The sequence below is a fragment of the Streptomyces sp. NPDC088817 genome (assembly GCF_044750345.1).
Taxonomy (GTDB): domain Bacteria; phylum Actinomycetota; class Actinomycetes; order Streptomycetales; family Streptomycetaceae; genus Streptomyces.
Genome location: NZ_JBIVJN010000015.1, coordinates 57,672 through 248,853 on the forward strand (window position 1 = coordinate 57,672; position 191,182 = coordinate 248,853).

A 191,182-nucleotide genomic window follows, 5' to 3' on the forward strand; every position below is an offset into this window, starting at 1 on the left:
CGACCTCAGTGAGTTTGCCGAAGAGAAGCTTCAGAAGGTCAACAAGGGCATCCTCCAGACGGTGGCGGGGCTGCTCTCCGAGGGTGCGGTGCAGCCGCTCCCGACGACCGTCCACACCCTGGACGAGGTCGAAGAGGCGTTCGCGGTCCTCAGCCGCGGAGCCAACGTCGGCAAGCTGGTGATCAGCTTCGAGCAGGAGGACGGCTTCCAGGAGCGCCCGGTCACCGTCACGGCCGACCGCTCGTACGTGATCACCGGCGGTATGGGCGCCCTGGGGCTGGTGATGGCGCAGAAGCTCGTCGACCTCGGCGCCCGGGACCTCCTCCTGGTCGGCCGACGCGCCGTCCCGGAGCCGGATGCCGCAGCGCTCGCCGCCGAGCTGGGCGAGGGGGTACGGGTCAGCACGCTCCAGTGCGACGTGGCCTCGCCCGACGACGTCCGGCGGCTCGTCGACTTCGTGACGGCCGGACAGCACCCGCTGGGCGGCGTTCTGCACACGGCCGGCGTCCTCGCGGACATGCCGATCTCCTCCCTCTCCTGGGAAAGCATCGACAAGGTCTTCCAGCCCAAGGTGTACGGGACCTGGCACCTGCACGAGGCGCTGCGCAACCTGCCGGACGCGCCGTTCTTCGTCGGCTTCTCCTCGATCGCCTCGGTGGTCGGGTCGTCCGCGCAGGGCAACTACGCGGCCGGCAACGCGTTCATCGACGCTCTCATGCAGTGGCGCGGGGCGCGGGACCTGCCGGGCCTGAGCATCAGCTGGGGCCCCTGGGCCGAGGTGGGCATGGCCGCGGAGCTGAGCGAGCAGCTGATCCGCGGCATCGAGTCCCAGGGCATGAAGTTCCTCAAGCCCGCCGACGGCACCCGCTCGATGTTCAAGGCGCTCGGGAAGCCCGCCGCGCACCTGATGATCGGCGAGTTCGACTGGGACCGCTTCGTCTCGGGCCGACCGGCCGCCAACGCCTTCTACCACGAGGTGGCCGGGGCCGGCGGCGCCGGTGTCCGCACCGTCGACCTGGACGCGCTGCGTGCCCTGCCGAAGTCCGAACGGCTCGCCCGCGTCAACGAGCTGGTCCGTGCCCGGATCGCGGGACTGCTCCACTTCGAGGGACCCGACGACGTCGGCGGCAATGCGAAGTTCCTCGAACTGGGACTGGACTCGCTCAGCGCGGTGGAACTGAAGAACAGCCTCGAAGCGGCCTTCCAGGTGCCGCTGTCCTCCGCGATCGTCTTCGACTACCCGTCCGTCGGGCTGCTCACCGAGTACCTGGAGCAGCAGCTCGTACCGCGGGCGGCGGCCGAGGACGAGCAGTCCGCGGACGACGTGGCGGCGCTCTCCGACGCCGAGGCCGACGCCGAGCTCGCCGCGATGATGGAGCTGTGACCCGGTGAAGGACTACATCGAGTCGTTGCAGGGGCTTTCCAAGTCCCAGCTGGTGCTGCTGCTGGCACGACAGCACCGCCAGGAGACCGAGCGGATCGCCGTCGTCGGCATGGCGTGCCGGTTCCCCGGCGGCATCGACGGCCCCCAGCAGTACTGGGACGCGCTGCGCACGGGCCGCAGCGTCCTCGCCGAAGCGGGCGGGATCCCCAAGGACTCCACCGGGCGCCCCCGGTGGAACGTCTCGGCGCCGGACCTGGCGCCGCTGGCCGGCCTGCTCGCCCAGGGCGCCTACCTGGACGCCGTCGACCTCTTCGACGCCGAGCGCTTCGGCATCCCGGACGAGGAGGCGCGGCACATGGACCCACAGCAGCGGCTGCTGCTGGCCTGTGCCGCCGAGGCGCTGGAGGACGCGGCACCGTTCGACCCGGGAGAGGCCAGGGTGGGTGTCTTCGCCGGGGTGAGCACGGTGGAGTACAGCTTCGCCGCGCTCCGTAACGGCCTGGGTGCCGAGGGGCTCTCCCCGTACATGGGAACCGGCGGAGCGCTCAGCGCGACGGCCGCCCGGGTCGCCACCGGGCTCGGCCTGAACGGTCCTGTGCTGACCGTCGACACGGCGTGCTCCTCCGCCCTGACCGCGACCCACCTGGCCTCGTCGGCGCTGCGCCGCGGCGAGTGCGACGTGGCCGTCGTCGGCGCCTGCCACCTGATGCTCGCGCCCTTCACCGCGGGCGTCTTCGAGCAGGCGGGGATGCTCTCGCCCACCGGGCGCAGCCGCCCCTTCGACAGCGAGGCCGACGGCCACGTCCGGGGCGAGGGCTGCGGGGTGCTCGTGCTCAAGCGCGAGCGCGACGCGCGGGCCGCTGGCGACCGGCCGTACGCGCTGATCAAGGGCAGCGGCGTCTACCAGCACGGGGACCGGCCGACGATGGCGGCCGTCTCGTCCGTGGCGCAGCGCCGGGTGATGGCGCAGGCGCTGCGGGACGCCGCCGTCGACCCGCACCAGGTGCAGTACATCGAGGCCCAGGCCAACGGTTCCAAGCTGGGCGGGGTCATCGAGGCGGAGGCGATCGCCGAGACGTACCGGCGTGCCACGAGCGACGCGCCGCCGCTGTACCTGGGCTCGGCCAAGGCCAACCTCGGTTACCTGGAGACGGCCTCCGGGGCCGCCGGGCTGATCAAGGCCGCGCTGGCTCTCAGGAACCGTGTCATCCCGCCACAGCCGGGGATCGACACCCCCGACCCGGCGGTGCCCTGGGACCGCACCGGCCTCCGGCTGCCCCGCGCGGCCGTGCCGTGGCCCGAGGCCGAGTCCCCGATGGCCGCGGTGAGTTCGTTCGGGTTCACCGGCACCAACGCACATGTGCTGATGCAGGGGGGCGAGGACCTGGAGCCCCGGCCCGTGCCGCACAGCACGGCGGGCCAGGGGCGCCGCCACTGGCCCGACGACAACATCTGGGGCTGACACGGCAGTGCAGCGAGGTCTGGGAACGAGGAAGCGAGGAGCAGCGATGTACTTTCCGAACCTGCGGACGCTCGACGCGAGCGTGGCGTTCCACGCCGGGCGCCGCCCGGACCACCCGGCCGTGCTGTGCGAGGGGCGGACCGTCACGTACGGCGAGCTGCACCGGCGCAGCAACCGCATGGCGCACGCGCTGCGTGCGGCCGGTGTGTCGGATCAGGCCAGGATCGGCTATCTCGGCAAGGAGTCGGAGCACTACTACGAGGTGCTCTTCGCCTGCGCCAAGACGGGAACGGTCCTGGTGCCCATCAACTGGCGGCTGACCGTCGGCGAGGTGGACCACATCCTGCGGGATTCCCGGACGGAACTCCTTTTCGTGGAGGAGGAGTTCCGCGCGCTCGCCGAAAAGGCGATCACAGCCCTGGCCCACCGGGTCCAGGTCGTCGTCGTGGACCACGAGGGCGACGAGGGCGCGGGCATCCTCGGCTGGGCCGCCGACCACCCGGACACGGACCTGGCACGGTCCGTGCGCGAGGACGACCCGGTCGCGCAGCTGTACACCAGCGGAACGACCGGACTGCCCAAGGGAGTCGTGCTCGCCCACCGCAGTTTCTTCAAGGTCCGGGACGCGCTGGCGTCCGCGGGGCTGTCCTGGATCGACTGGCAGGAAGGCGACGTGAGCCTCATCGGCATTCCCGGCTTCCACGTTGGCGGGCTGTGGTGGGCCACCCAGGGCTTCCACGCCGGCATCACCAACGTCGCCATGCGGATGTTCATCAGCGGTGAGGCGGTACGGCGGATCCGTGAACTCGGCATCACCACGGCGTGCGTGGTGCCCTCGATGCTGCAGATGGTGCTCAGTGAACCGGAGGCCGGCGACGAGGACTTCGCGTCGCTGCGCAAGGTGGTCTACGGCGGTTCCCCGATCTCCGAACGGCTCCTGGAACAGGCCGTCGAACGGATCGGCTGCGACTTCGCGCAGATCTACGGACTGACCGAGACGGGCAACACCGCGGTGTGCCTGCCGCCCCACGAGCATGTGGCCGGCGGCCCGCGGATGCAGGCGGCGGGCCGGCCGTACCCCGGCTTCGAGATCAAGATCGTGGACCGCGACGGCACCCGCCTCGAGGGGCGTTCGGTGGGCGAGGTGTGCCTCCGCACGCCCGCTCACATGGTCGAGTACTGGGGGCTGCCCGAGGCCACCGCGAACACCCTGGTGGATGGCTGGATCATGACGGGTGACGCCGGCTACCTCGACGAAGAGGGGTATCTGTTCGTCTGTGACCGGATCAAGGACACGATCATCGTGGCGGGGGAGAACGTCTATCCGGCGGAGATCGAGAACGCGCTGACCAAGCACGAGGCGGTGCTGGAGGCCGCGGTGGTCGGCGTGCCCGACGAGCGGTGGGGGGAGGCGGTCCGGGCGTTCGTGGTACTGCGTCCCGGGACGAGCACGACGCCGCGGGGACTGATGATGTCGCTGAAAGGGAGGATCGCGGACTTCAAGATCCCGACAGGGTACGAGTTCATCGGCACGCTTCCCAGGAACCCCAGCGGCAAGATCCTCCGCCGAGAGCTGCGCGACAGGTTCTGGCAGGGGCAGCACCGCAAGGTCAACTAGGCGTGCTGCCCCCTCGACGCCGGCCGCCTGCTGGCCGTCGGCAGGAATTGCAGGTGATGTGATGAGTTCGTCTTTCGCTGCCGTGCGCAGGGTGCTGAATGCCGCCTCGTACGTCTCCCCCCGGCTGCTCGGCGGTTACGTGTGGCGGCTGTTCTGCGAGCCGGTCGCACGCGACAAGGTGCGCGGCGCCCAGCAGCCGGTCCACGACCAGGCCGTGGTGGAGAAGTTCACCGTGGACGGCAAGGACGTGGTGACCTACCGCTGGGGCGAGGGCGGCAACCCCGTGCTGTTCATCCATGGCTTCGGCGGCCGGGCAGCCAACTTCGCCGGGTTCGTCCACGGGCTCCAGCAGCTCGGCGTCACCGCGGTGGCGTACGACGCCTTCGGCCACGGCGACTCCGGGGGCAAGGGGGTGACGATCCTGGAACACCTGGCCGTGCTGCGGCAGTTGCAGGACCGCCACGGGCCCTTCCGCGCGGTCATCGGGCACTCGTTCGGCGGCACCGCCGGGTACCTCGCGCTGCGGCGCGGCATCAAGGCCGACCGACTGGTGTCCATCGCCTCCGTGGGCGAATTCGCCTCCCTGCCGGGCACGTTCTGTAAGCAGCTGGGCCTGCGGTCGGTGTACGCAGGGGAGTTGCGGCGCCGCACCGAGCTGCTCTTCGCGTCCGAGCCGGACCCCTGGAACGCCTTCTCGCCCGTGCACCGCCCGGAGGAGATCGAGCAGCCGGTTCTCGTGGTGCACGACCGGAACGACCGCGAAGTCGACGTGGAGCAGGGCCGCCGCATCGTCGCCGCGTACGGCGACCGGGTCGGGTTCCTGCTGACGGAGGGGCTCGGACACCGCCGGATCCTGGGCGACAGCGAGGTGATCACCAAGGTGCTGGCGTTCGCCGTCGGCGAGGAAGTGACACCTGAGAAGTAGCGCACGGACTCGCCGGTAACCAGTAATCACGAACCTAGGTGAGAGCGATGACCAGCACTGTGCCAAGCCCACGGAGCGAACCGATCGCCGTCGTCGGCATGGCCTGCCGGCTGCCCGGGGCCGCAGGACCGACGAGCTTCTGGGAACTGCTCCGCGAGGGGCGGGACGGCATCAGCGAGGTCCCCTCCGGCCGTTGGACGGCCGAGGGGGCGTCCGCGTCGCAGCCCGGCAGCACCGGCCGGGGCGGATTCGTGGACGGTATCGGCGAGTTCGACGCGGGCTTCTTCGGCGTCTCGCCGCGGGAGGCCGCGTCGATGGACCCGCAGCAGCGGCTGATGCTGGAGCTGAGCTGGGAGGCCGTCGAGGACGCCGGCATACCCGCTTGGGACGTCCACGGCAGCCCTGCCGGCGTCTTCTTCGGCGCCATCGCCGGAGACTACGACGCGCTGCTGAACCAGTACGGAGCGGGCAGCATCACGCGGCACTCCTTCACCGGGCTGCAGCGCGGCCTGATCGCGAACCGGGTCTCGCACCTGTTCGGACTGGCGGGCCCCAGCCTCACCCTCGACTCCGGGCAGTCCTCCTCGCTGGTCGCCGTCCACATGGCCTGCGAGAGCCTGCGCTCCGGCGAGTCCGAACTCGCCCTCGCGGGCGGGGTGCATCTCAACCTCGTCCTGGAGTCGGCGCTGCGCGCCGACCGGTTCGGGGTGCTCTCGCCCGACGGTCGCTGCTACGCGTTCGACTCCAGGGCCAACGGGTTCGTCCGCGGCGAGGGCGGCGTGGTGTTCGTCCTGAAGCCGCTGTCCAGGGCGGTCGCCGACGGCGACGACATCATCTGCCTGATCCTCGGCAGCGCGGTCAACAACGACGGCCGGGGCGAGGCCGTCGGCGTGCCCGACCCGGCGGCCCAGAGCGCGGTCATCAGGGCGGCCCAGCGCCGCGCGCGGGTCCGGCCCGGCGACATCCAGTACGTCGAACTGCACGGCACCGGCACGGCACGCGGCGACGAGCTGGAGGCGGCCGCCCTCGCCTCCGTGTTCGCCGGATCGCGGGAGCCCGGCTCCCCGCTGCTCGTGGGGTCGGCGAAGACCAACGTGGGGCACCTGGAAGGCGCGGCCGGCGCCGTCGGACTGCTGAAGGCCGCCCTGAGCATCAGGAACGGCGAGTTGCCCGGGAGCCTGAACTACGCGTCGCCCGGGCCCCGCCCGCTCCACGGCGAGGCCGACCTCAAGGTCCGGCGCGGCCACGGACCCTGGCCGCGTCCCGGCCGGCGGCTGCTGGCCGGCGTCAGCTCCTTCGGCATCGGCGGGACCAACTGTCACGTCGTCCTCGGCCCGGCCCCCGGGGCCGCCGGGCAGGACACCCGGCGGACGGCGCCGGAGGCCATGGCCTGGCCGCTCAGCGCCAGGAGCCGGCCGGCGCTCCAGGCCAAGGCACGTGACCTCGCCGAGCAGCTGGCCCGCTTCCCGGACCTCCGGCCCGAGGACGTGGGCCTCTCGCTGGCCACGACGCGCTCGGCGATGGACCTCCGGGCCGTGGTCGTCGCCGGCGACCGCACCGAGTTCGGCGCGGCGCTCGACGCGCTCGCGGCGGGTGATGCGGACGCCACCACGGCGTACGGCGCCGCGCGGCGCCCGCCCAAGGTCGTGTTCGTCTTCCCCGGCCAGGGATCGCAGTGGGCCGGCATGGCCCTCGGCCTGCTGGAGAGCTCCCAGGTCTTCCGGGCGGAACTGGAGGCGTGCGGACGGGCGCTGGCCCCGTACGTCGACTGGTCCCCGGCCGACGTGCTGCGCGGGGCCCCCGGAGCGCCGGGCCTGGACGAGGTGGAGGTCGTCCAGCCCCTGCTGTTCTCGGTCATGGTCTCGCTGGCCGCCGTGTGGCGCGCGCACGGCGTCGAACCCGACGCCGTCGTGGGCCACTCCCAGGGTGAACTGGCCGCCGCCTACGTCTGCGGTTCCCTGACGCTGGAGGAAGCCGCCCGCGCGGTCGCCCTGCGCAGCCGGGCCATCGCCAGGATCGCCGGGACCGGCGGGCTGCTGTCCATCGCCCTGTCGGCCGACCGCGTCATGCCTTATCTGGAACGCTCCGAGCGCGAACTGTCCGTGGCCGTGGTCAACAGCCCCCGGTCGACAGCCGTCGGCGGAGCTCCCGAAGCACTGGCCGCACTGGCCGCCGCCTGCGCGCGGGACGGGGTGCGCAGCCGCCCGATCCTCATCGACTACGCCTCGCACTCCCCTCAGGTCGAGGCCATCCGCGACGAGGTGCTCGACGCGCTGAAGGACGTCTCTCCCCGCCGATCGGACGTCCCCTTCTACTCCAGCACCGACGGCGGCCCGCTGGACACGCTCCGCCTGGACGCCGGGTACTGGTTCAGGAACCTGCGCGAGGCCGTGCGGTTCGAGCGCGCGACCAGGGCGCTGCTGGACTCGGGACACAACGTCTTCATCGAGGTGAGCCCGCATCCGGTGCTGGTGGCCGGGATGCTGGACACGATCGAGGACGCGGCGCAGGCGTCCCCCGGCGAGCCCGTCGAAGCCGCCGTCGTCGGCACCCTCCAGCGGGATGAGGGTGGCGTCGAGCGCTTTCTGCGGTCCGCCGCCGAGGCCTATGTGCACGGCGTCCCGGTCGACTGGGCGAAGGGGTACGCCGGGACCGGTGCCCGCCGGGTCAAGCTGCCCGGCTACCCCTTCCAGCGCCGTCGGCACTGGCTGGCAACCCCCCGGACTCCGGTCCCCGGCACGCCCGCCTCCGACGCTCTCCCCGCCTCGTCCGTCGAAGCGGTACCGGATGGGGAGCAGGCCGTCGAGCGGCCGGGGCCGCTCGGCGAGCGGGAGGCGCTGGACCTCGTCCGCCGGCACGCCGCGCTGCTGCTCGGACACGACAGTGCCGAGGCGATCGACGGACGGCTGGCCTTCCGCGACCTGGGATTCGACTCCCTCAGCTCCGTCCGGCTGCGCCAGCGGCTCGTCGAGGCCACCGGCCTGAAGCTGCCCGTCAGCACGGTCTACGACCACCCGACGCCGTTCGCGCTGGCCGGCAGGATCCGGCATCTGCTGTCGTCGTCCGCCGGCGGCGAAGCCGCCACGCCGGCTGCCGCGGAGGCCGAGGACGACCCGGTCGTCATCGTCGGCATGGCCTGCCGCTATCCCGGCGGGGTGACATCCCCCGAGGACCTGTGGCGCCTCGTGGCGGAGGGCGAGGACGCCGTCGGGGACTTCCCGGCCGACCGCGGCTGGGACCTCCAGGGCCTGTACCACCCCTCACCGGAGCACCGCGGGACCACGTACGCGCGGCACGGCGGATTCCTCCACGACGCTGCCCGGTTCGACGCGGCGTTCTTCGGCATCAGCCCCCGTGAGGCGCTGGGCATGGACCCGCAGCAGCGCATTCTGCTGGAGACCGGCTGGGAGGCGTTCGAGCGGGCCGGCATCGTTCCCGAGACGCTGCGCGGCACGCGCACGGGCGTCTTCATCGGGGCGATGCCCTCCGGGTACGGACCGCCGCTCGGCGAGGCACCGGAGGACCTGGAGGGCTATCTGCTGACGGGTTCGAGCCCGAGCGTGCTCTCCGGCCGGCTCTCCTACACCTTCGGGCTGGAGGGGCCGGCGGTGACGGTCGACACCGCCTGCTCGTCCTCGCTGGTCGCACTCCACCTGGCGGTTCAGGCCCTGCTGCGTGGTGAGTGCTCGATGGCGCTGGCCGGCGGCGTGACCGTGATGGCGACGCCCGGCATGTTCCTGGAGTTCAGCCGCCAGCGCGGTCTGTCGCCCGACGGCCGGTGCAAGGCCTTCTCCGCCGACGCGGACGGCACGGGATGGGGCGAGGGCGCCGGAGTCCTGCTGCTGGAACGGCTCTCCGAGGCCCGCTGCCGCGGCCACCGCGTGCTCGCCGTGGTCCGCGGTACGGCGACGAACCAGGACGGCGCGAGCAACGGACTGACGGCACCGAACGGCCCCGCGCAGGAGCGGGTCATCCTGGACGCCCTGGCCGCGGCCCGGCTCACCCCCGGCCAGGTCGACGTCGTGGAGGCGCATGGCACCGGCACGGTCCTGGGCGACCCCATCGAAGCGGGCGCGCTGTTCGCGACGTACGGGGAAGACCGCCCCGACGGCCGTCCGCTGTGGCTGGGCTCGCTGAAGTCCAACACCGGCCACTCCCAGGCCGCGGCCGGAGTGGGCGGCATCATCAAGATGGTCATGGCGATGCGGCACGGCGTCATGCCGCGCTCGTTGCACAGTGACCGCCCCTCCTCCCACGTCGACTGGTCCGCGGGGAGCGTGCGGCTGCTGCAGGAGGCGATGCCCTGGGAGCGGGCCGACGGCCCCCGCCGGGCCGGCGTGTCGTCCTTCGGTATCAGCGGCACCAACGCCCACGTGGTGATCGAGGAGGCGCCGGACCCCGGCTCCGGGACCGGTGCCCCGGCTCCGGAGCCGACGACCGGGCCGGTGCCGCTGCCGCTGACGGCCAGGAGCGCGGCCGCGCTGGGCGCCCAGGCGAACGCGCTCCGCGCCCACACGGCGGCCGGGGACGCCGGCCTGCTCGACCTCGGCCACAGCCTGGCCGCCACCCGCTCGGTGTTCGAGCACCGGGCCGTGGTGCTCGCGTCGGACCGTGCCGAGCTCTCCGGAGGCCTGGAAGCCCTGGTGAACGGTGCCCCGGCGGGGAACGTGACACGGGGCGCGGCGACGCCCGGCCGGGTCGCCTTCCTCTTCACCGGTCAGGGCAGCCAGTACCCGGGCATGGGCCGCGACCTGTACGCGGCCCACCCCGCTTTCGCCCGGGCCCTGGACGAGGTCTGCGCGCATCTGGACCCCCACCTCGGAGGTCCGCTCCGCGATGTGATGTTCGCCGGCGAGGCGGACGGGGAAACAGCGCTCGTGCACCGTACGGAGTGGACCCAGCCGGCCCTGTTCGCCTTCGAAGTGGCCCTGTTCCGGCTGCTCGAACACTGGGGCGTCACCCCGGATCATCTGCTGGGCCATTCCGTCGGTGAGATCGCGGCCGCGCATGTGGCCGGAGTCCTGTCGCTGCCGGACGCCTGCCTCCTGGTGGCGAGCCGCGCCCGGCTGATGGGCGGGCTGCCGGACGGCGGGGCGATGGTGTCGCTGGAGGCGGCCGAGCACGAAGTCACCGAGTGGATCGCGACGCACGGCGCCGAGCTGGACGTCGCGGCGGTCAACGGCCCGGACGCGACGGTCGTCGCGGGGGACGCGGACTGGGCGGCACGCATTACGGCGCAGTGGCAGCGGCGCGGCCGCCGGGCCAAGCGGCTGACCGTGAGCCACGCCTTCCACTCCGCGAAGGTGGAGCCCATGCTGGGCGAGTTCGCCCGGGTCGCCGAGACCCTCGACTACCGTCCGCCGGCGCTGCCCGTCGTCTCCAACCTGACCGGTCGGCCGGCCGAGGAGGCGACGCTGTGCTCCGCCGAGTACTGGGTCCGGCACGTGCGGCAGCCCGTGCGGTTCCTGGACGGCATCAGGGCGCTGGAAGCGGCGGGAGTCACCAGGTTCCTCGAAGTCGGGCCCGACGGCGTGCTGGCGTCGATGGCGAAGCGCTCCCTGACGGCGGTCCCGTCGGCCGTGGTGACGGCCGCCGCCCGCCGCAACCGGCCCGCGGAGCGGACGTTCCACGCCGCGCTCGCCGCGCTGTACGTCCAGGGGGTCGATGTCGACTGGGCGGCCGGGCTGTCCCGGGCAGGAGTGCGCACCGTCGCGTTGCCGACCTACGCCTTCGACCGGCAGTCCTACTGGTTGACGACCCCGGCGCGCAGCGGCACCGACCTCGTCGGCGCGGGGCTCGAAGCGGCGGACCACCCGCTGCTCGGCGCGGCGGTCGAACTGCCTGCCTCCGACGGCGTCGTGTACACCGCCAGGCTGTCCCTGGACAGCCACCCCTGGCTGGCCGGCCACGTCGTGCTCGGCACGGTCCTGGTACCGGGCTCCGTGTTCGCCGAGTGGGCCGTGCACGCCGCCGCGGGGACGGGCGGCGGCCGGGTCGGCGAGCTGGTGATCGAAGCGCCCATGGCCCTGTACGAGGGGACCGCGCTCGACGTACGGGTGAGCGTCGGTGGTGCGCAGGCGGACGGTCGCCGCGAATTCGTCGTGCACGCACGGTCGCGGGACGCGTCGCGCGGGGAGTGGACCCGGCACGCGACCGGCCGGCTGGAACCGGCGGAGGCCGGGCGCCCGGCCTCCGCCCCGGCAGCGGAGCGGAGCTGGCCGCCCGCCGGAGCCGTCGAGGTGGACCTCGACGGTGTCTACGAGCGGTTCACCGCACGCGGGCTGCGGTACGGCGGCGAGTTCCGCGGGCTGAGGGCCCTGTGGCAGCTCGGGGACGAGCTCCTCGCCGAAGTCGAACTCCCCGGCGGCGAGGCCGAGGAGGCCCACGGATTCCTCCTCCACCCGGTTCTCCTCGACGCGGCGCTGCACGCGGTTCTCGCGCCGGCGCAGGACCTCGCCCTGCCCTTCGTCTGGCAGGGGATCGAGACGTACGCGCCGAGCGGGCGGCGCCTGCGGGTCCGTGCGACCCCGTTGCGCACGGGCGGCGGATCCGGTGAGCTGTCGGTCACGCTCGCCCTCGCGGACGACACGGGCCGCCCGGTGGCCTCGGTCGAGTCCCTGCGTCTGAAGCGAACCACGCCCGAACAGCTCGGCCGGGCGCTCGGGGAGCGGCAGGGCGAGCTGTACCGGCTGGAGTGGCCGCTCGCCGCCGGCCCGGCGGTCGCCGGCGGGCCGGACGGCCGGTGGGCATTTCTGGGCCGCGACCACCTCGGCCTGACCGGGATGTTCAAGAGCGCCGGAATGCCGGTGGACGTCTGCCCGGACCTGCTGGCTCTCGACACTCTGGTGGGTGCCCCGAAGCCGCCGCCCGCGGCCGTCGTCGTCACGTGCGTGGGGGAGAAGGACACCGTCGACGAGGCGGTCACCGCGGCGAGCCGGCGGGCGCTCAGACTGGTCCAGGAGTGGCTGACCGACGGACGGCTGGCGGCGACCCGGCTGGTGCTCGTCACCGCGGGCGCGGTCGCCACCCGTGCGGACGAGGAGGTCTCCGACGCGGCGGGCGCGGCCGTCTGGGGCCTGATCCGAAGTGCCCAGACGGAACACCCCGGACGATTCGTCCTGGTCGACATCGAACCGGGGGAACGCGGCGTGGACGGGCTGATCGGCGCGATCACGTCCGGCGGGCCGCAGACGGCCGTGCGCTCCGGTGCCGTCCGGGAACCCCGCCTGGCGCCGGTCCGAGGCGGGCGTCACCCGGCCGCGGTGGGCAGCGGACCGTGGACGCCGGACGGCACCGTGCTCATCACCGGCGGAACCGGCATGCTCGGCAGTCTGCTCGCCCGCCACCTGGTGCGGCGGCACGGCGTACGAAAGCTGGCGCTGCTGAGCCGGCGTGGCCGGGCCGCACCCGGCGCCGACGGCCTGGTGGCCGAACTGACCGCACTCGGCGCCGAGGTGTCCGTCCTGGCCTGCGACGTGGCCGACCGTCCGGCGCTGGCCGAGGCACTGGCACGGCTGCGGAAGGACGCTCCGCTGGGCGCCGTGGTGCATACGGCGGGAGTCCTCGACGACGGCACCGTCACGGGGCTGACGCCCAAGCGGCTGCGGCGCGTCCTGAGGGCCAAGAGCACCGCAGCGCTCCATCTCCATGAACTCACCACGGGGGATGCACTGTCGGCATTCGTCCTGTTCTCCTCGGTCATCGGCATGCTCGGTGGCGCGGGGCAGGCCAACTACGCCGCGGCGAACGGTGTCCTGGACGCGCTGGCACACCAGCGCCGGGCGCTCGGGCTGCCCGCCGTCTCGCTGGCCTGGGGCCTGTGGAACCCCGACGCGGGACTCGCGGCGAGCCTGTCCGACGTCGACATCGCCCGCATGGCCCGGTCCGGCCTGGCACCGTTGTCCATGCGGCGCGGGATCGAGCTGTTCGACGCCGCCCTCGCCCGGGACGAGCCCGTGCTCGTGCCTGCCGCGCTCGACGTCAGGGCGCCGCGCACCCGGTCCGGCGGCCTCGCCGGCGTACTCACCGGGCCGGCACCGGCCGGGGCGGCGCCGCAGGCCTCGCTCCGGGACCGGACGGTGGCGCTGCCGGAGGCGGACCGGCCGTCCGCGCTCCTCACGTTCGTCCGGGAGCAGATCGCCGCGGTGATGGGGTACGCCTCGGCGGACGCCGTCGAGCCCGAGCAGGAGTTCTCGGACCTCGGCCTTGATTCGCTGACCACGCTGGAACTCACCAGTCGGCTGACCGCCGCGGCCGGCCTGCGGCTGCCGGCCACCCTCACCTTCGACCACCCCTCCGCCGCCGCGTTGTCGCGGTACCTCGGTGAGCTGCTGACCGGGGAGTCCGTACCGAAACAGCGGTGACCCTCCCCCGCCGTCCTCCAACAGAAGCAGTGAGTATGAAGCGGACCCAAGACGCAGGCACGCCGCACGAGGAACCCGGCCGCGGACGGATACTGCCGGCGCTCGTGCTGACCATGCTGGCCTTCAGCATGGTGCAGACCGCGGTGGTGCCGATCCTGCCTTCCCTCGCGACGGCCGTGCACGTCTCCAGCGGCGCGGTCGCCTGGCTGATGACCGCCAACCTGCTCGCGGCAGCGGTGTTCACCCCGCTGCTGGGACGCTTCGGTGACCTCTACGGCCGCAAGGCGATGCTGTTGGTCTCTCTCGGCGGCCTGGCACTGGGATCGGTGCTCGCGGTGAGCACCGATTCGTTCGACTGGCTTGTGGTGGCCCGCGTCCTGCAGGGCGCGGGTGGCGGTGTCCTCCCGCTGGCCATCAGCGTGGTGCGCATCCAGCTTCCGCCGCGCAAGGTCCCGGGCGGCATCGCGGCGGTCAGCGCCGCGATGGGCATCGGCAGCGCCCTCGGCCTGGTGGTCACCGGTCTGCTGATGGAGCAGTGGAGCTACAAGTCGGTCTTCTGGGCCGGACTGCTCCTCAGCCTCGTCGCCATCGCCTGGTCCGTGGTGGGCATCCCCAAGGACGCGGTGAGCGATCAGACCGTCAAGGTGGACCCGCTGGGCGCCCTCACCCTGGCCGCGTGGCTCTGCGCCCTGCTGCTCGCCGTGAGCCAGGGCAACGCCTGGGGCTGGGGCTCCGGCCGGATCGTGGGTCTCTTCGTCGCGGCCGTGGTGATCGCGGCCGTGTGGGTCGTCATCGAACTGAAGGTGCGGCACCCCTTGGTGAGTATCCGGATGATCGTGAGCCCCGTCGTGGCCATCACCAACGTGGCGGGTGCGGTGATCGGGTTCGGCATGTACGGGTGCTTCATGGTGATCAGCAACTTCGCCCAGACACCGGGGAAAGCCGCCCACTACGGATTCGGCGCCGACGTCCTGCATGCCGGCGTGATGCTGCTGCCTTCCGCCGTCGGCAGCATGACGGCCGCCCCGGTCGGGGCCAGGCTGATCGCCGCGCGAGGTCCGCGGATCCCCCTCTCACTGGGCGGATTGCTCGCGGCGGTGGCGATGGGCTTCCTCGCCGTGGTGAATGGGCACCCCGTCGACATCTATCTCGCCTCCGCGGTGTTCGGTTTCGGCGTCGGCCTTGCTTACACGGCCATGCCGGCCGCCATCAATTCCGCTGTCCCGATGGAGCAGAGCGGCGTCGCCAACGGTATGAACGCGGTGTTCCGTACGGTAGGAGGAGCTGTGGGAACGGCTGTCCTCGGCGCCACCCTGGCGAGTGACACCATCGAAGGATTGCCGCTGCCCACCCTGGGGGCTTATCAGGAAGCGTTCTCGATCACTGCGATCGGCTGCTTCGCCGCCGCGATCGCCTCTCTCGCGATCCGCGCCCCCCTGAGCCCGGTGAACTCGGGGAAGCCCGCTGTGCAGCGAGCAAGCAGGTGACTCACGGCCGCAATCGATGTCGCTGGAGCCCCTGCGGTCACTGGTGAGTCAGGCGAACCTCCGGGTACGCCAACGGCTTTCCCGCGCGTGTTGAGGGTTTCACCCGGAGAATTCGAAAGCGGTTATCGCGGGTGGCCGAATTCGACTCTCCCTCCCACTCTGGCGGCACCCCGGAACGGCTAGGGTGACGGCACGTCAATCATCATTACAGCAGGAGGACTTCACCATGAACGGGTCTCGCCTCGTGGCCCTCGGCCACTACCAGCCACAGAAGGTGCTCACCAATGACGCCCTCGCGGAGATGGTCGACACCAGTGACGAGTGGATCCGGAGCCGGGTCGGCATCCGTACCAGGCATGTGGCGGAGGCAGGGGAATCGGTGGCGGACATGGCGGCGGAAGCCGCTCAGAAAGCCCTCGCAAATGCGGGCCTCACCAGCGCGGAGATCGATCTCGTCATCGTCGCGACCTGCACTTCCCTCGATCGTTCTCCCAATGTCGCAGCGCGCGTTGCGAACCGGCTCGGCATCCCGGCGCCCGCGGCGCTGGACGTCAACACGGCCTGCTCCGGCTTCCCGCACGCCCTGGCCATGGCCGACCTGGCCATCAAGGGCGGCTCCGCGAGGAAGGCCCTGGTGATCGGGGTCGAGAAGCTCACGGACTTCGTGGACTGGTCCGACCGCAGCACCTGTGTGCTGGTCGGCGACGGAGCGGGTGCCGTCGTCGTCGCCGAGGCCGACACCGCCGAGATCAGTCCCGTGGTCTGGGGATCCGTACCCGAGATGGGCAGGGCCGTGCTCATCGAGGGCAAGTCGGGCACCTTCTCCCAAGAGGGCCAGTCCGTGTACCGCTGGGCGACGACCACGCTGCCGGACATCGCCCGGACCGTGTGCGAGCGCGCCGGGGTCGATCCGGCAGAACTCGGTGGCGTCGTCCTGCACCAGGCCAATCTCCGGATCGTCGAGCCGGTCGCCAGGAAGATCGGCGCGGTGAACGCGGTCATCGCGCGGGACGTCGTGGACTCCGGCAACACCTCGGCCGCGAGCATCCCGCTGGCGTTCTCCAAGCTGGTGGAACGGGGAGAACTGACCCCGGGGGCACCCGTGTTGCTTTTCGGATTCGGCGGCGGCCTGTCGTACGCGGGCCAGGTCGTCCGCTGCCCGTGACGGACGGGCCCACGGCCCGGCCCGGGAGCAGAACCACGCATCGGGCGACGTGCTGACCGCGTGCGCCGCGGTCAGCACACCAGCGACGGGCCGACGGCCCGGAAGCCGAACCTGGCTCCCCGAGCTGACACGCGGTCACCGTTTCGTGCGCTGGCGGTCCTCCGTCGTGCTGACGACGTACGCGGACTGCCGGGTCGCGCCGTCGGACCGGAGATTCGGCAACGGCCTCAGGGCCGAGATCGCCGCCATGCCGGACATCGATCCGGCGTTCGTCGAGCGGCGCCGGCGCTCGCTGCTGCTGGAGGAGGGCGAACGGCACACGCGGCTGCGCCGACTGGCGATTCCGGCCCTGCGTCCGCGCAACTTCGAACGCTTCCGGCCCGCGATGGCCAGGGTCGTCGACGAGCTGGTGGACCGCGTGGTGCACCGCGGGCGGTGCGACGCGGTCGAGGACCTCTGCGACCCCCTGCCGATCTCGGTGATCTGCTGGGTGCTGGGCATTCCACGCGAGGAGGCGGAGTTCTTCGCCGAGGTGGCCGAGGCGTCCACCGCCCTGTTCTCGGGAGACCCGCGCACCGTGTCGACGGCCATGGCGGCCACCGAGAAGACCCTCATTGGGGGTTCGGCTGGGGGCTGCACAGCTGCGTCGGGTCGGTACTGGCGCGAGCCGAGCTCAGCGAGGCGCTGACCATTCTCTCCCGGCGGCTGACTGGTCTGGCTCTCGACGGCGAGACCCTGTGGAGCCGACCCGACACCATTCAGGGCCCGGTGAGCTTGCCCCTGCGCTTCGACGCGGCCTGGGCTCGTCGGTCGCCGTGGCCGAGCCGGGCACAGCCCTCGTCGCCCGGACCGCTCAGTCCGTCGACGCAGGTGCCGTCGCGTAGTCGTGGGCGCGCTCCTGTCCCGAGAGGCCCCCGATCGCCCCGATGATCTCGTCGGTGAGGAACCGGCGGACCTGCGCGGGGCGCATGTCGATGTCGGGCCCGGCGCAGTGCAGCGGCCTGCCGAACTCCACGGTGAAGCGGTGGTAGCGGGGCAGTCGTCGGCCGACCGGCTGGAGTCGGTCGGTACCGGTCAGCGCCACGGGCACCACCGGGGCTCCGGTCGTGAGGGCAAGCCACGCGACGCCGGTCCGCCCGCGGTAGAGCCGGCCGTCGAGGGAGCGGGTTCCCTCGGGATAGATACCGAAGGCTCGGCCTTCGGCCAGGACGCGTTCAGCCGCTTGAAGTGATGTCCGCGCGCCGCGGTGGGCGCCGCGGTCGACCGGGATGCAGCCGAAGGCGGTGAAGAAGCAGCGCGTCAGGAGGCCCTTGACTCCCGTTCCCGTGAAGTACGCGTCCTTGGCCAGGAAGTGGACCGGGCGCGGCGAGAGGAGCGCGATGACGACGCTGTCGATGAAGGACAGGTGATTGCTGGCGAGGATCACGGGGCCGTGCCGTGGGACGTTGCTCCGGCCACGGACGACGGGCCGGTAGATCAGCCGTAGCAGCGGGGTGAGCAGCAGCCGAGCGAGGGTGTAGAGCATCAGGGACCTTTCGTGGGCAGGTGACGCCTGGTCGGCCCCACGGCAGCCGAGTGAACGGGGTGCACCGGGGCGGTTCGCCGCTTTCGGCCGACCCGGAGCGTGTGAGTAGTACGACGATGGCGGAAGTGCGACGCAGCCGGGGCAAGGAGGTTCCCTCTCGGTCGGGCCGCACCAACGCAGCGGATGCGGAGGGATGTTAGCAACCGACCGATCGGAAGTTAAGTGACGTGCGGAGCGGCTATCATGGATGCCCATGAGCCCCCGGAACAGCGTTGCCGAGGCGCGCCGCACCCGTCAGCGCATCGTCGACCGCAGTCTGGTCACCGCCTCGTTGTACGGCCTCGACGGTCTGACCATCGGCCGGCTCGCGACCGACCTGGGGATGAGCAAGGCCGGCGTGCTGGGTCACTTCGGCACCAAGGAGAGTCTCCAGCTCGCAGTCGTCGACGCCGCGGCGGAGTTGTTCACCCGGGAGGTGCCGAACCGGGTGGCGGACGACGTGCCACCCGGCCTGCCCCGTCTGCGCGCGTGGTGCGATGCCTGGGTGTCGTACCTGGCGCGGGACGTGCTCCCCGGTGGGTGCCTCCTCACCGCGGCGGCGGCCGAGTTCGACGGGCGGAGCGGCCCCGTGCGTGATGCCGTCGCCGGCATGAACGACTTGTGGCAGCGTGACCTGCGCCTGCAGATCCGGTATGCGATCACCGCCGGTGAGCTGCGACCGGACACGGATGCCGACCAATTGCTCTACGAGGTGGTGGGCATCATGCTGGCCCTCAACCACTTCCTGCAGCTGCAGCGCGACCGCTCCGCCCCGACGCGCGCCCACGGAGCACTTCACCGGCTCTGGGACGGTGTGAAAGTCCCTGTGTGCGGCGGTGATTGACCGGAACAATACCCTGAACCGTCTGCGGACAGGGCATCCGATCGGTCCCGGAGCATCTCTGACCCGAGGGCCTGGCCCGCCTTCTGCCAGGTCCCTGACAGAAGGCGGCGTACGGCAGCGTTACCGCAATGAGAATTGGGCGCCGGCGACACCGCGGTGGGCATCGGATTCAAGCCAGGAATCGCGGGCGAGAATGGACCGCTGGATATGCTGCAACTGCGGTCCCGGTTCGAGGCCCAGCTCCTCGACCAGAATCCCGCGGATTTGGTCGAAGGCCCGCAGTGCGTCCGCGCTGCGGCCACTGCGGTACAGGGAGATCATGAGGTAGCCGTAAATCGCCTCCCAGGCCGGATGCGCCTCGATCAGCGAATACAGTTCGCAGATCAGCTCGTGGTGGCGGCCCAGGTCCAGCTCCAGCTGCAGTCGGCGCTCGTGGGCGTAGACACGCTTCTCTTCGAGCAGCCGGCGGACGCCCGCGAAGGCATGCATGTCACGGAAATCGGCCAACGCCGGGCCGCGCCAGAGGGTGACGGCGGAACTCAGCGCGGCGGACGCCGCTTCGAGCTCGCCGCGGCTTTGCAGGTCGCGGGCCTCTAACAGGTGCCCCTCGAATAAGTTGAGGTCGAGGGAGGAGTGCGGGAGCCGCAGTTCGTATCCGGTCGACTGGGTGGTGAGGACGGAGGCGTCGAGGCCCAGTTCACGGAAGCGGCTTCGCAGGTTGCAGACGTAGACATGCAGTGCGGTGTGGGCGCTCTGCGGCGGCACGCCCGACCAGATCGCGTTGATGAGCCGTTCCGGGGAGACCGCTGTCCGGTTGTTGACACAGAGATAGGCCAGTAAGGCGCGGTTTTTCGGCGCCCATGGCCTGATGCTTTCACCGTTGGATTTTTCTATTCCGAGCGGACCCAGAATACGAAAAAGCATGTCCAATCAACCCCCGCGTCTATTTGGACAGGGCAGGGGGAGCACCCCCGCCGTTGCCGTTTCATCGTCAACGATTTTGTGGCGGCAGGCAAGTGATTTGAGTATCACCTGAGGCTGAAATCGGTGACGGAGTGGGGAGATGGGGGGTATGGGCGGATATGCCCCCTGTGGTGCTTCACTGTTCAACCTGAGCTGACCTGTGGTGAGTCAATGGCGAATCTTCCGTCCTGCCCGCCACGCAACGACGATATTTACTGGGATCTCACAAGTGACTCCCAGAAACCGTCGAGCCAGACCAAGATATCCCGCATGACGTAGTGGTCCGCGTCCGGGCGCAGCGCCGACAGCAGGAACGAGCGTGCCCCCTCCGCCGGCGCCCCCAGGACCGTGATGCGGGACTCCACGTCACCGTCGGTTCGCAGGGGATGGAACTGCGGGGTGAGGTCCAGACCGCCGGGCGCGAAGTCCGTGGCGCCCGCGCCGTCCGCACCGTGGTTGCGCCACAGGCGTACCAGTCCACGTTCCCGCAGGTTGCGGTACAGGGGTCGTACGTCCACACGCGGGTCGAAGGGGTGCATGCGCGCCTCGACCACTACGTCCAGGGCGCGTCGCGCACCCGTGTGCGGCCCCACCACGACCGTGCGGCCGCTCGACTCCTCGTAGCGCACCCGGGCGTCCGGGCCGGTGCCCACATCCAGCAGCCCGTGCTCGACGAGCGCGGTGATCTTTGCCATGACCTCCGGAGCGGCCCCGTTGGCCAGCCGGTTGTGCCGGCTGGTGTGCCGGCGCAGGAATGCCTGCTGGGAGGCTGCGGTCACCCCGGCGTCGTCCACCGCGTAGGAGATCACCGACCGCAGATCACGCCACACACCGTCGGACGCGGCCTTGTGCGGATTGCAAAGGTTGCCCTGCCGGGCCCAGGCCTGGTCGCGGATCATGAACTCCAGCAGTTCCGCCCGGTATTCGGCAGGGGAGCCCGCAGGGCTGACCGGGCGTACGGCCGCACGCCAGTCGAACCGATTCCCGTCGAGTCCGGTGTCCAGGCACCACGGCGAGTCCCGGCCCTCAAGGACCGCGGCCGGCGGCAGCGAACGGTCCAGGCAGCGCCGTACCTCGTACTGCGCCGACGGCGCGTACACCGTCCGCACCCAGTGCAGCAGCACGTCCCGAACCGACCACACGACCGTCTTCTGCGTGGCGAACAGCGCCTGTTCGCCACGCAGCACCGGCAGCAGAGTACGCACGATGTCGTCCACGGCCGCGTCCAGCGCCGGCAGCAGACAGTCCTCACCGCCGGGCCGCGCACCGGTCAGGAAGGCGAGGTAGCAGGGCATCGCACGGTGCGTCAGCGGCAGCGCCGCACTCGGTCCGAACAGCGTCACGTAGTACAGGTGGGCCATCTCCGCCACCACCAGCGGCAGGACGTCCCGGTCGAAGTCGAGCTGCGGCCGGGTGCGGCCAGGCGTGGGGTACGGCTGCCCGCGGTTCGCCCGGAGCAGATCCACTGCCTCTTTGGTCAGAAACATGCCGGGGTGGTCGCCGGAGCCGTCGCCCGGCTTGTGGTTGTCGGGCCGGGCGAAGGTGAACAGCCCGGAACCGCTGAACGCGACGATCGCGGCGGGTTCGGTGCCGCTCGCCCGGTACACCAGTCCCCGCCCGGGCTCCTCGTGGAAGCTCCCGTTGCGCCCCTCGGTCAGGTGCAGGATCGTGTCGATGGCGGTGAGGCCCATGCCGACGAGGCCGACCACGTCCGTCGGCCCGACGGTGTCCGGGCCCAGCAGCTCGTTCAGCGGGTACGGATGCGGCACGTGCGCGGCGCCGCCGCGGGCCGCGGCCTTGGCGAGTCGGCGTCCCTCGGGGGACAGTCCCGGATCGTGGTACGAGTGTCCGGTGAGCAGCAGCACCTCGTCGGCCGGCCGGCGGGTGCCGTCCGCCGTGACGATCTGAAGTTCGGCACCGACGGGCTCGATGTCCACGACCTCCGCGTGGTGCAGGTGGAGGTCCGCACCGGGATGCCGGCGCAGGTCGTCGGCGAACGCCTGGAACATGTCGCTCAACGCCAGGCCGTGCACATATCGCCGGGGCCAGTCCTCCGGACGCAGGTCGAAGTCCGGGTGGCCGGTCTCGGCGTAGCGGCGACGGCACCACTCGTGCAGAGTGGGCCGCTTCTCCCGCGGCCGCAACGGGCCGGAACCCGAGACGGTCTCGTCGGCGGCGAAGCCCACCTGGCAGCCGATGCGGTTGAGGTAGCTGGTGCGGGCCTGCCCGGCACTGTGGGCCTGGCCGGCCCCGAACTCCCCGGTGCGCTCGAAGACCCGCACCTCCAGCCTGCGGCCCTCGAGCCGGCCGATCGTCGCCGACAGCCTCTCCACGACGTACGTCGCCCTGGGCCCGCCGCCGACCAGAGCGAGCCGGTATGGGCGGTCCGGCGCGGCCGGATGCGCAGGGTTCGGCGGCTCGGTGTGTGTGGTGGTCACCTCGTACCCCATTCAGCGATGTCAGGCGTGTCGGCCAGGCCGGCTGGCAGGCGGATCGGCGAGCGGTTCACGGTCCGCGCCCCGCAGGACGTCCGCGAGCGCAGCCAGGAAGCGGTCGATGTCGGCGGTGGTGATCCGGCCCATCGTCGACAGCCGCCAGTGGTCCGCGGCCAGCCGCTGCAGAAGCTGTTCTTCCGGTCCGTCGGAATGATCTCGGTGGACAGGACGAGCGGCGCGGGAACCATGACCGGGCTGGAGTTGTCGCTGAAGCTGCTGGCGGAAGGCGACGGCGTCGGCATCCACATCGAGGGCACCCGTTCGCCGGACGGGCGCCTCTACAAGGGCACCACCGGCACCGCCTGGCTGGCTCTGCGCAGCGAAGCACCGGTGGTTCCGTGCGGCCTCGTCGGCACGGAGCGGGTGCATCCCAAGGGTGCGAAGCGGCTGTACGCCGCGAGCTTCGACGCGAGGTTCGGTCCCGCGATGACGTTCGCGGAGCACCTCGGGCGGGAATCGGACCGCCGGGTCCGCCGCGCGGTGACGACGAGCATCACGGCCGAGATCTCGGCTCTGTCGGGCCAGGAGTACGTCGACATGTATGCGGAGACGATGTTGACGAGCGGTGGGTGACGGGTGCCGAACCGCCACCGAGACCGAGGCCGGCGCCCGGCCTCGGGCACGATCCGTGCCCGCCCGGACGCGGAGCGGAAGCGGTCGGTCCGGGGCCCTGGCCGAGCCGGGGGAGTGCTCGCGGCCGTCCGGCACGCGGCTGAGCACGGGGCCCGGCGTCAGGACCCGCTCCCGCTCGGCTCCTGGGAGCGGAGTGCGGCGTTTGTCGGTTGGCGGAGCCGTTACGCTGGATGCGTGGCAGTCGTCGATGTATCCGAAGAGCTGAAGTCCCTCTCCTCGACCATGGAGTCGATCGAGGCCGTTCTGGACCTCGACAAGCTGAGGGCAGACATCGCCGTGCTCGAGGAGCAGGCGGCCGCGCCCTCCCTGTGGGACAACCCGGACGAGGCGCAGAAGATCACCAGCCGGCTCTCCCACCTCCAGGCGGAGGTGCGGAAGGCGGAGGCCCTGCGCGGCAGGATCGACGATCTCGATGTGCTTTTCGAGCTCGCCGAGGCCGAGGACGACCCGGACACCCGCGCCGAGGCCGAGGCCGAGCTGGCCGACGTCAAGAAGGCGCTGGACGAGATGGAGGTCCGGACGCTCCTCTCCGGCGAGTACGACTCCCGCGAGGCGCTCGTGAACATCCGGGCCGAGGCCGGCGGCGTCGACGCCGCCGACTTCGCCGAGCGGCTCCAGCGCATGTACCTGCGCTGGGCCGAGCAGCACGGCTACAAGACCGAGATCTACGAGACGTCGTACGCCGAAGAGGCCGGCATCAAGTCGACCACCTTCGCCGTGCAGGCGCCCTACGCCTACGGCACCCTCTCCGTCGAGCAGGGTACCCACCGCCTGGTGCGCATCTCCCCCTTCGACAACCAGGGTCGCCGCCAGACCTCCTTCGCGGGCGTCGAGATCCTGCCCGTCGTCGAGCAGTCCGACCACGTCGACATCGACGAGTCCGAGCTGCGCATCGACGTCTACCGGTCCTCAGGGCCCGGCGGCCAGGGCGTGAACACCACCGACTCCGCGGTGCGGATCACCCACATCCCCACCGGCATCGTCGTCTCCTGCCAGAACGAGCGCTCGCAGATCCAGAACAAGGCCACCGCCATGAACGTCCTCCAGGCCAAGCTGCTCGAGCGGCGCCGCCAGGAGGAGCAGGCCAAGATGGACGCCCTCAAGGGCGACGGCGGCAACTCCTGGGGCAACCAGATGCGCTCCTACGTCCTGCACCCGTACCAGATGGTCAAGGACCTGCGCACCGAGCACGAGGTCGGCAACCCCGAGGCCGTGTTCAACGGCGAGATCGACGGGTTCCTCGAGGCCGGAATTCGCTGGCGCAAGCAGCAGGACCAGGGCAAGTAGGAGCCCTGGGACACCGCAAGCAGACTCTTTGTCGACAAGGCAACTGCCGCTTTTCCAGCGGCAGTTGCCTTTTCCGTTGGCCGATGTCCGGGTTTTACGTCACGCTCACATACTTCAACTCCGAGCAAACGGCGCACTGTTGGACATCGCGCCCGCAACGACCTTGACGGTCCCTCGAAAAGCGGGAAGGGTAAAACGTGGCATGCGCATTTCTGGGGCGCATGTGAACCGGGGGGATCCGCACGTGCGCCAACCACCCCCGTTGATCACAGCCCCGCGCGCCGCTCGAAGACGATTCAGCTACTGGGGGTAGCAAGCATATGACGAAGAAGACGCGGGTTCGTGTCGCGCGCATCGCGGCCGGTGCCGTGATCGCCGCCGGCGCCTCGCTGACCGCCGCGGGCGCGGCCTCGGCCCTCGATCTCGGTGTCAGCGCCGGCGTCGGCGGCGGTGGCATCAACGCGAGCGTGACGTTGGACGACGAAGACCCGACCGACCCTTGCGACGTCGTCGGCGTCTGTAACGAGACCGGGGGTAATGAGACCGGCGGCAACGAGACCGGGGGTAACGAGACCGGCGGCAACGAGACCGGGGGTAACGAGACCGGCGGCAACGAGACCGGCGGCAACGAGACCGGCGGCAACGAGACCGGCGGCAACGAGACCGGCGGTAACGAGACCGGCGGTAACACTGGCGGCAACGGTGGCAACAACGGTGGCTCCACCGGCGGGAACGGTGGCTCCACGGGCGGCAATGGCGGTTCCACCGGCGGGAACGGTGGTTCCACCGCCGGCAACGGTGGTTCTACCGGTGGCACCACTCCCAACGGCGGCAACAGCAACACCGTCCCGCAGGAGCAGGGCTCCTCGGCGCTGACCGAGACCGGCCCGGACAGCAACCCGTCCGCGCAGGGCAACGGCCAGGAGCTGGCCGAGACCGGTGCCGCGGAGACCACGTTCCTGCTGGTCGGCGCCGCCACGATGATCGCCGGCGGTATCGGCTTCCGCTTCCTGCCGCGCCTGATGGAGGGCCGCGGCGGCGCCGCTGCCTGAGCGTGGCGAGCACCGTACGCACGGTAGGCGCACCGTAGACGCACGCGCGCGTACGGCCGACTGAACGGCGAGGGGCCCGGAGCGGCAAGCTCCGGGCCCCTTCGCGTCTCGCGTCCTCGGGATGCGCCCTACACCGTCTGGTGGGCCAGCAGCGCCACCGCGGCGATCAGGACCACCAGCAGCGCGACCAGCGCCATCGGGTTCAGCCCCGCGAGGAAGTTCTCCTGCTGCAGCCGCTCGCGGCTCGCACGGCACACGGGGCACCGGCCCTCGCTCACGGGCGCCGCGCAGTTCGCGCACACCAGCCGGTCGTACGTCATGCGCTCGCCCTCCTTGCACCGGTCCTACCCAGTCAACGCCCACGCGCGCGTGAACGTTCCCTCCCCACCATGCCAGGTTCGCCGGGCCTGCGCGCGGGTCGCTCCACAAGCGCGGGCCCCGCACGGGCCCCGCACCGAATCCGCGCGGTACGGGCTCCACGAGAATATGCCCCGTACAAAAACATACAAGCCGCACCCAACCCCGACCGGCGACTGCGCGCCCCTACCCGGTTCGCGTAAGGTCACGCTCATCTACCCCCGGCGATCCGTGGTGCATCCGTGATCCGATTCGACAGTGTCTCCAAGGTCTACCCCAAGCAGACCCACCCGGCCCTCAGGGATGTCTCCCTGGAGGTGGAGAAGGGTGAGTTCGTGTTCCTCGTGGGGTCCTCCGGCTCCGGAAAGTCCACCTTCCTGCGGCTGATCCTCCGCGAGGAGCGGTGCAGCCACGGCCAGGTGCACGTCCTGGGCAAGGACCTCGCGCGCGTCTCCAACTGGAAGGTCCCGCAGATCCGCCGCCAGCTCGGCACGGTCTTCCAGGACTTCCGCCTCCTGCCCAACAAGACGGTCGCCGAGAACGTCGCCTTCGCACAGGAGGTCATCGGCAAGTCCAAGGGCGAGATCCGCAAGTCCGTGCCGCAGGTGCTCGACCTCGTCGGGCTCGGCGGCAAGGAGGACCGCAGGCCGGGCGAGCTGTCCGGTGGTGAGCAGCAGCGCGTCGCCATCGCGCGCGCCTTCGTCAACCGGCCCAAGCTGCTCATCTGCGACGAGCCGACCGGCAACCTCGACCCGCAGACCTCCGTCGGCATCATGAAGCTGCTCGACCGCATCAACCGGACGGGCACCACCGTGGTGATGGCGACCCACGACCAGAACATCGTGGACCAGATGCGCAAGCGCGTCATCGAGCTGGAGAAGGGCCGTCTCGTCCGCGACCAGGCGCGCGGCGTCTACGGCTACCAGCACTGACCAGTCCACGACGGAAAGGCTTGACCAGACGCCATGCGCGCCCAGTTCGTCCTGTCGGAGATCGGTGTCGGTCTTCGTCGCAATCTGACGATGACCTTCGCCGTCGTCGTCTCCGTCGCCCTGTCGCTCGCCCTGTTCGGCGGGTCGCTCCTGATGAGCGACCAGGTCAACCAGATGAAGGGCTACTGGTACGACAAGATCAACGTCTCGATCTACTTCTGCAACAAGAGCAACGCCCAGAGTGACCCCAACTGCGCCAAGGGCGCGGTCACCGAGGACCAGAAGAAGACGATCCTCACCGACCTGAAGAAGATGTCGGTGGTCGAGAACGTCACCTACGAGTCCCAGGACGAGGCGTACAAGCACTACCAGGAGCAGTTCGGCGACACCCCGCTGGCCAGCACCATCACGCCGGACCAGATGCAGGAGTCGTACCGGATCAAGCTGAAGAACCCGGAGCAGTACAAGGTCATCGCGAGTGCCTTCAACGGCCGCGACGGCGTGTACTCCGTGCAGGACCAGAAGGGCATCCTGGACAACCTCTTCGGGCTGCTGAACGGCATGAACTGGGCCGCGCGTGCGGTGATGTCACTCATGCTGGTCGTGGCGCTGATGCTGATCGTCAACACCGTGCGCGTCTCGGCGTTCAGCCGCAGGCGTGAGACCGGGATCATGCGTCTGGTGGGCGCCTCCGGCTTCTACATCCAGGCGCCGTTCATCATGGAGGCGGCGGTCGCCGGACTGATCGGCGGCGGCGTCGCCTGCGGATTCCTGGTCACCGCGCGGTACTTCATCATCGACCACGGTCTCGCCCTGTCCGAGAAGCTGAATCTGATCAACTTCATCGGCTGGGACGCGGTGCTGACGAAGCTGCCGCTCATCCTCGCGACGAGTGTGCTGATGCCGGCGTTGGCCGCGTTCTTCGCGCTGCGCAAGTACCTGAAGGTGTGACACACGCCAAAGAGGTCGTACGGTCGAGCAACCGTGCGGCCTCCGGGCGTTGTCCTAGACTCACCGCCATGTCAGGCCGTGACCTGTTTCGCCAGCCCCGCCGCGGCCGCGCCGGGGCCGCCCTGACATTGGTCTTCGCGGGCGTGCTGGTGGCGGGCGCTGTGACGGGTTCCCTGCCCGGCCACGACGACCACAAGTCCCCTCCGGACCAGGCCCGTTCGGCCCTGCCGGTCGGCCGGCCCGAGGAAGTGACCCGGGCGGCGGCCGAGGCCATGGCCGACGGCGAGTCCCCCATGCTGGCCGCCGAACGCGCGGTCAGCCGCAGCGGCGACCGCTGGGGGGCCGTCTACTCCCGCGGCGAGTACCAGGAGTTCCAGGAGGCCCTGGACGGCCAGTACACCGGCGTCGGACTGTCGACGCGGCGCCGGCGGGACGGCCGGGTCGAGGTGGCGAGGGTCCAGGCGGGCTCGCCCGCGGCGGCCGCCGGCATCCGCCGGGGCGACCGGCTGCGCAGCGTCGACGGCGAGCGGACCGACGGCCTTCCGGTCACCGACGTGGTCGCGCTGCTGCGGGGCGACGCCGAGGACTCGCCCGCCGGGACCCCCGTCACCCTGGGTCTGCAACGCGGCAAGCACGTGTGGAGCCGGACGCTGCGCCGGGCCCGCCTGTCGACGGACCCGGTCACGGTACGGCGGCCGGCGGACGGGGTGACCGTCATCAGGATCGCCGCGTTCTCGAAGGGCGTGGGCGACAAGGTCCGCACCGCCGTACGCCGGGCACCGGCCGGCGGCGGGATCGTCCTCGACCTGCGCGGCAACTCCGGCGGCCTGGTCACCGAGGCCGTCACCACCGCCTCCGCCTTCCTCGACGGCGGCCTGGTCGCCACCTACGACGTCGACGGCGACCAGCGCGCCCTGCACGCCGGCTCCGGCGGGGACACCACCCGGGCCCTGGTCGTGCTCGTCGACGGCGGCACGATGAGCGCGGCCGAACTGCTCACCGGTGCCCTCCAGGACCGTGGCCGCGCGGTCGTCGTGGGCTCCCGCACTTTCGGCAAGGGCTCGGTGCAGATGCCGAGCCGGCTGCCCGACGGCTCGGTCGCCGAGCTCACGGTCGGGCACTACCGCACCCCCGGCGGGCACACCGTGGACGGCCACGGCATCACCCCGGACCTGGACGCCGGGCAGGACGCGCTGCGGCGCGCGGAGACGGTGCTGACGGGCCTCGGCGAGGCGTCGTAGTTCCGTCCCGGTCCGGCCCCGCTCCCGTCCCGGTCCGGCGGGGCACACCCCTTTAATGCGCTTTCCGGGCACCCCCTGTGTAGTGCCAAAATGGAGGGCACTATGGCTAAGGAAAAAGGGCGCAAGCTGATCGCGCAGAACAAGAAGGCGCGGCACGACTACCTCATCATCGACACCTACGAGGCCGGTCTGGCGCTGATGGGGACCGAGGTGAAGTCGCTGCGTCAGGGGCGGGCGTCGCTGGTAGACGGCTTCGTGCAGCTCGACGGGCACGAGGCGTGGCTGCACAACGTGCACGTGCCCGAGTACAGCCAGGGCACCTGGACCAACCACAGCGCCCGGCGCAAGCGGAAGCTGCTGCTGCACCGGGAGGAGATCGACAAGCTGGAGTCGAAGTCCCAGGAGACGGGGCACACGATCATCCCCCTGTCGCTGTACTTCAAGGACGGCCGGGCCAAGGTCGAGATCGCGCTGGCGAAGGGCAAGAAGGAGTACGACAAGCGGCAGACCCTCCGCGAGAAGCAGGACCGCCGCGAGACGGACCGCGCGGTGGCGGCGGCGCGGCGCAGGCAGCGGGCGTGACGGCGGGTCGCGGGCGCGGTCCGGGACGCGGGGAATACGCTGGCACGGACCTGTGTTGATCACGTACGATGGCACCATCACCGCGAGGCCGGTGAGGATCCCCTCTCAGGAGGGGTTTTTGAAAAATCAACATGGGGATGATCGGTTTCGACAGCGGTTGTCGAAGCAGGGGAAGCGTGTCGAGGAAGCGGCCATGATCTCGTAAACCACAGGCCGAAAAAAATAATCGCCAACACCAAGCGCGATTCCTCCCAGCAGGCCTTCGCCCTCGCTGCCTGATCTCAGGTAGCAGAGCGAGCCTCCTACTAAAGGGAGTGTCAGCCCGGGGCTGTTCCCGACCCGGATCCTGGCATCAGCTAGGGGACTAAACCTTGATCCCGGTCACGGGGTGAAGAGGGAAACCTAACAGTGACTGAGCCCGTCGGAGACTTGTCCGCGTGATCTCCGGGGCCGAGAAAATCGAAGCGGACTGCACACGGAGAAGCCCTGGTTCCGCACCGTTGGACGCGGGTTCGATTCCCGCCATCTCCACTCATCCCATGCGGGCAAGGCCCCGTCGCTTTCGAGCGACGGGGCCTTTCTCGTTGTGTGCCAGGGCATGTGCCTGGGCGGCCGAGATCGGACGCGGGCCGTCAGGTACGAGGACCGTCGTGCACATTGTGCTGGCTCAGTTCCACCGCGAACCGGGCCGCCGTCACGAAGTCGGCGTCGTCATGGAGGACGACGAGTCCATGGTGGGCGGCCGTCGCGCAGATCTGGAGGTCGACGGAGGACAGCGCCCTGTGCGCCCCCTGACCCGCCGCCCGTTCCTGGAACGCGCTGATCCACAGGCACGCGCTCTTGGGCAGGGAGACGTCGTCGTAGAGATCGGTGAACATGTCGCTGAACGCCCTGTACTCCTTGGCGTCACGCGCGGACCGGAGGAACTCGGCCCGCTGCGGGTAGCACGAGAGCACGTGGCCGTCCGTGACCACCGGTCGCCACGCCTCGTGCAGGTCGCGATCCCGGAGCAGGCGCCACAGCGCCGACGAGTCGAGCAGGTAGCGCATCACTGGCGGGCCGTGTCCTTGTCCGCCCGGTGCGCCTCTTCGGCACCTTCGATGTCCCAGCCCTGGGCCGTCTCGAAGAACTTGTCGTAGGCGGCGTCGCGAGCCAGGCGCTTGTTGTACATCTCGAGCGCCGCCGCGACGGCGGCCGTCTTGGTCCGATGTCCGCCCAGGCGCTTCGCCGTATCCAGGGCTTCGTCGTCGATATCGATGTGGGTGAGTGACACCGGGCCCTCCCGAATGTACATAGCAGCGCAGCATTCAGAGGCAATATTGTACATCGGGCTGCGTGGGCATGGCCCTGTCACTTCCGAGTGACGGAGAACTTGCCACGAGGGCGGTGGTGGTGTCAGGGCAGGGGCAGGGTGGCCGTCACGGAGAAGGTTCGGTCCTTCGGGGTGGTGTGGAGGGTGCCGCCGAGGGCGACCACTCGGCCTTTGAGGCCGGCCAGGCCCGTGCCGCGGCCGGGCGGGGCGGGGAGCGGGGACGCGCCGGTGGGGACGCCGTCGTTGCGGACGGTCAGGCGGATGTCGTCCGGGTCGGCGTGGAGCTCGATCTCGCAGTACGTGGCACCGCTGTGCTCCAGCAGGTTGCCCACCGCCTCATGGAGCACCGACCGCAGGCATTCCGTGACCGCGTCGTCCAGTTCGAGGCGCGGCGGCAGCGAGGCGTGCACCCCTATCCCCGAGGTGGACAGCAGCCGCTGCGCCCGCGCGAACTCGTCGGCCAGTGAGCGAGTCGCCCCGGGGCTGCTGATGAGCCGTACGTCCTCCTGCGTCCGCCGGGCCAGCTCGACGACCTCGGTCAGCGCCGCTCTGGCGGACTCGGCGGGGACGTCCGGGCGCAGGGCGTTCTCCGCCCGCATCGAGATGGCGACCAGCGACGACCCCACCAGATCGTGCAGGTCCTGCCGCATGCGCGCCTGGGCGCGCTGCTCGGCGAGCCGGGCCGTCTGCTCCTTGCTGCCGTACAACCGCGAGCAGAGCAGGGCGAGATGGGTGACCGCGAAGACCGTGCTCGCGGTGATCGCCGCGCTGAGCAGAGCGACCAGCGAACCGCGGCTGCTCTCGACCACGCCCGTGTGGATGAGCAGCGGCCCGCTGGCGACGACCGCCAGGGCGACGGGAACGGAGTTGGCCGGAGGCAGAGTGAGCATCACGGCGCCGGCGAGGAAGCCCAGCAGGGTGAACCACCGGTGCTGGAAGACGACTAAGGGCACGTAGGTGAGCACGGCCTGCACCAGCAGCAGGCCCCATCTCCAGCGGTACGGCAGCCGGTAGGGCGGAGGCGCGTACTGGCCGAGCAGCACGGCCGGCGTCAGCACCAGCACGGTCAGACCGGCGGTGACCGTGCGCTTGTGGAACGGCGAGGCGGCGACGTCCAGCGCCACCAGACCCAGTGATCCGATCACCACCACGGCCAGCGCGGCCAATGCGACCCGCGCTCCCGGTGGAGCCGTCACGCCCTTTGCTGCCCTGCCCCGCATCCTCGCCCCGCTCCGTTTTCGATCATCAACGATCGATTATGAACCGGTCCAGGAGGGGTGATCGGACCCCGCCGGTCCCCACAAAGGGGCCGCTGAGGTGCGTATATGGGCGGCTTCGCAAGATCTTCGCAGCTTGTGAACTTTTCACTTCTTCGGCCGTGGTGCCCCTGCTTTGATCACGTCTGCGTCATGTCCATACCAAAGAGAGATGACTGAACGTGTCGAAGAGAACACGCCCGACCGGCGGGTGGGAAGGTTCGGCCGTCGCCCTGCAGAGGCACAGACGGCTTCTGCCCCGGATAGCGGTCCTGACCGCCATGGTGCTTGCGGCGGAGACAGCGCTGGTAGTCGCCAACACCGGCCAAGCGGTGGCATTCACGCGCGAGAAGATACAGCAGACGGCCACCAAGGACACGGCCAAGGGCCCCGTTTCCGCCGCGGACATCCCGTCGGCGAAGGTCGCGGCCCGGTTGTCCGGCAAGAGGGTCGAGGCGCTGTCCGAGCGTACCGAGACCTCCACGACTTGGGTGAACAAGGACGGCTCGCTCACCACCGAACTCTCAGCCGGTCCCGTCCGGTTCACGGACGAGGAGACGGGAGAGTGGCGCGAGGTCGACCTGGACCTCGTCCAGGGGGCCGACGGGACCGTCGAACCCAAGGCGCACCCGGGAGGCCTGCGCCTGTCCGGCAGGTCCGGGACCCCGGCGAAGTCGATGGAGGCCGCTCAGCGGGCCGAGGCCACCGACCTGGTGACCCTGGGCGAGGGCGATCAGCAGATCACCTTGCAGTGGAAGGGCGGGCTGCCGCAGCCGAAGCTGGACGGTACGCGGGCGGAGTATGCCAACGCCGTACCGGGCGCGGACGTGGTCGTGGAGGCCACCCGGACCGGCTTCGAGCAGTACGTCGAACTCAAGCAGCGCCCCGGGGCCGGTGACGCGGGCGGCTACTCCTACACCCTGCCGCTGAAGGCCAAGGGGCTGAAGGCGACGCAACTCGCTGACGGCAGCGTGTTGTTCACCGACAAGAAGAACAAGAAGCGGGCGGTCATGCCCGCGCCGGTGATGTGGGACGCCACCGTCGACGAGCGCTCCGGTGAGCACACCCGCAAGGCCAGGGTCGGCCTGAAGGTGGTCCAGAAGGGCGCCTCGGTCGACCTGGTGATCACTCCGGACGCCGAGTTCCTCGCCGATCCGGACACCAAGTACCCGGTCACCATCGACCCGTCCACCTCCTCGCTCTCGAACGTCTTCGACACCTACGTGCAGCAGGGTGTGACGGTCGACCAGTCGTCCGACACCGAGCTGGACTGGGGCAACCCGGGCACCAAGAACGCCGACGGCACCGCGCGCACCGCGCAGACCTTCATCTCGTGGAACACCACGCCCATCCAGGACGCGCTGGTCCTCGACGCGAAGCTGTCGCTGTGGAACTTCCACTCGGCCAACGAGGACTGCAAGACGGTTCCGTGGGAGGTGTGGTCCTCCCCGGCCGCCTCCACCTCCAGCCGGTGGACCAACCGTCCGACGATGACGGCGCTGAAGGCCACCTCCTACGAGACCCGCGGCAACACCAAGTGCACCAGCACCCAGCCCGCGGGCTGGATCAACGCCAATGTGACCACGCTGGCGCAGGAGTGGGCCTCGGCCAAGACCACCCGCGGCAACATGGGCATCCGCGCCACCGACGAGTCGGTCGTGGCGCAGTGGAAGCGCGTCAACTCCGCCAACGCGGCGACGAACCCGCCGAAGCTGGTCGTCAACTACAACTACCGCCCGCGCACCGGCACCAAGCAGGAGGCCGGTCCGCCGTACTTCTCCTACGGCGGCGACTACGTCGTCAACACCACCACGCCGACCCTGCGGGACACCTTCGTCGACCCCGACGGTGACAAGGTCAACGGCACCTTCCAGATCTTCGACTCCGCCAACGCGCAGGTCGGCAACGTCCTGGTGTCGAAGTACGTGGCATCGGGCCAGCCCGCCTCGGTGACCGTTCCGGCCGGGCTGCTCGCGGACGGGAAGACGTACAAGTTCCGCACCAGCCCCTACGACGGCACGCACTACAACACCGGCTGGTCGGCCTGGAAGACCTTCACGGTCGACACCAAGGCGCCGTCCGCCCCGACGAAGATCGTCTCCACGGACTACCCGTCGGACAAGTGGGTCAAGGGCGCGGGCAAGGCGGGCACCTTCACCGTCACCCCGCCGGCCGCCGACCACAACTGGCTCGAGTGGTCACTGGACGGTCTGACCTGGACCAAGGTCGCCACCGGCGGTGCCGCCGGCGACAAGGCCATCTCGGCCACCCCGCCCAAGGACGGCACCCACACCCTCCAGGTACGGGCCGTCGACAGGGCCGACAACAAGTCCGAGCCCATCGAGTACACCTTCCACGCGGGCCCCGGCGGCTTCGTCCAGCCGTCGGAGGGTGAGCGCACCGCCCGTCGCCTGCCGTTGGCCGTCGAGGTCGAGGCGGCCAAGTACAACGCGGTGTCCTTCTCCTGGCGCCGCTCCGAGGCGGACCCCTGGGTGAAGATCCCGCTCAGTGACGTCACTTCCGGCGGCAACCGGCTGACCGCGTGGCCCGTCCCGCTGACCAACGGCAAGAACGCCCCGCTGGTCTGGAACGCCACCGACACGGTCGACCCGGACGGCACGATCCAGATCAAGGCCGACGTCACCGGGCCGAACAGCGCGACCGGCAGCACCGAACCGCTCACGGCGGTCGTCGACCGCAACGCGTCGGGCGCGGCGTCGAGGGAGGTGGGCCCGGGTACCGTCAACCTGCTCACCGGCGACTTCCTGCTGTCGGAGGCCGACGCCTCGTACTTCGGCCTCTCCGTGGGCCGTACCGCCTCCTCCCGGGAGCCCAACGCGCAGACGGACGGCCAGGTGCCGATCTTCGGCAAGGAGTGGTCCAGCAGCGCCGTCGCCGACAACGCCGGGTCGGACTACGTCCAGATCGAGAAGGTGTCGGCCACGGCCCTCTCCGTCGTCGAGGAGGGCGGCAAGGCGATCGCCTTCACCGCCAACGCCGCACAGAACGGCTGGATCCCGGAGCCCGGCTCCGAGGATCTGACCCTCAAGGGCACCTTCGCCACCGGCTTCACGCTGACCGACAGCGACGGTGCCGAAACCCTCTTCAACAAGCCGGACGCCTCGGCGACCACCTGGGTCGTCGACACGTCCAAGCTCAACGGCCTGGCCTCCAGCACCTCCAACGTCGTCTCCGAGACGGTCGTCGTCGGCGGCAAGGTCCTGGCCCGGCCGAAGCGCATCATCGCCCCGACCTCGGCCGTGTCCAACGCCACGTGTGCGGCGACCCCGGCCACCGTCGGCTGCCGCTCGCTGGAGTTCGTCTACGCGACCTCGACCACCGCCACCGCCACCGCCGACGGTGACTACAGCGGTCAGGTCAAGGAGATCCGGCTGTGGTCCACCGAGGCCGGCGCCAACGTGGCGACGCCCAGGGCGGTCCAGAGCTACCTGTACGACACGGCCGGCCGTCTGCGGCAGACGTGGAACCCGCAGATCACGCCGTCCCTGAAGACGACGTACACCTACGACGCCGCCGGCCGGGTCACCCAGTTGACCCCGCCCGGCCAACTGCCGTGGACGCTCACCTACGGCAAGGCCGGAAACGCCGCCACCGCCGGTGACGGCATGCTGCTCAAGGCGAGCCGGCCCGGCCTGAAGCGTGGCACGGCCGACGTGGCCGAGGGCACCAACGCCACCACGCTCGTCTACGACGTCCCGCTGACCGGGTCGGCCGCCCCCTACAAGATGGGCGCGTCCGATGTACGGGCCTGGGGCCAGACCGACGCGCCGACCGACGCCACGGCCGTGTTCCCCGGTGATGTCACTCCGCCGTCGAACTCCGGCTCCGGCCTCGCCGCCGCCGACTACAAGCGCGCGGACGTGTTCTACCTCGGCGTCTCGGGACGCGAGGTCAACACGGCGCAGCCGGGCGGTCACATCAGTACCGAGGAGTTCGATCGCTTCGGCAACCCGGTGCGCAGCCTGACCGCCGGTAACCGCGCGCTGGCCCTGGGCACGGCGCCGGGGGCGGCCGAGACGCTCGTCGACCTCGGCATCAACGCCCTCAGCACCTCCGAGCGGGCCATGGAACTGTCCACGCTCACGTACTACAGCGCCGATGGTCTGCGCGAGACGGAGAGCTTCGGCCCGCTGCACCGGGTCGAACTCACCCAGGACCTCAAGAACGGCTCGACCGTCCTGGTGGCCGGCGGCGATTCGGTCCCGGGCCGCGAGTGGGCGGTAAGCGAGTACGACACCGGGCGTCCCACCGACGGCAGCGCCGTCATCAAGGACCAGCTCACGCTCACCGTCAGCGGTGTCCGGGTCCGCGGTTACGACTCGAACATGGGCGAGAAGTACGTCAACGAGACGCTGTTCGACTGGGCCAAGGGCCTGCCGAAGATGACCATCGCGGACTCGGGCGGCCTCAACCTCGTCACCTCCACGGCGTACGACGCCCAGGGCCGCGTCACCGACGTGAGCCAGCCCGGATCCACCGGCTCCGACCCGGCAACCCGCGTCTCCGTCTACTGGTCGGGTTCCGGTACCGGCTGGTGCAAGGGCCGCCCGGAGTGGGCCGACGCGGTGTGCTGGACGGGTCCCGCGGGTGAGATCACCGGCGGCGGCTCGCAGCCCAAGCAGGTGGTGGACAACAGCTACGAGTACGGCTTCTTCGGCCAGAACACCAAGCGGATCGAAACGGCGAACGGGGCGAGCCGCACCACCACCATCACGTTCGACAACGCCGGCCGCCAGCTCAAGACCACGGTGACCGGACCGGGCCAGGCGGTCCCGGACTCCACCAACGTCTACGACTCGGCCACCGGCCTCCCGGCCGGTACGACCTCGTCCACCGGTGGCGCCATCACCAAGGCGTACGACAAGCTCGGCCGCCTCATCTCCTACACCGACGCCGACGGTGGTGTCACCAGGACCGAGTACGACCTGCTCGACCGTCCGGTCAAGGTGTCCGACTCTGTCCCGTCCTCCGTCACGTACACCTACGACACGGCGGCGGAGCCGCGCGGACTTCCGGTCTCCACCACCGACTCGGTGGCGGGCACCTTCTCCGCCGGGTACGACGCCGACGGCACCGTGACCAGCCAGAGGCTGCCCGGCGGGTACACGCTCGCCCAGGAGGTCGACCCGGCGGGCGCGATCACCAGCCGCGTGTACACGCGGAACAGCGACGGTGCCACGGTCATGTCGGACAGCGTGAGCAAGTCCGCGCACGACCAGGTCGTCCGGCACTCCGGCTGGTCCAGCCAGACCTTCGGGTACGACAAGGCCGGCCGTCTGACGTCGGTCGACGACATCGCCTCGGACGTCTGCACCCGCCGTACCTACACGCTGGACAAGCGTTCCAACCGGACTTCGGTCACCAGCGCCACCGCGGCTTCCGGCGCCGACTGCCCGACGACCGGTGGCACCGCCAGGACGAGCACGTACGACAGCGGCGACCGGATCACGGACAGCGGCTACGTGTACGACGCCTTCGGCCGCACCACGGCACTGCCGGGCAGCACGGTCGGGTACTACGCCAACGACCGTGCCTACCAGCTCACCTCCGGCACCCAGCGGCAGACGTGGCAGCTCGACTCCGCCATGCGCTTCCGCTCCTGGAAGGCCGAGAGCGGCAGTGGCAGCACCTGGACGCAGACCGGGTCCAAGCTCAACCACTACGACGGTGACGGCGACAGCCCCCGCTGGATAGTGGAGGACACCGGAAACGGCGCTCTCACCCGCAACGTCATGTCCCTCGGCGGTGATTTCCTCGCCACCACGAGCAAGACCGGTGAGGCCGTCCTGCAGTTGGCCAACGTGCACGGCGACGTCGCCCTTCAGCTCCCGCTGGACAGTGCACAGCCCCCGGTGGTGCTGGACAGCGACGAGTTCGGCAACGCCCGCGTCGGTCAGGAGCCGGCCCGGTACAGCTGGCTGGGTGCCAAGCTGCGTTCCGCTGAGACCGTGGCGGGCCTGACCCTGATGGGCTCGCGCCTGTACAACCCCGTGACCGGTCGCTTCCTGAGCCCGGACCCGGTGTACGGCGGCAACGCCAACCCGTACGTGTACCCGGCCGACCCGGTCAACGCCTACGATCTCGACGGCAACAAGAAGCAGAAGAAGCCGCGTTCCTGTAACTTCTGGTGCTCTCTCTTCATCGACGGCCTCGGTATCGTCGTTGCCGCGGTCTGCACCCCGGCCCTGGGGCCGGTCGTCTGTGGTGCCGTCGGCGGCGGTCTCGCAGGCTTCGCCAAATACTGGTGGACCCACCACGGCGGTCACGGGTACACCAACAAGGGCGCTGCCATCGCGACCCTCCAGGGTGCCGCGATCGGCGGATTCGGCGGAGCGGTAGGAAAGGGCATCTTGAAAATCGGAGGCAAGGTCTTCCGGGGCTACGGTGACCGCGCCTCCATCAAGGCGTGGGACAAGTTCCAGAAGGCCATGAAGAAGTAGGGCCTCGCTTCTCCGGTGCCTGGTGGCCGTCTTGCCACCAGGCACCGGACCAGTCCGGTTCACCCCTCACAGAAAACGGATTCCACCCATGTTCAGCTACTGGCTCGCGGTCGTACGCCGTGCTGCCGGGCCCATCGCCGTGATCTTCGTTATCTGTTGCGGCGCCATGGCCGGTGCACTGATCTGGGAAGACGCGAGCGCCTGGGCGGCCGCGCTGCTCCAGGGGTCGCTTTTCGGGCTCGCCGTGGGCGCCGTCCTGGCCGTCGTGGGCGCCACGTCGAACACGTGGCAGGCCGCGCGTGCGGCTTCGCGCCACGGCCTGCCACTGTCCGCCGAGGCCGTGCCCCTGCCGTGCACCGCGGAGATCCACGTGCCGATACGGCCCGGCACGACCGCCTACCAGCTCACCGACAGTGTGCTGCACGCTCTCAAGCAGCTCCCGGCTCCCGAGATCGACGAGGTCAAGGAATTCACCCACGGCAAGCTCACCCTCATCTGCAGGAAGTCGCTGAGCACCCCGGTGAGGTTCCACGTCTCCATCACCACGGACCACGACACCGCGACCGTGGCGATGGAGGCCCGCCCCACGGCCACCTGGAAACTCCTTGACGACGGCGCCAGTTGGAGCGTCCTCAAAGCGTTCGAGCCGCACGTCGGCAAGGCCGTCCAGGACGAAGTGGACGGCATGCCCACGACGTGAGCGCCTCGGCTCCGTGAGGCACAATCGGGCGGTGATCAGAGTGCTGGTCGTCGAGGACCATGCCGTGGTGCGGTCAGGGCTGACGGCGTTGCTTTCGGGGGAGTTGGGGATCGGCGTCGTCGGCGAGGCCGCCGACGGCTCCTCGGCGCTCACGGAGGCCGAACGGCTGCGGCCCGACGTGGTCCTCCTCGACATCGACCTGCCCATCGTGGACGGCATCGCCGTCGCCTCCGCGCTCGCCGAACAGCTCCCCGAGTGCCGCACGTTGATCCTCACGGCGCTGGACCGGCCCGGGTATCTGGGGCGTGCCCTGAGCGCGGGAGCGTCCGGCTACCTGCTCAAGTCCGTGACTCCCGCCGAGACCGCGGACGCGATTCGCCGGGTCGCCGCCGGTGGACGCGTGATCGACCCGCGCATGCGGGACGGCGGGGCCGACACGGTCAGCCCTCTGACCGAGCGGGAGACCGAGGTGCTGCGGCTGGCGTCCTCGGGCGCCCACGCCCGTGAGATCGCCGCCGATCTCTTCCTGAGCCTGGGCACGGTGCGCAACCGGCTCTCCTCCGCCGTCGGCAAGCTCCACGCGCGCACCCTCGTCGACGCCGTCCGCATCGCCGAACGCCAGGGCTGGCTGTAGGCCGCCGTATCGCACAGACGGACCGCACACCGCCACGCGAGTACGTGAAGATCTCACTTCCCCGCATCCCCCGCCGCGTGATCCGATCAGGGCCGACCAATGCGTGCCCGCCGCCCCTCGGGCACGGTGCGGCAGGCGCGCACAGCAGTTGGGGAGTGCTGGTTTTCCATGGCGGGGCGGCTGAGTACGGCAGGGCGAGCGCGGGCCGAGATCATCGCGGTTTCAGCTCTGGCCGTTCTGGTTTACGGATCGGCCGTGCTGGGCGCGGTGTTCAGCGGGCCGTGGACGCTCGTGTGGTTCCTGCCGGCCATGCTGGGTTCCCTCGTGGCGATCTGGTTCGTCCGCGAAGGCATCCGGCGGGAGAGGTCGGCGGCCGCTGGCGCGGAGGACGGGAAAGAGCCGCGCGAAGACGATCCCGACCAGCACTGACATCACTCCTCTCCCTGTGCCCTCTCGCCCGGGGCGAGTTCGAACCACACCGTCTTGCCGAGCCCGCCCGGGCGGTGTTCCGCGCCCCAGTCGTCCGCCAGCGCCTCCACCAGCGCCAGGCCCCGGCCCGACTCGTCCTCCGGTGACGCCTCCCGGGGTGCGGGCAGCGTGTCGTTGGCGTCCGTGACCGAGACGCGCAGGCGCCCCTCCTCGCTCCGTACGCAGCGCGCCCGGATCTCCCTGCCCGGCGCCTTCGCGTGGCGGTAGGCGTTCGTCATCAGCTCGCTGAGCAGGAGCACCGCCGTCTCCGTCACGTCGTCGGGCACTTTCCACGACGCTGCCTGTTCGCGCAGGAGCAGCCTGGCCCGTCCCACACTCCGCGCGTCGCGGGGGAAACGGAACTCGATGTCCTGGGGGAGCGCGGTGGGTGAGCGGTGCGGTGTCGGCATACGGGCTGGTTCCTTGCGTGTGATTCTCCGTCGTTCGGTGGGATAAGGGTGGTGGCCTGCGCCTAGCCTCTGAAGTATCGGGTCGGGTACGCAGCGTGATGTACACGGTGCGGCGGTGGGAGGCGGGTGAGGGCGCGTGGCTACGGGGGAATCCCAGCAGGCGCAGCAGAACTGGCGTTACTGCGGTGCGCAGATCAAGCTCTGGCGGGAGGAGGCCCAGGTCGCCCGGCAGGCCCTGGCGGAAGAGGCCGGCTACGACTACGAGTACGTCAAGTCGATGGAGTGCGGGCGCCGTCGACCAACGCTGCGGTTCTTGCAGGTCGCTGATCAGCTGTGCCAGGCGCGCGGCAAGTTGGTTGCCGCGCACGAGTTCCTGAAGCCTGAGCCGTTCCCGCAGCGTACCCAGCAGTACGTGGCGTTGGAGGCCGAGGCCATCACAGTGCAGTGGTACGAGCCCCTGTTGGTCCCCGGTCTGTTGCAGGTCGAGGAATATGCGCGCCAGTTGATCGGCAGTGACTGCCCGCCGCTGGACGAGGAGACCGTGGAGGAGCGCGTAGCTGCGCGGCTCAAGCGGCAGGAAAAGCTGGTCAGCAAGCCGCTTGCGCAGTTCACCTTCGTCATGCACGAGGCCGTTTTGAAGGCGGTGATCGGTGACAGGGCCGTCATGCGAAGGCAGCTTGAGCACCTGCTGGAAGTCGGCGGACTACGCAACCTGACGCTCCAGGTGCTGCCGCACGCGCTGGCTCCCACTGTGGCGCTCAGCGGAGCCCTCATTCTTGTCGAGACTGCCGAGCATGATGTGTACGCGCATGTGGAAGGCCAGGAGACAGGAGCGTTGTACGCGGACGGAGCCAAGATCAGCGCGCTCGCACAACGCTATGGCATGATCCGCTCGCAGGCGCTTAGCGTTGACGAGTCGGCCCGGTTCATCAAGAAGTTGGCGGAGGAGCTATGAGCGAGCAGCTGTCTTGGTTCAAGTCCAGCTACAGCGATTCCTCAGGCGGCGCCTGCGTCGAGGTCGCCGCCTCCCCCCGCACCGTCCACGTCCGTGACTCCAAACTCGGCCTCGACAGCCCGCGTTTCGCCGTGGACGTCGACGCCTGGTCAGAGTTTCTCGCGTACGCCGCTCACTGAGATCAGCAGCGCGACCGCCGCCGCCGTCACCGGGACCGCGTAACCCGCCGTCGCCGAGACGTGTTCGACCATCCAGCCGCCGGTCGCGCTGCCGCAGGCGATGCCGCCGAGCAGGCCGGTCACCGCGAGGGTCATGCCCTCGTTGAGGCGGCCCTCGGGGGAGCGCTGCTGGACCAGGGTCATGTTGGTGACCATGGTGGGTGCCGTCGCCGTACCGGCGATGAGCAGCGCCCCGGACAGGGCGAGCAGGGAGCCGGTCAGGGTGGCGGCCAGCAGCGGCAGGGCCATGAGGGCCGTCATCGCCGCCACGCACCAGGGCAGTCGCCGTACGGCGGGGCCCGCCGGTCGCAGGGTCCCGTAGACCAGCCCGGCCACACACGAACCGGCCGCCTGGAGGCCGAGGGCCACGCCTGCCACCGAACGATGGCCCCGCTCGTCCGCGAACGCCACGGTGACGACCTCCATCGCGCCGAACACCGCGCCCATGGCGAGGCACACGGCGAGCTGGGCGGGCATACCGGGGGCGCGCAGAGGTGCCCGCGCGGGAGTGCGGGGACTCGGCGGCGGCTCGGTCGAGCGCTGGGCGGTGAACAGGAGGATGCCGGTCAGGAGCAGTACGGCGCCGACCAGCGTGCCGGCCTCCGGGAAGAACGTGCCGGTGAGGAAGGCCGCGAGGACCGGGCCGAGCATGAAGCACAGCTCGTCCGCGGCCTGTTCGAAGGAGATGGCGGTGTGCAGGGACTCCGGGGCGGACCGCAGCAGGTGCGCCCAGCGGGCACGGGACATGCCGCCGGTGTTGGGGGTGGTCGCGGTGGCGGCGTACGCGGCGAACAGGGTCCAGTCGGGAGCGTCGTAGTGGACGCAGAGCAGGAGGGCCAGGCTGCCCAGGACCGCGCAGACGGTGGCGGGCACGGCGATCCGGGCCTGCCCGTACCGGTCCACCAGCCGGGCGACCCAGGGGGCGGTGACCGCGGTCGCCGCGAGGCCGGTGGCGGTGACGGCGCCGGCCAGCGCGTACGAACCGCGGGCACTCGCGATCATGACGACCGCGCTCACGCCGAACATGCCCGACGGCAGCCGGGCTATCAGGTTCCCGGCGGTGAAGGCACGGGTACCGGGCAGGGCGAACAGGCGGCGGTAGGGACCGAAGAGGGGGGCACGGCCTTCCACGGCGGCGGCCGGGGCGGGAGGTTTCGGCATGCCGTCACCGTCGCCCGCGCACTGACCTGCGGTCCAACACCTGATCGGGTGCGATTGACGCACCCGCGTTGTAAGTTCTGCCGATGCCTGCCGAACCCGGACCGCCGTACCTCTCCGCCGAGGAGATCGCCCCCCGACTGCTGCGCGCCTTCGTCGCCGTAGCCGAGGAGCTGCACTTCACGCGCGCCGCCGCGCGGCTGTACGTCGCGCAGCAGGCCCTCAGCCGGGACATCCGGCGGCTGGAACGGGAGTTGGGCGCCGTGCTGTTCGTGCGGACCACCCGGCAGGTCGCGTTGACCGCGGAGGGCACCCGGCTGCTGCCGTACGCCCGTCACGTGCTCCAGGCGCAGCGGGCGCTGCTCGACGCCTTCGGCCGAGGTGAGCCGGAGCGGCCGCTGCTCGTCGACGTCAACAGCCCGGGGCTGCTCGGGGAACGGGTGCTGGACCGGGCGCGTTCCCGGGTCCCGCACCTGGAGCTGATGACCCGCTTCGAGAGCGGTCTGACCGGCGCCGCCGCCGAGATGCTGGCCGGCCGGCTCGACGCGTCGTTCGGGCGGTTCGCCGGGCTCGATCCCGCGCTCCGGCGGGGACTGCTGCACCAGCCCGTGCGGTACGAGCCGATGGCCGTCATCCTGCCCGAGGGGCACCGGCTCGCGGACCTGGAGCAGGTGCCCCTCGACGCCCTCGCCGGGGAGACCGTGTACGCGGGGGCGGGCAATCCCCGCACGCCGGAGTGGACCGGCCTCGCGCGTGAGCTGTTCGAGGGGCGCGGCATCGACGTCGCGCCGCCCGCTCCCCTCGCGATCGGTGTGGCCGAGTTCCGGCGGATCATGGCCAAGTACCGGAATCCGATTCTCGCCGTGGTCGACTTCCCGGCGATGCCCCAGACGGTTCTGCGGCCGCTTGTCGACCCTGTTCCTTTGTCGCCGGTATCACTGGTGTGGCGTAAAGGGCTGATTCACCCCGGATTGGATGCGCTCAGACGTTCTGCTACCGAACTGGCGCACGAGGAAGAATGGTTGCGCAGGCCGGCGGAGGGATGGATTCCGGCCATGGACGCGACCGTGATGGCTGCGCACATGTGAGACCCATCTCCATGACATGGCCACATGCGATACATTCGGGGACCCGGGCGCACCGTGGTAAAGGGGACGCTTGGGCCGGGTGGGGGCCCTGGTCCGACGACAGTGCGTAGGCCCGGATTCTGGAAGTCATGCCCCTGGGGGGAAGCACGTGCGCGTCGACAAATGGCCAGATCATGCCCAACCGAACGGCTCCGGATTCTCGTCCGGGGGCGGCCGGGAGGGGGGTGGGGCCGCGGACCCGGGCGCGTCGCTCATATCCGGCGACGCCCTCGGCACGGAACCGGAAACAGGCCATCTTCCGGGAGTGGCCCCGGAACTCGATGGCCAGGGCATATGGCCGGATACCGCCTGGCCCGCGGCCGGTCCGGCCGGTTCCGGCGGTGGTGTGCACAGACACCCGCGGGGGCCCGGCGAGGGCCCGGGCGCGGGGGCGGGTTCCTGGTTCGACAAGGGCCACCCCGCCGAACCGGCCCCGGCGGCGGAGACGCAGCTACTGCCCGGGCCGGGGCCGACGACGGACTCCCGGCTGACGGCCGACCCCGCGGCGGCCGCCCAGACGCAGATGCTGCCCGGAGCGGCGGCCGCGGCGGAGACCCGGGTACTGCCCGGAACGCCGGACTCCGCGGCACCCGAGGGCCGGGTAGGCGGCCCGGGCACGCAGCCGCTCGGCCCCCTCGGCACCGGCCCCACGGGCACCGGCCCCCTGCGGGTCCAGGTCGAGGACCCGTGGGAGACCCACGACCCGCACGAGGTCACCGTGCAGCTCGACGCCGTGAGCGTGCGGCCGGGCGGCACCCTCGGATCCGCCGGCCCCGCCGGCAAGGAGGCCGACCGGCCCGTCTTCGTCGACGAGTCCGGCCGCCGCAGCCGCCGCTTCCGCCGCCTCGGCATGGCCATCGGCCTCGCCTGCGCGGTCTACGCGGTCGTCATCGTCGTCACCCTGCTGTCCGGCAACGCGGCCGCCCCCTGGGTGCCGGTCCCGGTCCCGGGAGCCGACGACCAGCCGGCGAGCAAGGTCAAGGAGTCGCCGCGGCAGTCGGAGTCCAGCAGCCCGTCCGCGGACACCAGCGCCGCGCCCGAGGCCGGTACCGGCCCTTCGGCCCCCGTCGCCCCGAGCGCCGGTGTGAGCCCGCCCGCGGGATCCACCGTCGTACCGGGAGCCCCGGCCGTGCCCAGCGGTACGCCCACCGCGTCGAGCAGGCCCACGCCGTCCGCGACCAGCACGAAGAAGGCCCCGGACGGACCGCCCGCGCCCGTCGACACCGGCGGCAACGGCTTGCCCCCGGACACCAAGACGCCGTCGACCGGGCCGAACCCGCCCGACCCGAAGCCGAGCAGCTCCGGCAGCGCCGACCCGGGTGACAACGGCGCTGCCACCAACAACAACGCAGGGGGAGCCGCCACCGCGCACCCCGTCGCGTCCACCGTCCCGGCCGCCGCCGACCGGCCCGGCGCCACACCCGACCACTCTCCGGAGAACGTCCTCTGATGGCCTCCCGTTCCAACCGTCGCCGCTCCAGCAGAGGCGACGGGCGACCCCAGCGTGCCCCGGCACACGTCAACCTGCGACGCCGACGGCTGCCCATGCGCTGGGTGCTCCCCGTCATGCTGCTGGTCGCGATGACCGCGATGCTGATGCTGCGCGGCTACGTGCACAGCGAGATCCTCGCCGACTACCGCATCAGACCCGAGGCGGCCACCGACAAGGTGCCCGACAAGATCCTCGAGGGCGGCCCGGTCATCGACACCCGCAGCGGCAAGGCCGCCAGCATGAGCGTGCCCAGGCAGCGGGTCGTCCTCACCTTCGACGACGGACCCGACCCCAAGTGGACCCCGCAGGTGCTCGACGTGCTCAAGCAGCACCACGCGCACGCGGTGTTCTTCATCACCGGCACCATGGCCTCGCAGTACCCGGACCTGGTCAAGCGGATCGTGCGCGAGGGCCACGAGATCGGGCTGCACACCTTCAACCACCCCGACCTGTCGTACAAGTCGCACAGCGGCATCGACTGGCAGCTCTCCCAGAACCAGATGGCACTGGAGGGCGCCGCCGGCATCCGCACGTCGCTGTTCCGGCCGCCGTACTCGTCCTTCGCCGACGCGATGGACAACGCGTCCTGGCCGGTCACCCAGTACGTCGGCTCCCGCGGATACCTCACGGTCCTCAACAACATCGACACCGAGGACTGGCAGAAGCCGGGTGTCGACGAGATCATCCGCAACGCCACCCCGAAGCACGGCGACGGCGCCATCGTCCTGATGCACGACTCCGGTGGCGACCGGCACCAGACCGTCGAGGCGCTCGGGCGGCTCCTGCCCGAACTCCAGGCCAAGGGCTACAAGTTCCAGAACCTGACCGAGGCACTCGGCGCGCCCAGCGCGCACACCCCGGTCGCCGGCGCGGAGCTGTGGAAGGGCCGGGCGTGGGTCTTCCTCGTACAGGCATCGGACGAGATCACCGGAGTGCTGGTCGTCGGCCTCGCGGTCATCGGCTCGCTCGTCCTGGCCCGCTTCGGCCTGATGCTGCTGCTCTCCGTCGTGCACGCCCGCCGGGTGCGCCGGAAGAACTTCCGCTGGGGGCCCGACGGGCCGATCACCGAGCCGGTGACGGTCCTGGTCCCGGCGTACAACGAGGCCAAGTGCATCGAGAACACGGTGCGTTCCCTCGTCGTCGGCGACCACCCCATCGAGGTGCTCGTCATCGACGACGGCTCCAGCGACGGCACGGCCCGCATCGTCGAGGACCTGGACCTGCCCGGGGTGCGGGTCGTCCGGCAGCTCAACGCGGGCAAGCCGGCCGCCCTCAACCGCGGTCTGGCGAACGCCCGTCACGACATCGTCGTGATGATGGACGGGGACACCGTCTTCGAGCCGTCCACCGTCCGCGAGCTGGTGCAGCCCTTCGCCGACCCGAAGGTCGGCGCGGTCGCCGGCAACGCCAAGGTGGGCAACAAGGACTCGCTCATCGGGGCCTGGCAGCACATCGAGTACGTGATGGGCTTCAACCTCGACCGGCGGATGTACGACATGCTCGGCTGCATGCCGACCATTCCCGGAGCCGTCGGCGCCTTCCGGCGCACCGCGCTGGAGCGGGTCGGAGGCATGAGCGAGGACACGCTCGCCGAGGACACCGACGTCACCATGGCGCTGCACCGGGACGGCTGGCGGGTGGTGTACGCGGAGAACGCCCGCGCCTGGACCGAGGCCCCGGAGTCCGTGCAGCAGCTGTGGTCCCAGCGCTACCGCTGGTCGTACGGCACCATGCAGGCGATCTGGAAGCACCGCCGGGCCGTCGTGGAGCGGGGACCCTCGGGCCGCTTCGGCCGCGTGGGACTGCCGTTCGTCTCCCTGTTCATGGTGGTGGCCCCGCTGCTGGCCCCGCTGATCGACGTCTTCCTGCTGTACGGGCTGGTGTTCGGGCCCACGGAGAAGACCGTCGGCGCCTGGCTCGGCGTACTGGCGGTGCAGGCGATCTGCGCGGCGTACGCCTTCCGGCTGGACCGCGAGCGGATGAGCCACCTCGTCTCGCTGCCGCTCCAGCAGATCCTCTATCGGCAACTCATGTACGTGGTCCTGCTCCGGTCCTGGATGACGGCGCTCACCGGCGGCCGGCTGCGCTGGCAGAAGCTGCGGCGCACCGGCGTGGTGGAGGCGCCGGGCTCGATCCCGCAACAGCGGACGGCGGACAGCGGCAGTGAACGGAGGCCCGTCGGATGACGGCACACGAGTACGGGACGGCGGACGGCACGCCGCCGCCGGGCATACCCGGAACGCCGGGCCCGGACCCCGTCCACGGCTCCCCGGCACCCACCGGGTGGCCGTACGACCGTGCGGGCGAGGTGAGTATCCCCGCCCAGAAGACGGCAGACGCGGTGAACGGGGCGGTTGCGGCGGACACCACCGGCGCCGACTCGACCGGTGGGGCCGACGCGGCCGGCGCGGCCGGGGCGGAGAAGAAGCCGGCGGTCCCCGGCCGTGACCGCTATCTGGACCTGCTGCGTTCCATCGCCCTGGTGCGTGTGGTGGCATACCACCTCTTCGGCTGGGCCTGGCTGTCGGTCCTCTTCCCGTCCATGGGTGTGATGTTCGCGCTGGCGGGCTCGCTCATGGCGCGCTCGCTCAACCGGCCCGCCCTGTCCGTGATCAAGAGCAGGGTGCGCAGGCTGCTGCCCCCGCTGTGGGTGTTCAGCGCGCTGATGCTCGGCCTGCTGTTCGTGCAGGGCTGGAGTCCGGGGAAGGACCCGGACCTCGGGGGCCACTTCTGGGGCCCGGTCAGCGTGTTCAACTACCTGGTGCCGATCGGCGCCCCGCCCTACCCCCTGAGCATCGGCTCCGAGTCCGGGTGGCTGGAGAACACCTGGGCGGACCAGGCGGCGGGTCCGCTCTGGTACCTGCGGGCCTATCTGTGGTTCGTGGTCGCGTCCCCGCTGCTGCTGTGGGCGTTCCGCCGGGTGCCGTGGGCGACCCTGCTGTTCCCGCTGGCGCTCACCGCCGTGGTCGGTACCGGGCTGGTCACCATCCCCGGCGAGACCGGCAACGCGGTCGAGGACTTCGCCGTGTACGGCAGTTGCTGGGTGCTCGGCTTCGCCCACAACAACGGCATGCTGAAGCAGGTCCCGCGCTACGCGGCGGTGTCCGGCGCGGCCGCGCTGATGGCGTTCGGCCTGTGGTGGGCGTCCGGTCACCTCGGCCCCGACGGCTGGGACCTGAACGACATCCCGCTCGCCCAGGCGACGTGGTCGTTCGGCATCGTGGTGATCCTGTTGCAGTACTCCCCGTCGTGGCAGACGCTGCCCGGCCGGCTGGCCAAGTGGGACAAGCTCATCACCCTCTCCAACAACCGGGCGGTGACGATCTACCTCTGGCACAACCTGCTCATCATGGCGACGGTGCCGATCCTCGACCGGGCCTACGACCTGCCCTTCATGCAGAGCGACACGGCCACCTCGTGGCTGGACTCGACGGCGCTCCTCTGGCAGTTCGTACTCGTCTGGCCGCTGATCGCGCTCGCGATACTCGGCGTCGGCTGGGTCGAGGACCTGGCGGCGAAGCGCAAGCCGCGGCTGTGGCCGAACGGGGCGAAGAAGAAGCGGGCGGCGAGGGCCCACTGAGCCGGGTGCCCCGCGTCCTTCGGGCGCGGGGCACCGTCCTTCTGCCGGGCACGGAGCCGTCGGAGTGCCGCCGGACTCTGGCCAACGCGCGTAGACGGGCGCATCATGGGGGTGCTTTGTGCGCACAACCCTCGCACTGAAATTGTCATGCACGCGTCAAAAATCGAGATGCGTCATTCAGCGACTAAGGGAGACGGCACGATGGCTTGCGGATCGACCAGCCTATGGGCCGGTGAAACGAGCTGGTTCTGTTGCGGATCCTCCTGGGGTCCGTGCGGCAGCGCGGGCGGCGGCGCCTGCGGCAACTGCCAGTCCAGCGCGAATCACGGCGCCTGGCCCAATGCGTCACAGGCATGCTGGAACATCACCCGGCCCGACCTGTGCGGCGAGAACATCCCCAGACGCGGCTGCGGTGCGGTGATGAACATCAGGCACCAGTGCTCCGGCGCCACCGTCTGCATCACGATCACCGACTGCGGACCGCGCACCAAGGACTGGTGCGGCGAGGCCACCTGCTGCAACGGCGCCTGCCGCACCAACCGCGTCCTGGACCTGACCCCGGCCGCCTTCTCGGCGATCGGCAATCTCAGCTCCGGCAAGCTGCCGGTCTACATCTACGAGTGAGGGGGAGTTCGTCATGACCCACCGTCAGAAGGGCGACGGCGGCGGCCTGGGCCGCCGGCGCTTCCTCACCACGGCCGCGCTCAGCGGCGCCACCATCGTCGGCGCGTCCGCCCTCGGCGGCTTCGACGCCGACGCGGCTTTCGCCGCCGAGCCGTCGCTCGACCCGGCGGTCCCCAAGTCGGCCTTCGTGGAGGGCCGGATCACCGGCATCACCGGCAGCGTCCTGGAGGTCGCGGGATCCTACGGAGACCACTCCCGGGTCCAGATGACCAACGTCACCAGCGTCTGGAAGGTCCGGCCGACCACCGCCGCCGACATCGAGATCGGCGACGGACTGTACGCGCGGGGCGTTCCGATGCCGGACGGCACCGTCGCGGCCGACGCGGTGTGGGTGAACATCGTGAACCTCGACACCACGATCCGCGGCATCGCGAAGAACCGGGTGCACCTCTCCCACGGGCAGCACGAGCTCGTCGGCCACGTCCACCAGGACACGACGAACGCCTCGTACGCGGGCCGTGCGCTCACCTCGGACCTGTCCCGGCTGCGCATCGGGCAGAGCGCCCAGGTGCTCGGGGCGTGGCGGCCGTCCGACAACTCGGTGGACGTCGTCCGTATCTCCGTCGGGCACTGACGGCCTGATCCGAGGAGGAGAAGAGGAGAAGGGGAGGGAAGGATGCTCTCACTGACAACGGGCCTCGTACCGCTGGTCCTCGCGGGCCTGCTGGGGTGGACCGGCTCGGTCAAGCTCTTCGACCGGGACACCGTGCGCCAGGCACCGAAGACGGCGCTGGCCCGGATGCTGCGCAGCAGCGAGCGGGCGGCGGTGGTGCTGCGCGGCACCGGCGCCGTGGAACTCCTGCTCGCGGCGGGGCTGCTGGCCGTGCCGGCGAACCCGGTGCCGGGCGCGGCCACGGCCGTCCTCGGGGCGGGGTTCCTCGGCTATCTCGGCTACGGCCGGGCGCTGGCCCCGGAGTCCTCGTGCGGCTGCTCGGCGAACGAGGACACCCCGATCACCTGGCGCGCGTTCGCGCGTGCCGCGCTGGTGCTCGGGGGCGGTGCGACGGCGGCGGTGGCGCACGGCTCCTGGTGGTCCACGCTCACCGAACGGCCCGGTTGGTCACTGGTGTTCGTGACGGTGGCTGCGGCCGTTCTGGTGGCGCTGTCGGTCGACCTCGACCGGTGGTGGCTGCTGCCGCTGCGCCGCCTGAGGCTGCGTGTCTTCGGGCATCCGCTCTTCGGCAGCGAGCCGGGGGACCGGGTGCCGGTCGCCGCCAGCGTGGAACTGCTGGAGAACTCCCTCGCCTGGCAGACCGCCTTCCCGGTGGTCCGGTCGGGTCTGCTGGACCACTGGGAGGAGGACGGCTGGCGGATCCTGCTGTACTCGGGTGTGTACGGGGCGGGGGAGAAGGCGCGGCCGGTGTCGGTGGTCTTCGCCCTGGACGCCACGGCCGGCCGGGACACCCCGGGCGACCCGGCGGTCCGCGTCAACTACGTCGACGCGCACACCGGCGAGCCACTGGCAACGGCTTCGCTGCGTGCGGTCGGGCCGCGCAGATCCCTGCCGACGCTCGGCTGATACACCGCCGCCCACGGCTCACCGCCCCCGCCCACGGGGCCGGTGAGCCGTCGGCGTCGTGCTGGTGCGGTTGTGGGGGTCTCGGTAGCGTGTCGGCTGTTTCGCCCTGCCCGCCTGCCTCACCAGGAGCCTGCTGTGATCCGCCGCCCAACCCGCCTGCTCACCACAGCCGTCGCCGGCACGACGGCCGCCCTGCTCCTCGCCGGCTGCGGCGGGGGTGACGGCGACGCGAAGGCCAACGACAAGATCGCGGGCGCGGACACGGATACAAAAACGCCGCCCTCCCCGACTCCGTCCGCGACAGCGGGCCGACCGAGGATCGAGTTGCCGTCGGATCTCACCTACACCTTCGAGTGGCCCAAGACAGGGGACAACGCCAAGGACGCCGTCCTCTACGACAGTCAGCAGTTCATCAAGGCCGTGGACATGGCGATCGCCGAGCAGAAGCCGCTCGACGCGGGGTATCGCTTCTACTCGGAGGGCGAGGCGGCGGCGGGAAGTCAGAAGTTCATCCAGGAATTCGTGGACTACAAGGACCGGATCACCGGCGTCAGGCGGTTCTACGCGGCCAAGGTCCAGGTCAACGATGGCGGAACGGCAAGCCTCGTCTACTGCGAAGACCAGAACAAGGCGTACAACAAGAGCCTGAAAACCGGGAAGACGGACGTCACCCCGCAGTCGAAGGACAACTACGTCATCTACAGCAGCCGACTGCGGGTCAACAAGCAAGGCATCTGGGTCACCGAGAAGCTGGCGTCGCAGCGGGGGAGCTCCGTATGTCAGCCGTGAGCAATCTGCGACGCGCATGCGTCGTCTCCGCCGCAGCCGCACTGCTGCTCTGCCCGGCACCGGCATGGGCGGGCTTCGGCCACGGCGGCAGCAGCAACGGCGGGAATGACGGCACCGCTTCGGGTGGCGCCGACGGTGACACGATCTCCGCGACCGCCGGCGGCATCGTCTTCGATCGTTCCAAGAACGGCACCGGCCGCTCCGCGGGGCCGGTCGCTCCGGTGTCGGCCTGGACGCCGCCCGCCTGCTGGTATGCCCCGAAGTACACGCCGGAGCAACTGCAGAAGTACCTGGAGCCGATCTGGGAGGCCGAGTCCACCGGGTACGAGTGGGACGCCGCGCAGCGCGACCGCTACGTCGACGGGCACCCGTACAAGGACTTCAACAAGGACAAGGCCGGCAAGGGCTATTGGTGGGACTCGTACGTCAACAAGGACTTCCCGCCGGGCTGGGACAAGTGCGAGGAGCCGATCTTCTGGGTGGACCAGGGCGCCGCTCCACCCGCGGACATCGAGAACGCGGTGACGCCGCGCGTCCTCGCCGAACTCGCCTACAACGAGATCCGCGTCCCCGGTACCGAGGTGGCGCTCGCGCCGGCCGCGGTGACGAAGGTGAATCTGCCCACCTGGGCGTGGCTGGACGGGGTGCGGTTCCGGCCGGTTTCCGTGACCGCTTCCGTGCCGGTGCTGGGGATTTCCGCGACGACCACCGCCGAGCCCGTCTCGCTGAGGATCGACCCCGGTACGGCGGACGCCGAGACCTACCCCGCGTCGGGAGTCTGCGCGATCGACGGTGGCCGTATCGGTGAGGCGTACGCCAAGGGGAAGGCCGACCGCACCCCGCCCTGCGGGCTGAAGTACCTGCGGTCGTCCGGCGATGGCTCGTACCGGTTGAGAGCCACCATCACCTGGAAGATCCACTGGACGGGCACCGGCGATACGGGCGGCGAGCTGCCCGAGGGAACCTTCGGCGACACCCAGGACGTCAGGGTGCAGGAGATCCAGGCCGTCAACCGCTGAGCCCGCCGCAGTCGGACGGCCGCCCGCGCCGCACGGGGGCTACCGGTGCGGGCGGTGGGCGGGCACTGTGGGAGGGAACGGATTTCCGGCCTCCGACGATGCCCCGGCGAGGCTGCCGGCCGGGGTGAGCCTAGGCGGTGACACGCACATGGCACTGGCTGCGGCCACGGTCCCGTACGAGCTGAGGTTCGGCGCCGGGCGGGTCTGCCTGGACCTCCTCTCCACCACCCACCCCGTGGAACGGCTGGACTCCCTCCCGCCGCTGCGAGCGTGGATCACCGGCTCGGGACTCGTGCCACCCGGCTGCCCGCCCACACACGCGGACGCCTCCTGGCTCACCGCCTTCAGAGAACTCCGGGGGGATGTGGCGGAGTTGGTGCGCGGCTGTCTCGCGGCGGAGCTCAGGGCCCACGACCTCGCGCTCGCCCGCGTCAACGACATCGCCCGTACCGCACCCCCCGCACCCCGCGCCGTGCGTGGCGAAGACGGCACCCTCGTACGCGAGTTGGCGGGCCCGCCCGACTGCGCCGCCCTGCTCGCGGCCGTCGCCCGGGACGCGGTGGAACTGCTCACCGACCCCGAGGCCCGGGCGGCCCTGCGCCAGTGCGAGGGCGACAACTGCCCGATCGTGTACCTGGACACGTCCCGCGGACGCCGGAGGCGCTGGTGTTCCAGCGAGGTCTGCGGGAACCGCGAACGGGTGGCCCGCCACCGCCGACGCGCCGCTCACTCAGAGACCTAGGGGAAGCACGCGGAACAACTCCCGCACCCCATTTGCCGGTTGTGGGTGTTGCGTTCCGAAGTGATTTGCGTAACACATTGTTTGGCCCAGTTCCGGGGCGGGCAGCGCGCCCGCCTCCACATCCGTGTCGGAAATGTGAAGGCGGAGCGGGGGGAATGTGCGCCCATGTCCTCCCTCGTCACGGCACCCGACAGAAAACCGTCGGCCTGTTTTGAACACCCCGCACCCCTGATCCGTACCCGTCGTCGAGCGAACGACTGGGGGGAAGCCCCGGACACCGGAGGTGGGCGTGCGCAAGGATGCGGCCGTGGCCAATGAACGTGGAGCGAGGGCCCGACATCGCATGTCCCAGTCCTCGGAACCTGATGAGGAGTTGATGCGTGCGCTCTATCGCGAGCACGCCGGTCCTCTCCTCGCGTATGTCCTCCGGCTGGTCGCCGGCGACCGGCAGCGTGCCGAGGACGTGGTGCAGGAGACGCTCATCCGTGCCTGGAAGAACGCCGGTCAGCTCAATCGGGCCACCGGTTCGGTACGCCCCTGGCTGGTGACGGTCGCACGGCGCATCGTCATCGACGGCCACCGCAGCCGGCAGGCCCGGCCGCAGGAGGTCGATCCGTCGCCGCTGGAGGTCATCCCCGCGGAGGACGAGATCGACAAGGCGCTGTGGCTGATGACGCTGTCTGACGCGCTCGACGACCTGACCCCGGCCCACCGGGAGGTGCTCGTCGAGACGTACTTCAAAGGGCGTACCGTCAATGAGGCGGCCGAGACGCTGGGCATACCCAGCGGCACCGTCCGCTCGCGGGTGTTCTACGCCCTGCGGTCGATGAAGCTGGCGCTGGAGGAGCGGGGGGTGACGGCGTGATGAGCGTGTACGGGGGATTCGGAACGGGTGGTGCGGGTATGTCTGGGGCCATGCAGGGAACCCCGGCTCCGAACGAGCACGAGACCGTCGGCGCCTACGCCCTCGGAATTCTTGACGACGCCGAGGCAACCGCTTTCGAGGCGCATCTCGCCGGCTGCGAGTGGTGCGCCCAGCAACTCGACGAACTGGCCGGCATGGAGCCGATGTTCGCCGCACTGGCGGACCTGCCGGGCTCCGGCACACCCGCGGTCGGGGAGTCCCTTTCGGCCAAGCCGAGCCCACGCCTGGTGGAGAAGCTCGTCGACGAGGTCGCCGAGCGCCGTGCCCAGAAGCGCAGGCGCGGCTTCTACATGGTCGCCGCGGCGGCGGCGCTGATCATCGGCAGCCCGCTGGCCGTGTTCGCGGCGAGCGGCTCGGGCGGCGGCGACAACACCACGGCGGGCGCGAGCCCCGCGCAGTCCGCCTTCGCGGCGATGCCCGACAAGGTCACGGCGACGGACCCGACGACGAAGGTCACCGCGACGGTCGCCGTCGAGAAGAAGGACTGGGGCACCAACGCCGTCCTGGAGCTGAGCAACGTCACCGGCTCGCAGAAGTGCTCGCTCATCGCCGTCGGCAAGAACGGCGAACGCGAGACGGTCACGTCCTGGTCCGTCCCGGAGTGGGGCTACGGCGTACCGAACGCCAAGACGGAGGAGGCCAGGAACCCCCTCTACGTCCGCGGCGGCGCGGCCCTGGAGCCGAACCAGATCGATCACTTCGAGGTGATGACCTTCGACGGGAAGCAACTCGTCGAGGTACCGTCCTAGCTTCCGCCCGGGGCCCCCTTTCGCGTACGGTTGACGGCTGCCCAGCACGTCAGAAGGGGGCCCGGTGGCCGCACAGGCTCAACAGGATTCCGCGGTCGGATCGGTCCACGGCGTAGCGCACGAAGCGGCGCACGACTCCGTACGGGACCGTGAGATCAGTGTGGAACAGCAGCACCTGGACCGGGTGTACCGCCGCCTCGAGGAGAAGATCCACGAGGCCGAGTTCCTCATGCGTGACGCCGCCCGGCGCGGCCAGGTGGGCACACCCGGCGCGCTGGCCGAGCGCGACGCGCAGGTCTTCCGCGCCGGCGTCCACCTCAACCGGCTGAACAACGAGTTCGAGGACTTCCTCTTCGGCCGTATCGACCTGCTGCTCGGCAAGGACGGCAGGAAGGGCCCGGACGGCGCCTACACGGCGGTGGAACCGGCCGAGGGCGTGGTCCGCGAGGACGGCACGGCGGACATCGCCGAGACCCTGCACATCGGCCGTATCGGCGTCCTCGACGAGGACTACTCCCCGCTGGTCATCGACTGGCGGGCACCGGCCGCCGCCCCGTTCTACCGCTCCACCCCGGTCGACCCCGGCCGGGTCGTGCGCCGGCGCGTCATCCGCTCCAAGGGGCGGCGCGTGCTCGGCGTCGAGGACGACCTGATGCGTCCCGAGCTGAGGGCGTTCCTCGACGGCCACGAGCTGCCCGCGGTCGGCGACGGCGCCCTGATGGCCGCGCTCGGCCGGTCCCGCGGCCACACCATGCGGGACATCGTCTCCTCCATCCAGGCCGAGCAGGACCTGGTCATCCGCGCCCCCGCCGCCTCGGTGACGTACGTCGAGGGCGGCCCGGGGACGGGGAAGACGGCGGTCGCGCTGCACCGGGCGGCCTACCTGCTCTACCAGGACCGGCGCCGCTACGCGGGCGGCATCCTGATCGTCTCCCCGACGCCTCTGCTCGTGGCCTACACCGAGGGCGTGCTGCCCTCGCTCGGCGAGGAGGGCCAGGTCGCCGTCCGGGCCATCGGCTCGCTCGTCGACGGCGCCGAGGCGACGCTGTACGACTCCCCGTCGGTGGCCCGGGTCAAGGGCTCGTACCGGATGCTGAAGGTGCTGCGCAAGGCGGCGCGGGGCGCGCTGGAGCCCAACGGCACACCGGACCGGCTGCGGGTCGTCGCCTTCGGCCGCCGGCTGGAGCTGGAGGCCGGCGAACTCGACCACGTACGGCGCACCGCCCTCGGCGGCACCGCGCCGGTCAACCTGCTGCGCCCGCGCGCCCGCAAGCTGCTCCTCGACGCCCTGTGGGAGAAGTCGGGCGCCGGCGCCCGGCACACCGACCCGGAGCTCGCCGCCGAGCTGCGCTCCTCCTTCGACGAGGACGTCACCGGCGAGGACTCCTTCGCCGCCTTCCTCGACGCCTGGTGGCCCGAGCTGACCCCGTCGGCCGTGCTCACCGCCATGGCCGACGAGCGGCGGCTGGGCCGCTGGGCGCGCCGGATCCTCAACCCGGGGGAGGTGCGCAGGGTGGCCCGCTCGCTGCGGCGCGGCGGCCACTCGGTGCACGACATCGCCCTGCTGGACGAGCTCCAGGCGATCCTCGGCACCCCGGCCCGCCCGCGCCGCAAGCGCGAGCTGGACCCGCTGGACCAGCTCACCGGTCTGGAGGAGCTGATGCCGGTGCGCGAGGAGTCGCAGCGGGAGCGGGCGGAGCGCCTCGCGCAGGAGCGCACCGAGTACGCGCACGTCATCGTGGACGAGGCGCAGGACCTCACGCCCATGCAGTGGCGGATGGTCGGCCGCCGCGGCCGGCACGCCACCTGGACGGTCGTCGGAGACCCCGCCCAGTCCTCCTGGTCCGACCCGGACGAGGCGGCCGAGGCCCGCGACGAGGCCCTGGGCACCCGGCCGCGCCGCCGCTTCGAGCTGACCGTGAACTACCGCAACCCGGCGGAGATCGCCGAGCTGGCCTCGAAGGTCCTCGCCCTGGCCATGCCCGGCTCCACCGCGCCGACGGCGGTGCGCTCCACCGGGGTGGAGCCGCGCTTCGCCGTCGTCCGGGGCTCGCTGGAGAAGAGCGTGCGGGCGGAGGCGGAACGGCTCCTCGACCTGGTCGACGGCACGGTCGGCGTGGTCGTCGCCATGAACCGGCGCGAGGAGGCGCGGCGCTGGCTGGCCGGGCTCGGCGACCGGGTGGTGGCCCTCGGCAGTCTGGAGGCCAAGGGCCTGGAGTACGACGCGACGATCGTCGTCTCGCCCGCGGAGATCGCGGACGAGTCCCCGGCCGGGCTGCGGGTCCTGTACGTGGCCCTGACCAGGGCCACCCAGCAGCTCACGGTGGTCTCCGCGGAGCGGGACGAGCCGGACGGGGCCGGGGTGCCGGATCTGCTGAGGGACTGAACAACGGGTGAACCTCGGCTACGGGAATGGCCACCGGGGATCCGTTTGTTAGCCTGGATACGGCACCGGCCCGATCCAAGCCCCCGGGCCCAACCTTCGTCGCCACGAGCGACCACTTGCCGCGAGGCGAGCATGGCGGGTCGGTGTCGTACAAACTCTGCGAGAGGCCCACGTCGCGATGTGACGTGGGCCTCTTTTGGCGCTCCCGCACCTTTCGCCACCGCGACGCTTCTCGTATGGTGAAATTCCGTTTCCGAAAACGGCGCCTCCCGGTGAACAGTACGTTCGCAACCCGGGGCGACTACCACGTACCCAGGGGTAGGTGCGACGATCGGACGGCAGAACTTCGCGACACGGTGAAAGCAGAGGAAGTCGGCCATGGCAACGGCGCCCAGCGTCTCCTACTCGATGACCATCCGTCTGGAGGTGCCGGCGGGCGGAACCGCCGTATCGCAGCTCACCACGGCCGTGGAGTCCTCCGGAGGCTCGGTGACCGGCCTCGACGTCACCGCGTCGGGCCACGAGCGGCTCCGTATCGACGTCACCATCGCGGCCACCTCGACGGCCCACGCCGAGGAGATCGTCGAGAAGCTGCGCGGCATCGAGGGCGTCACGCTGGGCAAGGTCTCGGACCGTACGTTCCTGATGCACCTCGGCGGCAAGATCGAGATGGCGTCCAAGCACCCCATCCGCAACCGTGACGACCTCTCCATGGTCTACACGCCGGGTGTGGCCCGCGTGTGCATGGCGATCGCGGAGAACCCCGAGGACGCCCGGCGTCTGACCATCAAGCGCAACTCCGTTGCGGTCGTGACGGACGGCTCGGCCGTGCTCGGCCTGGGCAACATCGGCCCCAAGGCCGCCCTGCCGGTCATGGAGGGCAAGGCGGCCCTCTTCAAGCGCTTCGCGGGCATCGACGCCTGGCCGATCTGCCTGGACACCCAGGACAGCGACGCGATCGTCGAGATCGTCAAGGCGATCGCCCCCGGCTTCGCGGGCATCAACCTGGAGGACATCTCCGCGCCCCGCTGCTTCGAGATCGAGGCCCGGCTGCGTGAGGCCCTCGACATCCCCGTCTTCCACGACGACCAGCACGGCACCGCGATCGTGGTGCTCGCCTCGCTGACCAACGCGCTGCGCGTGGTCGGCAAGTCGATCGACAGCGTGCGCGTGGTGATGTCCGGCGCCGGCGCCGCCGGTACGGCGATCCTGCGGCTGCTGCTCGCCGCGGGTGTGAAGAACGCCGTCGTCGCCGACATCCACGGCGTGGTGCACGCCGGCCGCGAGGACCTCGTCGGCGCCGCCCCGGACTCCCCGCTGCGCTGGATCGCGGACAACACCAACCCGGAGGGCCTGACCGGCACCCTGAAGGAGGCCGTGCACGACGCGGACGTCTTCATCGGCGTCTCGGCCCCCAACGTGCTCGACGGCGACGACGTGGCCGCCATGGCGGACGGCGCGATCGTGTTCGCGCTCGCGAACCCCGACCCCGAGGTGGACCCGGCAATCGCCCGTCAGACAGCGGCAGTTGTGGCCACCGGCCGCTCCGACTTCCCCAACCAGATCAACAACGTGCTGGTCTTCCCGGGCGTCTTCCGCGGCCTGCTGGACGCGCAGTCCCGCACCGTCAACACGGAGATGATGCTGGCCGCCGCGCAGGCCCTCGCCGGCGTGGTCACCGAGGACGAGCTGAACCCGAACTACATCATCCCGAGCGTCTTCAACGACAAGGTCGCCGGCGCGGTGGCCGGGGCGGTCCGGGAGGCGGCCGCGAAGACGGCGGCGACGGCGTGATGATTCCCACCGCGCCGGGACACCGGCGCGTCGTGCGCCACCCCGCCGTCGGCGGAGCCTTATCGTGACGGCCAGGCTCGGGCATCTCTTCGTGTGACTCCCAAGGGTGTTCTCACGACTCCTATGGGTGCCGGATTGGCATTCGCGCCGCAGGTGGGGGCAGGATGCCTCCCTGGGCGCGAGGGTTCGGCGACGGACCCGGGTCCGGGGACTCACCGAGGACCCTGGCAGCATCGGCTTCGCTGTGCCCAACATGCGGCCTCGCCGCAACGGCAAGAAGAACACGGGAGTAAGAACATGAACCGCAGTGAGCTGGTGGCCGCGCTGGCCGACCGCGCCGAGGTGACCCGCAAGGACGCCGACGCCGTGCTGGCCGCGTTCGCCGACGTCGTCGGCGACATCGTCTCCAAGGGGGACGAGAAGGTCACCATCCCTGGTTTCCTGACCTTCGAGCGCACCCACCGTGCCGCTCGCACCGCTCGCAACCCGCAGACCGGCGAGCCGATCCAGATCCCGGCCGGCTACAGCGTCAAGGTCTCCGCGGGCAGCAAGCTCAAGGAAGCGGCCAAGGGCAAGTGACCCAGCCGTCTCGTGCGCCGCGGGACGGCGCACGAGGCGCTGAAGGCCAGTCCTTTCAGGCCACCACACGCCAGTGGGGCGGCCCCTCACCGGGGGCCGCCCCACTGGCGTACGCACTCCCGGGCGCCCGCCGGACCGACCGGATCATCCGGGGCCCGGCCGGGAGCCCCGGTCAGCCGAGGGCCTGGCCCGGGAGCTCCACCTTGGCGCCCAGCTCCACGAGCTTCTCCATGAAGTTCTCGTAGCCGCGGTTGATCAGGTCGATGCCGTGGACGCGGGACGTGCCCTGGGCGGCCAGGGCCGCGATCAGGTAGGAGAAGCCGCCGCGCAGGTCCGGGATGACCAGGTCGGCGCCCTGGAGCCGGGTCGGCCCCGACACCACCGCGGAGTGCAGGAAGTTGCGCTGGCCGAAGCGGCAGTCGGAGCCGCCCAGGCACTCGCGGTAGAGCTGGATGTGCGCGCCCATCTGGTTGAGCGCGGAGGTGAAGCCCAGACGCGACTCGTACACCGTCTCGTGGATGATCGACAGGCCCGTGGCCTGGGTCAGGGCCACCACCAGCGGCTGCTGCCAGTCCGTCTGGAAACCGGGGTGCACGTCCGTCTCCAGCGCTATGGACTTCAGCTGGCCGCCCGGGTGCCAGAAGCGGATGCCCTCGTCGTCGATCCGGAACGCGCCACCCACCTTGCGGTAGGTGTTCAGGAAGGTCATCATCGACCGCTGCTGCGCGCCGCGGACGTAGATGTCGCCCTCGGTCGCCAGCGCCGCCGACGCCCAGGACGCGGCCTCCAGCCTGTCCGAAAGAGCCCGGTGGTCGTAGCCGCCGAGCTTGTCCACACCCGTGATCCGGATCGTCCGGTCGGTGTCCATCGCGATGATCGCGCCCATCTTCTGCAGAACGCAGATCAGGTCCTCGATCTCCGGCTCCACGGCCGCGTTGGACAGCTCGGTGACACCCTCGGCCAGCACGGCCGTCAGCAGCACCTGCTCGGTCGCGCCGACGGACGGGTACGGCAGCCGGATCTTCGTCCCGCGCAGCCGCTGCGGCGCCTCCAGGTACTGCCCGTCGGCCCGCTTCTCGATGACCGCGCCGAACTGCCGCAGCACGTCGAAGTGGAAGTCGATGGGCCGGCCCCCGATGTCGCAGCCGCCCAGGCCGGGGATGAACGCGTGCCCCAGCCGGTGCAGCAGCGGCCCGCAGAACAGGATCGGAATGCGCGAGGAGCCCGCGTGGGCATCGATGTCGGCGACGTTGGCGCTCTCCACCCGGGTCGGGTCGAGCACCAGCTCACCCGGTTCGTCACCCGGACGGACCGTCACCCCGTGCAGTTGCAGCAGACCGCGCACGACACGCACGTCACGGATGTCCGGAACGTTGCGCAGGCGACTTGGCTCACCGCCCAGCAGGGCGGCGACCATGGCCTTCGGTACGAGGTTCTTCGCACCGCGGACTCGGATCTCGCCCTCCAGCGGGGTTCCGCCATGGACAAGCAGTACGTCGTCAGTGCCGTTGACGGTCATGTATCTCGCGTTCCGATTCGGTGGTCAGGAGCCGGCCGATCACTTCGGAGGGGGCCGGAGAGACAGGGTAATCGCCGTGCGCCCCCCTGCAGAAAGCCCGTGGACGCCCGGGGTTGGCTCATGACCCCGCACCGACACGCCCAGTTGAGCGCCGGGCACGTGCGGTCACCGCCGCCGCCGTGCGCCGGTGACGCTTCAGTGTCCCCTGAGCTGCGCTCACCCCCGTAGCCGGATTGGCTCCCCATGCGAAGGGAAGATGCGGGATCATGTCTGGCATGACCGAGGTGTCCTCGCTCACAGGGCGGCTGCTCGTGGCCACGCCCGCCCTGGCGGACCCGAACTTCGACCGCGCGGTGGTGCTCCTTCTCGACCACGACGAGGAGGGCTCCCTCGGTGTCGTCCTCAACCGTCCCACCCCCGTGGACGTGGGTGACATCCTGGAGGGCTGGGCCGACCTCGCCGGGGAGCCCGGCGTCGTCTTCCAGGGCGGCCCGGTGTCCCTGGACTCCGCGCTCGGCGTCGCCGTCATCCCCGGCGGCTCCGGCGAGGGCGCCCCGCTGGGCTGGCGCCGGGTGCACGGCGCGATCGGTCTCGTCGACCTGGAGGCACCCCCCGAGCTGCTGGCCTCCGCCCTCGGCTCGCTACGGATCTTCGCCGGATACGCCGGCTGGGGCCCCGGCCAGCTGGAGGACGAGCTGGAGGAGGGAGCCTGGTACGTCGTCGAGTCGGAACCCGGCGACGTGTCCTCCCCGGCCCCCGAGAGACTCTGGCGCGAAGTGCTGCGCCGCCAGCGCAACGAACTGGCGATGGTCGCCACATATCCGGACGACCCTTCGCTCAACTGACGCCCCGGGCCTTCAGTACCCTTGCGGTATGAGCACTCTCGAGCCCGAGCGCGGCACTGGTACGGGTACCCTCGTCGAGCCGACGCCGCAGGTGTCCCACGGCGACGGCGACCACGAGCGCTTCGCCCACTACGTCCAGAAGGACAAGATCATGGCGAGCGCCCTCGACGGTACGCCCGTCGTGGCGCTGTGCGGCAAGGTGTGGGTGCCGGGCCGCGACCCCAAGAAGTACCCCGTCTGCCCGCTGTGCAAGGAGATCTACGAATCCATGAGCGGCGGCGGCGAAGGCGGCGACGACAAGAAGAAGTAACCGGCTCCCCGCTCGGCAGAGACTCTCAGGGCCCCCGAGGCGCGCTCCGGCGCGCCCGGGGGCCTGTGCCGTCGCCCGGCCCGTGCACCATGTGCAACGCCCGTTGCGCCGCGTCGCGGCCGACGCTACCCATGGGGCATGACCGACGTGATTCCGGCCCCGCGCGCCGCGGCCGGCTCCCCGGACCGCGCCGTCCCCCTCGACCGGAGCACCACCCTGTGGGCCGCCGAGGGCACCGGCGGCACCGAACGCTGGCTGCGCGGCACGCTCGGCGCGGCCCTCGGCCTGCCCCTCGCGCCCGGCGCCGAGGACGACCCGGACTCCGTACGGCTGCGCCTGGACGACACCCTGGAGCCCGAGGCGTACCGGCTCGCCGCCGAGCCCGGGCAGGGCGTGGAGATCCGCGGCGGCTCCCCGGCCGGGGTCTTCTGGGGTGCGCAGACCCTGCGCCAGCTGCTCGGCCCCCACGCCTTCCGGCGCGCCCCCGTACGGCCGGACGCCGCCCACGCGGTCCCGGCGGGGGTGATCGAGGACGCCCCCCGCTTCCGCTGGCGCGGCATGATGCTCGACGTGGCCCGCCACTTCATGCCCAAGGACGGCGTCCTGCGTCACCTCGACCTGATGGCCGCGCACAAACTCAACGTGCTGCACTTCCACCTGACGGACGACCAGGGCTGGCGTGTCGAGATCAAGCGGTACCCGAGGCTGACCGAAACCGGTTCCTGGCGGGCGCGGACGAGATTCGGCCACCGGGCGTCCCCGCTGTGGGACGACAGACCGCACGGCGGCCACTACACCCAGGACGACATCCGCGAGATCGTCGCGTACGCCGCCGAACGGCACATCGCCGTCGTGCCCGAGATCGACGTCCCCGGGCACTCGCAGGCCGCCATCGCCGCGTACCCGGAACTCGGCAACACCGACGTCGTCGACACCGCCGCCCTCACCGTCTGGGACGACTGGGGGGTCAACCCGAACGTCCTCGCCCCCACCGACGCCACCCTGCGCTTCTACGAGGGCGTCTTCGAGGAACTGCTCGAACTGTTCCCGGCGGACGCCGTGGCCTCCACCGGATCCGCGGGGTTCGCGGGGTTCGCAGAGTTCGCAGAGTTCTCACGGTTTGTCCACATCGGCGGCGACGAGTGCCCCAAGGAGCAGTGGCGGGCCTCGCCGGCCGCGCAGGCGCGGATCGCGGAACTCGGACTGGCCGACGAGGACGCGCTCCAGTCCTGGTTCATCGGCCACTTCGACGCCTGGTTCACCGCGCGCGGGCGCAGGATGATCGGCTGGGACGAGATCCTGGAGGGCGGTCTGGCGGCGGGGGCCGCGGTGTCGTCCTGGCGCGGGTACGCGGGCGGGATCGCCGCCGCGCGGGCCGGCCACGACGTCGTCATGTGCCCCGAGCAGCAGGTGTACCTGGACCACCGCCAGGCCCCGGGCGAGGACGAACCGGTGCCGATCGGCTACGTGCGCACCCTGGAGGACGTCTACCGGTTCGAGCCGGTCCCGCCGGAACTGGACGAGGCGCAGGCCCGCCATGTGCTGGGCGCACAGGCCAACGTCTGGACCGAGGTGATGGAGGATCAGTCGCGCGTCGACTACCAGGTGTTCCCCAGGCTGGCCGCGTTCGCCGAGGTCGCCTGGAGCGACCTGCCCGCCCCGGCGGAACGGGACTTCGCCGATTTCGAGCGGCGGATGACCGCCCACTACGGGCGTCTGGACGCCCTGGGAGTCGGCTACCGGCCGCCCACCGGGCCGCACCCGTGGCAGCGGCGCCCCGGCGTCCTCGGGCGGCCTCTGGAGGGTCCTCCGCCGTCGAGGTAGCCGCGGGGGTGGCGTGCGGGGTGGCACGCCGGGGTGGCGGGGTGCCGGTTCCGTCCGCGGCCCCGCTCGCCGGTTCCGCCGTCTCGAACAGGTGACGGAAAAAGACCGCAAGAGTCAGCGAAGAGTGGGAATTCGCTCGCACCGGTGATGGTGTGCCAAATCGGGCCATGTCCGCGATGAGGTGGGCGAATGCCACCTAGCGGACCCCTGTCTTCGGGCCCTGCGAAGATGTGCCAGAGTTGCCACGTCCGGCCTGTCAGCACGTACCGTACGGCAGCACAGGTGGGACCAGCGGGGGCAGCGGGAAGGGGCAGCCGGTTTTGACCACGCACGCACCTCAGGCGGCGCAGGCCGTCACGCTGCCCACGACACTGAACGAGGCGGTGGCGGCGCTCACCGCCATGCCCGCGGCGGTGCCCGTGGCGGGCGGCACCGACCTCATGACCGCCGTCAACTCCGGGCAGCTCAGGCCCACCGCGCTGGTCGGGCTCGGCCGGATCAGCGAGATCCGCGGCTGGCAGTACCAGGACGGCCACGCGCTGCTCGGCGCCGGACTCACCCACGCGCGCATGGGCCGCCCCGACTTCGCGGCCCTGATCCCGGCGCTGGCCGCCGCCGCGCGCGCCGCGGGCCCGCCGCACATCCGCAACGCGGGCACCCTGGGCGGCAACATCGCCTCCGCCGCACCCACCGGGGACGCGCTGCCGGTGCTGGCCGCCCTGGAGGCGACCCTGATCATCGCGGGCCAGGACGGGGCCCGCCGGGAGATCCCGGTGTCGCACCTGCTGGCCGGCGTGGAGCTGCTCCGCGCGGGCGAGCTCATCGGCTTCGTGCGCGTACCGCTGCTGCACGCGCCGCAGGTCTTCCTGAAGGCGACCGGCCGCACCGGACCGGGCCGCGCGGTCGCGTCCGTGGCCCTGGTCCTCGACCCGGCCCGACGCGGGGTGCGGTGCGCGGTGGGCGCCATAGCGCCGATGCCGCTGCGGCCGCTGGACGCCGAGAACTGGGTGGCCCAGCTCATCGACTGGGACGCCGGCCGCGTGATCGTCCCGGAGGCGCAGACCGCCTTCGGCGAGTACGTGGCCGCGGCCTGCATCCCCGATCCGGTCCCGGCCGAGGACGGCTCCGTGCAGCAGCTACCGCCCGCCGTACTGCATCTGCGGCGCACCGTCGCCGCGCTGGCCCGACGAGCACTGGGGAGGGCGCTGTCGTGACCGACGACCAGCACGCGGAGGGCACGCCGGGCAGCGGCGGCCGATGGGACCCGCTGCCGCAGGGCGAGTACGACGACGGTGCCACCGCCTTCGTGAAGCTGCCCGAGGGCGGCATCGACGCCCTCCTCGCCGCCCACAGCCCGCTCGCGGCGCCCGGCCACGGCTACGTGCCGCCGCAGATAGCGGTCACGCCCGCCCCGGCGGACGGCACCGATCCGGCGGCGCCCGGCGGTTGGGGCGTGCCGGGCGCGCCCGCGCAGGGCGCCCATTGGCCCGACCCCAACGCGGTGCCGCAGGACGGGGGCGCGGACGACCGGTTCACGTACCGCCCTGAGGCCACCCAGCAGTGGAACTTCGACGAGGGCCGGGCGGGCCAGGCCCCGCCCCCCGCCGCCGGGCAGGACGTGACCGGGCAGTGGTCGATCCCCGTCGCCGGGGGTGACATCCCGGACGAATCGGGCGAGTTCACCACGTCGTCGCTGGTCCAGCAGTGGGGCGGCACTCCTCCGTCCACCCTTCCCGGCGGCGCGGCCGCCCCCTGGGCCACGGAGGAGGTCGGCCAGGCCTGGAGCCGCCCCCGTCCCGATTCCGGGAACCCCGGCCCCTACGCGAACGGCCCGGCCGACGCCGGATACCCAGGCGGACCCGGTGCGGGCCAGGCTGACGCCGCGTACGGCACGCACGGAGACGGACGGATGCCGGGGGCTCCCGCCGCGGGCGGAGCAACCGGGGGCGCTTTCCCGGCCGGAGGGCCGGGTGCCGGCGGGCAGGGCGCCGGGGCGCACGGTGCCGGCACGCACGGCGCCGGCGGGCACGACGTCGGCGCGCATGGCGTCGGGGCGGATGGTGTGCCCACGGACGGGCGGCCGTCGGGGATTTCCGCTCCGGGGCGTATGGCCGGTGGCGCGTCCCAGGCGGGGCGTCCGGGCGAGGGCGGCCCTGGTGCCGGTGCGGCTGAAGCGGCCTACGGCGCCGCGGCGGACGGCACGCACGGAGACGGACGGATGCCGGGGGCTCCCGCCGCGGGCGGGGCAACCGGGGGTGCCTACCCGGTCGGAGGGCCGGGCGCGCGCGGGGACATGCGGTCGCCGGGGACTCCCGCCGCGGGCGGGGCAACCGGTGAGGCCTTCCCCGGTGGAGGGCCCGGTGTGCGCGGGGATGTGCGCTCGCCGGGGGTTTCCGGCCCGGAGGGTGTGGCCGGTGGTGCCTTCACCGCCGGGCGGCCCGGCGAGGGCGGGCACGGTGCCGGGGCGCCGGAAGGCGCGTACAGGGCTGCCGCGGGCGGCGCGTCGGCGCCGGGCGCGGGCCACGTGGACGGCCGTCCGGCACAGGACGGGCGTACGGCCGGGGCATCCGGGCCGCAGGCCGGCTCCGCCGGGCCGCTGCCGCCGGCCGTGACCGGAACCGGCGCGGACACCGCCCAACGGCACGGCGGCGGTGCCCCGTCGGCGCAGGAGGCCCAACTCCGCGCGGAGCGGGGCGTCCAGGACCCGCCGTCCCGGCCCGGGTCCCCGGCGGAGTCCGGCGCGGACTCCCCGCAGCCCGCTGCCGGCCCGGCCGGGGCGGGCGAGGACACCCGAGGGCCCGTCAAGGCCGCAGAGGGTCCCGCCGGGCGCCCCGCGCGGCCCGGCCCCGCCGAGGACACCCGGCCGCCCTCCGGGGCCGCCGAGGAGCCCGCCACGGACTCCGGTTCCGCGGCCCCCGACGGCGCGACCGCCGCCCGGGGCCCGGAGGCCGGTCGGCCGGACGCGGCCGCCGAGGACGACCCGCCTTCCGCGCCCCCGCAGGACGAGCACCCGCTCGCCTCGTACGTGCTGCGCGTCAACGGCGCGGACCGGCCCGTCACCGACGCCTGGATCGGCGAGTCGCTGCTCTACGTGCTGCGCGAGCGGCTCGGGCTCGCGGGCGCCAAGGACGGCTGCTCGCAGGGCGAGTGCGGCGCCTGCAACGTGCAGGTCGACGGACGCCTGGTGGCCTCCTGCCTGGTGCCCGGGGTCACCGCGGCCGGCAGCGAGGTGCGCACGGTCGAGGGACTGGCCGTGGACGGTCAGCCCTCGGACGTGCAGCGGGCGCTCGCCCGGTGCGGCGCGGTGCAGTGCGGCTTCTGCGTGCCCGGCATGGCGATGACCCTGCACGACCTGCTGGAGGGCAACCCGGACCCGACGGAGCTGGAGACCCGCCAGGCGCTGTGCGGCAACCTGTGCCGCTGCACGGGCTACCGCGGCGTCCTCCAGGCCGTCAAGGAGGTCGTCACCGAACGCGAGGCGCACTCCGCGGAGGCCGCCGAGGGGCCCGCCGAGCAGGAGACCGACGAGCCGCGCATCCCGCACCAGGCGGGACCGGGCGCGGGCGGGATCCACCCCTCCGCGTTCGACACTCCGGCACCGCACGACCCCTACGGCCAGGACGGAGGCCAGGCGTGACCAACGAAGCCGCCACCGCCGCCGCGGAGACCGCCCCCGCACCCGAACCGCTGCCGCACGGTCTCGGCTCCTCACTGCCCGCCGCCGACGCCCGCGCCAAGACGGAGGGCACCTTCCCGTACGCGGCCGACCTGTGGGCCGAGGGCCTGCTGTGGGCGGCCGTGCTGCGCTCGCCGCACCCGCACGCGCGCATCGTGTCCATCGACACGGCACACGCGCGGGAGATGCCCGGCGTCCGGGCCGTCGTCACCCACGAGGACGTGCCGGGCCGCCCGGTCCACGGCCGCGGCACGCCCGACCGCCCGGTGTTCGCCTCCGAGGTCGTGCGCCACCACGGCGAGCCCATCGCGGCCGTGGCCGCCGACCACCCGGACACCGCCCGGATGGCCGCCGCGGCCGTCATCGTCGAGTACGAGGTGCTCGACCCGGTGACCGATCCCGAACAGGCCTTCGAGGCCGAGCCGCTGCACCCCGACGGCAATCTGATCCGGCACATCCCGCTGCGCCACGGCGACCCGGAGGCGGCCGGCGAGGTCGTCGTCGAGGGCCTGTACCGCATCGGCCGCCAGGACCCGGCCCCCATCGGCGCCGAGGCCGGACTCGCGGTGCCCCGACCCGACGGCGGCGTGGAGCTGTACCTCGCCTCCACCGACCCGCACACCGACCGCGACGCGCTCGCCGCCTGCTACGGCCTGGAACCCGATCGCGTGAAGATCGTCGTCACCGGCGTGCCCGGCGCCACGGCCGACCGCGAGGACCAGGGCTTCCAGCTCCCGCTCGGCCTGCTGGCGCTGAAGACCGGCTGCCCGGTGAAGCTCACCGCGACCCGCGAGGAGTCCTTCCTGGGCCACCCCCACCGCCACCCGACGCTCCTGCGCTACCGCCACCACGCCGACGCCGAGGGCACGTTGGTCAAGGTCGAGGCGCAGATCCTGCTGGACGCGGGCGCCTACGCCGACACCTCCTCCGAGGCCCTGGCCGCCGCCGTGTCCTTCGCCTGCGGCCCCTACGTCGTCCCGAACGCCTTCATCGAGGGCTGGGCCGTACGCACCAACAACCCGCCGTCCGGACACGTCCGCGGCGAGGGCGCGATGCAGGTGTGCGCCGCCTACGAGGCGCAGATGGACAAGCTGGCCAAGAAGCTCGGCCTTGACCCGGCCGAGGTGCGCCTGCGCAACGCCATGGCGACCGGCGACGTCCTGCCGACCGGCCAGACCGTGACGTGCCCGGCCCCGGTCGCCGAACTGCTCCAGGCCGTACGGGACCATCCGCTGCCGCCGCTGCCCAAGGACGTTCCCGAGGAGGAGTGGCTGCTGCCCGGCGGCCTGGAGGGGGCGGGCGAACCGGGCGCGGTGCGCCGGGGCGTGGGCTACGGCCTCGGCATGGTGCACATGCTCGGCGCGGAGGGCGCCGACGAGGTCTCCACGGCGACCGTGCGGGTGCAGGGCGGCGTGGCGACGGTGCTGTGCGCGGCGGTGGAGTCCGGCCAGGGCTTCACGACGCTCGCCCGGCAGATCGTCCAGGAGACCCTCGGCATCGACGAGGTGCACGTGGCCGCGGTCGACACCGACCAGCCGTCGGCCGGCGCCGGCTGCCGGGGCCGCCACACCTGGGTGTCGGGCGGCGCGGTGGAACGCGCGGCCAAGATGGTCCGCACCCAGCTTCTCCAGCCCCTCGCCCACAAGTTCGGCATGTCCACCGAGCTGCTCCAGATCACCGACGGCAAGATCACGTCATACGACGGCGTGCTGTCCACCACGGTCACGGAGGCGCTGGACGGCAAGGAGCTGTGGGCGACCGCCCAGTGCCGCCCGCACCCCACCGAGCCGCTGGACGGGGCGGGTCAGGGCGACGCCTTCGTGGGCCTGGCCTTCTGCGCCGTACGCGCGGTGGTGGACGTGGACATCGAGCTGGGTTCGGTACGGGTCGTGGAGATGGCCCTCGCCCAGGACGTGGGCCGGGTGCTCAACCCGGCCCAGCTCGCCGCCCGGATCGAGGGGGGCGTCACCCAGGGCGTGGGCATCGCCCTCACCGAGAACCTGCGCACCCCGCGCGGGCTGGTCCGCCACCCCGACCTCACCGGCTACGCCCTGCCCACGGCCCTGGACGCGCCGGACATCCGGATCGTGAAACTGGTCGAGGAGCGGGACGTCGTCGCCCCCTTCGGCGCCAAGGCGGTCAGCGCGGTACCGGTGGTGACGTCGCCCGCGGCCGTCGCGTCCGCGGTGCGCGCCGCCACGGGCCGTCCGGTCAACCGGCTGCCGATCAGGCCGCAGGCCGCGGTGGTCACCGCGCAGTGAGGGGTGTCCGCCCGCGGTGGAACAGGCTGAACCCGCGGCGGAACAGGCTGAAAAGGAACGCCGGGCGGCCGCCCGGCGTCTTCCGTTTTGGGCCGTTGTCAGTGAGGGGGCGTAGTCTTCGGGCAGTGGGGACGAGGTCCGCCGCCCGAGACGGGGCGCCCGGACCCGACCAGCCCGGGACGCGGTCCGCCCCGGAACCTGAACAAAACCGCACGGGGGAACGATGAGCATGACCGACACCGTTGTCAGGGTGATCACCCTGCCTGAGAGGGCCCGCGAACTGCGCCGTACCTACGGCGAGTTCGCGGTCCGCCCGGCGGCGGTTCCCACCCGTCCGGCGGCCTGCGTCCGCCCGGCGGCTCTGGCCGTCAGGCCCGGCACGGCCTCCGGTCTCACCCTCGACCTGCGCGCCCGCCTGCTGCACCGTGAGTTCGGCCGCGGCCGGATCGCGCGCTACGAGGACGTCGACTTTCCCGCCACCCTCGTCCATGAGCCCACTCGCCGCTTCCTGCGCGACACGGGCCTGCCCGAGGACGGCGTGCTCCTCCAGTCCGACACCGACGTGCCGCTGCCGACGCTCGCCGAGTTCTGGGCCGACGAGTGCCCCGACGACTTCTGGCCGGACGATCTCCCCGCCCGCGCCCACCAGTTGATACGCCTCGGCCGTCTCGCCGGCGGCAGCAGCCTGCTGGTCGACGGCACCACCGGCGAGGTTCTCACCTGGACCGGCCCCGAATCCACGCCGACCCCCCTCACCAAGGACGTCTCCACCCTCGCCTTCACCCTCTGGCTCCTGCACCGCCGACGGACTTCCCGCGCCTGCTGAGAAACCGGGGTGGCGAGGCGGCACTCGGGGATGCCGTCCCGTCGTCTTCCCTGATCGGGGGGCGGGCCACTGCTCGCGTGCCGAGGAACGGACCACCCGCACCCGCTGTCGAGGCTCGGCGACGTACGTGCCCGATCCGGCACGGCCCTCCAGCACGCCCTGGGAGATCAGCAACTCCTGTGTACTTGACGGCCGGGTTGCCGAAAGCGCTGTTGGAGCGGTGGGTAACCTCCTGGGTTTCGCTCATTTCTCTACGCTTGCCACGTTTCGCCGGTGACGCGGGAGGAATCTTCTGTTCTTCTCCCAGTAGGAATTGAACGGGAGTTGAGTGATCGTTTTCGTGGTAGAGTTTCAATGAATTCACCGGACGCCACGAAAGAAGGGGAATGGCGTGAATACCGAGAAGGTCACGGCTCGACGTCTTACGGCCGAAGAAGTTTCGGAGTTGAGTCGCCAGGACGAAATCTTCGTCTCGGCGGAGATGGATGGCCTTCCTCTCGACTGCTATGCCCCGGCTTCCCTTGCGGAGCCGGGTAAGAATTTCGAGGGAGGGTCCTTCGTCGCGAGGACGATATTCGGTCAGGAAATCCGCGTTCTCCCGGACAATGCCGAAGAGCCCGGGATCTGGGTTGCCGACGAGGCAGGGGAAGAAATCGAGGTTCTTCAGAATGCCGGCGTCCTCCTGAATCTCGCCCTCTTCGTGCCCAACGGGAACAAGGAATCTCTGGAGGCGCTCTACTCCGCCGCCCGGGACGCCTTCGGCGCGGGGATTGTCCAGCGCTGGAGTGAGGAAGTCGTCGCGGTGCCGGATGTCAAGGTCGACTTGTTCGAGGAGCCGGTCCGGGGGCGGAAGAACGCGAGCAGCCAGATCCGCGACCGCCGCGCCTTGGACATCTACCCGACCCGAGTGCGATTCATGGAGCCCAGCGATGGCTGGAGGTTCATTGTCGAGCCGCACAAGGAGGTCGTCGACGAGACGCCGACGATCTGACCTGATAGCAGGTTGGCCTCGGTCTTTCCCGGGAGCCCGTCAGCTTGCTGACGGGCTCTTTGAACCGCCCCGGGTCGGGTAGAGGCTCGATTCCGTGAGGCGGACAACCAGAAGGGGCGGCACCTGTATGGGGTGCCGCCCCTTCGTTGTGCCTGGTTATGCAGGCGGAGGCCGTGGCGGGAATCGAACCCGCGTAACTCGCTTTGCAGGCGAGTCCCTGAACCATTCGGGCACACGGCCGTGTCGGGGGCGAAATGGGATTCGCCGAGCCGGAATCGGTGAGATCGACCGTAGGGCGGGGGCGGCCGGGGCTCAAGGGCGGGGCGGGGGCCGCAACGGGACTGCCATGCGGCGTTCATGAACGGGGGCTCGGGCGGTGGTCGTACGACCAAGGTCCCGGCCGTGAGGCGACTCCCGACAGGGGCCAAAGCGGGCTGCGCACCTTACTCTGGCGACCATGAGCGCCCTGGAACCGCGCGACGCAGAGGTCGCCGACGTCCCCGACAGATCCGGTCCCCACGACGTGACGGCCGACACCGTGCTGAGCCGCGACCACCGGGCGCTGAGCATCGGGATCGTCTCCGTCGTCCTGCTGATCGCCTTCGAGGCGACCGCCGTCGGCACGGCGATGCCCGTGGCGGCGCGGGAGCTGGACGGGGTCTCGCTGTACGCGTTCGCGTTCTCGGGGTTCTTCACCACCAGCCTGTTCGGGATGGTGCTCTCCGGGCAGTGGTCGGACCGGCGCGGTCCCCTGGCCCCGCTGACCACGGGGATCGGCTCGTTCGTGGCCGGGCTGCTGCTGGCCGGGACGGCGAGCACGATGTGGGTGTTCATCGCCGGGCGCGCCGTGCAGGGGCTCGGCGGCGGCCTGGTGATCGTCGCCCTGTACGTCGTCGTCGGCCGGGCCTACCCCGAGCGGCTGCGCCCGTCGATCATGGCGGCGTTCGCGGCGGCGTGGGTGGTCCCGTCGATCGTCGGCCCGCTCGCCTCCGGCGCGGTGACCGAGCACCTGGGCTGGCGCTGGGTGTTCGTCGGCATTCCGGTGCTCGTGGTGTTCCCGCTGGCCATCGCCCTGCCGCAGATACGGCGCCGGGCGGGCGGCCCGGTGGGCGAGGGCGCCGGGCAGGCCTCCTTCGACCTGCGCCGTATCCGGCTCGCCCTCGGCATCTCCCTGGGCGCCGGGCTGCTCCAGTACGCGGCCCAGGACCTGCGCTGGCTGTCGTTGCTGCCCGGAGCGGCGGGGGCCGCGCTGCTGGTGCCGGCCGTGCGGGGGCTGCTGCCGCGCGGCACGTACCGGGCGGCGCGCGGGCTGCCGTCCGTCGTGCTGCTGCGCGGGGTCGCGGCGGGGTCCTTCATCGCCGCCGAGTCCTTCGTGCCGCTGATGCTCGTCACCCAGCGGGGGCTGTCCCCGACGATGGCAGGGTTCTCCCTCGCGGCCGGCGGGGTCACCTGGGCGCTGGGCTCCTGGGTGCAGTCGCAGCCGCGGATGGCGCCGTACCGGGAGCGGCTGATGACCATCGGGATGGTGCTGGTTGCCGCGGCCATCGCCGCCGCGCCCAGTGTGCTGATCGCCGCCGTCCCGGTCTGGACGGTCGCCGTCGCCTGGGCCTTCGGCTGCTTCGGCATGGGCCTGGTCATCGCCTCCACCAGCGTGCTGCTGCTGCGGCTGTCCGCCCCCGAGGAGGCCGGCACCAACTCCGCGGCCCTGCAGATCTCCGACGCCCTCTCCAACGTCGTCCTGCTCGCCGCGGGCGGCGCCGCCTTCGCCGCACTCGGCGGCGGCACGGTGGCCCACACCACCGCCACCACGACCTCCGCCTCCCACCCGGCGGCCTTCGCGGTGGTCTTCCTCCCGATGGCAGCGGTGGCCCTGACGGGGGCGTGGGTGACACGGCGGTTGCGGACAGAAACCCGGTGACACCGTGCGCTTCCGCGCCTCGCTCGCTGATCTGTGACGCCCGTCGCACCCGTGCCGGAAGTGGTGTCATTGCCACGAGTGCCCGGTGGGGGCACGGGTAGGGTGGCCCGGTCGTCATACGTAGCCGAGACCCCCAGCACAGCGAACCGGAGACCGTGACTACTGCCCGCCCGTCACCCGCCACCACCCTCAACGGAGGGCCCTCCGGGCCCACCCCTATGTCTGCCAGCTCGTCCCACTCGCATCATCTTTCGCCCGCCTTTCCCGGTCGTGCCCCCTGGGGTACGGCCGGGAAGCTGCGTGCCTGGCAGCAGGGGGCGTTGGAGAAGTACGTCCAGACCCAGCCCCGCGACTTCCTGGCGGTGGCCACCCCCGGCGCCGGAAAGACGACCTTCGCGCTGACGCTGGCCTCCTGGCTGCTGCACCATCACGTCGTCCAGCAGGTGACCGTGGTCGCGCCGACCGAGCACCTGAAGAAGCAGTGGGCCGAGGCCGCCGCGCGGATAGGCATCAAGCTCGACCCGGAGTACAGCGCGGGCCCGCTCGGCAAGTCGTACCAGGGCGTCGCCGTGACGTACGCCGGCGTCGGCGTACGCCCCATGCTGCACCGCAACCGCGTCGAGCAGCGCAAGACCCTCGTCATCCTCGACGAGATCCACCACGCGGGCGACTCCAAGTCGTGGGGCGAGGCGTGCCTGGAGGCCTTCGAGCCCGCGACCCGCCGGCTCGCCCTCACCGGTACGCCGTTCCGCTCCGACACCAACCCCATCCCCTTCGTCACGTACGAGGAGGACTCGGCCGGCATCCGGCGTTCCGCCGCCGACTACACCTACGGCTACGGCTCCGCTCTCTCCGACGGCGTCGTGAGGCCCGTCATCTTCCTCTCCTACAGCGGCAACATGCGCTGGCGCACGAAGGCGGGTGACGAGATCGAGGCCCGGCTGGGCGAGCCGATGACCAAGGACGCCGTCAGCCAGGCCTGGCGCACCGCGCTCGACGCGCGCGGCGAGTGGATGCCGGCCGTGCTGCGCGCCGCCGACCAGCGGCTGACCGAGGTCCGCAAGGCCATCCCGGACGCCGGCGCCCTGGTCATCGCCTCCGACCAGGAATCCGCCCGCGCCTACGCCAAGCTGATCCGCGAGATCACCGGCAGCAGCGCGACGCTCGTCCTGTCCGACGACACCGACGCCTCCCAGCGGATCGACGACTTCAGCGGCAACGAGGACCGCTGGATGGTCGCCGTCCGCATGGTCTCCGAGGGCGTCGACGTACCCCGACTCGCGGTCGGCGTGTACGCCACCACCATCTCCACCCCGCTCTTCTTCGCCCAGGCCGTCGGCCGTTTCGTACGGTCCCGCAGGCGCGGCGAGACCGCCTCCGTCTTCCTGCCGACCGTCCCGGACCTGCTGACCTTCGCCAACGAGATGGAGGTCGAGCGCGACCACGCCCTCGACAAGCCGAAGAAGGACGGCGAGGAGGACCCGTACGCCGAGTCCGAGAAGGAGATGGACGAGGCGAACCGGGAGCAGGACGAGGACACCGGCGAGCAGGACATGCTGCCTTTCGAGGCACTGGAGTCCGACGCCGTCTTCGACCGGGTTCTCTACGACGGCGCCGAGTTCGGCATGCAGGCCCACCCGGGCAGCGCGGAGGAGCAGGACTACCTCGGCATTCCGGGCCTGCTCGAACCCGAGCAGGTGCAGATGCTGCTCCAGAAGCGGCAGGCCCGGCAGATCGCGCACAGCCGCAAGCGCCCCGACACCGAGGCCGACCTGCTCGAACTCCCCGCCGACCGGCGGCCGGTGGTGACTCACAAGGAGCTGATGGAGCTGCGCAAGCAGCTCAACACGATGGTCGGCGCGTACGTCCACCAGAGCGGCAAGCCGCACGGGGTCATCCATACCGAGTTGCGCAGGGTGTGCGGCGGCCCGCCCAGCGCCGAGGCGACGGCGGGTCAGCTGCGCCAGCGCATCGCCAAGGTGCAGGAGTGGGCGACGCGGATGAAGTGACCGGGGGTGCGGCCGCGCGTTCCTGATGCGTGGCCCCCCGGCACCACCGGAGTACGTATCGGGACGAACTCCGCACTTCCTACCGGGTGATGACCGGATTCTGGACGGAGGCTTCCGCTCAGCGAACTCCTTCGCTAATGTCCGGCTACGCCGACGCACCGTGGCAGAGCCGCCACGGAGCGCAGCCGTGAAGCGACTTCAGTCCGGGCGGCCCGGACCGTCGGCCGATCGGGGGCCTCTGCCGCGCGTCACCGACGGGACCCGGTGACGCGCGTGACGCGGAGAGGGCCGCCGACCTCACCACTAAGGAGTGGGCGTCGTGACCGCGGAGACCTCCCAGACGCTCGACCGGGGACTGAGGGTCCTCAAACTGCTGGCCGAGACGGACCACGGGCTGACCGTCACCGAGCTGTCGATCAGGCTGGGCGTCAACCGGACCGTGGTGTACCGGCTGCTCGCCACCCTGGAGCAGCACATGCTCGTCCGCCGTGATCTGGGCGGCCGGGCCCGGGTCGGGCTGGGCGTGCTGCGGCTGGGCCGCCAGGTGCATCCGCTGGTACGGGAGGCGGCGCTGCCGGCGTTGCGGTCGCTGGCCGAGGACATCGGGGCGACCGCGCATCTGACGCTGGTGGACGGCTCGGACGCGCTGGCCGTCGCCGTGGTCGAACCGACGTGGACCGACTACCACGTGGCCTACCGGGCCGGTTTCCGGCACCCCCTGGAACGGGGCGCCGCGGGCAAGGCGATCCTCGCGGCCCGCCGCCAGCCGCCCGATGAACCCGGCTACACCCTGACGCACGGCGAGCTGGAGGCCGGTGCCTGCGGGGCGGCGGCACCGCTGCTCGGCGTGACCGGCCTGGAGGGCAGCGTCGGGGTCGTCATGCTGGCTGACGCCGTGCCGGAACGGGTCGGACCCCGGGTCGTCCACGCGGCCCGCGAGGTCGCGGAGGCCCTGCGCTGACCAGCTCGTGGGGGAGACGCCGCCGCGGCTGGCCGGATTTCACGCGGGGGATAGATTGAACCCGTGCTCTCTCGTCTCACACGCTCCCAGGCCCTCGCCGTCTGTGCGCTGCCCGTCGCGGCCCTGATCGCCACGGCGGTGCTCGCGCCGCTGCCGTTCTCGGTGGCGCAGCCGGGGATGACGGCGAACGTGCTGGGGGAGAACAAGGGCACCCAGGTCATCACCATCTCCGGCGCGCCCACCCGCACGACCAGCGGGCAGCTCCGGATGACGACCATCGAGGCCACCGGCCCGGACGCGCACGTCTCGCTGGGGGACGTGATCGACGGCTGGTTCGCCACCGACCGGGCGGTCATGCCGCGTGACGCGGTCTACCCGAGCGGTAACAGCGTCAAGGAGATCGAGCAGCACAACGCGGAGCAGATGAGGCAGTCCCAGGACGCGGCCACCCGGGCCGCCCTGAAGTACCTCGGCATCAGCGACAAGAAGGTCAGGGTCACGCTGAAGCTCGCCGACGTCGGCGGCCCCAGCGCGGGCCTGCTGTTCTCGCTCGGCATCATCGACAAGCTGCACGGCGACGGCAACGGCGGTGACCTCACCGCCGGCCGCACCATCGCCGGCACGGGCACCATCAACGTCGACGGCACGGTCGGCGCGGTCGGCGGCGTGGCCCTCAAGACCCAGGCCGCGCACCGGGACGGGGCCACCGTCTTCCTGGTCCCGAGGGCCGAGTGCGCCGACGCCAAGGCGGAGCTGCCGAAGGGGCTGCGCCTGGTCCCGGTGACCACCCTCAGGAGCGCGGTCGACGCCCTGGCCGTCATGGAGAAGGGCCTGGACAAGGCCCCGAGCTGCTAGGACCGCCTCCCCCATGTCCCTACAGGGCCGGGGCCGTGGCCGGCTTCGGGCCGGTGGCCAGGCGCAGGCCGAGTTCCACGAGGGTCCAGCCCAGCCGGGTGCGCAGGGCGCCGGGTGCGTCGGCCGGGGTGGCCGGACGGTGCGCCTCCGCCTGGAGTTCGGCGGCGCGGGTGCGGTGCAGTGCGAGGTGGATCTCGGGATGCATGGTTCGGCCTCTCAGTCCGTGCGGGTGGGGAAGAGGTGCGTGTGGACGCGCACCATCTCGGTGTCCGGGGTGCCGTCCTCGGGGGCCAAAGCCCGGTAGGTCTCCAGGAGTTCGTGCATCTTCCCGATGAGGCCGAGGGCGAGTTCGGGCGTCAGGCGCAGGGTCCAGTCGCTCATGTCCGAGGCGCGGGTCCAGGCCTCGGACCAGTCGTGCCTGGTACCGAGCCACGTCGACAGCTCTCGCGTGCGCGTGCTGGCGAGCTCGTGCAGGAACAGGTCGGCGGCGCCGCGGACTTCGGGGTCGGGGTCCTTCAGCAGCGTCTCGTCGAAGCTGACTCCTCCGTGGGCCGCCCGCCACCAGCGCTCGCGGCCCTTGCCGTGCTCGGGCGCGTCCTCGACGAAGCCGTGCGCGGCGAGCTGGCGCAGGTGGTAGCTGGTGGCTCCGCTGGACTCACCGAGTTTCGCGGCGAGTTGGGAGGCCGTGGCCGGCCCGCCGCGGCGCAGCGTGGTCAGCAGGCGCATGCGCAGCGGGTGCGCCAGACCGCGCAGCGAGCGGGCGTCAAGGGTGCGGACCTGATGGTCCGGGGGCTCGTCCATGCGTACAAAGATAGCGTTGCAAAGAGGGCTTTGCAACGGGTTCTTTGTAACCCGGTCTCACTCCTCCGACGCGGCCTGCTCCACCAGCGGGATGATCCGCAGCGGCACCGGGTTCTCCATCACGATCGCCGTGGACGCCCGGTCGATGCCCTCGAAGTCCACCACCCGGTCGATCACCCGCTGGAGGTCGGCGTTCGAACGGGCCACCAGCCGGCACAGCATGTCCCCCGAGCCGGTGGTGGTGTGCAGTTCCAGCACCTCCGGCACGGCCATCAGATGCGCCCGTACGTCCGCCCCCTGCCCCTGCCGGATCTCCAGCGTCGCGAACGCCGTCACCGGGTAGCCGAGCGCCGCCGGGTCCACCTCCGGGCCGAAACCGCGGATCACCCCGCGCGCCTGAAGACGGTCAAGGCGTGCCTGGACCGTCCCCCGTGCCACCCCCAGCCGCCGCGACATCTCCAGCACGCCGATGCGCGGCTCACGCGCCAGCAGCACGATGATGCGGCCGTCCAGATGGTCGATCGCCATGTTCCGTCTCTCCGATGGTCATCGTGTACAGAAAGTCCGAAGGTTCTCCGCTTCCGCTGAACACATTGCCCAGTGAATACGCGAACTATTGCGCACCTTGCGAGACCGGGTGACCCTTCCGCTATGACGCAGACCACACACCTCACTCCCGACGCGACCGCCCGGCAGGCCGACCCCTTCCCGGTCAAGGGAATGGACGCGGTCGTCTTCGCCGTGGGCAACGCCAAGCAGGCGGCGCACTACTACTCCACCGCCTTCGGCATGAAGCTGGTCGCCTACTCCGGACCGGAGCACGGCAGCCGCGAGACCGCGAGCTACGTCCTCGAGAGCGGCTCCGCCCGGTTCGTGTTCACCTCGGTGATCAAGCCCGCCACCGAGTGGGGCACCTTCCTCGCCGAGCACGTGGCCGAGCACGGCGACGGCGTCGTCGACCTCGCCATCGAGGTCCCGGACGCGCGCGCCGCGTACACGTACGCCATCGAGCACGGCGCCCGCTCGGTGACCGAGCCGTACGAGGTGAAGGACGAGCACGGCACCGTCGTCCTCGCCGCGATCGCCACCTACGGCCAGACCCGCCACACCCTGGTCGAGCGGTCCGGCTACGAGGGCCCGTACCTGCCCGGCTACGTGGCCGCCGCCCCCATCGTCGAGCCGCCCGCCCAGCGCTTCTTCCAGGCCGTCGACCACTGCGTCGGCAACGTCGAACTCGGCCGGATGAACGAGTGGGTCGAGTTCTACAACAAGGTCATGGGCTTCACGAACATGAAGGAGTTCGTGGGCGACGACATCGCCACCGAGTACAGCGCGCTGATGTCGAAGGTCGTGGCCGACGGCACGCTCAAGGTCAAGTTCCCGATCAACGAGCCCGCCGTCGCCAAGAAGAAGTCCCAGATCGACGAGTACCTGGAGTTCTACGGCGGCGCCGGCGTCCAGCACATCGCGCTCAACACCAACGACATCGTGCAGACCGTACGCGCGATGCGCGCCGCCGGTGTCGAGTTCCTGAACACCCCCGACTCCTACTACGACACCCTCGGCCAGTGGGTCGGCGACACCCGCGTGCCCGTGGAGACCCTGCGCGAGCTGAAGATCCTCGCCGACCGCGACGAGGACGGCTACCTGCTGCAGATCTTCACCAAGCCGGTCCAGGACCGCCCGACCGTCTTCTTCGAGCTCATCGAACGGCACGGCTCCATGGGCTTCGGCAAGGGCAACTTCAAGGCCCTGTTCGAGGCGATCGAGCGCGAGCAGGAGCGCCGCGGCAACCTCTGAACCCGCCGCTGCCGGGAGCCCGCCCGCGTCGGCCGCGCTCCCGGTACCCCGTCCGCCCGCCCGCCGCGACACCCGCGCGGCGGGCGGGCCGCGTCACGGCGCTCACCGGGCCGGGGCGACACCCGCCGGCACCTCCCGGGGGCGCGGCCGCGGCGAGGTCCGCAGCGGCTCCTCGGCCCTCGGAAGATCCGCCGGGTCCACCGTGCGGCGCCCCCGATCGACGTGGGCGGCCCCGAGCACGGCCCACGACCCCGCGTCCGACGGGCGTGCCAGCAGACGCTGTTCCCGCTCGGCGACCAGTGCCGTCGGACCAGGCAGCGAGGCCGGCACCCCGGCACCCACCGCCCCCGGCGCGGCCGTCGCAGGGGCCGACTGCAGGGGCGGCCCGGGCGCCCTCGTCCCGTCCCGCTGCGTCGGCAGCATCAGCCACACCGTGCCGAGCGCGCCGACCACCGCCACGAGCAGGGTGAGGGTCACCCGGCGCACCCGGCGGGGACGGCGCCGCCGCGGCTCGCTGGTCACGGACGTGTCCGGGCTCGGCAGAGGGATCTCCATGGCGCACACTGTGCGTCAGGACGGCGGCCGTCACCCGGCAGGCCGAGGGGCGGGGCCGACGGGGTTCACACCGATGGCCGCGGGTGCGAGGCTGTGATCGTGAGCCGCATCGAAGCCACACCTGACGAAGTACAGGGCAACCTCCTCACCGACCGGCTCCTCGCGGGCCTTCCGGCCGAGGCTGTCCTCATCGATCCCGATGTCACGGCCTCCTACGCCAACGACATGGCGAGCTTCTGCCCGTCCGGCGTCCCGGCCGTCGTCGTCCTGCCGCGCACGGTGGAGCAGGTCCAGCACATCATGCGCACCGCCACCGAACTGCGGGTCCCGGTCGTGCCGCAGGGCGCCCGCACCGGCCTGTCCGGCGCGGCCAACGCCTCCGAGGGCTGCATCGTGCTGTCCCTGACCAGAATGGACCGCGTCCTTGAGATCAGCCCGGTCGACCGGATCGCGGTCGTCGAGCCGGGCGTCGTCAACGCGGCCCTCTCCCGCGCGGTGAACGAGCACGGCCTGTACTACCCGCCGGACCCCTCCAGCTGGGAGATGTGCACCATCGGCGGCAACATCGGCACCGCCTCCGGCGGGCTGTGCTGCGTGAAGTACGGGGTCACCGCAGAGTACGTGCTCGGCCTGGACGTCGTGCTGGCCGACGGGCGGCTGATGTCCACCGGCCGCCGCACCGCCAAGGGCGTCGCCGGATACGACCTGACCCGCCTGTTCGTCGGCTCCGAGGGCTCGCTCGGCATCGTCGTACGGGCCGTCCTGGCGCTCAAGCCGCAGCCGCCGCAGCAGCTCGTGCTGGCCGCCGAGTTCGCCTCCGCGGCCGCCGCCTGCGACGCCGTGTGCCGGATCATGACGGGAGGCCATGTGCCCTCCCTGCTGGAGCTCATGGACCGTACGACGGTGAAGGCCGTCAACGACCTCGCCCACATGGGCCTGCCGGAGACCACCGAGGCGCTGCTGCTGGCCGCCTTCGACACCCCGGACCCGGCCGCCGACCTCGCCGCGGTGGCCGAGCTGTGCGAGGCGGCCGGCGCCACCCAGGTGGTCCCGGCCGACGACGCCACCGAGTCCGAGATGCTGCTGCAGGCGCGGCGGCTGTCGCTCACCGCGCTGGAGGCCGTCAAGGGCACGACGATGATCGACGACGTGTGCGTGCCCCGCTCCCGGCTCGGCGAGATGCTCGAAGGCATCGAAAGGATCGCCGAGAAGTACCAGCTGACCATCGGGGTCTGCGCGCACGCGGGCGACGGCAACACGCACCCGACCGTCTGCTTCGACGCGCAGGACCCCGACGAGTCGCGGCGTGCCCGCGAGTCCTTCGACGAGATCATGGCCCTCGGCCTCGAACTCGGCGGCACCATCACCGGCGAGCACGGCGTGGGCGTGCTGAAGAAGGAGTGGCTGGCGCGCGAGATCGGGCCGGTCGGGGTTGAGATGCAGCGGGCGATCAAACACGCCTTCGACCCGCTGGGCATCCTCAACCCCGGCAAGCTGTTCTGAGGCCCGCGCGTTCACTGGGCGAGCAGACCGGCCAGCTCGTCGTCGATGCCGAGCTGCCCGCCCTCGCTGCCCGGCGGCACCAGGCGCAGCGTGCGCTCCAGCCAGGCCGCCACCTGTGCGGCGGGCACCTCCAGCAGGGCATCGCCGTCGGGTGCGCTCAGCGCCAGCAGGACCACGCTGCGGCCCAGCGCCTTCGACGGCCACACCCGCACGTCGCCGTCCCCGCACGACCGGAACACCCCCTCCACGAGCAGATCCCGCGCGAACGTCCAATGCACGGGGTGCTCGGAGTCGATGTGGAAGACGATGTGCACGGCGTACGGGTCGTCGGTGCGGTAGGCGAGCCGCGCCGGGACGGGGACGTCGTACTCGGGCGACAGGATCATTCTCAGTTCCAGTTCGTGCTCGACCACGGTGTGCCGCATGGGCCTTCTCCTCTCCACACGGGCCTCTCGGCGGGCCCGTGTAAAAGGAGAGGGCGCCGGAGCCCGGGCATTACGCGAGTCGCCCGAACTTTTTCGATCCGAATGTCGCGTGATCGTGAAGCAGGTGTACGAGGTTGCCCGGAAAGGGGTGGGTCCGGCCGGACCTGTCGTGTCGCCTGCCTCGGTCTGATAGATGTGGAGGCCCCCAAGACGGCCCCCGAGCAGATACGGGACGACGGACATGAGCGCCCCAACCCCGGCACCCGGTGACGACAGGCCCCGCGAGGGCTACTACCCGGACCCGTCCATCCCTGGCTACGTCCGGTACTGGAACGGCGCCGCCTGGGTGCCGGGCACCAGCCGTCCGGCGCCGTCCGACGGCGAGCCGCTCGGCCCGCCGCCCGGGGGCTCCGCGGCTGTCCCGGCGGTCGAGGAGACGGGGCCGCACTTCTTCGACGAGGACCCCGTCGCGCCACCGCAGGGAGCGTCGGCGTGGGGCGCGCAGTCCGGCTTCGGCGAACAGGACCACCGCGCCCCCTGGGGCGCCCCGTCCCCGGCCGACCCGAGGCTCGCCCACACGACGGCCCCCACCGACACCGGCCACCCCGACGGCACGTTCGTCTTCCGACGACCCACGACGGGGGACGCGGCGGGGACTCCGGGCACCCCGGGCGACGCTGCTCCCGGGGTTCCGGGGCCGGGCGCGCCCGGCGGCGAGGGCACGATGACCTTCCGGACGGTGCCTCCCAGGAACCCGGCGCCCGGCGCGCCGGGCGTCCCCGGTCAGGGCGCGCCCGCATCCGGGGTCCCGTCCGGCGGCGCCGGACCCGCAGGGGCGCCCGCTTCCGGTGGGTCCGCGGCGAGCGGTGCCGGTGGCCCCGGTTTCGGCGCCGGGAAGGCCGCCGCCGCGCGCGCGGCGGCCGCGCAGGCACCGGGCCAGGCCGGTCCCCGGCCGGGCGCTGCCCAGACGCCGGGCCGGCTCGAACCCCCACCGGGCGCTCCCGACGCGCAGGGACCGGGTCAGTCCGGTTCCCGTCCGGGCGCCGCCGCGCAGGCGGCAGCCCGGGCCGGATCGCGGTCGGGTACCGCTTCCTCTGAGGGGCCGGGTCCGGCCGGATCGCGGCCAGGCGCCGCCTCGGCCCAGGCGTCGGGTCAGGTCGGCCCCCCGCCGGGCGCCGCCGGCTCTGAGGAATCGGGTCCGGCCGGTTCCTGGCCTGGTGCCGCGCCGGAGCAGGCCGGCTCGCGGCCGGGTGCTGCCGCAGCGGCGGAGGGCGCAGGTCAGGCCGGCTCCGGGAAGGGTGCGGGTGCGGGCGGTCCCTGGCCGGGCGCTGCCTCGGGTCAGGCGGCGGGGCAGGCCGGCTCGCGGCCGGGTGGTGCCGCTGCGCAGCGGCCGGAGCAGGTTGGTTCCGGGCAGGGTGCGGGTGCGGGCGGTCCCTGGCCGGGCGCTGCCTCGGGTCAGGCGGCGGGGCAGGTCGGCTTGCGGCCGGGTGGTGCCGCCGGGCAGGCGGCGGGGCAGGTCGGTTCCGGGACGGGAGCGGGCGCGGCCAGTTCCTGGCCCAGTGCCCCATCGGGGCAGGCCGGCTCGCGGCCGGGTGGTGCCGCTGCGCAGCGGCCGGGGCAGGTTGGTTCCGGGCAGGGTGCGGGTGCGGGTGGTTCCTGGCCGGGCGCCGCTTCTGGTTCCGGCGCGGCCTCGGCCGGGGGGCCGGGTGGCGGTGTGTCGCCGATGTCCAGTGGTGCCGGTGGGGGGCAGTCGTCCTGGGCGCAGCAGGTGCACCAGCTCGCCGGGTCGGGCGAGCAGCAGCCCGGCGCGCCCTGGAGGCCGCCGGTCGAGGACGTGTTCCAGGCGGCGGCGCGACGGCAGGCGGCGGCCCGGCCCGCCGGGCTCGGCAAGCGGCTGGCCGCCCGGCTCGTCGACTCCGTCGTCCTCGGAGGCGTCACCGCCGTCGCCGCCGTGCCGCTGGGCACCAAGGCGATCGACCACGTCAACGGCAAGATCGACGAGGCCAAGCTCTCCGGCCGCACGGTGACGGTCTGGCTCCTGGACGGCACCACGGGGACGTACCTCGCCGTCGTCCTCGCCGTCCTGCTGCTCGTCGGCGTCGTCTACGAGGTGCTGCCCACCGCCAAGTGGGGCCGCACCCTGGGCAAGAAGCTGTGCGGACTGGAGGTACGGGACATCGAGGGCCACGAACCCCCGTCGTTCGGCCCGGCCCTGCGCCGCTGGCTGGTCTGGGGCGTCCCGGGCCTGCTCGGCATCGGTCTCGTGGGCATGGCGTGGTGCCTGTTCGACCGCCCGTGGCGCCAGTGCTGGCACGACAAGGCGGCGCACACGTTCGTGGCGGGCTGAGGGGTGATCAGACCGGCCGGGGCGGCTCCGGCCCCCGCGCCGGTCCCGTACGTCCCCGCTCATCCGTACGGCCGCGCACCGGATGCGAGGCGGCCGGGGCCGCGATGCACTCGGCGCATGAGCAGCGAACCGCCCCCCGGCTCCGGACAGCAGCCCCCTTCCCCCGGAGGACGGCGACCATCCCACGGTGACGGCGCGTGGGGCGGCGGTCAGGGAGAGGGAGAGCCGGGTGGCGGCCCGAACTACGGCGACCCGTCCGCAGGCAAGCCCCCGCCCCCTGGCGAGCAACCCCCGCCCCCAGGCGAGCAGCCGCCCCCCGGCGGTGGCCCGTACGGCGGCGGTGGGCCCTACGGCCCCCAGGGCGGCGGCGGCCCCCAGGGCAGCGGCTACGGCGGCGGCCCCTACGGCGGTGACCCGCTCGCCGGTATGCCCCCGCTCGCCGACAGCGGCAAACGCACCCTTGCCCGGATCATCGACCTGGTCCTGGTCGGTATCGTCGTCACCCTGGTCACCTGGGCCCTGCGGGTCAACGAGTACGCGGTCAACGCCGGGAACGTACAGGTCGGCAAGTCCGTGGCGCAGTCGGTGGTCGGCCTCGTGCTCTACATGGCCTACGACACCTTCATGATCTCCCGGTACGGGCAGACCCTGGGCAAGAAGTGGCTGGGCATGCGCGTGGCCAACCTCGACGACGGCTCCACCCCGTCCGTCCCCACCGCGCTGGCACGCGCGGCGGTGCTCTGGATCCCGTTCTGGTTCTGCTGCGCCTGCCTGTGGCTGGCGATCAGCGGCGGCTGGAGCTTCTTCGACCGCCCCTACAAGCAGGGCCTGCACGACAAGGCGGCCAAGACGGTGGTGGTCAGCACCGGTTGAGCGCGCGCCCGGACGCCGGGGAGGTCAGGGAGCCGTGGGCCCCCGTACCGGCTCGACTCCGGCCGTGACGGGCTCCCGGTGTGCCCGCGCACGTACCCGTGCCCGTGCCTGCGGTCGCGCCTGCCGGCCGTCGGCCTTCCGGGCATCGGCCGGCTCGGCCGCGCGCGCCCTCGGCATCGGCACCGTCATGGCGACCAGGAGCCCCAGCGCGAGTGCCGCGAGGGCGATGACCACGATCCCCGGACCCGAACTCGTCCGGGACAGCAGCAGCATGGCGAGCGTCGAGAGGATCACGGTGCAGGAACCGTAGGCGAGCTGTGCGGCGGTCGGACGAGGCATGGCAATCGGTCCTCGGAAGTGGGGGTCTCCCCCCGTGCCTCTCGCTGCGGGGGAGGGTGCGGACAGGGCTCTGCAGGTGTGACGCGGTGGTCGGCCTGGCTTTCCACCGGCTTCCCGGCGGTCCGTCAATCGACCCTATTCGCCTGTGTGCCCGAGAGGAACGGCTGGTAAGCGCGCCCCAGCCCCTGGTGCCGGTGCACGGGGGGCGCACGGAGTCATGCGGTCCGCCCAGCGGACGGGCGCACGCGCCCGGAGGGGCCGTTCGGCCCAGGCGCGTGGGCCCGGGAGGCGACCGCCCGCCTCGCATAATGCGTTTGACGGGTTCAAGTCAAGACTGTTTTTTCTTGCGAACGTCTAGTCGAATGTCGTCACTTGACTACACCCCGTCCATCGCGCGCGGACCCTTCCATGGCCCATTCCCCCCTTCCGCGCGGACGGACGCGGTAGGGGAGGACCACAAGTGACCAGTAGACGCTGGGCGTTCAGAACGACCGCGATCGGTGTGGCGCTCGCGGCGGCCACCGCCACGTTCTCGACGTTCGCCGTGGCGGAGGCCGCGACGACGGCCGACTCCGTCTCCGTGAACCGGCACGACCCGCAGCCGGTGGCGCAGCACTCGCACGACCTGGACGGCCCGCTGAGCGAGACGCGGAAGGCCCAGCGCCAGGAGGCCCTGAGCCAGGTCATCGCCGGCAAGGCCAAGGTGCAGGACCGCAAGGGCTCCAAGGTCGTCGAGCTCAAGGGCAAGAAGGGCGACACCAAGTACGTCGAGCTGGGCCGGGAGAAGACCGACAAGATCTTCACCATCCTGGTCGAGTTCGGCGACAAGGCGGACCCGAGGTACGGCGGCACCCCCGGTCCGCTGCACAACGAGATCGCCTCGCCGGACCGCAAGAACGACAACTCCACGGCCTGGCAGAAGGACTACAACCAGAAGCACTTCCAGGACCTGTACTTCGGCACCGGCAAGAACACCGAGTCGATGAAGAAGTACTACGAGTCCCAGTCCTCGGGCCGCTACTCGGTCGACGGCACGGTCTCCGACTGGGTCAAGGTGCCGTGGAACGAGGCCCGTTACGGCAACAACGCGTGCGGTTCCAGCACCTGCTCCAGCGTGTGGAACATCGTCAGCGACGGTGTGAACGCCTGGGTCGCCCAGCAGAAGGCGGCCGGCCGGACCGACGCGCAGATCAAGGCGGACCTGGCCCAGTACGACCAGTGGGACCGCTACGACTACAACGGCGACGGCAACTTCAACGAGCCCGACGGCTACATCGACCACTTCCAGATCGTGCACGCCGGTGAGGACGAGTCCGCCGGCGGCGGCGCCCAGGGCACCGACGCGATCTGGGCCCACCGCTGGTACGCCTTCGGCACCGACGCCGGTGCCACCGGCCCCGAGTACAACAAGCTCGGCGGCGCGCAGATCGGCAACACCGGCATCTGGGTCGGCGACTACACCATCCAGCCGGAGAACGGCGGCCTCGGCGTCTTCGCCCACGAGTACGGCCACGACCTCGGCCTGCCGGACGAGTACGACACCTCCGGCGGCGAGAACTCCACCGGCTTCTGGACGCTGATGTCCTCCGGTTCCTGGCTCGGCCGGGGCAAGGAAGCCATCGGCGACCTGCCGGGCGACATGAACGCCTGGGACAAGCTCCAGCTCGGCTGGCTCAACTACGACGTCGCCAAGGCGGGCGTGAACTCCGCGCACAAGCTGGGTCTGTCCGAGTACAACACCAAGTACCGGCAGGCCGTGGTGGTCTCCCTGCCCGACAAGGCGGTCACCACCACGATCGTCACCCCGGCCCAGGGCGCCACCCAGTGGTGGAGCGGCAGCGCCAACAACCTGAAGAACACGCTGACCCGGTCCGTGGACCTCACCGGCACCAAGTCGGCCGCCCTCACGCTCGACGGCTGGTACGACATCGAGGCCGACTACGACTTCCTCTACGCGGAGGTCTCCACCGACGGCGGCGCCAACTACACCGCGCTCGACGGCACGGTGAACGGGCAGCCGATCCCGCGCGACGGCAGCGGCAACCCGGCGCTGACCGGGACGGTCGACGGCTGGAAGAACCTGTCGTACTCCCTGGACGCCTACGCGGGCCAGAAGATCCTCTTCCGCTTCCGCTACCAGACCGACGGCGGAGTGGCGCTGAAGGGCTTCACGGCCGACCGCATCACGCTGACCGCCGACGGCTCGGTGGTCTTCGCGGACGACGCCGAGAGCGCGGACCCGGCGTGGACGGCGAACGGCTTCTCCCGCATCGGCGCGTCCTTCAGCAAGGACTACAAGCAGTACTACATAGCCGAGAACCGCCAGTACGTGTCGTACGACACCACGCTGCAGACCGGCCCGTACAACTTCGGCTTCGCCGACCGTCCGGACTGGGTCGAGCACTACCCGTACCAGAACGGTCTGCTGATCTGGAAGTGGGACACCTCCGAGGCCGACAACAACACCAGCAAGCACCCGGGCACCGGCCGGATCCTCCCGGTCGACGCGCACCCGGACGCGCTGCGCTGGTCCGACGGCACGCTGATGCGCAACCGCATCCAGACGTACGACTCGACCTTCAGCCTGTACGACACGGACGGCCTCACGCTGCACAAGGCGGGCGTCAAGACGAAGATCAAGTCGTCGAAGGGGGTGTCGGTCTTCAACGACCGCGCCAACACCTACTACGACCCGGCGAACCCGGCCGGCGGTGTCAAGATCACTGACACCAACACCAAGATCAAGATCACCAAGGAGGCCAAGGACGGCTCCACGGTCGAGATCGAGGTCGGCGGCGCGCTGAAGTAATCGGCGTCATCGCAGGTCAAGCGCGTATCGGCGGCAACCCCCCTGGCGGGTTGCCGCCGATCGTGTTTAGGTGCGTCCTGTGACCCGCTTATTGACACCGACCGGAACGGGGAAGTGACCGCATGGCCGCAGGAGGTTTCTGCAAGCTGCCGAACGGCACCGTGGTGGTGGCGCTGAACCTGCCCAGCCCCACCGTCGACGGCATCGGCGGCGTGCGCGTGCTGGTCCACGCGCAGAACCGCGCCCGGGCCCTGACCCGGCTGCGCAACCTGGGTCTGCGCGCGGTCTACCTGCGGGGCAACGCGGCCCCGCCGACCCCGGACGAGGTCACCGCGGTCCTGCACCACCCCGACGGCCTGATATGGCGCACCTCCCCGGCCGACACCGTCGGCGCCCCGGAGCTGTGGCACCCGATCAGAGCCCTGCTGCGCAGACCCCCCCGGCCCACCACCAGCCCTCATGACAGCCGGCCCCGGACCGGGCTCGGTGCCGGCTAGGCGACCACCGGTTTGCCGGTGAGGGTGACGCCTGCCTGGCGCAGGTCCTCCAGGGCCCGGTCCGTGGTGGCCTGGGAGACCCCGGCGGTGAGGTCCAGGAGGACCTGGGTGCGGAAGCCCTCCCTCACGGCGTCCAGGGCGGTGGCGCGGACGCAGTGGTCCGTGGCGATGCCGACCACGTCCACCTCGTCGATGCGCCGGGCCCTGAGCCAGTCGGCCAGCGGCTCGCCGTTCTCGTCGGTGCCCTCGAAGCCGCTGTAGGCCGCCGAGTACGCGCCCTTGTCGAAGACCGCGTCGACGGCTCCCGAGGCGACGGCGGGGGCGAAGTTCGGATGGAAGCCCACACCCTCGGTGCCCGCGACACAGTGCGCCGGCCAGGAGCGGACGAAGTCGGGATTGTCGGCGAAATGGCCGCCGGGCGCGATGTGGTGGTCCCGGGTCGCCACCACGTGCCGGTAGCCCGCCGGTGCCTGCCCGATGAGCTCGGTGACGGCGGCGGCGACATCGGCGCCCCCGGCCACCGCGAGGCTGCCCCCCTCGCAGAAGTCGTTCTGCACATCGACGACGATCAAGGCGCGACGCATGGGCGGTGTCCTTCGGCTGGCGGATCGGTGGGCGGAGAGGGCGCGGGTCCGGTCGTGAGGCCGTGGACCCGGGAACTCCGCCACTCGGACGGGAGGGGACCTCCGGGGGCGTACCGAAGCGGGGGCACGCGCTTCAGGGGGTGTCTGACACCCCCTAGCTACCCGAGCCCCGGTGCACGTACTCCGTCGGAAGGACGGGTTCCCCACGGGACAGCTGGGTCGCCGACAGCGGCAGGTCGGCGCGGGCGGCCGCGTGCCGCTCCCGGGCCGCGTCCAGCGGCTCACGGGCGACCACCTCGCCGCCCTTGACCAGCTCCACCAGGAGCTGCCGGCCGGCCAGGGCGTCCGGCACCGGGCCGGTGCCCACGACCTCGGCCTCCGCGACCCCGTCCGCGTCCAGCCGCCGCGCCGCCCACTTGCGGCCGCCGATGGAGGTCTTGCCGCCGGTGGACCTCTTCGCCACCGGCACCAGCGGCGCCCCGGCGTCACCGCTCTCGGCGCGCGCGACCAGCTTGTAGACCATGGACGCCGTCGGGTGCCCGGAGCCGGTGACCAGCTGGGTGCCGACGCCGTAGGCGTCCACGGGCGCCGCCGCCAGTGAGGCGATGGCGTACTCGTCCAGGTCCGAGGTCACGATGATCCTCGTGTCCCGGGCGCCCAGCTCGTCGAGCTGGTGCCGCACCCGGTGCGCGACCAGCAGCAGGTCGCCGGAGTCGATGCGCACCGAGCCCAGCTCGGGCCCGGCGATCTCGACGGCCGTACGGACCGCCTCGGCCACGTCGTAGGTGTCCACCAGCAGCGTGGTGTCCCGGCCGAGCGAGTCGACCTGCGCCTGGAAGGCGTCCCGCTCGCTGTCGTGCAGCAGGGTGAAGGCGTGCGCGGAGGTGCCCACCGTCGGGATGTTGTAGCGGAAGCCGGCGGCCAGGTCGGAGGTGGAGGTGAAGCCGCCGAGGTAGGCGGCCCGCGAGGCGGCGACCGCGGCCAGCTCATGGGTGCGGCGGGCACCCATCTCGATCAGCGGGCGGCCCTGGGCGGCCGAGGACATCCGCGAGGCGGCGGCCGCGATCGCCGAGTCGTGGTTGAGGATCGACAGGATCACCGTCTCCAGCAGCACGCACTCGCCGAACGACCCCTCCACACGCATGATCGGCGAGCCCGGGAAGTACACCTCGCCCTCGGGGTAGCCCCAGATGTCCCCGCCGAACCGGTAGCCCGCCAGCCACTCCAGGGTCGGCTCGTCCACCACCCGGCGCTCGCGCAGGAACTCGAGGACGCCCGCGTCGAAGCGGAAGTTCTCCACCGCGTCCAGCACCCGCCCGGTACCGGCCACGACCCCGTAGCGGCGCCCGTCGGGCAGCCGCCGGGTGAAGACCTCGAACACGCTGCGCCGCCCGGCCGTCCCCGCCCTCAGCGCGGCCTGGAGCATCGTCAGCTCGTAGTGATCGGTGAACAGAGCCGTCGAGGGAACGTCCACCGGCAGCCCAAGGTCAGCAACGCCCACCGAAGCTCTCCTAGCCATGTCGTGCGGGTGCCCCCGACGCCCGGCCGGGGGTCCGGGGGCGGTCCCCGGATGATGCCTGGCGAAGAATCGTACTCCCATTTCGTCAGACTGACGATTTGGCCCACCGTTTATGCGAGTACCCCCTCGGGGTGGCAGCATGGGCCGTGTGACGGCAGCCGCACCCATGGAGATCGAGAAGACCGAGCCGGCGGAGGAGGTCTTCGCCGTACCCGAACCCGACGTACCGTGGGTGACGATCGTGCACAACGATCCCGTCAATCTCATGAGCTATGTGACGTACGTCTTCCAGACGTACTTCGGCTACTCCAAGGACAAGGCCACCAAGCTCATGCTCGACGTCCACCACAAGGGCCGGGCGATCGTCTCCAGCGGGACCCGTGAGGAGATGGAACGGGACGTGCAGGCCATGCACGGCTATGGTCTGTGGGCCACCCTCCAGCAGGACCGGAAGTAGCGACTGCCTCCATGCCCGGAACCTTCGAACCGCTCCCCGGCGGCGGCGCGTCCGTCGCCCTCGACGACGTCGAGATCTCCATCATCCGTTCGCTGGCGGTGCAGCTCCTGGAGCTCATCGGCCCCGGCCCCGCCGAGGACGAGGCCCCCGCCGACCCGCTCGCCCAGCTGTTCGCCGAGGGTCCGAGCGAGCCGCCCTCCGATCCCGTCCTCAAGCGGCTCTTCCCGGACGCCTACCGCGACCCCGAGACCCCGGGCAATCCGCATGAGGCCGCGGAACAGCGCGCCCACTCCGCCGAGTTCCGCCGCTACACCGAGAACGACCTGCGGGCCGGCAAGCGCGAGAACGCCCTCGCGGTGATCCACTCGCTCAACGCGCTCACCCCCGGCGAAGACGGCCCGGCGGTCCTCGAACTGACGACGGCCGAGTCGCGGCGGTGGCTCGGCGCGCTCAACGACCTGCGCCTCGCCATCGGTGCCCGGCTGGAGATCACCGAAGAGGACGACACGGACGACTTCTACCGCCTGCCGGACGAGGACCCGCGCAAGCCGATGGTGATGGCCTACCTCTGGCTGGGCGGCCTCCAGGAGACCCTCGTCTCCACGCTCATGGCGTAGCCCCCGCCGCGGTCCGAGCCTCGCACGCCGTGATCGCGTGTACGCATGCCGTGGTCGTGCGCCATGATCACATGCCGTGATCCACCCGGTATATCCGGATTTCGCGTTCACTCAGAGGACGCTCAAATCCGGATAACGATCGCGTCACTGCGACGGCCGGGTATGGGTGAGCCCTGCGCGCTTCGTCCGCTTCTCCCCGTGGGATGCATCACACAGCTCCCCGTCGATCAGTGGTGCGGCCGTGATAAATCTTCACGACCGCCCGGCGGACACCACCCATGTCCGGCCGGGTGCGCCACCGAGCCGGCAACCGCCGGCCAGGCACGGCGGATCCGGGGAGACCCGGGCACGCACTCCATTCAATCCGGGGGGATCGAAACCCGGTCCGGGGCCGACCGAGGGCCCGGGTCGGCATGGAGAAAGGCGCACACCACATGACCTCAGAGCAGGTCACGGAAGCCCCCGAAGAGGGGTACGAGCGCGGTCTTGGCAGCCGCCAGGTCCAGATGATCGCCATCGGCGGCGCCATCGGCGTCGGGCTCTTCCTGGGCGCGGGGGCGAACATCGCCAAGGCCGGACCCAGCCTCATCGTCATGTACGCCCTCGCGGGCCTGATCATCTTCTTCATCATGCGGGCGCTCGGCGAGCTCCTGCTCTACCGCCCCGTCTCGGGCTCCTTCGCGGAGTACTCGCGCGAGTTCCTCGGCCCCTTCTTCGGCTTCTTCACCGGCTGGACGTACTGGCTGATGTGGGTGGTGACCGGAATGGCCGAGCTGACGGCCGCCGCGATCTACGTGCACTACTGGTTCCCCGCCGTCCCGCAGTGGGTGACCGCGCTGGTCTTCCTGGTGGTCCTCTTCGTGGCCAACCTGATCTCCGTGAAGGTCTTCGGCGAGATCGAGTTCTGGTTCTCGATGGTCAAGGTCACCGCCCTCATCGGCATGATCGTGATCGGTCTTGGCGTCCTCACCTTCGGCTTCAGCGCCGCCGGCGACACCGCCGCCGTCAGCAACCTCTGGGAGTTCGACGGCTTCTTCCCCAAGGGCGTCGGCTCCTCCCTGATGACCCTCCAGGGCGTGATGTTCGCCTACCTCGCCGTCGAACTGGTCGGCGTCACCGCGGGCGAGTCCCAGGACCCGGAGAAGACCCTCCCCAAGGCGATCAACACCCTGCCCTGGCGCATCGCCCTGTTCTACGTCGGCGCCCTCACCGTCATCCTGTGCGTGGTGAAGTGGACCGAGTTCGGCCCGGGCGTCAGCCCCTTCGTGAAGGCGTTCGCGGTCATCGGCATCCCGGCCGGCGCGGGCATCGTGAACTTCGTGGTGCTCACCGCGGCCCTGTCCTCCTGCAACTCCGGCATGTACTCCACCGGCCGCATGCTGCGCACGCTCGCCGACAACGGCGAGGCCCCCCGCTTCTTCAGCCGCCTGTCCAGCTCCAAGACCCCGGCGCTCGGCATCACCGTCTCCGTCGCCTTCATGGGCATCGGCGTGGTGCTGAACTACATCGTCCCGGAGAAGGCCTTCGGCTACGTCACCTCCGTCGCCACCGCCGCCGGCATCTGGACCTGGCTGATGATCCTGATCAGCCACGTCCTGTACCGCCGCGGAGTCGAGTCGGGCCGGCTGCGTGCCTCCTCCTTCCCCGCCCCCGGCGGCGCCAAGTGCTCCTACGTCGCCATCGTGTTCCTGCTCTTCGTCACCTGCCTGATCGCGTACGACGCCGACTCCCGCGTCTGCCTCTACGTGATGGCCGGATGGGCCGCCGCCCTGGCCATCGGCTGGGCGGTCCTCAAGAACCGCAACCCGCAGGTCGCCGACCCCCGCGAGCCGGAGCTCGAGAAGATCGGCTGACCCCACGGCGGTTCCGAAACCGGACGTCCCGGCAGGAGCGGGCCCCCAACCCGCCCCTGCGGCCGCTCAGGACGTCCGCGATATGGGCCGTTCCGTACCGGACTCCGGTACGGAACGGCCCACCCGTCGCCCGCCACCACCCTGCCTGACGCTCCCCCAGGGCCGAACGCCTGGGGGTACCCCCATCGCGCGGCCCTGCTTCTCTTCGCCTGTCTATGCTGGCCGCCATGCTGACCCTTACCCAGGCCCTCCACGACCGGATCGTCGCCCACGCCCGCGAGGACCACCCCGACGAGGCATGCGGAGTGGTGGCCGGACCCGCGGGATCCGGGCGGCCCGAGCGGTTCGTCCCCATGGTGAACGCGGCCCGCTCGCCCACCTTCTACGAGTTCGGCTCGCAGGACCTGCTCAAGCTCTACCGCGAGATGGACGACCGGGACGAGGAGCCCGTGATCGTCTACCACTCGCACACCGCGACCGAGGCCTACCCCTCCCGCACCGACATCAACTACGCCAACGAGCCCGGCGCGCACTACGTCCTGGTCTCCACGGCCGACACCGACGGGCTCGGCGAGTTCCAGTTCCGCTCGTTCCGCATCGTCGAGGGCGAGGTCACGGAGGAGGAGGTCAAGGTGGTGGAGGCGTACTGAGCGCGGCCCGTCTCGTGACGTGGATGGGAAGTGTCCGAGTGCCGAGATCGCACTCCGGGTCCCGGACCGGGAATCGATACGATGACCGCATGGTTCTCCACGACGTGAGCGACAAGACGCCGGGCATGCTGCTCGTGGCGCGGCTGCACGTCGACCTGTGCAGGCTGAACAGCGCCATCTGTTGACGTTCCGCGCCGCCGCACGGCCGTGAGGGCCGCGGCGCTCCCCAGTGCCGAGAGCCTGGGGTTTTCCACCGTGCGCCCGGCCGCGTCCGAGCCGGGGGATCCACACCCCGACGACATCCTTACCGACAGGAGCCCGCAACCATGGCCATCGAGGTCCGCGTCCCCACCATCCTCCGCCAGTACACCGACGGCCAGAAGGCCGTGGACGGCAACGGGGAGACCCTCGCCGAGCTCTTCGCCGACCTCGAGACCCGGCACCCGGGCATCCAGGCCCGCATCGTCGACGGCGAGCAGCTGCGCCGCTTCGTCAACGTCTACCTGAACGACGAGGACGTGCGCTTCCTGGACGGCATCTCCACCAAGCTCACCGACGGCGACAGCGTGACGATCCTGCCCGCCGTCGCCGGAGGATCTGCCGCGGCGAAGCCGCGTCCGGCCGGGGTTGGTGGCCGGGCGACGGGCGGGCATGCGCTGATCGGCCGCTGAGCAGCCATGCGTTACGACTCCCCGCTGGCCGCGGTGGGCAACACCCCCCTGGTGTGCCTGCCGCGGTTGTCGCCGTCGGCCGAGGTCCGCCTCTGGGCCAAGCTGGAGGACCGCAACCCGACCGGCTCGGTCAAGGACCGGCCCGCCCTGCACATGATCGAGCAGGCGGAGAAGGACGGCCGGCTCACCCCGGGCTGCACGATCCTCGAACCCACCTCGGGCAACACCGGCATCTCGCTGGCCATGGCGGCCAAGCTCAAGGGCTACCGCATGGTGTGCGTGATGCCCGAGAACACCTCGCAGGAGCGCCGGGACCTGCTCGGCATGTGGGGAGCGGAGATCATCCCCTCCCCGGCCGCGGGCGGCTCCAACACCGCCGTACGCGTGGCCAAGGAGCTGGCCGCCGAGCACCCGGACTGGGTCATGCTCTACCAGTACGGCAACCCGGACAACGCCGGTGCCCACTACGCCACCACCGGCCCCGAGATCCTCGCCGACCTGCCCTCGATCACGCACTTCGTCGCCGGCCTCGGCACCACGGGCACCCTCATGGGCGTCGGCCGCTACCTGCGCGAGCACAAGCCGGACGTGCGGATCGTCGCCGCCGAGCCGCGCTACGACGACCTCGTCTACGGACTGCGCAACCTCGACGAGGGCTTCGTCCCCGAGCTCTACGACGCCTCCGTGCTCACCACCCGCTACTCCGTCGGCTCCGCCGACGCGGTCACCCGCACCCGTGAACTCCTCCAGCAGGAGGGCATCTTCGCCGGAGTCTCCACCGGCGCCGCCCTGCACGCGGCGATCGGCGTCGGGAAGAAGGCGGTCAAGGCGGGCGAGAGCGCCGACATCGTGTTCGTCGTCGCCGACGGCGGCTGGAAGTACCTCTCCACCGGCGTCTACACCGCGGCCACCACCGAGGAGGCCATCGAGACCCTCCACGGTCAGCTCTGGGCGTAGGGGCCGCGGGGCGGGAGCCACCGACCGCGTCACCCACGTCCGCGTGCGCGGAGCCCCGGCCGTCGAACCGGCCGGGGCTCCGGCGTGCGTGGGGGACGGGATCCTGGTGTGCTGGAAAAACGTCACACCGGTACGTCACATTGGCAGAGGGACAGGGCACGGCATCCGCATTCCGGGCTCAGGAGAAAGGCGGCCGCCCCCATGCGCCGTTCGACGCTCCACGCCGGCATCGTCACCGCCGCGGCGGCGACCCTGCTCCTCGTCGGCTGCGGCGCGCGGCACGACGGCGCGGGGTCCGGCAAGGACGGCGCCCCCTCCCGGCCGACGACCGGGCCGGCCTCCCCACCCGGCTCCGACTCGCGGCGGCCCGGATCGGACGCCCCGCCCACACCCGCCCCCGCCTGCACGGACCGCGCCGAGCTCACCGCCGCCGACTCCGGACGCACCCTCTGCCTGACCGTCGGCGGACAGGTGCGGCTCACCCTGGACGGCACCGAGGACCGGCCCTGGACCCCTGTCAGTTCGAGCGGCACCGCCCTGCGCGCCGCCAACGCCGGCATCGTGCTCCTGCCGGGCGACGCCGTCGCCGCCTTCGACGCCGTCGCACCCGGAACGGCCCGGCTGACCTCCGCCCGCCCGCTGTGCGCGGCGGGCCACGGCCGGATCGCGTGCCAGGGCATCCGGCGGTGGACGGTCACCGTGCGGGTGACGGGGCCATGAGCCCGCTGCGCCGGGGCCCACGGACACGGCGGCGGCGCGCCCGTGCCGTTCAGCCGGGCCGTCCCGTTCTTCCCATTCGTCCTGTACGTCCCGTTCAGCCCGGGCGCGCGCGTTCCCGTCAGCCCGCCAGGTGCCGCACCTGGTCCCAGAGCACCGGGTCCACGACGCCCACCCGGCGGCGGAAGTCCCACAGCGGCACTTCCCGGACCTCGGCCGTCTCCACGAAACTGGCCCGCCCCTGTGCGTCCCCCACCGAGCCCGGCGGCAGCGGGATCACTCCGGAGCGCTCGTCGTGGTACCTGCTGCTGATCTCCGCGACCCGGGCGCGCTTGCCGTGCACCGCCAGCACGAGACAGGGCCGGTCCTTCGCCCCCGGCCCCTCGCCGTGGGGCACGCTGGCCCACCAGATCTCCGCGGGCTGCGGACGTGCCGCGGCACGACGGCCCCCCGGGCGGCCGGGACGCAGCCTGCTGCGCGGGGGCCGATGGCCCCGCCCCCAGCCGTCGACGAGCGTGGCGACGAGAGCGAGCAGCACCACCGCCGCGAGCGCCAGCCACCAGGACGTGTCCACAACCACGACGTTACCGGCGCGCGACCCTCGGTGCGCGCCCTTGAGCGCTCCTCCTGAGCCCCAGGTCCAGCCGAACCGGTGACACCACAGGTGAGTTCGCCCACAACAGCCCTTACCGGAGGAGCGACCGGACGTATCCCGCCTTACGCTCGACGGACCGCACGACCCCCGTCACCTTCCTCTCTTTGAAGTTTTCCCGCCAGCGGAGGTTTCTGCTTCATGAAGCTCACCGTCGTCGGCTGCTCGGGGTCGTTCCCGTCCGCGGAATCGGCCTGCTCGAGCTACCTCGTCGAGGCCGACGGCTTCCGGCTGCTTCTCGACCTGGGCAACGGCGCCCTGGGCGAACTGCAGCGCCACTGCGGTCTCTACGACCTCGACGCCATCTTCCTGAGTCATCTGCACGCCGACCACTGCATCGACATGCTCGGCTACTTCGTCGCGCGCTACTACCGGTACGACGGAGGCCGCTGCGACCCCGTCCCGGTGTACGGGCCCGAGGGCACCGAGCACCGGCTGACCACCGCCTACGCCGACACCCCCACCGCCTCCTCGATGAGCGAGGTCTTCGACTTCCACACGGTGAAGCCCGGCACCTTCGAGATCGGCCCCTTCACCGTGCACACCGAGCGGGTGGCCCACCCCGTGGAGGCCTACGCCATCCGCGTCGAGCACGGGGGGCGGGCGCTGACGTACTCCGGGGACACCGGGGTGAGCGCGGCGCTGGAGGAACTCGCCCGGGACAGCGACCTCTTCCTGTGCGAGGCCGCCTTCACGGACGGCAAGGAGACCATCCCCGATCTGCACCTCAACGGCCGCGAGGCAGGTGAGGCCGCCGCGCGCGCCGGAGTCCGCCGCCTGGTCCTCACCCACATCCCCCCGTGGACCGACCCGCAGATCAACCTCACGGACGCCCGCTCGGCCTACGCGGGCCCGGTGGAGCTCGCGGCGCCGGGAGCGACGTACGACCTCTAGACCTGGGGCCCGGCAGGCGAAAGGCCCCCGGAGTCATGGGACTCCGGGGGCCTTCTCACGCCGTGGCCGGGCTCACGCCTTGGTGAGTTCCTCGGTCTCCTCCTCGGGCTCGCGGCCCGGGGTCGGGAGGTTGAACTTGACGATCGCGAACCGGAACGTCACGTAGTAGACGGCCGCGAAGACCAGGCCGATCGGGATGATCAGCCAGGGCTTGGTCGCCAGGTTCCAGTTGAGGGCGTAGTCGATGAAGCCGGCGGAGAAGGTGAAGCCTGCGTGCACGCCGAGCGCCCAGGTGATCGCCATGGACGCGGCGGTCAGCACCGCGTGGATCGCGTAGAGCGCCGGCGCGATGAACATGAACGCGAACTCGATCGGCTCGGTCACACCGGTGACGAACGAGGTCAGCGCGAGCGAGACCATCATGCCCGTCACGACCTTGCGGCGCTCGGGGCGGGCGCAGTGGGCGATCGCGAGGGCGGCGGCCGGCAGGCCGAACATCATGATCGGGAAGAAGCCGGACATGAACTGACCGGCGGTCGGGTCACCGGCGAAGAAGCGGTTGAGGTCGCCGTGGACCATGTCACCGGCCGCGTTCTTGAAGTCGCCGATCTGGAACCAGGAGACCGTGTTCACGAACTGGTGCATGCCGACCGGGATCAGCGCGCGGTTGATCAGACCGAACAGACCGGCGCCGAGAGCGCCGAGGCCGGTGATCCACTCGCCGAGGTCGGAGATCCCCTCACCGATCGGCTTCCAGACCAGGCCGAAGAAGACGCCCATCGCGGTGCCGACGAACGCCATGATGATCGGCACCAGCCGCCGGCCGTTGAAGAAGCCGAGCCAGTCCACGAGCTTCTTGCGGTGGTAGCGCTGCCACAGCACCGCCGACAGCAGACCCATCAGGATGCCGCCGAGCACCCCGGGGTTGTTGTAGGTGGCCTCGACTATCTTCCCGCCCTCGATGTGCTGCTCGGTCAGGGGGAAGGCCTTCAGGACGTTGCTGTAGACCAGGAATCCGACCAGTGCGGCCAGCGCGGTGGAGCCGTCGGACTTCTTGGCGAAGCCGATCGCGACACCGAGGCAGAACAGCATCGGCAGGTTGTCGAAGATCGCGCCGCCGGCTGTGGCGAACACCGCCGTGACCTTGTCGGGCAGGTGCAGCTTGTCGTGCACGTCGCCCTGGCCCAGACGCAGCAGGATGCCCGCGGCAGGCAGTACGGCGATCGGCAGCTGAAGGCTGCGGCCGACCTTCTGAAGGCCCTGGAACAGGCCGGAACCCCGCTTTTTCGCGGGTGCCGCCGTCGGTGTCGCGCTGGCGGTGGTCATGACGTCCTCCATCGGGTGGTGGTCTACACCACTCACTGGTGTAGACCTGTTGTAGCACGATGAAGGGGGCCCGAGGAATACATGATTCCGTGACCGAACCACTACGCACCGTGTGGATTCGAGGTCTGTGTCGGTATGAGGGGAGCGGTGGGCGTCGAGCCGCGCATGGTCCCCGCGTACGCTGGTGTAGACCAGTTGGCGACGGTCCCCGCTGCCATGAGCGCACCATTCTGCACGAATAGCACGGCCGCTCGCAAAGATGGTCCAACTATGGGTTACTGCGACAAAGCGGATCGGATCAGGGAGAAGGAACATGGCCACCAAGGCTGAGAAGATCGTCGCCGGGCTCGGCGGCATCCAGAACATCGACGAGATCGAGGGCTGCATCACCCGACTCCGCACCGAAGTGCACGACGCCTCCCTGGTCGACGATGCCGCCCTCAAGGCCGCCGGTGCGCACGGCGTCGTCAAGATGGGCACCGCCATCCAGGTCGTCATCGGCACCGACGCCGACCCGATCGCCGCGGAGATCGAAGACATGATGTGAACCCCGCGGTCCGCCGCGGTTCACCTTCGAGGGGCTCCTCCCGATGCGGGAGGAGCCCCTTGTCCATGGGGGACTACGCTCGACGCCATGTCTCGTATTGACGGCCGCACCCCCGAACAACTCCGCCCGGTCACCATCGAACGCGGGTGGAGCAAGCACGCCGAGGGCTCCGTCCTCGTCTCCTTCGGCGACACCAAGGTCTTCTGCACCGCCTCCGTCACCGAAGGCGTCCCGCGCTGGCGCAAGGGCAGCGGCGAGGGCTGGGTCACCGCCGAGTACTCCATGCTGCCGCGCGCCACCAACACCCGCGGCGACCGCGAGTCGGTCAAGGGCCGGATCGGCGGCCGCACCCATGAGATCTCCCGCCTCATCGGCCGCTCCCTGCGCTCGGTCGTCGACTACAAGGCACTGGGCGAGAACACCATCGTCCTGGACTGCGACGTCCTCCAGGCCGACGGCGGCACCCGGACCGCGGCCATCACGGGCGCCTACGTGGCACTGGCCGACGCCGTCGCCTGGGCCCGCGGCAAGAAGCTGATCAAGGTCGGCCGCCAGCCGCTCACCGGCACGGTCAGCGCCGTCTCGGTCGGCATCGTCGGTGGTGTGCCGCTGCTCGACCTCTGCTACGAGGAGGACGTCCGCGCCGAGACCGACATGAACGTCGTCTGCACCGGGGACGGCCGCTTCGTCGAGGTCCAGGGCACCGCGGAGGCCGAGCCCTTCGCCCGCGAGGAGCTGAACAGCCTCCTCGACCTCGCCGTGGCCGGCTGCGCCGAACTCACGGCGATCCAGCGCACGGCACTCGAGACGGCCCTGGCCAAGTAGAGGAGCAGCCCCGCATGACCCGCTTGATCCTCGCCACCCGCAACGCCGGGAAGATCGTCGAACTCAGGGCGATCCTGGCCGACTCGGGCCTGCCCCACGAACTCGTGGGCACCGACGCCTACCCGGGGGTTCCCGACGTCAAGGAGACCGGCGTCACCTTCGCCGAGAACGCCCTGCTGAAGGCCCACGCCCTGGCCCGGGCCACCGGGCTGCCCGCGATCGCGGACGACTCCGGCCTCTGCGTCGACGTCCTCGGCGGCGCCCCCGGCATCTTCTCGGCCCGCTGGGCCGGCCGCCACGGCGACGACAAGGCCAACCTCGATCTGCTCCTGGCCCAGCTCTCCGACATCGCCGACGGCCACCGCGCCGCTCACTTCGCCTGCGCGGCGGCCCTCGCCCTGCCCGACGGCACGGAGCGCGTGGTGGAGGGCCAACTCCGCGGCACCCTGCGCCACGAGCCCGCGGGCGCGAACGGATTCGGCTACGACCCGATCCTCCAGCCCGACGGCGACACCCGCACGTGCGCGGAACTGACCCCCGAGGAGAAGAACGCGATCAGCCACCGCGGCAAGGCGTTCCGCGCGATGGTACCGGTGGTGCGGGAGCTGCTGGGCTGACTTGTAAAACGCCCCCGCCTTCGATTTGAAGGCGGGGGCGGTGCGGCCGGTGGGATTCGAACCCACACGGGCGTGAACCCACTGGGACCTAAACCCAGCATGACTGCCAATTCCATCACGGCCGCTCAGAAACGGTCATCGCGCTCGACCGGCAGCGTTCAGTGTACGGGCCGAGCTTGTTGCGCTGCGCGAGGTGGCCTCCCCTTCTGGCGACACCACGTCCCCGTCAGTGAGTGGCAGTTGGGGCACAGGTACCGCAGATTCTCTCGGCGATTGTCTCGCCAGTCGCCGTTGATGTGGTCGATCTGCAGAGTGATCGGTTGACCCAGCCACTCCCCGGCATTGCCGCAGGACTCACATGCGTAAGGCACGCCGATCTCGTTCAGTGCGCGGTGGAGTTGGGCCCTGTTCGTCCGCCCGGCGTCGGAGGGTAGGACGATCAGCGCCCGATGAGCGATGGGTGCAGGTGCGGGGAGCTCCGACCGAGCCCACGAGCGGCGTTTGAAGTGGCTTGTATCAAGACCGAGTCGAGCTGCCGCGCGTCGGATGCGTCGATGGTTGGTGTCGTTGACGTCCAGGCTGAGACGTCGCATCACCTCGGCGTAACTTGTTGAGTGCTTGACGGCGTCACGAAGTTCATCCTCAGGAATCACTACGCGGCGGTGGGAGAAGTGCTCGGTGCCGATGGCCTGGGCGCGCAGCATGCGGCCCAAGGTTGCGCGTGAGCGACTGTCGTCCGGCATGTTCAAGGCCCGCGCCACACCACGGATACTCGTCGCCGTCGATGCGGCGGCTCGCAGCTCCTCCGGAGTGAAGGGAAGGTCCGGTTCGGGCTGGTTCAATCCAGGGAAATGGCTGACGTCGATCGCCGCCGCCCTGATCCGGCGACAGATGTGGGACAGCGTCCCGGTGGCCGGAGTGGCGCCCAGCTTGAGGGCCACCTCACGGAGTGAGGACGAGGAGGACGCCGCCTCTGCGATGGCGGCGTCCGGGTACTTGCGCCATGGGCTGCGCTTGACGAAGTGACTGGTGTCGATCCCAAGACTGGCGACCTTCTCTTGAAGTACCCGCCGCTGGCCACCGCTTGCGGGAAGGCCGAGTCGTCTCATCAGGTCTGCCCAATTGCGAGCCTCGGCGACGGTCCGCGCGAGCCGGTCTTTGCTGTACGGGCCCGCCGACTCCTTCAGCCGCTCCCTTGTGTACGCACTGGCCCCCATGGGTCCCCTCCGTTCTCGGCCACGTGTTCATGGCCCACACGGAGTAACGAACCGGTTATCGGACAGTCACGCACGCGAATGCGGAACGGCCCGCGCCGGGCGAGCCGGTGCGGGCCGTGCAGGGGCGGGAGCTGCCCTCAGATCCCCAAGTCCTTCATGATCTTGGCCACGTGGCCGGTCGCCTTGACGTTGTAGAGGGCCCGTTCGACCTTGCCCTCCTCGTCGACGACGATCGTGGAGCGGATGACGCCGACCACGGTCTTGCCGTAGAGCTTCTTCTCGCCGAAGGCGCCGTAGGACTCCAGGACCTTCTTGTCCGGGTCGGCGAGCAGGGTGACCTCGAGGGACTCCTTCTCGCGGAACTTCGCCAGCTTCTCCGGCTTGTCGGGGGAGATGCCGATCACGTCGTAGCCCGCGCCCGCCAGCAGGTCCAGGTTGTCGGTGAAGTCGCAGGCCTGCTTGGTGCAGCCGGGGGTGAGGGCGGCCGGGTAGAAGTAGACGACGACCTTCCGGCCCCTGTGGTCGGCCAGCGACACCTCCTTGCCGTCGGCGTCGGGGAGGGCGAAGTCGGGGGCCACGTCCCCGGGCTGGAGTCGCTCGGTCATCGAAGCTCGTCTCCTCGTGCGTGCGCGGCGTCTCGTGCGCGCGCGTCGGGTGTGCGAATACCGTGTCGCTCCGAGGGTAACCGGGGGTGCCGACAGCGCGGTCGGAGCGAGAACTGACAGACTGTCCCGAACAGGCATCAGTTGACTTCGGAGGCGGCACGGTGGCGGACACCGCGGACACCAGAACCCCGGCTGAGATCGAGGCGGACATCAGGCGCCGCCGCGAGGTGCTCGCCGAGACGCTCGACGAGATCGGGGTGCGCGTGCACCCGAAGACCATCGTCGGGGACGCCAAGGCCAAGGTCGCCTCCAACATCGACCACACGCTCGGCCGGGCCTACGTACAGGTCAACCGGGTCGTGAGCGATGTGCGGGCGCAGTTCGTGGACGAGGAGGGCGCCCCGCGCCTGGAGCGGCTCGTACCGGTCGCGCTCGTCGCCGTCGGCCTGGTCGGGCTGCTCGCGCTGGGCTCCCGCCGGCGCCGCCGCTGAGCGGCGCGACGCCCCACCGCGTGACGACGTGCCGAAGGCAGGTAGGTTCAAGGCGTGAGCGCCAAGAGAACTGAGCACAGCAGCCACGACGACAAGCTGCCCATCCGGATGCTGCACGACCGGGTGCTCGTCCGGCAGGACAAGAGCGAGGGCGAGCGGCGTTCGGGCGGTGGCATCCTGATTCCCGCGACAGCGGCGGTGGGACGCCGGCTGGCCTGGGCCGAGGTCGTCGCGGTGGGGCAGAACGTGCGGACCGTCGAGCCGGGCGACCGGGTGTTGTTCGATCCGGAGGACCGTGCCGAGGTCGAGGTGCGCGGAGTCCCGTACGTGCTCATGCGTGAGCGTGATCTGCACGCGGTGGCCGCGGACCGCTTCGAGGGCTCGGAGGACTCCACCGGCCTGTATCTGTAGCCGTACGTACCGCGACAAAGGGGCTGGTGACGATGGTCACCAGCCCCTTTGTCGTTCCTTTGCTAGCCTCGTGAGCGACCCGACGAGACGCGCCGTACCGGGATGAACGCAAAGACGACGCACCCCCGTTCCGTCCTCACGTCGTCCCGGAGGTGCCCGTCATGGCCTGGGTCCTGCTCGTTCTCGCCGGTCTGCTGGAAGTGGGCTGGTCGATCGGTATGAAGTTCACCGACGGCTTCACCCGCCCCCTGCCCAGCGTGCTCACCGGCGCCGGGATCGTGACCAGCATGGTCCTGCTGTCGTACGCCGCCCGTTCCCTGCCCATCGGCACCGCCTACGGCGTGTGGGTGGGCATCGGGGCGGCCGGTGCGGCGGTGGTCGGCATGGTGGTGCTGGGGGAGCCGGCGACCGCCGCCCGGATCTTCTTCGTGTGTCTGCTGCTCGTGGCCGTGGTGGGGCTCAAGGTGACGTCCGGCCACTGAACACGCCCTGCAGGCCGGTGTTCGCGCCGCCGTCGCCGGAGGGGCCCGCGCCCCCGCCCGGCGTGTTGCCGCCCGCTCCGCCGGGCACGCCTCCCTGGCCGCCCGGCTGGGTGCCGCCGACGTCGCCGGACTCCCCGCCGGTCGGGCCGCCCGGCGGGGTGCCGCCGTCGGCCCCGCCGGTGGTGGGGTCGCCGCCGTTGGCGTCACCCGTGCCTCCGTCGCCCTGGCCCTGGCTCTGCCCCTGGTCCTGGTCCTGCCCCTGGTCCTGGCCACCGGTGTCGGCGCCGGGCGTACCGCCGTCGTCCGGAGCGCCGTCGCCCGGGTTGTCGCCGGGCTCCGAGGGCGGCGGCTGGATCTGGTCGGCACCCGGCTGGAGCTGGAGGTCGAAGTCGGTGACGAGGGTGTTCTTCAGAGCGTCCCCGGTGTACTGCGCCCAGATCTGGGCGGGCGGCCCGCCGCCGTTGATGCGGGGAAGACCCATGGCGCCGTAGAGCGACTCGTGGTGTGCGGTGTCCGGGTCCTGGCCCATGACCGAGACGACGGTGGCGAGCTCGGGCGTGTAGCCGGCGAACCAGGCGGCCCGGTCCTCCTCCGCGGTGCCGGTCTTGCCGGCGGCGGGACGGCCGGCGGCCTGGGCGGCGGTGGCGGTGCCGTTCTGGACGACGCTGCGCAGTATCGAGGTGGTGGTGTCGGCGGCCTCGCGGCTGACCGCCTGGGACTCGGTGCGCCGGGGCAGCTCGACCGTGTCGACGCCGTCCTTGGTGATCTTCTTGATCAGCGTGTACGAGGCGTGCTTGCCGTGGTTGGCGATCGTGGCGTAGGCGTCGGCCATGTCGACGACGCTGGCGGTGGCCACGCCGAGCGCGATCGACGGGGTGCCGGTCAGGTCCTTGGTGTCGGCCGGCAGGCCGAGGGCGACCGCGGTGTCCTTGACCTTCTCGGAGCCGACGTCGGCGGCCATCTGGGCGTACACCGAGTTGACGGACTTGTCCGTGGCCTCGCGGACGGTGATGTTGCCGTAGGACCGCTGGTCCTCGTTCTCGGGGGCGTAGGAGCCGCCCCAGCCCTGGACCGGGCGCTTGTTGGTGCCGTCGTAGTAGGTGTTCGGGGTGATCGGACGGCCGTCCTGGGTGGCGGAGCCGTTCTGGACGGCGGAGGTGAACACGAACGGCTTGAAGGTGGAGCCGACCTGGAAGTCCCGGCGGGTGGCGTTGTTCGTGTACTGCTTGACGTAGTCGATGCCGCCGTACATGGCCACGAGCTCGCCGGTCTTCGGGTCGACGGACGCGGCGCCGGCCCGGACGTAGTTGTCGACCTTGCGGTTCTTCCGGTCGAGCTTGTTCATCACCTGGTCGTCCACGGCCTTGACCAGGGCGTCCTGGTTGCGCTTCTGCAGGGTCGTGGTGATCTGGTAGCCGCCCGCGCCGAGCTGGTCCTCGTCCAGGATCTTGTTCTGGGCCAGGTAGTCCTTCACCGCGCGGACGATGTAGCCGCGCTGCCCGGACATGCCCGTGGGGGCGGTGGCGTCCTTCGGCATCGGGAACTTCATCCCGGCCCGCTGCGAGGCGGGCAGCCAGCCCTTCTTGACCATGCCGTCCAGGACGTAGTTCCAGCGGGCCAGGGCCACGGACTTGTTCTCCGGGTGGGCGACGACGTCGAACTCGCTGGGCGCGTTGACCAGCGCGGCGAGGTAGGCGGCGCGGGCCGGGTCGAGGTCCTTGGCCTTGATGCCGTAGTACGCCTGGGCGGCGGCCTGGATGCCGTAGGCGTTGCGGCCGAAGTAGCTGGTGTTGAGGTAGCCCTCCAGGATCTCGTCCTTGGACTGGGTGCGGTCCAGCTTGATCGAGATGAAGAACTCCTTCACCTTGCGGGTGACGGTCTGCTCCTGGCCCAGGTAGTAGTTCTTCACGTACTGCTGGGTGATCGTCGAGCCGGACTGCTTGCCCTTGCCGAGGGCGGTGTTCCAGCCGGCGCGCAGCATCGCCTTGGGGTCGACGGCGGACTCGGTGTAGAAGTCGCGGTCCTCGGCGGCGAGCACGGCGTGCTGGGCGTCCTTGGAGACCTGGGCGAGCGTGACGTTCTCCCGGTTGATCTCGCCGTCCCGGGCGATCTCGGAGCCGTCCGCGTACAGGTAGACGTTGGCCTGCTTGACGGCCATGGCGTTGGCCGGCGGGATCTTCACCATGGAGTAGCCGAGGAGGAACGCGCCGATGACCAGCAGCATGACGGTGAGGACACCGCCGAGCATCATGCGCCAGGTCGGCACGGCGCGGCGCCAGCCGGTGCGCCGGGGCCGTCCGGCCTTCCCGCCGCCCGCCTCGTCCGCCGTCGGGCTCCCCGCCTCGTCCGCGGTCGTCGCGTACGCGGTCCGGTCCGGCCCCTCGTCCGCGTTCGCGTAAGCCGTCCGGTTCGGCGCCTCGAACTGGGTGGTGTCCGCCGTCTGGTTCGGCGTCGCGGGTGCCGTCCGGTTCCGCGTCGTGTTCGCGGGCGCGTTACCCGTCCAACCCGGCGCCCCGTTCGCGGGCGCGCTTCCCGTCCGGCCCGGCGCCCCGTTCGCGGGCGCGTTCCCCGTCGTGTTCGCCGGCCGGTTCAGCGTCGCGCTTCCCGTCGCGGCCGCCGTCTCGCCCCTGGCCTCGTTCTCGTTCTCCGCCTCGCTCCTCGGCTCGTTCTCCGTCCCGCTCTCCGCCTCGCCCCTGGTCTCGGGTGCCGCCGGTGGCTGGTGGTCGGCCACGCCCTGTTTCGGCTGCTGCGGCTCGTCACTCATGTTGTGCTCGGACTCCTGTTTCACGTCGTACGTCCCCGTACGATCCACGTCGTACGTCCCCGTACGCCCTCATGCGCCATCGGCGCCCCCAGATGAAGACTCTCGCAGCAACCGTTCCGTTCCCGGTCCCGGGCACTGGCCCGGTCCGGAAAATGCGTGGCATGTCACGTCTGGGCGCACTACGCTCTCGCGCTTTCGATGTCTTGGACTGGGAGGAGACCCACGTGGGCGCTGGACGGTTGTACGCGGCCGTCGCGGCGGGGGGATTCAGACGGTACGCGACGTATCGGGCGGCGACGGCGGCCGGGGTGTTCACCAATACGGCATTCGGGCTGATCCTGGTGTACACGTACCTCGCGCTGTGGGACGTCCGGCCGCACCTGGGCGGTTACGACCAGGCACAGGCGGTGACGTACGTGTGGCTCGGTCAGGCCTTCCTGGCGGCCCTGGCGATCGGCGGGGGCGGCGTCGAGGACGAGCTGATGGAACGCATCCGAACGGGTGACATCGCCGTCGACCTGTACCGGCCCGCCGACCTCCAGCTGTGGTGGCTGTCGGCGGACGCGGGCCGGGCGATGTTCCAGTTGCTCGGCCGCGGGGTGCTGCCCTTCGTGTTCGGCGCGCTGTTCTTCCCGGTGTACCTGCCGTCGGACCCGCTGACCTGGGCGGCGTTCCTCGGCGCGGTGCCGCTGGCGCTGCTGGTGGGCTTCGGGATCCGCTTCCTGGTGGCGATGAGCGCGTTCTGGCTGCTCGACGGCGCCGGCGTGCTGCAGATGGCCTGGCTGGCCGGGTACTTCTGCTCGGGGATGCTGCTGCCGCTGAACGTCTTCCCGGGCGCGCTGGGCGAGGTGGTCCGGGCGCTGCCGTGGTCCTCGCTGCTCCAGGCGCCCGCCGACATCCTGCTGGGGCACGCGGACCCGCTCGGCACGTACGTCTTCCAGGGGGCGTGGGCGGTGGCGCTGCTGGCGGCGGGGCGGCTGGTGCAGTCGGCGGCGACCCGGCGGGTGGTGGTGCAGGGTGGCTGACCTCGCCGCGGATCCGGCCGGCAACCGGCTGGTGGAGGGGCTGCGCGCCTACCGCCTGATCGCCGCGATGTGGATCCGCTCGACGATGGCCTACCGGGCCTCCTTCGTCATGACCACGGCGGGGAGCTTCGTCGCGACCGGGCTGGACTTCGTCGCGATCCTGCTGATGTTCTCCCGTGTGGACGCGCTCGGCGGCTACGCGCTGCCCGAGATCGCCTTCCTGTACGGGCTGTCCGCCACCTCCTTCGGGCTCGCCGACCTGACGATCGGCTCCATGGAACGGCTGGGGCGGCGGGTGCGCGACGGCACCCTCGACGTCCTGCTGGTCCGGCCGGCGCCGGTGCTCGCGCAGGTGGCCGCGGACCGGTTCGCGCTGCGCCGGCTGGGCCGGGTGACGCAGGGGGCGCTGGTCCTTGGCTGGGCGCTGGCCCGGCTGCACGTCGACTGGACGCCGCTGAAGCTGCTGCTGATGCCGGTGATGCTGGTCAGCGGCTGCGCGATCTTCTGCGCGGTGTTCGTGGCCGGGGCGGCCTTCCAGTTCGTGGCGCAGGACGCCTCCGAGGTGCAGAACGCGTTCACCTACGGCGGCACCACGCTGCTCCAGTACCCGCCGACGGTGTTCGCCAAGGAGCTGGTGCGCGGGGTGACGTTCGTCCTGCCGCTGGCCTTCGTCAACTGGCTGCCCGCGCTGTACGTGCTGGGGCGGCCCTATCCGCTCGACCTGCCCCGGTGGACCGGGTTCGCGCCGCCGCTGGTCGCGGTGGCGTGCTGCGCGCTGGCGGGGGCGGCCTGGCGGGTGGGCCTGCGGTCGTACCGGAGCACCGGGAACTGAGACGGCGAAGGCACGAAGGTGAAGGGACGCGATGGTGAAGGGACGTACAGACGGATGGCGATGACGGCGGACGGCGTGGAGGGCAGGGACAGCACGGCCGACGCGGGCGGTGCGGCCGGCGTGGGCGGTGGTCTCATCGAGGTCGACCGGGTCGAGAAGGTCTTCGACGTACGGAAGAAGACCGGGTTCCTCCGGCGCGAGCGGCGGCAGGTGCGGGCGGTCGACTCGATCTCCTTCAGCGTGGCGCGCGGCGAGATGGTCGGCTACATCGGCCCGAACGGGGCGGGCAAGTCGACGACGATCAAGATGCTCACCGGCATCCTGACGCCCAGTGGCGGCCGGCTGCGGGTCGCCGGCATCGATCCCTCCCGCGAGCGGACCCGGCTCGCCCGGCGCATCGGGGTGGTGTTCGGACAGCGTACGACCCTGTGGTGGGACCTGCCGCTGATCGACTCCTACCGGCTGATGCACCGCATGTACCGGATCCCCGACGCCCGTTACCGCGACAACCTCGACCGCTGCGTCGAACTCCTCGAACTCGCCGACCTGTTGGACGTCCCGGTACGGCAGCTCTCGCTGGGCCAGCGGATGCGCGGCGACATCGCGGCGGCCCTGCTGCACGATCCGGAGGTCCTCTACCTGGACGAGCCGACCATCGGCCTGGACGTCATCAGCAAGGCCAAGGTCCGCGGGTTCCTGCGCGAGCTGAACACCGAACGCGGTACGACGGTGCTGCTGACCACGCACGACCTCCAGGACATCGAGCAGCTCTGCTCGCGGGTGATGGTCATCGACCACGGGCGCCTGATGTACGACGGCCCGCTCACCGGCCTGCACGAGGCGGGCGAGAGCGAACGCACCCTGGTGGTCGACCTGGAGCGCGAGCTGCCGCCGATCGAGCTGCCGTCCGCGCGCGTGGTGCGGGTCGAGGGACCCCGGCAGTGGCTGGCCTTCCCGGCGGCCGAGTCGGCGGCGCCCCTGGTGGCGCGGATCGCGGCGGAGTACCCGCTGGTGGACCTGTCGGTGCGGGAGCCCGACATCGAGGCGGTCATCGCGAGGATGTACGCCGGGAAAGCGGTCTCGTAGGCTGCTGCCATGACCGAGGACCTGCCGGAGCTTCGCGCCTCCGACGCCGATCGTGAACGAGTCGCCGAGCAACTGCGGGACGCCCTGGCCGAGGGGCGGCTCGACATGAGCGAGTTCGAGGAGCGGCTGGACGCGGCGTACCGGGCGCGCACGTACGGCGAACTCACGCCGCTCACCCGGGACCTGCCCGTGCCCGGGGTGACCGCCCCGGTGGTGAGCATGGTCAAGCAGCCCGCACAGGACGGCAGTTGGGCGTCGCGGGTGGTCGGCGGCGGGGGGACCTCGTCGTGGGCCGTCGCCATCATGGGCGGGTTCGAGCGCAAGGGGCGCTGGACCGTGCCCAAGAAGTTCACCTGCTTCACCTTCTGGGGCGGCGGCGGCGTCGACCTGCGCGACGCCGACTTCGCCGACCACGAGGTCGAGATCAACTGCGTCGCGATCATGGGCGGTGTGGACGTGATCGTCCCGCCCGGCGTCGAGGTCGTGGTGCGCGGCATCGGCATCATGGGCGGCTTCGACCACCGCGAGGAGGGCGTGCGGGGCGAGCCGGGGGCCCCTCGGGTGATCGTGACCGGCGTGGCCTTCTGGGGCGGCGTGAGCATCAGGCGGAAGCCCACCGAGGCGGAGCGGCGCCGGCTGAAGGAGCAGCGCCGCCAGGAGAAGCTGGAACGCAGGGCGGAACGCCGCACGCTCGACTAGCCCGGCCGCGCGGCTCGCCGCAGCCCGGGCAGCCTCGGCCGCCCGGGTCCCTAGAGCTGTGCCTGTCCCGCCCCCTTCAGCAGGTCCAGCTCGAACGCCTCCGCCATCGTCCGGTACCCCAGGTCACTGGGGTGCAGATGGTCCCCGGAGTCGTACGCGGCGCGCAGCCGCCGCGGGTCGTGGGGGTCCCGCAGCGCCCGGTCGAAGTCGACCACGGCGTCGAACACCTGCCCGTCCCGGATCTCCGCGTTGACCTGCCGGCGTACCGCCTCCCGGGCGGGCGTGTACCCGCGGTGCCCCCCGAACGGCATCAGCGTCGCCCCGACGACCCTCAGCCCGTGCGCGTGCGCCCGCGTCACCAGGGTGCGCAGCCCGCCGGTGATCGACTCCGGGTCGGCGCGCCCCGGATTGCGCAGGATGTCGTTGACGCCGAGGTCGATGACGACGACCTTGACCCCGGTCCGCTCCAGCACGTCCCGCCCGAACCGGTTCAGCCCGCTGGGGTTGTCCGCGGGCCGCCCGAGCCCGTCCGCCAGCACCTGGTTGCCGCTGATGCCCTCGTTGACGACGCTGTAGCGCGGCACGTCCCGGCCCTCCTCGACCGCCGCCCGCAGCCGGCCGGACAGGACGTCGGGCCAGCGGCGGTCGGCGCCGACGGTGGAGGTGATGCCGTCGGTGATCGAGTCGCCGAGGACCACGACCGCCCCGTCGGCCTCGTCGCTGAGCACGTCCAGCGCGCTCAGCCAGCGCCAGACCGCCGTCTGCTCGGTGTACGGCGCCCCGGTCACGTCCTCGGTGCGGTCGCCCCGGGCGACGTAGGAGATCTGGCGGGCCAGCGGGTGGTAGGTGACCGGGCCCGACGCGGTGGGGGAGTAGAGGGTGACCAGGACGTCGCCGCCCTGCGGTACGGCGATGGACACGGAGTCGCTCATCACCTGCCCGCCGGAGGGTACGACGACCGAGAACGCGCCGGCGAAGGTGAGCCGCCGCATGGTGCGCGTGACGGCGGCCGCGGTGGCGTCCCCTGCCGCGACGGCGATCGAGGCGTGGGTGATGCGCAGCGGCGAGTGGCCGTAGAGGTTGGACAGCGTGATGCGGGCACTCGTCCCGGCGACGCTCGTGTGCACGACGTTGCGCACCGAACGGTTCGCCATCCCCGTGGTCTCCGTGCCGGGTTCGGCGGCGGCAGGGGAGGCGGCCCAGGTGGCGACCCAGGTGCCGGAGGAGGCCGGGGCGGCGGAATGGCCCGGCGCGCGGCCGGGCGTCGGAGCGGCGGCCAAGCGGCCCGTGCCGGAGGCGCCGCCGGCGCAGAGGGCGGCGGAAACGACGACGATCAGTGCGACGATCGCGGTCAGCAGGGCGTAACCGTGCCGTCTGGTCATGCTGGTGATGTTCTCCTCGGGCGGAGCCGGCCGGAGCCCCGGGCTCCGAACTGATGGGCACATGATGGGGCATGGGCCCGGGGACAATTGACAGGATCCTGCCGAACCCGCCCTTCCGACAGACGCCGGGAACTCCGGCTCCGTTCCGGGAGTCGGTCAGGAAGGGACAATTGTGTGCGGGATCACCGAACGGGTGGAGTGGATGGAACAGACGACCCAGGCCGGTCCGGAAACGGCGAACGCCGTTTCCCACCGCGCGATGACCGTGTTCAGCGCCGCCGACGAGGAGCGGCGCCGCGGGGTGCGCCGCATGAAGCTGACCGCGGCGGGGCTGCTGCTGTTCGTCGCCGTGGTGTACGTGCTCGCCAAGTGGGGCGAGCACACCGGCGCCGGCGCCTGGACCGCGTACGTCGCCGCGGCCGCCGAGGCCGGCATGGTCGGCGCGCTCGCCGACTGGTTCGCGGTCACCGCCCTCTTCCGCCACCCCCTCGGCCTGCCCATCCCGCACACCGCGATCATCCCCACCAAGAAGGACCAGCTCGGCGTCTCGCTGGGCGAGTTCGTCGGCGAGAACTTCCTCTCCGAGGACGTCGTACGGCAGCGGCTGCGCGCCGTCGGTATCGGCAGCCGCCTCGGCGCCTGGCTCGCCCAGCCGGAGCACGCGGACCGGGTGACCGCGGAACTGGCGACCGCGCTGCGCGGCGCCCTGGCCGTCCTGCGCGACTCCGACATCCAGGCCGTCGTCGGCGAGGCGATCACCCGCAGAGCCAACACGCAGGAGATCGCGCCCGGCATCGGCAAGCTGCTGGAGCGGGTCGTCGCCGACGGCGGCCACAAACGGGTCGTCGACCTGGTCGTCACCCGCGCGCACGACTGGCTGGTGCTGCACAGCGACTCCGTGATGGACGCGGTGCAGGGCGGCGCGCCCGGCTGGACCCCGAGGTTCGTCGACAGGAAGGTCGGCGAGCGGGTCTACAAGGAACTGCTGCGCTTCATCACCGAGATGCGGGACATGCCCTCCCACCCGGCGCGCGGCGCGCTCGACCGCTTCCTCACCGACTTCGCCTCCGACCTCCAGTCCGACACCGACACACGCGGGCGGGTCGAGCGGCTCAAGGGCGAGGTGCTGCGCCGCGGCGAGGTCCAGGACCTGATCGCCTCCGCCTGGACGGCCGTACGGTCCATGATCGTCGCGGCGGCCGAGGACGAGCGCAGCGAGCTGCGCCTGCGGGTCCGCGCCTCGCTGCTGTCCCTGGGCGCCCGGATGGCCGAGGACTCCAAGGCGCAGGGCAAGGTCGACTCCTGGGTCGAGGGCGCGGCGGTCTACGTGGTGACGACCTACCGCAAGGAGATCACCTCCCTGATCACCGACACGGTCGCCGGCTGGGACGCCGAGCACACCACCCGCAAGATCGAGGCCCACATCGGCCGCGACCTCCAGTTCATCCGCATCAACGGCACGGTGGTGGGGTCGCTGGCGGGAGTGGCGATCTATGCGGTGACGCGGGCCTTGGGGGCGTAGGGCCCCGGCGACGCGGCCGTTGGGCCGGTCGGCCCTGCGCAGGGCGTGATCGACGCGGTTCGGGGGAACCCGCTTGACGTTCCGCTCGTCGTGTCGCCGTGTCGTCGTGGAGGGAGCCCATGGCCACCGCCGAGGCCGAGTCCGGCCGTACCGTGACCACCGACATCCCCGCCCGCCTGGACCGCCTGCCGTGGTCGCGCTGGCACTGGACGATCGTCGTCGGTCTCGGCACCGTGTGGATCCTCGACGGTCTGGAGGTCACGGTCGTCGGCAACATCGCCAGCCGGCTGTCGGAGCCCGGCAGCGGTCTGTCGATCAGCTCCGCCCAGGTCACGGGCACCGCGGCCGCCCTCTACGTGGCGGGCGCCTGCGTCGGCGCCCTCTTCTGGGGCCGCCTGACCGACCGGTACGGGCGCAAGAAACTCTTCATGATCACCCTCGCGGTGTACCTGGCGGCCACCGCCCTGACCGCCGTCTCCTTCGAGGCCTGGTGGTTCTTCCTCTTCCGCTTCCTGACCGGCTTCGGCATCGGAGGCGAGTACGCGGCCATCAACTCCGCGATCGACGAGCTGATCCCCGCCGCGTACCGGGGCCGCGTCGACCTGATCATCAACGGCAGCTTCTGGGTGGGGGCCGTCGGCGGCTCCCTGCTGTCGATCCTCGCCCTGAACACCGGCATCCTCGCCGCCGACGTGGGCTGGCGGCTGACGTTCGCGCTCGGGGCGGTCCTGTCCCTGGTGATCCTCCTCGTCCGCAGGCATGTCCCGGAGAGCCCGCGCTGGCTGCTGATCCACGGCAGGGACCGGGAGGCGGAGGAGGTGGTGACGGACATCGAAGCCCGGATCGCGGCCGAGCGGGACGAGCCGCTCCCCGAGCCGCGGGGCGAGATCACCATCCGTCAGCGCCGCAGCGTGAGCTTCCTCGAGATCGGCCGCACGGTCTTCGCCGACTACCGCAAGCGCGCCGTCCTCGGCTTCTCCCTCTTCATCGGCCAGGCCTTCCTCTACAACGCCATCACCTTCGGCTTCGGCGCGATCCTGACCAGGTTCTTCCACGTGCCCGCCGACCACACCGGCTACTACTTCGCCGTCATCGCGGCTGGCAACTTCCTGGGCCCGCTGCTCCTTGGCCGCCTCTTCGACACGGTCGGCCGCAAGGTGATGATCTCCTCCACCTATCTGCTGTCCGGCCTGCTCCTGTTCGGCACGGCCTGGCTGTTCGACCGCGGCACGCTGAGCGCCGGCACGCTGACGGCCTGCTGGTGCGTGGTGCTGTTCTTCGCCTCGGCCGGTGCCTCCAGCGCCTATCTGACGGTCTCCGAGATCTTCCCGATGGAGACCCGGGCGATGTCCATCGCCTTCTTCTACGCACTCGGCACCGCGGCCGGCGGTATCAGCGGCCCGCTCCTCTTCGCCGACCTCACCAGCACCGGCAGGGTCGGCGACACGGTCCTCGCCTTCCAGATCGGCGCGGCGCTGATGTGCGCGGCGGGCCTGGTCGCCGCGTTCCTCGCGGTCAAGGCCGAACGCCGTTCCCTGGAGGACATCGCGACACCGCTGACGGCGGTGAAGGCACCGGAGACGAGGGCGCTGCCCTAGCCGGGCGGTCGCCGCCTGGGACTGGCCGCAGCCCGCGGATCAGCCGGAGTGCCGCGGATCAGCCGTAGAAGTACCGCGTGCCCTCCAGCGCGGTGAGGTAGGCCCCCGCCCCCGACTGCTGCTGCCCGAACCCCTGTTCATGCATGGGCGGATCCTATGCCCGCAGTGGCATCGAGCGTCAGGCCCCCGTCGTGGAACCAGGCCTGACGATCATCAGGACCGTCACGGCGGCCCACAGCACGTTGAACACGCCGGTGAACATGGCCAGCCGGACGGTCGTCGCGCGCTCGTCACCGCCCTGCCCCACGGGCCGTTCCTCGTCGAGCGCCTCGGCTATGGCGGTCTGCCGGGGCAGCACCAGCGCGACGAGGACGACGGCGGCGAGCGCGGTCAGCGCGATCGACACGATCAGCCAGGTGTCGCCGAGCACGCCCATGTTCTTGGCCGTGGCCAACCCGAACACCGGGACGGCGACCCCGACGACGGCGTAGACCCGGCAGATGCGCAGCAGCAACAGCACGGTCTGCACTGCCCGCGGATCCTCGGGCGTGGCCAGAGCCTGGCGCGCGGCGGGCGGAAACATGCTGGCGGCGACGGTGACGGGCCCGATGGCGACGATCGCGGCCAGCACGTGCACGGCGAGAAGGAACTTGGTCACGCCCCGACGCTAGACACCCCGCCGATCTTGAAGAAGTGGCGGGAGTGACAAGGGTCAACGGATTCCCGCCACCACCCCGACCGAGCTGCGGAAATGCGGCTCGGTCAACGGTGCCTGGTCTTCACCAGCATGGTCGCAAGAGCCACCAACAGAATCGCGCCCATGATGGCGAACCACACGATGAGGTCGGTGGGGTCGTCGGCGAGTTCTACGAAGTTCACTGCGGGTCGCCTTCTTTCGGACGCCTGCCCTGTGCCTCCAGCCAGTGGAACGGCATCCCCCGCGGCTCCGGGTACCCCCCACTGCCGTCGAACACCCGGTGGACGGCGACGCGACAGCGCTCAGGTCGCGCGGCGCGCCCTGTCCGTCAGCGCGCCGCGAACGGCTGGTCCGTGGGGACGATTTCCCGGCCCAGCGGGAACAGAGCGACCGGAATCATCTTGAGGTTGGCGATGGCGAACGGAATGCCGATGATCGTGACGGCCAGCGCGACGGCGACGGCGATGTGCTCGAGGGCCAGCCACCAGCCCGCGAGGACCAGCCACAGGATGTTGCCGATGAAGGAGGGGGCACCCGCGCCGCGGCGCTCGACCGTGGTGTATCCGAAGGGCCACAGGGCGTAGACAGCGATACGGAACGCCGCGATGCCGAACGGGATGCCGATGATCGTGATGCACAGCAGCACGCCCGCGAGGAAGTAACCGAGGAACAGCCAGAAGCCGCTCAGGACCAGCCAAATGACGTTGAGGATTGTCTTCACCGGTGACGACCTGCCCTCTGCTCGAGTCGGGCGATGCGCTCCGGGGGCAGCGGGAGTCGCTGGGCCCCATCTCCAGTTTGCGCGGGGCACCGGTGATGTCGCACGTCATGTGCCGGACCTACAGCTGACCGCCGGATGGTGAGACGCAGGTCACAGGAATCGCTCCGGCGGGTCTGTCACACATCGCGGACCGCGCCCGTCGTAGGTATGTAAGCGAAACCGAGCGCAGCGCAACGAACCAGAACCAAGCAGAACACAGCAGAACGAAGCTGAGCGAATCGCTGTGAACAACCACAAGGAGCCCACTTCTGCCTCGACATGCACACCAAGGACGCCGCCCACGCCGGCGAGACGGCCGTACGCCTCAGCATGGTCGCCGCCCGGCGCGAGGCCAAGGTCTTCACCGAGGCCGAACGCGCCGCCCTTGAACTGGCGGAGCAGGGCACCCGCATCGCCGACGCGGCGGGCGGCGTCACCGACGAGGCGTGGGACAACGCCGCCAAGCACTACGACGAGGACCAACTGGCGGCCCTGGTCACCCTCATCGCCATGATCAACGCCTACAACCGCCTGAACGTCATCGTCCAGCAGCCGGCGGGCGACTACGAACCGGGCATGTTCGGCTGACCCGGGCCGGCCCCGGTCGACTGGGCGGCCCGCTCACGGGCAGGCCGAGCGGGCCTGAGACCCTGTCCGCATGACCACAACACCACCCGACGGACTGCCCCGCTACCGGGTCCTGACCGGTCCGGACGACGCCTCGTTCTGCCGGCGCGTGAGCGAGGCGCTCGACCTCGGCTACCTGCTCCACGAAGGCCCCGCCCTCACCTTCGACGGCGAGAACGTCGTCGTCGCCCAGGCGGTGGTCTGGCCGTCGGGGCCGGAGCGGGCAGCGCCGTAGCGGCACCCGGTTCCGGGGCCGGTCAGACGACCACACCGGCTCTCTTGTACGAACGCAGCAACAGCGCCGCCTCCGCCCCCGTCACCCCGTCCAGCTCCGCGAACACCCGTGTCGTGAAGTCGTGCACGTTCTGCGCCGAGCGGTGGCTGGAGTAGCCGAGAACGTTCGCCCGGCCGGTGGTGATGACCAGGTGCCGTACGTCGGGTTCACGGGCCAGGCGGCGTACGGTCGCCTCCAGCGCGCGGTGCTCGACGGAGAGGCGGAAGCGTGCCTCGACCGGGAAGCCGAGCACCCCGGGCTCGGCGTGCAGGCGCAGGTGCAGTACGTGCGAGTCCATGAGCCGGGCGAGCCTGCGCCGGGCCGTGGTCTCGCTCACGCACAGCTCGCGGGCGAGCCGCGCCATGGGGATGCGCGCGTCCCGCTCCAGCAGGGCCACCAGATGGCGGTCGAGCTCGTCGATGACCAGGGGCTCGGGAAGGACACCGCCCTCGGCGACGCGACGGCGGGACGGTGTGGGCTCCTGGCGGTACGGGTCCCAGTCGTTGGCGGTCAGCAGGAGCCGCAGGACCACCGCCGTGTGCACGTCGGTGACGCCGGGGATGCCGGCGATCGACCCGTCCACGGTGCTCAGGAGCTGCTCGGGGCCCGGCACGAGCACCTCGGCGTGCACCTCGGGCGAGCCGGTGGTCACGTCCACGGCACGCGTGTCGGGGCGGCGCGCGAGCGCGAGGGCCACCGCGTGCAGCTTCCCCGGCGCGCAGCGCACCGCCAGCTCCACGACCAGCCCCTCGCCCAGGTACTCGGGCACCAGGAACGCCGTGAACCGCACCAGACCGGAGCCGACGAGCCGGTCCAGCCGGCGCGCGACGGTGCGTTCATGCACGTCGAGGCGGCCCGCCACATCCGCCCAGGCGGCTCTCGGCTCCCGGGCCAGCAGCCGCAGGATGGCGTGGTCCAGCGCGTCCAGGGCCGACGGCACCGCTTCGCCGGGCTTGACCGAATCCGCCAACGATCACCTCTCAAATGCTTGTTTCCACTGAATCCTCGGGGATTCATTGCCGAGACTAAGTCGTTCGGGCGAACTTGAGTGGCACTTTCCGCCAGCCACTTTCCGTGAACAGGTGCGGCCTCCATGAACGACACCCCGATCCTCGCCCCTTCGCCGACGAGAACCGCCCTCCGCCCGACCCCGGTCGCCGCGGTGATCGTCTCCCTGGTCCTGGTGGAGCTGTCCAGCGGCATCACCCAGGGCTTCCTGGGCCCGCTGCTGAAGGGGCTCACCACCACCTTGCACGTGAACGTCGCCCAGCTGAACTGGATCAGCATCGCGAACCTGCTCTCCAGCGTCGCCTTCACGCCCATCCTGTCCCGCCTGGGCGACCTGCACGGCCACCGTCGCGTGCTGCGCTGGAACCTGGCCATCGTCCTGACGGGCTCGGTCCTGGTGGGGCTGAGCCGGTCGTTCGGGCTGCTGCTCGCGGGGCAGGTGCTCCAGGGCGCGTTTGCCGGGTTCTTCCCGCTGCTCGTCGGCATCCTGCGCAACCGGCGCACCGCCGACGAGAGCCGGCGCGGCATCAGCTTCATGGTGGCCGCGCTGGTCGGCGGGCTCGCGCTGGGCACGGTGAGCAGCGGTCTGATCGCCGAGTACGTGGCCGTGCCGACCGCCGCGCTGTGGGTGCCCGCCGTCGCGGTGGGCCTCGCCCTCGCGGTGACCTGGCCGCTGCTGCCGGAGACCGAGGAACGGCCGGGCGGCTCCGCGGACTGGCTCGGCGCCGGACTGCTGTGCGTCGGGCTCGTGGCCATCACGCTGGGCCTCGGGCAGGGCGGCGCGCCCGGCTGGGAGTGGACCTCGGCGAGGACGCTGGGCTGTCTGGCCGGCGGCCTGCTGGTGACCGCGGTGTGGGTGCTGGCCGAGCTGCGGACCGCGGCGCCCGTCATGGACGTGCGCCTGTTCCGGCGCCGCAACGTCGTCGTGGTCGCGATCGTCACCCTGACCTTCAGCTCCTGCATGCTCGGTCTGCTGGTCGCCAACCCGGTGTTCCTGAGCACCTCGCGGGCCGAGGCGGGCTACGGGCTCGGGCTCACCCCGCTGGCCACCGCGGTCGCGCTGCTGCCGAACATGCTGGCGCTCGTGCTCGGCGCCCTGATCGCGCCCGCCGTCGCCGCACGGCTCTCCGACCGGCGGACCCTGTTCGCGGGCTCGCTGCTGATGGCGGCCGGCAACCTCGCCGTGTACGTCTCCCACAGCAGCCTCGTGCCCTACCTGGCCTGCACCGCCGTCGTCGGTCTCGGCAGCGGGCTGCTCCAGCACTCCACCCGGACCCTCGCCGTCGAGGCCGTACCGCACGACCAGACCTCGGTGGGCTCCGGCATCAACGAACTCCTCATCAACGTCGGCGGCTCGCTCGGCGCCGCCGTGGTGCTCTCCGTCTTCGCCGCCGAGACCGCCGCGGGCAGGTCGCTGCCCGCCGTCACCGCCTACACCCACGCCTGGGCGATCTGCGCCGCCGTGTCCCTCGCGGGCGCGCTGGTCTCCCTGCTCTACCGCCGCCCCGTGAAGGAGGCCCTGTGACCAGCGCCGAAGGAAGCACCGGGACCGGCGTCCGGCTGAAGGAGCGCTGCCGTGACACCGTCACCCGCGTGCAGGACCAGGTCCTCGCGCTGAGCCACAGCCTGCACGCCGAGCCGGAGCTCGCCTACGAGGAGCACCGGTCCGCCAGGAAGATCGCCGACCTGGTCGAGGGCGCGGGCTTCGCGGTCGAACGAGGCGTGTGCGGCCTGCCGACCGCGTTCACCGCGACCGCCGGCTCCGGGGACCTGGTCGTCGGGATCTGCGCCGAGTACGACGCGCTGCCCGGCATCGGCCACGCCTGCGGCCACAACGTCAACGGCGCGGCCGCCACCACCGCCGCCCTCGCGCTCGCCTCCGTCGCCGACGACATCGGCGTCACCGTCAAACTCCTCGGCACACCCGCCGAGGAGTACGGCGGCGGCAAGGCCGACATGCTGCGCGAGGGGGCCTTCGACGACGTGGCCGCGGCGATGATGGCCCACGCCGCGCCCACCGACGCCGTCGGCATGACCTCGCTCGCCATCAGCAGTTGGAAGGTCGCGTACACCGGCCGTACCGCGCACGCGGCGGCCATGCCGCACCGCGGGGTGAACGCCGCCGACGCGATGATGATCGCGCAGGTCGCGATCAGCGCCTACCGGCAGCAGATGACGCCCGGCGGGGTCGTCTCCGGCATCGTCACCTCCGGCGGCGAGGCACCCAACGTCATCCCCGGCCGTACGACGGCGGACTACGACTGCCGCGCCGAGACGATCGACGAACTGCGGGAGCTCCAGGCCCGGGTGCGCGCCTGTTTCGAGGCGGGGGCACTGGCGACGGGCGCCGAGCTGGCGCTCGAAACGGTCGGCAACGACTACGCCGACCTGCGGCAGGACCTGGACATGTGCGCGCTGTACAGCGCGGCGGCGGCCGACCTCGGCCGCACCGTGCCGCCGCGCGACCCCCGGCTGCGCGGCGGCTCGACGGACATGGGCAACGTCTCGCAGATCGTGCCGTCCATCCATCCCATGATCGGTTACGACTGCGGCGACGCGATCATGCACAACCCCGATTTCACGCGATACGGCACGACCGCGGGCGCGGACCTCGCCGTCCTGGACGGCGGGCTCGCCATGGCCTGGACGGCGCTGGGCCTCGCGACGGACGAGGAGCAGCGGAGCCGGTTGCTGAAGCGACTGGCCGAGCGGGGCGGCTGCTAGTGCTGTGACTCAGGCCTTGAGGCGGGGATCGGGCTGCTTCATGACGGGTGCCGGCGAGGAGATCTGCCGGTAGAAGATGTCGATGTCCACCTCTTCGCCGCCGACGGTCAGGGTGTCCCAGGCGCCGCTCGCGAGCAGGGTGTGGACCGTCTCGGGCTTCAGTTTCCGCAGGTGGTCGCGGAGGGTCGCGTCGTCCGGCATGCCGGGGACCCGCGGCGAGAGGCGGTCGCGGATCTCCCGCAGCCGGTCCATGAAGGCGTCGAGGTCCGCCTCGTCCGCCTTGTCGGCCGCGCCGTTCGGAGTGTTCGGCGCGTCCGGCGCGGCGGCCTCGATGCTCTGCGCGATCGTGTCCTTGATCGCGCGGGTGTCACCGTGTTCGTCGGTGGTGACCATCGCGTTCCAGGCGCGGCTCTTGTGCCGGTACTGGAGCATCGACATCGCGGCCTCGTGCCTGACGAAGTCGGCGTCGCGGAAGGCCTTCCCGCGCCAGGCGTTGCTGAGGGAGCGGGCGAGCGAGATGGCTGACGCGAGGCCGCTGTTGAGCCCGCGTCCCGGCCAGAAGTGGATCGCGTTGGCGGCGTCCCCGAGCAGGAACCCGTACGTCCCCGGGGTGGCGGACGTCGCGGAGTGGAGCCGGGCGGTGAAGCGGGGCCGCTGCACCATGTCCAGGCGGAACCCGGTGACGGCGCTCAGGTTCTCCTCGGTGACGCCGAAGAGGACCAGGCCCTCCAGTACGCGCTTCCACAGGGCCGAACCCTTGACCAGGGCGGGCAGGAACAGCGTGCCATGGGTCGAACAGCGGAAGTCGCCCTCGTCGTTGCGGCCCATGAGGCAGGGCCGCGAGGCGACACACTGCTCGAACACGTGCCGTACGGGGTCGACGCCGATGACCTCCTGGGCCTCGGCGTCGGTCAGGCGCATGTTCAGGAAGCCCTCGCCGCGCAGGGAGTTGAGCAGGAAGCGGTTCTGGGCCACCGTGAGCAGCACGGCCATGGGGTCCGGCAGGTCGGACTTGACCCGCAGGCCCAGCACGACGTCCTGGACGTGGTGGCCGTTCAGCGAGTAGATGGACGCGTCGGGGGCGCCGAACTTGTCGGCGAGGTGGTCCCGGGTCCGCGAACGGCCGCCCTCGCAGATGGCGAGCACGTGGTCCTTGACCACCGCCTCACGCTGCTCGGCCGGGTCGAAGCGGGTGGGAACGAGCCGGATTCGGTCGGACTTCTCGTTCGCCATCTCGAGGAGTACGTCCTCGACGTAGGCGATCCGGATGTTCCGCGGACCGTAGCCCTGGACGGAGTCCGGCCCGGCCGGCCACATCTCGGTGTACGCGCCGGCGCCGAACAGGCGCTCCTGGACCTGCTCGGGGAGGTTCAGGTACTGGCGGCTCTGGACGGTCACGACCTGCTGGCGCCGGACGTTGCCCTGCGCCTCGTTCTTCCAGACGACCCGCGAACCGTCCTCGGTCCAGCGGCCGTCGTACATCGTGATGGCCACACGACGGCCCATCAGGTGCTCCAGCAGCAGTGCGAAGCTCAGCCCCACGGGGCCGCCGCCGGAGACGGTGACCTTCAGGACCGGGCCTGCCGCGAGGGTCAGGAGCGGGTTCGGGACGTCCGTGATCGTCTCCATCGACTCGGGGAGCTCGAAGCAGAAGACCTCGTCGCCGATGGTGATCTCGTCGCCGGAGGCAAGGACGTGCGACGTCACCTTATTGCCGTTGACCAGCGTCCCGTTGCGGCTTCCGCGGTCGTACAGGACGTAGCGGCCGGCCTCGCGCAGCACCTCCGCGTGCAGGCGCGAGGCCCGCCCACTGGCGATCACGACACTGCTGTCACCACTGCGCCCGAAGGTGACCGGCGCGGCGCCGACGGGAAACCGTCGCCCGGCCAGCGGCCCCACACGCCCGGTGATCGAAGCCGGCATGGCCACTCCCCCTTGGATCTGTCCGTACTGGCCCTCGGCCCAACTCGGCGTGCGCGGTCCCGAAATCCGACAGCTCGGCACAGACAGCCATGGCCCCCCAGGCCCGTTGCCACAGCCCTCGACAGGCGGCTTCCAGATTCGCCCCAAGGTCGCCCCCGCGCAAGGCCGCACGACAGGAAGGTGCAGATCAGGCGTTGTGGGGTTGGTGGGGTGTCAGAGAACTCCGGGGATCGCCGGGGGAGTAGGGGAGCACGAACATTCCGAGGGGATCTACGGCTCCTTCTGAGGAGCGCGCCAACGGCCTTCAGATCCTCAAGCGCCGAAGGTCACTACTGCGACTCGATGCTGATCGCGGCGGTGTCCCCGGCGGTGTCCATGCTGATCGTGGCCTTGCCGAGTTCGAGGTTTTCGACCTTCATGCCGTCCTTGCCGTACATGGCGGGCAGCTTGGTCTGGATCCAGGTACGGACCTTGGCGTCATCGATGCCGTCGAGACGGGCTGCGGTGACGCAGTCGGTGAAGACGGCGACCTGCTCGGAGGGATTGCCCTCGGGAATGCCGGCGGCGTCGCAGGACAGGCTGAGGATCCCCCGGTGGGTGTCCGTGATGGCGCCGGCGACGAAGGAGGGGGCGCCGAAGGAGGCGCCCTTGGCTTCGCCGAACCAGTTGAGAGTGGGCTGCAGTCCGGCGATGCTCTCCTTGGACCCCTGCTTCTCCCAGGTGACGCCGCGGCTGGTCATCTTGTCGACCCAGGAGGTGATGTTGCCGCCGAGGGTAGAGGCCGTGGTCTCGGCGAGGTCGTCGGCCTTGACGTCCCTGCTCGGGGTGCTGCTCTTGGCGGAGCTGGTCTTGTCGTCGCTCTTACTGTCTCCGTCGCCCACGATCGAGCCGATGATGCCGATCACGACGAACAGAGCGAAGACGCCGAGGCAGCCGAACCCGACAAGCTTCCCTGTGCTGTGCTTCTTCGGTGGCTGGGGCATGGGTGCCCCCGGCTGCTGCGGGCCACCCCAACCGGGCTGCTGTGGCTGATGCGGGTACTGCTGGCTCATTGGTTCCCCTGGTGCATGTCTTACGTGTTGCCCTCGTGTGACTGGTGAAGGACATGTGCAGTTGCACTGAAACGGAGGAAGTCACTCGATCGTGACTAAAATTGCCCATGGCGCGACAGTTCGCGTGGACCCAAGCCTCGTGCCATGGCGTGGGGGCCTTACCGGGCTTCAATGGCGGACGTCGCAGAAGTCATATGGCGAGGACGCGCGCCACCGCGAACCCAACGCTGAAGAGACTTGCCACACCGCGCCGCACCGGACGACTACGACTGTGCGGTGCAAGACGATCAGCGGTAGGCGAGGTGATGGGCGGAGTGGAGATGAGCCGGGATCAGGCCGTCGCACTCGTGCAGCGGATCATGGACGTGGATTACGCCACTGACGAGGAGGCGGACAACTGGCTGGACATGCTCGACAGGGCCCTGGACTGTCCAACCGGGTGGGTCGCCGACCTGATCTACTGGCCGCCAGAGCGAGCGCTCTCAGCCGACGAGGTGGTCGATCAGGCCTTGGCGTATCGACCGATCGCGCTGTGAAGGAACCCATCCGTCCACGCCCGGCGGCGCTCATGCAGGGGGAAGGGGGCGGGTGCTGGCGAATCGGCTGTGACGTGCGCCAGCGACGAAGTCCGTCCATGCCCCGGGTGACACGGTGAGATGGGGATGCTCGGGCCGCTTGGAGTCCCGCACGAGCACGCCGAACGGGACGAAGGCGGCCTCTATGCACTCGGTACCACTGCCGCCGCTGTAAGAGGACTTGAACCAGCGCACTTCTGCCGACGTCGCCATCAAGGCTCCCTGCTGATCCGTTCGACGAGCTCAGCAGAGGACTCGAAGTCGAGTGCCTGAGCGCTGAGGTATTCGAACGCCAGCCTATAGCGCTCCAGTTCCTGAGGCTTCTCCATGAAGAGGCCGCCGCCGATGAGGTCTACGTACACCACGTCGAGTTCGGGGGTCTGACCACGGAGGACGGCGAAGCTGCCGACGGCTGCCGCGTGGGCGCCGCACGAGAAGGGGAGTACCTGGATGTTGATTCGTGTGCGCTCGGACGCAGCAAGCAGGTGTTCCAACTGCTGCCGCATGACATCTCGGCCGCCTACCTGTCGTCGGAGCGCTGCCTCGTCGATCACGCACCAGATGTGCGGCGGTTCCTCGCGATCCAGCAACTCCTGCCGCTTCATGCGGATGTCGACCATGTGCTGGACCTCGCGCTCCGGGCATTGCACCTCCGAGGCTCGGTGTACCGCTTCGGCGTAGGCGCGGGTCTGGAGCAGGCCGGGGATGTACATGCAGGCGTAGTGGTCCTCGCGGACGACCTCGTCTTCGAGAGTGAGCATGAGGTTCATGGACTCGGGGATGGGGTCGGCCAGGGAGCGCCACCAGCCCTGGATTTTCGCGCCCTTGGCCAGCTCCACCAGAGCTAGACGCTCCTCGTCCGTTGCGCCGTACTCACGACAAAGAGCGTCGACGGCCGGCCACTTCACCGAGCCTTCCTTGGTTTCGTAGCGGCTGAGGGTCGCCTTCGAGATCCCGACGCGAGAGCCCGCCTCCTCCAGAGTCAGCCCCTTGAACTCTCGGAGCCGACGTAGGTCAGCTCCCAGCTGGCGCCTGCGGGTGGTTGGTCCAACCGTCATTCCTGTGACCCTTCCAGTCGGTGCGGATAGATCGTCGTCGCCTCTCGGATGAGACGGCAAGGTGGCGTGCGCCGGGGCGCGTTGGGCTGCGTCGTGCTCCTCTTCAGTCGAGATGAGAGTTCCATTTTGGAACTCTCATCTGCAACTCTTGGTGGCTGTGAGGTCACTGAGCGCACAGAACGCCACCGTCAGTGTGAGTGAGGAAGCGGGGTACGGCATGGAATGCGCCGGATGTATGCCGAGAAGGGCATGGGAACTGCCGTTCCTGGCGGAAGCGGAAGAGGTTGCCGCCCTGCGGCGCCTGCTGCGGCTCCACTTGGAGCTCTGGGGCTTGCAGGAAGTCGTCGAGGCCGCCCAGCTGTGCGTCAGCGAGCTCGTCGCCAACGTCATCAAGCACGTGGGGCCCGCAACTCCGACCACGCTCGCCGTCTTCATGAACGGCACTCGCCTGCGTATCGAAGTCCACGACCCTGATCCGCGAGTCCTTCCGGTCCTTACGGACGCTGACTCGGACGCCGAGACGGGGCGAGGCATGGCTCTCATCGAGGCCATCACCGACCGTTGGGGCGTCGACCTCACCGCCGGACGCAAGGCCACCTGGTGTGAGCTGGGCACAAGTCTGTCCGCGGACGACGGGCACACCACAGGGCCCCGCATGGCCCGAGCCGTGCACGTGCTCGGGCTCTACGCCGAGGTGGCGAAGTTGCCACAACGCTCCCGGCTCACACGGCTCGGGACGGCGGTGGCGGAGGAGACGGCGATCAAGGTGATCGCCGATCTCCTCCACTGGCTCGGCGCCCATGGCCGGGACCCGGACGAGGTTCTGGAGCGAGCTCAGGCGCACTTCCAGGCCGAGACCGAAACTGCCGGATTTTAGAGGTGCTGCGGGTCAACTCGCCGTGATGGCCGAGTACGTCCATGTGTCCGCCGGGAGATCGTGCTGCAAGCGCCAGGTGATCGCCATCGGCTTGCTTCCCGTGTGGGACTGGTACGTCGCCGGGCCGAGGAGCATCCACGGCTGGGGTTTGCCTATGTCGGTGTCCTTGTAGCGCCGCATGAACAGCAGGACCTGGCTGCCGCGCTGCTCGTGCTGCCGGTAGCGCAACCCTGTTCGGGAGTTCTCCGCCGTCGCGTTCTGCGACTCCCAGTGGAAGAGCGTCGGGCTCAACGCGTAGTCCTTGTACCGGACGGTGGGTGAGAAGTCCTTCTCGTTCTTCTCCAACGTGATGAGCAGGGCGTCCGTCTGGAGCTCCTCGACCCACTGGACCCCCTGCGCGAAGGAGCGGGGCATCTGCCCACCGAAGCGCGCCACGCCAAGAGCGGCGAGGATCTCCGAGCGGTTGTAGGCACTGTGAACCTTCAGCGGGACCTGGCTGAGGCGGCCGGACAGCGGGATGGGGAAGTGGTCGGCCTGCTCGATGACGTGTGACAGGACTTGTCTCAGCTCATCTCGGAACACCTGCTGAGACCGAAGGGATGCAAGCCCCTCCTGGAAGCTGGAGAAGCCTCCCGCGTTGTCCCACAGGTTGAAGAACAGCATGCGGGCGTACGACTGATCGGTCGGGCCCAGTTCCTCGTACGGTGGAGCATCGTCCTGGAGGAGGCGGAGGTAGGCGTCCGCGCGCTCCGGGTCGTCCACGTGGAGGAAGGCGTGGGCCCGCTTGAGCAGCGCGGCTTCCTCAGCCGGTGCGGGCCCCTCGATCAGACCGGCCCGGCGCAGCACGGTCGTCCAGGAGTTCTCGCTCTTGTAGAGCTCCTTGATCTCCCGGCGGCTCTCCCGAAGGTAGTCGGCGAGGCGTGGCGTGCTGTAGGCCTGGACCTCCTTCACCAACGTCTTGACGGTGGAGTTCACTTGGGTGCGGATGTTGTCGAGGACGAGGTCCTTGGACTTGCCCTCCAGGATGATCTGGCAGCCGGACGGCAGTTGCGGGAAGTCGTGCTCGATGTGATCGACAAGCCGGTTCCGCGAGAGGTTGGTCAGTGCCCGGAACTGCTCCTCGAAGCGGAACTCCGCCCTGTGCTGTCCGATGAAGTCGAGGACCGTGAGTACCGGCTTCGTCTCGGTACGCCTCAGCCCCCGGCCCAGTTGCTGGAGGAAGACGGTGGCGCTGTTGGTAGGGCGGAGGAGGAGCAGCGTGTCGACGTCGGGGATGTCGAGGCCCTCGTTGAACAGATCGACGGAGAAAATCACTTGGAGGTTGCCGCCGCGCAGGTCAGACAAGGCCTGGGCGCGCGTGTCGGCGGGTGAGTCGCTGTCGAGTGCCACGGCGTTGAAACCGGCCTCGCGGAAGAAGTCCGCCATGAAGTGCGCGTGTGCCTTGGTCACGCAGAAGCCGAGCGCGCGCATGGCTCCCGGGTTGGAGACCTTGTCCCGGATCTGCTTCACCACGATCCGGGCGCGGGCGTGGTTGCCCGTGTAGAGGTTGCCGAGCTCCTGGTCGGTGTACGAGCCTCTCTGCCAGCCCAGGTTCGTCAGATCGGTGCCGTCAGGGACACCGAAGTAGTGGAAGGGGCACAGGAGATCGTTCTCCAGGGCTTCCCACAGCCGCATCTCGGCGGCGATCCGGCCCTCGAAGAACTCGTCCTGGACGTTGAGCCCGTCCATCCGCTCAGGGGTCGCCGTCAGACCGAGGAGTTCCTTCGGTGTGAAGTGGTCGATGACCCGCCTGTACGTCGTCGCGGTGGCGTGATGGAACTCGTCGATGACGATGATGTCGAAATGATCGGGGGCCAGCTGCTCAAGGCGCTGCACATCGAGAGACTGGACGCTGGCGAAGACGTGGTTCCAGTCGCGCGGGTCCTGCCCCGAGTGCAGCAACTCTCCGAACGACGCGTCGTCCAGCACCTCTCGGTACGTACGCAGAGACTGCTTGAGAATTTCCTTGCGGTGGGCCACGAACAGCAGCCTCGGCCGGCTGCCGTCCGACTCCTTGCACAGGCTGCGGTAGTCCAGGGCGGCCATCACCGTCTTCCCGGTACCGGTCGCCGCGACCAGCAGGTTCCGATGCCGCCCACGGAGCTCCCGCTCGACGGTGAGCCGCTCCAGCATGTCCCGCTGGTGTGGGAACGGACGTACCTGGAGACCGGAGAGGTTGATCTTCAGGTCGGTGGTGGAGCTGGTGCCACTCGCCTGGGCCAGCGCTCCGTCGAGGCGTTCGCCGTGGAGATCGGGGTCGTACGTCTCGAAGGCGGTGTCGTTCCAGTACGCGTCGAACGTCGCCTCGAACTTGTTCAGCACCGAGGGTGTGGCGACGGACGACAGCCGTACGTTCCACTCCAAGCCGTCGAGCAGCGCGGCTCTGGACAGGTTCGAGCTGCCGACGTAGGCGGTGTCGAAGCCCGTCTTGCGCCGGAAAAGCCAGGCCTTCGCGTGCAGGCGTGTGGAGCGGATCTCGTAGTTGACCTTGACGGTTGCGCCGAAGTCCCGCACCAGCCGGTCGAGAGCGTGACGGTCGGTGGCTCCCATGTACGTGGTCGTGATGACCCGGATCTGCACGCCGCGCTCCTTGGCGGCGCGCAGAGCGTCCTCCAGGACCCGTATGCCGTACCACTTCACGAACGCGCAGAGCAGGTCGATACGGTCCGCGGTCGCGAGCTCGGCGCGCAGCTCGGCGCCCAGGCTGAGGTCCTCCGGCGAGTTCGTGATCAACGAGGTCTCGGACAGCGGGGTGAGGGGGCGGATCGCATAGGCTCCCGGCGCCTCCTGCTCGGCGAGGGCGAGCAGTTGGCGGGGGCCGTCGACGACCGTGCTGACGGGCTCGGCGTCGGTCTGGCTGACGGCCAGAGATTCCAGAACCTTGTTGACGAAGGGGACCCGTTGGTCGGAGGGGAGCTGGTTGAGCTTGCGGGCGACAACCTCGCCGACATGCCGGGCCAGAACGTGAGGCGAGGACTCCTTGCTCACCTCGGCGTCGATGGCCTTCCACCCCATGGCAGCGAGCTGCCCCAGCTCATCGCGCACGTCCTCAGTGATCAGCCGTTCGTACACCCCAGCGACCGGCTGGCCCGCGCCTTGTGCTTCCATCACCAAGCCCCCCTCGATCACGTTTCAGTGGCTCTGTTGTAACAGGGGCCGCTGACAATCGAAGAACCTGGATGCAGTGCGTGAAGAAGTTCTGGCTACGCCGCCCGCCAGACCGTCATGTCCGCGGTGATGAAGCCGATTTCATGGCTCGGGCTCGGGCGGCCAGCGTCGTCGCGGTGAGCGGGGCGCGCCCTCGGAGGCAGTTCAGGGGACGTCTGGTTCCCGGTTCACCCACTCCCTCGCGTCCGCCAGATCTGGCGCAGTGCCAACCATCTGGTACGCGAACCCATCCCATTCCTCCAGGACACGCAGCTCATCCGGTCGCAGGTGGCCGGCGCCGCCGTGGACCGGTCGGTGGCGACGGTGGACGTCCATCGGCGGGCGACGTCGCCTGGTGTACGAGGCGAGCGGGGCGTCGGGGTCGATCCGCGGGACCGCCCGGGATCGTTGGTTCGGTGGTCCCGGACGACGATGCTTGGCCATGCCGTCGATGTTCTCAGGCCGTAATGGTGGTTGACCGGGAGGACACGAGCTCCACGGCCCTCGCGCGCACCGCGTCGACCGTGGCCGTCCTGTAGGGGCGGGCGGCCTCCAGCAAGGTGTTCAGCCGGGAAGCGACGAGGGTGGAGTCGACGCGGATGCGTCGTCGATCGCCTGCTGTGCCGCCTTGGCGCCCTGCTCGGGCTCGCCCTCGACGAACAGTGCGGCCGCCAGTCCGACGCGATCCATGACTCGTACTCGTTCGAATCCCGGCCTTCTCAGCCGGAGGGCGTCCTTGAAGTGCCTGCTCGAAGACTGCCCGCCCGGTCCGAGGTCGGCCAGGTCCCGGGCGGAGACCGCGCGGGCCCCGCATGCTCGGCAGCGTCGAAGCAGTCGACCCACCTGGGGAGGTCCTCACCGAGTCCCTCGCTCAGGAGGACGTCGGCGGCACTGAGGTGAGTCTCCACTTGGCGTGCGTCGCCCAGAGCCGCATGCACGCGGCCGGTCTGGGATGCGACCAACGCCTGGACCACAGGCATGTGAGCGTTCCTGGCGGCGATTCCCAGGAGGCCGAGGGCGTCCTGAGGGCGGTCGAGGTAGATCATCTGGTGCGACAGATCGCGCCTGGCCACGTCCAGCAGCGGCGTTTGTTCACGCGTTGCGGCGGCAGTTGGTGATCGGATGAGCTCCGCCGTCCCGCCAGAGCGGGCCGCCCGCGAGGGCGGGCCCGCTGTGACAGGACGGCTGATGGTCAGGGCTTGCCCGTCGGGTTCAGCACGATCGTCGCGGAGTCGTTCGCCGGGTTGCCCTCGCCCCGCATGGTGTACGGGAAGAACGCCCGGCCGGTGGCGTTCTTGATCTTCTGGTCGACGTGGAGGCCGAAGGTGAAGGTGCGGGAGGCGTCCTCCAGGATCGGCGTGGCGATGAAGCAGAGGTAGTCGCCCTCGGCGCCCGCCCAGCCGCGCTGGCAGTCCTTGGGGACCGCGGTGACCGTGGTACCCGGGGGGAGGTCTACCCAGAAGGGGATCGGTTCGCCGCCGGAGCGGAGCGAGGCCAGCCAGGCGGGGCCGTGGTTGGCGAAGCCGATGTTCACCGACACCGTGCTGCCCTCGCGGGCCCGCAGCCGCTCACCGGTCAGAGCGAGGTCGAAGGTGTTCGTCGTCGGGAAGTCAATGTCGGCCCAGCGGGTGTAATCGGCCGGGTCCGCGTCCTGCACGCGGACCAGCTCCAGCGCCGACCCGTCACCCGCCTGGTAATCGCCTTCGGTCAGCAGCTCCCGCGCCTGCTCGGCGGGCACCGCGCTGAAGCTGTAGGACATCGTGTCGTACAGCGCGAAACCGGCCGTCTTGATCGGGAAGGGCGTGCTCAGCCCGTATGCCGCCTCACCGGCGAACTCGCTGTCGAAGATGCAGAGCGCCGTGGACCTCCCGAGCACGTCGTCGGAGTCACGCGGCTCGTACCAGCAGTTGCTGAAGGTGCTGGGGAAGGACAGCCCCCGGCTGCCGGAGACCCGCAGCACGACGCCGTCGCCGCCCAGCCCGCCGACGTTGCGGAAGCCCAGCGGCGCCTGGAAGGTGTCACCGGCCCGGAAACCCTCGGGCTCGGTCAGCTGCTTCATCAGCAGCTCCGGGCCGCCCACCAGCACGTCCACCGTGTGCCCGGTGAAGTCGAGACCCTCGCCCGCGGCCGTGATCTCGATGGTGCCGAAAGCGCCCGCGGCGCTCTCGTCGGTCACGTCGAGGCGGATGCCGCCGAGGTTGTTATAGTCCTGGCTCGCGTAGATCTCGTAGCCGCTGCAGGTGGCGACGAGCCCGACGACGGAGCACCCCCGCCACCCGCCGAGCTGGGAGAAGTCCACCGCGGCAACGCCGGCCAGGGAGCTCGCGTCCACGGTGACCGTGTACTCGCCGTTGTGTATTGGCCAGATGGTGTGGTTCTTGTCCGGTACCGGCTCTCCGGGCGCCCGGAGTCCCAGCTCGATCTGAGGCTCACCCGGCTCATCGGCCTCCGGGTGCAGCGAGAGGTTCACGCTGTCGGGGCCGGTGATCGAGACCGGCAGCGGTTCCTGCTGGGCATGGGCGGGACCGGCCAGCGCCGTGGCGGCCAGCGCAGCCAGCGCGAACGCGGAGAGATCCCCATAACTTAGGCATCATGCACACCAGTTCGGTGAGCACGCCCATGATCCACGAACTCCCCGGAAGGTTGCTCCGAAACGCGATGGGCCCACCCCGGCAGCACGGGCGCCCCTGGGGGGCAAGGGCCGTTACGGCCCCCAGGGGGCCGTCAGCCGCACCGGCCCTGTGGGTTGGCCTCGCGGTGGCGGGTGAGGTGGCGTTCGTAGGCGCTCCGGGTCGGTACCGGTTCGCCGGGGTGTTGCTCCTCGTACCGTCGTCCCGTGCTGCCGTGGGGCTCTGCTGGGTGTGTCGGGCCTTCAGACGGTTCCAGCGGGTTCGGCGGGCTTGGCCGCCCCGTGGCACTCCCCGTACGCCTCTTCCGAACCGCACCAGCACCGCGACCCCCGCTGCGGCGGCCAGGCGACCGCGCGGCCCCGGGCCGCCAGGGTCGTCGCGTACTGGGGCAGCAGGGCCGGGTCGGACGGGGAGGCGGCCTCCGAGGCGGCGAAGGCCTCGTAGGAGGGAACCGTGCCCGTGACGATGCCCAGGTTGGGGGTGCCGGAGGAGGCCAGTTCGCGCAGGGAGGCCTCTATCGTCGCCAAGTGGGTCTCGTGGGAGGGGTATTCGGACGTGAGGCCGTCGTAGGCCGTGAGGAGTTCGGACAGTTCCTCCGCCGGCCAGTGCAGGACCGCCACCGGGAAGGGGCGGGAGAGGGCCGCGCGGTAGGCGCCGAGTTCGGCACGGAGGCGGGTGATCTCCGCCTGCAGTTCGGCCGGGTTCTCCGAGCCGAGGGACCAGACGCGCTTCGGGTCGTGGAGTTCGTCCAGCGGGACAGGGGAGTTGTGCAGGGTGTCGGCCAGCATGTCCCAGTCGTCGTGGCCCGCGCCCAGCATGCGGCGGACGCGGTGGCGGCCGAAGACGAGCGGGTGGGTGGCGCGCGGCGGTTGCTGGGCCTCCGCGAGAAGCAGCTCCACGCCCTGGGTGAACGTCTCGTGCGCTGACTCGAGTTCGTCGTGGACCTCCAGGGACTCCGCGACGATCACCCAGGGCGCCGGGTCGCGGGGCGCCGCGGAACGGACGCCCTCGATGATCGCTCTCGCCTCCGCCTCGTGGCCGTACTCCCAGAGGTTGGCGGCTTTGAGGGCCCGGACCAGGTGGGGGTTCTCCAGAGCGGCGTCGGAGGACAGCAGCCGGTCGTAGAGGGTCGTCGCGGCGGGGCGGTCGCCGGACAGCTCCCGGTGGGCCGCGGCCTGGAGGAGGAGGGCCTCGGCGTCCTCGGGGTACAGCTCGGCGGTCCGCTCGAGGCGGTCCGCTTCGGTGGCGTGGTCGGCGTCTTCGGCGGGCGTGGCGGGGCGCATGGGGGACACCGTACTGCCGGGGAGCGACAAACGTGAGGTATCTGCAGGCCAGGGGATTCAGGGTCCCGCAGCGGGCCCAATCCCTGGGGGCCACCGTCAGGGCCCCCGTCCCCAGGGTCCCCGTCCCCAAGGGCCCATCCTCAGACCCCCAACGCCCAGCCCCGCCCTCCCCACGTCCCCGGCCCGCACCCGTACGTCCCGCCCCGCGCCCTCACCCCCGCTTCCGCTCCCGCGCTCGCGCGCTCACCCCCGCTCCCGCGCCACCGCCACGCCGACCGCGCCCGCGAGCGCCAGTCCCGCCGACACCACCATCGCCACGTCGGCGCCCCTGGCGAGGCTGCCCGCCGACGTCGCGAGGGCGATGGTCAGGGCGACTCCGGCGCAGGAGCCGATGTAACGGAGGGTCTGCTGGGCGCCGGAGCCCATCGCCGCGCGCTCCGGCGGGACCGATTCGACCGACAGCAGGGGCAGCGCGGCGTTCAGCAGGCCGGTGCCCACGCCGCCAAGGAGCAGGCCCGGCAGCAGGCGTGGCCAGGAGCCGGCGCCGACCGCGCCGAGCATCGTCAGGACGCCGGCCGCGTGGAGGACGAAGCCCAGGACCAGTTGACGGCGCGGCGTCACCCGTCCCGCCAGGCGCTTGGACTGGAGGGCCACCACGAAGCTCGTGCCGGACCACAGCAGCAACAGCCAGGCGCTGGTCATCGGCGACATCCTCAGCGTCTGCTGGAGCACCGCGGGCAGGAAGCTGAAGAGGCCGATCACCGCCAGGCCCGTGAACAGTCCGCCCGCCGAGGAGGCCAGGAAGCGGGGGCGGCGCAGCAGGGACAGGTCGATCATCGGCGTGCCGGTGCGGCGCTCCAGCAGCGCGAAGACCCCGAGCAGTGCCACGGCCGCCGCGAGCAGCAGTCCCACCGGTGCCCGCAGCCAGCCGTCCCGGCCCAGGGTCAGGGCGGCCACCAGGGCGACCAGGGCCAGTCCGAAGGTCAGTGCGCCGAGGACGTCCGGCCGGCCGCCCCTCGGAGCGCGGGACTCCGACAGCGTGCGGGTGCCGAGCACGGCCGTGACCAGGGCGGCGGCGCCCAGGACGGCGTAGGCGGCCCGCCAGTTCGGCAGGGCGCCCGTGACCAGCGGGCCGACCGCGATGCCGCCGCTCACGAAGGCGCCCCAGACGCCGGTCGCGTGGAGCCGGCCGCGCGGAGTGGGGAAGGCGTGCACGAGCAGGCCCAGGCTGCTGGCCAGCAGCGCCGCGCTCGCCGCGCCCTGGGCGATGCGGGCCAGCGTGAACTGCCAGGTCGTCGTCGCCAGGGCGCCCAGCACGGTGGTCAGGCCCAGGGTCAGCGTGCCGGCCAGGAAGACGCGGCGGCGCCCGTAGTCGTCGGCCAGGCTGCCGGCGATCAGGAGGAGGGCGGCCAGGCCCAGCGGGGTGCCGTTGAGCAGCCATGCCTGGGCGGAGAGGGGAGTGTGCAGGGCGGCCGCGGTGCCGCGCAGGGTGATGATCGGCGCGGTGTACGTCATCAGGGCCACGGTGGTGGCCGCGCTGGTCACGGCCAGCGTGGCCCGGGGGTGCGGAGGCCCGTCCCGGCGCCTGAGGCGTGGGGCGGCGGTGCGTGTGCTGGTGCCCGCTGCCGTGGGGGTCGCGGCGGAGGTCGTGGGGGAGTTCAGCCCGGTCATGGGCCCGTCCTTCCGAGGGGCTGGGCGGAGAAGAGGCTCACGCAGGTTCGGTCATTGAACCTACCTGCTCCAGAACCGTAACACCCAAAGGTTCGGTCATTGAACCAAGTTCTCGGAAAGTGGCTACAGTGGACGGCATGGCACTGGGCAAGGACTACGCGACACAGGAGTGCTCCATCGCCCGCGCGCTGGAGATCATCGGCGAGCGCTGGACGATGCTGGTCATCCGCGACGCGCTCTACGGGGTCCGGCGGTACAACGACTTCCTGGTCCACCTCGGCATCCCGCGCGCGGTCCTCGCCGCCCGCCTCCAGACGCTGACGGCGGAGGGGATCCTGGAGAAGCGGCGATACCAGGAATCGCCGCCCCGTGACGAGTACGTCCTCACCGAGCGCGGGACCGCACTGTGGCCCACCCTGCGGGCCCTCGGCCTGTGGGGGCGCGAGCACTTCACCGAGGTCCAGCTGCGCTACTTCCGGCACGTGGAGTGCGGCACCGAACTCGGGCCGTACGGCGAGTGCCCCGCCTGCGCAACCGTCGTACCGGTCGAGGACGTCCTCATGGAGCCGGGACCCGGACTCGATCCGGACCCGGTGGATCCGGTCGGCCGGGCCTTGCTCAAGCCGAGGCGGCTGCTGCAACCGCTCGACATCGATCCTGTATAACCGGATGAACCCCGTAGAAGCAGATGACGAGACAACGGGACAGTGAGCCGCAGGTGCCGGAGCACCGAGGCGCACGCCCATGGGAGGGAGCCGGCGTGATCCGCAGTCGCGTCGCCACGCGTCCCTCCGCCGTGCCGCTGCTCCTGTCTCTCCTCCTGCCCCTCTTCGTCCTGCTTCCGGTCGCCCTGTCCGCCGCCGGAGGCCTCTCCGGGACCGTGGCCTTCGCGCTCGCCGCGACCGCCGCGGCCGGTTCCGCGCTCGTCGCCTGCGCGGTGCTCGGCTCCCGCTGCGCACCCGCCGTACCGCCCACCCGGGTGCGTACGGCCATCCGGGACCGGGACCGCCGTACGGCCTTCCTGCCCCAGCGCGACCCCGACGCCGCGGGCCGGCCGCGGCCCAGGGCACCCGGGCACGCCCTCCCGGCGACCACCGCGCAGGGCACCGTTCACTCCTCCTGGTGACCCCGCGCGGGTCGTCATGCCGTCATCCCCGTACGCCTGGCACGACAAGACCCCCGGAGGGCTCACTCATGTCCGTTTTCGCCGGCTTGGTCGAGTAACTAGCCGACCTGCTCCAGCCGCTGTTCCACGCCTCGGCGGCCGCCGCCGCGATCGTACGACTCCTCCTCCACCGTTCCTATGGACTGAGCGGGAGTGAGTCCTGGTGCCAGGATTCGTGCTCAGCCGTGTGCCCCGAACGGTTGTGAGCACACTGGTCGCCCGCTTTCGCTCCACATCCGGCGCCGGCGGATCGTGTCCGTGGTCCGGGAATGCGGGGGCGGGGTCCCTCACGCCCTGGGGTATCCGATGCGGCCTGGACGGTCCGATGCCCCACCGCATCACTCCGGTGCAGTGGGGGCGGTGCCGTCCGACGCCGGATCGGGCACCCCAGGGCGCGCCTTCCGATCGCCACGGAGGCAGCGTCGTGGCGGGTGGGCTTCCTGTTCTTGCTGGTGAGGGGTTTCTGCCAGTGCTGGGCACCCCAGCGGCTGGTGTAGGCCGGGTCAACCGCGACGATGGTGACACCCAGTTCGGCGGCCATGGACACCAGCCTGGCGCGCAGCCGGGCAGTGGGCATGCCGGAGATCAGCTTGCGGAACCGCTTGCGGCGGCCGTGCTTCTCCCGGGTCTTCTCCGTGGCGAAGTCCAGGTCCTCGATGGCAAGTGCCAGACCGTGCCGTGCGGCCCAGTGCAGCAGGCGGATGAGGGCGTGGCGGACCTGCGCGTCGCGGTGCTGTGCGGTGCCGGTCAGCCGGTAGTCGAATCTGCGGGGCGCGCCGACGGGGTTTCCGTGCTCGTCCAGGCGCCAGGCGGCCAGGTGATCGGCGTTCATGTCCACCCCGACCAGCCCACCCGCACGAGCAGTCTCCAAGGGCACGGTCCGCACGGGCGGGATCTGCCAGCAGGCGGTCACGTACCAGCGGCCGCGGCTGGTGTCGTAGTGGATGCGGTAGGCCACCGCACGGTTCGCCGCGATGCGGTCGGCCCATTGCTCGCTGCGGTGGTGGAAGACGGTCCGGGAGGCGAGTACGTACCGGCCGTGCGGTGAGTTGGCCAGCCCGGCCAACGCTGCCGGAAGCCGGATACTCACCTCACCGTCGGGGGTGACGCGGATCGTCTCGTTGCCGTACCGCTTCCCCGACTCGCCATCGGCGTGCAGGAACCACCGCTCGGCCTCCCATCGCTGCCGCCACTGCGCCTCCGAAAGCCCGGCGGCTTCGAGGTGGTGCTTGGCGCGCGCCAGTTTCCTGCCGCCGCGCACCACCCGCACCCGCCCGGCCTCCCAGTCGGCCCGCACCTGCTCCAGCCGGTCCTCAAGCAGGTGCAGGCGCCGGGCTTTGGCAAACCACTCTCGCTGGGAGCGGTAACCGCCCGGCGCCCCCCTGATGCCCTTCTCGCCGATGGGTAGCGAGAGCCGGTACGCGATTGTCTCGACGCCCGCCCGCAGACCTTGCGTGTGGGCGAGCTGTCCGCGCCGGGCCAGCGCCCACTGATCGTGCGTGGCCTTGGTGATGCTGCCCGCCCACCGCGCGGTCGACTCCCCGGTCAGCGCTCGCTTACGCCGAGCCCACTGCTCACCGTCGTGGTCCAGCCCCGCAGCACAGCGCGCCTTTAGATCACGGGAGGCCAGCGAGCCGAGCAGATTGCCGACCTGGCGCAGCACAAACTCGTCCTGCCCACTCAGACCCTTGAGGCCGGAGCTGATCGCCACCCCGGACGGGCCGGGCACCGCGAACGATGCTGATACCTCCCGCAGTCTGCCCATTGCCCACCCCCACTCGATGCCGAAGAACCCGTCACCGCACCCAACGACCACTCCCGGCCGAAGGTCACGCATTCGAAACCAGAACACCCGTCACCCCGCCTCGCACCGCCATCCCACACCCAACCGCGACGTGCACTCATGCACACCAGAACACACGCAAACGCTGTCAAACGGCACCAGTTCAAACCCCCTCTCCCGGGCCGCCGCGCGCGGGCAGAAGGCGCGGGCCGCGTTGCAGCCGCGGATCGGCGAGCTGCGCGAGAAGTACCGGAAGAACCCCGGCAAGCTGCAGAAGGCCGTGCTGGAACTGCACGCCGAGGAGAAGGTGTCGCCGCTGTCGGGCTGCCTGCCCAGCCTGCTGCAGATGCCCGCCTTCTTCGTGCTGTACCACCTGTTCTCGACGCCGGACGCGGACGGCGCCGGACTGCTCGGCCACCGGCTGCTGGCCGCTCCGCTCGACGGGCGGTGGACCGACGCGCTGGCCGGGGGCGGGGCGTTCGGGGCGGCCGGGGCCGTGTATCTGGGGCTGTTCGCGGTGGTGGCCGCGGTCGCCGCGTTCAACTTCGTGCGGGCGAGGAAGTCCCTGGACACGACGGACGTGGCCGGTACGGCGGGCGGGAGCGGCGGGGCCGTGGGCGCGGTCGGCAAGGCCATGCCGTACCTGTCCTTCTTCACGCTGGTCACCGTGGCGGTGGTGCCGCTGGCCGCCGCGCTGTACGTGGTGACCAGCACGGCGTGGAGCGCGGCCGAGCGGTTCCTGCTGCACCGGTGAGCGCGCGGGCCCGGCCGTTCTCGCGGGCGGGGCTACGGTCCAGTACGTGAACGCGGTCTTGCGGAGTGCGGGTCGACCCTGGACGATCGGTCAGCCCTCCGATGGCCGCGTCTGCCGCACCCAGGTCGCCTTCGTCGGCCGGGCGCCCCGCGATCGAGGGAGTTGGACACATGAAGCTGCTGCGAGTCGGTACGGCGGGTGCGGAGCGGCCCGCGCTGCTCGACGCGAGCGGGGTCCTGCGGGATCTGTCGGGCATCGTCCCGGACATCGACGGGGCGCTGCTGGCCGACGACGCGGCACTCGCCCGTATCCGCGAGGCCGCCGCCGCGGGGGAACTGCCCGCGCTGGACGTGAACGGGCCGGACGGCGACGGGCCGGACGGGACCGGGCCCGACCCCGACGCCTCGCGGATCGGGCCGCCGGTCGCGCGGATCGGCAAGGTCGTGTGCATCGGGCTGAACTACCACGACCACGCCCGCGAGACCGGCGCCGAGCCGCCCGCCGAGCCGGTGATCTTCCTCAAGGCGCCGGACACCGTGGTCGGGCCGAACGACACCGTGCTCGTGCCGCGCGGCGCGGCCAAGACCGACTGGGAGGTGGAGCTGGCGGTCGTCATCGGCCGTTCGGCCCGCTACCTGGAGTCGCACGAGGAGGCGCTCGCGCACGTCGCCGGGTACGCGGTGGCGCACGACGTCTCCGAGCGGGAGTTCCAGAACGAGCGCGGCGGGACCTGGGACAAGGGGAAGAACTGCGAGACGTTCAACCCGCTCGGACCCTGGCTCGTCACCGCCGACGAGGTCCCCGACCCCCAGGCGCTGCCGTTGCGCCTGTGGGTCAACGGCGAGCCGAGGCAGGACGGGTCGACCGCCGACCAGATCTTCCCCGTCGCCGAAGTCGTGCGCTACGTCAGCCAGTTCATGACCCTGTACCCCGGTGACGTCATCAACACAGGTACGCCGGCCGGGGTGGCCCTGGGACAGCCCGAGCCGAAGCCGTACCTGCGGGCCGGGGACGTGGTCGAGCTGGAGATCGAGGGGCTGGGCCGGCAGCGGCAGGAACTCAAGGACGCGTAACGCCTCGCGTCCCGGCCCGCGCCCCTCGGCCTGCCGTCGCCCCTCGATCCGGTCCGTTCACCCGACCAGGTCCGCTCACGCCAGCAGGGAGGCCAGCCTGCGCCACTCCTCCCGGGGCAGGGCGTCGCGCGGGCCGGCGGTGACCACCTGGAGCGCCACGTGGTCCGCGCCCGCCGCGTGGAACGCCTCGATCCGCTCGCGGATCCGGGACTCCTCGCCCCACGCGAACACCGCGTCGATCAGACGGTCGCTGCCGCCGCCGGTGACATCGGACTCGGTGAAGCCGAGGCGCAGGAAGTTGTCGGTGTAGTTCGGCAGCTCCAGGTAGGGGGCGAGGTACTCGCGGGCCACCGCGCGGGCGCGGGCCGGGTCGGTCTCCAGGACGACCTTGAACTCCGGTGCCAGCAGCGCCGTCCCGCCCAGGATCTCGCGGGCCTGCGCGGTGTGGTCCGGCGTGGTCAGATACGGGATCGCGCCGGCCGCACGGTCGCGGGACAGTTCCAGCATCTTCGGGCCCAGGGCGGCGAGCACGCGGCGCCCGGCCGGCACGCCGCCCTCGCCGGACCGGTCGAGCTCGTCGAGCCGGTCCAGGTAGCCGACCATCGTCGAGTACGGCTTCCGGTACTGCTGCACGCGCGGGCCGTGGCTCACTCCGAGGCCCAGTACGAAGCGGCCGGGGTGGGAGGCCTCCAGCGCGGTGAACTCCGCCCCGCTGTCGACGGCGTCCTGCTGCCACACGCTCTGGATGCTGGTGGCGACGACGATGTGCCCGGTCGCCTCGATCAGCGGGGCGGCGTTGCGGGCGGTGCTGTTGCCGCCCAGCCAGACGGCTCCGTAGCCGAGTTCCTCCAACTCTGCGGCGGCCTCGGCGAGTTCGCCGCGCCGGGCCGCGTTCTCCGAGCGGAGTCCGATGCTCCAGATGCCGTACCGGCCGATGGTCTCCCGCAAGGGGCGCGCGGGGCCTGTGGTGTCGCTCATCGGTTCCGATCCCTCCGGACGGGGTGCTGTCGCTTGATCGTCACGCCTGCAGCAGTCCCCAACCGGAGGGCGTCCCGGGATAATCCGCGGCTTCCCCCGAGAGCAGTAATCTCGATCTTGTGTGCCCCCGGAGGGATCACCTGGCCGTCATTCCGGCTGTCGGTGATCCTCGTGATCCCTCACACCTCACCTCTCGCCCAGGAACCGCTCCAGCGCCTCCACCACCATCCTGTGGTCCTCCAGCTGCGGCAGTCCGGAGACCGTCACCGCGCCGATCACGCCCGCGCCCTCGACGTGCAGCGGGAACGAGCCTCCGTGGGCCGCGTACACGTCCGGGTCCAGGCGGGAGGAGGCCTCGAAGGTCGTGCCCTTGGCCCGGAAGCGGGCGCCGACCAGGTAGGAGGCGCAGCCGTAGCGCTCCACCACGCGGCGTTTGCGGGCGATCCAGGCGTCGTTGTCGGGGGTCGAGCCGGGCAGGGCCGCGTGGAAGAGCTGCTGGCCCGCGCGGTGGATGTCGACGGCGACCGGGGCCTGCCGCTCCCGTGCCAGTTCCACGAGGAGCGAGCCCAGCGCCCAGGCGTCGTCGTGCGTGAAGCGGGGGAGGACCAGGCGGCCTTCCTGTGCCTCCAGTTCCTCGATGCCCGGGGTGCCCGCGGGGGTCGCGTGCGCGTCGTTCGTCACAGCCGCACCGCCACGCCGTCGCGGGCCGAGCGGCGGGCCGCCTCCAGGACGTCGAGGGCGGCGGCGGCCTCCTGGGCGGTCACCGGGTTCGGGGCGCCGTCGCGGAGGGCGGCGGCCACGGCCGCGTAGTACGCCGGGTAGTCGCCGGGCACGGTCGGTACGGGGCGGCCGCCGCCGGTCAGCGGGGAGTCGCCGGAGCCGATGCGGCCCCACAGGGCGTCGTTCTCGACGCCCCAGCCGTCGGTGCTCGGGCGGGTGCCTTCCCGCAGCGCGGCCTCCTGCGGGTCCAGGCCGTACTTCACATAGCCCGCCTTGGAACCCAGCACCCTGAAGCGGGGGCCGAGTTGCGCGGCGGTCGCGGAGACGTGGAGGTGGGAGCGGACCCCGTTGGCGTGGGTGATCGCGATGAACGTGTCGTCGTCCGTCTCGGCGCCCGCGCGGCGCACCACCGACTCGGCGTACACCAGGGTGGCGGGGCCGAACAGCACGAGGGCCTGGTCGACGACGTGACTGCCGAGGTCGTACAGCAGGCCCCCGATCTCCGCGGGGTCGCCGGACTCGCGCCAGCCGCCCTTCGGCTGCGGACGCCAGCGCTCGAAGCGGGACTCGAACCGCCACACGTCGCCCAGCTCGCCCTCGGCGAGCAGCCGGCGCAGGGTGAGGAAGTCGTTGTCCCAGCGGCGGTTCTGGAAGACGGACAGGAGCAGTCCGCGCTCGTCGGCCAGGGCGTCGAGGGCGCGCGCCTCGGCCGCGGTCCCGGCGATCGGCTTGTCCACGACCACCGGCAGGCCCGCCTTCAGGGCGGCCGTGGCGAGCGGGACGTGCGTCTTGTTCGGGGAGGCGAGGACGACCAGGTCCAGTTCGCCGGCGCGGGCGAACAGCTCGTCGGGGCCGGCGGCGAGGCGGACGTCCGGGAACTCCGCGCGGGCCTGCTCCTGCCGCTGCGGGTTCGAGGTGACGACCGTGTCCAGGGCCAGGCCCTCTGTCGCGGCGATCAGCGGGGCGTGGAAGACGGAGCCGGCGAGGCCGTAGCCGACGAGGCCGACGCGGAGGGGGGTGCCAGTCATGGATCCTACTTTCGCAACGCTGTTGCCGAAGTGCAAGCGCCGGGCAGAATGGCTGTGTGAACGGTGCCGTGTGTGCGGTGCTGTGTGAGCGGTGGGAAGGGCGGTGCGGACGCGGTGACGGTCTCGGGAGTGACGGGCAGGGGGACGGCGGGAGCGAACCTGCTCGCCCTGCGCAGCCACAACGCCGCGCTGGTGCTCGATCTGCTGCGCGGGGCGGGCGCGGAGGGGATCAGCCGGCTGGAACTGGCCGAGCGGACCGGGCTGACTCCGCAGGCGGTCAGCAAGATCACGGCACGGCTGCGGCAGCAGGGCCTCGCGGCGGAGGCGGGCCGGCGGGCGTCGACGGGCGGCAAACCGCGCACGGTGCTGCGACTGGTGCCGGAGGCGGGGCACGCGGTGGGGGTCCACGTCGACCGCGACGAACTCCGCCTGGTCGTCGTCGACCTGAACGGCACCGTGACCGGCGAACGCCGTGGCCCGCTGAACCTCGGCGCGGGCGCGGAGTCCGTCGTGGCGACGGTGGCCCGCGAGGTGGAGGGGCTGGTGGGGGAGGTGCTGGGGGGCGGAGCGGCGGAGGCCGCGCTGACCGCGGCCGAAGGAACTCGCCCCCGGCTCTCTCCCCGGCTCTCCGACGTCGGGACTCTCGTCGGAGTCGGGGTGGCGTTGCCCGGGCCGCTTGATCATCGGTGCGGGGTGTTGCATCGGGTGACCGGGTTTCCGGAGTGGGACGGGTTCCCGTTGCGGGACGCGCTCGCGCGGCGGCTCGGGGTGCCGGTCGTGGTCGACAAGGACACGAACGCGGCGGCGCTGGGGCTCGCGGTCGCCGGGGAGGGCCGTTCGTTCGCGTACCTCCACCTCGGGACCGGGCTCGGGGCCGGGCTGGTGATCGGGGGGAGCGTCCACCGGGGGGCGCGGACCGGGGCGGGTGAGTTCGGGCACCAGGTGATCCAGCTGGACGGGCCGCTGTGCGGGTGCGGGGACCGGGGGTGCGTCGAGGCGTTGTGCCTCGCGGCCGTGGGACGGGGGGAGTTCGCGGAGGCGGCACGGGTCCTGGGGGCCGGCGCGGCGAACCTCGTCGGCCTGCTGGACATCGAGTTGGTGCTGCTCGGCGGCCGTACGGTGGCGGCGGCGCCGGAGGTGTTCGTGACGGGCGTGGCCGACGTGCTCGCGGCACGGGCCCGACGGGAGGGCGCGCCGGGCGACGCGGTACCGGTCCGGACCGCGCCGGGAGGCGAACGCGGCGTCGCGGAGGGCGCGGCCCAGTTGCTGCTGGCCCCGATGTTCGGCCGGGGAGACGGCTGACAGCCGGTAGCCCCGGCCCACCGCCCGCACTTGCCCACCCGTCCGCCTTGGCCTGCCTGGCCCACCCCGCCCAGACCCACGCGCGCTCCCTCGCTCGCGTCCGTCCTCGGGGCCGATCGGGCGGACTTGTGGGGGCGTTCGTGGGTGGGGCGGGGTGGCTGACCTGCTGGGGGTGGGCTGTCCGGCACGGTCCTGTGTTCATGCGCCTGTGCACGTCACTGTTCCTCTGCCTTGCCGCGGCCGTCGCCCTGCCGGCCGTACCGGCCCATGCCGCGGCGGGGCCCACCTGTGCCGGGCCCGACGACCGCCAGTTCCCGATCACCAGCCGGATCCACGGGGGTCCCGACACCTACCGGGCGGGCGGCGGATACGGCGACTTCCTCATCGACCTGACCAACACCACCTCCCGCACCTGCTCCGCCGTCCACCCGGTCGTGGTGCTCGTCGACACCCAGCGCGCTCTCAAGGCGGATCAGGCCCACATGGAGTTCTACTACGGCTCCGAAGCGCATCCGGTGTCCTTCGAGACCACCGATCAGCAGGAACTCATCGGCCCCTTCGACGCCGGTCTGCCCGGTTTCACCGTCGGTCCGGGTGAGACCGTGACCGTGACGGTCCGGCTGGCGATCACCTCCGACGCCGTCGCCGACGAGGTCACCGCGACGGCCGCCGTGGTGCAGCGGCACGACGGCGACGGGGACTGGGTCGGCCAGTCCGACGGCTACGCGTTCCGCATCGACACGGATCCCGAGGACGCCGACCCCGGGCCGCACCACCCCAGGCGGCCCGGCGGCCCCCACGCCCCCGGCGACCGCGTCCCCCACGCCGGCGAACTCGCCCGTACGGGTCCCGTCACCCCGCCCGGAGCGCTCACGGTCGCCGCCGCGCTGCTCGCCACCGGCGGCGCCCTGACGCTGACCCGCAGACGCGGCTGACCCGAGCCCCCGCTCAAGCCCCCGCAGGGATCTGCGACGATCTCCCGCGTGGACTACCCCAACGACCAGGCCCCCGGCGCCCCCGTGCGCTCAGGCATTCCGGAGCACGGCCGGATTCCCAAGTACTACGCGGTGAAGGCGAGGATCGACGACCTCGTCGGCGGACTGGGCGAGGGCCGCCCGATCCCGACCGAGCGCGATCTGTCCGAGGAGTACGGGGTCGCCCGCGAGACCGTGCGGCAGGCGGTGCGCGAACTCGTCCTGGAGGGCAAGCTGCGGCGCCAGGGCCGCGGCACGGTCGTCGCCGGTCCCAAGCTGGAGCAGCCGCTGTCCCTGGTCAGCTACACCGAAGGCGTACGGCGGCAGGGCCGCACCCCCGGACGCTCCCTCGTCACCCTGGACCGCTTCCCCTGCCCGGACGCCCTCGCCGCCGAGACGGGCCTGACCCGCGGCGAGCCCGTCTGGCACCTGGAGCGCGTGCTCCTCGCGGACGACGAGCGGGTCGGTCTGGAGAGCACCTACGTGGCGGTGGCCCGCGTCCCCGACCTGGACACCGGGTTCGACCCCGACTCCTCCTTCTACGCCTACCTCAAGGAACTGGGCATCGCCTTCGGTGACGCCGACGAGCGCATCGAGACCGTGCTCGCCACCCCGCGCGAGGCCCTGCTCATCGGCACCCCGCCCGCGGTCCCCATGCTGCTGATCCACCGCGTCTCACGCGACACGGAAGGGCGCCCGCTGGAGCGCGTGCGGAGCCTGTACCGAGGGGACCGGTTCTCCTTCGCCACCCATCTGCGCGGCTGAGCCACCACCCGCCACCCCTCACCGGCGCCGCTGACGACCAGGCCCGGACCACCCCTTGAAGATAACGAAAAGATAACGGGTCTAGCCCAATCTTGACGACTCGTTCAGGCTCTCGTTGTCAGCAGGACCCCTGTGGTTCCCCATCCGAAAGGAACGTGGTCGTCGTGAGAGTGACAGTCGTAGGAGCCGGCGTGGTGGGCACCATGCACGCCTGGCACGCAGTGGAACGCGGCCACGAGGTCGTACAGATCGAGCGAGAGGCCGAGGCCCGTGGCGCCTCGCTGCGCAACTTCGGGCAGATATGGGTCAGCGGCCGCGCGGTCGGCGAGGAACTCGACACCGCCCTGCGTGCCCGGGAGCTGTGGGAGGAGATCGGCGGCCGCGTCCCCGCGCTGGGGTTCCGTGCCAACGGCTCCCTGACCCCCGTCCGCGGCGACCTCGAACGCGCCGTGGCCGAGGCCGCCGTGGCCCGACCCGACGCCGCCGTCCGCGGCCGCAAGCTGCTGACCCCGGACGAGGCCCGCGCCCTCAACCCCGCCCTGCGCGGCGAGTTCGACGCGGCCCTGTACTGCGAGCGCGACGCGGCCGTCGAGCCGCGCACCGCCCAGCTCGCCCTGCGCGCCGAACTGCTCAAGCACCCGAACTACACCTTCCTGCCCGGGCGCGAGGTCCGGGACGTCGTCGGCGAGGGCGCCGTCCGCGACGACCACGGCGACGTCCACACCGCCGACGCGGTGGTGCTGTGCACGGGCGCCTGGCTCGGCGGACTCGTCCGGGAACTCGCAGGCCCCGACCTGCCGGTCCGGCGCGTACGGCTCCAGATGATGCAGACCGACCCGCTCGGCGAGCCGCTGCCGACCTCGGTCGCGGACGCCGACAGCTTCCGGTACTACCCGGCCTACGCGTCCGAGGCCCTGGACGAGCTCAACGCCGGCCGGCCCCAGGCCGAGATCGCCGCGGCCCACCGGATGCAGCTCCTCATGGTGCAGCGCGCCGACGGCGGACTCACCATCGGCGACACCCACGAGTACGAGCACCCCTTCGCCTTCGACACCGTCGAGGACCCCTACGAGCACCTCACCCGTGTCGTGGAGTCCCTCCTCGGCCGCCCGCTGCCGAAGGTCAGGCGCCGCTGGGCCGGCGTGTACGCGCAGTGCACCGAGCCCGGCCGGGTGGTCCACCGGCAGCAGGTGCGCGACGGGGTGTGGCTGGTCACCGGGCCCGGCGGGCGCGGCATGACCTGCGCGCCCGCGATCGCCGAGCAGACCGCCGACGAACTGGACTGGTGAGGAACCGATGACCGACCTGACGACCAACGACATCCGCCTCGTCGTGCTGGACATGGCAGGCACCACCGTCGCCGACGGCGGCCTGGTCGAGCGCGCCTTCGCCGCGGCCGCCGCCGAACTGGGCGTCGAGCCCGGCTCCGCCGACCACGCCGACAAGCTCGCCTACGTCCGCGCCACCATGGGCGAGTCCAAGATCTCCGTCTTCCGGCACCTGTTCGGCGCCGAGGACCTGGCCCGGCGCGCCAACGTCGCCTTCGAGAAGGCGTACGGCGACCTCGTCGACGGGGGCCTCATCGCCCCGGTGCCCGGTGCCCGCGAGGCCGTCGAGCAACTGCGGGCCGACGGCCGCACGGTCGTGCTGACCACCGGCTTCGCCCGCGTCACCCAGGACGCGATCCTCGACGCGCTCGGCTGGCAGGATCTCGTGCCGCTCACCCTCTGCCCGGCCGACGCCGGCGGGCGCGGGCGGCCCTACCCCGACATGGTCCTGGAGGCGTTCGTCCGCACCAAGGCGGCCGACGGCGTGCGGCAGGTGGCCGTCGCCGGCGACACCTCCTACGACATGCTCAGCGGCGTCCGCGCCGGGGCGGGCGTCGTCGCCGGAGTGCTGACCGGCGCGCACGGCGCGCAGGACCTCCACGACGCCGGCGCCACCCATGTCCTCGGCTCCGTGGCCGAGTTGCCCGCCCTGTTCAGGGAAGCCGACTGATGGGAATCCGCTTCGACTCCGTCACCGTCGCGTACGACGGCACGGTCGTCCTGGACGCCCTCGACCTCACCGTCGAACCCGGCGAGGTCATGGCGCTGCTCGGGCCGTCCGGATCCGGCAAGACCACCGCGCTGCGGGCGGTCGCCGGGTTCGTACGGCCCGCCTCCGGGCGGGTGTACCTCGGCGGACGCGATGTGACGGACCTGCCGCCGCACCGGCGGGGGATCGGCATGGTCGTCCAGAGCTACGCCCTCTTCCCGCACCTGCGGGTCGAGGACAACGTGGCCTTCGGCCTGAAGGCGCGCAGGCTCCCCAAGTCCGAGGTGCGCGAACGCGTCCGCGAGGCGCTGGAGATGGTCGGCATGGCGGACTACGCGCGCCGCCACCCCCGGGAACTGTCCGGAGGCCAGCAGCAGCGGGTCGCCATCGCCCGGGCGCTCGCCATCCGGCCGGGCGTGCTGCTCCTCGACGAGCCGCTGTCCGCGCTCGACGCCCGGCTGCGCTCCGGAATGCTGGCCGAACTGGCCCGGCTGCACCGGGAGCTGCCGGACGTGTCGATCCTGTACGTCACCCACGACCAGAACGAGGCGCTGACCCTGGCCGACCGGATCGCGGTCATGGACCGGGCCCGCCTGCAGGCCTGCGGCACACCGCGGGAGCTGTACCGGGCCCCGGCCAACGAGTTCACGGCGTCCTTCGTCGGCAGCGCCAACCTGCTGCCGGTCACGGTGGGGGAGCACGGAGTGCTCCTCGCGGGGCGGGAGGTCGCCGTGGCGACGGCGGGCGCGGCCCCCGGCTCCCGCGCCACCCTGTGCGTACGGCCGCACCTGGTGGGGCTCGGCGACGGGCCGAACGGACTGACCGGGACCGTGCGCGAGATCCTGTGGCGCGGAGCCACGCACCGGCTCCACGTCGACGTCGCCGGCCACCGGGTCATGGCGGACGTCGCCGAGCTGAGGGAACCGCCGGCCCTGGGCGCCCCGGTGACCGTGCACTTCGCCCCGGAGGACGCGGTACTGCTGCCGCCCGGCCCGCCTCACGACAGGCCCCCCACCGCGAACGACGCCCGCCGGGGCCGGGCGGCCGCCGCGGACGGACCCGGTCCGGGTCAGGCGTCTGCTGTGGATGGCGCTGGTCGGGGGGTGGCGTCTGCTGTGGATGGCGCCCGCGGGTGCCGGGCGGCCGGCCCGGCCGGGCCCGGTCCGGTCCGGGCGGCCGCCGTGGATCGGCCCGGCCCGCACCCGGCGCCCGCCGTGAACGGTGCCCGGCATGACTAGGCGCCTGCTGTGGGCGGCGCCGCCCGTCGCCGTGCTCGCCCTCGTCTTCCTCTACCCTCTCGCCCTCGTCCTGCGGCAGTCCGTCCAGCCGGACACCGGCGGCATCTCCCTGCGGCCGTACGCCGACGTCTTCGCCTCCGCCGCGTTCGGCGAGGCCCTGTGGACCACCGTGTGGCTGGCGCTCGCCGCCACCGCCGGCTGTCTCGTCCTCGGCTTCCTGCTCGCCCTCGTCATCGCCTTCGTGCCGTTCCCCGGCGCGAGGGCGGTGGCCCGGTTCGTCGACGTCTTCCTGTCCTTCCCCTCCTTCCTGATCACCCTTGCCCTGCTCTTCGTCTACGGCACGGTCGGCATGGCCAACGGGCTCTGGCACGACCTCACCGGGGCGGCGAACGGACCCTTCCAGTTCCTGACCACGCCCTGGGGCGTGCTGCTGGCGGAGATCACGTACTTCACCCCGTTCGTGATGCGCCCGCTGCTCGCCGCGTTCTCCCAGCTCGACACCTCGCAGCTGGAGGCGGCCAGTTCGCTCGGGGCCCGCGCGCCCCGGATCGTCCGCAGCGTGATCCTGCCCGAGGCGCTGCCCGCGCTGGCGGCCGGCGGCAGCCTCGTCCTGGTGCTGTGCCTCAACGAGTTCGGGATCGTGCTGTTCACCGGGGCGAAAGGAGTCACGACCCTGCCCATGCTCATCTACAGCAAGGCCATCCTGGAGTCCGACTACCCGGGCGCGTGCGTGGTCGCCGTCGTCAACGTCCTGATATCCGTGGGCCTCTACGGTCTCTACCGGATGGTGAGCCGCCGTGCTGGTGCATAGCCGCAAGGGCCGGTGGGCCGCCGCCGCCCTGTTCTTCGTCCTCTTCCTGCCCCTGTTCGCGCTGCCGCTGCTGGTGATCCTGGCGGCCTCCTTCGCCACGAACTGGTCGAGCGTGCTGCCCTCCGGCCTCACCACCGCCCACTACCGGGCGGCCGCTCACGGCGACGCGTTGCAGGCCCTCGCCACCAGCCTGCTCACCGCGCTGGCCGCGAGCGTGCTCGCGCTCACCGTCGGCACCTGGGCCGCGCTCGCCGCCGCCGGACTCAAGCGGCGCCAACGCGCCGTCCTCGACGCCCTGTTCGTCCTGCCCGTCGCCGTCCCCTCGGTGGTGGTGGGCCTGGCCGTCCTGGTCGCGTTCTCCCGGCCGCCGGTGCTGCTCAACGGCACCCGGTGGATCGTCGTCCTCGCCCACACCGTGCTGGTCACGGCCTTCGCGTACCAGTCGGTCTCCGCCGCCCTGCGCCGCCTCGACCCGGCCTACGAACAGGCCGCCGCCTCGCTCGGCGCCGGTCCCGCCCGGGTGCTGTGGCGGGTGCGGCTGCCGCTGCTGCTGCCCTCCCTCACCGCCGCGGCCGGCCTCTGCTTCGCCCTGTCCATGGGGGAGTTGAGCGCCACGATGATGCTCTACCCGCCCGACTGGACCCCGCTGCCCGTGCTGATCTACGCGGCCACCGACCGCGGCTCCCTGTTCGCCGGATCCGCCCTCGCCGTCGTCCTGATGGCGGCGACCCTGCTGGTCCTGCTCGCCGTCTCCCGGATCCGCACCAGGGCCGCCCACCGCTGATCCGGCCCCCCTTCCTCCCCCCTCAACACGTCCCACTCAGCCAGGAGTTCGCCTCGCCATGCGCAAGAACACGCTCAAGATCGCCACCGCAGTCTGCCTCGTCGCCGCCCCGCTCACCGCCTGCGGCGGCAACTCCTCCGCCGCCGACGCCAAGGTCGTCACCGTCTACAGCGCCGACGGCCTCAAGGGCGAGAACGGAGACGGCTGGTACGACCGTGTCTTCAAGGACTTCGAGAAGCAGACCGGCATCAAGGTCAAGTACGTCGAGGGCGGCTCCGGCGAGATGGTGCAGCGCGCCGTCCGCGAGAAGGGCAACCCGCAGGCCGACGTCCTGGTCACCCTGCCGCCGTTCATCCAGCAGGCGGACAGCAAGGGCCTGCTGGAGAAGTACGCGCCGAAGGGCGCCGACCAGGTCGGCGGCGAGGACAAGGCCGCCGACGGCACCTGGACCTCCGTGGTCAACAACTACTTCGGCTTCGTCTACGACAAGAAGGAGCTCAAGCAGGCCCCCACCACCTGGGAGCAGCTCCTCGACGGCCGGTACAAGAACCGGCTCCAGTACTCCACGCCGGGTGTCGCGGGCGACGGCACCGCCGTGCTCGTCAAGGCCATGCACGACTTCGGCGGCAAGGACGCGGCGCTCGCCTACCTGAAGAAGCTCCAGGCCAACAACGTCGGACCGTCCGCCTCCACCGGCAAGCTCGCGCCCAAGGTCGACAAGGGCGAGCTGCTCGCCGCCAACGGTGACGTCCAGATGAACTTCGCCCAGGCCAAGACCATGCCCAACCTCGGCATCTGGTTCCCGGCCCGGCAGGGCGGCAGGCCGACCACCTTCGCCCTGCCGTACGCCGCCGGACTGGTCAGCCACGCCCCGCACGACGCCAACGGCAGGAAGCTCCTGGACTTCATGCTCGCCAAGCAGGCACAGCAGCAGGTCAGCGAGATCGGCGGCGGCTTCAGCGTCCGCCAGGACGTCGAGGCCCACGACGCAAACGCGACGGACCTGAAGAAGCTGATGGAGGGCGTGGAGGTGTTCACTCCGGACTGGAACGACATCGACAAGAACCTCACGGACTACGTCGAGGCGTGGAAGCAGGCCACCGGAAGCTGAACCGGCCACCGGCAGGATCCGGCCACTGGCTAGGCTGGACTCACGCAAGAACGCGTACGGCAGGAGGCCGAAGCACATGGCAGACCGCAAGCCCATCGAGTCGTGGCTCACCGACATGGACGGTGTCCTGATCCACGAGGGTGTTCCGATCCCCGGTGCCGACGCCTTCCTGAAGAAGCTGCGTGAGTCCGGCCGGCCGTTCCTGGTGCTGACCAACAACTCCATCTACACCCAGCGTGACCTGCACGCCCGCCTGCAGCGCATGGGCCTGGACGTGCCGATGGAGAACATCTGGACGTCCGCCCTGGCCACCGCCCAGTTCCTCGACGACCAGCGGCCCGGCGGCAGCGCCTACGTCATCGGCGAGGCCGGCCTGACCACCGCGCTGCACGACATCGGCTACATCCTGACCGACCACGACCCGGACTTCGTGATCCTGGGCGAGACCCGGACGTACTCGTTCGAGGCCATGACGAAGGCCGTGCGGCTGATCAACAACGGCGCCCGGTTCATCGCCACCAACCCGGACAACGTGGGCCCGTCCGCCGAGGGCGCCCTGCCCGCGACGGGCTCGGTCGCCGCCCTGATCACCGCGGCGACCGGCAGGAAGCCGTACTTCATCGGCAAGCCCAACCCGCTGATGATGCGCGCGGGGCTGAACGCGATCGGGGCCCACTCGGAGACCTCCGCGATGATCGGTGACCGTATGGACACCGATGTGCTCGCGGGCCTTGAGGCCGGGATGCGGACGTTCCTGGTGCTCAGCGGGGTCACGCAGCCGGGCGAGATCGACCGCTACCCGTTCCGGCCGTCCCACGTCGTCGACTCGATCGCGGACCTCGTCGAGCGGATCTGAATCACTCGTACAGAGCAGCGCGGATCCCCAGCGGATGCGGACCGGGACCGTCGGGAGTCTCCTGATGGCGGAGGTTTCACGATGGGCCCATTCCGCCTCACACTCTGCACGGGACTCCTGGCGGCCGCGACACTGGTCCCCGCGCCCGACGCGGTGGACGCAACGAGCACGGCCGCCCCACTCCCACCCGGCCCCCCAGCAACCCCGGGCGGCCTCGCCGCCGTAGCGCCGTCGAAGCCACCCACGGCGCCCGCTCCCTTCGTTCCAGCGACCCGGACCCCGGCCGTCGGGTCCCTGGCCGCCGGGTCCCTGGCCGCCGGGGCTCAGGCGACCGGGGCTCAGGCCGCCGGGACCCCGGCCACCGCGACTCTGGCCGCCGGGTCCCCGGCCCTCCGGACTCCGGCCCTCCGGACTCCGGCCGTCGGGTCCCCGGCCGTCGGGTCCCTGGCCGCCGGGTCCCCGGCCACCGCGACTCCGGCCGTCGGGTCCCCGGCCCTCCGGACTCCGTCCGCCGGGACCTCGGCCGTCGGGTCCCTGGCCGCCGGGGCTCAGGCCGTCGGGTCCCCGGTCACCGCGACTCCGGCCGTCGGGTCCCCGGCCCTCCGGACTCCGGCCGTCGGGTCCCCGGCCGTCGGGACCTCGGCCAGCGGGGCTCCGGCAACCCGGACAGCGGCTACCCGGACTCCGGCCACCGGGACGTCGGCTACCTCAGCCACCCAGGCATCAGCCACCCGGCCCCCCGGGGCCACCCCCGCACCCCCCACGCCCGTCGCCCCACCCGTGCCCGGGGCCGGGCATGCGGTGGCCGGGTTGGTGCTTGTCGGGGTTGCTGGGGCGGCTGTTCTGCTTCCCCGGGCGCGTGGGCGTCGTGGTCGCGGATCGCGGTGAGGGCGGGAACGGCATGTCCGACCACGACGGCACCCGCACCCGCTCCCGCTGCACCGGGCGTCTCCTGGCCGGCCTGGCCTGGGTGGTGCTGCTGCTCGGGCTGTGGCTGTGGGGACGCGACCTGGCCGACGTACGGGAGTCCCTGGCCCCGTCGGCCACCGGGGACATGGCCGCGGCCGGCCGGCCCGCCGCGGACCGGCCGCCCTCGGCGGCGGACCCGCCGACCGACGCCCTGCCGCGGCGCCTGGACATCCCCGACCTCGGGGTACGGGCACCGGTGGTGGCCCGCGGCCTGGACGCGCGGGGCGCCGTCGTACCGCCACCGGCGGACCAGTCCGGCACGGTCGGCTGGTACGGCGCCGGGGTGAAGCCGGGCGCGTCCGGGACCGCGCTGCTGGTGGGCGGCCCCGGCGCCGGAGACCGCACCGGGGCGTTCGACCGGATCGGCTCGCTGCGGCCCGGCGAGGCGATCCGGGTGGTCCGCGACGACGGCAGCGTCGCCGACTTCACCGTCGACGACATCGAGGTCCTGCCCCGCGACGGCCTCGACGTCCGGCAGGCGTCCGGAGCACGGCAGCCCGGCCGCGCCGAACTGCGGCTGATCGGCTGCGACGCCACCGCCCACGGGGAGAGCGGCGGATGCGCCGCGCACGTGGTCGTCTCGGCGCACCTCACGGGCGCCGGTCAATGAGCCCCCCGGGCCCCTCGACGACCCTCGGACGAACTGCCCGCTGTGACAGCATGGGAACCGGCCGAGCGCACCAAGGGGGAAGGCATGTACGGCATGAGGGGGGCCCTCTCGCGTGCCCGTGCGACGGGGGTCCGGGCGTCCGTGGCGGTGCTGGGGGCGGCACTGCTGGCCGCCGGGTGCACCTCCGGGGGCGAGGACAAGGACGACGGCGCCGGGATCACCCAACAGCCCAGGGAGGCCGACCCGTTCTGGGTCAACCCGGACAGCAGGGCGGCCCGTCAGCTCGCCGCCTACGTCAAGTCCGGGAAGAAGACCGAGGCCGAGCAGATCCGGAAGATCGCCGGGCAGCCGACCGGCGAGTGGATCGGCCCGGAGAACCCCGAGCCGGAGGCCCGCGGCTTCACCGAGGCCGCCGACAGGGCGGGCCGCACCGCGCTGCTCGTCCTCTACAACATCCCGCACCGCGACTGCGGCCAGTACTCGCAGGGCGGCGCCGCCGACGGGGACGCCTACCGCGCCTGGGTGGACGGCGTGGCCCGGGGCATCGGCGACCGCCCGGCCACGGTGGTCCTGGAACCGGACGCCCTGCTGCACCTGGTGGACGGCTGCACCCCGGAGGAGTTCCAGGACGAGCGCTACGACCTGCTCAAGGGCGCGGTCGAACGGCTCAAGTCCCTGAAGAACACCAAGGTGTACGTGGACGCGGGCAACGCGGGCTGGGGCCACCCCGACCAGATCTTCGAGCCCCTGCGCCGCGCGGGCGTGGACCGGGCCGACGGCTTCGCGGTCAACGTCTCGAACTTCTACTCCACCCGGGACTCCCTCGCCTACGGCAAGCAGCTGTCCGTCAGGCTCGGCGGCAGGCACTTCGTCGTCGACACCAGCCGCAACGGCAACGGCCCCTACGACGGCGGGGATCCGGACGAGCGCTGGTGCAACCCGCCGGGGCGGGCCCTCGGCGAGACGCCCACGACCAGCACGGCCGACCCGCTCGCGGACGCGTATCTGTGGGTCAAGCGGCCCGGCGAGTCCGACGGCACCTGCAAGGGCGGCCCGAAGGCGGGGGACTGGTGGGCCGACTACGCGCTGAAGCTGGCGAGGGCCAGCAAGTAGTGGCGCGGACACATGACTTGGGGGCGCCCTCCGCAACGGAGGGCGCCCCCTTGGCCTGTCGGGCTACGGGACGGTGTGCGCGGCTACGGGACCTTCACCCACTGCGCCTCGCTGGGCGTCCCCTGGTCGTCGTCGACGAACAGCATGTACCACCCCGACTGCACCAGGTTCCGGCCCTTCGGCACCGTCACCGTGACCTTGTCGCCGGACGTGGTGAAGTCCAGCGCGATCGAGCGCTGGTCGACGTCCGTCACGTGCGTGGAGGCGCTCGGGCGGATCAGCCGGACCTTCTTGACCGTGCCGGCGTGCTGCGAGGTGAACGTGCCGGAGGCGCCCCGTGCGATGGTCCGCGGCCCGCCCGACAGGGAGGGCCGCGCGTCCCGGTACAGATACGGCGGCGTGTAGATCTCGACGCGCTGCTCGAACGTGCCGGGCTTGGTGTTCGCCCTGTCGCCGTAGAGCGAGTCGGAGCCGAAGAACAGCACCCGGCCGTCCGGCAGCAGGATCGAGCCCGAGTGGTAGTTGCGGCCCACCAGCGGATCGGCGACCCGCTTGAAGGTGCTGGTCGCCGGGTCGTAGAGCCGGGCCTGGAGGATGTCGGAGTCGCCCCGGCCCCGGTAGTCCTCCGAGCCGCCCGAGACCAGGACGGAGTCGTCGGGCAGGATCGACGTCTGCGGGTAGCGGGTGCCCTTCTCCAGCGTCGGACCGTCCGTGAAGCGCGGGTTCTTCGCCTTCAGGTCGATGATCCGGGTCCTCCGGCTGGCCAGCGGGGACTCGCCGACCCCGCCGCCGCCGATCACCATGAACCGCTCGTCCTGCGCGGGCGGCAGCAGCACCGTGCCCGAGGTCTCCATCATCCGCGCGTCGCTCAGACCCGGCAGCCTGGTGAACTCGTTGCTGTCCACGTCCCAGACGCCCGGGTCGCGGCCCACGTCGGCCGGACCGTACCCCGCGTTGGAGCCGGAGTAGAACAGCTTGCCGTTCTGCAGCAGGAACAGCGCCGGGTAGGTCGGGAACTGGCGGACCTTCGGCGTGTACGTCCACTTCCTGGTCCCGGGGTCGAAGACCTCGTTCTTGCCCGGGACGAGCTGGCCGATGTCGTCGAGGCCGGAGACGCTGAGGATCTTCCCGTCGCCCAGGGTGGCGAGCGTCGGGTACCAGCGGGCCTCGTTCATCGGGTCGACCTTGATGTACTTCTCGGCGACCGGGTCGAACTCGTAGGCGTCGCGGATCCCCTGGAAGTCCTTCTTGTCCAGGGCGAGCTTCTCCGCGATGCCGTAGGTGTTGCGGCCGTCGTCGCCGGACAGCCCCTGGATCCGGTAGTTGTCCTGGCTGCCCGTCTCGTACCGGGCGCCGCTCTTCTGCGCCTCGACGTAGATGCGGCCCAGCCCCGCGGTGTTGCCCAGGAACCGGCCGGCCTTGTCGAAGTTCTTCTTGGCGCGCGGCACCAGCACCGGGTCCTTGGAGACGAACGTCCTGCCGTTCTCCTTCCCGGTGAACGTCGTGCCCGCGGGCAGCGTGATCGGCTTGTCCGGGTTCTCGTTGTGGACGATCATCAGGCCGCCGGCCTTGGTGACGTCGCCCTGGAGCTTCTCGTAGCGCTTCGTGCCGCCGGCGATCAGGATGTTGCCGTCGGCGAGCTGGGTGTGGCCCGTGCAGAACAGGTCCTCGGGCGTGGGCACCTTCTTGATCGTGCCCTTGACCGGGTCCCAGATCCGGGTGTCGAACCGCCGGGCGTCGAAGTTCTTCTTGTTGTTGCCCGAACCCGCGACCAGCAGCACCTTGCCGGTGTGCAGCAGCACGGCGTGGATGGTGTTCTGCCGGTACTCCTCGGGGAACTCGACGATCTCCCAGTGGCCGTTCGCGGCCTTGTACTCCGGCTTGTTGATTTTGTACTCGTGATAGCGCTCCGTGCTGAAGCGGTAGAGCCACGGCCCGTTCATCCCGGCCAGAGCGACCACCACCACCGCGCCGATCCCGAGCCGTCGGGCCCGCCGGAGGCCGGTCCGGTCCTTCATTCCTTACGTCCCCCCAGTCCACCGAGGGCGATCTCCATGGTGTGCTCGCCCGTCGCCGCGTCCGTTCCGGCCCAACTCGGGCCCTGCCTGCCCGCGTTGCCCGGTGCCTGCCCCGGCGGTACCTCCGCCGCCGGGACCGCGCCCGGCGGCTCCGGTGCGGCGGACGCGGTCGTCTGCCGGCGCCGCTCCTGCCGCAGGGTCCACCGCCAGGCGAAGATCGGTGCGGCGGTGACGAGCATGGCGAAGACGGCCCAGGTGACCATCGCCGGGTGGGAGTGCCCGAGGGCGGAACCCGCGACGAGCGAGCCGCCGAAGACCAGGATGAAGAACCAGTGGATGCGGAACGTCCCGAACAGCGTGTCGGGGCTTGCCGACTCGCCCTTCGGGGTCACCACGAACTTGCTCTTGCGGCGCAGTACGGCGTCCATCAGCGAGCGGGCGTAGACCGGCGCCGACAGCGCCGACATCACCATGCCGGCCACCCCGCCGGAGCCCTCCGGCTCGTGCGGGGAGACGTTGTGGCGGCGGTTCCAGACGTACAGGCCGATCTGGAGCGCGGAGGCGTTGCCGTACAGCATCAGCCACACGGTCGGGTCGATGTTCACGCCCGAGGCGCCGAGGCCCAGGAACAGCGCGCAGCTCAGCGCCGCCAGGATCCAGTTGAGGGCGGACATCGGATAGAAGATGATCATCATCGTGTAGTTGAAGAGCCTGCCCGCCGGCAGGGTGCCGAAGCCCTTCCAGTACTGCTTGAGGATCGTCTCGTAGGTGCCCCGCGACCAGCGCAGCTGCTGGGTGAAGAAGTCGGTCCAGGCGTTCGGGCCCTCGCCGACCGCGAGCACGTCCGGGGTGTACACCGACTTCCACTTGCGGCCGGTCGCCGGGTTCTTGGCGCGGTGCATCTCGAAGCCGGTGGCCATGTCCTCGGTGATCGAGTCGTACAGCCCGCCGATCTGCTTGAGCGCCGTGATCCGTACGGCGTTCGAGGTGCCGACGAACATGGGCGCGCCGTAGCGGTTGCCGGCCCGCTGGATCAGCGCGTGGAACAGGAACTGCTGCGACTCGGCGGCCTTGGTGACGAACGTGTCGTAGTTGCCGTAGACCTGCGGGCCGATCACGAAGCCGACGTCCGGGTCGCGGAAGTAGCCCAGCATCCGCTCCAGGTAGTTGGGCAGCGGCACGTGGTCGGTGTCGACGGAGGCGAAGAAGTCGTACTCGTCGCCGTGCGCCTGGAGCCAGGCGTTGTAGTTGCCGTGCTTGGTCTTGGCGCGGTGCGGGCCCTTGGTCTGGTTCCAGCGTTCGACGCCCTTGCGGCTGAAGTGGTGCACGCCCAGGCGCGCGCAGACCGCCTTCACCTCCGGGTCGTCGCCCTCGTCGAGCAGCCAGATGTGCAACAGGCCCCGGTGGCGCAGCAGTACGGCGGCCTCCAGGGTCTTCGTCACCATCTCCAGCGGTTCCTTGCCGGGCACGAAGGAGGTCAGGAACGCGACCCGGGTGCCGCTCTGCGGCACCACCGGGACCGGGTCGCGGGCGACCAGGGTGGCGTGCGCGTTGGACAGCACGTTCATGCAGCGGAAGAACTCGATCAGGCCGATCGAGACCAGCATCACCATGTCGAGCGCCGGCAGGAAGTCGTAGGCCGGGTAGTCGCGCACGGTCCAGTGCTTGGGCTGGAGCAGCCAGGTCAGCAGGACCAGCGACAGCAGCGGCGCGGCGGCGAGCATCAGCGCGACCCGAAGACGGTGCGGCTCCTGCGAGATCAGCGAGCGGTACTGCACCGTGTACGGCTTGTCCGGGTCGGGCTCGGTGAGAGGGCCGGCGAGCCGGCTGTAGTGCTCGTAGTCGTATTTCGGCAGGGACTTCTTGATTCTGCGGAAGGTCCCCGTGGTGCCGGTGCGGTGTCCCGGCACTCTCAGCCGGGTCGTCTCAGAAGGATCGGATTCGTGCCGGGCGCCCGTCGGCGTCGACGTCATGACTCATCCCCCCACACGCATGCGAGCGCGTGTTCGTCGGTTCCTTCGTCTGTTCGAGGCCCCCCTCGGCCCCTCACGGACGTGTGCGTGCCGGCCGCGGATCAGCTGGTCGTCGGTCCCACCCCGGAGACACGGCATCGCGGCCCGCCGGTCGCACGGCCGCCCCATGGCAGCCGTCGGCGCGCGGGAGTCACGGTTCACCGCGCCGCCGGGCAACCGGCTCCTACAACCCCCCAACACCCCCCAACATCCCCCGCACCCCCCAAGTACCGCCAAAGAGGCGGCAGTTCGGCATCCAGGGTTCTACGGGGATCAGCATGATCGCAAGACGCGAAACTCGGAGTTTACCGGCCATACGCGCGCATTGCGGGAAGAGAGTGCGTCGAGGGCGTTCGGCCACCAAAACGCGAAGACGAGCCCGGTCCTGTAGGACCGTGCTCGTCTTTGTCGTGGTGCGCCGCCAGGGACTCGAACCCCGGACCCGCTGATTAAGAGTCAGCTGCTCTAACCAACTGAGCTAGCGGCGCCTGCTGACATCGTTCACTTTACATGACCTTCGGGGGCCTCCCGACCACCCGTGCCCGGCCGCCGGGGCCGGCCGAGCCGCCCTGTACATCATTCGGACCGTCAATGTTCGCGCCCGGTGGACAGTTGTGGCAATGATCAACGTGCACAGATCGGGATATACACCTATGAAGTGTGAGGAAGATCGCATGAAGTCTCCGGTGTTCGAGGAGATCGACCCCGCGAGCGACTGCGACTGCCCCGGGTGCGTGCGCGGACGCGGCCTCTTCCGCTCCCCGGCCGCCCGCACCCCGGCCCGTCCGGCCGCCGCGCACCGGGCGCTGGTCGTGGCGGCCGTCACCGCCGCGGCCCTCGGCGCGGGCCAGGCGGTACCGGCGGCGGCAGCCACCCACACCGCGGGCCGGCCGCCCGGTCCGCGGGCGGACCAGCCACCGGGCGGCGAGTCCGGGACCCCGCAGGGCGATGTGGGCGCGCTGTTCGGGCCGGACGGGCCGGACCGGCCGGACAGGGCGGAGGAGCAGCTCGCGATCGGCTCCACCACCCGGTCGCTGATCGTCGGCCGGGCCAAGAGGTGGCTGGACGCCCGGGTGCCGTACAACATGAGCCGCTTCTGGCGCGACGGATACCGCCAGGACTGCTCGGGCTTCGTCTCGATGGCCTGGAACCTGCCGCGCAACGAGTGGACGGGCAGTCTCGGCCGGTACGCGGTGCGGATCACCAAGGAGCAGCTCCAGCCCGGCGACATCCTGCTCTTCCACAACCCCGCCAATCCCCAGAAGGGCTCGCACGTGGTCCTCTTCGGCGGCTGGAAGGACCGGCGGCACATCTCGTACGTCGCCTATGAGCAGGTGCGGCCGCACACCCGCCGCATCACCACCCCGTACGCGTACTGGACCAACTCCAAGCGGTTCGTTCCCTACCGCTACAAGGGCCTGACCCGGGGCGTGGCCGGTCCCGCGGCGACCTCGCCGGCGCCGTACCCGGGGACGGGGTACTTCGGGCCCGGCGCCGACAACCCGCACGTCGCACGGCTCGGCCGGATGCTCGCCGCCCGCGGTGGCGCCTCCTACTACGCCAAGGGGCCCGGCTCGCGCTGGTCGGAGGCGGACCGGCGGGCCACCCGGGCCTTCCAGCGGGCCCAGGGCTGGACCGGGGCGGCCGCCGACGGCCTGCCGGGGCCGGGGACGTGGCGGCTGCTGGTGACCGGGAAGGGCAAGGACATCAAGGCCGCGGCCCCCGCCTCGCACGGGGTGCCCGGCTATCCGGGACGGGGGATGTTCCGGCCCGGCGCCGACAACCGGTACGTCACCGAGCTGGGCCGGCAGCTCGTGCGGAAGGGGTACGGCCGGTTCTACCGGAACGGGCCGGGGCCGCGCTGGTCGGACGCGGACCGGCGGGCCGTCGAGGCCTTCCAGCGCGCCCAGGGGTGGCGGGGCGGCGCGGCGGACGGACTGCCGGGGCCGGAGACCTGGCGCCGGCTCTTCGCATGACCGCGGTCCCCGCGGGGCCGCCGACCCACCGTACGAACGTCTGAACCATCTGGCGCGGAGGCTGGAGGCAGGTATGAGTACGACCACGTCCCCGACACCCGAATCCGAGGGGCGCGAGGCGATGATGGCACCGGACGGCCGGGCGGGCCGCGGTGTCCCCCGGCTCATCCAGAACGAGTCGACCACCGAGATCCCCGTCCATCTGCTGTTCCGCGACGATCCCGATCCGGCCCCGCTGCCGGTCAGGCCCGCGGTGGTGGGCAGCAGGAAGGGCACGGGCGAGCAGCCGCGGCTGGGGCGCGGGCGCCGGGTGCCCGCGCCGGCCCGCCCGGAACCGGAGGCGGACCCCGACGTGGCGGAGTACCCGGCGCGTGTGCTGCCCGGCGCGGCCGGGGTGCTGGCCGGGGTCTGCGGGACGGCGGGCTGTGTGCTCACCTCGTGGTGGGCCGGGGTGCTGCCGGACGTCGCGGCGCAGGCGCTGCGGCTGCCGGAGCCGGCGGGCGCCGGACTCGGCGGACCGCAGTGGGCCGCGTACGCCGGGGCGGGAGCGCTCGCCCTGTTCGGCTTCGGCGGGCTGGCCCGCGGCGGGACCGGGCGGGCCTGGGTGCTCGGCCTGTTCGGCCGCTACCGGGGGACCGTCCGGCGCACCGGACTGCTGTGGCTCAACCCGCTGATGCCGCGCCGCCCGATCGACGTCAGGCTGCGGCACTGGCGCAGTGAGCCGATGCCGGCCGCCGATCCGGGCGGGGTCGCCCTGCGGGTGGTGGTGCTGGTGGTGTGGCGGGTGCGGGACACCGCGCGGGCCACGCTCGCGATCGACGACCACGAGACGTATCTGCGCGAGTGCGTCGAGGCGGCGCTGGCCCGGGTGCCGCTGGACCCACCGGGTGCCGCGCGGGGCGGGGCGGTCACCGCGGACACGCTGACCCGGCTGGTGGCGCGGGAGGTGGCGCCGATCGGCCTCGAGGTGTTCTCGGTGCAGCCGGTCCGGGTCGAGTACGCGCCCGAGGTCGCCGCCGCCATGCACCGGCGCAGCGTCGCCGCACTGGACGCGCGGCACCGGGCGACCATGCTCACCTCGGTGGTGGACTCGGTGGAGGACACGGTGACCCGGCTGACCACGCGGGGCCTTGTCGATCTCGACGACTACGAACGCAAGCTGCTGGTACGGGACTTGACGGTGGCGTTCTGCGCGGGAGGCCGGGAACCGGGGTCGTGACGGGCGCGGGGGAGGTCCCGCCTTTGGTATGGACATGTTCAAGTAACGGCAATAGCCTGAACTTGGTCTAGACCTGCACAGCTCACTGAACCTCCCCCACGTCTCCAGGAGCGGCAGTATGCGCACCAAGACCAAGATCTCCGCAGCCGTGCTCGGCCTCGCGACCGCCGGAGCCTTCGTGCTCGGCACCGGAGGCGCGAGCAGCCACGGCTACACCGACCTGCCCATCAGCCGGCAGAAGCTCTGCAACAACGGGACCGTCGCCAACTGCGGCGACATCCAGTGGGAGCCGCAGAGCGTCGAGGGCCCCAAGGGCTTCCCGGCCTCCGGGGCGTCCGACGGGCAGCTCTGCTCCGGGAACAACACCCGGTTCGGCCAGCTCGACAGCCCCAAGACCCCCTCGGGCGGCGCCTGGCCCACCACCAAGGTCAACGGCGGCCAGAGCTACACCTTCCGCTGGCAGTTCACGGCCATGCACGCCACGACGGACTTCAAGTACTACGTGACCAAGCAGGGCTGGAACCAGAACCATGCCCTGACCCGCGCCGACCTGAACACGACCCCGTTCCTGACGGTGCCCTACAACGGGCAGCGCCCGCCGTCCACCCTCAGCCACAGCGGCAACCTGCCCACCGGGCTGAGCGGTCACCACGTCATCCTCGCGGTCTGGACGATCGCCGACACGAGCAACGCGTTCTACGCCTGCTCCGACGTCACGTTCTGAGCGCGGATCTGAGCATTCCCTGAGCGACCGGACCGGCCGGCGTGGGTAGATTCGCCGCACGCCGGCCGATCACGGCGGCACCGGAGTCCGGGGGATCTCATGGAAGCGATGTTCTACGTCGTGCCGCTGGTCATGATCGGCCTCGCGGTCTTCTTTCTGGCCAGAGTCCTCCGTCGTGCCCAGGAGGTGCGCGGCGCCTGGGGCAGCGGGCTCACGGCCGAGGCGCGGTGTCTGCGGACGTACACCAGGGTCAGCGGCGGCGGGGGGACCACGGCGAGCACGACACTGCACCACGTGTACGAGTTCACCACGCGTGACGGCCGCGGCGTCCGCTTCGAGGAGAGCAACGGACCCGCGACCGTCGTCGAGGGCGACATCGTCACTGTGTATTACGCGCCGGACCGGCCGGAGCGGGCGACGGCCCACGCCCCGGCACGCGGGAGGCTCACGGCGGAATCGGGCTGCCTGGTGGCTTTCCTGGGCGCGTTCATCGCCGGTTGCGTGATCTTCATGGTCGTCGTGCACACGTTCTTCGCGGCGGCGGACGGCTTTCTGCCGTAGACGCCAGAAGGGCCCCTCGTGATCACGAGGGGCCCTTCATCTGTGCGCCGCCAGGGACTCGAACCCCGGACCCGCTGATTAAGAGTCAGCTGCTCTAACCAACTGAGCTAGCGGCGCATGACTCCCGCCGTCCGCTTCCCGCGGCCGGCGACGAAGAAAATACTACCCGGTCCCCGGGGGTGCTTCGACCACCCCGGAGGCCGGGGGCGCCGGGGCGGCCCGGAAGACCGCCGGCGCCCCCGGAGCGGCCCCTACAGCACGGCGCTCAGGAACTCCCGGGTGCGCTCGTGGTCGGGGTCGCCGAAGAGTTTCCGGGGCGGCCCGGACTCGATCACCCGGCCCGAGTCGAACATCAGCACCTGGTCGGAGATGTCCCGCGCGAAGTTCATCTCGTGGGTCACGCACAGCAGTGTGATGTCGGTGGTGTGCGCGATCTCCCTCAGCAGGTCGAGCACACCGGCCACCAGCTCCGGGTCCAGGGCCGAGGTCACCTCGTCCAGGAGCAGGATCTCCGGCCGCATGGCGAGCGCCCGGGCGATCGCCACCCGCTGCTGCTGGCCGCCGGACAGCTGTGAGGGATGCGCGTCGGTCTTGTCCGCGAGGCCGACGAGGTCGAGGAGTTCCCGGGCCCGCTCCTCCGCCTCCTCGCGGCCGATGCCGAGGACGTTGACGGGTGCCTCGGTGATGTTCTGGAGCACCTTCATGTTCGGGAACAGGTTGAACTGCTGGAAGACCATCCCGATCTTCCTGCGGATCCGGCGCAGATGCTTCTCGTTCGCCGGGCGCAGGGTCCCGTCCGGGCCGGGCATGTGGGACAGCGGCTCACCGTCCACGTGGATCACGCCGTCGCTGACGCGCTCCAGCGTCATCAGCAGCCGCAGGATGGTCGTCTTGCCCGAGCCGCTCGGCCCGATCAGCGTCACGTGCTCACCGCGCCGGACGGTGAAGTCCAGCCGGTCGAGCACGACATGATCGCCGAAGCGCTTGACCACCTGGTCGAAGCGGACCAGATCCGCGGGCGGCGCGTCCGGCGTCACGTTCTCGGGCGCCCGCTGCGGCGCCTTCTGCAAAGGGTCAGTGGCCAAGGCGTTTCTCCAGCTTTCTCATCAGAAGCGAGGTCGGATAGCTGGCCGCCAGGAAGAACAGGCCCGCGAGGGTGAACGTCTCGGCGTAAGTGAAGTGGTCGGCGCCGTACTCCCGGGCCCTGGCGACCATCTCCTGGACCGTGATGACGGCCAGGAACGGGGTCTCCTTGAACATCGAGATGCCGTAGTTGCCCAGCGCCGGCAGCCCCTTGCGCACCGCCTGCGGCAGGATCACCGCCTGCCAGGTGCGGCGCGGCGACAGGGACAGCGCCCGGCAGGCCTCCCACTGGCCCTTCGGCACGGCGTCGATGCCCGCCCGGTACACCTCCGACAGGTAGGAGGCGTAGTGGATGCCGAGCACCGCGACACCGATGGTCAGCGGATCGACCGTGCTGAAGACCGCGTAGGCGCCGACCAGCTGCACCAGCAGCGGGGTGGACCGGACGAACTCGGTGACCGCCCGCACCGGCACGGTGACCAGCCGGTTCGGCACCCGCCCGGCCACGGCCACGAGCAGGCCGAGCACGGCGGCCACCGCGGTGCCGAGGACCGTGGCCAGCAATGTGATCAGAAAGCCGCGCCACAGCAGCGGCAGCGAGTCGCGGACCGCGCCCCAGTCCCATGCGTAGCTCACGAGGCGCCTCCCGCCATCCCGGGCTCGCGCGCCGGCTCGGCGTCGCGGCGGCGCAGCAGCGAGCGGCGGTCCGTGCGCAGGCCGAGCCGGGACTTGGCGTGCCGCTCCAGCACGTTCATCAGCAGGGTCAGCGCGTAGGCGAGGACGAAGTAGATCACCAGCAGGGTCAGATAGGCCCAGGTCGTCGCGCCGGTGCGGTCACGCATCTGCTGGACCACCGTCGTCAGGTCGGCCGCGGAGATCAGCCACAGCAGCGGAGTGCACTTCAGCAACTGGATCAGCAGGTTCGTGAACGAGGGGATCATCTGCACCCACGCCTGCCGCAGGATCACCCGGCGCATGCGCTGCAGGGGCGTCATGTTCAGCGCGACGGCGGCCTCCCACTGCGCCCTGGGCACGGCGTTCAGCGCGCCGCGCACCACCTCGGAGCCGTAGGCGCCGTAGTTCATGCCGAACGCCACCACACCGCAGAACAGCGGCGACAGCTCGTACCCGGCCAGCAGCGGGAAGGCGTAGTACAGCCAGAAGAGCTGGACGTAGAGCGAGGTGCCGCGGAGGAACTCCACGACCACCCGCGACACGCCCCGGGCGAGCGGGAGCCCGCTGCCGGCCGCGAAGCCGAAGACGAAGGACAGGGCGAGTGCGACGACCGATCCGAGGACCGTTGCCTCGACCGTCACCAGGAGCCCCGACCACACGGCGGAGACGTGGTCGAAGAAGTACGAGTAGAAGTCACCCATGGACAGGCGACCCCGTCAGCCCTTGCACAGGTCGGCGGTCTTCAGGTCCGCCGGCGGGATCGTGTCCTTGCCGAACCCGTACTCCCCGACGAGCTGCACATAGCGGCCCGGATCCGAGGTGATCTTCTTCAGCTCCCTGTCGAAGGCGTCCCGGAGTTCCTCGCTGCCCTTGCGGAAGACGGCGCCGCCCGGGCTGTACTGCTTCACGCCGTTCACCACCGGCACGAACGACTCGGTGACCTCGACCTTCGGGTTGGTCCTGGCCAGCCAGCGCAGCGAGATGCCCGTCAGCACGAACGCGTCGATCCTGCCCTGCGCGACCGCGTCCGCGCCGTCCTGCGGCTTCTGCAGCGTCCGTATGCGGCTCTCGGAGATCCCGGCGGCGGTGACGTAGCCCTTCTCCACCGCGCCCGACATCACGCCGAGGGTCGCCCCGGCCGCCTTGGCGGAGGCGAGGTCGGTCAGGTTCCTCGGGTTGCCCTTCTTCACCATCATCGCGGTGGGCGAGACGAACTCCGGCTCGGAGAACAGCGCCTTTTGGCAGCGCTCCGGGATGATGGCCATGCCCGCGCTGATCACGTCGTACTTGCCGGCCTGGAGTCCGGGGATCAGGCCGTCCCACTCGGAGAAGGCCGGCTTCAGCTCGTCCACTCCCAGCGCCTTGAAGATCTCTCTGTGCAGCGTCGGCGCCTCGCCCTTGAGCTGCCCGCCCTCCTCGAACCCGTACGGGGCCTCGTTGGCGTAGGCCACCTTCACATAGCCCTGTTTCCTCAGTTGTTCCAGCTTCGAGCCCTTGCCGTCACCGCTGTCCGTCTTGCTGCACGCGGTCAGCAGCCCGGGGACGGTGAGCATGCCGCCCACGGCCGCCGTCCTGGACAGAAAGCCCCGGCGGGACAGGCTGGGGAACTCGGACATGGACACTCACCCTCCAAGAGGGCCTCGTCGGTTCGGGCCCTTCGCGGACAGTGGTGGCGCCTGCCCGGTCTGAGTGGTCCATGCGGGTGGACCCGGGGATGTGATCCAACGGTGTCCGGGGAGATGCCGTTCCGTGTCCGGGCGCGGAGGCACGGGGCGGGTGTGAACCCCCGTGATGCCGGGCAGACGGGGCCTCAGCGACCGCGAGGAGGCGCCATGACGGAACGCCACGTCGAAGTCGCGCTGGACCGGCGCGGAATCCGCTGCACGGCACGGCTGCTCGACGACCGGGCACCGCGCACCTGCGCCGCGGTCTGGGACGCGCTCCCGCTGAGCGGGGACGTCCACCACGCGAAGTACGCGCGCAACGAGATCTACGCCCTCCACCCGCCGTTCGCCCCGGCGGAACCACCGCTGGAGAACCCGACGGTCACTCCGATCCCGGGCGACCTGTGCTACTTCTCGTTCGCCGGCACCGAACTGGGCACACGGGCCTACGGTTACGACCCTGTCCCCGGCGCAGGGGACACGGTCGTGGACCTCGCCCTGTTCTACGAGCGCAACAACCTCCTGCTCAACGGGGACGTCGGCTGGGTGCCCGGCATCGTCTGGGGCCAGGTCACCGAGGGCCTGGACGCCATGGCCCGGGCCTGCAACGACCTCTGGCGCTCCGGCGCGGCGGGGGAGACCCTCACCTTCCGGCGGGCGTGAGCCGGGTCGCCAGCCCCGCCTCGTACAGCGCGTGGGCCGCCCGCAGCACCAGGTCGTCGCGGTGCCGCGCGGCCACGATCTGGAGGCCGACCGGCAGCCCGTCCTCGTCGCTACCCACGGGCACGGACGCGGCCGGCTGCTGGGTCATGTTGAACGGGTACGTGAACGGCGTCCACCCGGTCCAGCGCCGGTGCCCCGAGCCCTTCGGCACCTCCGCGCCCGCCTCGAACGCCGTGATCGGCAGCGTCGGAGTGACCAGCAGGTCGTAGCTCTGGTGGAAGTGGCCCATGGTGCGGCCGAGTTCCATGCGCGCGTCCACGGCGGCCAGGTAGTCGAGCGCCGACAGCCGGGCGCCTGCCGCGCAGATCTCCCGCAGCCCCGGATCGAGCAACCTCCGCCGCTGGGGCCCCAGACGCTGGACGACACGGGCCGCGCCGCTGAACCACAGCGTGTGGAAGGCCTCCACCGGGTCCGCGAAGTCCGGGTCGTTCTCGGTGACGTACGCGCCGAGGTCCGCCAGCCCCGCCACCGCCCGGCGCACCGCCGTGGCGACCGCCGGACGCACCGGCACCTGGCCGCCCAGGGACGGCGAGTAGGCGACCCGCAGCCCCCGCACCCCGCCGGCCAGCGCCTCCGTGAACGAGCCGGCGGCCGGACCGAGCGCCGACCAGTCCCGCGCGTCGGGCACCCCGATCACGTCGAGCAGCAGCGCCGCGTCCGCCGCGTCCCGGGTCATCGGACCCACGTGCGACAGCGTGCCGAAGGCGCTCGGCGGATACAGCGGGACCCGGCCGTACGTCGGCTTCATCCCGAAGATCCCGCACAGCGCGGCCGGGATGCGCACACTGCCGCCGCCGTCCGTGCCCAGCGACAGCGGGCCCGCGCCGAGCGCCACGGCCGCCGCGCTGCCACCGCTGGAGCCGCCCGCGGTGCGGGACGGATCGTACGGGTTGCGGGTGACGCCGGTCAGCGGCGAGTCGGTGACGCCCTTCCAGCCGAACTCGGGCGTGGTGGTCTTGCCGAGGAAGACCGCGCCGTGCTCGCGCAGCCGGGCCACCGAGGGGGCGTCCTCGTCCCAACGGCCCTCCTCCGGAACGGTCCTGGAACCGCGCTGGGTCGGGTGGCCGCTCAGCAGCAGGAGGTCCTTGACGGTCACCGGCACCCCGTCCAGCAGCCCCGACGGGCTTCCGCGCCGCCACCGGTCCTCCGACTCCCGGGCCCGCGCCAGGGCGTCCTCGGCGGTGATCCGGACGAACGCGTTCACCTCCGGCTGGATCCGCTCGGCCCGCTCCAGGGCCGCCCGGGTGGCCTCCACGGGGCTGAACTCGCCCTTGCGGTAGCCGTCGAGCAGTTCTCCCGCGGTCAGCTCGGTGAGCTCGGTCATCGCGCCTCCAGACAGGGGTCAGTGTCCCGGTACGTACCCGCGCCGCTTGTCGACGACGTTCGGCAGCGGCTCGCCCGCCTCCCAGCGGCCGTACAGCTCGACGAACTGGGCCGCCAGCTCGTCCCGCCAGCCGACCGTGTCACCGCTCATGTGCGGGGACACGACCAGGCCCGGCACCCGCCACAACGGGCTGTCGGGGGTGAGGGGTTCGTGCTGGAAGACGTCCAGGGCGGCGCCCGCGATCCAGCGGTCCGTGAGCGCCCGGACGAGCGCCTCCTCGTCGACGAGCTGCCCCCGGCCGACGTTGACGAAGTGCGCCGAGGGCTGCATCAGCCCGAACCGGCGGGCGTCGAACATGCCGCGGGTCTCCTCGGTCAGCGGAGCCGCCGCGATCACCCAGTCGGCGCGGGCGACGAGCCGGTCCAGATCCTCCGGGCCGTGCACACCGGCGCGCGCGGCACGGCCGACGACCGCCGCCCGCACCCCCAGCGCGCCCAGCGTGCGCGCGATCGCCCGGCCGATCGGCCCGGAGCCCACGACACACGCGCGCGTACCGGCCACCCGCTGCGACTCGCGGTGCCGCCACCGCCCCTCGCGCTGGAGGTCCAGGGTCCTCGGCAGGTCCTTGGCCAGGGCGAGGACCAGCGCGGCGACGTACTCGGCGATCGGCTCGTCGAACACGCCCCGGGCGTTGGTCACCACCGTGCCGGACGCCGCGAGTTCCGGACACATCAGATGGTCCACACCCGCGCTCGCCGTGTGCACCCAGCGCGGCCGCGGCCCCTCGCCCGGCCAGGCGTCCCGCACCGCGGTGGAGGCGAAGTCCCACACGAGCAGCACGTCCGCCTCGGGCAACCGCGCGGCCAGCCCGGCCGCGTCCGTGCGCACGATCCGGGCGCGGCCGGTGAGCCGGCCCAGACGCGGCGGCGGATCGTCGTCCAGGACGAGCAGGACGGGGACACTCATGGCGAGCCGTTTCTCGAAAGGGGCGGCCGTCCGACGTGCACGGATTGACCACGCTCGCACCCGAACCTACCTTCGTCAACACGGGCGCCGGTACGGACGGTTGCTCTCCGCTGCCCCACCGTGTCGTTCACCTGCCGTCGGCGGCGCCCCTCCGTCTCCCGCACATGAGGCAGGTGTCTGCCATGGACGCCACGAACGGCATGAACGGCACGGGGATCTCCTTCCTCGGCGGACCCCGCCCGCAGCGCGGAGTCGGCGTCGTCGCCCCCTTCGACTTCGCGCTGGACCGCGAGCTGTGGCGGTGGGTGCCGGACGAGTTCTCCTGCCGAGCTACGACGTGATCCCGCGGCTGGAGGCCGAACTGCGCATACCGGTGATCTCGGCCAACCAGGTCACGATGTGGGCTGCGCTGCGCCGGCTGGGTACCCGAGCCGTGGGGCCGTACCAGGCGCTGCCGTCCGGTGTGCCTCCCGCGCCGCCCAGGCCGCGGCACGAGGACGGCGGCGCCTGGCCCCTACTGTCCGACGAACCGCAGGAAGGCAGGCCATGACCGCACTCGGATTCCTCTACCCGGGCCACGCCGCAGAGGACGACTATCCGCGCATCGAGCAGCTCCTGGGCAGCGACATCCGGGTGGACGTGGTCCACACCGACATCGGCGAGGACGCGCACCGGGTGGACGCGCTGTACGAGCTGGGCGAGCCCGAGCGGCTCGCCCGGGGCGTGGAGGGGCTGCGGCTGGCCGGCGCGGAGACGGTGGTGTGGGCGTGCACAAGCGGCGGCTTCGTACGCGGCTGGGAGGGCGCGCACGAGCAGGTCCGCGAGCTGGCCCGGGCGGCGGGCACGCCGGCCTCCTCGACCTCGTTCGCCTTCGTGCACGCGGCGGCCGAGGTCGGCGCCCGCCGGGTCGCCGTCGCGGCGACCTACCCCGAGGACGTCACCGGCCTGTTCACCGACTTCCTGCACGCGGGGAAGGTGGAGGTGGTCGCCGCCCGCAGCGCCGGGATCGTCACCGCGGCCGAGGTGGGCACCTGGGGCGAGACGGAGATCCTGGCCCTGGCGCGCGAGGCGGACGTCCCCGAGGCGGACGCGGTCCTGCTGCCCGACACCGCCCTGCACACGGTGTCCCACCTGCCCGCCCTGGAGAAGCACCTCGGCAAGCCCGTCCTCACGGCGAACCAGGTGACCGTCTGGGAGGCGCTGCGGCTCACCGACCGCCGTGTCAACGCGCCCGCTCTGGGCGCGCTGTTCACGCGGGAGCCGATCGTCCAGGCGTGACACCGGCGCGGTTGCGGTCGCGGTCACGCGGGCGGACCCTGGAAGTGTCCGGCGGTGCAGCGAGAACGCCCGGGGCCCGGGACGACCGACGCCCCCGCCCACCTGTGTCATCCCCCTGGTTGGTGTCCCCCGGCAACGGTCCGTGGTCGCCGCCGTCGTCCAGCGTTCGACGCGGAGGTGACCCAGGTGAAAGCCGTCGTCTACGAAAAGCCCTTCAACGTCACGGTGAGGGACGTCGACGATCCCCAGATCCAGCACCCGAACGATGTGATCGTACGGGTCACGTCCACCGCGATCTGCGGGTCCGACCTGCACATGTACGAGGGCCGCACGGCAGCCAAGTCGGGCATCGTCTTCGGCCACGAGAACCTCGGGGTCGTCGAGGAGACCGGCGACGGCGTGACGTCGCTGTCCCGGGGCGACCGGGTCGTGATGCCGTTCAACGTGGCCTGCGGGTTCTGCAAGAACTGTCTCGCCGGGAAGACCGGGTTCTGCCTCACGGTGAACCCCGGCTTCGCCGGAGGTGCCTACGGATACGTGGCGATGGGCCCCTACACCGGCGGCCAGGCCGAGCGGCTGAGGGTGCCGTTCGCCGACTTCAACTGCCTGAAGCTGCCGCCGGGCGACGAGTTCGAGACGGACTTCGTCCTGCTCGCCGACATCTTCCCGACCGGCTACCACGGCTGCGAACTCGCCCAGGTGAAGCCCGGCGAGTCCGTCGCGGTCTTCGGCGCCGGACCGGTGGGCCTGATGGCCGCCTACTCGGCGCTGCTGCGCGGCGCCTCGAAGGTGTTCACGGTCGACCGGGTGCCCGAGCGGCTCGCCAAGGCGGAGGAGATCGGGGCCATCCCCATCGACTTCACCAGGGGCGACCCGGCCGAGCAGATCAAGGAGCAGACCAACGGCGAGGGCACCGACAAGGGTGTGGACGCCGTCGGCTACCAGGCCCAGTCGCACAAGGACGTCAGCCACGAGGAGCCGGCCGTCGTCCTGAACACGCTCGTCATGACGGTACGGCCCACCGGCATGCTCGGCGTACCGGGTCTGTACGTGCCCTCCGACCCGGGCGGCCCCGACGAGCACGCCAAGCACGGCCAGCTGCTGGTCTCCATCGGCAAGATGTTCGAGAAGGGCCAGCAGATGGGCACCGGCCAGTGCAACGTCAAGCAGTACAACCGGCAGCTCCGCGATCTGATCATCGCCGGGCGCGCCAAGCCCAGCTTCGTGGTCTCCCACGAGCTGCCGCTGGACCAGGCGCCCCAGGCGTACGAGAAGTTCGACAAGCGGATCGAGGGCTACACCAAGGTGGTCCTCCACCCGGGCCACGCACTCGCAGCGTGAACACGGCCTGAGACAGCCGTCATACCCGCCCCGAGCCCCCTCTGGGGTCCGGGGCGGAGCGGCGAGCGCCCCGGGGGGTCCGGGGCGGAGCCGCGTGCCCCCGGGGTCCGGGGCAGAGCCCCGTGGCGGTTCCTGTGAAGCGAGCGAGACGGGCGGGTGGGTGGGCAAAGGAACAAACGGCAGCGGTGCCCTGTTGACCCGGATCAGGAAAGTGAACGGTCAACCAGCTGGAGGCACTCGTGGCGGGCGACGAGATCAGGGGCACCACACAGGGGACCGCCCCGGTCCCCCTGTCCGTACTGGACCTGGTGACCGTGGGCGCGGGCCACACCGCCACCGGCGCGCTGCGCACCAGCGTCGCCCTGTCGAAGACGGCGGAGTCCCGCGGCTACCACCGCTACTGGGTCGCCGAACACCACTCGATGCCGGGCGTCGCCTCCTCCTCCCCGGCCGTGATCCTCGCCCACCTCGCCGCCCACACGGACCGCATCCGGCTCGGCTCCGGCGGCGTCATGCTGCCCAACCACGCCCCGCTGGTCATCGCGGAGCAGTTCGGCACCCTGGAGGCCATGGCCCCCGGCCGGGTGGACCTGGGCCTCGGCCGCGCCCCCGGCACGGACGGCGCCACCGCCGCGGCCCTGCGCCGCACCGACAACCTCGACCGGGGCGTCGACGACTTCCCCCAGCAGCTCGCCGAGCTGATCCGCTTCCTCGACGACGACTTCCCCGACGGCCACCCCTACAGCCGCATCCACGCCGTCCCCGGCCCGGTCCAGGCGACCTCCCCGGGTGGCGTGCAGTCCCCGCACCGCCCGCCGGTCTGGCTGCTCGGCTCCTCCGGCTTCAGCGCCCGCCTGGCCGGCACGCTCGGCCTGCCGTTCGCCTTCGCCCACCACTTCTCCGCGCAGAACACCGTCCCGGCCCTCGACCTCTACCGCGACTCGTTCCGCCCGAGCGCGGTGCTGGACGCCCCGTACGCCCTCATCGGGGTCGCGGCCCTCGCCACCGAGGACGAGCGCGAGGCGCGTCGCCAGGTGCTGGCCGCCGCCCTGAACATGGTCCGGCTGCGCACCGGCCGCCCCGGCCTCGTGCCCACCCCCGAGGAGGCGGAGGCGTACGAATTCAGCCCGATGGAGCGGGAGTTCGTCGGCTCCTGGAACGCCAACGTCGTCCACGGCACCCCCGACGAGGTCCGCTCCGGCCTCGACGACCTGCAAAAGCGCACCGGCGCCGACGAGTTGATGATCACGAGCAACGCGCACAGCGGCGCCGTACGCCTGCGCAGCTACGAACTCATCGCGGACGCCTACGGACTGCCGGCCGACGTCCGTTCCCAGCCCGGCGACTGAGCGGGTTCAGCCGCGCTCGCAGGCGCGGCCGCCCAGCAGCTCGGAGATGCGGTCCGGCGACACCGGCCGGGAGTACAGCCATCCCTGCCCGGTGTCGCAGCCGATCCGGCGCAGCCTGCTCGCCTGGTCGGACGTCTCCACGCACTCGGCGGTGACGGTCAGCCCCAGCCGGTGCGCGAGCTGGATCATCGCCTCCACGATGACCTCGTCCGCGGGGCTCGGCCGGCTCACCGGGCCCTCCGGCTCCTCGTGCTGGAAGCCCCGTACGAAGGAGCCGTCCAGCTTCAGCGCCGACACCGGCAGCCGGCTGAGGTAGGCGAGGTTGGAGTAGCCGGTGCCGAAGTCGTCGATGGCGATGTGCACGCCCATGTCGTTCAGTGAGCGCAGCGCCTCGAGCGGACGGCCGGCCGAGCCCATCACGGCCGACTCGGTCAGCTCCAGCTGGAGCAGGTGCGGCGCGAGACCGGTCTCGGCGAGCACGTCGGCCACGTCCGAGACCAGGTCGGAGTCCCACACCTGGCGGACGGCCACGTTGACGCTGACGAAGATCGGCGGCTCGTCCGGGTGGTCGAGCTGCCAGCGTCGGGCCTGGTGGCAGGCGGTGCCCAGGATCCAGCGGCCCAGCGGGACGATCGAGCCGTCCTCCTCCGCCAGCGCGATGAACCGATTCGGCGTCAGCGTGCCGAACTCGGGGTGCCGCCAGCGGACGAGGGCCTCGACCCCGCGCAGCCGCCCGTCCTCCATGCCGACCAGCGGCTGGTACTCAAGGGCGAACTCGCCGCGTTCCACGGCCGCGCGCAGGGTGGAGACCAGGGCCTGGCGGGTCATGCGGTGCGCGTTGCGCTCGGGGTCGAACAGGGTCCAGCGGGCCTTGCCGTCGGCCTTAGCCCAGTACAGCGTCGTGTCGGCGGCCTGCATCAGCGCGGTGGCCGACGAACCGGCCGCGTGCCGTTCGACCACGCCGATGGACGCCGACACCGACAGGCGCCGCCCGGCGACCTCGAAGGGCTCCTGGAGGGCCGAGAGCACGGACTCGGCCAGTTCCGCGAGCTGCTCGGTGCCGGTCGAGTCCTCGACGAGCAGCGCGAACTCGTCGCCGCCGAGCCTGGCCACCAGTGGCGTGCTGGTCCGGCCGTGCCCGGCCGCGTCCGCGCACCGGGTCAGCCGTTCCGCCACGGCGGCGAGCAGCCGGTCGCCGATGCGGTGGCCGAGGGTGTCGTTGACCGCCTTGAAGCCGTCGAGATCCAGGTAGCACAGGCCGATCCGGCCGCTTCCGCCGCGCTCGTACGACTCCGTCTCCAGGGCGGCCGACAGGCGCTCGAAGAACAGGGTGCGGTTGGGCAGCCGGGTCACCGGGTCGTGGTTCTTCAAGTGCCGCAGCCGGGCCTGGAGTTCGCGCCGGGCGCTGATGTCCGCCACGGACAGCAGCACACCGGGGGAGCCGGGGGTCAGCGGCGCGACCGTCACCTGGACCCACAGCCGGTGGCCGTCCGGGTGCTTGAGCCGGCGGGCGCAGCGCAGCCGGGCCTGCCGGCCGCGCAGCACCTCGGTGTAGGCGTGCCGGGTGCGGGCGTCGGAGGCGAGGTCCACCAGATCCGCTGCGGGCCGGCCGGTCAGCTCGTCGGGGTCGGCGCCGAGGAGCGCGCCGAAGGTCTCGTTGGCGCTGACGACCAGGCCCTCGTGGTCGACGACGGCCATCGCCAACGGCGCCGCGGAGAAGGCGGACCGAAAGGGACTCTCGGCCCCGGCGTCCGGGCCGGGCTCCGGGACGGCGTCGGTGTCGGCGTCCTGGTGGGCATCCGGGACTGATTCCGCTTCCGGGACGGTGCCGGCCGGTGGCGGTGCGGACCCGAGCAGGTCGACGACGGCGGGCGCTGATTCGGCCAGGACGGTGAATCGGGGGGCCGCCGGGGCCGGTTCCGCCATCGGGGTGAGGCCGTGGGCGGGCAGGAACCCGGCCGGACCGGTGCCGGAGGGCGCGGGCGCGGCGGGGGCGACGGCCCGCTCGGCGGCGACGGTCGCGACCGGGTCCGTACCCGGAGGCCTCGCGGCATCACTCTCCGTGACAGTAGGTCGGATGAGGTCTGCCGCGGGCGTCGGCCCTTCGGACGTTCCGCTCACCGCTCGCTCCCGCAGTGCACTCGGTCTTCTTTTCGGTCTCGTCGGGTGGTCCGCCGGATGGCTGACGGCGTCCCGGCCCGTGTCCGCGCAGGAAAGTGCAGGGAAAGTGTGTCGATCATAGATGCCGTCCGTGAACCCCTTCCAGCCACTCGCCTGTCCCGCGCGGCGACCGGCCACTCACCAAGATCGTTTTCGATCACACATGGACGAGTTCTTGGTGCGACTGACCATCTGTGACGTTCCGTGAGCGGTCTGAAGGTGTTCTTTTCCCGGGCCCCTGGCGGACCTTCCTGCCGTGAACTCGCCTCCCTCACCCTTCCGGTGCAGACAAACAGGGCGTATCCCTCCAAACTCCCACAGGCTGGGTTCGGTGTCCCGTGAACCGCCCCCGGAGGTCCCCGTGCCGTGTCAGCTGCCCTTGAAGGCGCCCGGCCGTGACGCCCGCAGGGCCCTGAACCTGGCCGGGGCACGCCCCTGGCTGCGCAGTACCGCGGCCGTGTTCACCACCATGTCGGCGGTCGCCGCCACCTCGATCCTGAGCGGCCCCTCGGTCGCCGAACCGTTCTCTCCCGCGCCCTGCGCCCTGCAACGCACGGACGCCCACCACTCGGAGGGGCTGGACACCTGGAACCCCGCCTACGTACGGCCGACCGGGACGCTGAACGCCGTCCTCGTGTTCCTGTCCTTCCCGGACTCCATCCCGCGGACCACCCCGGCCGAACTCACCGCCGACCACTTCCCGGCCACCAGCCGGTTCTGGGAACAGGCGTCGTACGGCAGGTTCACCCTGCGCCCCCACCCACTGCGGCGCTGGATCCGGATGCCGCGCCCGTCCACCGCGTACGCCGTGCACCGGGACTGGAACGCCCGCGACCGCGCCGCGTATCTGCGGGACGCGCTCGGCGCAGCCGACCCCGAGGTCGACTTCTCGCGCTACGACGTCGTCTACTTCGTCGCCGACCCGGACGCGCCCGGTGTCGACTCGGACGCGACGAAGGTCGTCAACCTGGAAACCCCGCTGGTGGCCGACGGCAAGGAGATCCGGCGGGTGGTGACCGTCTTCGAACGCCACCCGCCGGACCGGCTGGTGCTCGCCCACGAGACCGGGCACGTCTTCGACCTGCCCGACCTGTACCACCGGCCCGCTGACGGCAAGGGCGACTGGGACACCTACGTCGGGGACTGGGACCTGATGGGCAGCCAGTTCGGTCTGTCGCCCGATCTCTTCGCCTGGCACAAGTGGAAGCTCGGCTGGCTCGACCCCCGCCAGGTGACCTGTGTGCGGGGAGGCGGTCCGACCCGGGTGACGCTGGAGCCGGTGGAGGTGGGCCCGGCGGGAGCGAGTGCGCCGGAGGCGGGTCCGCCGGTGCCGGCCGCCGCCGGGTCGCCGCTGTTCGGGCTCGGCGGCGGAACGAAGCTGGTGGTGGTGCGCACCGGGAGCGACAGCGTGCTGGCCATCGAGGCGCGGGCGTCGGTCGGCAACGACGCGACCGGGTGCCGGCAGGGGGTGCTGGTGTACCGGGTGCGCAGCGGGGCGGAGTCCGGCGGCGGCCCGATCGAGGTGATCGACGCCCATCCGCACACCGGGGCCTGCGAGGAGTCCTCGGTCCAGCCCGCGCTCGCCGACGCCCCGATCGACGTGGGGGAGAGCTTCACCGTGCCGGGCGACGGGGTCCGGGTGGAGGTGGAGAACCGTACGGCGTCCGGCGCGTACACCGTCAAGATCAACACGGTGTGACGCCTGTTGTGCGCGGGTCGCACAACATGCAGCGATGGGGTCGCACACATACAGCGATGGCGAGACCGGTTCGCTCTCGCGACCTTGTCTCGCCATCGTCGTCGTGCGCCGCCAGGGACTCGAACCCCGGACCCGCTGATTAAGAGTCAGCTGCTCTAACCAACTGAGCTAGCGGCGCCTGCTGACGTCGTAGACCTTAGCATCCTGGTCGCTGGGAGGAAAAATCGATATCCGCACCGCCGCGCGGGCGGCCCGCACCGCCGCCCAGAGCATGATCTCCGGGCCCGGAAGCCAGGGGTGGCGGGTGTCCGGGGCGACGAGCCAGCGGGAGGCCGGCTGGACGGGGAGAGCCTCGCCGGACAGGGCCGGGAGGGTCACCGCGTCGCCGTTGCCGTGGCACAGCAGGGGCGGGATGCCCTCCTTGCGGCCGTCCTCCCGGCCGCGGGAGCCCCACTCCTCCCACTCCAGCAGCGAGGGCAGCCGGTGTGCGGTCCCGGCCGCGGCGAAGAGCAGCATCCGTCCCCGGTGGACGGCCACCGGGCCCGACCCCGGGCCCTCGTCCCACAGCCGGTCCAGCATCCGGCGGCCGAAGATCGCGGGCACGTTCACCACGTCGAAGACGGTGCCGCAGGGCAGTACGAGCGGTGCGTCCGGCCGCTCCCGCCAGAGCGCGAGCGTGCTGCGGGGATACGCGCCCGCCGAGGCCAGCCAGGCGGCGCCGTCCGCGGTGACGCCCGAGGCGTCGGAGCGGTGGCCTGCCCGCTGGTCGAGGTGGTCGACGAAGGGTTCGTTCCCTGTGCGGCTCATGGCGGATACATCTACCCGCTGTGAGTAGGTGATTCCTCAGGGTTGCGGGAAACCGGGACACGAAACGCTGGGTCGGGGTATCTTGCCCGCCCGGCATATGCCAGAGCCAGGAACGGCGGGCGTGGGGCGCGGGGCGCGGGGGGTCAGACCGGGTCGGCGGGGTTGGCGTGCACGCCGCCCTCGGCTCCGCTCAGCAGGTCCCGGCCGAACTCCACCATCTTCTTGGCGTAGTCCTCGGTCCAGTCCGCCCGCTCGGCGATGGCGGCCGGGGTCAGCCGGTCGAACCGCCGCGGGTCGGCGAGCTGCGCCGCCGCGATCGCCTGGAACTCCACCGCCCGGTCGGCCGCCGCGCGGAACGCGACCGTCAGCTCCGTCGCCCGCGAGAGCAGCGCCCGCGGATCGTCGATCGACTCCAGGTCGAAGAAGTGCTCGGGATCGGCGGCCGCCTCGGCGGGCTCGAAGAGCAGGGGCGCGGGGCGCAGCCGCGGTTCGTCACGACGCGGCGTTGGCTCCGCCATGTCTCGACCTCCTCGTACGGTTCGGATGACACCGCCCTGCGAAAGGGCCACCCTCCATTGTGTCCCGCGAACGCAAGGCCCCGACCCCACCCCACCCACAACTTCTCGGCACCACCTGGGGATCCCGCCGCCCGACGCGCCGGGCAGGGCCCGCCAAGCCACCCCGGTCGCCGTGCCGCAGTGCGGGTCAGGGTCGCCAGGGCACTCGGTGTTCTCGCAGGTGGGCGAGTACCGCGTGGTTCGCCTCCCAGCCGTCCGGGCTGTGTTCGTCTGCCGCCTCCGGCGGCGTGCCGGACGCCGTCCGGCGGGAGGCCGGGTGCGGGTCAGGGTCGCCAGGGCACTCGGTGTTCTCGCAGGTGGGCGAGTACCGCGTGGTTCGCCTCCCAGCCGTCCGGGAACTTCACCGTCACCCCCAGTTGGACCGGTTCCGTGGACGGGTGGTCGTCCAGGAGGTCGGTCACGCCCGCGCGGCAGACCACGACGCAGGCGTGCCGGTGGCGGGAGGCGAGGACGCACAGGCGGCCGGTCTCCAGGTGGAAGGCCGTGGCGTCGGGGCGTCCGGACAGCGGGTGCAGGACGACCGTGACGTCGAACTCACGGCCCTGGAGGCGGTTCGCCGTGTCCACGGTGACATCCGTCACGCCCAGTTCCGCCAGTGCCGCCCGCACGGCGGCCGCCTGGTCGCGGTGCGCCGTGCCGACGGCGATCCGGTCCGCGGTCAGCGGCGCCGGATCCGGCGACCGCTCCGAGACGGCCGCCCCGCCCCGCTCCAGCAGCCGCCGTACGACCGCCGCCACCGCCCGCACCGCCTCCGGATCGGTGCGCGGAGTGTGCCGCGCCGGCAGCTCCAGCAGGCCCCAGCCGGACTCGGCGGCCTCGTCGAGCACCCGGTCGGGCCCGGAGCCGTCCGAGGGGACCGCGAACGTCAGCCGCCGGTCCCCGGCCGACGTGCCGCTGCGGAACGGCGTGTACGGGTAGAACGCGTCGGAGACCAGCGGCGCAGCCGACGCCGGCAGCCGCCAGGACACCGGCAACCGGTGCTGGGGCAGCCGCGGATTGTGGGCCAGCAGCGTCGTCACCGCGGACGCCGACGGGTCGTAGGACAGACCCGCCCATTGCTCGCTGCCGACGATCGCGAACGGGTCGAGCTGACCCGGATCGCCCACGAACAGCGCCCGCTCGAACAGCCCGGCCACCGCGAGCAGGGCGTCCGAGCGCATCTGGTACGCCTCGTCGACGATCGCGTGCCGCCACGGCTCGTCGACCTTCACATGCGCCCACTTCGCGGCGGTCGACAGGACCACGTCGAGTCCCGCGAGGTCGGCGGCCCTGGCCGACTTCCTTACGCTCGGCAGGCCGTCGAGCGCCTTGTCGTACGGGTCGGTGTCGCTGCTGTGCAGCCGGCCCACGGGCAGTTCGGGGTTCTTCTCCGCCAGCCGCAGCACCAGGTCGTCCACCTGGGCGTTGGTCTGCGCGACCACCATCAGCGGCCGTCCGGCGGCGGCCAGCTCCAGCGCCGCGCGCACGACCAGTGTCGACTTCCCGGCGCCGGGAGGGGAGTCGACGACGACCCCGCGGTCCGTGCCGTGCAGCGTGTCGCGGAGGATCGCGTCGGTCGCGCGGGCGGCCGCCGCCCCGGGGTCGAAGGGCGTCCGGAGGGCGGCGGGGCCGACCGCGGGGTCCTGGGCGGGGGCGGTCACAGCAGATCCTCCTCGGTCACCGGGTCCGGGGCCTCCGGCGTGCTCTCCTCGCCCGGCGGGCCGCCGTGCGTCCATGGGGTCTGCTCCGGGTCGGGCAGCTTCGCGCCGCCGCGCTGCTCGTGCTCGAACAGCGTGAAGCACAGGCGGTCGCCCTTGTCCGGCACGGAACCGGCCGCGGGCTCCTTGCCGCGGCCCATCCTGTCCAGGATCCGCAGGACGACGAGCGTTCCCTCGGCGGTGTCCTCCTCGCAGGCGACGAACTCCGCCGACTGCGGCTTGCCGTCCAGCGAGCGGTACACCCTGGCCCGCTCGCCCAGCTGCGGCCGGTCGTCGGTGCGCACGGTGACCAGGGGGCGCGGACTGGGCCGCTTGCCCTCGCTGTAGGCCATGACGACGTCCGTGACCTCGCCCGCGAACGCCTCCCCGGCCAGCCGCCGCCGCGCCATGACCAGCGGGTCGTCCAGCGCCTCCTGCGCTTCCAGACGGGCCTGCTCACGCTCGCGCGTGGCCAGCTTGTTCGCCGCGGTGACGGCGTCGTCGCGGCGCGGCTGCGGCGGTTCGCCGGCCAGCACCCGGTCGCGGTGGCCGGTGAACGACCAGCGGTCGCGCGTCCAGCGCTCCTCGACGTGCGCGCCCTCGGGCAGCGAACGCAGCAGGTCCAGGCCGCGCCAGACGTTGTCCCAGGTGGGGCGGGCGCACTGCTCGACCAGGTCGCGGATGTGCTGCTCGGCCCCGGTGAGGTCGCCGAGCCGTGCGTCGGCCTCCATGCCGTCCTCGGCGGCGGCGAGCGCGGTGCGGGCACGGTCGTAGCGCTCGATCGCGGGCGCCAGCAGCTTGTTGTCGAAGGCCGGGTCGGTGGCGGGCCCCGCGGGCGGGCACTCCAGCTGGCCGTCCGAGGTGCGGGCGAGTTCGGCGCGCAGCGCGGCCTCGGCGCCCGACGCGCCGTCCTGCGGGGCGATCCACGCCAGCAGCGCCCCCAGGTGCTGGTCCTCCAGGCTGGACTGGCCGGTCGTCCAGTGCTGGGCCAGCAGGTCGGTCATCGCCGGCAGCAGCGAGGAACCGGGCACCCGCGCCCGCTCCCCGAAGTGGGTCAGCCACCGCCCGAGCAACGGCACCCGCGGCGGCGCCGGATGCGGGGCCTCCGGGTCCTGCTCGGCGGTGCGGCGGAAGCGCATCGAGCGTCCGAGCAGCCGTACGAAGTCGACGCCCGCGCGGCTGGGCACGATCAGCTGGGGCGCGTCCGCGCACAGCTCCACCTCGACCTTGACCCGCTTGCCGCTCTCCGGGTCGGTCTCGCTCCGCTCGGCGGCCTCGACCGCGTCGGAGAAGGAGTCGATGTACGGCAGGACGACGTCGGCCAGTTCGGCCAGGAACGCGAACCGCAGGTCACGGTCGCGCGGCTGCGGCACGGCCAGCAGCCGCGGCGCGGCACGGTCCGTGCCGACCAGGGCGCCGAGCGGGGCGCCCGCCTCACCGGCGGTGGTGAGCGGCACGAACACCAGCGGCCGATCCGACAGATGCCGGTGCCGGACGGTCGCGGCGGGCTGGGCCCGCCCGGACCGCACGGCCTCCAGACGGCCCAGGGTGGCGATCAGCGACACACCGCCTCCCGCCCGGCCGCCTCCAGCGCCTCGGCCCGCAGCGCGGCGGCCCGGCGCAGCGCCGCCACCGCCGGGTCGTCCGGGTCGCCCGCCTCGCCGTGGGCGGCCGCGAGCACGTCCTCGACCGTCGACAGGCCGCCCAGGTCGGCGCGGACCGAGCGGCCCAGCGCCGTCACCGCGCCCCGCTCACGGGACCGCATACGACAGTGGAAGGCCAGCTCGCACGCGGCCAGGCACTCGGGCGCGTACGTCGCCGGAACCGCCTCCACCGCGGCCGTCAGCTCCTGCGGGGACAGCTCGGGGGAGAAGCACACGCCCTCGGGCAGGGCGTCGGCGATGTCCTCGACACGGGTCAGCCGGGTCAGCTGGCGGGCGGTCACCGCGCGCTGCTTGCGGACGTCGACGGCGGACGCGGTGGGCAGGTTCGAGAAGTCCTTGGGGCACACCAGGAGCACCTGGTGCCGCACACGCGGGGCGGGGTCGAGGCGCCCGGCGACGTCCTCCAGCGCCAGCACGTACACCGCCGACTGGCGGGCGGCCGCCCCCACCTTGGCCGGGTCCGCGGAGCCGTCCAGCATCGGGAAGGACTTGATCTCCACCACCGTCCAGCTCCCGTCCGGGTGCACCACCACCGCGTCCGGCTCCAGGTGGACGGGCGAGCCGGCCACCTCCAGGGCGAGCATCGGGTGGTCGAGGAGCGTCCAGGTGCCCGCCCCCGTGGCCTCGCGCAGCGCCAGCGCCGTACGCGCCGTACGCCCCTCGGGGCCGACGGCGCTCAGGTCGGGCACGCGGCCCTCCCGCGGCGGTTCGGCGCCCGGATCCAGCCTGGTGTGCGCCAGCCTCAGCAGTTCGGCGCCGCCGTCCGCCTTGACCCGCGCCTCGAACGCGTTGCCCCGCATGAAGGCGAACTGGGACTGCCCGAAGGCGGCGGGCGCGCCCAGCGCCTCCGCGAGCGCCGCCTTGTCCACGCCCGCGCCGTCCAGGACCGCGCGCCGTCCGCAGCCGGGGTTCGCGGCGAGCGCGGCCAGGGCACGGGCGTCGAGCGCCCGGGGCGGTACGCCGGGACCGCGCAGCTCAGCGAGCCTTCCCCAAGCTCTCGACTTCGCTCGGTCGGGGGAGGTCAAAGGCTTGAGCGCCGTCTCCCGCGTCCTCGGGGACGGCACCCGGTTCGGCTCCGGGACCGAACCGTGCTTCGCGCTGCCGTGGAATTCGCTCACCCGCCGAAGTCTGGCATCCACCACTGACAATCGGGGACCCCGCGGCACCCGAGCCCTCCGTGACGGCCGTGGCGCCCGGTGTCAGCAGGGCCTTGGCGCGGTCCGCGCCCCGCATCACGAACGGCGCGAGCAGCATGCCGGCCCCCATGACGGCCACGCCCGCGACCGCGTCCAGGAGGTAGTGGTTGGCGGTGCCCATCACGACCAGCGCGGTCAGCAGCGGGTAGGCGACGCCCGCCGCCTTCGCCGTGCGCGTGCCACCGTGGCGCCACAGCATCACCCCGCACCACAGGGCCCAGCCCACGTGCAGGCTCGGCATGGCCGCGTACTGGTTGGTCATACCGCCCAGGCCCCGCGGCGCGCTCGCCTCACCGCCCCACCAGCCGTACGAGCTGTACTGGGCCATCGTGTCCACGAACCCGTGGTCCGGGGAGAGCAGGCGGGGCGGGCAGGTGGGCAGCAGGGTGAAGCCGATCAGTCCTATGAACGTGGACGTCATCAGCCAGGTGCGGGCCGCCCGGTAGTGCGTGGTGCGCGCCTTGAACAGCCACACCAGGATCACGGGGGTGACCAGGTAGTGCAGCGACGCGTACCAGAAGTCGGCGGGCACGCCCAGCCACGGCTCACGGGTGAACAGGCGGTTGAGGGGGTGCTCCGCGTTGAGACGCAGCAGCTTCTCCACGCGCAGGATCGCCAGGCCGTGGTCGACGGCCGTGGTGACGTCGCCGCGGGCCAGCAGCCGGCCCGCCGAGTAGCAGCCGTAGACCAGCAGTATCAGCGGCAGCTCGGTCCACCAGCGCAGCCGGGTGCGCGGGGCCGTCTCGGTGCGCCGTGCCGGTGCCTCGGTCTGCGGCATCCGATGCCCCTCCCCCTCCGTCGCTGCGCTGTCCGGCGGTGCCCGGACGGTCGTGCCACTTTACGGTGTCCGACGCGGCCACCTCGGGGTGCCCCCGGAGCTGATAGACGCAGGGACCGCCCCCCGGGTTGCCGCCCGACGACGTGCGCGATGATGGAGGGATTCCACCCCAGGTTCCGACTTTTCTCCGGAAGGTTCTCCATGGCACCGCGCATCCTGTTGGCCCGCCACGGACAGACCGAGTGGTCGCTGTCCGGCAGGCACACCGGCAGGACCGACGTACCCCTCCTGGAGGAGGGGAGGCTCGGCGCCAAGCTGCTCGGGGAACGGCTCGGGCAGGCGCCCTTCGACGGTCTGCCCGGGGTCGAGGTCCGCACCAGCCCGCTGGCACGCGCGCGTGAGACGTGCGAGCTCGCCGGCTTCGGCGACCGCGCGACGCGCTGGGACACGCTGATGGAATGGGACTACGGCGCCTACGAGGGCCTGACGCCCGGGGAGATCCAGGCCGAGCGGCCCGGCTGGCTGATCTGGCGCGACGGGGTCCCGGGCGGGGAGACGCTCGCCGAGGTGACCTCCCGCGCCGACGAGGTGGTGGCCTGGGCCCGCGCCGAGGACCGCGACGTCCTGGTCTTCGCCCACGGCCACATCCTGCGGTCGATCGGCGCGCGGTGGCTCGGCCTGCCCCTCGACTTCGCGGCCCGCATCCGCCTCAACCCCACATCGCTGTCGGTACTGGGCTGGGCCTACGGAGAACCGGCCCTCGAACACTGGAACGACGTGGGCCACCTCGCCTAGCCGGCCGCCGCGGCGCCCGGTGATCCGGGGCCGTCACACCGGCCGCGGGGCGCCCGTGTGCCTGTCCAGGAAGACGGAGACGCCGGTCGCCCGGCGGTGCGGGAGCAGTACTCGTGCCGTTCCCGCCAGCATCGCCTGGATGCGGGAGGACTGGACCTCGTCCAGCAGGTCCAGCACCCGCAATCCGGCGGCGGCCGCCTCGTCCGGCCGGCCCCCGCGCGCGAGGTCGTCGGCCAGCTCGGCCGTGTAGAGCGCGATGTTCCGCGTGAAGTGGGGATCCTGGAGCTGCGCGGCACGCCGCGCGTACCGGGCCGCCCGCGGCCAGTCGCCCAGCGTGGACCAGCACTGCGCCTCCAGCCCCGCCAGCTCGGCCTCGCCGTAGAAGCTCATCCACTCGGGATCGGCGTCCGAGGCGCCCCGCTCGTACAGGGCGTGCGCCCGCGCGAGCGCCCGCTCGCAGCCGTTGCGGTCGGCGAGCCCGGCCCAGCCGCCCGCCTCGCGCAGCGAGAGCAGCGACATCAGCCGCGCCGAACCCAGGCCGCGCCCGACGCGCTGCGCGGCCTGCGCCGCCCGCACCGCCTCGCGGGGCCGTCCGGCGTCCCGTGCGAGGAAGGCGGTGTTGCAGAAGGCATGCGTCTCCAGGGCCGGGTCACCGGTCATGCGCGCGGTGGCCAGTGCCTCGGCGTAGTGCGAGCGCGCGTCGTCGAAACGCCCGGAGTCGTGGGCCAGCCAGCCCACCGAGATGGCCAGTTCACCCGCGCCCGAGTGCAGCCGGTCGGCGGTGGTCTGCCGGGTCGCGCCGGCGTCGAGCAGCGCGTAGGCGGCGCGCAAGGGAGCGGCCGCGCGCCGGTAGAGACCGTCCGCTCCGTGCCGGTCGTCGAGCAAGCGGATCCTGCGGACGGCCTCTTCGACGGCACCGGCGTCACTCGTGCCGGCGCGGCGCGCGGGGCGGTCCGCGGCCGAGGCGTCGAAGGCGGGTCCCAGGGGGCCCAGCGAGGCTGCGGCCACCGTGGCGCCCCCGCGGGTCATGAATGCGCGACGCAGCACGTCGCTCTCCTCGTGGTTCTCGTGGACTTCGTGCGGGTGGTACGGATCGTGCGGGTCGTACGGGTCCGGCGGATCGGCGGGGCGGTACGGGCCGTCCCCCTCCCGTGCCCCGGGCACGGCGCGCGAGGCGCGTCCCCGAACGGCCGACCGGGGAGCGAACCCCAGGTCGGCCAGGGTGAGGTCCGGGAACATGTGCAAGAACACACGTTCATAGGCGTAGTTGGGGCAACGGATCTCACCCGCCTCCACCCGGCCGATGTAGCGGGCGTCACAGCTGACCCGCTCACCGATCTCGTGGGCGGCCCGCCGTACCGCCGCGGCGAACTCGGCCGGCGAGCGCTGTCCGCGCAGCCGCCGGAAGGCGAGATTCGGCCGTGGCGGGCGGGGGGAGTGAGGCGAGGTCACCGTCGACGACGTCATGGCCGGGCCCTCTCGTGCGAACCGTCGAACCATGCCGGACCCAGGCGAAGTCGCCCGCGTCATCCGGTCGTCCGCGTCACCCGCTGCCCGAGTCGTCCCGGTCGTCCGGGTGACGCCCTGTTTCCGGCGAGCAAGAAAGTACCTGCTGTGTCCGCCCGGACACGCTGTGTTTGGCTACAAACCGGATATCTCCACCGTGATCTGCCATGAAGTGCCACCCTTCCCGGCGGACTTCGCCCGTAGCCGTTGACGCCCTGCCGCGTTGAACCCCATGGGCCGGGAGCCGCCGGGCTTCGGGGCCCGCTCGTTCACGAGGAGGGATTTTCGTGATGGAGGCCGGGATGGAAACCCCGCGCAGTGCCGAACCCTGTACGCCGCCCCCGTGCGACGTGGTCACGGTGCCGGCCCGGCAGGGGCTCGAGGCGGTCGACATCCTGCGCCGCGGACCGGGCGACGCGGTGGGTCCCGTACTGCACGACGACGGGGGCGACACGCTCGGCTTCGTGGTGCCGGCGGGCACGGCCGAGGCCTGGGACGTGCCCGGAAGCACCTGCACCGGGACCGACGGACGGGGACTGAGGCTGGCCCCTCAGCCGCCGGTGGAGGGCTCGGACTGGCTGGTCCCGCCCGACGAGGCCGACCTCGCGACGGACCCCGCGGTGCTACGGCGGGCCCTGGGGGAGGCGGCCCGGATGATCGAGGCGGCGGACAGCTGCCGCTGACCCGGGAGCCCCACCCGCCCGGACGGCCCGCCCACACCTCCCGCCACCCGTGGGTGGCACACCCTGCCGCTTGCGACAATGGGCCCATGGGAAGGACCAGGAGCCCCCGCCGCGGGCGAGGAGCCGTCGAAGCCGTCGCCGAACAGGTCGACGGCGGACTCGCACAGCTCATACCCGACCGGGAGCGGGCACGGGCCTGGACCCTGCTGATCGACGGCGCCCCGCAGTCCTACGTCGACCTCGACGACCCGGCGTACCTCTCCTTCGAGTACCAGCGCCGGCTCGGGCACGTGATCGACCTCGCCGCACCGGCCGGCCGGCCCGTCCACGCGGTGCACCTCGGCGGCGGGGCGTTCACCCTGGCCCGCTACGTCGCCGCCACCCGGCCCCGTTCCACCCAGCAGGTGGTCGAGCGGGACGCGGCCCTCGTCCAACTGGTACGCCGCGAACTGCCCTTGGATCCCGGAGCCCGTCTCCGGGTGCGGTCGGCGGACGCCCGCGAGGGCCTCGCCAGAGTGCCGGACGGCTGGGCCGACCTGGTCATCGCGGACGTGTTCAGCGGCGCCCGTACGCCCGCCCACCTCACCTCGACGGAGTTCCTCGACGGGGTGCGCAGGGTCCTCAAGCCGGGCGGTGTCTACGCCGCCAACCTCGCCGACGGCCCGCCGCTCGCCCACCTGCGCGGGCAGATCGCCACCGCCGCCGCGAGGTTCGCCGAACTCGCGCTGGTCGCCGACCCGACCGTGCTGCGCGGCAAACGCTTCGGCAACGCGGTACTCGTGGCCTGCGACCTCCCGCTGCCGGTCGCCGAACTGACCCGCCGCGCCGCCACCGACCCGCACCCGGGCCGCGTCGAACACGGCCGCGCGCTCACCGACTTCACCGGAGGGGCCGCACCGGTCACCGACACCGCGGCGGTCGCCTCACCGGCCCCACCGCCGGACGCCTTCCGCTGAACCGGCCGGAGCGACCGGCCGATCCGGGCGCACCCAATGCGGCCTGCCGCGGCACTAGTAGGCTGTCGCGGCTAATATTTGGGATAGAGGTGGCGCAGTTTGATGCGTGCATCGTGGGTGGTGAACTGCCAGTCCACCTGACGTTGGTC

General features: G+C 71.5%; 166 protein-coding genes, 5 tRNA genes, 1 other RNA gene, 6 pseudogenes and 1 riboswitch (1 of these 179 running past the window's edge). Of the genes and pseudogenes, 114 read left to right on the top strand and 64 right to left on the bottom strand.

The genetic code is table 11. The features are described 5' to 3' along the window. The 8 genes from ACIP4X_RS25460 to ACIP4X_RS25495 all read left to right on the top strand — a co-directional run. On the top strand, positions 1–1,384 hold the final stretch of the coding sequence (locus ACIP4X_RS25460) for an SDR family NAD(P)-dependent oxidoreductase (RefSeq protein ID WP_401350778.1). Its footprint begins 4,976 nt before the window's first position; the window shows 1,384 of its 6,360 coding nt (coding positions 4,977–6,360); its start codon lies beyond the left edge, outside the window; the stop codon is at positions 1,382–1,384. 4 nt (positions 1,385–1,388) lie between these two features. Continuing rightward, positions 1,389–2,846, top strand: coding sequence for a polyketide synthase (locus tag ACIP4X_RS25465; protein ID WP_358728075.1), 1,458 nt, complete (start codon positions 1,389–1,391; stop codon positions 2,844–2,846). A 46-nt stretch (positions 2,847–2,892) separates the two neighbouring features. Continuing rightward, positions 2,893–4,464, top strand: coding sequence for a fatty acid--CoA ligase (locus tag ACIP4X_RS25470; RefSeq protein WP_358728077.1), 1,572 nt, complete (start codon positions 2,893–2,895; stop codon positions 4,462–4,464). A gap of 61 nt (positions 4,465–4,525) precedes the next feature. Then, complete coding sequence (locus ACIP4X_RS25475; RefSeq protein WP_358728079.1) at positions 4,526–5,389, top strand: alpha/beta hydrolase; 864 nt, start codon at positions 4,526–4,528, stop codon at positions 5,387–5,389. Positions 5,390–5,436: 47 nt separating this feature from the next. Then, positions 5,437–13,752, top strand: coding sequence for a type I polyketide synthase (locus ACIP4X_RS25480; RefSeq protein ID WP_401350781.1), 8,316 nt, complete (start codon positions 5,437–5,439; stop codon positions 13,750–13,752). 35 nt (positions 13,753–13,787) lie between these two features. Next, positions 13,788–15,239 carry an MFS transporter gene (locus tag ACIP4X_RS25485; protein ID WP_358728083.1) on the top strand — a complete coding sequence of 484 codons (1,452 nt, stop codon included), beginning with the start codon at positions 13,788–13,790 and terminating at the stop codon, positions 15,237–15,239. A gap of 226 nt (positions 15,240–15,465) precedes the next feature. Then, positions 15,466–16,404: a beta-ketoacyl-ACP synthase III gene (locus ACIP4X_RS25490; RefSeq protein ID WP_358728085.1), complete on the top strand. Its 939-nt coding sequence runs from the start codon at positions 15,466–15,468 to the stop codon at positions 16,402–16,404. Between the two features lie 145 nt (positions 16,405–16,549). Next, the gene (locus tag ACIP4X_RS25495) at positions 16,550–17,092 is read left to right on the top strand and encodes a hypothetical protein (protein WP_401350784.1); all 543 of its coding nucleotides are present in this window, start codon (positions 16,550–16,552) and stop codon (positions 17,090–17,092) included. 165 nt (positions 17,093–17,257) lie between these two features. Here the strand turns inward: ACIP4X_RS25495 and ACIP4X_RS25500 are convergent, their stop codons facing one another. Next, complete coding sequence (locus tag ACIP4X_RS25500) at positions 17,258–17,929, bottom strand: lysophospholipid acyltransferase family protein (RefSeq protein WP_401350786.1); 672 nt, start codon at positions 17,927–17,929, stop codon at positions 17,258–17,260. Between the two features lie 253 nt (positions 17,930–18,182). Between ACIP4X_RS25500 and ACIP4X_RS25505 the strand changes: the two genes are divergently transcribed. Further along, the gene (locus tag ACIP4X_RS25505; protein WP_358728090.1) at positions 18,183–18,812 is read left to right on the top strand and encodes a TetR/AcrR family transcriptional regulator; all 630 of its coding nucleotides are present in this window, start codon (positions 18,183–18,185) and stop codon (positions 18,810–18,812) included. A 120-nt stretch (positions 18,813–18,932) separates the two neighbouring features. On the opposite strand, the gene ACIP4X_RS25510 is transcribed toward ACIP4X_RS25505, so the two are convergent. Next, positions 18,933–19,736, bottom strand: a complete 804-nt coding sequence (locus ACIP4X_RS25510) for an AfsR/SARP family transcriptional regulator (RefSeq protein WP_358728092.1) — start codon at positions 19,734–19,736, stop codon at positions 18,933–18,935. Between the two features lie 251 nt (positions 19,737–19,987). Continuing rightward, positions 19,988–22,213, bottom strand: a complete 2,226-nt coding sequence (locus tag ACIP4X_RS25515) for an FAD/NAD(P)-binding protein (protein WP_401350788.1) — start codon at positions 22,211–22,213, stop codon at positions 19,988–19,990. A gap of 27 nt (positions 22,214–22,240) precedes the next feature. On the opposite strand from ACIP4X_RS25515, the gene ACIP4X_RS25520 reads away from it, so the two are divergent. The 3 genes from ACIP4X_RS25520 (at position 22,241) to ACIP4X_RS25530 (ending at position 25,242) form a co-directional block, all read left to right on the top strand. Next, positions 22,241–22,843, top strand: coding sequence for a lysophospholipid acyltransferase family protein (locus ACIP4X_RS25520; RefSeq protein ID WP_401350790.1), 603 nt, complete (start codon positions 22,241–22,243; stop codon positions 22,841–22,843). Between the two features lie 234 nt (positions 22,844–23,077). Beyond that, entirely contained in the window at positions 23,078–24,190 is a 1,113-nt protein-coding gene (prfB, locus tag ACIP4X_RS25525; RefSeq protein ID WP_358728097.1) for a peptide chain release factor 2, read from the top strand. A gap of 320 nt (positions 24,191–24,510) precedes the next feature. After that, positions 24,511–25,242: a hypothetical protein gene (locus tag ACIP4X_RS25530; RefSeq protein ID WP_401350793.1), complete on the top strand. Its 732-nt coding sequence runs from the start codon at positions 24,511–24,513 to the stop codon at positions 25,240–25,242. Between the two features lie 128 nt (positions 25,243–25,370). Here the strand turns inward: ACIP4X_RS25530 and ACIP4X_RS25535 are convergent, their stop codons facing one another. Then, positions 25,371–25,562, bottom strand: coding sequence for a hypothetical protein (locus ACIP4X_RS25535; protein ID WP_358728100.1), 192 nt, complete (start codon positions 25,560–25,562; stop codon positions 25,371–25,373). Positions 25,563–25,841: 279 nt separating this feature from the next. On the opposite strand from ACIP4X_RS25535, the gene ftsE reads away from it, so the two are divergent. The 5 genes from ftsE (at position 25,842) to ssrA (ending at position 29,839) form a co-directional block, all read left to right on the top strand. Continuing rightward, complete coding sequence (gene ftsE, locus ACIP4X_RS25540) at positions 25,842–26,531, top strand: cell division ATP-binding protein FtsE (RefSeq protein ID WP_358728102.1); 690 nt, start codon at positions 25,842–25,844, stop codon at positions 26,529–26,531. A 33-nt stretch (positions 26,532–26,564) separates the two neighbouring features. Next, complete coding sequence (ftsX, locus tag ACIP4X_RS25545; protein WP_358728104.1) at positions 26,565–27,482, top strand: permease-like cell division protein FtsX; 918 nt, start codon at positions 26,565–26,567, stop codon at positions 27,480–27,482. A 68-nt stretch (positions 27,483–27,550) separates the two neighbouring features. Beyond that, entirely contained in the window at positions 27,551–28,723 is a 1,173-nt protein-coding gene (locus tag ACIP4X_RS25550) for a S41 family peptidase (RefSeq protein ID WP_358728105.1), read from the top strand. A gap of 102 nt (positions 28,724–28,825) precedes the next feature. Then, complete coding sequence (gene smpB / locus ACIP4X_RS25555) at positions 28,826–29,305, top strand: SsrA-binding protein SmpB (protein ID WP_358728107.1); 480 nt, start codon at positions 28,826–28,828, stop codon at positions 29,303–29,305. A 133-nt stretch (positions 29,306–29,438) separates the two neighbouring features. Continuing rightward, positions 29,439–29,839: a transfer-messenger RNA gene (gene ssrA / locus ACIP4X_RS25560) on the top strand. A gap of 98 nt (positions 29,840–29,937) precedes the next feature. Here the strand turns inward: ssrA and ACIP4X_RS25565 are convergent. The 3 genes from ACIP4X_RS25565 to ACIP4X_RS25575 all read right to left on the bottom strand — a co-directional run bounded on the left by ACIP4X_RS25565 (position 29,938) and on the right by ACIP4X_RS25575 (position 31,813). Then, the gene (locus ACIP4X_RS25565) at positions 29,938–30,354 is read right to left on the bottom strand and encodes a PIN domain-containing protein (protein WP_358728108.1); all 417 of its coding nucleotides are present in this window, start codon (positions 30,352–30,354) and stop codon (positions 29,938–29,940) included. Continuing rightward, on the bottom strand, positions 30,354–30,578 hold the full coding sequence (locus ACIP4X_RS25570) for a type II toxin-antitoxin system VapB family antitoxin (protein WP_358728110.1): 225 nt from the start codon (positions 30,576–30,578) through the stop codon (positions 30,354–30,356). Before ACIP4X_RS25570 ends, ACIP4X_RS25565 begins: the two co-directional genes overlap by 1 nt. Positions 30,579–30,700: 122 nt before the next feature. Beyond that, positions 30,701–31,813, bottom strand: coding sequence for an ATP-binding protein (locus ACIP4X_RS25575; protein ID WP_358728112.1), 1,113 nt, complete (start codon positions 31,811–31,813; stop codon positions 30,701–30,703). Positions 31,814–32,154: 341 nt separating this feature from the next. Here ACIP4X_RS25575 and ACIP4X_RS25580 point away from each other — a divergent pair, with 341 nt between their 5' ends. From ACIP4X_RS25580 to ACIP4X_RS25595, 4 genes are all read left to right on the top strand, one after another. Next, the gene (locus ACIP4X_RS25580; protein WP_358728114.1) at positions 32,155–38,334 is read left to right on the top strand and encodes an RHS repeat-associated core domain-containing protein; all 6,180 of its coding nucleotides are present in this window, start codon (positions 32,155–32,157) and stop codon (positions 38,332–38,334) included. A gap of 88 nt (positions 38,335–38,422) precedes the next feature. Further along, the gene (locus ACIP4X_RS25585; protein ID WP_358728116.1) at positions 38,423–39,034 is read left to right on the top strand and encodes a hypothetical protein; all 612 of its coding nucleotides are present in this window, start codon (positions 38,423–38,425) and stop codon (positions 39,032–39,034) included. Between the two features lie 31 nt (positions 39,035–39,065). Then, positions 39,066–39,668, top strand: coding sequence for a response regulator transcription factor (locus ACIP4X_RS25590; RefSeq protein WP_358728118.1), 603 nt, complete (start codon positions 39,066–39,068; stop codon positions 39,666–39,668). Between the two features lie 168 nt (positions 39,669–39,836). Continuing rightward, positions 39,837–40,097: a hypothetical protein gene (locus tag ACIP4X_RS25595; RefSeq protein ID WP_358728120.1), complete on the top strand. Its 261-nt coding sequence runs from the start codon at positions 39,837–39,839 to the stop codon at positions 40,095–40,097. Positions 40,098–40,099: 2 nt separating this feature from the next. On the opposite strand, the gene ACIP4X_RS25600 is transcribed toward ACIP4X_RS25595, so the two are convergent. Continuing rightward, on the bottom strand, positions 40,100–40,546 hold the full coding sequence (locus tag ACIP4X_RS25600) for an ATP-binding protein (protein ID WP_358728122.1): 447 nt from the start codon (positions 40,544–40,546) through the stop codon (positions 40,100–40,102). A 136-nt stretch (positions 40,547–40,682) separates the two neighbouring features. Here ACIP4X_RS25600 and ACIP4X_RS25605 point away from each other — a divergent pair, with 136 nt between their 5' ends. Both ACIP4X_RS25605 and ACIP4X_RS25610 read left to right on the top strand, forming a co-directional pair. Beyond that, positions 40,683–41,501, top strand: coding sequence for a helix-turn-helix transcriptional regulator (locus ACIP4X_RS25605; RefSeq protein ID WP_358728123.1), 819 nt, complete (start codon positions 40,683–40,685; stop codon positions 41,499–41,501). Then, positions 41,498–41,680, top strand: a complete 183-nt coding sequence (locus ACIP4X_RS25610) for a DUF397 domain-containing protein (protein WP_358728125.1) — start codon at positions 41,498–41,500, stop codon at positions 41,678–41,680. Before ACIP4X_RS25605 ends, ACIP4X_RS25610 begins: the two co-directional genes overlap by 4 nt. Here ACIP4X_RS25610 and ACIP4X_RS25615 read toward each other — a convergent pair. Beyond that, entirely contained in the window at positions 41,651–42,880 is a 1,230-nt protein-coding gene (locus tag ACIP4X_RS25615; RefSeq protein WP_401350798.1) for an MFS transporter, read from the bottom strand. The two genes, ACIP4X_RS25610 and ACIP4X_RS25615, sit on opposite strands and share 30 nt — an antisense overlap. An 83-nt stretch (positions 42,881–42,963) precedes the next feature. Here ACIP4X_RS25615 and ACIP4X_RS25620 point away from each other — a divergent pair, with 83 nt between their 5' ends. The 15 genes from ACIP4X_RS25620 (at position 42,964) to ACIP4X_RS25690 (ending at position 60,262) form a co-directional block, all read left to right on the top strand. After that, positions 42,964–43,965 carry a LysR family transcriptional regulator gene (locus ACIP4X_RS25620; RefSeq protein WP_401350800.1) on the top strand — a complete coding sequence of 334 codons (1,002 nt, stop codon included), beginning with the start codon at positions 42,964–42,966 and terminating at the stop codon, positions 43,963–43,965. A 385-nt stretch (positions 43,966–44,350) separates the two neighbouring features. Then, entirely contained in the window at positions 44,351–45,454 is a 1,104-nt protein-coding gene (locus ACIP4X_RS25625; protein WP_326802676.1) for a hypothetical protein, read from the top strand. Next, on the top strand, positions 45,454–47,682 hold the full coding sequence (locus ACIP4X_RS25630; protein ID WP_391457908.1) for a glycosyltransferase: 2,229 nt from the start codon (positions 45,454–45,456) through the stop codon (positions 47,680–47,682). The genes ACIP4X_RS25625 and ACIP4X_RS25630 overlap by 1 nt, the downstream gene beginning before the upstream one ends. After that, a complete protein-coding gene (locus ACIP4X_RS25635) occupies positions 47,679–49,076 on the top strand; it encodes an acyltransferase (protein WP_326802674.1) in 1,398 nt (465 codons plus the stop codon). The genes ACIP4X_RS25630 and ACIP4X_RS25635 overlap by 4 nt, the downstream gene beginning before the upstream one ends. A 420-nt stretch (positions 49,077–49,496) precedes the next feature. Further along, positions 49,497–49,700, top strand: a complete 204-nt coding sequence (locus ACIP4X_RS25640) for an RlpA-like double-psi beta-barrel domain-containing protein (protein WP_324838204.1) — start codon at positions 49,497–49,499, stop codon at positions 49,698–49,700. A gap of 13 nt (positions 49,701–49,713) precedes the next feature. Further along, positions 49,714–50,334: a cell wall protein gene (locus ACIP4X_RS25645; protein ID WP_401350803.1), complete on the top strand. Its 621-nt coding sequence runs from the start codon at positions 49,714–49,716 to the stop codon at positions 50,332–50,334. A 42-nt stretch (positions 50,335–50,376) separates the two neighbouring features. Next, positions 50,377–51,279, top strand: coding sequence for a MauE/DoxX family redox-associated membrane protein (locus ACIP4X_RS25650; protein WP_401350805.1), 903 nt, complete (start codon positions 50,377–50,379; stop codon positions 51,277–51,279). A gap of 135 nt (positions 51,280–51,414) precedes the next feature. Then, positions 51,415–52,068, top strand: a complete 654-nt coding sequence (locus ACIP4X_RS25655; RefSeq protein ID WP_401350807.1) for a hypothetical protein — start codon at positions 51,415–51,417, stop codon at positions 52,066–52,068. Further along, positions 52,056–53,087, top strand: a complete 1,032-nt coding sequence (locus ACIP4X_RS25660; RefSeq protein WP_401350809.1) for a hypothetical protein — start codon at positions 52,056–52,058, stop codon at positions 53,085–53,087. The genes ACIP4X_RS25655 and ACIP4X_RS25660 overlap by 13 nt, the downstream gene beginning before the upstream one ends. Before the next feature lie 148 nt (positions 53,088–53,235). Next, the gene (locus ACIP4X_RS25665; protein WP_401350811.1) at positions 53,236–53,829 is read left to right on the top strand and encodes a CGNR zinc finger domain-containing protein; all 594 of its coding nucleotides are present in this window, start codon (positions 53,236–53,238) and stop codon (positions 53,827–53,829) included. A 343-nt stretch (positions 53,830–54,172) separates the two neighbouring features. Then, positions 54,173–54,694 carry a sigma-70 family RNA polymerase sigma factor gene (locus ACIP4X_RS25670; protein ID WP_019056398.1) on the top strand — a complete coding sequence of 174 codons (522 nt, stop codon included), beginning with the start codon at positions 54,173–54,175 and terminating at the stop codon, positions 54,692–54,694. A 50-nt stretch (positions 54,695–54,744) separates the two neighbouring features. After that, positions 54,745–55,503: a zf-HC2 domain-containing protein gene (locus ACIP4X_RS25675; RefSeq protein ID WP_358728141.1), complete on the top strand. Its 759-nt coding sequence runs from the start codon at positions 54,745–54,747 to the stop codon at positions 55,501–55,503. A 64-nt stretch (positions 55,504–55,567) separates the two neighbouring features. Continuing rightward, entirely contained in the window at positions 55,568–57,889 is a 2,322-nt protein-coding gene (locus tag ACIP4X_RS25680; RefSeq protein ID WP_401350813.1) for a HelD family protein, read from the top strand. A 378-nt stretch (positions 57,890–58,267) separates the two neighbouring features. Beyond that, the gene (locus tag ACIP4X_RS25685) at positions 58,268–59,683 is read left to right on the top strand and encodes an NAD-dependent malic enzyme (RefSeq protein WP_358728144.1); all 1,416 of its coding nucleotides are present in this window, start codon (positions 58,268–58,270) and stop codon (positions 59,681–59,683) included. A gap of 297 nt (positions 59,684–59,980) precedes the next feature. Continuing rightward, positions 59,981–60,262: an HU family DNA-binding protein gene (locus ACIP4X_RS25690; RefSeq protein WP_003990598.1), complete on the top strand. Its 282-nt coding sequence runs from the start codon at positions 59,981–59,983 to the stop codon at positions 60,260–60,262. A gap of 172 nt (positions 60,263–60,434) precedes the next feature. On the opposite strand, the gene murA is transcribed toward ACIP4X_RS25690, so the two are convergent. Continuing rightward, complete coding sequence (gene murA, locus ACIP4X_RS25695) at positions 60,435–61,781, bottom strand: UDP-N-acetylglucosamine 1-carboxyvinyltransferase (protein ID WP_358728146.1); 1,347 nt, start codon at positions 61,779–61,781, stop codon at positions 60,435–60,437. A gap of 275 nt (positions 61,782–62,056) precedes the next feature. On the opposite strand from murA, the gene ACIP4X_RS25700 reads away from it, so the two are divergent. The 7 genes from ACIP4X_RS25700 to ACIP4X_RS25730 all read left to right on the top strand — a co-directional run bounded on the left by ACIP4X_RS25700 (position 62,057) and on the right by ACIP4X_RS25730 (position 71,523). After that, positions 62,057–62,626, top strand: a complete 570-nt coding sequence (locus ACIP4X_RS25700) for a YqgE/AlgH family protein (RefSeq protein WP_358728148.1) — start codon at positions 62,057–62,059, stop codon at positions 62,624–62,626. A 28-nt stretch (positions 62,627–62,654) separates the two neighbouring features. Continuing rightward, the gene (locus ACIP4X_RS25705; protein ID WP_141360526.1) at positions 62,655–62,936 is read left to right on the top strand and encodes a DUF3039 domain-containing protein; all 282 of its coding nucleotides are present in this window, start codon (positions 62,655–62,657) and stop codon (positions 62,934–62,936) included. 138 nt (positions 62,937–63,074) lie between these two features. Then, positions 63,075–64,760, top strand: a complete 1,686-nt coding sequence (locus tag ACIP4X_RS25710) for a beta-N-acetylhexosaminidase (protein ID WP_401350816.1) — start codon at positions 63,075–63,077, stop codon at positions 64,758–64,760. A gap of 320 nt (positions 64,761–65,080) precedes the next feature. Further along, a complete protein-coding gene (locus ACIP4X_RS25715) occupies positions 65,081–65,974 on the top strand; it encodes an FAD binding domain-containing protein (protein WP_358728151.1) in 894 nt (297 codons plus the stop codon). Further along, positions 65,971–68,397, top strand: coding sequence for a 2Fe-2S iron-sulfur cluster-binding protein (locus ACIP4X_RS25720; protein WP_358728153.1), 2,427 nt, complete (start codon positions 65,971–65,973; stop codon positions 68,395–68,397). The genes ACIP4X_RS25715 and ACIP4X_RS25720 overlap by 4 nt, the downstream gene beginning before the upstream one ends. Beyond that, a complete protein-coding gene (locus ACIP4X_RS25725) occupies positions 68,394–70,697 on the top strand; it encodes a molybdopterin cofactor-binding domain-containing protein (protein ID WP_358728154.1) in 2,304 nt (767 codons plus the stop codon). The genes ACIP4X_RS25720 and ACIP4X_RS25725 overlap by 4 nt, the downstream gene beginning before the upstream one ends. Before the next feature lie 229 nt (positions 70,698–70,926). Next, positions 70,927–71,523, top strand: a complete 597-nt coding sequence (locus tag ACIP4X_RS25730; RefSeq protein ID WP_401350819.1) for an SUKH-4 family immunity protein — start codon at positions 70,927–70,929, stop codon at positions 71,521–71,523. Positions 71,524–71,592: 69 nt separating this feature from the next. On the opposite strand, the pseudogene ACIP4X_RS25735 reads toward ACIP4X_RS25730, so the two are convergent. Then, a pseudogene (locus ACIP4X_RS25735) lies at positions 71,593–71,697 on the bottom strand (GntR family transcriptional regulator); the annotation flags it as partial. 217 nt (positions 71,698–71,914) lie between these two features. Here ACIP4X_RS25735 and ACIP4X_RS25740 point away from each other — a divergent pair. Continuing rightward, positions 71,915–72,514: a hypothetical protein gene (locus ACIP4X_RS25740; RefSeq protein ID WP_401350821.1), complete on the top strand. Its 600-nt coding sequence runs from the start codon at positions 71,915–71,917 to the stop codon at positions 72,512–72,514. A gap of 168 nt (positions 72,515–72,682) precedes the next feature. On the opposite strand, the gene ACIP4X_RS25745 is transcribed toward ACIP4X_RS25740, so the two are convergent. Then, positions 72,683–72,754, bottom strand: a tRNA-Cys gene (locus tag ACIP4X_RS25745). 217 nt (positions 72,755–72,971) lie between these two features. Between ACIP4X_RS25745 and ACIP4X_RS25750 the strand changes: the two genes are divergently transcribed. The 4 genes from ACIP4X_RS25750 to ACIP4X_RS25765 all read left to right on the top strand — a co-directional run bounded on the left by ACIP4X_RS25750 (position 72,972) and on the right by ACIP4X_RS25765 (position 78,257). Continuing rightward, on the top strand, positions 72,972–74,432 hold the full coding sequence (locus tag ACIP4X_RS25750) for an MFS transporter (RefSeq protein ID WP_401350823.1): 1,461 nt from the start codon (positions 72,972–72,974) through the stop codon (positions 74,430–74,432). Positions 74,433–74,650: 218 nt separating this feature from the next. Then, complete coding sequence (locus ACIP4X_RS25755; protein ID WP_358728160.1) at positions 74,651–76,441, top strand: DEAD/DEAH box helicase; 1,791 nt, start codon at positions 74,651–74,653, stop codon at positions 76,439–76,441. 319 nt (positions 76,442–76,760) lie between these two features. Then, positions 76,761–77,402, top strand: a complete 642-nt coding sequence (locus ACIP4X_RS25760) for a helix-turn-helix domain-containing protein (RefSeq protein WP_358728162.1) — start codon at positions 76,761–76,763, stop codon at positions 77,400–77,402. Between the two features lie 63 nt (positions 77,403–77,465). Next, positions 77,466–78,257: a S16 family serine protease gene (locus ACIP4X_RS25765; RefSeq protein ID WP_358728164.1), complete on the top strand. Its 792-nt coding sequence runs from the start codon at positions 77,466–77,468 to the stop codon at positions 78,255–78,257. 19 nt (positions 78,258–78,276) lie between these two features. Here ACIP4X_RS25765 and ACIP4X_RS25770 read toward each other — a convergent pair whose 3' ends face one another. From ACIP4X_RS25770 to ACIP4X_RS25780, 3 genes are read right to left on the bottom strand one after another with little or no spacing between them, the layout of a single operon-like run. Continuing rightward, on the bottom strand, positions 78,277–78,462 hold the full coding sequence (locus ACIP4X_RS25770; RefSeq protein WP_358728166.1) for a hypothetical protein: 186 nt from the start codon (positions 78,460–78,462) through the stop codon (positions 78,277–78,279). 11 nt (positions 78,463–78,473) lie between these two features. Then, the gene (locus ACIP4X_RS25775) at positions 78,474–79,058 is read right to left on the bottom strand and encodes a helix-turn-helix domain-containing protein (RefSeq protein WP_358728168.1); all 585 of its coding nucleotides are present in this window, start codon (positions 79,056–79,058) and stop codon (positions 78,474–78,476) included. Positions 79,059–79,115: 57 nt separating this feature from the next. Then, a complete protein-coding gene (locus ACIP4X_RS25780; RefSeq protein ID WP_358728169.1) occupies positions 79,116–79,586 on the bottom strand; it encodes an Lrp/AsnC family transcriptional regulator in 471 nt (156 codons plus the stop codon). Positions 79,587–79,709: 123 nt separating this feature from the next. Between ACIP4X_RS25780 and hppD the strand changes: the two genes are divergently transcribed. Then, on the top strand, positions 79,710–80,858 hold the full coding sequence (hppD, locus tag ACIP4X_RS25785; RefSeq protein WP_358728171.1) for a 4-hydroxyphenylpyruvate dioxygenase: 1,149 nt from the start codon (positions 79,710–79,712) through the stop codon (positions 80,856–80,858). Between the two features lie 102 nt (positions 80,859–80,960). Here the strand turns inward: hppD and ACIP4X_RS25790 are convergent, their stop codons facing one another. Continuing rightward, entirely contained in the window at positions 80,961–81,413 is a 453-nt protein-coding gene (locus tag ACIP4X_RS25790) for a hypothetical protein (protein ID WP_391457933.1), read from the bottom strand. Between the two features lie 93 nt (positions 81,414–81,506). Between ACIP4X_RS25790 and ACIP4X_RS25795 the strand changes: the two genes are divergently transcribed. Then, positions 81,507–82,916, top strand: a complete 1,410-nt coding sequence (locus ACIP4X_RS25795) for an FAD-binding oxidoreductase (RefSeq protein ID WP_401350827.1) — start codon at positions 81,507–81,509, stop codon at positions 82,914–82,916. 11 nt (positions 82,917–82,927) lie between these two features. Here the strand turns inward: ACIP4X_RS25795 and ACIP4X_RS25800 are convergent, their stop codons facing one another. Next, positions 82,928–83,341 (bottom strand): SsgA family sporulation/cell division regulator, encoded by a 414-nt coding sequence (locus tag ACIP4X_RS25800; RefSeq protein WP_401350829.1) that lies wholly within the window; start codon positions 83,339–83,341, stop codon positions 82,928–82,930. Between the two features lie 241 nt (positions 83,342–83,582). On the opposite strand from ACIP4X_RS25800, the pseudogene ACIP4X_RS25805 reads away from it, so the two are divergent. The 3 genes and pseudogenes from ACIP4X_RS25805 to ACIP4X_RS25815 all read left to right on the top strand — a co-directional run. Then, positions 83,583–83,705: pseudogene (locus ACIP4X_RS25805) on the top strand (DUF2510 domain-containing protein); the annotation flags it as partial. A 1,359-nt stretch (positions 83,706–85,064) separates the two neighbouring features. Next, positions 85,065–85,688 carry an RDD family protein gene (locus ACIP4X_RS25810; RefSeq protein ID WP_401350899.1) on the top strand — a complete coding sequence of 208 codons (624 nt, stop codon included), beginning with the start codon at positions 85,065–85,067 and terminating at the stop codon, positions 85,686–85,688. 117 nt (positions 85,689–85,805) lie between these two features. Next, positions 85,806–86,561 (top strand): RDD family protein, encoded by a 756-nt coding sequence (locus ACIP4X_RS25815; RefSeq protein WP_358728178.1) that lies wholly within the window; start codon positions 85,806–85,808, stop codon positions 86,559–86,561. Between the two features lie 24 nt (positions 86,562–86,585). On the opposite strand, the gene ACIP4X_RS25820 is transcribed toward ACIP4X_RS25815, so the two are convergent. Further along, on the bottom strand, positions 86,586–86,900 hold the full coding sequence (locus tag ACIP4X_RS25820) for a hypothetical protein (RefSeq protein ID WP_391457940.1): 315 nt from the start codon (positions 86,898–86,900) through the stop codon (positions 86,586–86,588). A 460-nt stretch (positions 86,901–87,360) separates the two neighbouring features. Here ACIP4X_RS25820 and ACIP4X_RS25825 point away from each other — a divergent pair, with 460 nt between their 5' ends. Beyond that, a complete protein-coding gene (locus ACIP4X_RS25825) occupies positions 87,361–89,709 on the top strand; it encodes an immune inhibitor A domain-containing protein (protein WP_358728182.1) in 2,349 nt (782 codons plus the stop codon). Between the two features lie 122 nt (positions 89,710–89,831). Beyond that, positions 89,832–90,206, top strand: coding sequence for a hypothetical protein (locus ACIP4X_RS25830; protein WP_401350832.1), 375 nt, complete (start codon positions 89,832–89,834; stop codon positions 90,204–90,206). Here the strand turns inward: ACIP4X_RS25830 and ACIP4X_RS25835 are convergent. Together ACIP4X_RS25835 and ACIP4X_RS25840 are read right to left on the bottom strand one after the other, a co-directional pair. After that, complete coding sequence (locus ACIP4X_RS25835; RefSeq protein WP_401350833.1) at positions 90,203–90,790, bottom strand: isochorismatase family protein; 588 nt, start codon at positions 90,788–90,790, stop codon at positions 90,203–90,205. The two genes, ACIP4X_RS25830 and ACIP4X_RS25835, sit on opposite strands and share 4 nt — an antisense overlap. Before the next feature lie 154 nt (positions 90,791–90,944). After that, on the bottom strand, positions 90,945–92,291 hold the full coding sequence (locus tag ACIP4X_RS25840) for a nicotinate phosphoribosyltransferase (RefSeq protein WP_358728188.1): 1,347 nt from the start codon (positions 92,289–92,291) through the stop codon (positions 90,945–90,947). A gap of 157 nt (positions 92,292–92,448) precedes the next feature. On the opposite strand from ACIP4X_RS25840, the gene clpS reads away from it, so the two are divergent. From clpS to ACIP4X_RS25880, 8 genes are all read left to right on the top strand, one after another. Beyond that, positions 92,449–92,766, top strand: coding sequence for an ATP-dependent Clp protease adapter ClpS (gene clpS, locus ACIP4X_RS25845; protein WP_358728190.1), 318 nt, complete (start codon positions 92,449–92,451; stop codon positions 92,764–92,766). An 11-nt stretch (positions 92,767–92,777) separates the two neighbouring features. Beyond that, complete coding sequence (locus tag ACIP4X_RS25850; protein WP_401350836.1) at positions 92,778–93,383, top strand: DUF2017 domain-containing protein; 606 nt, start codon at positions 92,778–92,780, stop codon at positions 93,381–93,383. Positions 93,384–93,817: 434 nt separating this feature from the next. Then, positions 93,818–95,236 (top strand): amino acid permease, encoded by a 1,419-nt coding sequence (locus ACIP4X_RS25855; protein WP_358728194.1) that lies wholly within the window; start codon positions 93,818–93,820, stop codon positions 95,234–95,236. Between the two features lie 227 nt (positions 95,237–95,463). Next, positions 95,464–95,886 carry a M67 family metallopeptidase gene (locus ACIP4X_RS25860; protein WP_358728196.1) on the top strand — a complete coding sequence of 141 codons (423 nt, stop codon included), beginning with the start codon at positions 95,464–95,466 and terminating at the stop codon, positions 95,884–95,886. 89 nt (positions 95,887–95,975) lie between these two features. After that, positions 95,976–96,071, top strand: coding sequence for a putative leader peptide (locus ACIP4X_RS25865; protein ID WP_322741148.1), 96 nt, complete (start codon positions 95,976–95,978; stop codon positions 96,069–96,071). 141 nt (positions 96,072–96,212) lie between these two features. Next, entirely contained in the window at positions 96,213–96,557 is a 345-nt protein-coding gene (locus ACIP4X_RS25870; protein ID WP_358728198.1) for a MoaD/ThiS family protein, read from the top strand. 6 nt (positions 96,558–96,563) lie between these two features. Next, complete coding sequence (locus ACIP4X_RS25875; RefSeq protein ID WP_358728200.1) at positions 96,564–97,514, top strand: cysteine synthase; 951 nt, start codon at positions 96,564–96,566, stop codon at positions 97,512–97,514. Between the two features lie 201 nt (positions 97,515–97,715). Next, complete coding sequence (locus ACIP4X_RS25880; protein ID WP_358728202.1) at positions 97,716–98,234, top strand: hypothetical protein; 519 nt, start codon at positions 97,716–97,718, stop codon at positions 98,232–98,234. A gap of 118 nt (positions 98,235–98,352) precedes the next feature. Here ACIP4X_RS25880 and ACIP4X_RS25885 read toward each other — a convergent pair whose 3' ends face one another. Further along, on the bottom strand, positions 98,353–98,805 hold the full coding sequence (locus tag ACIP4X_RS25885; protein WP_401350839.1) for a type II toxin-antitoxin system PemK/MazF family toxin: 453 nt from the start codon (positions 98,803–98,805) through the stop codon (positions 98,353–98,355). 219 nt (positions 98,806–99,024) lie between these two features. Between ACIP4X_RS25885 and ACIP4X_RS25890 the strand changes: the two genes are divergently transcribed. Next, positions 99,025–99,777 carry an MBL fold metallo-hydrolase gene (locus ACIP4X_RS25890; protein WP_358728206.1) on the top strand — a complete coding sequence of 251 codons (753 nt, stop codon included), beginning with the start codon at positions 99,025–99,027 and terminating at the stop codon, positions 99,775–99,777. A 72-nt stretch (positions 99,778–99,849) separates the two neighbouring features. Here the strand turns inward: ACIP4X_RS25890 and ACIP4X_RS25895 are convergent, their stop codons facing one another. Next, entirely contained in the window at positions 99,850–101,103 is a 1,254-nt protein-coding gene (locus ACIP4X_RS25895; RefSeq protein ID WP_358728208.1) for a PTS transporter subunit EIIC, read from the bottom strand. 313 nt (positions 101,104–101,416) lie between these two features. On the opposite strand from ACIP4X_RS25895, the gene ACIP4X_RS25900 reads away from it, so the two are divergent. The 3 genes from ACIP4X_RS25900 (at position 101,417) to rdgB (ending at position 103,092) form a co-directional block, all read left to right on the top strand. Then, positions 101,417–101,650 carry a PTS glucose/sucrose transporter subunit IIB gene (locus tag ACIP4X_RS25900; protein ID WP_358728209.1) on the top strand — a complete coding sequence of 78 codons (234 nt, stop codon included), beginning with the start codon at positions 101,417–101,419 and terminating at the stop codon, positions 101,648–101,650. Positions 101,651–101,737: 87 nt separating this feature from the next. After that, positions 101,738–102,475 (top strand): ribonuclease PH, encoded by a 738-nt coding sequence (gene rph, locus ACIP4X_RS25905; protein ID WP_358728211.1) that lies wholly within the window; start codon positions 101,738–101,740, stop codon positions 102,473–102,475. Between the two features lie 14 nt (positions 102,476–102,489). Continuing rightward, complete coding sequence (gene rdgB / locus ACIP4X_RS25910) at positions 102,490–103,092, top strand: RdgB/HAM1 family non-canonical purine NTP pyrophosphatase (protein ID WP_358728213.1); 603 nt, start codon at positions 102,490–102,492, stop codon at positions 103,090–103,092. Positions 103,093–103,133: 41 nt separating this feature from the next. Here rdgB and ACIP4X_RS25915 read toward each other — a convergent pair. From ACIP4X_RS25915 to bcp, 3 genes are all read right to left on the bottom strand, one after another. Continuing rightward, a tRNA-Leu gene (locus tag ACIP4X_RS25915) sits at positions 103,134–103,217 on the bottom strand. 33 nt (positions 103,218–103,250) lie between these two features. After that, positions 103,251–104,309, bottom strand: coding sequence for an HNH endonuclease signature motif containing protein (locus ACIP4X_RS25920; protein ID WP_401350842.1), 1,059 nt, complete (start codon positions 104,307–104,309; stop codon positions 103,251–103,253). A gap of 137 nt (positions 104,310–104,446) precedes the next feature. Then, positions 104,447–104,914, bottom strand: coding sequence for a thioredoxin-dependent thiol peroxidase (bcp, locus tag ACIP4X_RS25925; RefSeq protein ID WP_401350844.1), 468 nt, complete (start codon positions 104,912–104,914; stop codon positions 104,447–104,449). A 161-nt stretch (positions 104,915–105,075) separates the two neighbouring features. On the opposite strand from bcp, the gene ACIP4X_RS25930 reads away from it, so the two are divergent. The 3 genes from ACIP4X_RS25930 to ACIP4X_RS25940 all read left to right on the top strand — a co-directional run bounded on the left by ACIP4X_RS25930 (position 105,076) and on the right by ACIP4X_RS25940 (position 106,298). Further along, the gene (locus tag ACIP4X_RS25930) at positions 105,076–105,405 is read left to right on the top strand and encodes a DUF3618 domain-containing protein (RefSeq protein WP_358728219.1); all 330 of its coding nucleotides are present in this window, start codon (positions 105,076–105,078) and stop codon (positions 105,403–105,405) included. A gap of 54 nt (positions 105,406–105,459) precedes the next feature. After that, positions 105,460–105,816 carry a co-chaperone GroES gene (locus ACIP4X_RS25935; RefSeq protein ID WP_358728221.1) on the top strand — a complete coding sequence of 119 codons (357 nt, stop codon included), beginning with the start codon at positions 105,460–105,462 and terminating at the stop codon, positions 105,814–105,816. A gap of 56 nt (positions 105,817–105,872) precedes the next feature. Continuing rightward, positions 105,873–105,940, top strand: a riboswitch (guanidine-III (ykkC-III) riboswitch). A gap of 37 nt (positions 105,941–105,977) precedes the next feature. After that, positions 105,978–106,298, top strand: a complete 321-nt coding sequence (locus tag ACIP4X_RS25940) for a multidrug efflux SMR transporter (RefSeq protein ID WP_358728223.1) — start codon at positions 105,978–105,980, stop codon at positions 106,296–106,298. Here ACIP4X_RS25940 and ACIP4X_RS25945 read toward each other — a convergent pair. Further along, complete coding sequence (locus ACIP4X_RS25945) at positions 106,276–109,062, bottom strand: transglycosylase domain-containing protein (RefSeq protein ID WP_401350847.1); 2,787 nt, start codon at positions 109,060–109,062, stop codon at positions 106,276–106,278. The two genes, ACIP4X_RS25940 and ACIP4X_RS25945, sit on opposite strands and share 23 nt — an antisense overlap. A gap of 224 nt (positions 109,063–109,286) precedes the next feature. Here ACIP4X_RS25945 and ACIP4X_RS25950 point away from each other — a divergent pair, with 224 nt between their 5' ends. The 4 genes from ACIP4X_RS25950 to ACIP4X_RS25965 are packed head-to-tail and all read left to right on the top strand — an operon-like array spanning position 109,287 to position 112,704. Continuing rightward, complete coding sequence (locus ACIP4X_RS25950) at positions 109,287–110,087, top strand: ABC-2 family transporter protein (RefSeq protein WP_358728224.1); 801 nt, start codon at positions 109,287–109,289, stop codon at positions 110,085–110,087. Further along, a complete protein-coding gene (locus ACIP4X_RS25955) occupies positions 110,080–110,919 on the top strand; it encodes an ABC transporter permease (RefSeq protein WP_401350849.1) in 840 nt (279 codons plus the stop codon). The genes ACIP4X_RS25950 and ACIP4X_RS25955 overlap by 8 nt, the downstream gene beginning before the upstream one ends. Before the next feature lie 54 nt (positions 110,920–110,973). After that, entirely contained in the window at positions 110,974–112,005 is a 1,032-nt protein-coding gene (locus ACIP4X_RS25960; RefSeq protein ID WP_358728228.1) for an ATP-binding cassette domain-containing protein, read from the top strand. Positions 112,006–112,014: 9 nt separating this feature from the next. Beyond that, complete coding sequence (locus tag ACIP4X_RS25965) at positions 112,015–112,704, top strand: DUF1707 domain-containing protein (RefSeq protein ID WP_358728230.1); 690 nt, start codon at positions 112,015–112,017, stop codon at positions 112,702–112,704. Positions 112,705–112,754: 50 nt separating this feature from the next. Here ACIP4X_RS25965 and ACIP4X_RS25970 read toward each other — a convergent pair whose 3' ends face one another. Continuing rightward, positions 112,755–114,086, bottom strand: coding sequence for an SGNH/GDSL hydrolase family protein (locus ACIP4X_RS25970; RefSeq protein WP_401350851.1), 1,332 nt, complete (start codon positions 114,084–114,086; stop codon positions 112,755–112,757). Positions 114,087–114,288: 202 nt separating this feature from the next. Here ACIP4X_RS25970 and ACIP4X_RS25975 point away from each other — a divergent pair, with 202 nt between their 5' ends. Together ACIP4X_RS25975 and ACIP4X_RS25980 are read left to right on the top strand one after the other, a co-directional pair. After that, positions 114,289–115,608, top strand: a complete 1,320-nt coding sequence (locus tag ACIP4X_RS25975; protein ID WP_391457969.1) for a DUF445 family protein — start codon at positions 114,289–114,291, stop codon at positions 115,606–115,608. 119 nt (positions 115,609–115,727) lie between these two features. Further along, the gene (locus ACIP4X_RS25980) at positions 115,728–117,206 is read left to right on the top strand and encodes an MFS transporter (protein WP_358728236.1); all 1,479 of its coding nucleotides are present in this window, start codon (positions 115,728–115,730) and stop codon (positions 117,204–117,206) included. Between the two features lie 178 nt (positions 117,207–117,384). On the opposite strand, the gene ACIP4X_RS25985 is transcribed toward ACIP4X_RS25980, so the two are convergent. Continuing rightward, positions 117,385–117,864 (bottom strand): DUF2269 family protein, encoded by a 480-nt coding sequence (locus ACIP4X_RS25985; RefSeq protein ID WP_401350854.1) that lies wholly within the window; start codon positions 117,862–117,864, stop codon positions 117,385–117,387. A 367-nt stretch (positions 117,865–118,231) separates the two neighbouring features. Beyond that, positions 118,232–118,624, bottom strand: a complete 393-nt coding sequence (locus tag ACIP4X_RS25990) for a YccF domain-containing protein (RefSeq protein ID WP_358728239.1) — start codon at positions 118,622–118,624, stop codon at positions 118,232–118,234. 297 nt (positions 118,625–118,921) lie between these two features. Here ACIP4X_RS25990 and ACIP4X_RS25995 point away from each other — a divergent pair. Both ACIP4X_RS25995 and ACIP4X_RS26000 read left to right on the top strand, forming a co-directional pair. After that, positions 118,922–119,251: pseudogene (locus tag ACIP4X_RS25995) on the top strand (carboxymuconolactone decarboxylase family protein); the annotation flags it as partial. Positions 119,252–119,321: 70 nt separating this feature from the next. Further along, positions 119,322–119,525, top strand: a complete 204-nt coding sequence (locus ACIP4X_RS26000; RefSeq protein WP_401350855.1) for a DUF1737 domain-containing protein — start codon at positions 119,322–119,324, stop codon at positions 119,523–119,525. A gap of 22 nt (positions 119,526–119,547) precedes the next feature. Here ACIP4X_RS26000 and ACIP4X_RS26005 read toward each other — a convergent pair whose 3' ends face one another. Continuing rightward, complete coding sequence (locus ACIP4X_RS26005; protein ID WP_401350857.1) at positions 119,548–120,534, bottom strand: Lrp/AsnC family transcriptional regulator; 987 nt, start codon at positions 120,532–120,534, stop codon at positions 119,548–119,550. A 123-nt stretch (positions 120,535–120,657) separates the two neighbouring features. On the opposite strand from ACIP4X_RS26005, the gene ACIP4X_RS26010 reads away from it, so the two are divergent. Beyond that, positions 120,658–122,097, top strand: a complete 1,440-nt coding sequence (locus ACIP4X_RS26010) for an MFS transporter (protein WP_401350859.1) — start codon at positions 120,658–120,660, stop codon at positions 122,095–122,097. After that, positions 122,094–123,296 carry a M20 family metallopeptidase gene (locus tag ACIP4X_RS26015; protein ID WP_358728247.1) on the top strand — a complete coding sequence of 401 codons (1,203 nt, stop codon included), beginning with the start codon at positions 122,094–122,096 and terminating at the stop codon, positions 123,294–123,296. The genes ACIP4X_RS26010 and ACIP4X_RS26015 overlap by 4 nt, the downstream gene beginning before the upstream one ends. Before the next feature lie 9 nt (positions 123,297–123,305). Here ACIP4X_RS26015 and ACIP4X_RS26020 read toward each other — a convergent pair whose 3' ends face one another. Both ACIP4X_RS26020 and ACIP4X_RS26025 read right to left on the bottom strand, forming a co-directional pair. Continuing rightward, positions 123,306–125,219 (bottom strand): FHA domain-containing protein, encoded by a 1,914-nt coding sequence (locus ACIP4X_RS26020; protein WP_401350861.1) that lies wholly within the window; start codon positions 125,217–125,219, stop codon positions 123,306–123,308. Between the two features lie 329 nt (positions 125,220–125,548). Then, positions 125,549–126,202, bottom strand: a complete 654-nt coding sequence (locus ACIP4X_RS26025; RefSeq protein WP_358728250.1) for a hypothetical protein — start codon at positions 126,200–126,202, stop codon at positions 125,549–125,551. A 374-nt stretch (positions 126,203–126,576) separates the two neighbouring features. On the opposite strand from ACIP4X_RS26025, the gene ACIP4X_RS26030 reads away from it, so the two are divergent. Then, entirely contained in the window at positions 126,577–126,807 is a 231-nt protein-coding gene (locus tag ACIP4X_RS26030; RefSeq protein WP_391457988.1) for an e9imm peptide, read from the top strand. Positions 126,808–126,837: 30 nt separating this feature from the next. Here the strand turns inward: ACIP4X_RS26030 and ACIP4X_RS26035 are convergent, their stop codons facing one another. Then, complete coding sequence (locus tag ACIP4X_RS26035; RefSeq protein WP_391457990.1) at positions 126,838–127,059, bottom strand: DUF397 domain-containing protein; 222 nt, start codon at positions 127,057–127,059, stop codon at positions 126,838–126,840. Further along, positions 127,059–127,904 carry a Scr1 family TA system antitoxin-like transcriptional regulator gene (locus ACIP4X_RS26040; RefSeq protein WP_391457992.1) on the bottom strand — a complete coding sequence of 282 codons (846 nt, stop codon included), beginning with the start codon at positions 127,902–127,904 and terminating at the stop codon, positions 127,059–127,061. The genes ACIP4X_RS26035 and ACIP4X_RS26040 overlap by 1 nt, the downstream gene beginning before the upstream one ends. Before the next feature lie 235 nt (positions 127,905–128,139). On the opposite strand from ACIP4X_RS26040, the gene ACIP4X_RS26045 reads away from it, so the two are divergent. Beyond that, complete coding sequence (locus tag ACIP4X_RS26045) at positions 128,140–128,781, top strand: ATP-binding protein (RefSeq protein WP_391457994.1); 642 nt, start codon at positions 128,140–128,142, stop codon at positions 128,779–128,781. 12 nt (positions 128,782–128,793) lie between these two features. Here ACIP4X_RS26045 and ACIP4X_RS26050 read toward each other — a convergent pair whose 3' ends face one another. The 7 genes from ACIP4X_RS26050 to ACIP4X_RS26080 all read right to left on the bottom strand — a co-directional run bounded on the left by ACIP4X_RS26050 (position 128,794) and on the right by ACIP4X_RS26080 (position 137,551). Then, positions 128,794–131,928, bottom strand: coding sequence for a DUF3427 domain-containing protein (locus tag ACIP4X_RS26050; protein WP_401350901.1), 3,135 nt, complete (start codon positions 131,926–131,928; stop codon positions 128,794–128,796). Between the two features lie 204 nt (positions 131,929–132,132). Then, a complete protein-coding gene (locus ACIP4X_RS26055; RefSeq protein WP_391457998.1) occupies positions 132,133–132,411 on the bottom strand; it encodes a DUF6087 family protein in 279 nt (92 codons plus the stop codon). A gap of 120 nt (positions 132,412–132,531) precedes the next feature. Next, positions 132,532–132,657, bottom strand: a complete 126-nt coding sequence (locus tag ACIP4X_RS26060) for a hypothetical protein (RefSeq protein WP_391458000.1) — start codon at positions 132,655–132,657, stop codon at positions 132,532–132,534. 502 nt (positions 132,658–133,159) lie between these two features. Continuing rightward, a complete protein-coding gene (locus ACIP4X_RS26065) occupies positions 133,160–134,437 on the bottom strand; it encodes a hypothetical protein (protein WP_401350865.1) in 1,278 nt (425 codons plus the stop codon). 254 nt (positions 134,438–134,691) lie between these two features. Then, complete coding sequence (locus ACIP4X_RS26070; RefSeq protein ID WP_391458148.1) at positions 134,692–134,853, bottom strand: CstA-like transporter-associated (seleno)protein; 162 nt, start codon at positions 134,851–134,853, stop codon at positions 134,692–134,694. Beyond that, on the bottom strand, positions 134,840–135,880 hold the full coding sequence (locus ACIP4X_RS26075) for an SEC-C metal-binding domain-containing protein (RefSeq protein WP_391458004.1): 1,041 nt from the start codon (positions 135,878–135,880) through the stop codon (positions 134,840–134,842). Before ACIP4X_RS26075 ends, ACIP4X_RS26070 begins: the two co-directional genes overlap by 14 nt. 243 nt (positions 135,881–136,123) lie before the next feature. Beyond that, complete coding sequence (locus ACIP4X_RS26080) at positions 136,124–137,551, bottom strand: MFS transporter (protein ID WP_358728274.1); 1,428 nt, start codon at positions 137,549–137,551, stop codon at positions 136,124–136,126. A gap of 137 nt (positions 137,552–137,688) precedes the next feature. On the opposite strand from ACIP4X_RS26080, the gene ACIP4X_RS26085 reads away from it, so the two are divergent. Further along, positions 137,689–138,216, top strand: coding sequence for a winged helix-turn-helix transcriptional regulator (locus ACIP4X_RS26085; RefSeq protein ID WP_391458006.1), 528 nt, complete (start codon positions 137,689–137,691; stop codon positions 138,214–138,216). A 95-nt stretch (positions 138,217–138,311) separates the two neighbouring features. Next, complete coding sequence (locus tag ACIP4X_RS26090) at positions 138,312–138,677, top strand: DUF6412 domain-containing protein (protein WP_391458008.1); 366 nt, start codon at positions 138,312–138,314, stop codon at positions 138,675–138,677. A 175-nt stretch (positions 138,678–138,852) separates the two neighbouring features. Here the strand turns inward: ACIP4X_RS26090 and ACIP4X_RS26095 are convergent, their stop codons facing one another. Continuing rightward, positions 138,853–140,481: an IS200/IS605 family accessory protein TnpB-related protein gene (locus ACIP4X_RS26095; protein WP_401350869.1), complete on the bottom strand. Its 1,629-nt coding sequence runs from the start codon at positions 140,479–140,481 to the stop codon at positions 138,853–138,855. A gap of 184 nt (positions 140,482–140,665) precedes the next feature. Between ACIP4X_RS26095 and ACIP4X_RS26100 the strand changes: the two are divergent. After that, positions 140,666–141,253: pseudogene (locus tag ACIP4X_RS26100) on the top strand (YidC/Oxa1 family membrane protein insertase); the annotation flags it as partial. A 170-nt stretch (positions 141,254–141,423) separates the two neighbouring features. Next, positions 141,424–142,326, top strand: a complete 903-nt coding sequence (locus tag ACIP4X_RS26105; RefSeq protein ID WP_401350871.1) for a fumarylacetoacetate hydrolase family protein — start codon at positions 141,424–141,426, stop codon at positions 142,324–142,326. A 75-nt stretch (positions 142,327–142,401) separates the two neighbouring features. On the opposite strand, the gene ACIP4X_RS26110 is transcribed toward ACIP4X_RS26105, so the two are convergent. The 3 genes from ACIP4X_RS26110 to ACIP4X_RS26120 form a co-directional block, all read right to left on the bottom strand. Beyond that, on the bottom strand, positions 142,402–143,304 hold the full coding sequence (locus ACIP4X_RS26110) for an LLM class F420-dependent oxidoreductase (RefSeq protein ID WP_358728280.1): 903 nt from the start codon (positions 143,302–143,304) through the stop codon (positions 142,402–142,404). Between the two features lie 186 nt (positions 143,305–143,490). Next, positions 143,491–143,985, bottom strand: coding sequence for a heme-degrading domain-containing protein (locus ACIP4X_RS26115; protein WP_358728282.1), 495 nt, complete (start codon positions 143,983–143,985; stop codon positions 143,491–143,493). Then, complete coding sequence (locus ACIP4X_RS26120; RefSeq protein ID WP_358728284.1) at positions 143,982–145,052, bottom strand: Gfo/Idh/MocA family oxidoreductase; 1,071 nt, start codon at positions 145,050–145,052, stop codon at positions 143,982–143,984. The genes ACIP4X_RS26115 and ACIP4X_RS26120 overlap by 4 nt, the downstream gene beginning before the upstream one ends. An 84-nt stretch (positions 145,053–145,136) precedes the next feature. Between ACIP4X_RS26120 and ACIP4X_RS26125 the strand changes: the two genes are divergently transcribed. From ACIP4X_RS26125 to ACIP4X_RS26180, 12 genes and pseudogenes are all read left to right on the top strand, one after another. Further along, positions 145,137–146,354, top strand: coding sequence for an ROK family protein (locus ACIP4X_RS26125; RefSeq protein ID WP_401350874.1), 1,218 nt, complete (start codon positions 145,137–145,139; stop codon positions 146,352–146,354). A gap of 200 nt (positions 146,355–146,554) precedes the next feature. Beyond that, positions 146,555–147,289 carry a hypothetical protein gene (locus ACIP4X_RS26130; protein WP_401350876.1) on the top strand — a complete coding sequence of 245 codons (735 nt, stop codon included), beginning with the start codon at positions 146,555–146,557 and terminating at the stop codon, positions 147,287–147,289. Between the two features lie 48 nt (positions 147,290–147,337). Continuing rightward, a complete protein-coding gene (locus ACIP4X_RS26135) occupies positions 147,338–148,093 on the top strand; it encodes a GntR family transcriptional regulator (protein WP_358728287.1) in 756 nt (251 codons plus the stop codon). Between the two features lie 164 nt (positions 148,094–148,257). Then, a complete protein-coding gene (locus ACIP4X_RS26140; protein ID WP_358728289.1) occupies positions 148,258–149,382 on the top strand; it encodes a TIGR03364 family FAD-dependent oxidoreductase in 1,125 nt (374 codons plus the stop codon). A 7-nt stretch (positions 149,383–149,389) separates the two neighbouring features. Then, positions 149,390–150,091, top strand: coding sequence for a phosphonatase-like hydrolase (locus tag ACIP4X_RS26145; RefSeq protein ID WP_391458021.1), 702 nt, complete (start codon positions 149,390–149,392; stop codon positions 150,089–150,091). Beyond that, positions 150,091–151,122 (top strand): annotated as a pseudogene (locus ACIP4X_RS26150) (ABC transporter ATP-binding protein); the annotation flags it as partial. The gene ACIP4X_RS26145 and the pseudogene ACIP4X_RS26150, both read left to right, overlap by 1 nt. A 238-nt stretch (positions 151,123–151,360) precedes the next feature. Next, positions 151,361–152,179 carry a 2-aminoethylphosphonate ABC transporter permease subunit gene (locus ACIP4X_RS26155; RefSeq protein WP_358728292.1) on the top strand — a complete coding sequence of 273 codons (819 nt, stop codon included), beginning with the start codon at positions 151,361–151,363 and terminating at the stop codon, positions 152,177–152,179. Beyond that, positions 152,166–152,963, top strand: coding sequence for an ABC transporter permease subunit (locus ACIP4X_RS26160; RefSeq protein ID WP_358728294.1), 798 nt, complete (start codon positions 152,166–152,168; stop codon positions 152,961–152,963). Before ACIP4X_RS26155 ends, ACIP4X_RS26160 begins: the two co-directional genes overlap by 14 nt. A gap of 58 nt (positions 152,964–153,021) precedes the next feature. Beyond that, positions 153,022–154,074, top strand: coding sequence for a 2-aminoethylphosphonate ABC transporter substrate-binding protein (locus ACIP4X_RS26165; RefSeq protein ID WP_358728296.1), 1,053 nt, complete (start codon positions 153,022–153,024; stop codon positions 154,072–154,074). 76 nt (positions 154,075–154,150) lie between these two features. Continuing rightward, positions 154,151–154,930, top strand: a complete 780-nt coding sequence (locus ACIP4X_RS26170) for an HAD-IIA family hydrolase (protein ID WP_358728298.1) — start codon at positions 154,151–154,153, stop codon at positions 154,928–154,930. 901 nt (positions 154,931–155,831) lie between these two features. Continuing rightward, the gene (locus ACIP4X_RS26175; RefSeq protein WP_401350881.1) at positions 155,832–156,509 is read left to right on the top strand and encodes a sortase domain-bontaining protein; all 678 of its coding nucleotides are present in this window, start codon (positions 155,832–155,834) and stop codon (positions 156,507–156,509) included. A gap of 84 nt (positions 156,510–156,593) precedes the next feature. Continuing rightward, entirely contained in the window at positions 156,594–157,622 is a 1,029-nt protein-coding gene (locus ACIP4X_RS26180; protein WP_358728302.1) for a glycoside hydrolase family 6 protein, read from the top strand. 83 nt (positions 157,623–157,705) lie between these two features. Here the strand turns inward: ACIP4X_RS26180 and ACIP4X_RS26185 are convergent, their stop codons facing one another. From ACIP4X_RS26185 to ACIP4X_RS26195, 3 genes are all read right to left on the bottom strand, one after another. After that, positions 157,706–159,640 carry a kelch motif-containing protein gene (locus ACIP4X_RS26185; RefSeq protein WP_358728304.1) on the bottom strand — a complete coding sequence of 645 codons (1,935 nt, stop codon included), beginning with the start codon at positions 159,638–159,640 and terminating at the stop codon, positions 157,706–157,708. After that, entirely contained in the window at positions 159,637–161,613 is a 1,977-nt protein-coding gene (locus tag ACIP4X_RS26190; protein ID WP_391458029.1) for a glycosyltransferase family 2 protein, read from the bottom strand. Before ACIP4X_RS26190 ends, ACIP4X_RS26185 begins: the two co-directional genes overlap by 4 nt. Positions 161,614–162,063: 450 nt before the next feature. Continuing rightward, positions 162,064–162,140 (bottom strand) — tRNA-Lys (locus tag ACIP4X_RS26195). A 186-nt stretch (positions 162,141–162,326) separates the two neighbouring features. Between ACIP4X_RS26195 and ACIP4X_RS26200 the strand changes: the two genes are divergently transcribed. From ACIP4X_RS26200 to ACIP4X_RS26215, 4 genes are all read left to right on the top strand, one after another. Continuing rightward, on the top strand, positions 162,327–163,628 hold the full coding sequence (locus tag ACIP4X_RS26200) for a peptidoglycan-binding protein (protein WP_358728307.1): 1,302 nt from the start codon (positions 162,327–162,329) through the stop codon (positions 163,626–163,628). A gap of 73 nt (positions 163,629–163,701) precedes the next feature. Further along, on the top strand, positions 163,702–164,847 hold the full coding sequence (locus ACIP4X_RS26205) for an SPFH domain-containing protein (RefSeq protein WP_358728309.1): 1,146 nt from the start codon (positions 163,702–163,704) through the stop codon (positions 164,845–164,847). Positions 164,848–164,965: 118 nt separating this feature from the next. Beyond that, a complete protein-coding gene (locus tag ACIP4X_RS26210; protein ID WP_358728311.1) occupies positions 164,966–165,571 on the top strand; it encodes a lytic polysaccharide monooxygenase in 606 nt (201 codons plus the stop codon). Positions 165,572–165,670: 99 nt separating this feature from the next. Continuing rightward, positions 165,671–166,132 (top strand): DUF3592 domain-containing protein, encoded by a 462-nt coding sequence (locus tag ACIP4X_RS26215; protein WP_391458033.1) that lies wholly within the window; start codon positions 165,671–165,673, stop codon positions 166,130–166,132. A 43-nt stretch (positions 166,133–166,175) separates the two neighbouring features. Here the strand turns inward: ACIP4X_RS26215 and ACIP4X_RS26220 are convergent. The 5 genes from ACIP4X_RS26220 to ehuB form a co-directional block, all read right to left on the bottom strand. Continuing rightward, a tRNA-Lys gene (locus ACIP4X_RS26220) sits at positions 166,176–166,249 on the bottom strand. Positions 166,250–166,383: 134 nt separating this feature from the next. Further along, positions 166,384–167,217: an ectoine/hydroxyectoine ABC transporter ATP-binding protein EhuA gene (ehuA, locus tag ACIP4X_RS26225; protein WP_391458035.1), complete on the bottom strand. Its 834-nt coding sequence runs from the start codon at positions 167,215–167,217 to the stop codon at positions 166,384–166,386. Then, positions 167,207–167,851, bottom strand: coding sequence for an ectoine/hydroxyectoine ABC transporter permease subunit EhuD (ehuD, locus tag ACIP4X_RS26230; RefSeq protein ID WP_391458037.1), 645 nt, complete (start codon positions 167,849–167,851; stop codon positions 167,207–167,209). Before ehuD ends, ehuA begins: the two co-directional genes overlap by 11 nt. Then, the gene (gene ehuC / locus ACIP4X_RS26235) at positions 167,848–168,591 is read right to left on the bottom strand and encodes an ectoine/hydroxyectoine ABC transporter permease subunit EhuC (protein WP_401350886.1); all 744 of its coding nucleotides are present in this window, start codon (positions 168,589–168,591) and stop codon (positions 167,848–167,850) included. The genes ehuD and ehuC overlap by 4 nt, the downstream gene beginning before the upstream one ends. A 15-nt stretch (positions 168,592–168,606) precedes the next feature. After that, a complete protein-coding gene (gene ehuB, locus ACIP4X_RS26240; RefSeq protein ID WP_358728319.1) occupies positions 168,607–169,506 on the bottom strand; it encodes an ectoine/hydroxyectoine ABC transporter substrate-binding protein EhuB in 900 nt (299 codons plus the stop codon). Positions 169,507–169,722: 216 nt separating this feature from the next. Here ehuB and ACIP4X_RS26245 point away from each other — a divergent pair, with 216 nt between their 5' ends. Next, positions 169,723–170,217: a DUF3830 family protein gene (locus tag ACIP4X_RS26245; protein WP_358728321.1), complete on the top strand. Its 495-nt coding sequence runs from the start codon at positions 169,723–169,725 to the stop codon at positions 170,215–170,217. Here the strand turns inward: ACIP4X_RS26245 and ACIP4X_RS26250 are convergent. Both ACIP4X_RS26250 and ACIP4X_RS26255 read right to left on the bottom strand, forming a co-directional pair. After that, entirely contained in the window at positions 170,198–171,601 is a 1,404-nt protein-coding gene (locus tag ACIP4X_RS26250; protein WP_358728323.1) for an amidase, read from the bottom strand. The two genes, ACIP4X_RS26245 and ACIP4X_RS26250, sit on opposite strands and share 20 nt — an antisense overlap. Positions 171,602–171,619: 18 nt before the next feature. Further along, on the bottom strand, positions 171,620–172,567 hold the full coding sequence (locus ACIP4X_RS26255; RefSeq protein ID WP_358728325.1) for a D-2-hydroxyacid dehydrogenase: 948 nt from the start codon (positions 172,565–172,567) through the stop codon (positions 171,620–171,622). 182 nt (positions 172,568–172,749) lie between these two features. Here ACIP4X_RS26255 and ACIP4X_RS26260 point away from each other — a divergent pair, with 182 nt between their 5' ends. The 5 genes and pseudogenes from ACIP4X_RS26260 to ACIP4X_RS26280 all read left to right on the top strand — a co-directional run bounded on the left by ACIP4X_RS26260 (position 172,750) and on the right by ACIP4X_RS26280 (position 176,535). Continuing rightward, positions 172,750–172,908, top strand: a complete 159-nt coding sequence (locus ACIP4X_RS26260) for a hypothetical protein (protein WP_391458043.1) — start codon at positions 172,750–172,752, stop codon at positions 172,906–172,908. Further along, a pseudogene (locus ACIP4X_RS26265) lies at positions 172,890–173,117 on the top strand (decarboxylase); the annotation flags it as partial. The gene ACIP4X_RS26260 and the pseudogene ACIP4X_RS26265, both read left to right, overlap by 19 nt. Further along, positions 173,114–173,845, top strand: a complete 732-nt coding sequence (locus ACIP4X_RS26270) for an aspartate/glutamate racemase family protein (RefSeq protein WP_358728327.1) — start codon at positions 173,114–173,116, stop codon at positions 173,843–173,845. The pseudogene ACIP4X_RS26265 and the gene ACIP4X_RS26270, both read left to right, overlap by 4 nt. 186 nt (positions 173,846–174,031) lie before the next feature. Beyond that, positions 174,032–175,186 carry a glutathione-independent formaldehyde dehydrogenase gene (locus ACIP4X_RS26275; RefSeq protein WP_358728673.1) on the top strand — a complete coding sequence of 385 codons (1,155 nt, stop codon included), beginning with the start codon at positions 174,032–174,034 and terminating at the stop codon, positions 175,184–175,186. Positions 175,187–175,425: 239 nt separating this feature from the next. Continuing rightward, the gene (locus tag ACIP4X_RS26280) at positions 175,426–176,535 is read left to right on the top strand and encodes an LLM class flavin-dependent oxidoreductase (protein WP_401350889.1); all 1,110 of its coding nucleotides are present in this window, start codon (positions 175,426–175,428) and stop codon (positions 176,533–176,535) included. 6 nt (positions 176,536–176,541) lie between these two features. Here ACIP4X_RS26280 and ACIP4X_RS26285 read toward each other — a convergent pair whose 3' ends face one another. Beyond that, entirely contained in the window at positions 176,542–178,656 is a 2,115-nt protein-coding gene (locus ACIP4X_RS26285; RefSeq protein WP_358728331.1) for an EAL domain-containing protein, read from the bottom strand. Positions 178,657–179,056: 400 nt separating this feature from the next. Here ACIP4X_RS26285 and ACIP4X_RS26290 point away from each other — a divergent pair, with 400 nt between their 5' ends. Next, positions 179,057–180,394, top strand: coding sequence for a M6 family metalloprotease domain-containing protein (locus tag ACIP4X_RS26290; RefSeq protein ID WP_391458050.1), 1,338 nt, complete (start codon positions 179,057–179,059; stop codon positions 180,392–180,394). Positions 180,395–180,498: 104 nt separating this feature from the next. Here ACIP4X_RS26290 and ACIP4X_RS26295 read toward each other — a convergent pair. The 7 genes from ACIP4X_RS26295 to ACIP4X_RS26325 all read right to left on the bottom strand — a co-directional run bounded on the left by ACIP4X_RS26295 (position 180,499) and on the right by ACIP4X_RS26325 (position 187,093). Then, positions 180,499–180,572, bottom strand: a tRNA-Lys gene (locus tag ACIP4X_RS26295). Then, positions 180,563–181,201, bottom strand: coding sequence for a bifunctional DNA primase/polymerase (locus tag ACIP4X_RS26300; RefSeq protein WP_358728335.1), 639 nt, complete (start codon positions 181,199–181,201; stop codon positions 180,563–180,565). The genes ACIP4X_RS26295 and ACIP4X_RS26300 overlap by 10 nt, the downstream gene beginning before the upstream one ends. Positions 181,202–181,344: 143 nt before the next feature. After that, positions 181,345–181,719, bottom strand: a complete 375-nt coding sequence (locus ACIP4X_RS26305; RefSeq protein WP_358728337.1) for a hypothetical protein — start codon at positions 181,717–181,719, stop codon at positions 181,345–181,347. 323 nt (positions 181,720–182,042) lie between these two features. Further along, a complete protein-coding gene (locus ACIP4X_RS26310) occupies positions 182,043–183,419 on the bottom strand; it encodes an AAA domain-containing protein (protein WP_391458053.1) in 1,377 nt (458 codons plus the stop codon). Beyond that, positions 183,416–185,020 carry a hypothetical protein gene (locus ACIP4X_RS26315; protein ID WP_391458055.1) on the bottom strand — a complete coding sequence of 535 codons (1,605 nt, stop codon included), beginning with the start codon at positions 185,018–185,020 and terminating at the stop codon, positions 183,416–183,418. The genes ACIP4X_RS26310 and ACIP4X_RS26315 overlap by 4 nt, the downstream gene beginning before the upstream one ends. Then, a complete protein-coding gene (locus tag ACIP4X_RS26320) occupies positions 185,011–186,183 on the bottom strand; it encodes a hypothetical protein (protein ID WP_391458153.1) in 1,173 nt (390 codons plus the stop codon). Before ACIP4X_RS26320 ends, ACIP4X_RS26315 begins: the two co-directional genes overlap by 10 nt. Next, complete coding sequence (locus tag ACIP4X_RS26325) at positions 186,095–187,093, bottom strand: phosphatase PAP2 family protein (RefSeq protein ID WP_358728345.1); 999 nt, start codon at positions 187,091–187,093, stop codon at positions 186,095–186,097. Before ACIP4X_RS26325 ends, ACIP4X_RS26320 begins: the two co-directional genes overlap by 89 nt. A gap of 201 nt (positions 187,094–187,294) precedes the next feature. Here ACIP4X_RS26325 and ACIP4X_RS26330 point away from each other — a divergent pair, with 201 nt between their 5' ends. Next, positions 187,295–187,888: a histidine phosphatase family protein gene (locus tag ACIP4X_RS26330; protein WP_358728347.1), complete on the top strand. Its 594-nt coding sequence runs from the start codon at positions 187,295–187,297 to the stop codon at positions 187,886–187,888. 33 nt (positions 187,889–187,921) lie between these two features. On the opposite strand, the gene ACIP4X_RS26335 is transcribed toward ACIP4X_RS26330, so the two are convergent. Next, positions 187,922–189,355, bottom strand: a complete 1,434-nt coding sequence (locus ACIP4X_RS26335) for a hypothetical protein (protein WP_401350893.1) — start codon at positions 189,353–189,355, stop codon at positions 187,922–187,924. 329 nt (positions 189,356–189,684) lie between these two features. Here ACIP4X_RS26335 and ACIP4X_RS26340 point away from each other — a divergent pair, with 329 nt between their 5' ends. Next, positions 189,685–190,077 carry a hypothetical protein gene (locus ACIP4X_RS26340; RefSeq protein WP_401350902.1) on the top strand — a complete coding sequence of 131 codons (393 nt, stop codon included), beginning with the start codon at positions 189,685–189,687 and terminating at the stop codon, positions 190,075–190,077. An 86-nt stretch (positions 190,078–190,163) separates the two neighbouring features. Then, positions 190,164–191,033 (top strand): spermidine synthase, encoded by an 870-nt coding sequence (locus tag ACIP4X_RS26345; protein ID WP_401350895.1) that lies wholly within the window; start codon positions 190,164–190,166, stop codon positions 191,031–191,033. Positions 191,034–191,182 lie beyond the last annotated feature (149 nt).

Excerpts from the sequence above, each read along its gene's own strand:
- ACIP4X_RS25470 (WP_358728077.1), top strand. The coding sequence starts at position 2,893 with ATGTACTTTCCGAACCTGCGGACGCTCGACGCGAGCGTGGCGTTCCAC.
- ACIP4X_RS25475 (WP_358728079.1), top strand. The coding sequence starts at position 4,526 with ATGAGTTCGTCTTTCGCTGCCGTGCGCAGGGTGCTGAATGCCGCCTCG.
- ACIP4X_RS25480 (WP_401350781.1), top strand. The coding sequence starts at position 5,437 with ATGACCAGCACTGTGCCAAGCCCACGGAGCGAACCGATCGCCGTCGTC.
- ACIP4X_RS25485 (WP_358728083.1), top strand. The coding sequence starts at position 13,788 with ATGAAGCGGACCCAAGACGCAGGCACGCCGCACGAGGAACCCGGCCGC.
- ACIP4X_RS25490 (WP_358728085.1), top strand. The coding sequence starts at position 15,466 with ATGAACGGGTCTCGCCTCGTGGCCCTCGGCCACTACCAGCCACAGAAG.
- ACIP4X_RS25500 (WP_401350786.1), bottom strand. The coding sequence starts at position 17,929 with ATGCTCTACACCCTCGCTCGGCTGCTGCTCACCCCGCTGCTACGGCTG.
- ACIP4X_RS25505 (WP_358728090.1), top strand. The coding sequence starts at position 18,183 with ATGAGCCCCCGGAACAGCGTTGCCGAGGCGCGCCGCACCCGTCAGCGC.
- ACIP4X_RS25510 (WP_358728092.1), bottom strand. The coding sequence starts at position 19,736 with ATGCTTTTTCGTATTCTGGGTCCGCTCGGAATAGAAAAATCCAACGGT.
- ACIP4X_RS25530 (WP_401350793.1), top strand. The coding sequence starts at position 24,511 with ATGACGAAGAAGACGCGGGTTCGTGTCGCGCGCATCGCGGCCGGTGCC.
- ACIP4X_RS25535 (WP_358728100.1), bottom strand. The coding sequence starts at position 25,562 with ATGACGTACGACCGGCTGGTGTGCGCGAACTGCGCGGCGCCCGTGAGC.
- ftsX (WP_358728104.1), top strand. The coding sequence starts at position 26,565 with ATGCGCGCCCAGTTCGTCCTGTCGGAGATCGGTGTCGGTCTTCGTCGC.
- ACIP4X_RS25550 (WP_358728105.1), top strand. The coding sequence starts at position 27,551 with ATGTCAGGCCGTGACCTGTTTCGCCAGCCCCGCCGCGGCCGCGCCGGG.
- smpB (WP_358728107.1), top strand. The coding sequence starts at position 28,826 with ATGGCTAAGGAAAAAGGGCGCAAGCTGATCGCGCAGAACAAGAAGGCG.
- ACIP4X_RS25565 (WP_358728108.1), bottom strand. The coding sequence starts at position 30,354 with ATGCGCTACCTGCTCGACTCGTCGGCGCTGTGGCGCCTGCTCCGGGAT.
- ACIP4X_RS25580 (WP_358728114.1), top strand. The coding sequence starts at position 32,155 with ATGGTGCTTGCGGCGGAGACAGCGCTGGTAGTCGCCAACACCGGCCAA.
- ACIP4X_RS25585 (WP_358728116.1), top strand. The coding sequence starts at position 38,423 with ATGTTCAGCTACTGGCTCGCGGTCGTACGCCGTGCTGCCGGGCCCATC.
- ACIP4X_RS25595 (WP_358728120.1), top strand. The coding sequence starts at position 39,837 with ATGGCGGGGCGGCTGAGTACGGCAGGGCGAGCGCGGGCCGAGATCATC.
- ACIP4X_RS25600 (WP_358728122.1), bottom strand. The coding sequence starts at position 40,546 with ATGCCGACACCGCACCGCTCACCCACCGCGCTCCCCCAGGACATCGAG.
- ACIP4X_RS25610 (WP_358728125.1), top strand. The coding sequence starts at position 41,498 with ATGAGCGAGCAGCTGTCTTGGTTCAAGTCCAGCTACAGCGATTCCTCA.
- ACIP4X_RS25615 (WP_401350798.1), bottom strand. The coding sequence starts at position 42,880 with ATGCCGAAACCTCCCGCCCCGGCCGCCGCCGTGGAAGGCCGTGCCCCC.
- ACIP4X_RS25620 (WP_401350800.1), top strand. The coding sequence starts at position 42,964 with ATGCCTGCCGAACCCGGACCGCCGTACCTCTCCGCCGAGGAGATCGCC.
- ACIP4X_RS25630 (WP_391457908.1), top strand. The coding sequence starts at position 45,454 with ATGGCCTCCCGTTCCAACCGTCGCCGCTCCAGCAGAGGCGACGGGCGA.
- ACIP4X_RS25635 (WP_326802674.1), top strand. The coding sequence starts at position 47,679 with ATGACGGCACACGAGTACGGGACGGCGGACGGCACGCCGCCGCCGGGC.
- ACIP4X_RS25640 (WP_324838204.1), top strand. The coding sequence starts at position 49,497 with ATGAACATCAGGCACCAGTGCTCCGGCGCCACCGTCTGCATCACGATC.
- ACIP4X_RS25645 (WP_401350803.1), top strand. The coding sequence starts at position 49,714 with ATGACCCACCGTCAGAAGGGCGACGGCGGCGGCCTGGGCCGCCGGCGC.
- ACIP4X_RS25650 (WP_401350805.1), top strand. The coding sequence starts at position 50,377 with ATGCTCTCACTGACAACGGGCCTCGTACCGCTGGTCCTCGCGGGCCTG.
- ACIP4X_RS25660 (WP_401350809.1), top strand. The coding sequence starts at position 52,056 with ATGTCAGCCGTGAGCAATCTGCGACGCGCATGCGTCGTCTCCGCCGCA.
- ACIP4X_RS25665 (WP_401350811.1), top strand. The coding sequence starts at position 53,236 with ATGGCACTGGCTGCGGCCACGGTCCCGTACGAGCTGAGGTTCGGCGCC.
- ACIP4X_RS25670 (WP_019056398.1), top strand. The coding sequence starts at position 54,173 with ATGTCCCAGTCCTCGGAACCTGATGAGGAGTTGATGCGTGCGCTCTAT.
- ACIP4X_RS25675 (WP_358728141.1), top strand. The coding sequence starts at position 54,745 with ATGCAGGGAACCCCGGCTCCGAACGAGCACGAGACCGTCGGCGCCTAC.
- ACIP4X_RS25685 (WP_358728144.1), top strand. The coding sequence starts at position 58,268 with ATGGCAACGGCGCCCAGCGTCTCCTACTCGATGACCATCCGTCTGGAG.
- ACIP4X_RS25690 (WP_003990598.1), top strand. The coding sequence starts at position 59,981 with ATGAACCGCAGTGAGCTGGTGGCCGCGCTGGCCGACCGCGCCGAGGTG.
- murA (WP_358728146.1), bottom strand. The coding sequence starts at position 61,781 with ATGACCGTCAACGGCACTGACGACGTACTGCTTGTCCATGGCGGAACC.
- ACIP4X_RS25700 (WP_358728148.1), top strand. The coding sequence starts at position 62,057 with ATGACCGAGGTGTCCTCGCTCACAGGGCGGCTGCTCGTGGCCACGCCC.
- ACIP4X_RS25705 (WP_141360526.1), top strand. The coding sequence starts at position 62,655 with ATGAGCACTCTCGAGCCCGAGCGCGGCACTGGTACGGGTACCCTCGTC.
- ACIP4X_RS25710 (WP_401350816.1), top strand. The coding sequence starts at position 63,075 with ATGACCGACGTGATTCCGGCCCCGCGCGCCGCGGCCGGCTCCCCGGAC.
- ACIP4X_RS25730 (WP_401350819.1), top strand. The coding sequence starts at position 70,927 with ATGACCGACACCGTTGTCAGGGTGATCACCCTGCCTGAGAGGGCCCGC.
- ACIP4X_RS25750 (WP_401350823.1), top strand. The coding sequence starts at position 72,972 with ATGAGCGCCCTGGAACCGCGCGACGCAGAGGTCGCCGACGTCCCCGAC.
- ACIP4X_RS25755 (WP_358728160.1), top strand. The coding sequence starts at position 74,651 with ATGTCTGCCAGCTCGTCCCACTCGCATCATCTTTCGCCCGCCTTTCCC.
- ACIP4X_RS25770 (WP_358728166.1), bottom strand. The coding sequence starts at position 78,462 with ATGCATCCCGAGATCCACCTCGCACTGCACCGCACCCGCGCCGCCGAA.
- ACIP4X_RS25775 (WP_358728168.1), bottom strand. The coding sequence starts at position 79,058 with ATGGACGAGCCCCCGGACCATCAGGTCCGCACCCTTGACGCCCGCTCG.
- ACIP4X_RS25780 (WP_358728169.1), bottom strand. The coding sequence starts at position 79,586 with ATGGCGATCGACCATCTGGACGGCCGCATCATCGTGCTGCTGGCGCGT.
- hppD (WP_358728171.1), top strand. The coding sequence starts at position 79,710 with ATGACGCAGACCACACACCTCACTCCCGACGCGACCGCCCGGCAGGCC.
- ACIP4X_RS25790 (WP_391457933.1), bottom strand. The coding sequence starts at position 81,413 with ATGGAGATCCCTCTGCCGAGCCCGGACACGTCCGTGACCAGCGAGCCG.
- ACIP4X_RS25800 (WP_401350829.1), bottom strand. The coding sequence starts at position 83,341 with ATGCGGCACACCGTGGTCGAGCACGAACTGGAACTGAGAATGATCCTG.
- ACIP4X_RS25810 (WP_401350899.1), top strand. The coding sequence starts at position 85,065 with ATGTCCAGTGGTGCCGGTGGGGGGCAGTCGTCCTGGGCGCAGCAGGTG.
- ACIP4X_RS25815 (WP_358728178.1), top strand. The coding sequence starts at position 85,806 with ATGAGCAGCGAACCGCCCCCCGGCTCCGGACAGCAGCCCCCTTCCCCC.
- ACIP4X_RS25820 (WP_391457940.1), bottom strand. The coding sequence starts at position 86,900 with ATGCCTCGTCCGACCGCCGCACAGCTCGCCTACGGTTCCTGCACCGTG.
- ACIP4X_RS25830 (WP_401350832.1), top strand. The coding sequence starts at position 89,832 with ATGGCCGCAGGAGGTTTCTGCAAGCTGCCGAACGGCACCGTGGTGGTG.
- ACIP4X_RS25835 (WP_401350833.1), bottom strand. The coding sequence starts at position 90,790 with ATGCGTCGCGCCTTGATCGTCGTCGATGTGCAGAACGACTTCTGCGAG.
- clpS (WP_358728190.1), top strand. The coding sequence starts at position 92,449 with ATGGGCCGTGTGACGGCAGCCGCACCCATGGAGATCGAGAAGACCGAG.
- ACIP4X_RS25850 (WP_401350836.1), top strand. The coding sequence starts at position 92,778 with ATGCCCGGAACCTTCGAACCGCTCCCCGGCGGCGGCGCGTCCGTCGCC.
- ACIP4X_RS25855 (WP_358728194.1), top strand. The coding sequence starts at position 93,818 with ATGACCTCAGAGCAGGTCACGGAAGCCCCCGAAGAGGGGTACGAGCGC.
- ACIP4X_RS25860 (WP_358728196.1), top strand. The coding sequence starts at position 95,464 with ATGCTGACCCTTACCCAGGCCCTCCACGACCGGATCGTCGCCCACGCC.
- ACIP4X_RS25865 (WP_322741148.1), top strand. The coding sequence starts at position 95,976 with ATGGTTCTCCACGACGTGAGCGACAAGACGCCGGGCATGCTGCTCGTG.
- ACIP4X_RS25870 (WP_358728198.1), top strand. The coding sequence starts at position 96,213 with ATGGCCATCGAGGTCCGCGTCCCCACCATCCTCCGCCAGTACACCGAC.
- ACIP4X_RS25875 (WP_358728200.1), top strand. The coding sequence starts at position 96,564 with ATGCGTTACGACTCCCCGCTGGCCGCGGTGGGCAACACCCCCCTGGTG.
- ACIP4X_RS25880 (WP_358728202.1), top strand. The coding sequence starts at position 97,716 with ATGCGCCGTTCGACGCTCCACGCCGGCATCGTCACCGCCGCGGCGGCG.
- ACIP4X_RS25890 (WP_358728206.1), top strand. The coding sequence starts at position 99,025 with ATGAAGCTCACCGTCGTCGGCTGCTCGGGGTCGTTCCCGTCCGCGGAA.
- ACIP4X_RS25895 (WP_358728208.1), bottom strand. The coding sequence starts at position 101,103 with ATGACCACCGCCAGCGCGACACCGACGGCGGCACCCGCGAAAAAGCGG.
- ACIP4X_RS25900 (WP_358728209.1), top strand. The coding sequence starts at position 101,417 with ATGGCCACCAAGGCTGAGAAGATCGTCGCCGGGCTCGGCGGCATCCAG.
- rph (WP_358728211.1), top strand. The coding sequence starts at position 101,738 with ATGTCTCGTATTGACGGCCGCACCCCCGAACAACTCCGCCCGGTCACC.
- rdgB (WP_358728213.1), top strand. The coding sequence starts at position 102,490 with ATGACCCGCTTGATCCTCGCCACCCGCAACGCCGGGAAGATCGTCGAA.
- ACIP4X_RS25920 (WP_401350842.1), bottom strand. The coding sequence starts at position 104,309 with ATGGGGGCCAGTGCGTACACAAGGGAGCGGCTGAAGGAGTCGGCGGGC.
- bcp (WP_401350844.1), bottom strand. The coding sequence starts at position 104,914 with ATGACCGAGCGACTCCAGCCCGGGGACGTGGCCCCCGACTTCGCCCTC.
- ACIP4X_RS25940 (WP_358728223.1), top strand. The coding sequence starts at position 105,978 with ATGGCCTGGGTCCTGCTCGTTCTCGCCGGTCTGCTGGAAGTGGGCTGG.
- ACIP4X_RS25945 (WP_401350847.1), bottom strand. The coding sequence starts at position 109,062 with ATGAGTGACGAGCCGCAGCAGCCGAAACAGGGCGTGGCCGACCACCAG.
- ACIP4X_RS25960 (WP_358728228.1), top strand. The coding sequence starts at position 110,974 with ATGGCGATGACGGCGGACGGCGTGGAGGGCAGGGACAGCACGGCCGAC.
- ACIP4X_RS25965 (WP_358728230.1), top strand. The coding sequence starts at position 112,015 with ATGACCGAGGACCTGCCGGAGCTTCGCGCCTCCGACGCCGATCGTGAA.
- ACIP4X_RS25970 (WP_401350851.1), bottom strand. The coding sequence starts at position 114,086 with ATGACCAGACGGCACGGTTACGCCCTGCTGACCGCGATCGTCGCACTG.
- ACIP4X_RS25975 (WP_391457969.1), top strand. The coding sequence starts at position 114,289 with ATGGAACAGACGACCCAGGCCGGTCCGGAAACGGCGAACGCCGTTTCC.
- ACIP4X_RS25980 (WP_358728236.1), top strand. The coding sequence starts at position 115,728 with ATGGCCACCGCCGAGGCCGAGTCCGGCCGTACCGTGACCACCGACATC.
- ACIP4X_RS26000 (WP_401350855.1), top strand. The coding sequence starts at position 119,322 with ATGACCACAACACCACCCGACGGACTGCCCCGCTACCGGGTCCTGACC.
- ACIP4X_RS26010 (WP_401350859.1), top strand. The coding sequence starts at position 120,658 with ATGAACGACACCCCGATCCTCGCCCCTTCGCCGACGAGAACCGCCCTC.
- ACIP4X_RS26020 (WP_401350861.1), bottom strand. The coding sequence starts at position 125,219 with ATGCCGGCTTCGATCACCGGGCGTGTGGGGCCGCTGGCCGGGCGACGG.
- ACIP4X_RS26025 (WP_358728250.1), bottom strand. The coding sequence starts at position 126,202 with ATGCCCCAGCCACCGAAGAAGCACAGCACAGGGAAGCTTGTCGGGTTC.
- ACIP4X_RS26030 (WP_391457988.1), top strand. The coding sequence starts at position 126,577 with ATGGGCGGAGTGGAGATGAGCCGGGATCAGGCCGTCGCACTCGTGCAG.
- ACIP4X_RS26035 (WP_391457990.1), bottom strand. The coding sequence starts at position 127,059 with ATGGCGACGTCGGCAGAAGTGCGCTGGTTCAAGTCCTCTTACAGCGGC.
- ACIP4X_RS26040 (WP_391457992.1), bottom strand. The coding sequence starts at position 127,904 with ATGACGGTTGGACCAACCACCCGCAGGCGCCAGCTGGGAGCTGACCTA.
- ACIP4X_RS26045 (WP_391457994.1), top strand. The coding sequence starts at position 128,140 with ATGCCGAGAAGGGCATGGGAACTGCCGTTCCTGGCGGAAGCGGAAGAG.
- ACIP4X_RS26050 (WP_401350901.1), bottom strand. The coding sequence starts at position 131,928 with ATGGAAGCACAAGGCGCGGGCCAGCCGGTCGCTGGGGTGTACGAACGG.
- ACIP4X_RS26055 (WP_391457998.1), bottom strand. The coding sequence starts at position 132,411 with ATGGCCAAGCATCGTCGTCCGGGACCACCGAACCAACGATCCCGGGCG.
- ACIP4X_RS26060 (WP_391458000.1), bottom strand. The coding sequence starts at position 132,657 with ATGGATCGCGTCGGACTGGCGGCCGCACTGTTCGTCGAGGGCGAGCCC.
- ACIP4X_RS26075 (WP_391458004.1), bottom strand. The coding sequence starts at position 135,880 with ATGCGCCCCGCCACGCCCGCCGAAGACGCCGACCACGCCACCGAAGCG.
- ACIP4X_RS26080 (WP_358728274.1), bottom strand. The coding sequence starts at position 137,551 with ATGACCGGGCTGAACTCCCCCACGACCTCCGCCGCGACCCCCACGGCA.
- ACIP4X_RS26085 (WP_391458006.1), top strand. The coding sequence starts at position 137,689 with ATGGCACTGGGCAAGGACTACGCGACACAGGAGTGCTCCATCGCCCGC.
- ACIP4X_RS26095 (WP_401350869.1), bottom strand. The coding sequence starts at position 140,481 with ATGGGCAGACTGCGGGAGGTATCAGCATCGTTCGCGGTGCCCGGCCCG.
- ACIP4X_RS26105 (WP_401350871.1), top strand. The coding sequence starts at position 141,424 with ATGAAGCTGCTGCGAGTCGGTACGGCGGGTGCGGAGCGGCCCGCGCTG.
- ACIP4X_RS26110 (WP_358728280.1), bottom strand. The coding sequence starts at position 143,304 with ATGAGCGACACCACAGGCCCCGCGCGCCCCTTGCGGGAGACCATCGGC.
- ACIP4X_RS26120 (WP_358728284.1), bottom strand. The coding sequence starts at position 145,052 with ATGACTGGCACCCCCCTCCGCGTCGGCCTCGTCGGCTACGGCCTCGCC.
- ACIP4X_RS26130 (WP_401350876.1), top strand. The coding sequence starts at position 146,555 with ATGCGCCTGTGCACGTCACTGTTCCTCTGCCTTGCCGCGGCCGTCGCC.
- ACIP4X_RS26145 (WP_391458021.1), top strand. The coding sequence starts at position 149,390 with ATGACCGACCTGACGACCAACGACATCCGCCTCGTCGTGCTGGACATG.
- ACIP4X_RS26155 (WP_358728292.1), top strand. The coding sequence starts at position 151,361 with ATGACTAGGCGCCTGCTGTGGGCGGCGCCGCCCGTCGCCGTGCTCGCC.
- ACIP4X_RS26165 (WP_358728296.1), top strand. The coding sequence starts at position 153,022 with ATGCGCAAGAACACGCTCAAGATCGCCACCGCAGTCTGCCTCGTCGCC.
- ACIP4X_RS26170 (WP_358728298.1), top strand. The coding sequence starts at position 154,151 with ATGGCAGACCGCAAGCCCATCGAGTCGTGGCTCACCGACATGGACGGT.
- ACIP4X_RS26175 (WP_401350881.1), top strand. The coding sequence starts at position 155,832 with ATGTCCGACCACGACGGCACCCGCACCCGCTCCCGCTGCACCGGGCGT.
- ACIP4X_RS26180 (WP_358728302.1), top strand. The coding sequence starts at position 156,594 with ATGTACGGCATGAGGGGGGCCCTCTCGCGTGCCCGTGCGACGGGGGTC.
- ACIP4X_RS26185 (WP_358728304.1), bottom strand. The coding sequence starts at position 159,640 with ATGAAGGACCGGACCGGCCTCCGGCGGGCCCGACGGCTCGGGATCGGC.
- ACIP4X_RS26190 (WP_391458029.1), bottom strand. The coding sequence starts at position 161,613 with ATGACGTCGACGCCGACGGGCGCCCGGCACGAATCCGATCCTTCTGAG.
- ACIP4X_RS26200 (WP_358728307.1), top strand. The coding sequence starts at position 162,327 with ATGAAGTCTCCGGTGTTCGAGGAGATCGACCCCGCGAGCGACTGCGAC.
- ACIP4X_RS26205 (WP_358728309.1), top strand. The coding sequence starts at position 163,702 with ATGAGTACGACCACGTCCCCGACACCCGAATCCGAGGGGCGCGAGGCG.
- ACIP4X_RS26210 (WP_358728311.1), top strand. The coding sequence starts at position 164,966 with ATGCGCACCAAGACCAAGATCTCCGCAGCCGTGCTCGGCCTCGCGACC.
- ACIP4X_RS26215 (WP_391458033.1), top strand. The coding sequence starts at position 165,671 with ATGGAAGCGATGTTCTACGTCGTGCCGCTGGTCATGATCGGCCTCGCG.
- ehuC (WP_401350886.1), bottom strand. The coding sequence starts at position 168,591 with ATGGGTGACTTCTACTCGTACTTCTTCGACCACGTCTCCGCCGTGTGG.
- ehuB (WP_358728319.1), bottom strand. The coding sequence starts at position 169,506 with ATGTCCGAGTTCCCCAGCCTGTCCCGCCGGGGCTTTCTGTCCAGGACG.
- ACIP4X_RS26245 (WP_358728321.1), top strand. The coding sequence starts at position 169,723 with ATGACGGAACGCCACGTCGAAGTCGCGCTGGACCGGCGCGGAATCCGC.
- ACIP4X_RS26250 (WP_358728323.1), bottom strand. The coding sequence starts at position 171,601 with ATGACCGAGCTCACCGAGCTGACCGCGGGAGAACTGCTCGACGGCTAC.
- ACIP4X_RS26255 (WP_358728325.1), bottom strand. The coding sequence starts at position 172,567 with ATGAGTGTCCCCGTCCTGCTCGTCCTGGACGACGATCCGCCGCCGCGT.
- ACIP4X_RS26260 (WP_391458043.1), top strand. The coding sequence starts at position 172,750 with ATGGACGCCACGAACGGCATGAACGGCACGGGGATCTCCTTCCTCGGC.
- ACIP4X_RS26270 (WP_358728327.1), top strand. The coding sequence starts at position 173,114 with ATGACCGCACTCGGATTCCTCTACCCGGGCCACGCCGCAGAGGACGAC.
- ACIP4X_RS26300 (WP_358728335.1), bottom strand. The coding sequence starts at position 181,201 with ATGAGCCGCACAGGGAACGAACCCTTCGTCGACCACCTCGACCAGCGG.
- ACIP4X_RS26305 (WP_358728337.1), bottom strand. The coding sequence starts at position 181,719 with ATGGCGGAGCCAACGCCGCGTCGTGACGAACCGCGGCTGCGCCCCGCG.
- ACIP4X_RS26325 (WP_358728345.1), bottom strand. The coding sequence starts at position 187,093 with ATGCCGCAGACCGAGGCACCGGCACGGCGCACCGAGACGGCCCCGCGC.
- ACIP4X_RS26330 (WP_358728347.1), top strand. The coding sequence starts at position 187,295 with ATGGCACCGCGCATCCTGTTGGCCCGCCACGGACAGACCGAGTGGTCG.
- ACIP4X_RS26335 (WP_401350893.1), bottom strand. The coding sequence starts at position 189,355 with ATGACGTCGTCGACGGTGACCTCGCCTCACTCCCCCCGCCCGCCACGG.
- ACIP4X_RS26340 (WP_401350902.1), top strand. The coding sequence starts at position 189,685 with ATGGAGGCCGGGATGGAAACCCCGCGCAGTGCCGAACCCTGTACGCCG.
- ACIP4X_RS26345 (WP_401350895.1), top strand. The coding sequence starts at position 190,164 with ATGGGAAGGACCAGGAGCCCCCGCCGCGGGCGAGGAGCCGTCGAAGCC.